This is a genomic window from Streptomyces sp. NBC_00659, assembly GCF_036226925.1.
Lineage (GTDB): Bacteria > Actinomycetota > Actinomycetes > Streptomycetales > Streptomycetaceae > Streptomyces.
Genome location: NZ_CP109031.1, coordinates 6,083,775 through 6,314,460 on the forward strand (window position 1 = coordinate 6,083,775; position 230,686 = coordinate 6,314,460).

The 230,686-nt window shown below is 71.0% G+C and carries 205 protein-coding genes, 2 tRNA genes and 1 riboswitch (2 of these 208 only partly in view); of the genes, 126 read left to right on the forward strand and 81 right to left on the reverse strand.

Features of this window, described 5'->3' with window-relative positions:
- From OG410_RS26660 to OG410_RS26670, 3 genes are all read left to right on the forward strand, one after another.
- A protein-coding gene (locus tag OG410_RS26660; RefSeq protein ID WP_329301457.1) for an OmpA family protein crosses the window boundary here: on the forward strand, positions 1–510 show its 3' portion. The gene continues 138 nt to the left of window position 1, outside the view; only the last 510 of its 648 coding nucleotides appear in the window; the start codon falls outside the window, past its left edge; the stop codon is at positions 508–510.
- A gap of 85 nt (positions 511–595) precedes the next feature.
- Positions 596–1,207 (forward strand): dihydrofolate reductase family protein, encoded by a 612-nt coding sequence (locus OG410_RS26665; protein WP_329301458.1) that lies wholly within the window; start codon positions 596–598, stop codon positions 1,205–1,207.
- Between the two features lie 48 nt (positions 1,208–1,255).
- Positions 1,256–2,131, forward strand: coding sequence for an LLM class flavin-dependent oxidoreductase (locus tag OG410_RS26670; RefSeq protein ID WP_329301459.1), 876 nt, complete (start codon positions 1,256–1,258; stop codon positions 2,129–2,131).
- A 318-nt stretch (positions 2,132–2,449) separates the two neighbouring features.
- Here OG410_RS26670 and OG410_RS26675 read toward each other — a convergent pair whose 3' ends face one another.
- Positions 2,450–2,785, reverse strand: coding sequence for a DUF192 domain-containing protein (locus OG410_RS26675; RefSeq protein WP_329301460.1), 336 nt, complete (start codon positions 2,783–2,785; stop codon positions 2,450–2,452).
- 408 nt (positions 2,786–3,193) lie between these two features.
- Positions 3,194–4,231, reverse strand: coding sequence for an L-glyceraldehyde 3-phosphate reductase (gene mgrA, locus OG410_RS26680; protein ID WP_329301461.1), 1,038 nt, complete (start codon positions 4,229–4,231; stop codon positions 3,194–3,196).
- A gap of 144 nt (positions 4,232–4,375) precedes the next feature.
- Between mgrA and OG410_RS26685 the strand changes: the two genes are divergently transcribed.
- The 4 genes from OG410_RS26685 (at position 4,376) to OG410_RS26700 (ending at position 9,472) form a co-directional block, all read left to right on the forward strand.
- Entirely contained in the window at positions 4,376–5,149 is a 774-nt protein-coding gene (locus OG410_RS26685) for an isoprenyl transferase (RefSeq protein WP_326785763.1), read from the forward strand.
- Between the two features lie 320 nt (positions 5,150–5,469).
- Positions 5,470–6,795, forward strand: a complete 1,326-nt coding sequence (locus OG410_RS26690; RefSeq protein ID WP_328671181.1) for a PhoH family protein — start codon at positions 5,470–5,472, stop codon at positions 6,793–6,795.
- A 427-nt stretch (positions 6,796–7,222) separates the two neighbouring features.
- Entirely contained in the window at positions 7,223–7,921 is a 699-nt protein-coding gene (locus OG410_RS26695) for a lytic transglycosylase domain-containing protein (RefSeq protein WP_329301462.1), read from the forward strand.
- Positions 7,922–8,056: 135 nt separating this feature from the next.
- Positions 8,057–9,472, forward strand: a complete 1,416-nt coding sequence (locus OG410_RS26700) for an AI-2E family transporter (protein ID WP_329301463.1) — start codon at positions 8,057–8,059, stop codon at positions 9,470–9,472.
- Between the two features lie 195 nt (positions 9,473–9,667).
- Here OG410_RS26700 and OG410_RS26705 read toward each other — a convergent pair whose 3' ends face one another.
- Positions 9,668–10,201: an alkyl hydroperoxide reductase gene (locus tag OG410_RS26705; protein WP_326785759.1), complete on the reverse strand. Its 534-nt coding sequence runs from the start codon at positions 10,199–10,201 to the stop codon at positions 9,668–9,670.
- Positions 10,202–10,207: 6 nt separating this feature from the next.
- Entirely contained in the window at positions 10,208–10,762 is a 555-nt protein-coding gene (locus tag OG410_RS26710; protein WP_328448706.1) for a peroxiredoxin, read from the reverse strand.
- 174 nt (positions 10,763–10,936) lie between these two features.
- On the opposite strand from OG410_RS26710, the gene OG410_RS26715 reads away from it, so the two are divergent.
- From OG410_RS26715 to OG410_RS26730, 4 genes are all read left to right on the forward strand, one after another.
- A complete protein-coding gene (locus tag OG410_RS26715; RefSeq protein WP_329301464.1) occupies positions 10,937–11,911 on the forward strand; it encodes a LysR substrate-binding domain-containing protein in 975 nt (324 codons plus the stop codon).
- Positions 11,912–12,188: 277 nt separating this feature from the next.
- Positions 12,189–13,148: a MarR family transcriptional regulator gene (locus tag OG410_RS26720; protein ID WP_329301465.1), complete on the forward strand. Its 960-nt coding sequence runs from the start codon at positions 12,189–12,191 to the stop codon at positions 13,146–13,148.
- A 51-nt stretch (positions 13,149–13,199) separates the two neighbouring features.
- Positions 13,200–13,652 (forward strand): roadblock/LC7 domain-containing protein, encoded by a 453-nt coding sequence (locus tag OG410_RS26725; RefSeq protein ID WP_329301466.1) that lies wholly within the window; start codon positions 13,200–13,202, stop codon positions 13,650–13,652.
- Positions 13,653–13,656: 4 nt separating this feature from the next.
- Positions 13,657–14,085, forward strand: coding sequence for a hypothetical protein (locus tag OG410_RS26730; RefSeq protein WP_328448698.1), 429 nt, complete (start codon positions 13,657–13,659; stop codon positions 14,083–14,085).
- 116 nt (positions 14,086–14,201) lie between these two features.
- On the opposite strand, the gene OG410_RS26735 is transcribed toward OG410_RS26730, so the two are convergent.
- From OG410_RS26735 to OG410_RS26745, 3 genes are read right to left on the reverse strand one after another with little or no spacing between them, the layout of a single operon-like run.
- On the reverse strand, positions 14,202–16,535 hold the full coding sequence (locus OG410_RS26735; RefSeq protein WP_329301467.1) for an ABC transporter permease: 2,334 nt from the start codon (positions 16,533–16,535) through the stop codon (positions 14,202–14,204).
- A complete protein-coding gene (locus OG410_RS26740; RefSeq protein ID WP_328448694.1) occupies positions 16,532–17,230 on the reverse strand; it encodes an ABC transporter ATP-binding protein in 699 nt (232 codons plus the stop codon). Before OG410_RS26740 ends, OG410_RS26735 begins: the two co-directional genes overlap by 4 nt.
- Positions 17,227–17,754 carry a PadR family transcriptional regulator gene (locus OG410_RS26745; protein WP_329301468.1) on the reverse strand — a complete coding sequence of 176 codons (528 nt, stop codon included), beginning with the start codon at positions 17,752–17,754 and terminating at the stop codon, positions 17,227–17,229. The genes OG410_RS26740 and OG410_RS26745 overlap by 4 nt, the downstream gene beginning before the upstream one ends.
- 514 nt (positions 17,755–18,268) lie before the next feature.
- On the opposite strand from OG410_RS26745, the gene OG410_RS26750 reads away from it, so the two are divergent.
- Positions 18,269–20,590 carry a transglycosylase domain-containing protein gene (locus OG410_RS26750; RefSeq protein WP_329301469.1) on the forward strand — a complete coding sequence of 774 codons (2,322 nt, stop codon included), beginning with the start codon at positions 18,269–18,271 and terminating at the stop codon, positions 20,588–20,590.
- 109 nt (positions 20,591–20,699) lie between these two features.
- On the opposite strand, the gene OG410_RS26755 is transcribed toward OG410_RS26750, so the two are convergent.
- The 7 genes from OG410_RS26755 to OG410_RS26785 all read right to left on the reverse strand — a co-directional run bounded on the left by OG410_RS26755 (position 20,700) and on the right by OG410_RS26785 (position 30,545).
- Positions 20,700–22,166, reverse strand: a complete 1,467-nt coding sequence (locus OG410_RS26755; RefSeq protein ID WP_329301470.1) for a catalase — start codon at positions 22,164–22,166, stop codon at positions 20,700–20,702.
- Positions 22,167–22,445: 279 nt separating this feature from the next.
- On the reverse strand, positions 22,446–24,623 hold the full coding sequence (locus tag OG410_RS26760) for a SpoIIE family protein phosphatase (protein ID WP_329301471.1): 2,178 nt from the start codon (positions 24,621–24,623) through the stop codon (positions 22,446–22,448).
- Positions 24,624–25,020: 397 nt separating this feature from the next.
- Positions 25,021–25,713 carry a cytidylyl-2-hydroxypropylphosphonate hydrolase gene (gene fomD / locus OG410_RS26765; protein ID WP_329301472.1) on the reverse strand — a complete coding sequence of 231 codons (693 nt, stop codon included), beginning with the start codon at positions 25,711–25,713 and terminating at the stop codon, positions 25,021–25,023.
- 115 nt (positions 25,714–25,828) lie between these two features.
- The gene (locus OG410_RS26770) at positions 25,829–27,232 is read right to left on the reverse strand and encodes a class II fumarate hydratase (RefSeq protein WP_329301473.1); all 1,404 of its coding nucleotides are present in this window, start codon (positions 27,230–27,232) and stop codon (positions 25,829–25,831) included.
- Positions 27,233–27,365: 133 nt separating this feature from the next.
- A complete protein-coding gene (locus tag OG410_RS26775; RefSeq protein WP_329301474.1) occupies positions 27,366–27,503 on the reverse strand; it encodes a hypothetical protein in 138 nt (45 codons plus the stop codon).
- A gap of 172 nt (positions 27,504–27,675) precedes the next feature.
- Positions 27,676–28,428 carry a hypothetical protein gene (locus OG410_RS26780; RefSeq protein WP_329301475.1) on the reverse strand — a complete coding sequence of 251 codons (753 nt, stop codon included), beginning with the start codon at positions 28,426–28,428 and terminating at the stop codon, positions 27,676–27,678.
- Between the two features lie 455 nt (positions 28,429–28,883).
- A complete protein-coding gene (locus tag OG410_RS26785; protein WP_329301476.1) occupies positions 28,884–30,545 on the reverse strand; it encodes a fumarate hydratase in 1,662 nt (553 codons plus the stop codon).
- Positions 30,546–30,795: 250 nt separating this feature from the next.
- On the opposite strand from OG410_RS26785, the gene OG410_RS26790 reads away from it, so the two are divergent.
- Complete coding sequence (locus tag OG410_RS26790) at positions 30,796–31,524, forward strand: DUF1707 SHOCT-like domain-containing protein (protein ID WP_329301477.1); 729 nt, start codon at positions 30,796–30,798, stop codon at positions 31,522–31,524.
- Between the two features lie 198 nt (positions 31,525–31,722).
- On the forward strand, positions 31,723–32,094 hold the full coding sequence (locus tag OG410_RS26795; protein WP_326785734.1) for a WhiB family transcriptional regulator: 372 nt from the start codon (positions 31,723–31,725) through the stop codon (positions 32,092–32,094).
- A gap of 380 nt (positions 32,095–32,474) precedes the next feature.
- On the opposite strand, the gene glpX is transcribed toward OG410_RS26795, so the two are convergent.
- Positions 32,475–33,506: a class II fructose-bisphosphatase gene (glpX, locus tag OG410_RS26800; RefSeq protein WP_326785733.1), complete on the reverse strand. Its 1,032-nt coding sequence runs from the start codon at positions 33,504–33,506 to the stop codon at positions 32,475–32,477.
- 126 nt (positions 33,507–33,632) lie between these two features.
- On the opposite strand from glpX, the gene OG410_RS26805 reads away from it, so the two are divergent.
- On the forward strand, positions 33,633–34,151 hold the full coding sequence (locus OG410_RS26805; RefSeq protein ID WP_329301478.1) for a DUF4245 domain-containing protein: 519 nt from the start codon (positions 33,633–33,635) through the stop codon (positions 34,149–34,151).
- Between the two features lie 136 nt (positions 34,152–34,287).
- Here OG410_RS26805 and OG410_RS26810 read toward each other — a convergent pair whose 3' ends face one another.
- The 4 genes from OG410_RS26810 to OG410_RS26825 all read right to left on the reverse strand — a co-directional run bounded on the left by OG410_RS26810 (position 34,288) and on the right by OG410_RS26825 (position 38,115).
- Positions 34,288–34,878, reverse strand: a complete 591-nt coding sequence (locus tag OG410_RS26810) for a malonic semialdehyde reductase (protein WP_329301479.1) — start codon at positions 34,876–34,878, stop codon at positions 34,288–34,290.
- A 271-nt stretch (positions 34,879–35,149) separates the two neighbouring features.
- A complete protein-coding gene (locus OG410_RS26815) occupies positions 35,150–35,392 on the reverse strand; it encodes an exodeoxyribonuclease VII small subunit (protein ID WP_329301480.1) in 243 nt (80 codons plus the stop codon).
- 9 nt (positions 35,393–35,401) lie between these two features.
- Positions 35,402–36,610: an exodeoxyribonuclease VII large subunit gene (xseA, locus tag OG410_RS26820; RefSeq protein ID WP_329301481.1), complete on the reverse strand. Its 1,209-nt coding sequence runs from the start codon at positions 36,608–36,610 to the stop codon at positions 35,402–35,404.
- Positions 36,611–36,741: 131 nt separating this feature from the next.
- Positions 36,742–38,115, reverse strand: a complete 1,374-nt coding sequence (locus tag OG410_RS26825; protein ID WP_329301482.1) for an APC family permease — start codon at positions 38,113–38,115, stop codon at positions 36,742–36,744.
- A 100-nt stretch (positions 38,116–38,215) separates the two neighbouring features.
- Here OG410_RS26825 and OG410_RS26830 point away from each other — a divergent pair, with 100 nt between their 5' ends.
- Both OG410_RS26830 and ppgK read left to right on the forward strand, forming a co-directional pair.
- Positions 38,216–39,220 (forward strand): 4-hydroxy-3-methylbut-2-enyl diphosphate reductase, encoded by a 1,005-nt coding sequence (locus OG410_RS26830; protein WP_329301483.1) that lies wholly within the window; start codon positions 38,216–38,218, stop codon positions 39,218–39,220.
- A 29-nt stretch (positions 39,221–39,249) separates the two neighbouring features.
- Positions 39,250–39,999 carry a polyphosphate--glucose phosphotransferase gene (gene ppgK, locus OG410_RS26835; protein ID WP_329301484.1) on the forward strand — a complete coding sequence of 250 codons (750 nt, stop codon included), beginning with the start codon at positions 39,250–39,252 and terminating at the stop codon, positions 39,997–39,999.
- A 136-nt stretch (positions 40,000–40,135) separates the two neighbouring features.
- Here the strand turns inward: ppgK and OG410_RS26840 are convergent, their stop codons facing one another.
- On the reverse strand, positions 40,136–40,510 hold the full coding sequence (locus OG410_RS26840) for a DUF6542 domain-containing protein (RefSeq protein WP_329301485.1): 375 nt from the start codon (positions 40,508–40,510) through the stop codon (positions 40,136–40,138).
- A 404-nt stretch (positions 40,511–40,914) separates the two neighbouring features.
- Between OG410_RS26840 and ychF the strand changes: the two genes are divergently transcribed.
- A complete protein-coding gene (ychF, locus tag OG410_RS26845) occupies positions 40,915–42,003 on the forward strand; it encodes a redox-regulated ATPase YchF (protein ID WP_329301486.1) in 1,089 nt (362 codons plus the stop codon).
- A gap of 88 nt (positions 42,004–42,091) precedes the next feature.
- Here ychF and OG410_RS26850 read toward each other — a convergent pair whose 3' ends face one another.
- On the reverse strand, positions 42,092–43,120 hold the full coding sequence (locus OG410_RS26850; protein WP_329301487.1) for an SMP-30/gluconolactonase/LRE family protein: 1,029 nt from the start codon (positions 43,118–43,120) through the stop codon (positions 42,092–42,094).
- Positions 43,121–43,270: 150 nt separating this feature from the next.
- Here OG410_RS26850 and OG410_RS26855 point away from each other — a divergent pair, with 150 nt between their 5' ends.
- Positions 43,271–43,717: a MarR family winged helix-turn-helix transcriptional regulator gene (locus OG410_RS26855; RefSeq protein ID WP_326785722.1), complete on the forward strand. Its 447-nt coding sequence runs from the start codon at positions 43,271–43,273 to the stop codon at positions 43,715–43,717.
- Positions 43,718–43,761: 44 nt separating this feature from the next.
- Here OG410_RS26855 and OG410_RS26860 read toward each other — a convergent pair whose 3' ends face one another.
- On the reverse strand, positions 43,762–44,868 hold the full coding sequence (locus OG410_RS26860) for a threonine synthase (RefSeq protein ID WP_329301488.1): 1,107 nt from the start codon (positions 44,866–44,868) through the stop codon (positions 43,762–43,764).
- 181 nt (positions 44,869–45,049) lie between these two features.
- Here OG410_RS26860 and OG410_RS26865 point away from each other — a divergent pair, with 181 nt between their 5' ends.
- The 6 genes from OG410_RS26865 (at position 45,050) to OG410_RS26890 (ending at position 51,726) form a co-directional block, all read left to right on the forward strand.
- Entirely contained in the window at positions 45,050–46,312 is a 1,263-nt protein-coding gene (locus OG410_RS26865) for a DUF4190 domain-containing protein (RefSeq protein ID WP_329301489.1), read from the forward strand.
- Between the two features lie 147 nt (positions 46,313–46,459).
- Positions 46,460–47,212 (forward strand): GntR family transcriptional regulator, encoded by a 753-nt coding sequence (locus OG410_RS26870; protein ID WP_328448645.1) that lies wholly within the window; start codon positions 46,460–46,462, stop codon positions 47,210–47,212.
- Between the two features lie 376 nt (positions 47,213–47,588).
- Positions 47,589–47,771 carry an SPOR domain-containing protein gene (locus OG410_RS26875; RefSeq protein WP_329301490.1) on the forward strand — a complete coding sequence of 61 codons (183 nt, stop codon included), beginning with the start codon at positions 47,589–47,591 and terminating at the stop codon, positions 47,769–47,771.
- Between the two features lie 45 nt (positions 47,772–47,816).
- Complete coding sequence (locus tag OG410_RS26880) at positions 47,817–48,224, forward strand: (deoxy)nucleoside triphosphate pyrophosphohydrolase (RefSeq protein ID WP_329301491.1); 408 nt, start codon at positions 47,817–47,819, stop codon at positions 48,222–48,224.
- A 105-nt stretch (positions 48,225–48,329) separates the two neighbouring features.
- The gene (locus tag OG410_RS26885; protein ID WP_326785716.1) at positions 48,330–48,761 is read left to right on the forward strand and encodes an ATP-binding protein; all 432 of its coding nucleotides are present in this window, start codon (positions 48,330–48,332) and stop codon (positions 48,759–48,761) included.
- Positions 48,762–49,008: 247 nt separating this feature from the next.
- Complete coding sequence (locus OG410_RS26890; RefSeq protein ID WP_329301492.1) at positions 49,009–51,726, forward strand: SpoIIE family protein phosphatase; 2,718 nt, start codon at positions 49,009–49,011, stop codon at positions 51,724–51,726.
- Positions 51,727–51,841: 115 nt separating this feature from the next.
- On the opposite strand, the gene OG410_RS26895 is transcribed toward OG410_RS26890, so the two are convergent.
- A complete protein-coding gene (locus tag OG410_RS26895) occupies positions 51,842–53,425 on the reverse strand; it encodes a hypothetical protein (protein ID WP_329301493.1) in 1,584 nt (527 codons plus the stop codon).
- A gap of 250 nt (positions 53,426–53,675) precedes the next feature.
- On the opposite strand from OG410_RS26895, the gene OG410_RS26900 reads away from it, so the two are divergent.
- Positions 53,676–53,999, forward strand: coding sequence for a hypothetical protein (locus OG410_RS26900; protein WP_329301494.1), 324 nt, complete (start codon positions 53,676–53,678; stop codon positions 53,997–53,999).
- A 54-nt stretch (positions 54,000–54,053) separates the two neighbouring features.
- On the opposite strand, the gene OG410_RS26905 is transcribed toward OG410_RS26900, so the two are convergent.
- The 4 genes from OG410_RS26905 to OG410_RS26920 are packed head-to-tail and all read right to left on the reverse strand — an operon-like array spanning position 54,054 to position 58,009.
- Positions 54,054–54,824 carry a succinate dehydrogenase/fumarate reductase iron-sulfur subunit gene (locus tag OG410_RS26905; RefSeq protein WP_329301495.1) on the reverse strand — a complete coding sequence of 257 codons (771 nt, stop codon included), beginning with the start codon at positions 54,822–54,824 and terminating at the stop codon, positions 54,054–54,056.
- Positions 54,821–56,797: a fumarate reductase/succinate dehydrogenase flavoprotein subunit gene (locus OG410_RS26910; protein ID WP_329301496.1), complete on the reverse strand. Its 1,977-nt coding sequence runs from the start codon at positions 56,795–56,797 to the stop codon at positions 54,821–54,823. Before OG410_RS26910 ends, OG410_RS26905 begins: the two co-directional genes overlap by 4 nt.
- 18 nt (positions 56,798–56,815) lie before the next feature.
- Positions 56,816–57,637: a hypothetical protein gene (locus tag OG410_RS26915; protein ID WP_329301497.1), complete on the reverse strand. Its 822-nt coding sequence runs from the start codon at positions 57,635–57,637 to the stop codon at positions 56,816–56,818.
- A gap of 45 nt (positions 57,638–57,682) precedes the next feature.
- Positions 57,683–58,009 (reverse strand): hypothetical protein, encoded by a 327-nt coding sequence (locus tag OG410_RS26920; RefSeq protein WP_329301498.1) that lies wholly within the window; start codon positions 58,007–58,009, stop codon positions 57,683–57,685.
- Positions 58,010–58,481: 472 nt separating this feature from the next.
- Here OG410_RS26920 and OG410_RS26925 point away from each other — a divergent pair, with 472 nt between their 5' ends.
- The 13 genes from OG410_RS26925 (at position 58,482) to OG410_RS26985 (ending at position 76,943) form a co-directional block, all read left to right on the forward strand.
- Entirely contained in the window at positions 58,482–60,986 is a 2,505-nt protein-coding gene (locus OG410_RS26925) for an ABC transporter family substrate-binding protein (RefSeq protein WP_329301499.1), read from the forward strand.
- A 439-nt stretch (positions 60,987–61,425) separates the two neighbouring features.
- On the forward strand, positions 61,426–63,339 hold the full coding sequence (gene typA / locus OG410_RS26930) for a translational GTPase TypA (protein ID WP_329301500.1): 1,914 nt from the start codon (positions 61,426–61,428) through the stop codon (positions 63,337–63,339).
- 485 nt (positions 63,340–63,824) lie between these two features.
- Positions 63,825–64,868: an ABC transporter permease gene (locus tag OG410_RS26935; RefSeq protein WP_329301501.1), complete on the forward strand. Its 1,044-nt coding sequence runs from the start codon at positions 63,825–63,827 to the stop codon at positions 64,866–64,868.
- A 99-nt stretch (positions 64,869–64,967) separates the two neighbouring features.
- On the forward strand, positions 64,968–66,761 hold the full coding sequence (locus tag OG410_RS26940) for an ABC transporter substrate-binding protein (RefSeq protein WP_329301502.1): 1,794 nt from the start codon (positions 64,968–64,970) through the stop codon (positions 66,759–66,761).
- Positions 66,762–66,859: 98 nt separating this feature from the next.
- On the forward strand, positions 66,860–67,837 hold the full coding sequence (locus tag OG410_RS26945) for an ABC transporter permease (RefSeq protein ID WP_329301503.1): 978 nt from the start codon (positions 66,860–66,862) through the stop codon (positions 67,835–67,837).
- Positions 67,838–67,852: 15 nt separating this feature from the next.
- Positions 67,853–68,914 carry an ABC transporter ATP-binding protein gene (locus tag OG410_RS26950; RefSeq protein ID WP_329301504.1) on the forward strand — a complete coding sequence of 354 codons (1,062 nt, stop codon included), beginning with the start codon at positions 67,853–67,855 and terminating at the stop codon, positions 68,912–68,914.
- A 13-nt stretch (positions 68,915–68,927) separates the two neighbouring features.
- Complete coding sequence (locus tag OG410_RS26955; protein ID WP_329301505.1) at positions 68,928–70,064, forward strand: ABC transporter ATP-binding protein; 1,137 nt, start codon at positions 68,928–68,930, stop codon at positions 70,062–70,064.
- A 419-nt stretch (positions 70,065–70,483) separates the two neighbouring features.
- Positions 70,484–70,885, forward strand: a complete 402-nt coding sequence (locus OG410_RS26960) for a VOC family protein (RefSeq protein WP_329304261.1) — start codon at positions 70,484–70,486, stop codon at positions 70,883–70,885.
- A gap of 405 nt (positions 70,886–71,290) precedes the next feature.
- A complete protein-coding gene (locus tag OG410_RS26965; protein WP_329301506.1) occupies positions 71,291–72,916 on the forward strand; it encodes a peptide ABC transporter substrate-binding protein in 1,626 nt (541 codons plus the stop codon).
- Between the two features lie 54 nt (positions 72,917–72,970).
- The gene (locus OG410_RS26970; RefSeq protein ID WP_329301507.1) at positions 72,971–73,894 is read left to right on the forward strand and encodes an ABC transporter permease; all 924 of its coding nucleotides are present in this window, start codon (positions 72,971–72,973) and stop codon (positions 73,892–73,894) included.
- The gene (locus tag OG410_RS26975; protein ID WP_425868454.1) at positions 73,887–74,909 is read left to right on the forward strand and encodes an ABC transporter permease; all 1,023 of its coding nucleotides are present in this window, start codon (positions 73,887–73,889) and stop codon (positions 74,907–74,909) included. Before OG410_RS26970 ends, OG410_RS26975 begins: the two co-directional genes overlap by 8 nt.
- Before the next feature lie 5 nt (positions 74,910–74,914).
- The gene (locus OG410_RS26980; protein WP_328448587.1) at positions 74,915–75,901 is read left to right on the forward strand and encodes an ABC transporter ATP-binding protein; all 987 of its coding nucleotides are present in this window, start codon (positions 74,915–74,917) and stop codon (positions 75,899–75,901) included.
- Positions 75,882–76,943, forward strand: coding sequence for an ABC transporter ATP-binding protein (locus OG410_RS26985; protein WP_326785696.1), 1,062 nt, complete (start codon positions 75,882–75,884; stop codon positions 76,941–76,943). The genes OG410_RS26980 and OG410_RS26985 overlap by 20 nt, the downstream gene beginning before the upstream one ends.
- A 158-nt stretch (positions 76,944–77,101) precedes the next feature.
- Here the strand turns inward: OG410_RS26985 and OG410_RS26990 are convergent, their stop codons facing one another.
- Positions 77,102–79,231 carry a S9 family peptidase gene (locus OG410_RS26990; RefSeq protein ID WP_329301508.1) on the reverse strand — a complete coding sequence of 710 codons (2,130 nt, stop codon included), beginning with the start codon at positions 79,229–79,231 and terminating at the stop codon, positions 77,102–77,104.
- Positions 79,232–79,417: 186 nt separating this feature from the next.
- On the opposite strand from OG410_RS26990, the gene OG410_RS26995 reads away from it, so the two are divergent.
- From OG410_RS26995 to OG410_RS27030, 8 genes are all read left to right on the forward strand, one after another.
- Positions 79,418–79,612 carry a hypothetical protein gene (locus OG410_RS26995; RefSeq protein WP_037620693.1) on the forward strand — a complete coding sequence of 65 codons (195 nt, stop codon included), beginning with the start codon at positions 79,418–79,420 and terminating at the stop codon, positions 79,610–79,612.
- Between the two features lie 267 nt (positions 79,613–79,879).
- Positions 79,880–80,782, forward strand: coding sequence for an N-acetyl-1-D-myo-inositol-2-amino-2-deoxy-alpha-D-glucopyranoside deacetylase (gene mshB / locus OG410_RS27000; protein WP_329301509.1), 903 nt, complete (start codon positions 79,880–79,882; stop codon positions 80,780–80,782).
- A gap of 52 nt (positions 80,783–80,834) precedes the next feature.
- Entirely contained in the window at positions 80,835–81,260 is a 426-nt protein-coding gene (locus tag OG410_RS27005; RefSeq protein WP_329301510.1) for a DUF6113 family protein, read from the forward strand.
- A 160-nt stretch (positions 81,261–81,420) separates the two neighbouring features.
- Positions 81,421–83,610, forward strand: a complete 2,190-nt coding sequence (locus OG410_RS27010) for a hypothetical protein (protein WP_329301511.1) — start codon at positions 81,421–81,423, stop codon at positions 83,608–83,610.
- A gap of 273 nt (positions 83,611–83,883) precedes the next feature.
- A complete protein-coding gene (locus OG410_RS27015) occupies positions 83,884–84,882 on the forward strand; it encodes an ABC transporter ATP-binding protein (protein WP_329301512.1) in 999 nt (332 codons plus the stop codon).
- On the forward strand, positions 84,879–85,619 hold the full coding sequence (locus tag OG410_RS27020) for an ABC transporter permease (protein WP_328448573.1): 741 nt from the start codon (positions 84,879–84,881) through the stop codon (positions 85,617–85,619). Before OG410_RS27015 ends, OG410_RS27020 begins: the two co-directional genes overlap by 4 nt.
- Before the next feature lie 5 nt (positions 85,620–85,624).
- Positions 85,625–86,848: a sensor histidine kinase gene (locus OG410_RS27025; protein ID WP_329304262.1), complete on the forward strand. Its 1,224-nt coding sequence runs from the start codon at positions 85,625–85,627 to the stop codon at positions 86,846–86,848.
- Positions 86,845–87,459 (forward strand): response regulator transcription factor, encoded by a 615-nt coding sequence (locus tag OG410_RS27030; RefSeq protein ID WP_328448571.1) that lies wholly within the window; start codon positions 86,845–86,847, stop codon positions 87,457–87,459. The genes OG410_RS27025 and OG410_RS27030 overlap by 4 nt, the downstream gene beginning before the upstream one ends.
- A gap of 21 nt (positions 87,460–87,480) precedes the next feature.
- Here the strand turns inward: OG410_RS27030 and OG410_RS27035 are convergent, their stop codons facing one another.
- Entirely contained in the window at positions 87,481–88,332 is an 852-nt protein-coding gene (locus OG410_RS27035) for a SirB1 family protein (protein ID WP_329301513.1), read from the reverse strand.
- A 17-nt stretch (positions 88,333–88,349) separates the two neighbouring features.
- Positions 88,350–89,459 carry a GNAT family N-acetyltransferase gene (locus OG410_RS27040; RefSeq protein WP_329301514.1) on the reverse strand — a complete coding sequence of 370 codons (1,110 nt, stop codon included), beginning with the start codon at positions 89,457–89,459 and terminating at the stop codon, positions 88,350–88,352.
- Between the two features lie 141 nt (positions 89,460–89,600).
- On the opposite strand from OG410_RS27040, the gene fdxA reads away from it, so the two are divergent.
- Together fdxA and OG410_RS27050 are read left to right on the forward strand one after the other, a co-directional pair.
- Positions 89,601–89,921 carry a ferredoxin gene (fdxA, locus tag OG410_RS27045; protein ID WP_030573070.1) on the forward strand — a complete coding sequence of 107 codons (321 nt, stop codon included), beginning with the start codon at positions 89,601–89,603 and terminating at the stop codon, positions 89,919–89,921.
- 181 nt (positions 89,922–90,102) lie between these two features.
- On the forward strand, positions 90,103–91,218 hold the full coding sequence (locus OG410_RS27050; RefSeq protein ID WP_329301515.1) for a bifunctional succinyldiaminopimelate transaminase/glutamate-prephenate aminotransferase: 1,116 nt from the start codon (positions 90,103–90,105) through the stop codon (positions 91,216–91,218).
- A gap of 130 nt (positions 91,219–91,348) precedes the next feature.
- Here OG410_RS27050 and OG410_RS27055 read toward each other — a convergent pair whose 3' ends face one another.
- Together OG410_RS27055 and OG410_RS27060 are read right to left on the reverse strand one after the other, a co-directional pair.
- Positions 91,349–91,777, reverse strand: coding sequence for an ATP-binding protein (locus OG410_RS27055; RefSeq protein ID WP_329301516.1), 429 nt, complete (start codon positions 91,775–91,777; stop codon positions 91,349–91,351).
- Between the two features lie 361 nt (positions 91,778–92,138).
- Positions 92,139–93,176 (reverse strand): heavy metal transporter, encoded by a 1,038-nt coding sequence (locus tag OG410_RS27060; RefSeq protein WP_329301517.1) that lies wholly within the window; start codon positions 93,174–93,176, stop codon positions 92,139–92,141.
- Between the two features lie 128 nt (positions 93,177–93,304).
- Here OG410_RS27060 and dapE point away from each other — a divergent pair, with 128 nt between their 5' ends.
- Both dapE and OG410_RS27070 read left to right on the forward strand, forming a co-directional pair.
- Complete coding sequence (gene dapE / locus OG410_RS27065) at positions 93,305–94,384, forward strand: succinyl-diaminopimelate desuccinylase (RefSeq protein ID WP_329301518.1); 1,080 nt, start codon at positions 93,305–93,307, stop codon at positions 94,382–94,384.
- A gap of 148 nt (positions 94,385–94,532) precedes the next feature.
- A complete protein-coding gene (locus tag OG410_RS27070; protein ID WP_329301519.1) occupies positions 94,533–95,291 on the forward strand; it encodes a TIGR00730 family Rossman fold protein in 759 nt (252 codons plus the stop codon).
- Positions 95,292–95,410: 119 nt separating this feature from the next.
- Here OG410_RS27070 and folP read toward each other — a convergent pair whose 3' ends face one another.
- Positions 95,411–96,271, reverse strand: a complete 861-nt coding sequence (folP, locus tag OG410_RS27075; RefSeq protein ID WP_329301520.1) for a dihydropteroate synthase — start codon at positions 96,269–96,271, stop codon at positions 95,411–95,413.
- 173 nt (positions 96,272–96,444) lie between these two features.
- Here folP and OG410_RS27080 point away from each other — a divergent pair, with 173 nt between their 5' ends.
- A complete protein-coding gene (locus tag OG410_RS27080; protein WP_329301521.1) occupies positions 96,445–96,795 on the forward strand; it encodes a DivIVA domain-containing protein in 351 nt (116 codons plus the stop codon).
- On the forward strand, positions 96,792–97,373 hold the full coding sequence (locus tag OG410_RS27085) for a DNA-3-methyladenine glycosylase I (protein WP_329301522.1): 582 nt from the start codon (positions 96,792–96,794) through the stop codon (positions 97,371–97,373). The genes OG410_RS27080 and OG410_RS27085 overlap by 4 nt, the downstream gene beginning before the upstream one ends.
- A 75-nt stretch (positions 97,374–97,448) precedes the next feature.
- Here the strand turns inward: OG410_RS27085 and OG410_RS27090 are convergent, their stop codons facing one another.
- Complete coding sequence (locus tag OG410_RS27090) at positions 97,449–98,252, reverse strand: enoyl-CoA hydratase/isomerase family protein (RefSeq protein ID WP_328448552.1); 804 nt, start codon at positions 98,250–98,252, stop codon at positions 97,449–97,451.
- 363 nt (positions 98,253–98,615) lie between these two features.
- On the opposite strand from OG410_RS27090, the gene OG410_RS27095 reads away from it, so the two are divergent.
- Positions 98,616–98,783 (forward strand): DUF3117 domain-containing protein, encoded by a 168-nt coding sequence (locus OG410_RS27095; protein WP_003966491.1) that lies wholly within the window; start codon positions 98,616–98,618, stop codon positions 98,781–98,783.
- 203 nt (positions 98,784–98,986) lie between these two features.
- On the opposite strand, the gene OG410_RS27100 is transcribed toward OG410_RS27095, so the two are convergent.
- Entirely contained in the window at positions 98,987–99,688 is a 702-nt protein-coding gene (locus OG410_RS27100) for an O-methyltransferase (protein ID WP_328458144.1), read from the reverse strand.
- 227 nt (positions 99,689–99,915) lie between these two features.
- Here OG410_RS27100 and sigE point away from each other — a divergent pair, with 227 nt between their 5' ends.
- From sigE to OG410_RS27125, 5 genes are all read left to right on the forward strand, one after another.
- On the forward strand, positions 99,916–100,614 hold the full coding sequence (gene sigE / locus OG410_RS27105) for an RNA polymerase sigma factor SigE (RefSeq protein ID WP_326790809.1): 699 nt from the start codon (positions 99,916–99,918) through the stop codon (positions 100,612–100,614).
- A complete protein-coding gene (locus OG410_RS27110; RefSeq protein ID WP_329301523.1) occupies positions 100,611–101,552 on the forward strand; it encodes an anti-sigma factor family protein in 942 nt (313 codons plus the stop codon). Before sigE ends, OG410_RS27110 begins: the two co-directional genes overlap by 4 nt.
- 139 nt (positions 101,553–101,691) lie before the next feature.
- The gene (locus OG410_RS27115) at positions 101,692–103,356 is read left to right on the forward strand and encodes a trypsin-like peptidase domain-containing protein (protein WP_329301524.1); all 1,665 of its coding nucleotides are present in this window, start codon (positions 101,692–101,694) and stop codon (positions 103,354–103,356) included.
- A gap of 221 nt (positions 103,357–103,577) precedes the next feature.
- Positions 103,578–104,012, forward strand: coding sequence for a sec-independent translocase (locus tag OG410_RS27120; RefSeq protein ID WP_329301525.1), 435 nt, complete (start codon positions 103,578–103,580; stop codon positions 104,010–104,012).
- A gap of 317 nt (positions 104,013–104,329) precedes the next feature.
- Positions 104,330–104,989: a hypothetical protein gene (locus OG410_RS27125; RefSeq protein ID WP_329301526.1), complete on the forward strand. Its 660-nt coding sequence runs from the start codon at positions 104,330–104,332 to the stop codon at positions 104,987–104,989.
- Between the two features lie 198 nt (positions 104,990–105,187).
- On the opposite strand, the gene OG410_RS27130 is transcribed toward OG410_RS27125, so the two are convergent.
- From OG410_RS27130 to OG410_RS27140, 3 genes are read right to left on the reverse strand one after another with little or no spacing between them, the layout of a single operon-like run.
- A complete protein-coding gene (locus tag OG410_RS27130) occupies positions 105,188–106,321 on the reverse strand; it encodes an Mrp/NBP35 family ATP-binding protein (RefSeq protein ID WP_329301527.1) in 1,134 nt (377 codons plus the stop codon).
- A gap of 44 nt (positions 106,322–106,365) precedes the next feature.
- On the reverse strand, positions 106,366–106,962 hold the full coding sequence (locus tag OG410_RS27135) for a DUF1003 domain-containing protein (protein ID WP_329301528.1): 597 nt from the start codon (positions 106,960–106,962) through the stop codon (positions 106,366–106,368).
- Positions 106,952–108,370: a magnesium transporter MgtE N-terminal domain-containing protein gene (locus OG410_RS27140; RefSeq protein WP_329301529.1), complete on the reverse strand. Its 1,419-nt coding sequence runs from the start codon at positions 108,368–108,370 to the stop codon at positions 106,952–106,954. The genes OG410_RS27135 and OG410_RS27140 overlap by 11 nt, the downstream gene beginning before the upstream one ends.
- A 187-nt stretch (positions 108,371–108,557) precedes the next feature.
- Here OG410_RS27140 and OG410_RS27145 point away from each other — a divergent pair, with 187 nt between their 5' ends.
- Positions 108,558–109,316, forward strand: a complete 759-nt coding sequence (locus OG410_RS27145; RefSeq protein WP_329301530.1) for a hypothetical protein — start codon at positions 108,558–108,560, stop codon at positions 109,314–109,316.
- Positions 109,317–109,498: 182 nt separating this feature from the next.
- On the opposite strand, the gene OG410_RS27150 is transcribed toward OG410_RS27145, so the two are convergent.
- Positions 109,499–110,041, reverse strand: a complete 543-nt coding sequence (locus tag OG410_RS27150; RefSeq protein WP_329301531.1) for a hypothetical protein — start codon at positions 110,039–110,041, stop codon at positions 109,499–109,501.
- A gap of 24 nt (positions 110,042–110,065) precedes the next feature.
- A complete protein-coding gene (locus OG410_RS27155) occupies positions 110,066–111,181 on the reverse strand; it encodes a magnesium and cobalt transport protein CorA (protein ID WP_329301532.1) in 1,116 nt (371 codons plus the stop codon).
- Between the two features lie 616 nt (positions 111,182–111,797).
- Here OG410_RS27155 and OG410_RS27160 point away from each other — a divergent pair.
- Positions 111,798–112,382: a suppressor of fused domain protein gene (locus tag OG410_RS27160; protein WP_329301533.1), complete on the forward strand. Its 585-nt coding sequence runs from the start codon at positions 111,798–111,800 to the stop codon at positions 112,380–112,382.
- Positions 112,383–112,443: 61 nt separating this feature from the next.
- Here the strand turns inward: OG410_RS27160 and OG410_RS27165 are convergent, their stop codons facing one another.
- Entirely contained in the window at positions 112,444–113,697 is a 1,254-nt protein-coding gene (locus tag OG410_RS27165; RefSeq protein WP_329304263.1) for an MFS transporter, read from the reverse strand.
- Between the two features lie 162 nt (positions 113,698–113,859).
- Between OG410_RS27165 and OG410_RS27170 the strand changes: the two genes are divergently transcribed.
- From OG410_RS27170 to OG410_RS27180, 3 genes are all read left to right on the forward strand, one after another.
- Complete coding sequence (locus tag OG410_RS27170) at positions 113,860–114,501, forward strand: DUF6758 family protein (protein ID WP_328671270.1); 642 nt, start codon at positions 113,860–113,862, stop codon at positions 114,499–114,501.
- Positions 114,502–114,788: 287 nt separating this feature from the next.
- Positions 114,789–115,646 carry a PHP domain-containing protein gene (locus OG410_RS27175; protein WP_329301534.1) on the forward strand — a complete coding sequence of 286 codons (858 nt, stop codon included), beginning with the start codon at positions 114,789–114,791 and terminating at the stop codon, positions 115,644–115,646.
- A gap of 424 nt (positions 115,647–116,070) precedes the next feature.
- Positions 116,071–116,676 carry a MarC family protein gene (locus OG410_RS27180; protein WP_329301535.1) on the forward strand — a complete coding sequence of 202 codons (606 nt, stop codon included), beginning with the start codon at positions 116,071–116,073 and terminating at the stop codon, positions 116,674–116,676.
- A gap of 144 nt (positions 116,677–116,820) precedes the next feature.
- On the opposite strand, the gene OG410_RS27185 is transcribed toward OG410_RS27180, so the two are convergent.
- Positions 116,821–116,997 (reverse strand): hypothetical protein, encoded by a 177-nt coding sequence (locus tag OG410_RS27185; RefSeq protein ID WP_329304490.1) that lies wholly within the window; start codon positions 116,995–116,997, stop codon positions 116,821–116,823.
- A 202-nt stretch (positions 116,998–117,199) separates the two neighbouring features.
- Between OG410_RS27185 and OG410_RS27190 the strand changes: the two genes are divergently transcribed.
- Positions 117,200–118,096 carry an NYN domain-containing protein gene (locus OG410_RS27190; protein ID WP_329301536.1) on the forward strand — a complete coding sequence of 299 codons (897 nt, stop codon included), beginning with the start codon at positions 117,200–117,202 and terminating at the stop codon, positions 118,094–118,096.
- Between the two features lie 88 nt (positions 118,097–118,184).
- Here the strand turns inward: OG410_RS27190 and OG410_RS27195 are convergent, their stop codons facing one another.
- Positions 118,185–119,078 carry an alpha/beta fold hydrolase gene (locus tag OG410_RS27195; protein ID WP_329301537.1) on the reverse strand — a complete coding sequence of 298 codons (894 nt, stop codon included), beginning with the start codon at positions 119,076–119,078 and terminating at the stop codon, positions 118,185–118,187.
- A 141-nt stretch (positions 119,079–119,219) separates the two neighbouring features.
- Positions 119,220–121,529: a DEAD/DEAH box helicase gene (locus OG410_RS27200; protein WP_329301538.1), complete on the reverse strand. Its 2,310-nt coding sequence runs from the start codon at positions 121,527–121,529 to the stop codon at positions 119,220–119,222.
- A gap of 471 nt (positions 121,530–122,000) precedes the next feature.
- Between OG410_RS27200 and OG410_RS27205 the strand changes: the two genes are divergently transcribed.
- Entirely contained in the window at positions 122,001–122,762 is a 762-nt protein-coding gene (locus OG410_RS27205) for a ferritin-like fold-containing protein (protein ID WP_329301539.1), read from the forward strand.
- Between the two features lie 82 nt (positions 122,763–122,844).
- Here OG410_RS27205 and OG410_RS27210 read toward each other — a convergent pair whose 3' ends face one another.
- From OG410_RS27210 to OG410_RS27225, 4 genes are all read right to left on the reverse strand, one after another.
- Positions 122,845–123,114: a hypothetical protein gene (locus OG410_RS27210; RefSeq protein ID WP_329301540.1), complete on the reverse strand. Its 270-nt coding sequence runs from the start codon at positions 123,112–123,114 to the stop codon at positions 122,845–122,847.
- A gap of 384 nt (positions 123,115–123,498) precedes the next feature.
- Complete coding sequence (locus OG410_RS27215) at positions 123,499–123,726, reverse strand: DUF3107 domain-containing protein (protein ID WP_028801993.1); 228 nt, start codon at positions 123,724–123,726, stop codon at positions 123,499–123,501.
- Between the two features lie 191 nt (positions 123,727–123,917).
- Positions 123,918–124,559 carry a TetR/AcrR family transcriptional regulator gene (locus OG410_RS27220; RefSeq protein WP_329301541.1) on the reverse strand — a complete coding sequence of 214 codons (642 nt, stop codon included), beginning with the start codon at positions 124,557–124,559 and terminating at the stop codon, positions 123,918–123,920.
- Positions 124,560–124,763: 204 nt separating this feature from the next.
- On the reverse strand, positions 124,764–124,982 hold the full coding sequence (locus OG410_RS27225) for a hypothetical protein (protein WP_329301542.1): 219 nt from the start codon (positions 124,980–124,982) through the stop codon (positions 124,764–124,766).
- A 159-nt stretch (positions 124,983–125,141) separates the two neighbouring features.
- Between OG410_RS27225 and OG410_RS27230 the strand changes: the two genes are divergently transcribed.
- The 12 genes from OG410_RS27230 to moeZ all read left to right on the forward strand — a co-directional run bounded on the left by OG410_RS27230 (position 125,142) and on the right by moeZ (position 140,246).
- On the forward strand, positions 125,142–126,131 hold the full coding sequence (locus tag OG410_RS27230; protein ID WP_329301543.1) for an alpha/beta fold hydrolase: 990 nt from the start codon (positions 125,142–125,144) through the stop codon (positions 126,129–126,131).
- A gap of 8 nt (positions 126,132–126,139) precedes the next feature.
- Positions 126,140–127,696 (forward strand): DUF3152 domain-containing protein, encoded by a 1,557-nt coding sequence (locus OG410_RS27235; protein ID WP_329301544.1) that lies wholly within the window; start codon positions 126,140–126,142, stop codon positions 127,694–127,696.
- 55 nt (positions 127,697–127,751) lie between these two features.
- Positions 127,752–127,844, forward strand: a complete 93-nt coding sequence (locus OG410_RS27240; RefSeq protein WP_318658278.1) for an Ms4533A family Cys-rich leader peptide — start codon at positions 127,752–127,754, stop codon at positions 127,842–127,844.
- Between the two features lie 200 nt (positions 127,845–128,044).
- Positions 128,045–129,763: an ABC transporter substrate-binding protein gene (locus tag OG410_RS27245; RefSeq protein ID WP_329301545.1), complete on the forward strand. Its 1,719-nt coding sequence runs from the start codon at positions 128,045–128,047 to the stop codon at positions 129,761–129,763.
- A gap of 4 nt (positions 129,764–129,767) precedes the next feature.
- Complete coding sequence (locus tag OG410_RS27250) at positions 129,768–130,835, forward strand: ABC transporter permease (RefSeq protein WP_329301546.1); 1,068 nt, start codon at positions 129,768–129,770, stop codon at positions 130,833–130,835.
- Entirely contained in the window at positions 130,832–131,830 is a 999-nt protein-coding gene (locus OG410_RS27255) for an ABC transporter permease (protein WP_329301547.1), read from the forward strand. Before OG410_RS27250 ends, OG410_RS27255 begins: the two co-directional genes overlap by 4 nt.
- Positions 131,827–133,608 carry an ABC transporter ATP-binding protein gene (locus OG410_RS27260; RefSeq protein WP_329301548.1) on the forward strand — a complete coding sequence of 594 codons (1,782 nt, stop codon included), beginning with the start codon at positions 131,827–131,829 and terminating at the stop codon, positions 133,606–133,608. Before OG410_RS27255 ends, OG410_RS27260 begins: the two co-directional genes overlap by 4 nt.
- 210 nt (positions 133,609–133,818) lie before the next feature.
- Complete coding sequence (locus OG410_RS27265; RefSeq protein WP_329301549.1) at positions 133,819–135,603, forward strand: DUF3492 domain-containing protein; 1,785 nt, start codon at positions 133,819–133,821, stop codon at positions 135,601–135,603.
- A gap of 125 nt (positions 135,604–135,728) precedes the next feature.
- Positions 135,729–137,000 (forward strand): hypothetical protein, encoded by a 1,272-nt coding sequence (locus OG410_RS27270; RefSeq protein ID WP_443063910.1) that lies wholly within the window; start codon positions 135,729–135,731, stop codon positions 136,998–137,000.
- A 304-nt stretch (positions 137,001–137,304) separates the two neighbouring features.
- Positions 137,305–138,267: an NAD-dependent epimerase/dehydratase family protein gene (locus OG410_RS27275; protein ID WP_329301550.1), complete on the forward strand. Its 963-nt coding sequence runs from the start codon at positions 137,305–137,307 to the stop codon at positions 138,265–138,267.
- Complete coding sequence (locus OG410_RS27280; RefSeq protein WP_329301551.1) at positions 138,255–139,004, forward strand: spherulation-specific family 4 protein; 750 nt, start codon at positions 138,255–138,257, stop codon at positions 139,002–139,004. Before OG410_RS27275 ends, OG410_RS27280 begins: the two co-directional genes overlap by 13 nt.
- 63 nt (positions 139,005–139,067) lie before the next feature.
- Positions 139,068–140,246, forward strand: coding sequence for an adenylyltransferase/sulfurtransferase MoeZ (gene moeZ, locus OG410_RS27285; RefSeq protein WP_329301552.1), 1,179 nt, complete (start codon positions 139,068–139,070; stop codon positions 140,244–140,246).
- A gap of 71 nt (positions 140,247–140,317) precedes the next feature.
- Here moeZ and OG410_RS27290 read toward each other — a convergent pair whose 3' ends face one another.
- The 3 genes from OG410_RS27290 to OG410_RS27300 all read right to left on the reverse strand — a co-directional run bounded on the left by OG410_RS27290 (position 140,318) and on the right by OG410_RS27300 (position 146,649).
- Positions 140,318–141,871: an alpha/beta hydrolase gene (locus tag OG410_RS27290; RefSeq protein ID WP_329301553.1), complete on the reverse strand. Its 1,554-nt coding sequence runs from the start codon at positions 141,869–141,871 to the stop codon at positions 140,318–140,320.
- 115 nt (positions 141,872–141,986) lie between these two features.
- Positions 141,987–143,525 carry an alpha/beta hydrolase gene (locus tag OG410_RS27295; RefSeq protein WP_329301554.1) on the reverse strand — a complete coding sequence of 513 codons (1,539 nt, stop codon included), beginning with the start codon at positions 143,523–143,525 and terminating at the stop codon, positions 141,987–141,989.
- Positions 143,526–143,769: 244 nt separating this feature from the next.
- Positions 143,770–146,649 (reverse strand): lysylphosphatidylglycerol synthase transmembrane domain-containing protein, encoded by a 2,880-nt coding sequence (locus OG410_RS27300; RefSeq protein ID WP_329301555.1) that lies wholly within the window; start codon positions 146,647–146,649, stop codon positions 143,770–143,772.
- Between the two features lie 185 nt (positions 146,650–146,834).
- Here OG410_RS27300 and OG410_RS27305 point away from each other — a divergent pair, with 185 nt between their 5' ends.
- The 5 genes from OG410_RS27305 (at position 146,835) to nudC (ending at position 157,163) form a co-directional block, all read left to right on the forward strand.
- Entirely contained in the window at positions 146,835–147,200 is a 366-nt protein-coding gene (locus tag OG410_RS27305; RefSeq protein WP_329301556.1) for an MGMT family protein, read from the forward strand.
- A gap of 255 nt (positions 147,201–147,455) precedes the next feature.
- Positions 147,456–150,905 carry an ATP-dependent helicase gene (locus OG410_RS27310; protein WP_329301557.1) on the forward strand — a complete coding sequence of 1,150 codons (3,450 nt, stop codon included), beginning with the start codon at positions 147,456–147,458 and terminating at the stop codon, positions 150,903–150,905.
- Positions 150,906–151,037: 132 nt separating this feature from the next.
- On the forward strand, positions 151,038–154,700 hold the full coding sequence (locus tag OG410_RS27315; RefSeq protein WP_329301558.1) for an ATP-dependent DNA helicase: 3,663 nt from the start codon (positions 151,038–151,040) through the stop codon (positions 154,698–154,700).
- 10 nt (positions 154,701–154,710) lie between these two features.
- Positions 154,711–156,123, forward strand: a complete 1,413-nt coding sequence (locus tag OG410_RS27320) for a dipeptidase (RefSeq protein ID WP_329301559.1) — start codon at positions 154,711–154,713, stop codon at positions 156,121–156,123.
- A 95-nt stretch (positions 156,124–156,218) separates the two neighbouring features.
- Positions 156,219–157,163 (forward strand): NAD(+) diphosphatase, encoded by a 945-nt coding sequence (gene nudC, locus OG410_RS27325; protein WP_329301560.1) that lies wholly within the window; start codon positions 156,219–156,221, stop codon positions 157,161–157,163.
- Positions 157,164–157,232: 69 nt separating this feature from the next.
- Here nudC and OG410_RS27330 read toward each other — a convergent pair whose 3' ends face one another.
- On the reverse strand, positions 157,233–157,487 hold the full coding sequence (locus OG410_RS27330) for a mycoredoxin (RefSeq protein WP_326785638.1): 255 nt from the start codon (positions 157,485–157,487) through the stop codon (positions 157,233–157,235).
- A 299-nt stretch (positions 157,488–157,786) separates the two neighbouring features.
- Here OG410_RS27330 and OG410_RS27335 point away from each other — a divergent pair, with 299 nt between their 5' ends.
- From OG410_RS27335 to OG410_RS27355, 5 genes are all read left to right on the forward strand, one after another.
- Positions 157,787–159,982, forward strand: a complete 2,196-nt coding sequence (locus OG410_RS27335; RefSeq protein WP_329301561.1) for an ATP-dependent DNA helicase UvrD2 — start codon at positions 157,787–157,789, stop codon at positions 159,980–159,982.
- A gap of 164 nt (positions 159,983–160,146) precedes the next feature.
- Complete coding sequence (locus tag OG410_RS27340; RefSeq protein WP_329301562.1) at positions 160,147–160,473, forward strand: hypothetical protein; 327 nt, start codon at positions 160,147–160,149, stop codon at positions 160,471–160,473.
- Positions 160,474–160,649: 176 nt separating this feature from the next.
- Positions 160,650–161,018, forward strand: coding sequence for a WhiB family transcriptional regulator (locus OG410_RS27345; protein WP_328448466.1), 369 nt, complete (start codon positions 160,650–160,652; stop codon positions 161,016–161,018).
- Positions 161,015–161,338, forward strand: a complete 324-nt coding sequence (locus tag OG410_RS27350; RefSeq protein ID WP_329301563.1) for a hypothetical protein — start codon at positions 161,015–161,017, stop codon at positions 161,336–161,338. Before OG410_RS27345 ends, OG410_RS27350 begins: the two co-directional genes overlap by 4 nt.
- Positions 161,339–161,477: 139 nt before the next feature.
- Positions 161,478–161,702 carry a hypothetical protein gene (locus tag OG410_RS27355; protein WP_329301564.1) on the forward strand — a complete coding sequence of 75 codons (225 nt, stop codon included), beginning with the start codon at positions 161,478–161,480 and terminating at the stop codon, positions 161,700–161,702.
- 84 nt (positions 161,703–161,786) lie between these two features.
- Here OG410_RS27355 and OG410_RS27360 read toward each other — a convergent pair whose 3' ends face one another.
- Entirely contained in the window at positions 161,787–163,193 is a 1,407-nt protein-coding gene (locus tag OG410_RS27360; RefSeq protein ID WP_329301565.1) for an ABC1 kinase family protein, read from the reverse strand.
- Positions 163,186–164,376, reverse strand: coding sequence for a TOMM precursor leader peptide-binding protein (locus OG410_RS27365; protein WP_329301566.1), 1,191 nt, complete (start codon positions 164,374–164,376; stop codon positions 163,186–163,188). The genes OG410_RS27360 and OG410_RS27365 overlap by 8 nt, the downstream gene beginning before the upstream one ends.
- 217 nt (positions 164,377–164,593) lie before the next feature.
- Between OG410_RS27365 and OG410_RS27370 the strand changes: the two genes are divergently transcribed.
- The 4 genes from OG410_RS27370 (at position 164,594) to OG410_RS27385 (ending at position 168,486) form a co-directional block, all read left to right on the forward strand.
- Positions 164,594–165,190 (forward strand): M48 metallopeptidase family protein, encoded by a 597-nt coding sequence (locus OG410_RS27370; protein WP_329301567.1) that lies wholly within the window; start codon positions 164,594–164,596, stop codon positions 165,188–165,190.
- Positions 165,191–165,318: 128 nt separating this feature from the next.
- Positions 165,319–167,022 carry a TerD family protein gene (locus OG410_RS27375; RefSeq protein WP_329301568.1) on the forward strand — a complete coding sequence of 568 codons (1,704 nt, stop codon included), beginning with the start codon at positions 165,319–165,321 and terminating at the stop codon, positions 167,020–167,022.
- Positions 167,023–167,033: 11 nt separating this feature from the next.
- Positions 167,034–167,714, forward strand: a complete 681-nt coding sequence (locus OG410_RS27380) for an AIM24 family protein (protein ID WP_326785629.1) — start codon at positions 167,034–167,036, stop codon at positions 167,712–167,714.
- Positions 167,715–167,730: 16 nt separating this feature from the next.
- Entirely contained in the window at positions 167,731–168,486 is a 756-nt protein-coding gene (locus OG410_RS27385; protein WP_329301569.1) for an AIM24 family protein, read from the forward strand.
- Positions 168,487–168,592: 106 nt separating this feature from the next.
- Here OG410_RS27385 and OG410_RS27390 read toward each other — a convergent pair whose 3' ends face one another.
- Together OG410_RS27390 and OG410_RS27395 are read right to left on the reverse strand one after the other, a co-directional pair.
- Positions 168,593–169,114: an NUDIX hydrolase gene (locus tag OG410_RS27390; RefSeq protein ID WP_329301570.1), complete on the reverse strand. Its 522-nt coding sequence runs from the start codon at positions 169,112–169,114 to the stop codon at positions 168,593–168,595.
- Positions 169,111–170,541, reverse strand: a complete 1,431-nt coding sequence (locus tag OG410_RS27395; RefSeq protein ID WP_329301571.1) for a zinc-dependent metalloprotease — start codon at positions 170,539–170,541, stop codon at positions 169,111–169,113. Before OG410_RS27395 ends, OG410_RS27390 begins: the two co-directional genes overlap by 4 nt.
- A gap of 190 nt (positions 170,542–170,731) precedes the next feature.
- Here OG410_RS27395 and OG410_RS27400 point away from each other — a divergent pair, with 190 nt between their 5' ends.
- The 4 genes from OG410_RS27400 to OG410_RS27415 all read left to right on the forward strand — a co-directional run bounded on the left by OG410_RS27400 (position 170,732) and on the right by OG410_RS27415 (position 174,443).
- Positions 170,732–171,847: an SDR family oxidoreductase gene (locus OG410_RS27400; RefSeq protein WP_328448447.1), complete on the forward strand. Its 1,116-nt coding sequence runs from the start codon at positions 170,732–170,734 to the stop codon at positions 171,845–171,847.
- 393 nt (positions 171,848–172,240) lie between these two features.
- Entirely contained in the window at positions 172,241–172,702 is a 462-nt protein-coding gene (locus OG410_RS27405) for a molybdenum cofactor biosynthesis protein MoaE (protein ID WP_328671312.1), read from the forward strand.
- Positions 172,703–172,872: 170 nt separating this feature from the next.
- A complete protein-coding gene (locus tag OG410_RS27410; protein ID WP_326785623.1) occupies positions 172,873–173,058 on the forward strand; it encodes a hypothetical protein in 186 nt (61 codons plus the stop codon).
- Between the two features lie 287 nt (positions 173,059–173,345).
- Complete coding sequence (locus OG410_RS27415) at positions 173,346–174,443, forward strand: YlbL family protein (RefSeq protein WP_329301572.1); 1,098 nt, start codon at positions 173,346–173,348, stop codon at positions 174,441–174,443.
- Positions 174,444–174,515: 72 nt separating this feature from the next.
- Here the strand turns inward: OG410_RS27415 and OG410_RS27420 are convergent, their stop codons facing one another.
- Positions 174,516–175,058, reverse strand: coding sequence for a PPA1309 family protein (locus OG410_RS27420; protein WP_329301573.1), 543 nt, complete (start codon positions 175,056–175,058; stop codon positions 174,516–174,518).
- A gap of 164 nt (positions 175,059–175,222) precedes the next feature.
- Between OG410_RS27420 and OG410_RS27425 the strand changes: the two genes are divergently transcribed.
- The 4 genes from OG410_RS27425 to OG410_RS27440 all read left to right on the forward strand — a co-directional run bounded on the left by OG410_RS27425 (position 175,223) and on the right by OG410_RS27440 (position 180,649).
- The gene (locus tag OG410_RS27425; protein ID WP_329304265.1) at positions 175,223–178,210 is read left to right on the forward strand and encodes a UPF0182 family membrane protein; all 2,988 of its coding nucleotides are present in this window, start codon (positions 175,223–175,225) and stop codon (positions 178,208–178,210) included.
- A gap of 42 nt (positions 178,211–178,252) precedes the next feature.
- Positions 178,253–178,326, forward strand: a tRNA-Met gene (locus OG410_RS27430).
- 229 nt (positions 178,327–178,555) lie between these two features.
- Entirely contained in the window at positions 178,556–180,406 is a 1,851-nt protein-coding gene (locus OG410_RS27435) for a tetratricopeptide repeat protein (RefSeq protein ID WP_329301574.1), read from the forward strand.
- 169 nt (positions 180,407–180,575) lie between these two features.
- Positions 180,576–180,649: transfer RNA gene (locus OG410_RS27440), tRNA-Met, on the forward strand.
- A 176-nt stretch (positions 180,650–180,825) separates the two neighbouring features.
- Here OG410_RS27440 and OG410_RS27445 read toward each other — a convergent pair.
- The 3 genes from OG410_RS27445 to hisN form a co-directional block, all read right to left on the reverse strand.
- On the reverse strand, positions 180,826–181,248 hold the full coding sequence (locus tag OG410_RS27445; RefSeq protein WP_326785619.1) for a Fur family transcriptional regulator: 423 nt from the start codon (positions 181,246–181,248) through the stop codon (positions 180,826–180,828).
- A gap of 229 nt (positions 181,249–181,477) precedes the next feature.
- A complete protein-coding gene (locus tag OG410_RS27450) occupies positions 181,478–181,870 on the reverse strand; it encodes a CBS domain-containing protein (RefSeq protein WP_326785618.1) in 393 nt (130 codons plus the stop codon).
- Between the two features lie 270 nt (positions 181,871–182,140).
- A complete protein-coding gene (gene hisN, locus OG410_RS27455) occupies positions 182,141–182,941 on the reverse strand; it encodes a histidinol-phosphatase (RefSeq protein ID WP_329301575.1) in 801 nt (266 codons plus the stop codon).
- A gap of 225 nt (positions 182,942–183,166) precedes the next feature.
- Between hisN and OG410_RS27460 the strand changes: the two genes are divergently transcribed.
- Positions 183,167–183,775, forward strand: a complete 609-nt coding sequence (locus tag OG410_RS27460) for a TetR/AcrR family transcriptional regulator (RefSeq protein WP_329301576.1) — start codon at positions 183,167–183,169, stop codon at positions 183,773–183,775.
- Between the two features lie 176 nt (positions 183,776–183,951).
- On the opposite strand, the gene OG410_RS27465 is transcribed toward OG410_RS27460, so the two are convergent.
- The 4 genes from OG410_RS27465 to OG410_RS27480 form a co-directional block, all read right to left on the reverse strand.
- Positions 183,952–184,275 carry a DMT family transporter gene (locus OG410_RS27465; protein ID WP_329301577.1) on the reverse strand — a complete coding sequence of 108 codons (324 nt, stop codon included), beginning with the start codon at positions 184,273–184,275 and terminating at the stop codon, positions 183,952–183,954.
- A 116-nt stretch (positions 184,276–184,391) separates the two neighbouring features.
- Entirely contained in the window at positions 184,392–185,405 is a 1,014-nt protein-coding gene (rsgA, locus tag OG410_RS27470; protein ID WP_328448437.1) for a ribosome small subunit-dependent GTPase A, read from the reverse strand.
- Positions 185,406–185,421: 16 nt separating this feature from the next.
- Positions 185,422–186,762: a 3-phosphoshikimate 1-carboxyvinyltransferase gene (gene aroA, locus OG410_RS27475; RefSeq protein ID WP_329301578.1), complete on the reverse strand. Its 1,341-nt coding sequence runs from the start codon at positions 186,760–186,762 to the stop codon at positions 185,422–185,424.
- Positions 186,763–186,909: 147 nt separating this feature from the next.
- The gene (locus tag OG410_RS27480; protein WP_329301579.1) at positions 186,910–187,641 is read right to left on the reverse strand and encodes a M50 family metallopeptidase; all 732 of its coding nucleotides are present in this window, start codon (positions 187,639–187,641) and stop codon (positions 186,910–186,912) included.
- A gap of 50 nt (positions 187,642–187,691) precedes the next feature.
- Here OG410_RS27480 and OG410_RS27485 point away from each other — a divergent pair, with 50 nt between their 5' ends.
- The 10 genes from OG410_RS27485 to OG410_RS27530 all read left to right on the forward strand — a co-directional run bounded on the left by OG410_RS27485 (position 187,692) and on the right by OG410_RS27530 (position 197,910).
- On the forward strand, positions 187,692–188,507 hold the full coding sequence (locus OG410_RS27485) for an SOS response-associated peptidase (protein WP_329301580.1): 816 nt from the start codon (positions 187,692–187,694) through the stop codon (positions 188,505–188,507).
- Between the two features lie 19 nt (positions 188,508–188,526).
- Positions 188,527–189,198 carry an alpha/beta hydrolase family protein gene (locus OG410_RS27490; RefSeq protein ID WP_443063911.1) on the forward strand — a complete coding sequence of 224 codons (672 nt, stop codon included), beginning with the start codon at positions 188,527–188,529 and terminating at the stop codon, positions 189,196–189,198.
- Between the two features lie 255 nt (positions 189,199–189,453).
- On the forward strand, positions 189,454–190,146 hold the full coding sequence (sigR, locus tag OG410_RS27495; protein ID WP_326790805.1) for an RNA polymerase sigma factor SigR: 693 nt from the start codon (positions 189,454–189,456) through the stop codon (positions 190,144–190,146).
- Complete coding sequence (rsrA, locus tag OG410_RS27500) at positions 190,143–190,445, forward strand: mycothiol system anti-sigma-R factor (RefSeq protein ID WP_328448430.1); 303 nt, start codon at positions 190,143–190,145, stop codon at positions 190,443–190,445. The genes sigR and rsrA overlap by 4 nt, the downstream gene beginning before the upstream one ends.
- Before the next feature lie 185 nt (positions 190,446–190,630).
- Complete coding sequence (locus OG410_RS27505; RefSeq protein WP_329301581.1) at positions 190,631–191,986, forward strand: HD-GYP domain-containing protein; 1,356 nt, start codon at positions 190,631–190,633, stop codon at positions 191,984–191,986.
- 80 nt (positions 191,987–192,066) lie between these two features.
- Positions 192,067–193,290: a metal-dependent phosphohydrolase gene (locus OG410_RS27510; RefSeq protein WP_443063912.1), complete on the forward strand. Its 1,224-nt coding sequence runs from the start codon at positions 192,067–192,069 to the stop codon at positions 193,288–193,290.
- 153 nt (positions 193,291–193,443) lie between these two features.
- Positions 193,444–194,424, forward strand: a complete 981-nt coding sequence (locus OG410_RS27515) for a tetratricopeptide repeat protein (protein WP_326785606.1) — start codon at positions 193,444–193,446, stop codon at positions 194,422–194,424.
- Positions 194,425–194,481: 57 nt separating this feature from the next.
- Positions 194,482–195,132 (forward strand): peptide deformylase, encoded by a 651-nt coding sequence (gene def / locus OG410_RS27520; protein ID WP_329301582.1) that lies wholly within the window; start codon positions 194,482–194,484, stop codon positions 195,130–195,132.
- A gap of 340 nt (positions 195,133–195,472) precedes the next feature.
- A complete protein-coding gene (gene cyc1 / locus OG410_RS27525; RefSeq protein ID WP_329304268.1) occupies positions 195,473–196,552 on the forward strand; it encodes an epi-isozizaene synthase in 1,080 nt (359 codons plus the stop codon).
- Positions 196,549–197,910 (forward strand): bifunctional albaflavenone monooxygenase/terpene synthase, encoded by a 1,362-nt coding sequence (locus OG410_RS27530; protein WP_329301583.1) that lies wholly within the window; start codon positions 196,549–196,551, stop codon positions 197,908–197,910. Before cyc1 ends, OG410_RS27530 begins: the two co-directional genes overlap by 4 nt.
- Positions 197,911–197,957: 47 nt before the next feature.
- On the opposite strand, the gene OG410_RS27535 is transcribed toward OG410_RS27530, so the two are convergent.
- Positions 197,958–198,923, reverse strand: coding sequence for a GlxA family transcriptional regulator (locus OG410_RS27535; protein ID WP_329301584.1), 966 nt, complete (start codon positions 198,921–198,923; stop codon positions 197,958–197,960).
- A 92-nt stretch (positions 198,924–199,015) separates the two neighbouring features.
- Between OG410_RS27535 and OG410_RS27540 the strand changes: the two genes are divergently transcribed.
- Entirely contained in the window at positions 199,016–199,219 is a 204-nt protein-coding gene (locus tag OG410_RS27540) for a hypothetical protein (RefSeq protein WP_329301585.1), read from the forward strand.
- On the opposite strand, the gene OG410_RS27545 is transcribed toward OG410_RS27540, so the two are convergent.
- The 7 genes from OG410_RS27545 to OG410_RS27575 form a co-directional block, all read right to left on the reverse strand.
- Positions 199,180–199,650 carry a hypothetical protein gene (locus OG410_RS27545; RefSeq protein WP_329301586.1) on the reverse strand — a complete coding sequence of 157 codons (471 nt, stop codon included), beginning with the start codon at positions 199,648–199,650 and terminating at the stop codon, positions 199,180–199,182. The two genes, OG410_RS27540 and OG410_RS27545, sit on opposite strands and share 40 nt — an antisense overlap.
- A gap of 158 nt (positions 199,651–199,808) precedes the next feature.
- Entirely contained in the window at positions 199,809–200,843 is a 1,035-nt protein-coding gene (locus tag OG410_RS27550; protein WP_328448413.1) for a ribonucleotide-diphosphate reductase subunit beta, read from the reverse strand.
- Positions 200,843–203,224, reverse strand: coding sequence for a ribonucleoside-diphosphate reductase subunit alpha (locus OG410_RS27555; protein WP_329301587.1), 2,382 nt, complete (start codon positions 203,222–203,224; stop codon positions 200,843–200,845). Before OG410_RS27555 ends, OG410_RS27550 begins: the two co-directional genes overlap by 1 nt.
- Positions 203,225–203,360: 136 nt before the next feature.
- Positions 203,361–203,509, reverse strand: a riboswitch (cobalamin riboswitch).
- A gap of 52 nt (positions 203,510–203,561) precedes the next feature.
- Complete coding sequence (locus tag OG410_RS27560) at positions 203,562–204,083, reverse strand: GNAT family N-acetyltransferase (RefSeq protein ID WP_329301588.1); 522 nt, start codon at positions 204,081–204,083, stop codon at positions 203,562–203,564.
- Between the two features lie 130 nt (positions 204,084–204,213).
- Positions 204,214–205,824, reverse strand: a complete 1,611-nt coding sequence (mctP, locus tag OG410_RS27565) for a monocarboxylate uptake permease MctP (RefSeq protein WP_329301589.1) — start codon at positions 205,822–205,824, stop codon at positions 204,214–204,216.
- Positions 205,821–206,084: a DUF3311 domain-containing protein gene (locus OG410_RS27570; protein ID WP_329301590.1), complete on the reverse strand. Its 264-nt coding sequence runs from the start codon at positions 206,082–206,084 to the stop codon at positions 205,821–205,823. The genes mctP and OG410_RS27570 overlap by 4 nt, the downstream gene beginning before the upstream one ends.
- Before the next feature lie 252 nt (positions 206,085–206,336).
- A complete protein-coding gene (locus OG410_RS27575; RefSeq protein ID WP_326785595.1) occupies positions 206,337–207,101 on the reverse strand; it encodes a GntR family transcriptional regulator in 765 nt (254 codons plus the stop codon).
- 437 nt (positions 207,102–207,538) lie between these two features.
- On the opposite strand from OG410_RS27575, the gene OG410_RS27580 reads away from it, so the two are divergent.
- From OG410_RS27580 to OG410_RS27595, 4 genes are all read left to right on the forward strand, one after another.
- Complete coding sequence (locus OG410_RS27580) at positions 207,539–208,822, forward strand: extracellular solute-binding protein (protein WP_329301591.1); 1,284 nt, start codon at positions 207,539–207,541, stop codon at positions 208,820–208,822.
- A 145-nt stretch (positions 208,823–208,967) separates the two neighbouring features.
- On the forward strand, positions 208,968–209,954 hold the full coding sequence (locus tag OG410_RS27585) for a carbohydrate ABC transporter permease (protein ID WP_329301592.1): 987 nt from the start codon (positions 208,968–208,970) through the stop codon (positions 209,952–209,954).
- Positions 209,951–210,826 carry a carbohydrate ABC transporter permease gene (locus OG410_RS27590; protein WP_329301593.1) on the forward strand — a complete coding sequence of 292 codons (876 nt, stop codon included), beginning with the start codon at positions 209,951–209,953 and terminating at the stop codon, positions 210,824–210,826. Before OG410_RS27585 ends, OG410_RS27590 begins: the two co-directional genes overlap by 4 nt.
- 9 nt (positions 210,827–210,835) lie before the next feature.
- Positions 210,836–212,560 (forward strand): glycoside hydrolase family 3 protein, encoded by a 1,725-nt coding sequence (locus tag OG410_RS27595; protein WP_329301594.1) that lies wholly within the window; start codon positions 210,836–210,838, stop codon positions 212,558–212,560.
- 284 nt (positions 212,561–212,844) lie between these two features.
- On the opposite strand, the gene nagB is transcribed toward OG410_RS27595, so the two are convergent.
- Positions 212,845–213,630, reverse strand: a complete 786-nt coding sequence (gene nagB / locus OG410_RS27600; RefSeq protein WP_329301595.1) for a glucosamine-6-phosphate deaminase — start codon at positions 213,628–213,630, stop codon at positions 212,845–212,847.
- Between the two features lie 633 nt (positions 213,631–214,263).
- Here nagB and OG410_RS27605 point away from each other — a divergent pair.
- A complete protein-coding gene (locus OG410_RS27605; protein ID WP_329304269.1) occupies positions 214,264–215,730 on the forward strand; it encodes a PAS domain-containing sensor histidine kinase in 1,467 nt (488 codons plus the stop codon).
- Between the two features lie 278 nt (positions 215,731–216,008).
- Here OG410_RS27605 and OG410_RS27610 read toward each other — a convergent pair whose 3' ends face one another.
- Both OG410_RS27610 and OG410_RS27615 read right to left on the reverse strand, forming a co-directional pair.
- Entirely contained in the window at positions 216,009–216,266 is a 258-nt protein-coding gene (locus OG410_RS27610) for a WhiB family transcriptional regulator (protein ID WP_006380970.1), read from the reverse strand.
- Positions 216,267–216,583: 317 nt separating this feature from the next.
- Positions 216,584–217,549, reverse strand: a complete 966-nt coding sequence (locus OG410_RS27615) for a diacylglycerol/lipid kinase family protein (protein WP_329301596.1) — start codon at positions 217,547–217,549, stop codon at positions 216,584–216,586.
- 170 nt (positions 217,550–217,719) lie between these two features.
- On the opposite strand from OG410_RS27615, the gene OG410_RS27620 reads away from it, so the two are divergent.
- Positions 217,720–218,172: a hypothetical protein gene (locus OG410_RS27620; RefSeq protein ID WP_329301597.1), complete on the forward strand. Its 453-nt coding sequence runs from the start codon at positions 217,720–217,722 to the stop codon at positions 218,170–218,172.
- Positions 218,173–218,178: 6 nt separating this feature from the next.
- Here the strand turns inward: OG410_RS27620 and OG410_RS27625 are convergent, their stop codons facing one another.
- The 3 genes from OG410_RS27625 to OG410_RS27635 all read right to left on the reverse strand — a co-directional run bounded on the left by OG410_RS27625 (position 218,179) and on the right by OG410_RS27635 (position 220,327).
- A complete protein-coding gene (locus OG410_RS27625; protein WP_329301598.1) occupies positions 218,179–219,372 on the reverse strand; it encodes a SigB/SigF/SigG family RNA polymerase sigma factor in 1,194 nt (397 codons plus the stop codon).
- On the reverse strand, positions 219,369–219,782 hold the full coding sequence (locus OG410_RS27630) for an anti-sigma regulatory factor (RefSeq protein ID WP_328448386.1): 414 nt from the start codon (positions 219,780–219,782) through the stop codon (positions 219,369–219,371). The genes OG410_RS27625 and OG410_RS27630 overlap by 4 nt, the downstream gene beginning before the upstream one ends.
- A 284-nt stretch (positions 219,783–220,066) precedes the next feature.
- On the reverse strand, positions 220,067–220,327 hold the full coding sequence (locus tag OG410_RS27635) for a UBP-type zinc finger domain-containing protein (RefSeq protein ID WP_329301599.1): 261 nt from the start codon (positions 220,325–220,327) through the stop codon (positions 220,067–220,069).
- A 62-nt stretch (positions 220,328–220,389) separates the two neighbouring features.
- On the opposite strand from OG410_RS27635, the gene OG410_RS27640 reads away from it, so the two are divergent.
- On the forward strand, positions 220,390–221,985 hold the full coding sequence (locus tag OG410_RS27640) for a Na+/H+ antiporter (protein WP_329301600.1): 1,596 nt from the start codon (positions 220,390–220,392) through the stop codon (positions 221,983–221,985).
- Here the strand turns inward: OG410_RS27640 and OG410_RS27645 are convergent.
- On the reverse strand, positions 221,967–222,857 hold the full coding sequence (locus OG410_RS27645; protein WP_329304270.1) for a 1-aminocyclopropane-1-carboxylate deaminase/D-cysteine desulfhydrase: 891 nt from the start codon (positions 222,855–222,857) through the stop codon (positions 221,967–221,969). The genes OG410_RS27640 and OG410_RS27645 overlap by 19 nt on opposite strands.
- 331 nt (positions 222,858–223,188) lie before the next feature.
- Complete coding sequence (locus OG410_RS27650) at positions 223,189–223,779, reverse strand: N-acetylmuramoyl-L-alanine amidase (RefSeq protein WP_329301601.1); 591 nt, start codon at positions 223,777–223,779, stop codon at positions 223,189–223,191.
- A gap of 259 nt (positions 223,780–224,038) precedes the next feature.
- On the opposite strand from OG410_RS27650, the gene OG410_RS27655 reads away from it, so the two are divergent.
- The 7 genes from OG410_RS27655 (at position 224,039) to OG410_RS27690 (ending at position 230,327) form a co-directional block, all read left to right on the forward strand.
- Positions 224,039–225,445 carry a family 2B encapsulin nanocompartment shell protein gene (locus OG410_RS27655; RefSeq protein ID WP_329301602.1) on the forward strand — a complete coding sequence of 469 codons (1,407 nt, stop codon included), beginning with the start codon at positions 224,039–224,041 and terminating at the stop codon, positions 225,443–225,445.
- 226 nt (positions 225,446–225,671) lie between these two features.
- Positions 225,672–226,736 carry a family 2 encapsulin nanocompartment cargo protein polyprenyl transferase gene (locus OG410_RS27660; protein ID WP_329301603.1) on the forward strand — a complete coding sequence of 355 codons (1,065 nt, stop codon included), beginning with the start codon at positions 225,672–225,674 and terminating at the stop codon, positions 226,734–226,736.
- A 156-nt stretch (positions 226,737–226,892) separates the two neighbouring features.
- Entirely contained in the window at positions 226,893–227,546 is a 654-nt protein-coding gene (locus tag OG410_RS27665; protein ID WP_329301604.1) for a GNAT family N-acetyltransferase, read from the forward strand.
- Between the two features lie 523 nt (positions 227,547–228,069).
- Positions 228,070–228,483: a YciI family protein gene (locus tag OG410_RS27675; protein WP_328448370.1), complete on the forward strand. Its 414-nt coding sequence runs from the start codon at positions 228,070–228,072 to the stop codon at positions 228,481–228,483.
- 5 nt (positions 228,484–228,488) lie between these two features.
- Positions 228,489–229,715, forward strand: coding sequence for an RNA polymerase sigma factor (locus tag OG410_RS27680; protein ID WP_329301606.1), 1,227 nt, complete (start codon positions 228,489–228,491; stop codon positions 229,713–229,715).
- 10 nt (positions 229,716–229,725) lie between these two features.
- Positions 229,726–230,073: a DUF952 domain-containing protein gene (locus tag OG410_RS27685; protein ID WP_329301607.1), complete on the forward strand. Its 348-nt coding sequence runs from the start codon at positions 229,726–229,728 to the stop codon at positions 230,071–230,073.
- On the forward strand, positions 230,070–230,327 hold the full coding sequence (locus OG410_RS27690; RefSeq protein ID WP_326785576.1) for a hypothetical protein: 258 nt from the start codon (positions 230,070–230,072) through the stop codon (positions 230,325–230,327). The genes OG410_RS27685 and OG410_RS27690 overlap by 4 nt, the downstream gene beginning before the upstream one ends.
- Here the strand turns inward: OG410_RS27690 and OG410_RS27695 are convergent.
- On the reverse strand, positions 230,324–230,686 hold the 3' portion of the coding sequence (locus tag OG410_RS27695; RefSeq protein ID WP_329301608.1) for a VOC family protein. The gene runs 429 nt beyond the window's last position; 363 of the gene's 792 nt are visible here — the last part of the coding sequence; its start codon lies off the right edge, out of view; it ends in the stop codon at positions 230,324–230,326. The genes OG410_RS27690 and OG410_RS27695 overlap by 4 nt on opposite strands.

Genomic DNA, 230,686 nt, shown 5'->3' on the forward strand with positions numbered 1-230,686 from the left:
CCCGACGTCGACGCCAACAGCCCGGGGCTCAAACTCGCCGACGGCGCGACCCTGGCGCCCGCCAAGGTGCTCGACATCAAGTCGGTCGTGGAGGACCTGGGCGGCGAGGAGCGCCGGGAGGACACCAACTCGGACGTGACGTTCGCGCTCCAGGCGGAGGTCCTCTTCCCCAAGGACAGCTCCAAGCTCAACCCGGAGTCCCAGTCCCGTATCCAGGCGATCGCCGACGAGATCAAGGCCCAGCACGCGACGACCGTCCGCGTCTTCGGATTCACCGACAACCTCGGCTCGTACGCGCACGGCCTGACCCTCTCCAAGAAGCGCGCGGAAGAGGTGCACGACGGCCTGGCCGCGGTGCTCGGCTCCGTGGAGGCGGACATCACCTTCGAGGTGCGCGGCTACAGCGAGGACTACCCGATCGCCGACAACACCTCGGAGCAGGGCCGCCGCAAGAACCGACGGGTGGAGGTGACCTTCCCGAGGGGCGCCGCGGACGGGAACAGCGCCTGACGCGCGCGTCACCTTCTCCCGCGCCCGGCCTCCTGGCAGCATGCCCCCGACGAACGGGTCGCGCACGAGGTCGATGGAGTCCGCCATGAGGAAGATCGTGTTGATGATGTCGGTGTCCCTCGACGGATACATCGAGGGCCCGAACCGCGAGATCGACTGGCACCGGGTCGACGCCGAACTGCACCAGCACTTCAACGACCTGATCAGAGGCTTCGGCGCCCTGATGTCCGGACGGGTGACCTACGAGCTGATGGCCGCCTACTGGCCGACGGCCGACAAGGACCCGGACATCAGCCCGGAGATGGCCGAGTTCGCCGGGATCTGGCGGAACATTCCCAAGGTGGTGTTCTCGCGGACGCTCGAGCGCGGCACGGGGCACACCACGGTCGTACGGGAGGTCGTGCCCGAGGAGATCCTGGCCCTGAAGGCGCAGGAGGGCGGCGACCTCGCGCTCGGCGGCGCCGATCTCGCCGCGGAGTTCCTGCGCCTGGGCCTCGTGGACGAGATCAGGCTGTACGTGCACCCCGTCCTCATCGGGGCCGGCAAGCCGCTGTTCCCGGAGGCCGAGGCCCCGACCGACCTCCGCCTCATCGAGACGCGGACCTTCGGCAACGGCGTCGCCCTCCTGCGCTACGAGCGGGACACCACGGCCGGTACGGGTGACGCCCCGGGGACGGCCGGCACCGAAGGCGCGTAGGCGGTCGGGTGTGGTGGGTCACCCGGGTCGCCTGGGTAGGAAGCCGGCATGACCTCCCTCGGTGTTGTCTTCCGGCCCCAACTGCCCCCCGAGCGGCTGCGCGCCCTGGCGCGCGAGGCGGAGGAGGCGGGACTAGAGGAACTGTGGCTGTGGGAGGACTGCTTCCTCGAAGGGGGCATCTCCACCGCCGCGGCGGCGCTCGCCTGGACCGAGCGTCTGCGGGTGGGAGTGGGACTGCTGCCCGTCCCGCTGCGGAACGTCGCCGTCACGGCGATGGAGGCCGCCACCCTGCACCGGCTGTTCCCCGGGCGGGCCGCCGTCGCGGTCGGCCACGGCGTCCAGGACTGGATGGGGCAGGTCGGGGCGCGGGCCGAGTCGCCCCTGACGTTGCTGCACGAGCATCTCGACGCGCTGCGCGCCCTGCTGCGCGGCGAGCGCGTGACCACCCAGGGGCGGTACGTACGACTCGACGGAGTCGCCCTCGACTGGCCGCCCGCCGACGCGCCCGACGTCCTCACCGGCGCCACCGGGCCCCGTACGCTCCGCCTCGCCGGTGAGGCCGCCGACGGCACGGTCCTCACCGCCTCCACCACCGCCGACGGGGTACGGCGGGCCCGCCGGCTCATCGACGAGGGGCGGCAGAGGTCCGGCCGGACGGAGGGACACCACCGGGTCGTCGTCTATCTGCGCACCGCCACCGGGGCGGACGCCGGTGCCCGGCTGCGCGCCGAGACCGAGGCCGAGGGCGAGAGCGTCGTCCCGGAACTCGGGGTCGCGGGCGACGCGGACGCCGTCGCCGAGGCCGTCCAGCGTCTCGTGGACGCCGGCGCCGACACGGTGGTCCTCCAGCCCACCGCCGACGAGCCGGACCCCGAGGGCTTCGTCCGCTTCGCGGCCGGACAGGTGCGCCCGCTGGTCCCCTGATCCCCTGATCCCCCGACCCCCTCATCCGCGGGCCCGCAGGGCATGATCCACGGCCGCGCGAGCAGATTGACCGAAAAGCTCCCAATGAGGGTCGCTCGGTGGGAGATGTCCGTCCGGATGACGGGCGGCGGGGCGGGGTGCGGCGCGCCGCGTGCGGGAGATCTGCACGGGGTTTCCACATCGTTATCGATCGGCTGTCGCCAGGAATGTTTGGCTGACGTAAGTTCAGACCAAGGTAATTCGCGTGAGCAAAGCTGCGCGTGTGGCACCGCGCAGCGGAGGGGGCTGCGCGGTGCTGCCTTGCCCGGTGACGTGACGTCAGGTGTGCCGGACCGTGATCCGCACGCCGCGCCGCACGCCCCACCGCTCCATCGACCCGGCCTCCGCCTCCAGGACCTGCCGGGCCCGCGGTCGCGGCAGTCCCAGCCGGCCCGGACGCATCGTACGTACCGCCAGGACCCGCGACGACCGGTCCAGATAGGCGACGTCGATCGCGAACCGCATTCCCAGGGTGTGCACCGAGTTCGCCGGTGTGAGCAGCAGTGCGCCCTCGATCCCCCGGCGTCCGAGGAGCCCCCGCCGCCGGGCGCGCGCCGTGGCGGCGAGTTCCAGGGGTACCGGCTCGGGTGTCCTGTCGGTCGTGAACGTGGCCATGGGCGCGAAGTTAGCGGGTGAGTCAAGCGGAAGGCCGCCAGGTGGATCACCCGCCCGGAGTACGGGCCGACGTGGCGGCGCCACGTCCCGGGAGTGCTCATGAACCCCCTGGATCTCTGTCGATCCTTCACGATTCCCTTTGAATCAGCCATGAATCAGCCATGATCACACCCGGAATCGATGGTTCCATGCTTGTCGTGGCGTTGCCGGGCGACTCCGGAGAGTAGTTGTGGCACGCGGATGCACGCAGCATCACTTACGAAGGGTTATGGTGGAAACCCCCCCTCGGGCCGGTCCGTCTCCCCCCCACGGACCGGCCCGTTTTTTGTGCCCGCGACGGCCCGCCCGGCAGGCGCCCCCGTGCGCCCCCGGGAGGGGTCGCCCGGCTCGGCCCGGGATCGCGGTGACTCAGTGCCGTTGGGCCCAGATGTTGGTGCCCTGTGTCGACACCGCGAACGTGTCGACCTCCTTCAGCTCCTCGTCCGTGAGCTCCGGGGCCGCCAGTGCCGCCAGGTTCTCCTCCAGCTGTCGCACGCTGGACGCGCCGATGAGGGCGGAGGTCATCCGCTGGTCGCGCAGCACCCAGGTGAGCGCGAGCTGGGCGAGCGACTGGCCCCGCCGGGCCGCGATGCCGTTCAGCCCGTTCAGTCGGCGCACGACCTCGTCGCTCAGCAGGCCCGGGTCCAGCGACTTGCCCTGGGTGGCGCGCGAGCCCTCCGGGATACCCTGGAGGTACTTGCCCGTCAGCAGACCCTGCGCGAGCGGTGCGAAGGAGATGCAGCCCATGCCGGCCGCCTCCAGTGTGTCGAGCAGGCCGTCGTCCTCGGTCCAGCGGTTGAGCATCGAGTACGAGGGCTGGTGGATGAGCGGACGGACACCCATGCCGGTCAGGATCCTGGCCGCCTCCGCCGTCTGCTCGCTGCTGTACGAGGAGACGCCGACGTACAGCGCCTTGCCCTGCTGGACGGCGGACGCGAGCGCGCCCATCGTCTCCTCCAGCGGGGTGTCCGGGTCGAAGCGGTGCGAGTAGAAGATGTCGACGTGGTCCACGCCCATCCGTCGCAGCGAGGCGTCCAGGGAGGACAGCAGATACTTGCGGGAGCCCCACTCGCCGTAGGGGCCGGGGTGCATGAGGTAGCCCGCCTTGGTCGAGATGACCAGCTCGTCCCGGTAGGGGGCGAAATCCTCCTTCAGCAGCTTGCCGAAGTTCAGCTCCGCCGAGCCGGGCGGCGGCCCGTAGTTGTTGGCGAGGTCGAAGTGGGTGACGCCGAGGTCGAAGGCACGGCGCAGGATCGCGCGCTGGGAGTCCAGCGCGCGGTCGTCGCCGAAGTTGTGCCACAGGCCGAGCGACACCGCGGGCAGTTTGAGGCCGCTGCGGCCCGTACGCCGGTATTCCATCGAGTCGTACCGCTCCGTTGCGGCCCGGTACAGAAGGGGGTCGTTCATGGGGACGAACCTATGTCAGGGTGCACAGGCCCCTCGGGAGCCCTCGCGTTCCGCGGGGGTAGGCTTCGCCCCGGGGGACCGCCACATGGACAGGGACTGTGCTCGGGCGCGTCTGTCCGATCCGCACAAAGGGGCTGACAACACGTGACCTTGCGCGACAACCTGCGCCGCCTGCTGGTCAGGTTCTATGCACGCAGGGTGGAAGGCCACCTCGATCACGACCAGGTGCCCAAGCACATCGGCGTCATCATGGACGGCAACCGCCGCTGGGCGAAGGCCGCCGGCTCCACCACCGCCCAGGGACACCGGGCCGGAGCGGACAAGATCGAGGAATTCCTCGGCTGGTGCTCCGAGACCGATGTCGAGGTCGTCACCCTGTGGCTGCTGTCCACCGACAACTTCGACCGCCCGCAGGAGGAGCTCGGTCCGCTCCTCGGCATCATCGAGGGCGTCGTCCGCACGCTGGCGGCCGACGGCCGCTGGCGGGTGCACCACGTCGGGACGCGGGACATCCTGCCGTCCCCGATGCAGTCGGCCCTCAAGGAGGCCGAGGAGGCCACCGCCCATGTCGAGGGGATAGTCGTCAACGTCGCCATCGGCTACGGCGGCCGCCAGGAGATCGCCGACGCGGTGCGCTCGATGATCCTCGACGCGGCCGACAAGGGGACCTCGATGGAGGACCTCGCGGACCGCGTCGACGTCGACCTGATCGGCAAGCACCTCTACACCGGTGCCCAGCCCGATCCGGACCTGGTGATCCGCACCAGCGGCGAGCAGCGGCTGTCCGGATTCATGCTCTGGCAGACCGCCCACTCCGAGTACTACTTCTGCGAAGTCTTCTGGCCGGCCTTCCGCAAAGTCGACTTCCTGCGCGCCCTGCGCGACTACGCGGCGCGACACCGTCGTTACGGAGGCTGAATTCCGGGGTGCCCCGTGCTGCGCGGGGCACCCCGTGGGGACGTACGTCATCGGGAGTTAACGAACGCGCCGTCATATGCCGTGGCATGGCTTCGCTGGTTCGAGGGCATAAGCCTTGCAGGTCGATGCCCGAACCACGGGTGTCGTATCTCAGCGGACGGCTCGGGGCCGTCCGCCCGGGAGGCCCTTTGCACCAGCCCGACCGTGCGGTCAGTACGGACGAAGCGGAGGGCCGGTTTTCGGCCCGTGCATCGGTGCCGGCAACCGGTCCAGATCTCCTTCGTCGCTCCCCGACCTCATCCGAGGGGGTACGTCCTTCCGTGGTGACCAGCACAAAGCGCCGCAAGCCAGACCGGCGCACCTATGTTCTCGACACCAGCGTCCTGCTGGCCGACCCGAATGCCCTGAGCCGCTTCGACGAGCACGAAGTCGTGCTTCCGATCGTCGTGGTCACGGAGCTGGAGGCCAAGCGGCACCATCCCGAACTCGGCTACTTCGCCCGGCAGGCCCTGCGCCTGCTCGACGAGTTCCGGGTCCGGCACGGCCGCCTCGACTCCCCGATTCCCGTCGGGGAGCTCGGCGGGACGGTTCGGGTCGAGCTCAACCACTCGGACCCCAGCGTCCTGCCCAGCGGGTACCGCCTGGGGGACAACGACTCCCGCATCCTCGCGGTCGCCCGCAACCTGCAGGCCGAGGGATACGACGTCACCGTCGTCTCGAAGGACCTGCCGCTCAGGATCAAGGCGTCCTCCGTGGGTCTCCTCGCCGAGGAGTACCGCGCGGAGCTCGCCATCACGGGCTCCTCCGGCTGGACCGGAATGTCCGAACTGAGCCTGGCCGGCGAACAGGTGGACATCCTCTTCGAGGAGGGACACGTCCATGTCCCCGAAGCGGCCGGTCTGCCGGTCCACACGGGTCTGACGATCCAGTCGGAGCGCGGCAAGGCCCTAGGCCGTGTCACCGCCGACGGCGACGTCCGGCTCGTACGCGGCGATCGTGAGGCGTTCGGCATCAAGGGCCGCAGTGCCGAGCAGCGCATCGCGCTCGATCTGCTGCTCGACCCGGACATCGGGATCGTGTCGATGGGCGGCCGGGCCGGCACCGGCAAGTCCGCGCTCGCGCTGTGCGCGGGCCTGGAGGCCGTCCTCGAACGCCGCCAGCACCAGAAGGTGATGGTCTTCCGGCCGCTGTACGCGGTGGGCGGGCAGGAGCTCGGCTATCTGCCCGGCTCCGAGTCCGAGAAGATGAGCCCCTGGGCCCAGGCGGTCTTCGACACGCTCTCCGCGGTCACCAGCCGCGAGGTCATCGAGGAGGTCACCGCGCGCGGCATGCTGGAGGTCCTGCCGCTCACGCACATCCGCGGCCGCTCGCTCCACGACGCGTTCGTGATCGTGGACGAGGCCCAGTCCCTGGAACGGAACGTCCTGTTGACCGTTCTGTCCCGGATCGGGGCCAATTCACGGGTCGTTCTGACCCATGACGTGGCACAAAGGGACAATCTGCGCGTCGGGCGCTATGACGGAGTGGTCGCCGTCGTAGAGAAGTTGAAGGGCCATCCGCTCTTCGCGCACGTCACGCTGAATCGTTCCGAGAGGTCCCAGATTGCGGCACTCGTGACCGAAATGCTGGAGGACGGGCAGATCTGATCCCGGCTGTCCCACCTGGTCAAAGGGTGGTGGATACACGCTGGTTGGCGCCGTCCGGCAAAGGCGAAGAGCCTAGCCGGGCGGCGTCTTGCTGCGCTGGCGTTTCCAGGAAACAGCTGAGGCAAACGGGGTGTGAGCTTTCACACGCGACACGGAATTGCCGTGCGGAGCCGGGTTACGGCTAAAGTCTCATTCCTGTCAGGCCCCGCATACGACACAGCCGTACCCCCAGCGGTACGGCAACACCGGAACCTCAGAACTCCATAGAGCCGTCGTATGCCGCCCGCGCACCACGCGGCGCTCCCCCAGCGGGAGTTGCCCACCGGGCCCGTGTCTCCCCGTGACCCCGCAGTTGGGAGGCCAGCGCCGAGGGGCACGATTGCGTCCGCGAGGGTCACCTAAACGGGCGATGCTGGAAGGAAACCGTGTGAGCCGGATTTCGGTCCGGGGATTCGCAGTGGCTTCGGCCACCGCGGTCACCGCCGTCGGAAGCGTGGTCGGAGTTGCCTCGGGCAGCGTCGCCCAGCCCTCGAACGATGCCGAGGCGACGGCGAGCGACTCGACTCTCCTCGCTGACATACCTGCGGGCCAGCAGGCCCAGGTGCAGACCGCGTCCCTGACGCAGCAGGCCGACGCCCAGGCCATCGCGGCCGACGCGAGCGCCAAGAAGGACGCCGAGGCAGCCGCCCGCAAGCAGGCGGCCGACGACGCGGTCGCGAAGCAGAAGGCCGCGGCCAAGGCCGAGCAGGCAGCCAAGGAGCGCGAGGAAGCCGAGAAGGCAGCCAGCCGCTCCGCGACGCGTGACGCCTCCAGCTTCTCGGTCCAGTCCTCGTACAGCGTCGCCCAGATCCAGGCGATGGCGGCCCAGATGGTGCCGAGCGGTCAGTTCCAGTGCTTCAGCAACATCGTGAACCACGAGTCGAGCTGGAACTACCACGCTGTCAACGCCTCTTCGGGTGCCTACGGCCTCTTCCAGGCCCTGCCCGCGGGCAAGTACGCGTCCGCCGGGTCCGACTGGCAGACCAATCCGGCCACCCAGATCAAGTGGGGCCTGAGCTACATGAACGGCCGGTACGGCAGCCCCTGTGAGGCATGGTCGTTCTGGCAGGCCAACCACTGGTACTAGTTCCACGCCGTACGCCGGCGGCTCAACCTTGCGAAGCCCCTCCCCGTCCTAGGGGGAGGGGCTTCGGCCATGTACGGTCGGACCCGACGACTCCAGGGGGGAGTGGTGGGGAGCAGCGGGGGAAGAGGACGCATCATGTCGCGTGTACCAGGATGGCTCGGCCGGATCGGCGCCGGGCTCACCGAGCTCGGCGAGCGGCTGGACGAGCGCCGCGCCGAGGTCGAGTTGGAGACGCAGGGCCCCCTCGACGGCGAGGACGGCCTCGACACGCCCACCCCCCTCGACGCACCCGGCACCCTCCCGCGGGCTCCCGGGACCCCCGACGACCCGACGGTGGACGCCGACGCCTCCGCGCTGCCGGTCCAGCGCCCCTCCGAGGAGACGGCCGCGGCGCCCGTCCACGCGGTACCGCTCCACCACCGCCCCGACCCCGCCCTCGCCGTGCCGTGGGGAGTGCGGGTCGCCGCCGAGGCCGGCTGGCGGCTGCTCATCCTCGCGGGCACCGTCTGGGTGCTGATGCGGGTCATCAGCGCCGTGCAGCTCGTCGTCCTCGCCTTCGTGGCCGCGCTGCTCATCACCGCGCTGCTCCAGCCCACGGTGGGCCGGCTGACACGTCACGGGGTGCCGCGCGGGCTCGCCACGGCGCTCACCGCGATCCTCGGCTTCGTCATCATGGGGCTGGTCGGCTGGTTCGTGGTCTGGCAGGTCCAGGAGAACATCGACAACCTCTCCAACCAGATCCAGGACGGCATCGACGAGCTGCGCAAGTGGCTCCTCAAGGGCCCGTTCCATGTGACGGACAAGCAGATCAACGAGATCGCGAAGAACCTCCGCGAGGCGATCGGCGCGAACACGGACCAGATCACGTCCGCGGGCCTCCAGGGTGTGACGGTGATCGTCGAGGCGCTGACGGGCATCCTGCTCACGATGTTCTCGACCCTCTTCCTGCTCTACGACGGCAAGCGGATCTGGGAGTGGTCGCTCAAGCTCGTCCCGGCCGCCGCCCGGACCGGGGTCGCGGGCGCGGGCCCGCGCGCGTGGCGCACGCTCACCGCCTACGTCCGCGGCACGGTGATCGTCGCCCTGATCGACGCGACCTTCATCGGCCTGGGCATCTATTTCCTCAAGGTCCCGATGGCCGTGCCGCTCGCCGTCTTCATCTTCCTCGGCGCGTTCATCCCGCTGGTGGGCGCGGTGATCTCCGGGGCGCTGGCCGTGGTGGTCGCGCTGGTGACCCAGGGCGTCTTCGCCGCCGTCATGACACTCGTCGTGGTCCTCGCCGTCCAGCAGATCGAGGGCCACATCCTCCAGCCCTTCATCCTGGGCCGCGCGGTCCGCGTCCATCCCCTCGCGGTCGTCCTGTCGGTCGCCGCCGGAGGCATGGTCGCGGGCATCGGCGGAGCGGTCGTCGCCGTCCCGCTGGTCGCGGTGACCAACACGGTGGTCGTCTACCTGCGGTCGTACGCGGCCGAAGCGGATCTGCGCCACGCCCCCGAGCCCCGCGGAGCCACCGCCGTGGACGCGTCCCCGGCCCACCGGCTGACGCCGTAGCGGCCGCACTCGCGCAGCAGAACGCGCAGGACCCCGCCCGGCGTGAACGCGCAGGGCCGGCCCGGCGTGAACGCACCGGGTTCCACTCATCGTGAACGCACAGGGCCCCGCCCACCGTGAAGGTGAGCGGGGCCCTGAGAGTTCGAGCGGGTTGCACGCCGCGCAAGCCGCGCACGCCGCTCGGGCGCGCGAGGACTACTCGGCGAGGACCGCCTCGGCGTCCAGCGTGGCGCCGACAGCCTGGAGCACAGACGCGATCTTGAACGCCTCCTGGATCGTCTCCCGGTCGACGCCCGCCTTGCGGAGCACCTGCTCGTGGGAGTCGAGGCACTGCCCGCAGCCGTTGATCGCGGAGACGGCGAGCGACCACAGCTCGAAGTCGACCTTCTCCACACCCGGGTTGCCGATGACGTTCATCCGCAGACCGGCCCGCATCGTCCCGTACTCCGGGTCGGACAGCAGGTGCCGCGTCCGGTAGAAGACGTTGTTCATCGCCATGATCGCGGCGGCCGACTTGGCGGCCGTGTACGCCTCGGGCGACAGCCGGTCCTTCGCCTCGGGCTCCAGCTCACGCAGCACGCGCGGGGAGCGCGAGGCGATGGCGCAGGCCAGGACGGTGCCCCACAGCTGCTGCTGCGGAAGGTCGCTGTTGCCGATCACCGAACCGAGGTTCAGGCGCAGGTCCTTGGCGTAGTCCGGTATGGCGGACTTCAGTTCGTCGAGAGCCATGGAAGGTCACTCACCGGCCAGGAGGGCGACCGGGTCGAGGGTGGTCTCGCCCTTGGTCCAGTTGCACGGGCAGAGCTCGTCCGTCTGGAGAGCGTCCAGGACCCGCAGCACCTCCTTGGGGTTACGGCCGACGGAGCCGGCGGTCACCATGGAGAACTGGATCTCGTTGTTCTGGTCGACGATGAAGACGGCACGCTTGGCGAAGCCGTCCTCGCCCTCGATGCCGAGGTCGCGCATGAGCTCGTGCTTCGAGTCGGCCATCATCGGGAAGGGCAGGTCACGCAGGTCGTCGTGGTCCTTGCGCCAGGCGTGGTGCACGAACTCGGAGTCGCCGGAGAAGCCCAGCACCTGAGCGTCACGGTCGGCGAACTCGTCGTTCAGCTTGCCGAACGCCGCGATCTCGGTCGGGCACACGAAGGTGAAGTCCTTGGGCCACGCGAAGACGATCTTCCACTTGCCCTCGTAGGTCTTGTGGTCGATCTGCTCGAACTCCTGGCCCTTCTCCAGCGAGACGCAGGCGGTCAGGTCGAACGTGGGGAACTGGTCACCGACAGTGAGCACAAACTCTCCTAGCAGCAAGGGGCAGCCCTTTTTGGGGGCGTTTCCCTAGGGGGTGGACGACCTCGATCGTGGCACAGGCAGTATTGATTCGGGAAATAGCTACACTTGGTCGTGTTGATCGAGTACGGCTATCAGTGACGTCCGGTGAACCCACCCGGAGCGAGAGGCGAGGCCATGGCGAGCCCCACCGGCAGGGCGGGCGGCAAGGGCGGCGGGCGCCGCAGCCCCAGCCTCGCGCAGCTGCGCGCCTTCACCGCCGTCGCCGAGCATCTGCACTTCCGGGACGCGGCCGCCGCGATCGGCATGAGCCAGCCCGCCCTGTCCGGCGCCGTGTCCGCCCTGGAGGAGACCCTCGGGGTGATCCTGCTGGAGCGTACGACCCGCAAAGTGCTGCTGTCGCCCGCCGGTGAGCGTCTGGCCGTACGCGCCAAGGCCGTGCTGGCCGAGGTCGGCGCGCTGATGGAGGAGGCGGAGGCCGTACGCGCGCCGTTCACGGGAGCGCTGCGCCTCGGTGTCATCCCCACCGTCGCCCCCTACCTCCTGCCGACCGTCCTGCGTCTCGTCCACGACCGTTACCCCGACCTCGACCTCCAGGTGCACGAGGAGCAGACGGCCAGCCTGCTGGAGGGCCTGACGGCCGGCCGGCTCGACCTGCTGCTGCTCGCGGTCCCCCTCGGTGTGCCCGGTGTCCTCGAACTCCCCTTGTTCGACGAGGACTTCGTGCTGGTGACCCCGCTCGGCCACGGGCTCGGCGGGCGGGAGGGCATTCCGCGCGAGGCGCTGCGGGAACTGCGTCTGCTGCTGCTCGACGAGGGTCACTGCCTGCGCGACCAGGCGCTCGACATCTGCCGTGAGGCCGGGCGCGCGGACGCCCCCGTGACCACCACCGCCGCGGGCCTGTCGACCCTCGTCCAGCTGGTCGCCGGCGGTCTCGGGGTGACCCTGCTGCCGCGTACCGCGGTCAAGGTGGAGACCACCCGCAGCGATCAGCTCCTCACCGGGTACTTCGCGGACCCGGCGCCCACCCGGCGGATCGCGCTCGCGATGCGGTCGGGCGCCGCGCGGAGCACGGAGTACCAGGAGCTGGCGGAGGCCCTGCGGGGGGCTCTGCGCCCGCTGCCCGTCAGGGTGTTGGACGCCGAGGTCTGAACTGCCGTGCACAGTCGGTCGATTGAGCGACCGATGATGTCCTTCGGGAGCCGGGATATTTCAACTTCCGTCAGGTAGTGCGACTCTCGCTGGGATATCCGCCCCGGCTGATACACATACCTCCTCAGGGTGAATCGTCAGGCGTCTGTGCGAAGTGCCGGAAGTTCCAAGGGGAGTGATGTCGGGCATTCGGGATTCCCTTGGCAGGGTCGGATACGACCTGCTGTCACGCGCGCTGAGCGAATGCCAGAGCACACGGGTGACGGGAAAACTACGGGTGTCCGGAAAGCCCGGAGGAGTCTTCCATCTCCGTGACGGCTGCGTCGTCGCCGTCGAGAGTCCGGGTGCCCCGGGTGCCGAGGCCCGGCTGCTGCGCTCCGGCCGCGTCAGCGGTGAACAGTGGGCCGGACTGCTCCGCGAGGCCGACGGCAGCCGGTGGCCCGAGGCCGGGCTGATCGCGCACGGCTACGCGGGGGCCGCACAGCTCCGGGTCGTCTGCATGATGGCGATGCAGGACGCGGCCTTCGCCGTCGTGGCCGGTGACGTGGAGGCGTGCGACCCGCTCGACGCCGCCTTCGAGCCGTACGCGCCGGTCGCCCTCGGAGAGGCTCCGGGGCGGCTGCTCCAGGACGCGGCGAGGAAGCTCGCGGCGGTCGCCGCCCTGCCGTGGCCCGTACGGCCGGACCGGGAGCGCCCCGTGCCGGCCGCGGTGCCGGACGAGATACGCGAGCAGCTCCCGCCACCGCAGAAGGAGTTGCTGGCCCACGCCGACGGCCGCCGGACCGCCCGTGACATCGCCTTCGCGACCGGCCTCGGCGCCTACACCGTCACGGTGGGGATGGCCCGCATGCTCGGCGAGGGGCTGCTGGAACTGCCGGCGGAGCCCGACTCCGCCACCCGCGTCACCGTGCGGGACCTGCCGACCGGAGCGCTCCGGCAGCGGCCCGCCGGCGCCCCGCCCGCCCTGGACCCCGAGGTGTTCTCCGCCCTGTCCTCCGCGGTGGCCGCCGGAGAGTCCGCGGCACCCGGGCCCCGGCCGGACCCCGGCCCGCCACCGGAGGCGATCGCTCCGTCCCTGCCCCGCAGAGACCCCGGCGCGCATGCCCCGTCGCTGCCCCGCCGTGATCCCGGAGCGAGCGGAATAACCGAAACCCTCGCCCCCGAAAGGGCCGGGGCGAGCTGGAAAGGATTCTTCCGGCTGCGGCACCGGATCTGGACCCCGGACTCCGGAACGTGAAACCGAAATACCTGTCAACGATCACATGCGCATCATCAGGGAGTTCGATAAATGAATCACGAGGCATTGGCCAGGGAAATGAGGGAACTCCGGGAACAGGTTCCCGGAATCACCGATACGGCGGTGGCGGCCGCCGACGGAATGCTCATCGCGGCCGACACCGCCGACACCATCGAACCGGAGAGCCTCGCCGCGATCGCCGCCGCGGGCCTCGGTATCGCGCGCCGCGCGACCGCGGTCACCGGCCGGGGCGCGTTCCGTCAGACCGTGACCTACGGCAGCCAGGGGCTCGCGGCCTTCTACGCGGTCGGCGACACCGCGCTGATGATCGTCCTCGGCGACGAGGGCATCGACCTCGAACGACTCCACGAGCACACCCGGCCGGCTCTCGGCCGCATCGGATCGATCCTCACCGGGGCCGGCCCCGGTCCGCTCCCCGAACCTCCCGCCGTACCCGACGCTGTCGTCGGAGCCGTGACCGAGACCGCAACCGAAGGGGTATGACGACATGGCCAGCAAGCGAATGACGCCGGGGTTCTCCGACCAGATCATGGGCCTGGTCAAATCACTGCGCACCGACGCTCCGGACTGCCTCGCCTCCGGAGCGGTCGACATGTCGACCGGAATGCTGCTGAGTTACGAGACCGTCGACAACCATCCGCCGGAGGTCCTGGACCTGCTCGCGGGCGCGACCCTCGACCTGTTCCAGGGGCGTACGGTCCAGATGATCGAGGACGTCTTCAAGGAACGGCGCGGCATCGAGTCCGACGCGCACTTCTTCCAGGAGATCCTGGTCAACAGCGACAACCTCACCCATCTGTTCGTGCGGATGAACGACAGTCAGGACGTGGTCGCCGTGGTCGTCTGCCGCAAGGCGGTCAACGTGGGCATGCTCTTCGCGCAGGTCCGCCGCGTGGTGAAGGAGTACAGCCTCTGAACGCGGACCGGTGGCCCTCCCGGTCGGGGAGGGCCACCGGCGGCGGCACGGCAGACCGTGTCACCGGCGTGGCACGGCAGGCCGCGGACCGCGCCCCGCCGCGTTCGTCCGGCGCCCTATTCCGTGCGCAGCCCGTCCGGCCGCATCAGCCGGATCAGCGGCGGCAGGCTGAGCAGGGTCACCAGGAGCACGACACCCGCGCCGATGCCGGTCATCGACAGCACGCTCGCCCAGTCCACGCTCACCGCGGTGTCCGTCATCCTGAGCAGGACCGTGCCGAGGGTGAGGCCCACGGCCATCGCGAGGGCGAGCCCCAGGGTGATCGGGATCGCGGTCTGCCACAGCACCGACATGCTCAGCGTGCGGCGCCGGGTGCCGAAGGCGACCAGCGCCGACAGCAGCTTCCTGCGCTCCCGGAGCTGCTCCAGCTGGGAGACCAGCAGGCTCGCGCCGATCAGAACGAGGACGCAGGCCGCCCCGACGGACAGTCCGGTACGGATCGACGTGAACTTCCCGGCCTCGGTCGTCACCGTCCAGGTGTTGGCCTCGGTCCGCGGGTCGATCCGCGCCGCGCTGTTGCGGACGAGTTCACGGACGTCCGGCACCGATTCGTCGAGCTGGAGATAGACCGTCCCGTGCACGGCGGACGCGGCCGGCTCGGGCAGCGCCCCGGGCGTGAACAGGAAGCCGCCGCGTTCGTCGCCCGAAGGGTCCTTGCGCGAGCCCGCCCGCTTGATGTCCTTCGGCACCGTCCAGGGGATCTCCTCGCCCTTGAAGTAGGAGCCGTTGGACGGGTCGAGGTAGAGCTTGGTACCGGCCTTGTCGAGTGCCGCGGTGTTCTCGTCCCACTCCGCGTTCTCGACAGCGAAGATGTCGCCGTCCTCGCAGGAGGGCAGCCTGGCCGTCTCCCGCAGGGCCGCGCAGTCGCCGACCGTCACGCTCGACTCGTGCTCGGGTTCGTCGCGCCGGTCGCCCAGATCGCTCCGTCCGAGGGCCGTCGCCCGCGTGACCCCCCTGGTCCCCGACAGCTCCCGGACCGCCTTGTCCATCGTCACCTTGTCCGGCACGTTGACGGACATCTGGGCCCGGGTGAGATCGGTCTTGTTGACCTTCGTGTAGTCGCTGTCGACCCCGGCGAACAGCATCTGCAGGGCTATCGCGCCGGCCACCGCCACCGCGATGCCGTTGACCAGACGGGCCGCCGAGCCACTGTTCAACTGGAGCCTGCGGACGGCCAGTTGCCAGGCGACGCCACCGGAGTTCAGCCGGGCCACGACCGCCTCGACCACCCAGGGCAGCAGCGCGGTGATGCCGACCAGGATCAGCATGACGCCGCCGACGACGAGGTATTCGTTGAAGTCGCCGCCCGTCCGCCCCTGCCCGATCATCGGGTAGAGCATCGCGAGGCCTGCCAGCGGCAGCAGCAGCCGCCACCACAGCCGGCGCCGCGAGGGCCGTGCCGTACGCACCACGCCGAGCGGTTCGATCACGACGCCGCGCAGCGCGAAGAGCGTGACCGCGACCGCGGCGGCCGGGACCGCGAGGGCCACCAGCGCCACCAGGGCGGGCGCCGGATTGAGGTCGCCCGGGAAGACGCTGATCCTGAAGAGCATGATCAGGCCCGCGAGCTGGCGCCCGATCAGGAAGAACCCGGCGCCGAGGAGCAGTCCGACCAGGGCCCCGGCCAGCGCCTCGCCCGCCGCGATGCGCCGGGTCATCCGCCCGTCCGCGCCGACCAGCCGCAGCGCCGCCAGCCGCCGGTCGCGCCGCTCACCGCCGAACCGTACGGCCGCCGCGATGAAGACGCCGACCGGCATCAGCAGCACCACGAAGACGATCAGCACGAGCAGCAGCAGGACGGGGTCCATCGCCTCGGACCGCTCCTCGGAGCCGAACGAGTCGATGCGCTCGACCCGGCCGGTGCTCAGCGGGCCGGCGGTCAGGCCCTCGGCGCCCGCGTAGTAGGCGAGTTCATGCGGATCGGCGAGCCCGCTGTCGGCGATCGTGCCGCTGACACGGCGGTTGAGCCGCTCACGCAGGAGCTTGCCCCCGGGTGACTTCAGCAGCCGGTCGAGAGCGGGGGAGACGATCATGTCGCCGACCGCCGGGAACGTGGACACGCCCGGCGGCAGCGGTGCGCGGGCCCCCTCGGATTCGAGCAGCCGGCCGCGTACGTCCTCGTCGCGGAAGGTGGTGCCCACGTTGGCGACGAGCAGCGTACGGTCGGACTTCTTCTTGATCGTCGAGCTGTACGTGATGTCGGTGCGGGCGGCCTCCCGGCGGTGCCGTGCGTCCAGCGCGCTCGGGATCGCCGTGGTGAGCAGCAGCAGCGCCACGCCGAGACCGACCCCGACGGCCGTCAGCAGGACCCGTACCCAGGCCTCACGGCCTCCGGTCACCGCGAACCTGGCACCCATGGCGAGGTCGCGGGACCACTGGCGGGCACTCATACGATCCGCTCCATGTCCCTGGACCTGCCGTCGCGTACGACGACCTCGCGGTCCGAGTACGCGGCCACGCGCGCCTCGTGCGTGACGAGCACGACGGCGGCGTTCGTCGAGCGGGCCGCCTCGGTCAGCAGCTCCATCACGCGCTCGCCGTTGAGGGAGTCGAGCGCGCCGGTCGGCTCGTCGGCGAACAGCACCCGAGGGCTGGTGACCAGCGAACGGGCGACGGCCACCCGCTGTCCCTGACCTCCGGAGACCTCACCGGGCCGCTTGCCCCTGAGGTCGTCGACCTCCAGCCGCTCCATCCAGGACAGCGCGGTGCGCTCGGCCTCCCTGCGGCCCGTGCCGTTCAGCCGCAGCGGCAGCGCGACGTTCTCGACACAGCTCAGCTCCGGTACGAGCTGGCCGAACTGGAAGACGAACCCGAACGCGGAGCGGCGCAGCGCACTGCGCTGGGCGTCGTTCATCGTCGCCATCTCGCGGCCGTCGTACGTGATCGAGCCGGAGTCGGGTGTGACGATGCCGGCGAGGCAGTGGAGCAGGGTGGACTTGCCGGAGCCGGAGGGGCCCATCACGGCGACGACCTCGCCGGGGTGGATGGAGAAGTCGGCACCGTCCAGCGCGGTGGTCGGGCCGTACGTCTTGCGCAGCTCCGAGGCGGTGAGCAGGGAGCCCGGGGGAGGAGTGGCCGCCGTCATCGGGCCGTCACCGCCTCGGCGAGCCGGTCGAGGCGCGCGGCCGTCAGTTCCAGCCACCGCAGGTCTGCCTCCAGGTGGAAGAGGGCGTGGTCGCAGATCAGCTGATCGGCCAGATCGCCCTTCCGCTTGCGTTCGGTCAGCATGCGCATCATCCGCAGATGCTCCGAACGCTGGGTGTCGAGGAGCTCGCTCGCGTCCCGGTGGGTCAGCAGGGCGAGGACGACCTTCGTGTACAGGGTCGACTGGAGGTACGGCTCGGGTTTCTCCGGCGTCGCGAGCCAGCGCCGCACGTCGGTGACGCCGGCTTCGGTGATCGCGTACCGCTTGCGCTCGGGCCCGTCGCCCGCCTCGATCCCGTCGAGCTCGACGAGCCCGTTCTTCAGCAGCCGCGACATCGTCGAATAGACCTGGCCGTAGTGCAGTGGCCGGTCGTGACCGAATTTCTCGTCGAAGGCCCGCTTCAGGTCGTAACCGTGGCGCGGCCCGGACTCCAGGAGCCCTAGAAGGGTGTGACCGATGGACATGCCCAGCACTCTACACACGGCGTATACACCGCGTGTATACGCCGTGCGTACAGGTCGCGGGAGAGGTGGCCCTGGCATAGGGAACCGGCTGGTCACGGCCGATTGTCACGGTTCTGGAACCGTCCGGCCGCTCCTCCCGCACGCGGGGCGCCCGCCCTCCCGGACCCGGCCCCCCGCCCTCCCGGACCCGGCCCCCCGCCCTCCCGCACCCGGAGCGGCGCCCTCCCTGGCCAGGGCGCCGCCCGCACGGACCCGGGGAGTGCGCGGCACGGCGGGAACCCGGTCCGCGCTCCCGTCGTGCGCTGTTCGTCGTCTCACTTTGTCCCGTCCCGGCAACCTTCCGGCCTCTCCGCACGTCGGACTCAGTGGGGCGGTGCCAAGGGCGTGCTGATTGTCACGTCCGGAAAAGGCCGGATCGGCGCCCCTTTGTCATAGCGCGCGGTGTTAGCTTTCTGAGCTGACCTGACCGGCGAACTTGTGTGCCACACGAGAATGAAGCGGAGCGGATCGACCCATGGGACGAGCTGAAGAGAGACGAGCGCGGCAGGTGCAGGGCCGCCGCGCGGCGCCCCAGCGTTCGTCCGGGCACGAGTCGCCGGGCTCCGGGCCCGGCACGAAGGCCGACGGCAAGAAGCCCCGCCGCACCGGCATACGCCGGTTCGTGAACTGGAAGACGATCCTCGGGACGTTCTTCGGCTTCTGCCTGCTCGGCATGGGCGCCTTCATCGTGCTCTACATGGTCGTGTCGGTGCCCGAGGGCAACGCCGCCGCCAAGCGCCAGAGCAACATCTACAAGTACAGCGACGGCTCGATGCTCGGGCGCAGCGGCAAGGTCAACCGCGAGATAGTCGACCTGGCCAAGGTGCCCAAGAGCGTCCAGAAGACGTTCGTCGCCGCCGAGAACAAGAGCTTCTACAGCGACTCCGGCATCGACCTCAAGGGCACCGCCCGAGGCCTGATCAACACCCTCTCCGGCAAGGGCAAGCAGGGTGGTTCGACGATCACCCAGCAGTACGTCAAGAACTACTACCTCAGCCAGGACCAGACCGTCACGCGCAAGCTGAAGGAAATGGTCATCTCGCTGAAGGTGGACCGCAAGAAGTCCAAGGACGACATCCTCGCGGGCTACATCAACACCAGCTACTACGGCCGCAACGCGTACGGCATCCAGGCCGCGGCGCAGGCCTACTACCGCGTCGACGCCGAGGACCTCTCGGTCGCGCAGGGCGCCTACCTCGCCTCGCTGCTCCAGGCTCCGAGCCAGTACGACTGGGCGGTCGCCTCGAAGACCGGCAAGAAGCTCGTCGAGGCCCGCTGGAACTACACCCTCGACAACATGGTCGAGCAGCACTGGCTCGACTCGGGCAAGCGCGCGGCCATGAAGTTCCCGGTCCCCAAGGACCCCAAGGGCGCGCCCGGCATGGAGGGCCAGACCGGCTATCTGGTGGAGCAGGCCAACGACGAGCTGGCCAAACAGCTTGTCGCGCAGGGCACCGCCGAGGACCTGGACGACGCCAAGGCCCTGCTCACCGCGGGCGGCTGGACCATCACGCTCAACGTGGACAAGAAGAAGCAGGCCCTGCTGGAGAAGACGGTCAAGGAGCAGCTCACCAGCAAGCTGGACCCGAAGAAGCGCAAGGTCGACGCCGACATCCAGGCCGGCGCCGTGTCGGTCGACCCCAAGACCGGCAAGGTCCTCGCGATGTACGGCGGCAAGGACTACTTCAAGCACTACTTCAACAACGCGACGCGCCGTGACTACCAGGCCGCCTCGACGTTCAAGCCGATGATCCTCGCGGCCGCCCTCGAGGAGAAGGCCAAGACGCACTCCGGGCAGCCGATCACCGCGAACACGATCTACGACGGAACCAACCGCCGTCCCGTGGTGGGCAGCGACATCGGGTTCGCACCGCCGAACGAGGACGAGCACAGCTACGGCCCCGTCACCGTGCAGACCGCGATGAACAAGTCCATCAACTCCGTCTTCGCGCAGATGGGCGTCGACGTCGGCATGGACGAGGTGCTGAAGGTCGCGGGCAAGCTCGGCATGCACACCAAGGGCCTCCAGGCGGTGCCCGCCCAGACCCTCGGCTCCATGGGCGCGAGCCCGCTGGAGATGGCCGGCGCGTACGCCACGCTCGACAACCACGGCAAGAAGGTCACTCCGGCGGTCGTCGCCAAGGCCGAGCACAAGGACACCACGGTCAAGATGCCGGACCCGATCGGCGAGCAGGTCATCAGCGAGGAGGCCGCCGACACGGTCACCTCGGTGCTGACCGGCGTGGTCGACGACGGTACGGCCCGCGTCTCCGTCCGGAACAACCCGTCCCGTGACGGCCAGCAGGTCGCCGGCAAGACCGGTACGTCCGACAACAACAGGTCGGCCTGGTTCACCGGCTACACGCCGAACCTGGTCACCTCGGTCGGCCTGTTCGGCGAGAACCCGAAGACCCAGGACCACGTCTCCATGAAGGGCGCCACGGGCCTCGTCCTGGAGGGCGGCCGTGTCAACGGCGGTGGCTACCCGGCGAAGATCTGGGCGGCCTACACGTTCGCGGCGATGGCGGGGAAGGTCACCGAGTTCGACCTGAACACCACGTCGGGCGCGGCGGTGGCGCCGACCGACCTGCCCACCGCCACCCAGACGCCGTCCAGCACGCCGTCGTCGACCCCGACCACCGAGGAACCGACGACGGAGCCGCCCACCACGAGCGCTCCGCCGACCCCCACGGACGAGCCGACGACGACCGAGCCGACGACGACGAGCCCGTCCACACCGACGAGTTCGCCCACCGACGGCGTCCCGGACAACCCGTTCGACCAGACCAGCCAGTAGCGGACGACAGCGGACGCGTGACAGAGGGGGCACCCGGAACTCCGGGTGCCCCCTCTGCCGAAGAGGCCGGCCGGTCCCCCACCCGGGGACCGGCCGGCCTTTCGGCGCTTCAGCCGTCGTCGACGTTCCGCGCGATCCGGTCGCCGGTCTCCTTGTCCACGTTGCGCCAGTACTGGAAGGCGCGCTCCTGCACCGGGCGGGTGACACCGGCCTTGAGATGCCCGCTGACGTTGCCCACCAGCCGGTCCCGGGCCGCGTCGTCCAGCACCTCGCGGACCATCGTGCCCGCCTGGCCCCAGTCGTCGTCCTCGCGGTGCGGCTTGCAGGCCTCGCGCACCAGCTCACCGGCGGTCTGCCAGCTCGCGGGGTCACCGAAGCGGCCTTCGTAGTCGGCCGCGGGGCCGCCGTAGGAGTTCGGCGCGTACGGGCGGGACGCCGTCGACGGCTCGTAGCGCATCGGGCCGTCCTTGGCGTACGAGTTCACCGGGGAGCGCGGCCGGTTGGGCGGCAGCTGGCTGTAGTTGGGGCCGATCCGGTAGCGGTGGGTGTCGGGGTACGAGAACAGCCGGCCCAGCAGCATCTTGTCCGGCGAGGGCCCGATGCCGGGCACCATGTTCGAGGGCTCGAAGGCGGCCTGCTCGATGTGGACGAAGTAGTCCTCGGGATTGCGGTCCAGGACCATACGGCCCACGTCGATCAGCGGGTAGTCCCCGTGCGGCCAGACCTTGGTCAGGTCGAACGGGTTGAACCGGTAGTCCGCCGCGTCCTCGAACGGCATGATCTGGACCTTCAGCGTCCAGCTCGGCGCGTCGCCGGACTCGATCGACTCGAACAGGTCACGGCGGTGCCTGTCCCCGTCCGTGCCCGCGAGCTCGTCGGCCTCCGCCTGGGTGAGGAAGTCGATGCCCTGGTCGGTCTTGAAGTGGTACTTCACCCAGAACCGTTCACCGCCGCCGTTGATCCACATGTAGGTGTGGGAGCTGTAGCCGTTCATGTGGCGGTACGTCTTCGGGATGCCCCGGTCGCCCATCAGCCAGGTCACCTGATGCGCCGACTCGGGCGAGAGGGTCCAGAAGTCCCACTGCATGTCGTTGTCGCGCAGCCCTGTCACCGGGTGGCGCTTCTGCGAGCGGATGAAGTCCTGGAACTTGATCGTGTCACGGACGAAGAAGACCGGGGTGTTGTTGCCCACCATGTCGTAATTGCCGTGCTCGGTGTAGAACTTCAGCGCGAAGCCGCGGGGGTCGCGCCAGGTGTCGGGCGAGCCCTGCTCACCGGCTACGGTCGAGAACCGCGCCAGCATGTCCGTGCGCCTGCCCGGCTGGAACAGATCCGCCCTGGTGAACTGACTGACGTCGTTGGTCACTTCGAAGAATCCGTACGCGCCACTGCCCTTGGCGTGCACCACCCGCTCGGGCACCCGCTCCCGGTTGAACTGCGCCATCTTCTCGATGAGGTAGTGGTCCTGGAGCAGGATCGGGCCGTCGGGGCCGACGGTGAGCGAGTGTTCGTCGCTCTCCACCGGAATCCCGACGTTGTTCGTGGTGTACGGAGCCTTCCGGGATGCCTGCGTCACGAGCGTCCTCCCGTCGGAGATGAGGTCGTCAGGTCGCTTCGCTCACCCCGGCAGTCAACGCCGCCGACATCATGTCGGCAACAGGGGACGGGTGCCGGCAGCGACCCGCCCGTACAGGCGCCTTCAGGCACCCGCATGAACGCCTCACAGGCACCCGGCACAGGCGGCACGGTCCGGCACCGGCACAGGCCCGTCAGGCACCCGCGCAGCCGCCGTCCGGCACCCGCACCGGCGCAGTTCGGCGCCGGCTCACCGGGGCGAGACCGGACGGGTACCCGGTCAGTTCCGGTTCAACTCGAACCAGACGACCTTTCCCGTACTCAGCCGGGTCGCCCCCCACCGCCGCGCCAGCCGGTTCACCAGGAACAGCCCGCGACCGCCCTCGTCCGTGGCCCGAGCCTGCCGCAGCCGCGGAAGCTGCGGCACGTCGTCGCCGACCTCACAGCGCAGGACATCCGTCCGCAGCAGCCGCAGTGTCACCGGCCGTGACGCGTACCGCACCGCGTTCGTCACGACCTCGCTGACCAGCAGCTCCACGGAGTCGGTCATGTCCTCCATGCCCCAGCGGGCCAGAGCCCGCCGGGCCAGACGCCGGGCCCGGCCGGGCGCCGCGTCCTCCGGCTCCAGGAACCAGTACGCGACATCGCTCGGCGCGATCCCGTCGAACCGCGCGGCGAGCAGCGCGATGTCGTCGTCCCGGTCACCCGGGCCGAGCATGTCGAGCACCTCGTCGCACAGTGCTTCCAGGGGCGGCGGATGATCCGGCCCGGTCAGCGCCGCGACCGCCGCGAGCTTCTCCCGCAGCTGCTCTATCCCGGTCCAGACGTCACGCAGCCGCGACTCGACCAGACCGTCCGTGTACAGCAGCAGCGTCGCCCCGGCCGGCGCGTCCAGCTCCACCGCCTCGAAGTCGACCCCGCCCACACCGATGGGGGCGCCCGGCGGCACCCGCAGCACCTCGGCCCGCCCGCCCAGATGCAGCAGCACCGGCGGCGGATGGCCCGCGTTGGCGATGGTGATCCGGTGCGACACCGGGTCGTAGACGGCGTAGAGACAGGTCGCCATGCGGTCGGTGCCGAGCCGCTGCGCCTGCTCGTCCAGGTGGTGCAGCACCTCCTGCGGCGGCAGATCGAGCCCCGCGAGGGTCTGCGCCGTCGTCCGCAGCTGGCCCATGATCGCCGCCGACGTCATGGAGTGGCCCATCACGTCACCGACGACCAGCGCGACCCGGCTGCCCGGCAGCGGGATCGCGTCGTACCAGTCACCGCCCACCCGGGCCGTCTCCGCGGCCGGCAGATACCGGGACGCCAGCCGGACCCCCGTGGGCCGCGGCAGCGTCTCGGGCAGCATCGTGCGCTGGAGCTCGTCGGCGATGTACGCCTCACGGCCGTACAGCACCGCCTTGTCGATACCGAGCGCGCTGTGCGTGGCGAGCTGCGCCGCCACCAGCAGGTCGTCCGCCTCGAAGGCGAGCCGCTCCGGCCGGCGCAGGAACAGCGCCGCCCCGATCACCCGGCGCCGGCCGCGCAGCGGCGCGAGGATCGCGCGCTGCCCGCTCGGCACCGGCAGATCGTCGCCGAGCAGCTCGGGCAGCGCGGCCCGCGCGGCGGGCGCGTCCGCGAACACCGGCCGCACCCCGCGCAGCACCTCGGCGAGGGCACCACCGGCGCGCACCTCGCACAGCTCGGCCGTCATCGCCGACAGCTCGTTGGGCTCCGGCCGCAGCGCGGGCAGGAAACCGCTCTCGGTGTCCCGCTCCTCGGGAATCCGGTCCGTGCGCCGCAACCGCAGCACCAGAGGACCCGTCGGCCGCTCGTCACCGACCGGCAGCGGGTCACGCAGATAGACGAGGATCGCGTCGGAGAAGGTCGGCACGGTCGCCCGGCACAGCCCCATCACGATCTCGTCGAGGTCGATGCCCCGGGCGATCCGCCGGGTCGCGGCGCCCACGAAGCGCAGCCGGTCCCCGTCCCGCCGCATAGGCATAGGTCCGCCCTGCGGCACACCTTGTCCGGTACGGCGGTCCTTGCCGCCGGATGCCCGCGAGGCCCGTCCCTGCTCGGCGTCCGGCTGGATCGGGATGCCCTCCGGCGCGGGCCGGGGGCGGTGGGTGTCGGGCTCGGTCGCCGAGGGCTGCGAATGCTCGGAGCCGGGCCCGGAGGAGACCGGCGAGGACGACGGCACGTCGGTGCCCGAGGACGCGGACGCGCCGAGGTCGGCGGACACCTGGCCGCCGGCCTTCCCGCGCTTGCCGCGAGGCCTGGGCGCACCCGAACCCCTCGGTGTGTCGCCCGTGCGGGCCTGTACCGGTAACGCGCCGGAACCCGGCAGCGGGGACGGCGGCTCGGAGGTACGTAGGAGCGCCCCGCGAGGGTCCGCGGGGGCGGGCGGCCGGCCGGCGCCGCTCTGCCGGCGCTCGTGCGAGGTGGGATGCTCCGTCACGCGTGTCGAGTCCATCCGTCCGGGGCTGCGCGCCGAGCGCGCAATTCTTCCCGCAGCCCCGATACCCGGAATGTGTGCCCCAGGAACGGATTCTGCGTGTCGTCAGGGCCGGGACCGACGGCGCGAACAGCCGTCGCCCGGCACGGTACGGCTCGCCGACGGCCGGAAACGGTCCGTGCCGACAGCGGGGCGACGGCCGAAGCCCTGGCCCGCACGGCCGTCGTGGCGAGCCCGCGCGGTGCGACCGGTCCCTGGCCGGCCACGCCGCCGTACGCCTCGTACCCCTCGCTCACGTCCTGCCGCCCCTCGGTGACATATGGTCAAGCTCGGCTCATCCTGCGGGAGTTGTCGCTGCCGTTTGCCCTTGCGGAAGACGATCCTACGGTTGTACCACGGGGGCGCATCAAGGGTCTCATGAGGACACGTGCGCGGGCGTACGGTCCCAGTCATCCGGCAGAGCGGGAACCGGCCAGCCCGGATCCGGCCTCCAGTGCTGCCATCCGTCCGAGAACGGCGCGCCCCAGGAACGGATCACCTCCACCGCCGACCACCCCGCTTCCCGTACCTGTGCCGCCAGTTGAGCATCCATCAGACCGGCCCGCTGCGCCATGGCGAATTCGTCCTCGTCGAGCCAGCGCCAACTGCGATCCGGGTGGACCGAGATGTCGAGGAAGTGATCCACCGAGTCCACTCCACCCGCCCAGCGGGTCAGTGGGGCCTCCAGGTTCACGTACCAGTTCTTGAAACGCCAGCCCTGTTCCCAGAACAGCCACACAGACCAGGCCTCGCCCGGCCGCGCCAGCTTCAGCACACCGGTCCCGAACCAGCGGTCGCGCCGCACCGCGCGAGGCTTCGTGTAGCGCGATTCCAGCGGTTCTCCATGCACCGGCGAACCGTCGGCGAGGACCGGCTTCACACATTCGGTACCCGGCGCCATCCACACCGCGAGCAGGTCGGCGTCGTCGCGTGCGACCGTCACGGGGCGGCAGATGTGGACGCTGTCCCCGCCGTTCTCCCGGTACCGCCACAGGATCTGGCTCCCGGGCTCCCAGTGGGCCGCCGGCCCGCCCGCTTCCGCTCGTCTCACCGCTCCACCCTCTGCCATGACCAGATATTAGGTGCCCCAGGCATGCGACGCTGCGGTTCGCGTCACGGTTCCCGCCGACGGCGACCTGCTGTTACGGAGCTGTCATCAGGCGTTTCTCCATGGACACGGGCTGTTACGGGTGTGTCATCCGCAGGACATCCAGGGCCTCGTCCAACTGCTCCTCGGTCAGGTCCCCGCGCTCCACGTACCCCGATTCCAGCACCACCCGGCGAATCGTCTTGCGCTCCGCCAGCGCCTTCTTCGCGACCTTGGCGGCCTCCTCGTACCCGATGTACTTGTTCAGCGGCGTCACCACGGACGGCGAGGACTCCGCGTACTCACGGGCCCGTTCGCGGTGCGCGACGATCCCGTCGACCGTGCGGTCGGCGAGCAGCCGCGAGACGTTCGCGAGCAGCCGGACCGACTCCAGGACGTTCTTGGCGATCACCGGCAGCATCACGTTCAGCTCGAAGTTCCCGGCCGCGCCCGCGACGGCGACGGTCGCGTCGTTCCCCGTCACCTGCGCGGCGACCATCAGCACCGCCTCGGGAATCACCGGGTTCACCTTGCCCGGCATGATCGAGGATCCGGGCTGGAGATCCGGGAGGCTGATCTCGGCCAGTCCGGTGCGCGGCCCGGAGGCCATCCACCGCAGATCGTTCGCGATCTTCGTCAGCCCGACGGCGATGGTCCGCAGCTGACCGCTCGTCTCCACGATCCCGTCGCGCGCCCCCTGCGCCTCGAAGTGGTCGCGGGCCTCCGTGAGCGGCAGCCCGGTCGCCCGTGCCACCTCCGCGATCACCGCGGCGGAGAACCCGGGCGGCGTGTTGATCCCCGTCCCCACGGCCGTGCCGCCGAGCGGCAGTTCGGCCAGCCGCGGCAGCGAGGCCTCCAGCCGCTCGACCCCGTACCGCACCTGGGCCGCGTAGCCCCCGAACTCCTGGCCGAGCGTCACCGGCGTCGCGTCCATGAGATGGGTGCGCCCCGACTTCACCACATCGGCGAACTCCCGCGACTTGCGCTCCAGCGAGGCGGCGAGATGCTCCAGGGCGGGGACGAGATCGCGGGTGACGGCGGCGGTCGCGGCGATGTGGATGGACGACGGGAACACGTCGTTGCTCGACTGCGACGCGTTCACGTGGTCATTGGGGTGGACGTCCCGGCCCAGCCGCTCGCCGGCCAGCGTGGCGATGACCTCGTTGGCGTTCATGTTGGAGGAGGTGCCCGAGCCCGTCTGGAAGACGTCGACCGGGAAGTGCGCGTCCCAGCGCCCCTCGGCGACCTCCGCGGCCGCCTCCTGGACCGCCTCCGCGACATCCTTGGCGATCACGCCCAGCTCGCCGTTCACCTTCGCGGCGGCCCCCTTGATCCGGGCGAGGGCCTCGATGTGCGCGCGCTCGATGCGCTGCCCCGAGACGGGGAAGTTCTCCACGGCGCGCTGCGTCTGCGCCCGCCACTTCGCCTCCGCGGGCACCCGCACCTCGCCCATGGAGTCGTGCTCGATCCTGTACGCGCCTTCGCCCTGGCCATCCGCCATTGGTGACACCTCCATGCGACACAGCATCCCGGAGCCCGCCCGTGTTCCCGCCCGAAGCCGCGCGAGCGCCGCGCCGCACGAACGGCCGCCTTGTCGGCGGCCGTTCCCCGGCTCGTACGGCGTCACACGCGCGTCACCCGCACGGCGTCACCCGGAAGGGTGTACGCCGTACGGGCCCGTACCAGGCCGGTCCCGGGCCCCGCACCGGGATCGTGGTGAAGGTCGGGGCGAGGGCGGGGTTCTGGAAGAAGCCGTTCGATTTATTGGTCAAGCACCCGAGGGTTCTGGGAACCGTCCGTCTCTCCATCCTCAAGGACGACACCACCAGTCCCGAGAAGCAGAAGCACGCGGTCGAGCACTGGGCCTCGGGGCCGACTGCGGACGGCCGCACAGTCGGCTTCGCTGAAGACCTGGACGTGTCCGGCGCCATGCATCTGTGTCGCCTAGCGTGCCTCGGTGAGGGCTCGCTGCCTGAGGTTGCCGCCGGACAACTGAATCGTGGTGGCGGCCAGGATGTCGTCCCTGCCGATGGTCCGCCCGTCCCCCCTGCGGGCGGACAGGGCCTGGAGGGAATCCTTGAGGAACGGAGGTGGGGCCGGTTCGCCCGACATCATTGGGGTGACCGTACCGAAACGTTTGACCCCGCCCTCGCGGACGACCATGGCCGCGTCCCGGGCGAGGTCCGTCAGGAACACGCTCGCGATTCCGTCCAGGTCACGGACCATCGCCGGGACGGCCGTCGCCCCCTGGCTCCGCAGCAGCTTCTTGACCCCGGCCTCGAACCTGTGGGCGCCGACCACAGCACTCGGTTTGCGCGACCTGCTGCGCTTACGAGAAGGCACGATGACACCCTCGGCGTCGTACAGGACACCGGTCAGGCCTTGAAACGTCGGGCTGTGGTCGTACCACTTGTCCCCCACCTCGAGCTCGACGTTCCGGTCGATCGCCCAGAGAAGGTCCCCGGGAATCAGCTTCTTCCGGGCCTCCGTCGCCGCCGCTCTCCTCGCGCCGTCGATGATCTCCGTCAGCACTGTCCGCGTCACCGACGCGGCGGCCCACGCGGCCGACCGAGAGACGTGCATCGGGGTCACGTCCCTGAACACCGCTTTGACGAGAGAAGGCTTGAACGGCGAGACATCCATGACCGAGGCGGTCTCGGGACCGCTGCGCTCAGGGCGTGCGGGCTGTGCGGTCATCGGAAGAAACGCTCCCTGCTGTCGGAGTTATCAGAGGCCCGCACTTCACCACGCAGACCCGCTCTCTTCCCCCATCCTCCGTCGAAGCGGCACCCGGTCAAGGGCCCGACGGGCACATCCCGATTCCCTACCTGGGATGACAGTCCCCGCCCGACGGACAGCGTGTGAATGCTCCATCGAGGGGGCGTGTATTACGGCGTCTTACGGGTGTGACCGGTAGCCCGAACGACCGCCCCGGCCGGAAGCCTGAGCCACACTGCGTACAGCTCTGGCGAGCGGGCGACGATCTCGGTTCAGAGCGCCGCCCGTTGGGGACCAGGGCGGCAACCTTCTCGACGGTGGGGGGCAATGCTGTGAGCACTCGGTGGCCAGGGCGGACCGTTGCCGAGTGACAGCACGACAACGCCCCCGCCGGGCGGACCGGCGGGGGCGTGAGAAGCGCCTATAGGCTCAGGTCACGCCTGACGCACCGGGATGCTTGTGAACGTCGGCTGAGAGAGTTCCTGCGGGCTGAAGAAGTCGTTGCCCTTGTCGTCGACGACGACGAAGGCCGGGAAGTCCTCGACCTCGATCTTCCAGACGGCCTCCATGCCGAGCTCCTCGTACTCGACGACCTCGACCTTCTTGATGCAGTCCTGGGCGAGCCGGGCGGCCGGTCCGCCGATGGAGCCGAGGTAGAAGCCGCCGTGCGCGTCGCAGGCGTCGGTGACCTGCTTGCTGCGGTTGCCCTTGGCGAGCATCACCTTGGAGCCGCCCGCCGCCTGGAACTGCTCGACGTAGGAGTCCATGCGGCCGGCGGTCGTCGGGCCGAAGGAGCCGGACGCGTAGCCCTCGGGGGTCTTGGCCGGGCCCGCGTAGTACACCGGGTGGTCCTTCAGGTACTGCGGCATCTCCTCGCCCGCGTCCAGCCGCTCCTTGATCTTGGCGTGCGCGATGTCGCGGGCCACGACGAGCGGGCCGGAGAGCGAGAGCCGGGTCTTGACCGGGTACTTCGTCAGCTCGGCGAGGATGTCGTCCATCGGCTGGTTGAGGTCGATCTTCACGACGTCGCCGGCCTCGTCGAGATGCTCGTCCGTGGTCTCCGGCAGGAAGTGCGCGGGGTCGGTCTCCAGCTGCTCCAGGAAGACGCCCTCGGCGGTGATCTTCGCGACGGCCTGGCGGTCGGCCGAGCACGAGACCGCGATCGCGACCGGGCAGGACGCGCCGTGGCGGGGCAGGCGCACCACACGTACGTCGTGGCAGAAGTACTTGCCGCCGAACTGCGCGCCGATGCCGATCTTCTGGGTCAGCTCGAAGACCTTCTCCTCCAGCTCCTTGTCCCGGAAGCCGTGCCCGAGCTCGGAGCCCTCCGAGGGGATCTCGTCCAGGTAGTGCGCGGAGGCGTACTTCGCGGTCTTCAGCGCGTACTCGGCGCTCGTGCCGCCGACGACGATCGCCAGGTGGTACGGCGGGCACGCGGCCGTCCCGAGGGAGCGGATCTTCTCCTCCAGGAACTTCATCATGGAGCCCTCGTTGAGGACCGCCTTCGTCTCCTGGTAGAGGAACGACTTGTTGGCGGAGCCGCCGCCCTTGGCCATGAACAGGAACTTGTAGGCGCCGCCGTCGGTGGCGTACAGCTCGATCTGCGCCGGCAGGTTCGAGCCGGTGTTCTTCTCGTCCCACATGGTCAGCGGGGCCATCTGCGAGTAGCGCAGGTTCAGGTTCTTGTACGCGTCGTAGATGCCGTGCGAGAGGGCGGCCTCGTCGCCGCCCTCGGTGAGCACGTTCTGGCCGCGCTTGCCCATGACGATCGCCGTGCCGGTGTCCTGGCACATGGGGAGGACGCCGGCCGCCGCGATGTTCGCGTTCTTCAGCAGGTCCAGGGCGACGAACTTGTCGTTCGCCGAGGCCTCCGGGTCGTCGATGATGCGGCGCAGCTGGGCGAGGTGCGCCGGGCGCAGGTAGTGCTGGATGTCGTGGATGGCCTCCGCGGCGAGCTTGCGCAGCGCCTCCGGCTCCACCTTGAGGAACGTGCGCCCGTCGGCCTCGAAGGTGGAGACACCCTCGGAGGTCACCAGCCGGTACGGCGTGGTGTCCTCTCCCTGGGGGAGCAGATCGGTGTACGCAAACTCAGGCATCTCGCCTATTCCTCACTCGACAGTCAGCTTTTTCGGGGCTCGGTCGCCTCGGGCGCACCCCTTCGGCTCACTCGCCTGAGGCCGGCCGTCATCGGCAGCGTTCACCAGCGTAGAACCTGGCACGGGCGCCGGGGCTGTGAGGTAAGGCTCAGTTCGGACATCGGACCGTCGGTCCCGGGGGAGAGCGGGTTTCCCGCGGGTGGCGCGCCAGGGGTAGTCGCGATCTATCGCGTTTGGGTACGCTGTTGCCGTGGACCTTCAAAAGAGCCCCGACGCGAGTGCCGCCACGGCGGCGAAGCCGGCCGAGCTGCGTGCCTCCGACGCCGATCGCGACCGGATCACCGACATCCTGCGCGAGGCCGTCGCCGAAGGGCGCCTGACCGCGGAGGAGCATGCCGAGCGGGTCGAGGGCGTACTGGCCACCAAGACGGTCGGCGAGCTCGACCAGTTCGTCCGTGACCTGCCCGCCGCCCACACGGGCCGCGCGGCCTCCGCCTACGTCTCCGCGCCCAACCGCCCCACCCAGGGCGCGATCCCGGCGGAGGCCGACGACACCGTGGTGGCGGTCTTCAGTTCCGCCGTCCGCAAGGGCCGCTGGCGGGCGGGCCGGCGCATCCACGCGTACTCGGTCTTCGGAAACGTCGAGATCGACCTGAGCGAGGCGATCTTCGAGTACCAGCAGGTCGTGATCAAGGCGATCTCGGTGTTCGGCAACGTCGAGATCTCCGTGCCGGAGAACGTCTCGCTGCGCGGGAGCGGCGGCGGGGTGCTCGGCAACTTCGAGGTGGACACGCTGGACTCGGGCGACCCCGACGCGCCCGTGGTCTACGTCGACGGCCTCGCCGTCCTGGGGAACGTCGAGGCGAGGCCCAAGCGCGGCAAGCTCATCGCGGACATCCTCGACCGGGTCACGAGCCGGGTGAACGAGCGGGTGGCGGACCGGCTGGACCGGAGTTTGCGCAAGCACCTCGACCGTTGACGCTTGTGAATATGCGCGTGGCCGATGCGGGTCGGTCCGGCGGCGACGATCGATCATGCCCGAGAACGGCCGGGCTTCTCCACGCAGTGCATAGGCGCGCGTACAGCGGGTAGGGCTTGCTGCATCGTCTCTTGGAGGGCGCTGTGGGACTTCCCCGGCGCCCGGCACGCTCGCGAAGCCGTCGTCAGGAGTAGACCCGTGCTGCAACCGCCGCATCAGTCCCTGCAGGTAGCTGCCGTTCCGGCCCAGCGGGCGCCCGTGCGGGACAGGGATCAGGAAGCGCCATGGCACACGGAGGCGGTGTGCAGGCGCGACGAAGCCGGCCTGTTCTTCGCCCCCTCCAAGGAGCCGACCGCTTCACGGCTCTCCCGCGAGGAGGCGGCCAAGCGCGTCTGCGCCCGCTGTCCGGTCATGGTCGAGTGCCGCGAACACGCGCTGCTGCAACCCGAGCCGTACGGCGTCTGGGGCGGCCTGACCGCCGCCGAGCGCCGTGTCGTGCTCGCCCGGCGCCGCCGTCGCGACCTGGAACTCAAGAAGGCCACCCGCGGCACGATAGCCGCGGCCGGCTGACCCACCCCGCACCCGCGGGACCAGTGGGGAGCCGGGGCAGGGCCGTCCCGTACACACGGCAACTGCGTACACACGGCAGCCGTGCCACCCGCCGCCCCGAAGCGGTACCCGCGCGGCTGCCCGGGTGCCGCCCGGTGTCGGTGCCGGAGGCTTCATCCGGTGCCGGCGCGGGAGGGCCGTCGGACGGTGGCCGCACAGGATCGCGTCGGCCGGTGTCGGCACCCGACCCGAAGACGTCATCCGGTGTCGGCGCGGGACTTCGGCCGTGGTCGGCGCAGGTGGATTTCAGCCGTGGTCCGCGCAGGAGAAAGGGGCACCCCTCCGCACAAGGGGCGCCCCTTTTGCGCCGTGTCGGCGCCCGGCCCTCCGGGCCGGTGGTCCTACTTGGCGCGGTCGAAGTCGATCGCGCTGTACGCACGCAGCTTGCTCAGCCGGTGCTCCGACCGGATCTGGCGGACCGTGCCCGACTTGGACCGCATCACGATCGACTCGGTCGTCGCGGTCTCGGAGCGGTAGCGCACCCCGCGCAGGAGCTCGCCGTCGGTGATGCCGGTCGCGACGAAGAAGACGTTCTCGCCGGAGACCAGGTCGTTCGTGGTCAGGACGCGGTCGAGGTCGTGCCCGGCGTCTATGGCCCGCTGCCGCTCCTCGTCGTCCTTCGGCCACAGCTTGCCCTGGATGGTGCCGCCGAGGCACTTGACGGCACAGGCCGAGATGATGCCCTCGGGTGTGCCGCCGATGCCGAGCAGCAGGTCGATGCCGGTGCCCTCGCGCAGCGCGAGGATGGAGCCCGCGACGTCGCCGTCGGAGATCAGTTTGATGCGCGCGCCGGTCTCCCGGATCTCCTTGATGATCCCGTCGTGGCGCGGCCGGTCGAGGATGACGACCGTGACGTCCTCGGGCGTGACCCGCTTGGCCTTGGCGACCCGGCGGATGTTCACCGCCACGGACGCGTTGATGTCGACGAAGTCGGCCGCCTCCGGGCCGGTGACCAGCTTGTCCATGTAGAAGACCGCGGACGGGTCGAACATGGTGCCGCGGTCCGCGGCGGCGAGCACGGCGATCGCGTTCGTCATGCCCTTGGCGGTGAGCGTGGTCCCGTCGATCGGGTCGACGGCGATGTCGCACTCGGGACCGGTCCCGTCGCCCACGCGCTCCCCGTTGAAGAGCATCGGGGCCTCGTCCTTCTCCCCCTCGCCGATGACGACGACGCCGTTCATCGAGACGGTGGAGACGAGGGTGCGCATGGCCCGGACGGCGGCACCGTCGGCACCGTTCTTGTCGCCGCGGCCGACCCAGCGGCCCGCGGCCATGGCGGCGGCCTCGGTGACGCGGACGAGTTCGAGGGCGAGGTTGCGGTCGGGGGCTTCCGACGGGACTTCGAGTTCGGAGGGCAGATGATGCTCGGTCATCGACACGCACCTTTCTGATACGACGACGGCCGGATGAGGGTGATGCCCCGACTCTATCGTCAGGCTTACAAAATGAGCAGGGGGGCCCACGGATGAGCAGGCCAGGGCACCTGCGACGATAGGTGCGTGGCAGGTACGAAAGGCAAGCAGTCGGTCCGGGACATGATTCTTTCCCTGGGCCTCATCGGGCTCATGGCGGGTGTCATCTACATCTTCATTCCGCATGACGACTCCGAGCCGGATCTCAAGCGTGTCGACTACAAGGTCGAGCTGCTGACGGCTCGCCGCGCGGCGAGCTATCCCGTGGCGGCGCCCGAAGGGCTGCCCTCGGCGTGGAAGGCGACCTCGGTGCGCTACGACGGCAGTGAGTTCGACGCCTGGCATCTGGGCTTCCAGGCCCCCGACGGTCAGTACGTGGCGGTCGAGCAGTCCACTCAGCGGCCGGCCGTGTTCATCGACACGGCGAGCCAGGGCGCCCGGCAGACGAAGGGCACCCAGCGCATCGGCGACCGGACCTGGCAGCGCTACGAGGGCGACCACTACGACGCCCTCGTCCTCCAGGACAAGGGCGCCACGACGGTGGTGACCGGCACCGGGTCGTTCGGCACGCTGGTGAAGATGGCGGAGGCCCTGAAGACCTCGTAGCGCCGCCCGTACGGCCTCGTGGAACCCGTAAGGCATGGAGAAGAGCCCCCGGCGGCAGCGCCGGGGGCTCTTCTCGTCTGTCTGGTGCGGGTGAGGGGGCGAACGGCGGTGCCGGCGGCTCCCTCGGTGCCGTCGGTCAGACGGTCGTGATGACCTGGTCCGCGTCCAGGCGCGGGCCGCGCGGGAACCAGGCGTCCTCGCCCGGCTTGCCGATGTTCACGATCATCAGCGGGGTGTGGTCGTCGTCCAGGAACTCCTTCTGGACACCGGCGAGGTCGGCGCCGGTCATCGGGCCCGCGGCGAGGCCGGCGGCACGGACGCCGATGATGAAGTACGCGGCCTGGAGGGCGGCGTTCATCCCCGCGGCGCTCTCACGGACCGGGCGCTCGGAGAAGAAGAGGTCCTTGGCGGCGGGGAAGTGGGGGAGGAGCGCCGGCAGTTCCTCGTGGAACTCGTTGTCCGCGGAGAGGATCGCGACCAGCGGGGCGGCGGCGGTCTTCGCCCGGTTGCCCTCGGCGAGGTGCTGCACCAGGCGCTCACGGGCCTCGGGGGAGCGGACCAGGGTGATGCGCAGCGGCGACTGGTTGAAGGCGGTCGGGCCGTACTTGACCAGGTCGTAGATCGCCTGCACCTGCTCGTCGGTCACCGGCTCGTCGGTGAACGTGTTCGCCGTGCGAGCTTCGCGGAACAGCAGGTCCTGAGCGGTGGGGTCAAGGACGAGAGACATGGAGAACCTTCTCGGTATGTGCGGTGGATCCGGGGGATCTGTTGGCGAGTACGACAGTACGCCGAGGAGGTTTAAAGTTCAACCAAAAGTGGGGCGTGGTGATCCGCTTCACAGGTGCAAGGATCGAAAGAAGGATCGAAAAAGGGGGCCCGCCGTGTCGCGGGCCCCGCTGGAGCTACTCACAGCAAGACGTCACTCGGAGCCGCTCGTCACCCGAGCCGCTCGTCACCCGGTACCCGAGCCGCTCGTCACCCGGTGCCGGCACCGCTCGTCACTCGGATCCGGAGCCGGCGTCCTTCTCCTGTTCCTGGGACTCCTCGGCCAAGGCGGCGTCCAGACGGGCCCGAGCGCCCTCCAGCCAGCGTCGGCACACCTTGGCCAGCTCCTCGCCGCGCTCCCAGAGCGCCAGGGACTCCTCCAGGGTCGTACCGCCCGCCTCCAGGCGGCGTACCACCTCGATCAGCTCGTCCCGTGCCTGCTCGTACCCGAGCGCCTCGTCCACCTTGCTGGTCATGCGTCCACCCTATGCATCGACTCGAACCGTGAATTCACCCTCGGCGACCCGCGCCCGCAGCGTCTCGTCCGCCGCCACCTCGGCCGGGTCCCGGACCACATGACCGTCCGCCCGTTGCAGCACCGCGTACCCGCGCTGGAGGGTCGCCGCGGGGGAGAGGGCCACCACGCGCGCGTGGGTGTGCGTCAGCTCCGAGTCCGCGCGGTCCAGCAGATGCCCGACGGTGCGCCGGCCCCGGTCGAGCAGGGCGGAGACCTGGTCCGCCCGCTCGTCGACCATCCGGTGCGGATCCTCCATCGAGGGCCGGGCCAGCGTGTGCGCGAGGCCGCGCTCCTCGCGGTCGATGAACGACCCCACGCAGCGCCGCGCCCGGTCCCGCAGGAACCGCACCCGCTCGTACTCCTCCCCGACGTCCGGCACGACCTTCTTGGCCGCGTCGGTCGGCGTGGAGGCCCGCAGGTCGGCCACGAGGTCGAGCAGCGGGCTGTCCGGCTCGTGCCCGATCGCCGACACGACCGGGGTGCGGCAGGCCGCGACCGCGCGGACCAGCTGCTCGTCGGAGAACGGCAGCAGGTCCTCCACGCTGCCGCCGCCCCGTGCCACGACGATCACGTCGACCTCGTCGAGCGCGTCCAGCTCCTTCACCGCCTGTACGACCTGCGGTACGGCGTGGACGCCCTGCACGGCGACATTGCGGACCTCGAAGCGGACGGCGGGCCAGCGGCGCCGCGCGTTCTCCAGCACGTCCCGCTCGGCCGCCGACGCGCGCCCGCACACCAGCCCGATGAGCTGCGGCAGGAACGGCAGCGCCTTCTTGCGATCGGCGGCGAAGAGCCCCTCGGCCGCCAGCGACTTCTTCAGCTGTTCGAGGCGGGCGAGGAGTTCCCCCACGCCCACCGGCTTGATCTCGGCGGCCCGCAGGGAGAGCTGCCCGCGCGGCGCGTACCACTCCGGTTTGGCGTGGACGACCACCCGGGCGCCCTCGGTCACGACGTCGGCGACCGCGTCGAAGACCTGGCGGTAGCAGGTCACGCTCACCGAGATGTCGTGCGACGGATCGCGCAGTGTCAGGAAGACGACGCCCGCGCCGGGGCGCCGCGACAACTGGGTGATCTGCCCCTCGACCCACACCGCGCCGAGCCGGTCGATCCATCCCCCGATGAGCCGTGACACCTCTCCGACGGGCAGCGGAGCGTCCGCGGACGTGTTGAGAGCCATGCGCCGAGCCTAGTGGCCGCCACCGACAACGCCCCGCGCCTGGTGCGGGTCGGACACCCGTACTCCGTACCCCGTACCCCGGGCCCGTCCCGACCGGAACGCGGCGGACGGCAGCCGCGCGGTACGGCGCGTCACCCGGCCGCGGACCCGGCTCGCCCCCGTTGGGCGAGCAGCACCACCAGGCCCGCCGCCAGCCACACGAGACCCGCCACCTGAGCCGTTCCCGACGCCTCGATGATCACCGCGACGGTGATCGCGGCCCCCAGTACGGGCAGGAGGACGTGCCGCCACCACACCACCGGCCCGCCCCGGTGCCGTACGGCGAACCAGCCCACCACCGACGCGTGCAGCAGCGTGAACGCTGTCAGGGCGCCGATGTCGACCACCGAGACCAGCTTGTCGAGGCCGTCGTCGCGGCGCGCCGCCCAGACCGCGGCGACCAGAGTGATCACCGCGGCGCACGACAGGGCCGCCCGCGGCACCCCGGAGCCGGTCCGCGCCAGCACCCGCGGCAGCCTCCGGTCCCGGGCCATCGCAAAGACGATCCGCCCGGCCGCGGCCTGCCCGGCCAGCGCCGCGAACGCCGCGCCGATCGCCTTGCTCACGGCGACCAGGTTGTGCAGCCACGAGCCGACGGAAGCGTCCACGGCGTCGTAGAAGGCCGGACCCTGAAGGGCGGGGTCGGCGGCGAGCCGCGCGGACGGCAGCGGCTCCAGCAGGGCCGCCAGATACGTCTGCGCGATGAACAGCACACCCGCCAGCGCCAGACAGAACAGCACCGCCCGGGCCACCTTCTCCGAACCGCCCGTGACCTCCTCGGCGAAGGAGGCGATCGCGTCGAAGCCGAGGAAGGACAGGACGGCGACCGAGACGGCGCCGACGACCGCCGACAGCGCGAACGCGCCCTGGGTGCCGTCACCCGACAGCGGGGACAGCCAGTCGCGCCGCGCGCCGTCGCGCGCGAGGACCACGGCCGCCGCCACGACGAAGACGACGAGGACCACGATCTCCATCGCGAGCACCAGAAAGCCGACGCGCGCCGCCGTGCGGACCCCCCGCAGATTGAGGAACGTCGTGACGACGACGGCGAGCGTGGTCCACACCCACCGGGACACCTCCGGGACCAGCGCGTTCATGGCGATCCCGGAGAACAGATAGGCCACCGCCGGAATGAGCAGATAGTCCAGCATCACCATCCACCCCGCGACGAACCCGGCCTCCGGGCCGAGCCCCGCGCGCGCGTAGGCGAACACCGAACCCGCCTGGGGGACCACCCGGACCATCTGGGCGTAGCTGAAGGCGGTGAACGCCATGGCCGCCGTCGCGACGACGTAGACCAGCGCCACCGCCCCGTGCGACCTCGCGTCCAGCGCTCCGAAGACCCCGACCGGGGCCATCGGGGCGATGAACAGCAGCCCGTAGACGACCAGGTCCCGGAAGCCGAGGCTGCGCCGCAGCCGCTGCTCCGCCGGGTCCGTGCCGGCGGTGGCCCGCGCGTCGGACATCGTGCCTCCCGGGAATCGCCTGGTCCCACCCCAGCGGCTGCCCACAGTCTCTCCGAGGAGGCGATCCCTGACCCGCCGGGCGCGGCCTTACGATGGGGGCATGACCGCTTCGCCTGGCCGCCGTGTCCTGCTCGCCGCCCCCCGTGGCTACTGCGCGGGCGTGGACCGCGCCGTGATCGCCGTGGAGAAGGCCCTCGAGCAGTACGGGGCTCCGATCTACGTCCGTCACGAGATCGTCCACAACAAGTACGTCGTGCAGACCCTGGAGAAGAAGGGCGCGATCTTCGTCGAGCGGACGGCGGAGGTCCCCGAGGGGTCCATCGTCATGTTCTCGGCACACGGCGTCTCCCCCGTCGTCCACGACGAGGCCGCCGCCGGCAAGCTCGCCACCATCGACGCGACGTGCCCGCTGGTCACCAAGGTCCACAAGGAAGCCGTCCGCTTCGCGAACGAGGACTTCGACATCCTCCTCATCGGGCACGAGGGCCACGAAGAGGTCATCGGCACCTCCGGAGAGGCCCCCGACCACATCACCCTGGTCGACGGCCCCGGCGACGTCGCCAAGGTCGAGGTCCGCGACCCCTCCAAGGTCGTCTGGCTCTCCCAGACCACCCTCTCCGTCGACGAGACCATGGAGACGGTCGACGCCCTGAAGGAGAAGTTCCCCCTCCTCATCTCCCCGCCGAGCGACGACATCTGCTACGCCACGCAGAACCGTCAGCTCGCCGTGAAGCAGATGGGCGCGGAGGCCGAGCTGGTCATCGTGGTCGGATCGCGCAACTCCTCCAACTCGGTCCGTCTGGTCGAGGTCGCCAAGCTGGCCGGCGCCCGCGCCGCGTACCTGGTGGACTTCGCCGAGGAGATCGACGAGGCCTGGCTGGAGGGCGTGAACACCGTCGGTGTCACCTCCGGTGCCTCCGTCCCCGAGGTCCTCGTCGAGCAGGTCCTGGAACGGCTGTCGGGGCACGGCTTCGAGGACGTGGAGATCGTCAAGGCCGCCGAGGAGTCCATCACCTTCTCGCTCCCCAAGGAGCTGCGCCGCGACCTGCGCGCCGAGGCGGCCGCGCTGGTGGAGGCGCGTACGGGTGGTCCGTCCGGGAAGTGACGGTCAGCCGTACGTCGTAACGTAGAGCCATGAAGATCTTCGGTGTGGACATTGGCGGATCCGGGATCAAGGGTGCCCCTGTGGACCTTGATCGCGGGGACCTGGCGGAGGAGCGCCACAAGGTGCTCACCCCGCACCCGGCGACGCCCGACGCGGTGGCCGACGGCGTGAAGGACGTCATCGACCACTTCGGCTGGACGGGCCCGGTGGGCATCACGTTCCCCGGTGTGGTGACCGGTGGTTCCACGATCCGTACGGCGGCCAACGTCGACAAGTCCTGGATCGACACCGACGCGGGCGCGTTGCTCGGCGGGCGGCTGGGCGGCCTGCCGGTGACCGTGCTGAACGACGCGGACGCGGCGGGTGTCGCCGAGATGGAGTTCGGCGCGGGGAAGGGCCGCCGGGGCACGGTCATCCTGCTCACTTTCGGCACCGGCATCGGCAGCGCCGTCTTCACCGAAGGCGAGCTGGTCCCGAACACCGAGCTGGGCCACCTCGAGCTGAACGGCCACGACGCCGAGAAGCGGGCCTCCACCAAGGCCAAGGACGACCACGAACTGACCTGGGAACACTGGTCGCGCCGCGTCACCAAGTACCTCGCCCATGTCGAGATGCTCTTCTCCCCGGAACTCTTCATCATCGGCGGAGGTGTCAGCCGCAAGGCCGACAAGTTCCTGCCGCTGATCCAGGACATCAAGGCCGAGATCGTCCCCGCGCAGCTCCAGAACAACGCCGGGATCGTGGGCGCGGCGATGCGGGCGGCGCAGATCGGCCGGTAGCCGCGATGCCGCCGGGCGACGGCGGCATCGGGCGGCGACGGCGACGCGGCCCGCGAGGATACGAGGGCCGCGACGGTACGACGTTCAGCGGGCCGGAACATCGGGCCGGATCAGCGGGCCGGATCGGCGTGCCCGTTCAGCGGGCCTGTCTGCCGGGCGGCACGCCGTGTGTCCGGTCCCGCCGCCGGGCGGCCCGGCGGCGGGACATCAGGCCGACCCGGCGGACGGTCACGACGAGGACCGCGGCCAGCGTTCCCCCGTACAGCCAGCCCGCCTGGAGGGCGAGGGCGGTGACCAGGCCCATGAGGCTGGCGCCGAAGCCGCCTCCTCCGCCGTCGGTGATCGGCGGCAGCCCGAAGGCGAAGGCGATCGGTACGACCACGGGGGCGGTCACCAGGTCGCCGGGCCGCACCCACAGCGCGGTCAGCACGCACACCGGCAGGAACAGCACCCCGTACACGGTCGCCGACCCGTCGAACAGCAGGTGGTCGAGGCAGGCGAGCGCGAACATCGTCGCGCCGCAGAAGAGGCCGCCGCCGAGCCCGGTCAGCCGCGGGCGCGACGTCCGGCGCGGCTGCCGGACACCCGCGGGCGCGGGCCGCCGCGCCGCCGGGCCCTCCCGTCGGACACCGCCGCCCGCGGCCCGCCCGGACTGTGCCGGAACAGGTGCCCCGCGTCGCGGTCTGTACTGAGGGGGACGCGTCCTGTGTTGCTCCACTGGACCAACTTAGGTCGTTTTATGTGTGGAATGGCTCCTCGGACACGCCGGAGACCAGCCGAAGGCGAGGCCGTGGAAAGAGCTTGGCCATGCGTTCGATACCTCGCGGGCGGGAGCCGGGTCACGCCGTAGACTGGTGGATCGGCCCGCTCTTCTGGAGGGCCCTTCGCCCATCCTCTCGTACGGGAAGTCGCAACGTGTCGCTCACGATCGGAATCGTCGGTCTGCCCAATGTCGGCAAGTCGACCATGTTCAACGCCCTGACCAAGAACGACGTGCTCGCGGCCAACTACCCGTTCGCCACGATCGAGCCGAATGTCGGTGTGGTCGGCGTCCCGGACGCCCGTCTCACCAAACTGGCCGAGATCTTCTCCTCGCAGAAGATCCTCCCGGCGACCGTCGACTTCGTCGACATCGCGGGCATCGTGAAGGGCGCGTCCGAGGGTGAGGGCCTGGGCAACAAGTTCCTCGCGAACATCCGTGAGTCCGACGCGATCTGCCAGGTCATCCGCGCCTTCAAGGACGAGAACGTCGTGCACGTCGACGGCAAGGTCTCGCCCAAGGACGACATCGAGACGATCAACACCGAGCTGATCCTCGCGGACCTCCAGACGATCGAGAAGGTCCTGCCGCGCCTCCAGAGGGAGTCGCGCATCAAGAAGGACGTCGGCCCGAAGGTCGCGGCGGTCGAGGCGGCCCAGGCGATCCTGGAGCGGGGCGACACCCTCTTCTCCGCGGGCATCGTCCAGGGCTCCGGCAACGAGGAGCTGCTGCACGACCTGCACCTGCTCACCACCAAGCCGTTCCTCTACGTCTTCAACGTGGACGAGGACGAGCTGGTCGACGACGACTTCAAGGCCGAGCAGAGCGCCCTGGTAGCCCCCGCCGAGGCGATCTTCCTCAACGCCAAGCTGGAGGCGGACCTCGCCGAGCTCGACGAGGAGGACGCGAGGGAGCTCCTGGAGTCGGTCGGCGTCGAGGAGCCGGGCATGGCCACCCTCGCCCGCGTCGGCTTCAACACCCTCGGCCTGCAGACCTACCTGACGGCCGGCCCCAAGGAATCCCGCGCCTGGACCATCAAGAAGGGCGCCACCGCCCCCGAGGCCGCCGGTGTCATCCACACCGACTTCCAGAAGGGCTTCATCAAGGCCGAGGTCATCTCCTTCGCCGACCTGGTCGAGACCGGCTCGGTCGCCGAGGCCCGCGCCAAGGGCAAGGCCCGCATGGAGGGCAAGGAGTACGTCATGCAGGACGGGGACGTGGTGGAGTTCCGCTTCAACGTCTGACCGGACGAGGGGACACCACGCCGCTGACGCGGCAAACATGCAGGTCAAAAGGGGCCGACTCCTCCGGGGTCGGCCCCTTGCTTTGTGTTCAGATGCCCCGTACCCACGCCACGGTGAACGGTGTCTCGGGTGTGCCCGGTCCCATCGGTCCGCCCTTGTCGAACTGGGAGCGGACGACGAGTGTGCGGCCGTCGTGGCGCACCAGCGTGGTCGGGATCTGGAGCGCGGGATCGGTGAGGCTGCGCTCCAGACGGGCCGCGGTGCCGTCCGCCGACAGGCGCCAGCGGGTGATCGTGTCGGTCCTGTTGAGGGCGGCCCACAAGGTGGTGCCGACCAGTTCCAGTCCATCGCCGTTCACCAGGTCACCTCCGTGCAGGGCGACTTGGTGGATCCTGCCGGTGATGAGGTCCACCCGGTAGAGGGCGCCCCCGGTCATGTCGACGGTGAACAAGCAGCGGTCCCCGGCGGCGATGCCGTTCAGGGTGAACGTGCCGGCCGGGTGCGGGGCCAGGATGCCGCCGAAGTCGTAGGCGGGTGTGAGCGTGGCACGACCGCCGTGGGCCGCGGCCCGGGCGAGCTCGGCCGGTGTCACCCGGTAGACGACCTCGCGCACGCTGTCCGTCAGGTAGGCGCTGCCGTCCGCGGCGATCGCCAGGTCGTTGACGAAACGCGGCGCGTCACCGGGGACGTCGAAGCGGGCCAGCAGGGCGCGGGTGCGTACCTCGTAGACGGCGACCCCGGCCGTCGAGTCGGTCACCCAGAGACGGCTGGACCCGTCGACCTTCAGCCCGTTCGCGGTGTTCCGGCCGTCCGCGCCCGGGGGCAGGAAGGTCTCGGCCGCACGGCGTCCGGGCGCCGCGCGGTAGACGGCACCGGTGCTGTACGAGCCCACGTACAGGGCTCCGGTGCGCGGGTCGGCGGCGATGCCTTCCGGGTAGGCGTGGTCGTCGGGAAGTTCGAAGGCGGTGGAGATACGGCGGTTGGAGCTACGGGGGGTGGAGACCGGGGCCGTGGAGAGGCCGGGTGCGGCGCTCGCGGGCGGGGCGCCCGCGGCGGTCGCCGCGATGGCGGAGGCGGTGGCGGTCAGGAAGGTGCGGCGCTGGATCGAACGGGACACGGCGGAACCTCTCGGTCTGCATCTCGGACGTCGACGAGCTGAGCGATGAGTACGAACGTATGTTAGAGCTCTAATGGTCGTCAATGTCTTTACTGATGGGTGGGGGCTCATCGTCGTATCGCCCGTACGATCCGCGGCTACCATGCGGAGATGACGTCCATGCCCGTGTCCGAGCGCCTCGGCTCCCACCTCAAGCGGGCCGAGCAGGCCCTCGGTGCGACCAAGGCCGCGGTGCTCAAACCGGCGGGCGTGACCGTCGCCCAGTACGCGGCGCTGCTCCACCTCAGTGAGAACCCCGGCATCTCGGCCGCCGCGCTGGCCCGCCTCTGCCTGGTCACACCGCCGACCATGAACACGGTCCTGAACAACCTCCAGGACCGCGGCCTCATCGAGCGCACCCCGCACGCCTGGCACAAGAACGTCCTGGAGACCCGGCTCACCGACGAGGGCAGGACGGCGCTCGCCGACGCCGACGCCCGCGCCGTACGGGTCGAGCGCGCCTTGGCCGCCGAGTTCACCGCCGAGGAGCGCGACACCATCGCCGCCCTGCTCGGCCGGTGCGTCGCGGTCCTGGAGAAGGAACGCCCCCGCCCCTGAGGGGCGCTCCCGGCGAAACTCCCTGGTCCGGGCCGACCCCGGGATCAGGCGCGCGCCATGCCTGTCTTCACGCCGGCACCGCACAGCGGCACCACGGCCTCCCGTCGGCCGAGGGCGCCCTCACGGACCGCCGCCCAGCAGGCCACGCCCGTCGACTCCACGTACAGCCCGCGCCCGGCGAGATCCGACTGTGCGTGGCGGATCTGGTCCTCCGTCACGGTCAGGAAGGCGCCCCCGGAGGCGCGTACCGCGCTCAGGATCTGGCGGGCCCTCAGCGGGTGCGGGATCGCGATGCCCTCGGCGAACGTGGGCGCCGGCGGAGTGACACCGACGAGATCGTCGGCCCCCTCGGACCACGCCCGGGCCAGTGGGGCGACCGCGGCGGCCTGGACGGCGTACAGGGCGGGTCTCTTGTCGATCAGCCCCGCCGCGTGCAGTTCGGCCACCGCGAGGGCGGCGCCGAGGAGCAGGGTGCCGTTGCCGACCGGCAGCACGAGGACGTCGGGCAGACGTCCGCCGAGGTCCTCCCAGAGTTCGTGGACGTACGTCTTCGTGCCGTGCAGGAAGTACGGGTTGAAGACGTGCGAGGCATAGAACACGCCGTCCTCGTCGGCCGTCTCGCGCGCCGCGCGTGCCGTCGCCTCGCGGTCGCCCTCGACCACCCGCAGCCGTGCCCCGTGCGCCTCGATCTGCTCCAGCTTCTTGGCGGAGGTGCTCTCGGGGACGTACACGGTGCACGGCAGCCCGGCCCGGGCGCAGTACGCGGCGAGCGCCGTGCCCGCGTTCCCGCTGCTGTCCGCGAGCACCTGGCGGGGCCCGAGCCGCAGCGCCAGTTCGGCCAGCAGTACGGCCCCGCGGTCCTTGAACGACAGTGTCGGCATCAGGAAGTCGAGCTTGGCGAGGACGCGTTCGCCCAGGGGGACCAGGGGAGTGCGGCCCTCGCCGAGGCTGACCGTGGGCGAGGCCAGCGGCAGGCACTCCGCGTACCGCCACATCGAGTTCACCCGGCCGGTGAGGGACGCGAGGGGAGCCGGCGTCGGGGTGAAGTCCAGGTCGAGCGGGCCGCGGCAGACCGGGCAGCACCAGGCGAGCGAGCCGGCGGGTACACGCGTGCCGTCCGTCGGGCAGAAGCAGTCCGGCAGTGCAGTCATGGGTGCAGGTTAGACGCGAGGCCGGGGAAGGGACCGTTCCGCGCGTTCCTGAGCGGCCGCGCCCCGGCGGCAGACCGGGCAGCCCCGTAGGGATCCCGTCCGTGCCGTGCTTACGATGCGCCCAGTCATTCGGCAGTCGTATGCGCGTTCCATAACGGACGGATGAGGAGCAAGGGAAACCGTGGCCATACCCCCGCCGCCCGGCCCGCAGCAGCCCGAGGGGCCGTACCCGCCGCCGGGGACGCCTCCGTACCCGCAGGCTCCGCACCCCCAAGGACCCTTCCCGCAGGGGCCGTACCCGCAGGGGCCGTACCAACAGGGGCCGTACCAGCAGTCCCCGTACGCGGGCCCGTATCAGCCCTGGGGGCAGGGCTACTCCCCGTACAACCGGCCCGTTCCCTTCAACGGGCTCGCGATCGCGGCGCTGGTCCTCGGTGTTCTCTGCTTCCTGCCCGCCGTCGGGCTGGTGCTCGGGATCGCGGCGCTCGTCCAGATCAAGAGGCGCGGTGAGCGCGGCAAGGGCATGGCGGTGGCCGGCATCGTGCTGTCGTCGGTCGGTGTCGTGCTGCTCGCGCTCATGGTCGCGACCGGGGGAGCGCGCGACTTCTGGGAGGGCTTCAAGGACGGGGCGGGCGGCTCGGGGGACTCCGCGTTCTCGCTGGAGGTGGGCGAGTGCTTCGACACGCCGAGCGGCTCGCTGAAGGGTCTGGCGGTCGACGTCGACAAGGTGCCGTGTTCGGGCGGGCACGACGCCGAGGTGTTCGCCGACTTCGAGATGTCCGAAGCCGACTACCCCGGGGACGACGCGCTCGCCGACGAGGCCGACCGGCGGTGCTCCGTGCTCCGGAACACGTACGCGATGGACTCCTGGGCCGTCCCGGAGAACGTCGGCGTGTACTCCTTCACGCCGACGTCGCAGAGCTGGCTCCGCGGCGACCGCGAGGTGAGCTGCCTGTTCGGGGACGCCGACGAGACGGGCGGTCTGACGGGCTCCCTGCGCAAGGACCGGCTCACGCTGGACTCCGACCAGTACTCCTATCTGAGCTCGGCGGCGGCCATCGACAACGCGCTGGCCGCGATGCCCGACGCCGAGTACATCGACGACGACCTGCCCGGCTACAAGGAGTGGGCGGACCAGGTCTCGAAGACGCTCGCGGGGGAGGCGGACGGGCTGCCCGCCCACCGGTTCGCACCGGGCGCGGCCAAGCCGGTCGCCGCCCTGGCCAAGGACCTGGAGCGCTCGGCGAAGGAGTGGGTCAAGGCCGCGGACGCGCAGGACGCGGACACCTTCTCCGCGCACTACGAGAAGGCGCTGAAGCTCATCGACCCGAGGAAGGCGGTCACCACCCGCAAGGCTCTGGGGCTCGCCACCACCCCGCCTGAGGACCACGGCGGCGGGGGCACCGGTAGCGGTGGCGAAGACGGTGCCGGAATCGAGGTGTGACGGCAGCCACAGTGGGGAGAAAGTGCCTGCGTAATGCCCTCAAGGGGCTGCGTCATCACATCGAGTGATTCTCTGGCCTTTGCTTGCATGGCACAACCCACGGTTGCCACGCTGTTGCTGTCTGTACAACCTGATGGGAGCGGCTAAGTGACTTTCGGTGAGCAGCCGGCGTACCTGCGTGTCGCGGGTGATCTCCGCAAGAAGATCGTCGACGGCTCGCTGCCCCCGCACACCCGGCTTCCCTCGCAGGCCAGGATCCGCGAGGAGTACGGAGTCTCGGACACGGTCGCCCTGGAGGCGCGCAAGGTGCTCATGGCCGAGGGGCTGGTCGAGGGCCGCTCCGGTTCGGGCACCTATGTCCGCGAGCGGCCGGTGCCGCGCCGCGTCGCCCGCTCCGGGTACCGGCCGGACAACGGCGCCACCCCCTTCCGCCAGGAGCAGGCGGACTTCGCGGTGCGCGGCACCTGGGAGTCCCACAGCCGGCAGGTCGAGGCGAGCGGCGCGATCGCCGAGCGGCTGGCCATCCAGCCCGGCGACCGCGTGATGTGCACGAACTACGTCTACCGCGACGGCGGTGAGGCGATGATGCTGTCCACCTCCTGGGAGCCGCTCGCCGTGACCGGACGTACGCCGGTGATGCTCCCCGAGGAGGGCCCGCTCGGCGGCATGGGTGTCGTCGAGCGGATGGCGGCCATCGACGTGATCGTGGACAACGTCACCGAGGAGGTGGGCGCGCGCCCCGGCCTCGCCGAGGAACTCCTGGCGCTGGGCGGCGTGCCCGGCCATGTGGTCGTCGTCATCCAGCGCACCTTCTTCGCCTCGGGCCGGCCGGTGGAGACGGCGGACGTGGTGGTCCCGGCGGACCGCTACCGGATCGCCTACCACCTGCCGGTGAAGTGACAGCGCGTCACTTCTGTACGCCACCTCGCCCGGTGTCGCGTACGGCGTTCCGTAGGGCCTGGTGGGCTCGCGTGTCGGCGCGGGTGCCCGCGCCTCAACGGGGCCGCCCGTGGGCCCGGTTGGAATCTGGCCTTTCTCAAGTGACGGACCGGGGAACGACTTCGCCCTGCTCGAGGACCCGCGAGGAGTCGTGAGCGGCGCGTTCGGTGGCGTGCGCCCCCCGGGGCGCCGCTCCTTACTGGCCGGTTGCGTACCTCTTTGTGTAAATCCGTGTTCGCTGCGTGAAGGTAAGGCGTACGCTCGGGCATATGCGTACTGCGGTTTCGATGGAATGCGGGGTTCGACGGGGGCCCGGGGCGGGAAGTGGAGGGGCTCTATGAACGACAGCACGATCACGCTTCCCTGGCTCGTCATACGGCAGGACGACAACGGCAATCGCTATCGCGTGGGCAGGTACGCGACGCGCGCCGAGGCCCAGAAGATCGCGGACAGTCTCGACGACCGCGGGCACAAGCAGCTCTACTGGGTCGAGCGGATCGGGCCGAACGGAACCCCGTGATCCACCGGGAGCCGGGCCCCCTCCCGCTCCCGTAGGCTCCGGCGCATGACGGAACGGATCGTGGTGGTCGCGGGCGCCCTGGTGCGCGGCGGGCGCCTGCTCGCCGCCCGCCGCAGTGCGCCCCCCGACCTCGCCGGGCGCTGGGAGCTGCCCGGCGGCAAGGTCGAGCCGGGCGAGACCTCCGAACGCGCCCTTGTGCGTGAACTGCGCGAGGAGCTCGGCGTCGACATCCTGGCGCTGGAGCGCGTCCCCGGCGAGTGGCCGCTGAAGCCGGGATACGTCCTGGTGGTGTGGGCCGCCCGGCTGCTGCCCGGCTCGGCCGAACCGGAGCCCCTTCAGGACCATGACGAGCTGCGCTGGCTGACCCCCGGGGAGATCTGGGACGTGGACTGGCTGGACCAGGACGTGCCGGCGGTCAAGGGCGCACTGCCGTGGCTCGATCCGGGCGTGTGACGACCCGGGTGCCCGCTTGTGCGCCGTTCGCGCCATAGTGTGCCCCCGGCGCGGTAAAGCTCCACCGATACCGGGTATGTGCCCCTTAACCACCCGAAACCGGGCATGGGTGGGTTTCTGGTCTGGGAAGTGATCGGCTTGATCGACACTGACGGCTACTGCGCCGAGTGGACCTTTCCCGCGGAGCCCGGTGCCGTCCGCACCGCCCGCTCCGTCGTCCGGGGACAACTCCGCGACTGGGATCTCGAATCCCTCGGCGACATCACCGCACTCCTGGTCAGCGAACTGGTGACGAACTCGCTCCGGCACGCCACGGGCCCGATCGGCGTCCGCCTCGTACGCCCCGAGGACGTGCCGGGCGCTCTGCGCGTCGAGGTCTCCGACCCGCTGCCCGACCCGCCCCGCGAACGGGCCGCCGACACCTCCGACGAGAGCGGCCGCGGACTCCAACTCCTGGCCGGCTCCTGCAGACGCTGGGGCACATGGCCCGCGGACACCGGCAAGACGGTCTGGTTCGAGCTGACCGTGCCGGACTGAGACACGGAGGCCGGGACGCCCGCGCGGCGTACGGCCGGATCATGCTCCCGACCGGTGTCGCGTTGTGTGGTTCGACGGGGTGCCACCTGGTTAGAAGACTGGGAGTATGTCGCGGCCGGTCCAAAAACCATCGGGACCGTGCTGTGATCGTGAACACCGTGTCGCGCGGCACCGTAGTGCTGGATACTGCGGGCAGCCGCCCCCGGTGACCGGTGCCGGACGCGGTGAGCTGGAGGGGACGGTTCGCGTGAGCGAGATACCAGCGAAGGCCACGGAGTCCGAGGACCCGTCGGACGGCGCGAGGGCTGATGCGGCGGGAGATTTCGCGCGCGCGGTTCCCGGCGAGGCCGCGGACGGCGTCACGGACCGCACCACGGGCGACGCGTCGGACGACGCGGCGGCCGGTACGTCCGCGGACGAGACCGATGAGACCGGCGAGGTGCCGGGTGACGCGATGTGGCAGAGCAGTCCGCCCGGTTCGATCTACGACTACATCAAGGCCGCCTCCTTCTCCATCGGCGCGGACGGGCTCGTCGACCAGTGGAGTCTGCGGGCCGAGCAGCTCTTCGGCATCCCGGCGGAGCGGGCCGTCGGCCTGGATCCCATCGAGGCGTTCGTCAGCGCGGACCGGCGGGAGTCCGGTCAGCGGAAGATGGCGGAGATCCTGGACGGCCGCGAGTGGACCGGGCTGGTGCCCTTCCGCACACCCCCCTCCGGGGACGCCGGCGACGGCGCCGAGGACTTGGGCGGCAGGGAGGGCCTCGCCGAGGTCTACGTGATGCCGACGACCACCGAACACGGTGAGCGGGCCGCCGTATGCATCGTGGTGGACGTCCGTACCCTGCGGACGATCGAGACGGACCTCGCCGCCTCGCAGGCGATTTTCGGTCAATCTCCCTTCGGGTTCCTGCTGATCGACACGGACCTTCGTGTCCGGCGCGCCAACCAGCGATTCGCCTCGATCTTCGGCGGCAGCGTCGACGACCACCGCGGCAAGGGCGTCCACGACTATCTCCCGCACGCGGAGGCGGAGCGGGTGACGGCGGTGCTGCGCCGGGTGCTGGAGACCGGCGACTCCATCACGGACATGCACGTCACCGGGCAGGTCCCGGGCTCCGACGAGCGCCGCCACTGGTCCATCAACCTCTACCGGGTGCACAGCGGCAGCGGCCGTCCCATCGGCATCGCCTGGCTCGGAACCGACATCACCTCCCGCCGCGCCGCCGCCCGTGAAGCGGCCGCCGCCCGACGCAACCTCGCCCTGCTGAACGAGGCGGGCGCCCGCATAGGCAACTCCCTCGACCTGGAGACCACCGCACGCGAACTCCTCGACGTCGTGGTCCCCGGCTTCTGTGACCTCGCGACGGTCGACCTGTACCAGGGACTGCTGGCCGGCGACGAGGCCCCGCCAGGACTCGTGGACGGCAGCGCCGAACTCCGCCGGGTGGCCTTCGCCAGCGCCGTCTCCGACGCCCCGTTCGTCGGCGGCCCGGCCCCCGTCGCGGTCGGCGCGGTCCACCACTTCCCGTTCAACTCGCCCTGCGCGGACGCCCTGCGCACCGCCCGGCCGCAGCACATCCCCGCCGAAGAGGGCGGCCTCATACAGTCCACGCTCGCGGTCCCGATGGTCGCCCACGACACGGTCGTGGGACTCGCCCAGTTCTCCCGTACGAAGGGCAGCGAGCCGTTCGGGGAACGCGACCGCGCCCTGGCCGTGGAGCTGGCGGCCCGCGCGGCCGTCTGCATCGACAACGCGCGCCTGTACCGCCGCGAGCACGAACGCGCCCTCATCCTGCAGCGGTCCCTGCTGCCCCCGGGTGACCCCGAGGCCTCCGGTCTCGACATCGCGTGCCGCTATCTGCCGGGCAACGCGGCGACGGAGGTCGGCGGCGACTGGTTCGACGTCATCGAACTCCCCGGCCACCGCACTGCCCTCGTGGTGGGCGACGTGATGGGCCGCGGGCTGCGCGCCGCCGTGGCGATGGGTGAACTGCGCACCGCGGTACGCACCTTGGCCCTGCTCGACCTGGAACCCGCCGAGGTCCTCTCGGCGCTGGACGAGATCGCGCGCGGCCTCGGCACCCCCGGCGGGGTCCAGCAGGCCACCCGTACGGCCCGTCAGCCCCGCGACGCCGACCTCTCCGAGGTGTACCTCGCGACCTGCGTGTACGCCGTCTACGACTCCGTGACCCGCCGGTGCACCTTCGCCAACGCGGGCCATCTGCCGCCCGTGCTCGTCGAGCCCGGCGAGACCGCGCTGATGCTCGACGTGCCGCCCGGGATGCCGCTCGGGGTGGGCGGCGAGCCCTTCGAGGAGGTGGAGGTCGAACTGCCCGAAGGCGCACTGTTGGCGCTCTACACGGATGGACTGGTCGAATCGCGCGACCACCCCCTCGACGAGGGCCTCCAGGCGTTCGTCGGCGCCCTCACCGACCCCTCCAGGCCGTTGGAGGACGTCTGCGACCACGTCCTCAACACCCTCGACACCCACCACGGCGAGGACGACATCGCCCTGCTGATGGCACGTGTCCAGGGGCTGCCCGCCGAGTCCGTCGGCGACTGGACCCTGCCGCGCGAGCCGCGCAGCGTGGGGCGGGCCCGTGAGTACACCCGCACCCAGCTCGTCGCCTGGGACCTGGAGCCGCTCGTCGACACGACGGAACTGCTGGTCAGTGAGCTGGTGACGAACGCCCTGCGCTACGGCGAGGGCGAGATCAGGCTGCGGCTGCTCCTCGACCGCACCCTCGTCTGCGAGGTCTGGGACGCCGGACTCGTCCAGCCGCGCCGCCGCCGCGCCCGCGACACCGACGAGGGCGGGCGGGGCCTGCAGCTCGTCGGCCTCCTCTCCGCCGGGTGGGGCTCCCGCCGGACCCCGCGCGGGAAGACCGTGTGGTTCGAACTCCCCCTGCCGGACGGCCAGACGACCCTCACCGACCCGGCGGCAGCGCTCCTGAGCCTGTTCTGAGGGCTGAGGGCTGAGGGTCTGGGGCCCGGGAGCAGGCGGTCGGGAGCCAGGAGCCAGGAGCCGACGGTCGGGAGCCAGGTGCCGGGAGGCTGTACGCGGGGGCGCCGCTCTCGGCTCAGGTGAAGAAGGCCCCCCGGCGGCCCCGTGTGCGCGGGCCGCCGTAGCTCATCGGGCCGCCCTCGCCGTCGCTCAGGAGGATCCCGCCGAGCACCGCGCCGCCCGCTCCGGCACCCCCGCGGCCGCCCGAGGGATTGCCGTACGCCCGTACGTCCCGCTCGGCGAGCCGTCGCGCCTCCCGGGCCAGTTCGTCGGCCCGCAGTACCTCGGAGAGGGGAACGGAGCCCGGACCGAGCAGCCGCCGTGCCTCGGCCAGCCGGGTCCGCGCCTCGCCGCCCACCGCCCCGCGGTGCGTGCCGACGAAGCACGCGGCCCCGGCGAGCGCGCTGCGGGCGGGAACCAGCGCGCGGCCGCTCCCTTCGGGAACCTCACCGCCCACCATCCCGGCCAGGCTCGCGGCCGCCTCCGTCACCCGGCGCAGCGCGTCCAGCGGATCGTGGGGCCCGGCCGCCGTCTCGTGACGCACCGCGGAGAGCAGTGCCTCCGCGTGCCCCAGCCGTCCGACGAGCCCGGCGCGGGCGTCCGGCGGGAGACCCCGGGCGGCGTTCCAGTCGGACTGTGCCGCAGCGATGGCCGCGGGCAACCCGGCCGCGGCCGAGTCCAGTTCCCGGGCCAGCCGGTCCACGCCGTCCGCCAGGTCGAAGGCCTGCGCCAACGCCCCCTCCGCCGCCCGCAGATGGGCCGCCGCCTTAGCGCCGTCGCCCCGGTCCGCGTACTGCCGTGCCTGGTTGAGGTGAGAGGTGGTGAACAGCAGCCGGTCCTTGGCCTGTTCGGCGTCGCCGACGACGGGCAGCGAGGCGGCGGGAGCGTACCGCTCGTGGAGGTCGGCGATCGTCTTCTCGGTGGCACGGATGCGGGCGGCGACGTCCCGGAAGCGGGTCTCCGCGGCCTCCAGGGCGGCCACCGCGTTCCGCTCCAGCGCCCGGATCTGGTCGAACCCCGGCGCCGCCGCGTCCAGTCGCTGCCCGGCGTCCTGACAGCGGGCGACGATCTCCTCCAGGACGTCCCTGCGTTCGTCCTGGCCCTCGGCCGGGTCCGTGCCGGCCGTGTCCGCCTCGTCGAGGCGCTGCCGCAGCCGGAAGGCCGCGGCGAGTGCGGCTTCCGCGTGCCTGAGCTCGTACACGTACGGTTCCACGGCGTCGCCCGCCGCCCGGTCCGTGGCGAGGGCGAGCTCCTCGGCGGAGACGCGTACGCAGTCGTCGGTCTCGACGAGCAACCGCCTTGCCTGCCGGTCGAGTTCGGGCAGGGAGGTGAGCTCGGGGTCGCCGCCGGGTGTCGTGCGGGTCGCCGCCCGCCGTCTGCGGCGCCCGTACGTGTAGGCCGCCAGCGCGCCCGCGGCGCCGACCGCGACCAGGGGCGGCACGAGATCGCCGGTCGTCGTCCCGTCCTGTGCGGTCGCGGCCCGGGGAGCGGTGACACGCGCGTCCCGCGCCGGGGCCGCCGGGGCCTCCGCTCCCGCCCGCGCCAGCGGCAGCACCAGCCAGCCCGTCGCGACCAGCCCCCCGAGCACGGCATGCGCCACCCGCACGGCCATGGGCGACGGGACCCGGCGCGACCGGCTTCGGCTCAGGGGCGACGTCACATTTGGGAGCGTATGGCCGTTCGAGCCCCTCCGCGACCGGTATACGAGGAGTTGGGGGCGGTCGGGGTACGGGAGGTATCAGGATGGACGGGAGGGGCGCGGGGGTCGATCTCGCGGGCGCCCTCGCCGCCGGGGGCCTGCACGCAATCGATTCGCTGAAGGACGCCACACCATGTGATGACGGCCCGGATCCCGCGTGCGATGATCACGCCGCGTGCCCCTGTACGGCACGCGGGGGAGTGGGGGTTCGATGCACTGGTATTTCGTCGGGTTCGCCGCACTGATCGTCATCGCGCAGGCCGGATTCGGGATCGCCGCCATCGCGAGGCACTGGATCCCGCCGTGGGTGCGTCGCAGGGTCGTGCGCCCGGAACTGTGGGGCTGGGGCGCGCTGACGGGGGCCGTGGGATGGTCCCTGTTCATGTTCCTCGGACCGTTCCGCGGACCCGACGCCGAGTTCACGCCGTACGCCCTGGGCGGGATGGGCCTGTTCGTCGCGAGCCAGGTGGTCCAGATGATGGGGCAGCACCCGGGCCGACGCCCCGTGGCTCCGCCGGACACCGAAGGGCGGTGACGGCAGGACGTGAGCGGACCGGGGACGGCGCGCCGCCCCCACCCGGGCCCCCGTCTACGTCCGCCGTCGGCCGATTTTCGATCCCAGCCACACCAGCGGGTCGTACTTGCGGTCGACCGCCCGTTCCTTCAAGGGGATCAGCGCGTTGTCCGTGATCTTGATGCCCTCCGGGCAGACCTCGGTGCAGCACTTGGTGATGTTGCAGTAGCCGAGACCGTGCTCGTCCTGGGCCGTGCGCTTGCGGTCCAGGCCGGAGTCCGCGGCCGCGTCCAGCGGGTGCATGTCCAGCTCCGCCACCCGCATCAGGAAGCGCGGTCCGGCGAACGCGGGCTTGTTCTCCTCGTGGTCACGGACCACGTGGCAGGTGTCCTGGCACAGGAAGCACTCGATGCACTTGCGGAACTCCTGCGACCGGTCGACGTCCTCCTGCATCATCCGGTACTCGCCGGGGCCGACACCGGCGGGCGGAACGAAGGCGGGGACCTCCCGCGCCTTGTCGTAGTTGAAACCGACGTCGGTCACCAGATCCCGTACGACGGGGAAGGCGCGCAGCGGGGTGACGGTGATCGTCTCCTCCTGGGTGAACACCGACATCCGCGTCATGCACATCAGCCGCGGCCGGCCGTTGATCTCCGCCGAGCACGAACCGCACTTGCCCGCCTTGCAGTTCCAGCGCACGGCGAGGTCGGGAGCCTGGGTCGCCTGGAGCCGGTGGATGATGTCCAGCACCACCTCGCCCTCGTTGACCTCGACCCCGAAGTCCTCCAGGCCGCCGCCCTTCACATCTCCGCGCCACACCTTGAAGCGGGCCTTGTAGCTGCTCACTCGTAGAGCTCCTCTTCGGCGAGGTACTTGACCAGCTCCTCCTTCTCGAAGAGGGCGAGCAGGTCGGGGCGGACGGGCTGGGTGGTCTCGTTCACCAGGTCGATCTGTCCGGCCACCGGGTCGGTGGCGGCCAGTCCGCCGGTGGGGTCGGTGAGCCGGCACAGCAGGTTGATCCGGCGCCAGGAACGCTCCATCGCCGGGTGGTCCTCGCGGGTGTGGCCGCCACGCGACTCCGCGCGCTCCAGTGCCGCCCGGGCGACACACTCGCTGACCAGGAGCATGTTCCGCAGGTCCAGGGAGAGATGCCAGCCCGGGTTGAACTGGCGGTGGCCCTCCACCCCGGCCCGGCGCGCCCGTACCCGCAGCTCGCCGAGCTTCTCCAGGGCCTGCTCCATCTCGGCCTCGCGGCGGATGATCCCGACCAGGTCGTTCATGGTCTGCTGGAGCTCCTGGTGCAGGGTGTACGGGTTCTCCGGCGGCTGCGAGGCGACGGCGGGCGCGCCGCCGGCCGGCGCGGCGGGGACGGACTCGGGTCCCTCGGCGGAGAAGGGCCGTAGCGCCTCCGCGGCGGCCTCGTCGATCTGGGTGTCGTCCAGCGGCGGGCGGGCGCCGTCCCCGGTGAGACCGGCCGCGTACTCCGCCGCGTGCCACCCGGCCCGCCGCCCGAACACCAGCAGGTCGGAAAGGGAGTTGCCGCCGAGCCGGTTGGAGCCGTGCATACCGCCCGCGACCTCGCCGGCGGCGAACAGCCCGGGCACCCCGCGCGCCGCCGCCGTGTCCGAGTCGACCGCGATGCCGCCCATGACGTAGTGGCAGGTGGGCCCGACCTCCATCGCCTCGGCGGTGATGTCGACATCGGCCAGCTCCTTGAACTGGTGGTACATCGAGGGCAGCCGGCGTTTGATCACCTCGGCGGGCATCCGGGTCGACACATCGAGGAAGACGCCCCCGTGCGGTGATCCGCGGCCCGCCTTCACCTCGGAGTTGATGGCCCGTGCCACCTCGTCGCGCGGCAGCAGCTCCGGTGGACGCCGGTTGTGGTCCGGGTCCTCGTACCAGCGGTCGCCCTCCTCCTCCGACTGCGCGTACTTCTCCTTGAAGACGTCGGGGATGTAGTCGAACATGAACCGCTTGCCCTCGGAGTTGCGCAGCACCCCGCCGTCACCGCGCACCGACTCGGTGACGAGGATGCCCTTGACCGACGGCGGCCAGACCATGCCGGTCGGATGGAACTGCACGAACTCCATGTTCAGCAGCGGTGCCCCGGCGAGCAGTGCCAGCGCGTGCCCGTCGCCCGTGTACTCCCACGAGTTGGAGGTCACCTTGAAGGACTTGCCGATGCCGCCGGTGGCGATCACCACGGAGGGGGCCTCCAGGACGAAGAAGCGCCCCGACTCCCGTTCGTAGCAGAAGGTTCCGGAGATTCGCTGTCCGTCCTTCAATATCCGTGTGACGGTGCATTCCTGATAGACCTTCAGGCGCGACTCGTAGTCACCGGTCTCCCGCTTGTCCTCCTGCTGGAGGGACACGATCTTCTGCTGGAGCGTGCGGATCAGTTCGAGCCCGGTGCGGTCGCCGACGTGGGCGAGGCGCGGATACTCGTGGCCGCCGAAGTTGCGTTGCGAGATCCGTCCGTCCTTCGTCCGGTCGAACAGGGCGCCCCAGGTCTCCAGTTCCCAGACCCGGTCCGGTGCCTCGCGGGCGTGCAGTTCGGCCATCCGCCACTGGTTGAGGAACTTGCCGCCGCGCATGGTGTCGCGGAAGTGCACCTGCCAGTTGTCGCCGGAGTTCACATTGCCCATGGCGGCCGCGATGCCGCCCTCGGCCATCACCGTGTGGGCCTTGCCGAACAGCGACTTGCAGATCACCGCCGTACGGGCACCGCGCTCGCGCGCCTCGATCGCGGCACGCAGTCCGGCGCCACCGGCACCGACCACGACGACGTCCCACTCCTGTCGGTCGACCACGGACATCAGGGGGCTCCACCCAATCTAGAAGAAGCGCGGATCGTCGAAGGCGCCGGACGCGACCAGGTACACGTAGAAGTCGGCGAGCGCCACGCTCACCAACGACGCCCAGGCGAGCAGCATGTGACGGGCGTTCAGCTTCCCGACCCACTGCCATATCCGGTACCGCACGGGATGCTTGGAGAAGTGCTTGAGCTTCCCGCCGACGATGTGCCGGCAGGAGTGGCAGGAGAGGGTGTACGCCCAGATCAGCGTGATGTTCACCAGGAACACCAGCGTGCCGAGGCCCATGTGGCCCCAGGCGTAGTGCTCGTCGCGGAAGGAGAGCACGGTGTCGTACGTGAGGATGGCGGCGACGACGAGGGCCGCGTAGAAGAAGTACCGGTGGATGTTCTGGAGGATCAGCGGGAAGCGGGTCTCACCGGTGTACTTCTTGTGCGGCTCGGCCACCGCGCAGGCCGGCGGGCTCGCCCAGAAGCCCCGGTAGTAGGCCTTGCGGTAGTAGTAGCAGGTCAGCCGGAAGCCGAGCGGGAAGACCAGGATGATGATCGCGGGGGAGATGGCCCACCAGCTCCCGAACAGGTCCGCGTTCGGCCCGGCGCGCATGGTTCCGCACCGCTCGGCCAGACACGGCGAGTAGAACGGCGAGACGTAGGGCGCCGCGTAGTAGTGCGCGTCCGAGAAGGCCCGCCAGGTCGAGTACACGATGAAGGCCAGCAACCCGGCCGCGGTGGCGGCGGGCGCCAGCCACCAGCGGTCGGTCCGCAGATGCGGGGCGGCGATCGCGGCGCGCGTACCGGTTCGTACTCCGCCGCTGTTCAGATGAGGTTCCGTACCAGTGGCCAACTTCGCACTCCGGTCGGGTTCGGGGGCGCGCCGGTGTCGAGGGCGCTAGTGGGAGGGACCGTGGTGCGCGCCGAGACCCTCGTCGTCGGAATCGGTCCACAAGGAGCTGTCGTACGGGGTGTCGGGGATGGGCACCAGGTCGGGGAGCCGGCCGGACACGGCTCCCGCCGCTCCCGGCACGGCCGGGAGCCCGGGGGCGCGGGCCGCGGTGGACTCGCGCAGCAGCGCGAGACTCTCGCGCAGGTGGTCGGCGTCGGCGCGCACACGGCGCATCTCCAGACCGGTGCCCATCTGCTGTTCCAGGCGCCGCACCGACCGCTGAAGATCGTCGAGGCAGCGCTGGACTGACGTCAGATCGTCGTGCACGGACATGACTTGCCCTCACTTCCGTGGGCCCAGCGGCCTTCAGGCGGCAACGTTCATGCGCCTGCGAGTGTTGCGCGTCACAAGCACCTGTGTGAAGGCGTGTGCACGGATTGAAGGCTCGCGCGCTCCAGAACGAACCCCGTGCGCCGGGTTTTCGACGCGCGCGCCGGTCGAGTTCCCCGTGCGCCCGGGAGCGGGCCGGGGGGCCGCGCGGCAGGCCGGACGGCGCGCGGGAGCGGGCGGCGGGGCCGCGCACCCGTGTGCGCCGTGCCTGGGCGGGCGCCCGTGACGCGGCCTCGGGCTGGTTCCGGATTGGGCCGCACGAGTGGGTTCCGCGCGCCCGTCGCCGTGTCGCCGCCTCCCCTCTACCGGTCTGCTCTTCAGTTGGCCTGTAGATCGGATGAACTCCCTAATACCGCCGAACGGGATCAGAAGCAGACCTGCCCCCGCGGCGGAGCGTCCCCCGGAGGTTGCAGTGATGTCCCACGAAGGCGTCGGACTGCGCGCGGTGATGCGCTCGGCCGCATTCCTCACCGCGGGCGTGCTCGCGGTACCCGCCCTCGCCGCGTGCAGTGCGGACGGCGAGGCGGACAGACCCGTGGCCGTGCAGGACATCGCGCCCGCGTCCCGTGACCTGATCGCCGACGGCGGCACCCTGCGCTGGGCCGTGGACGCCGTACCGGAGACGCTGAACGCGTTCCAGGCGGACGCCGACGCCGCGACCGCCCGTGTCGCCGGCGCCGTCCTGCCGTCCATGTACCGGCTCGACGCGAACGGGCGGCCGCAGATCAACTCCGACTACCTGGAGTCGGCGAAGGTCGTGGGCACGTCGCCCAAGCAGGTCGTGCTGTACAAGCTCAACCAGCAGGCCGTGTGGAGCGACGGACGCGAGATCGGCGCCGCCGACTTCGCCGCCCAGTGGCGCGCCCTGTCCGGCAAGGACTCCGCGTACTGGACGGCACGCAACGCCGGGTACGACCGGATCGAGAAGATCGAGCGCGGCAAGAACAACCTGGAGGTCCGCGTCACCTTCAGCCGGCGCTACGCCGACTGGAGGGCGCTGTTCTCGCCGCTGTACCCGAAGGACGTCATGGGTACCGCGGACTCCTTCAACGACGGCGCGCGGCGCAAGCTCAAGGTCACCGCGGGGCCCTTCGCCCTGAAGACGGTCGACCGCAAGGCCGGGGAGGTGCGCCTCACGCGCAACGCGCGCTGGTGGGGCCGCCCCAGCAAGCTCGACGAGATCGATCTGGTGGCCGTCGCCCGTGACAAGCGGGCCGAGGCGCTCGCCGACGACAGGCTCGACCTGGCCGAGATCGACCCCGCCGAAGCCGAGCGCGTCACGCTCGCGGCCCGGCACAAGGACGGCGCGCCGTTGCAGGGGGCCTCCGCGACGAGCGAGAAGGACCCGTCCGCGGAGAAGAGCGAGAAGAGCGAGAAGAGCGACAAGGACGAGAAGAGCGAGAAGGAAACGTCCAGGAAGAAGGGCGAGAAGAGCGAGTCCGAGTCCGACGAGGAGGACGGCAAGAACGCGGCGGACGAGAAGAGCGACAAGGACGAGACCGCCAAGCACGAGAAGAGCTCGAAGGACGACGAGGAGGCCGACAAGAGCGACAAGAGCGACAAGGACGAGAACGGCGAGAAGAGCGACAAGAGCGACAAGAGCGAGAAGGGCGCCAAGCACGAGAAGTCCGACGGGAGTGAGCGCGACGACGAGAGCGAGAAGGGGGAGCCGGGTACGAAGGGAAGCGGGGCGAAGACGGCCTCGCGGTCGGCGCTGAGCGGCTTCGTGGTCCGCAAGTCTCTCGAACCCGCCTACACGCAGCTCGCCCTCAACGGCTCCGAGGGCCCACTCGCCGACGAGCGCGTCCGCCGCGCCGTGGCCCGTGCCCTGGACCGCAAGGAACTCGCCCGGGTCGTCCTCCAGCCGCTCGGTCTGCCCGCCGAGCCGGTCGGCAGCCATCTCGCCCTCGCCGGACAGGCCGCGTACGCCGACAGCAGCGGCGCCCTCGGCAACCAGGACGCCGCCGAGGCGCGGGCGCTGCTCGCGGACGCCGGGTGGGTGCCGGGCGGGCCGGTCACGGAGCAGAAGAAGACGGAGAAGGCGGCCGGGTCCAAGGGCAAGAAGGGCGACGGCGGCGAGGACGGCAGGCCGGGCAAGGGCGGAACGTACGTCCTCGGTGACGACGACAAGCCCTCGGGAGTGGGCCGGGAGCCGGCCCAGGACCCCAAGGACCACGCGAGGAAGCAGGAGCAGCAGACCGGCGTGCGGCAGGGCGTCCACACGGACGAGCAGGCCGCCCGGCACGTGGACGGCCGGCAGTACGCCGGGCAGGGCGGCCTTCCGGGGGCGTACGCGCCCAAGGGGACGGCCGCTCCGGCGGGCGCCGCGTCCAATGTCCTCGCCAAGGACGGCAAACCGCTCGCGCTGCGCTTCGTCGTTCCCTCCGGCGCGGGCTCGGAGTCCCTGCGCCTCGTGGCCGACCGGATCGCGCGGATGCTCCAGCGGGTCGGTGTCCGTACGGACATCACGAAGGTCTCCGACGACAGCTACTTCAAGGACCACATCGCCTCGGGAGACTACGACCTGGCGCTCTACTCGTGGCCCGCCTCCGCCTTCCCGGCCACCGACGCCCGCCCGATCTACGCCAAGCCCGTTCCGGCGGCGGACGGCTCGCTGAGCGTCGAGCAGAACTACACCCGCGTCGGCACCGACCAGGTCGATCAGCTCTTCGACCAGGCGCTCTCCACCCTGAACGAGGACGAGGAACGCTCCCTCGTCCGCAAGGCGGACGCCCGTATCTGGGCCGCCGCCGGCTCCATCCCCCTCTACCAGCGCCCCCAGCTCGCCGCCGCCCGCGCCGGCCTGGCGAACACCGGAGCCTTCGGCTTCCAGACTCCGGTGTACGAGGACATGGGCTTCCTCAAGAAGGGCGCGAAGGGGTCGCAGCAGACCCCGACAGCGGGCCGTACCGGAAAGTAGGGCGCCCCCCTGTGTCCGGTGACCATCACTGGACACAGGGACACGGGGGACGACCATGAACCGCCGCGCGCTCACGAACCCCTTCATCTACACCTGCCGGGGCGGCGCCGCCGAGCCGGTCAGGGGGCATGTGGTGACCTGAGAGACGGTCGGCGGCGGGTTTCTGTCCTGTACGGAGCGCATGATCGACGAAGGCCCCGCGAAGGCGGGGGCCGCCGAGCGTACGGCCGCCCGCACGCTCTGTCCTGCCGGTTCACCTGCGGCGAAGAGTGCCTGATCACAAGGCCGGGACCCGCCCCGGCGGGGTCGCGCCTCCGGGCCCGCGGAGGCCGTCTCCGTCCGGGCCCCGTACGATGGGGTAAGGCCGTGGCGTGTTCAGCCCGGCAGTGGCCCCGCGGATGCGGAGGCCGTCCACTCACTCCGGGAGAAGCGCCTCACTATGGCCACGCGCCACGACATCCGCAACGTCGCCATCGTCGCCCACGTCGACCACGGCAAGACCACCCTGGTCGACGCCATGCTCAAGCAGGCCGGTGCCTTCGCCGCGCACGCCGCAGAGTCGCTGGACGACCGCATGATGGACTCGAACGACCTGGAACGTGAGAAGGGCATCACGATCCTGGCGAAGAACACGGCGGTCAAGTACCACCCGAAGGATGGCGGCGACGTCATCACGATCAACATCATCGACACCCCCGGCCACGCCGACTTCGGTGGTGAGGTCGAGCGCGGTCTGTCGATGGTGGACGCGGTCGTCCTGCTGGTCGACGCCTCCGAGGGCCCGCTGCCCCAGACCCGCTTCGTGCTGCGCAAGGCGCTGCAGCAGCGTCTGCCGGTCATCCTGTGCATCAACAAGACCGACCGCCCGGACTCCCGGATCGACGAGGTCGTCAACGAGACCTACGACCTCTTCCTGGACCTGGACGCCGACGAGGAGCAGATCGAGTTCCCGATCGTCTACGCGTGTGCGCGTGACGGCGTGGCCTCGCTGACCAAGCCGGAGGACGGCACGGTCCCGGCCGACAGCGACAGCCTGGAGCCGTTCTTCACCACGATCCTGGAGTCCGTCCCGGCCCCGTCCTTCGACGAGGCCGCGCCGCTCCAGGCCCACGTGACCAACCTGGACGCCGACAACTTCCTCGGCCGTATCGCGCTGCTCCGCGTCGAGCAGGGCGAGCTGCGCAAGGGCCAGACCGTCACGTGGATCAAGCGCGACGGCACGATGTCCAACGTGCGCATCACCGAGCTGCTGATGACCGAGGCGCTCACCCGCAAGCCCGCCGAGGTGGCCGGCCCCGGTGACATCTGCGCCGTCGCCGGTATCCCGGACATCATGATCGGCGAGACCCTGGCCGACCCGGAGAACCCGATCGCGCTGCCGCTGATCACGGTCGACGAGCCGGCGATCTCCATGACCATCGGCACGAACACCTCGCCGCTGGTCGGCCGTGGTGGCACGGGCAAGGGCGCGGACGCCAAGGCCGCGGTCAAGGACAAGGACCGCAAGGTCACCGCCCGCCAGGTCAAGGACCGCCTCGACCGCGAGCTGGTCGGTAACGTCTCCCTCCGTGTGCTCGACACCGAGCGCCCGGACGCCTGGGAGGTCCAGGGCCGCGGTGAGCTGGCGCTCGCCATCCTGGTCGAGCAGATGCGCCGCGAGGGCTTCGAGCTGACCATCGGCAAGCCGCAGGTGGTCACCCAGGTGATCGACGGCAAGGTGCACGAGCCGGTCGAGCGTATGACGATCGACGTGCCCGAGGAGCACATGGGCGCGGTCACGCAGCTCATGGGCGTCCGCAAGGGCCGCATGGACAACATGTCGAACCACGGCTCCGGCTGGGTTCGCCTGGAGTTCGTCGTTCCGTCCCGCGGTCTCATCGGCTTCCGGACCGAGTTCCTGACCGGCACGCGCGGTACGGGCATCGCCCACTCCATCCACGAGGGCCACGAGCCGTGGTTCGGCACCCTGACGACCCGTAACAACGGTTCGCTGGTCGCCGACCGCGCCGGCGCCGTCACCGCGTTCGCGATGACGAACCTCCAGGAGCGCGGTGTGCTGTTCACCGACCCCGGCACCGAGGTGTACGAGGGCATGATCGTCGGCGAGAACTCCCGCGCCGACGACATGGACGTGAACATCACCAAGGAGAAGAAGCTCACCAACATGCGGTCGGCCGCCGCCGACTCGTTCGAGGCGATCGTCCCGCCGCGCAAGCTCTCCCTGGAGCAGTCGCTGGAGTTCTGCCGCGACGACGAGTGCGTCGAGGTTACCCCGGAGTCCGTTCGCATCCGCAAGCTCGTTCTCGACCAGAAGGAGCGCGGTCGCACGGCCAGCCGCGCCAAGCACGGCTGACAAGCCGTTTGCCGGACCCGACGGACGCCGCCGCGAGCGGTGTCCGCCGGGTCCGTGACGTGCCGTCCAGGGGCCTCTGAAAGGCCCGGTGACGTGCCGTCCGGGTGGCCTCTGAAAGGCCCGGTTCACCGCGCTGCGGGGAGCCGGGCCTTCTTCGTGTCCGGGGGCGAAACCGTGCCAGTTCGGGCAACAGGGTGTGAACGATACAGAGGCGTTCGCATATCGGGCACCGGACAATCAAGTTTCGGACACGTAAACGAAATTTTCCTCACGGATGACCGTTTCGCCGGATTCCGTTCTCACGTGTCAAGCGCGTGTAGGTGTCGTTCTCTGCAATTTTTGCTCAAAAAATCGACGGTAGGGATTTCCCTATGCCTTCGGCTCTTGACGCGCCTTGACCTACTTGGTGAAAGTTCCCTGAAACCACAGAACCTGCCGGTATCTGTGCTGCGCACGACTCTCAACCCCCCGGGGGAAGAACAAACATGACCAGTCCAGCCAAGGCTGAGGGCGCCGGGCCGTCGATCGCCTTGGTCCCCGAGCTCGAGACGCACGAGCCCGCCAAGGGCGAGAAGAAGCTCGAGGGCCGTTCTCCCGGCCAGTTGATGTGGCAGCGCTTCAAGCGTGACCGTACCGGTGTCATCTGTGCCGTGGTAGTGATTTTGTACTTCGCCGTCTCGCTGCTCGCGCCGCTGCTGGTCAAGTTGAGCGGGACCAACCCGTACACGCTCTACGGGCAGGACCCGACCTTCGCGGACAAGCCCGTCCTCGACCAGTTCGGGCTGCCGCTCGGCTACTTCGGCGGTGTCTCGGGGGACCACTGGTTCGGCGTCGAGCCCCAGTACGGCCGCGACCTGTTCGCCATGCTGGTGTACGGCATGCGGACGTCGCTGTTCATGGCGCTCGGTGTGACGGTCCTGCTGATGGTCACGGGCGTGATCATCGGTCTGATCGGCGGATACTTCGGCGGCCGGACCGACTACTGGATCGGCCGGGTCACCGACTTCTTCCTCTCGTTCCCGCAGCAGCTGTTCTTCATCGCCTTCATGCCCGTGGTCACCGCGTTCTTCGTCGACCCGCGGGAGGAGACCCCCACGTACTTCCGCGCCCTGGCGATGCTGATCGTGCTGTGGGTGCTGGGCTGGATGGGTATGGCCCGACTGGTTCGCTCCACCGTGCTGTCCCTGCGTGAGCGGGAGTTCGTCGAGGCTGCCAAGGTCTCCGGTGCCTCCCCGGCGCGGATCGTCCGCAAGGAGATCCTGCCGAACGTGGTGACGCCGATCCTCGTGCAGTTCACGTACTCGCTGCCCAGCACTATCCTCACCATCGCCTTCCTTTCCTTCGCCGGCGTCGGGTTCGTCGAACCGACCCCGGACTGGGGACGCCTGTTCGCCGCCGCTGCCAACTACACCGAGCAGGATCCGGCGTTCCTCTTCTTCCCCGGACTGGCGCTGGTGATTTTCGTCCTGGCCTTCAACCTCCTCGGAGACTCGGTCCGGGACGCGTTCGACCCCAAGTCCGGGCGCTAAAACGTCCATTGGTGGGGGGTGACTGCCGCCCCCGCGTCGGCCTACCAGCCGCGTCAGGCAGTACTCATGGATAACAACCGACAGGTAGGTATTCGCCACATGAACCCCAGCAGCTCGCGCAGAGCCCGCGCCATAGTCGTCGCTCTTGCAGCCGGTTCCCTCGTACTGACGGCTTGCTCGAAGAACGACGGCGGCAAGTCCGACGCCGACTCGAAGAAGGACCAGAAGCAGGCTTCGGTCCAGTCGAAGTCGGTCACCTACGCCGACGCCGCGGGTTCGACCGGTCCCGCCGAGGAGGTCGCCGGTGCCAAGTCCGGCGGCACCATCGCCGTGTACCAGGAGGCGGGTCTCTCCCACCTGGACCCGGGCCAGATCTACGTCTCCGACGCCGGCCAGGTCGCCAACCTGCTCTTCCGTCGCCTGACCCAGTTCAAGGAGGACGGCAAGGGCGGCGTCTCGGTCGTGGGTGACCTCGCGACCGACGCGGGCAAGTCCTCGGACGGCGGCAAGACCTGGACCTTCACGCTGAAGGACGGCATCAAGGACGAGAAGGGCGCGGCCATCACGTCCGCCGACGTCCGCCACACCGTCGAGCGCCTCTACGCGAAGTTCGTCTTCGACGGCCCGACCTACCTGCAGACCTGGCTGAGCGGCGCCGACTACCGCAAGGCGCTGCCGGACGGCGGCTTCGGCAAGAAGCACCTGCCGGCCTCGGTCCTGGACACCCCGGACGCGAAGACCGTCGTCTTCCACTTCGACACCGCGCGCCCGGACCTGCCGCAGACGCTGGCCATGGCCGGCTACGGCATCGTCCCGGCGAAGACGGACACGAAGGAGAAGTACGACAAGACCCCGGTCGCCACCGGCCCGTACAAGATCGTCTCGAACAAGGTCGGCAAGGAGCTGATCCTCAAGAAGAACACCAACTGGGACCCGAAGACCGACTCCGTGCGCCACCAGTACGCGGACGGCTTCGACTTCCAGTTCGGTGTCACCGAGTCGACCCAGACCAAGCGTCTGATCGCCGACCAGGGCAACGACAAGAACGCCATCCAGCTCACCGCCGGCGTCGAGGCCACCCAGATCCAGGACGTCATCGGCAACCCTGCGGTCAGCAAGCGCACGGTCAAGGGCTACCAGCCCTACGTCATGCAGCTGACGTTCAACCTCGACCGCGTCAAGGACCTGAAGGTCCGTCAGGCGATCACCTACGCGGTGAACTCCAAGTCGCTCATCGCCGGTGAGGGCGGTGTCTACGGCGGCGACGTGGCCCCGAACTACTTCGCCCCGACCCTGCCGGGCTACGAGGCGACGTACGACCCCTACGGCCGTCTGAAGGCGCCGCAGGGCAACATCGCGAAGGCCAAGGAGCTCCTCGCGGGCGTCCCGGCCGCCGAGAAGAAGGTCGTCTTCGCGTACTCCAACAGCGAGCCCGGCCAGAAGCGCAAGGTCGCCATCGAGGACGCCCTCTCCAAGGTCGGCTTCGACGTCGTCTCCAAGGAGGTCGACGCGGCGAGCTACTACGAGCAGATCGGCAAGCTCGACAACCCGTACGACATCTACATCTCGGGCTGGGGCCAGGACTGGCCGTCGCCGTCCACGGTCGTCACGCCCGTCTACGACGGTGACCAGGTCGCCGACGGTGCGCCGAACTACTCGCACGTCAAGGACCCGAAGGTCGACGCCCTCATCAAGAAGGCGCTGAGCCAGGACCCGGTCGAGGCCGCCAAGACGTGGAAGGAAGCCCAGCACTACCTGCTGGAGAAGGTCGTCCCGGCCGCTCCGCTGTGGTACACCAAGCAGTTCCAGCTCTCCGGCTCGAACATCGGCGGCGCTCGCTACGGCTCGGTGTCCAGCCTCATCGACATCACCCGCCTGTACGTGAAGTCGTAACTCTCTACGGCTGATCGCGGGGGTGCGCACCAGGCGGAGCGCACCCCCGCACCTCCGTGAAACCTCCCACCGTCTCCGCAGAGAGCAGCCCTCCCGCCATGCTTCAGTTCATTCTTCGGCGCACGGTCGGTGCCGTCGTCACCCTGTTCCTCATCGGCGCCGCCACGTTCTTCCTGTTCGTCGCAGCGCCCTCCGACTACGCCTCGCTGGCCTGTGGCAAGGACTGCTCGCCCTCGAGACTGGAGGACATCCGTCAGGCCCTGGGCCTGAACCTCCCCATACACCAGCAGTTCTGGGACTTCATGTCCGGCATCTTCATGGGCCGTGACTACCCCACCGGGCACTGCAGCGCGCCCTGCCTCGGCCAGTCGTTCTACTCGGGCGACATGGTCTGGTCGACCATCCTGGACCGCTTCCCGACCACCCTCACGCTCACCGCGGGTGGCGCGATCGTGTTCGTCGTCGTCGGTGTCGGCGCGGGCATGATCGCCGCATACCGGCGCGGGACGATGATCGACAAGATCGCCACCGGCGTGTCCATGGTGCTCAGTTCGTTCCAGATCTACGTGCTCGGTCCGATCGTCCTGCTGATCTTCGTCTACAGCACGGGCTGGATGGATAACCCCGCGTACCACCCGATCACCGAGGACCCCTGGACCTGGTTCACGGGCATGCTGCTGCCCGTGCTGGTGATGGCCACCATCTTCACCGCGCAGTACACGCGTATGGCGCGTTCCTCGATGATCGAGCAGCTCGCCGAGGAGCACGTCCGCACCGCCCGCGCCAAGGGCATGTCACAGAAGTACGTGTTCTTCCGCTACGCCTGGCGCGGCTCGCTGATCCCGATCGTCACCGTCCTGGGCATCGACATCAGCTCCATGCTCGGCGGCGCCGTGGTCACCGAGCTGACCTTCTCGCTCCAGGGAATCGGCCGTCTCGCCGTGGACGGCGCGGTCCACAAGGACCTGCCGCTCACCATGGGTGTCATGCTGTTCGGTGCCTTCTTCATCCTGATCGTCAACATCCTCACCGACATCGCGTACGCCTACATCGACCCGCGCGTCCGGCTCTCCTAGGAAGAACGAACCACCGTGACCACACTGACCAAGACCGAGGACGCGCCGGCCCCGACCGGCCCGGAGAGCTTCCTCTCGGTGCGTGATCTGAAGGTGCAGTTCTCCACAGAGGACGGCATCGTCAAGGCGGTCGACGGCCTCTCCTTCGACGTCGAGCGCGGCAAGACCCTGGGCATCGTCGGCGAGTCGGGGTCCGGCAAGTCGGTCACCAACCTGACCGTCCTCGGCCTGCACAACTCGCGGACGACGACGGTCGACGGAGAGATCGTCCTCGACGGCAAGGAACTCGTCACCGCCAGCGAGCGGGAGCTGGAACAGCTCCGCGGCAACAAGATGGCGATGATCTTCCAGGACCCGCTGACCGCCCTGTCGCCGTTCTACACGGTGGGCCGGCAGCTGTCCGAGCCCTTCATGAAGCACCGCGGCGCCTCCAAGAAGGAGGCGAAGGACCGTGCCGTCCAGATGCTGGAGAAGGTCGGCATCCCGCAGCCCAGGACGCGCTTCGACGACTACCCGCACCAGTTCTCCGGCGGTATGCGCCAGCGCGCGATGATCGCCATGGCGCTGATGTGCGACCCCGACCTGCTGATCGCCGACGAGCCGACCACCGCGCTCGACGTGACCGTGCAGGCGCAGATCCTCGACCTGCTGAAGGACCTCCAGCAGGAGTTCGGCTCCGCGATCGTCTTCATCACCCACGACCTCGGCGTCATCTCCAACATGGCCGACGACCTGCTGGTGATGTACGCGGGCCGGGCCGTGGAGCGCGGTTCCGTGCGGGAGGTCCTGAGCGAGCCCAAGCACCCCTACACCTGGGGTCTGCTGAGCTCGATGCCCCGCCTCGACGGCGACATCAACGAGGCGCTGGAGCCCATCCCCGGCTCCCCGCCCTCGCTGCTCAACCCGCCTTCCGGCTGCCCGTTCCACCCGCGGTGCGTCTACAAGGACCAGGTGGCGGGCACGCTGTGCACCGACGTCCGGCCGCCGCTGGGCGAGGGGCGCGCCGCGGCGTGCCACCTGACGCCCGAGCAGAAGCAGACCATATTCATCGACAAGATCCAGCCCCGGCTGCGCTAGGGAGATCCGAGACATGAGCAACAACCTCACCCTCCCCGCCCAGCAGGGTTCCACCGGTACGTCCGCCGAGGCGCTCCTCAAGGTGGAAGGGCTGACCAAGCACTTCCCGATCTACGGCGGCTTCCCGATCAAACGCAAGGTCGGTGCCGTGCAGGCCGTCGACGGGGTCGACCTGTCGGTCGGCGTCGCCGAGAGCGTCGGCCTGGTCGGCGAGTCCGGCTGCGGCAAGTCGACCACGGGCCGGCTCATCACCCGCCTGCTGGAGCCGACCGGCGGCACCATCACGTACGCGGGCCAGGACATCACCCGCGCCTCGCGACGGCAGCTCGCGCCGGTGCGGTCCGAGATCCAGATGATCTTCCAGGATCCGTACTCCTCGCTGAACCCGCGGCAAACCGTCGGCACGATCATCAAGTCGCCGATGGAGGTCAACGGCATCCAGCCGGCGGGCGGCCGGGAGAACCGGGTCCGGGAGCTGCTGGAGCTCGTCGGCCTGAACCCCGAGCACTACAACCGCTTCCCGCACGAATTCTCCGGCGGTCAGCGCCAGCGCATCGGCGTGGCCCGTGCCCTGGCGCTCCAGCCGAAGCTGATCGTGGCCGACGAGCCGGTCTCCGCCCTGGACGTGTCGATCCAGGCGCAGGTCGTCAACCTGCTGCAGAAGGTGCAGCAGGAACTGGGCATCGCGTTCCTCTTCATCGCCCACGACCTGGCCGTCGTACGGCACTTCTCGCAGCGCGTCGCGGTGATGTACCTCGGCAAGGTGGTGGAGGTCGGCGACCGGGACTCCATCTACAACCGTCCCCGCCACCCGTACACCCACGCCCTGCTCTCGGCGGTTCCCGAGGTCAGCATCGACGGTGACGCCCAGGACCGCGAGCGGATCCGCCTGTCGGGCGACGTCCCGTCGCCGATCTTCCCGCCGTCCGGCTGCCGCTTCCGCACCCGGTGCTGGAAGGCGCAGGACAAGTGCGCGACCGAGGAGCCCCCGCTGATCCAGCTCTCGGGCAACCGTGCGGGCCACCTGTCGGCCTGTCACTTCCCCGAGGACCCCACGACCGAGTCCCGCGGCGAGGACATCGTTCTGGACCCGGCGCTGGCGGCGCTGGAGACCGCGGCCGACGACGCCACGGAGAAGGGCACGGACTAGACGCGGACGCGGCGCCCTCCGCGGGGGAGCGGGGGTCGCGTCGAGGCCGACCGCGGTGCGCGAAGCGCGGCGTCGGCGGCCGGGCCGGGGAGAACTCCGGCGACGGCGGGACCGGGGCGGAAGCACGTTGCTTCCGCCGCGGTCCTTTTGTCGTTCCAGTTCCAGTTCCAGTTCCAGTTCCAGTTCCAGTTCCAGTTCCAGTTCCAGTTCCAGGTGCGGGTGCGGGTGCGTCCGTTCCTGGCTCCGTCCCTCGTCCGTACGAGAGCGCACGCGGCCGGGCCGGTTCGCGTGGCCGGCCGCGCGCGATGCGTGTGGCCGTCCGGTCCGTCCGGTCCGCGTGCACTGCCCGAAGAGCGTCGCCGCACCCGCGGCGGACGTGCGGCGTCCGGCTGTGACGCCGTGCAGATCCCTGGAGGAGCCTGTTGAACCCCACCATCCACAACATCACCGTCGACTGCACCGCGGATCCCTACGACCTGGGGCTGTTCTGGAGCGAGCTGCTCGGGCGGCCCCTGGCCGAGGACGACAAGCCCGGCGACCCGGAGGCCGTGCTGCGCGATCCCGACGGCGGCCCGACCCTGCTCTTCGTCCGCGTCCCCGAGGGCAAGACCGTCAAGAACCGACTCCACCTCGACCTGCGGCCGAGCGGGCGCACCCGTGCGGCGGAGGTCGAGCGGGCGCTCGCCCTCGGAGCCCGGCTCGTCGCGGACCACACCCGTCCCGACGGACGAGGCTGGGTCACCCTGACCGATCCCGAGGGCAACGAGTTCTGTGTGGAGCGCGGTGACGCGGACACCGTGACCGACGCCCCGGCCGAGTAGGGGCCCCGACCCCGTTCGCCCGGAGTCCCTCCACCCGGGATCGCGTGGCCCCGAACCGTTCTGACTCCGCCTCGGATCCCGCCGCACGGGTGAGACGAGCGGCGACCAGGCCGTGGGAGAGCTCGCCCTGGGCCCCTGAGCGGAGCTAGCGCGCCGGGCAGCCCCCTCGTGGCCCCTTCCCGCCCGCACGGACGGGAAGGGGCCACGAGGGGCCGCCTGGAGCCGTGGGGGACACGAGTCCGCGCAGCGGACGCCTGCCTTCGGGTGGCGCGCCACTCGGAAGGGTGGGGTAAATGTGCGATGTGCACCGTATGGGCAGATATTGGGCCCTAAAGCCACACCGCACCGGAGCTGGACGTCCGACCCCGGCGCCGGTGGCACAGCGCACTCTTGAGGAGGCACACCATGCGTGGAGCCACGCACGCCAAATGGGCCGCATGCGCGGTGGCGGTAGTCCTTGCGGCGTCCGCCTGTGGGGGCGGAGGAGACGGAAGCAGCAGCGGCTCCGGCACGGTCAGCGCCTCCTGGGGGGACCCGCAGAACCCGCTGGAACCGGCCAACACCAATGAGGTGCAGGGCGGCAAGGTCCTCGACATGATCTTCCGCGGGCTGAAGCGGTACAACGCCGAGACCGGCGCCGCCGAGGACATGCTCGCCGAGAAGATCGAGACCTCGGATTCACAGAATTTCACGATCACGGTCAAGGATGGCTGGAAGTTCAGCAACGGCGAGGCCGTCACCGCGCAGTCCTTCGTCGACGCCTGGAACTACGGCGCCAGCCTGAAGAACAACCAGAAGAACGCGTACTTCTTCGGGTACATCGAGGGCTACGACAAGACGCACCCCGACACGGGCACCCAGAGCGCCGACACCCTGTCCGGGCTCAAGGTGACCGGCACGAACACGTTCACCGTCAAGCTCACCCAGAAGTTCTCGACGTTCCCGGACACCCTCGGCTACGCGGCCTTCTCACCGCTGCCCAAGTCGTTCTTCAGCGACCACGCCGCCTGGGTCTCGAAGCCCGTCGGCAACGGCCCGTACAGCATCGGCTCCTACACCAAGGGCGCACAGATGTCCCTGGTGAAGTGGGACGACTACCCCGGCGACGACAAGGCGAAGAACGACGGTGTGACCCTCAAGGTCTACACGGACAACAACACCGCCTACAACGATCTCCTGGCCGGAAACCTCGACCTCGTCGACGACGTGCCCGCCGCCCAGCTCAAGAACGCCAAGAGCGACCTGAACGGCCGGTACATCAACACCCCGGCCGGCATCATCCAGACGATCGCCTTCCCGTTCTACGACCCGGAGTGGAACACCAGCGGCGCCACCAAGGTCCGTCAGGGACTGTCCATGGCGATCAACCGCCAGCAGATCACCGACACCATCTTCCAGAAGACGCGGACGCCCGCGAGCGACTGGACCTCACCGGTGCTCGGCGAGAAGGGCGGCTTCCAGGAAGGCCTGTGCGGCAAGTCCTGCGACTACAACCCGTCCGAGGCCAAGAAGCTGGTCCAGGAGGGCGGCGGCCTGCCCGGCGGCCAGGTCAAGATCTCGTACAACGCGGACACCGGCTCCCACAAGGAGTGGGTCGACGCCGTCTGCAACTCGATCAACAACGCCCTCGGCAACGACAAGGCCTGCGTCGGCAACCCGATCGGAACGTTCGCCGACTTCCGCAACCAGATCGGGCAGCACAAGATGCCCGGTCCGTTCCGGGCCGGCTGGCAGATGGACTACCCGCTGATCCAGAACTTCCTCCAGCCGCTGTACTACACCAACGCCTCCTCCAACGACGGCCAGTGGTCCAACAAGCAGTTCGACAGCCTCGTCAACCAGGCGAACGCGGAGACCGACACCACCAAGGCCATCCAGCTCTTCCAGCAGGCCGAAGGGGTCGTGCGGGACAACATGGCCGCCATCCCGCTCTGGTACCAGAACGGCAGCGCCGGCTACTCGGACAAGGTCTCGAACGTGGCGCTGAACCAGTTCAGCGTGCCCGTCTACAACGAGATCACCGTCAACTGAGCCGCCCGGGGCGGGCCGCTCGCACCGGTCCGCCCCTCTATCTCCGGAGCACTCATGGGACGGTACGTCATCCGGCGACTGCTGCAGATGATCCCGGTCTTCATCGGCGCCACCCTGCTCATCTTCGTGATGGTGAACGTGATGGGCGACCCCATCGCGGGCCTGTGCGGCGACCGGCAGTGCGACCCCGCCACGGCCGCCCAGCTGCGCGCGGAGTTCGGCCTCGACAAGCCCCTGTGGCAGCAGTACCTGACCTACCTCGGTCACATCTTCACCGGCGACTTCGGCACCGCGTTCAACGGTCAGCCGGTCACCGAGCTGATGGCGTCCGCGTTCCCGGTCACCATCCGGCTGACGATCGTCGCGATCTTCTTCGAGATCGTCATCGGCATCACGCTCGGCGTCATCACCGGTCTGCGCCGCGGGCGGCCCGTCGACACCGGCGTCCTGCTGCTCACCCTCGTGGTCATCTCCGTGCCGACCTTCGTCACCGGTCTGCTGGCCCAGCTCCTGCTCGGCGTCAAATGGGGCTGGATCAAGCCCTCCGTCTCCGCGGACGCCACCTTCGGCGAGCTGATCGTGCCCGGCCTGGTGCTGGCCTCGGTGTCCCTCGCCTACGTGACCCGGCTGACCCGGACCTCCATCGCGGAGAACAAGCGGTCCGACTACGTCCGCACTGCCGTCGCCAAGGGCCTGCCGCGGCGCCGGGTGACCCTGCGGCACCTGCTGCGCAACTCGCTGATCCCCGTGGTCACCTTCATCGGCACGGACATCGGCGCGCTGATGGGCGGCGCGATCGTCACCGAGCGGATCTTCAACATCCACGGGGTGGGCTACCAGATCTACCAGGGGGTCGTGCGCCAGAACACTCAGACGGTCGTCGGCTTCGTGACCATCCTCGTCCTCATCTTCATGGTCGCCAATCTGCTCGTCGACCTTCTGTACGCCGTACTCGACCCGAGGATCCGCTATGCCTGAGCAGCCGCCGTACGAGGAAGAGGAATTCCACCACGGTCCCGAGGGTCCGCCGCCGGAGGACCTCGCCATCGCCCCTACCGGCTTCGGAGGCACGATGGACCTCGGGACGAGCGAGGCGGAGACCCTGGAGAAGACGCCGGGAGGACCCGAGGGCACGGGACCGAAGGAGAAGCCGCGCTCCCTGTGGTCCGACGCCTGGCGGGACCTGCGCCGCAACCCGGTCTTCATCATCTCCGGACTCGTCATCGTCTTCCTGGTCGTGATCTCGATCTGGCCCTCCCTGATCACCTCCCAGAGTCCGCTCCAGTGCGACCTCTCCAAGGCGCAGCAGGGCTCGCAGTCCGGACACCCCTTCGGCTACGACGGGCAGGGCTGCGACGTCTACACGCGGACCGTGTACGGGACCCGCGTCTCGATCAGCGTCGGTGTGCTCGCCACGGTCGGGGTCGCGCTCCTCGGCTCGTTCCTCGGCGGGCTGGCCGGCTTCTACGGCGGGCTGGGTGACTCGATCCTGTCCCGGATCACCGACATCTTCTTCGCGATCCCCGTCGTGCTCGGCGGTCTGGTCCTGCTCTCCGTGGTGACCAGCAACACGATCTGGCCCGTCGTCGGGTTCATGGTGCTGCTCGGCTGGCCCCAGGTCTCGCGTATCGCGCGCGGCTCGGTGATCACCACCAAGGAGAACGACTACGTCCACGCGGCCCGCGCGCTCGGCGCCTCCAACTCCCGGATGATGCTGCGGCACATCACCCCGAACGCGATCGCGCCGGTCATCGTCGTCGCGACCATCGCGCTCGGCACGTACATCTCGCTGGAGGCGACGCTGTCGTACCTGGGGGTCGGTCTCAAGCCCCCGACGGTCAGCTGGGGCATCGACATCTCCTCGGCCTCCGCGTACATCCGCCAGGCCCCGCACATGCTGCTGTGGCCGGCCGGCGCGCTCGCGATCACCGTGCTCGCGTTCATCATGCTCGGCGACGCGGTGCGCGACGCCCTCGACCCGAAGCTGAGGTGACCGCCGTGCTGCTCGAAGTGCGCGATCTACAGGTGGAGTTCAGGACCCGGGACGGTGTCGCCAAGGCCGTCAACGGGGTCACGTACAGCGTCGACGAGGGCGAGACGCTCGCCGTGCTCGGCGAGTCCGGCTCCGGCAAGTCGGTGACCGCCCAGGCCGTGATGGGCATTCTCGACATGCCGCCCGGGAAGATCACCGGCGGCGAGATCCTCTTCCAGGGCAAGGACCTGCTGAAGTTCAAGGAGGAGGAGCGGCGCAAGGTGCGCGGCGCCGAGATGGCGATGATCTTCCAGGACGCGCTGTCGTCCCTGAACCCCGTGATCAGCGTCGGAGACCAGCTCGGCGAGATGTTCATCGTGCACCGCGGGATGAAGCGGAAGGAAGCCCGCGCCAAGGCGATCGAGCTGATGGAGCACGTGCGCATCCCGGGTGCCGCCGAGCGCGTGCGGGACTATCCGCACCAGTTCTCCGGCGGTATGCGCCAGCGCATCATGATCGCCATGGCGCTGGCCCTGGAGCCCGCCCTGATCATCGCCGACGAACCGACCACCGCGCTGGACGTCACCGTGCAGGCCCAGGTCATGGACCTGCTCGCCGAACTCCAGCGTGAGCTCCACATGGGGCTCATCCTCATCACCCACGACCTCGGCGTGGTCGCGGACGTCGCCGACAAGATCGCGGTGATGTACGCGGGCCGGATCGTCGAGACGGCTCCGGTCCACGACATCTACAAGGCACCCGCCCACCCCTACACGAAGGGGCTGCTGGACTCGATCCCCCGGCTCGACCAGAAGGGCGGGGAGCTGTACGCCATCAAGGGACTGCCGCCCAACCTGATGCACATCCCGCCGGGCTGCGCCTTCAACCCGCGCTGCCCGATGGCCCAGGACATCTGCCGCACCGAGGTGCCGCCGCTCGCGGAGGTCGACGCGGACCGCGGAAGCGCCTGCTTCTTCTGGAGGGAGTGCCTCGATGACTCAAGCCGCGACTGAGCCGCTGCTGGAGGTCAGCGGACTGGTCAAGCACTTTCCGCTCACCCAGGGAATCCTGTTCAAGAAGCAGATCGGGGCGGTCAAGGCCGTCGACGGCGTCGACTTCCACCTCGACCGCGGCGAGACCCTCGGCATCGTCGGCGAGTCCGGCTGCGGCAAGTCGACGGTCGCCAAGATGCTCGTCAACCTGGAGCGGCCCACCGAGGGGGCGATCAAGTACAAGGGCGAGGACATCACCCGGCTGTCCGGCAAGGCGCTGAAGGCCGTGCGCCGCAACATCCAGATGGTGTTCCAGGACCCGTACACCTCGCTCAACCCGCGGATGACCGTCGGCGACATCATCGGGGAGCCGTACGACATCCACCCCGAGGTCGCGCCGAAGGGCGACCGGCGGCGCCGGGTCCAGGACCTGCTGGACGTGGTCGGTCTCAACCCGGAGTACATCAACCGCTATCCGCACCAGTTCTCCGGCGGCCAGCGCCAGCGCATCGGCATCGCGCGGGGCCTCGCGCTGCGGCCCGAGATCATCGTCGCCGACGAGCCGGTCTCCGCGCTCGACGTCTCGGTGCAGGCGCAGGTGATCAACCTGCTGGACCGGCTCCAGGCCGAGTTCGACCTCAGTTACGTCTTCATCGCGCACGACCTGTCGATCGTGCGGCACATCTCCGACCGGGTCGGGGTGATGTATCTCGGGCGGATCGTGGAGACCGGCAAGGACGTCGAGATCTACGACCATCCGACGCACCCCTACACCCAGGCGCTGCTGTCCGCGGTGCCCGTGCCGGACCCGGAGGCCCGGGAGCACCGGGAGCGGATCATCCTGCACGGGGACGTGCCCTCGCCCGCGCACATCCCGTCCGGCTGCCGGTTCCGCACCCGCTGCTGGAAGGCGCAGGAACGCTGCACGCTGGAGGTGCCGCTGCTCGCGGTGCCGGCCGAGTTCCGGCTCATCGCGGGCCCGGCCGCCCACGACTCGGCCTGTCACTTCGCGGAGGAGAAGCGGGTCGTGCCTCCGGAGGGGCCGTCCGACGGACCGACATAGCGCCACAAATGTGAGCGAACGTCGTTAACACGCAGGCAACTTGACGGAAGCGGTACCGATATACGGACGCGGCATGGTGAACACCGTACGGCCGTGCGGGTGCCGTGAACGAGCCGGGGTGTCGCCATGTCACCCCGGCTCGTTGCTTTTCCGGTGGGTCAGTTCATTCCGAGGGAGCGCTTGAGGAAGTCCACCTGGAGGAGCAGCAGGTTCTCGGCGACCTGTTCCTGCGGGGTCATGTGCGTGACCCCCGACAACGGCAGCACCTCGTGCGGGCGGCCGGCGGCCAGCAGCGCCGAGGAGAGCCGCAGCGCGTGCGCCACCACCACGTTGTCGTCCGCGAGGCCGTGCACGATCATCAGCGGCCGGTGCGTCTCGGCGGGTGCGGCGAGCCCCTCGTCGGTGACCAGCGAACTCTTCGCGTACACCGCCGGGTTCGTCGCCGGGTCGCCGAGGTAGCGCTCCGTGTAGTGCGTGTCGTACAGCCGCCAGTCCGTGACCGGGGCGCCCGCGATGCCCGCGTGGAAGACGTCGGGGCGGCGCAGCACGGCGAGTCCCGCGAGCCAGCCGCCGTACGACCAGCCGCGGATCGCCACCCGGGACAGATCGAGCGGGAACCGCTCGGCCAGTCCGTGCAGCGCCTCCACCTGGTCGTCGAGGGACAGCGTCAGGTCGTCGCGGATCGACTTCTCCCAGGCGGGAGAGCGCCCCGGCGTGCCGCGGCCGTCGGCGACGACGACCGCGAAGCCCTGGTCGGCGAACCACTGCGAGGTGAGGTGGGCGTTGTGCGCGGCCAGCACCCGGGGGCCGTGCGGACCGCCGTAGGGGTCCAGCAGGACCGGTAGGGGATTGTCGCCGTCGTAGTCAGTAGGCATAAGCACGGCGCATGGGATTTTCTGTGCGCCCCCCTGTGTGAGTGTCACGCGCGGGGACAAACCGGGATCTTCGGCGTACGAGGAGATGGTCGCGGTCTTCTTCCCCTCGCGCAGCACCTGTACCTGGGCGCCCGGCTGATCGAGCACCGACGACACGAGGACGGTCACGCCCCCGGCGCGCACGGCCGAGTGCACGCCGGGCTCCTGCGAGACGCGCTCCAGGCCGAGTTCGTTCACCCGGTACACATGTACTTCACCCGTTTCGGGCGAGCTCGCGCCCTCGCCCGCCGAGGCCGCGATCAGCACGTCGTCGGCCGAGACGTCGAGCACCGCCCGGACGTGCAACTGGGCTCCGGTCAGGGGGCGTTCGCCGTAGGCCAGGACCCGAGCGCCGCCTTCGTCGGCGATCCGCACGAGCTGTCCGCCGGGGCTCCAGCACGGCACTCCAGGGAAAAGATCAAGCCAAGTTGGATCTTCATCCGCGTGCACCATCCGGGTCGCCCCGGTGTCCGGGTCCACGGCCAGGAAGAGCTGGCTCCGCTGGTCCCTCGCCTGCACCAGAAGCAGCGGCGCACCGGCGGCTGACCAGTGCGCATGTGCCAGATAGGGGTAGCGGGACCGGTCCCAGGAGACCTCGGTGCGTACCCCGTCGAGCCCGAACACGTAGAGCCGCACCTCGGCGTTGGCGCTGCCCGCCACCGGATAGGCGACCCGCTGCGGATCGGTCTCCGGGTGCGCCGGATCGGAGATCCACCAGCGCTGTACGGGCGTGTCGTCGACCCGCGCGACGAGCAGCCGGTCCCCTTCGGGTGACCACCAGAAGCCGCGCGAACGCCCCATCTCCTCGGCCGCGATGAACTCGGCCAGTCCATAGGAAACCGTGCCGGGGCCCGTGGCCGGCTCCGGCTCCGCGAGGGCCCGGTCGCCCTCGCCCTCGGCCCCGACGACCCGTAGCGCGCCCCCGGACACGTACGCCACGAGCGTGCCGTCCGGAGAGGGACGCGGGTCGATCACCGGCCCGGGGACCGGGAGTTCGCGCGTCGTACCGGCCCGCAGCTCGGCCGTGAACAGCCGCCCTGACAAGGTGAAACAGGCCAACTCGGCGGCTGCGTCGGTGGCGTACCCGACGATGCCCGCGCCGCCCTCGCGGCTGCGCTCGCGACGTGCCCGCTCCTCCGGGGAGAGGTGCTCGGTCGCCCCGCCGAGCAGGGCCGCGGGGTCGGCCACCACCCGCTCACCGCCCTCCGGCACATCGAGGACCCACAGTTGGTTCGCCCGCTCCGTGCCGGAGGGGGAGCGCAGGAACACCACGCGGGAACCGTCGGGGGACACGGTGAACGCGCGCGGCGCGCCGGAGGTGAACCGCTGGGTGCGGGCGTACCGGCGCGGGAAGGAGAGAGGCTCGTTCGTCATGCCTCGACCATATTGGCCATGCGCCCCCTTGTGCGGCCGTGCGCCGATCGATGCGCGCGTACGGATAGTTATGATCACTAGCGCTGTGTGGGTAGGAACCTGCTGGCTGTTGTCAGGCTGGACCGACCCTCGTGTCCGAACCCGTACCGGACCCCAAGTCCCTGGGAACTTTGGAGGTGAGCCGCCGTGGCACTCTCGATTTCGGCGGTGGTGCTGCTGGCGATCATCGTCTTTCTTCTGATCAAGAAGTCAGGACTGAAAGGCGGGCACGCGGTCGTCTGCATGCTGCTCGGCTTCTATCTCGCCTCCTCGACCATCGCGCCCACGATCAGCGATCTGACCACCAACATCGCGGGCATGATCGGAAGCATCAAGTTCTGATCCGCGCCGGGACCGTGGGGCGGGGAGAGCGTCCGGCTGCGCTTCCCGCCTGCCCCGTCCGGCCTCCGCGAAACGGGCCGGTCCGTCCGCGCCGCTGAACGCCGGCCCTGCGGCCTCCGAGGCCGCGCGGCGGCCGCCGTCCGGGTCGGCGCGACCAGGCCCGGCAGGCGGCCCGGCAGACGGCCTCCGGGCGGCCCGGCGGGAGCCGAAAGCCGACAGGAGTACGGGGGACACCCGAGCGCGAAGCCGCCTCGTAGGGTGGGTTCCATGACGGAACTGCCCGACCGGCGTCTGCTCCTGGTGCACGCGCATCCGGACGACGAGTCGATCAACAACGGCGCGACCATGGCCCGCTACGCGGCCGAGGGCGCCCAGGTGACGCTGGTGACCTGCACCCTCGGCGAGGAGGGCGAGGTCATCCCGCCCGAACTCGCCCATCTCGCCCCCGACCGCGAGGGCGGACTCGGCCCCTACCGGACCGGTGAGCTGAGCGCCGCCATGAAGGAACTGGGCGTCGCCGACCACCGCTTCCTGGGCGGCGCCGGGCGGTTCCGCGACTCCGGGATGATGGGCGCCGAGCAGAACCACCGCGCCGGCGCCTTCTGGGCCGCGGAGGTCGACGACGCCGCCGACCACCTCGTGGAAGTGATCCGCGAAGTGCGTCCCCAGGTGCTCGTCACCTATGACCCCGACGGGGGCTATGGGCACCCCGACCACATCCAGGCCCATCGCGTGGCCGTGCGCGCCGCCGAACTGGCCGCGGAGCCCGCCCACCGGCCCGACCTCGGCGGCGCGTGGCGGATCGCCAAGACCTACTGGAACCGGGTGCCGCGCCCGGTGGCCGAGGAGGCGTTCGCCCGCCTGCGCGAGGCGCTGCCCGAGCTGCCGTTCGACCGGACGGCGGCCGTCGACGACGTGCCCGGCGTGGTCGACGAGGCGACCGTCACCACCGAGATCGACGGCTCCGCGTACGCCGCCGCCAAGGCCGCCGCGATGCGGGCGCACGCCACCCAGATCACCGTGGACGGGCCCTGGTTCGTCCTCTCGAACGAGCTGGCCCAGCCGCTCTTCACCACCGAGTACTACGAACTGGCCGGCGCCCCGCGGCCCGCGGCGCGCGAGAGGGACCTCTTCGAGGGGACCGGCACCGCCCCGGTGAGCGAGCTGTGACCGGCGCGGGCACGACGAGGACCACGACGACCCGGCGAGGGACGGATCTGCGATGAGCGTGAACGGACAGCGCGGCGGGGCGGGCATGCTCGCCCAGCCGCTGAGGCGCCCCTCGGGCGGGCGGATCGCCGCCTATCTGGGGCTTTTTCTGCTCGGCGCCGTGGTCGGCGTTGCCGGGGCGCTGGTGCAGCCGGGCTGGTTCCCGTTCGGGCTGCTGCTCGCTCTGGCGGGCGCCGCCGGACTCTTCCTGGGCGGCGCGCGCGCGGCGGGCTCCCGGGCCGGAGCCGTCGCCCCCGCGGCGGGCTGGATGGTCGCCGTCGTCCTGCTCACCGCCAGCCGTCCGGAAGGGGACTTCCTCTTCGGCGCGGGAGTCGTCTCGTATCTCTTCCTGCTCGGAGGCATGGCTCTGGCTGTGATGTGTGCCACTCTCGGGCAGGGGCGGCAACCAGGCCTTTCCAGCGCCCGAGTTGGCAAGTGACGTACCAGTTCGCCGTATCGGTCCCGTGCGGGTCCCGTGCGAGATTCCTCACCGGTCGAGGTTTGCGGGCCGGACATGGCCAGTATGGTGGTGCGCGCCGCCGAGCTGCCCGAGATGAGGTCGAGTAAACGGGCGGCGGAGCCAACCGGGAGAACCTGCCTTGAGTCGTGAAACTGACAGTTCGTCCTCCGGGCCCAACGGGCGCGGTGGAGCCGCGTACCCGTCGGGGACGCCGCCGTACGGCACCCCCACGCCTTCCGAGAACGGTGCCGACGCGGGCCGTGCGGCCGCCGGCAAGCCGACGGAGGAGCGCAAGACCGAGACAACCCTGACGACACGGATCCGGATCAACATCCCCGGATCGCGGCCCATCCCGCCCGTGGTCGTGCGTACACCCGTCGCCGACGCCTCGCCCGAGGGCGGCGACGGCGCGGGGACCGGTACGCCGGCGCCGCAGGGCACGAGTGCGCCCGCGGGCGCCCCCGCGACGACGGCCACCACCCCCGCCCCGTCCGCCCCCGCGCCCGTGGACCAGCCCGCGCCGGCCGAGGAGAAGACGAGCGAGTGGTTCGCGCCCCGCAAGCCCGGCACGCCCCCCAAGGGCGCAACGGGCGGCGGCTCGGCCAACGGTGCGGGCCTGCCGGGCGGTCCGGCTCCCGTCGGCACCGCGCCCTCGCCGGGCGCGGGACGTCCGGCGCCGTCCACCGGCGCCGGCCCCCTGGGCATCACCGGTGGCGTCCGGCCCGGCGGTACGAACGGTGCCGGGCTCCCCGGGGCCACCGGCGCCGGACCCGTGGCCCCCGGTCACGGCGGCGGCACGGGCTCCTTCGACGTCTCCGGGGCGCTGCGCGACACCGGCTCCTTCCCGGCCATCGGCTCGCCCGGCGGGTCCGGAACGGCCGGCGCGTCCGCGGGGTCCGGCGAACCGCGCCGCGACGACCTGCCGTACTTCTCCGAGCCCGGCCGCTCGGGCCGTGGCGGCCCGGCCGGTCCGACCGGCGGTCCTGTCACCGGCGACGGCCCGCTGCGGCCCCCGGGCGGTGCGGGCGCGGCCCCCGGCAGCCTGGCCGCACGGTCCGGTCCGGCCCCCGGCAACCGGAACACGGGCACGGGCACGGGATACTCCGGCACTCACGGCGGCCTGAGCGGCGGTCTCAGCGACGACACCGCGATCCTCACCCCGCAGAAGCCGGCACCCGACCCGGGACCCGGTGCCTACGGCGCCCCCGCGGAGAACGTCTCCGGGCACACCCTGACCAGCGGTATGCCCGTCGTGTCGCCCAGCCAGAACTTCGCGTACGACGGGGAGCCCGACAACGGCAACGGTCCCCGCTCGTACACTCCGCCGAAGCTCCCCGAGCCGGTCCGCCAGCCGTCCGCCCCGTCGAAGCCGGCGAAGAAGAAGGGCCGCAACAAGCGGGCGCTCCTCGTGGCCCTCGTCGTGGTCCTCGCCGGCGGCGCCTACGGAGCCGGCCTGCTCATGAACCACTCGGACGTGCCCAAGGGCACCACGGTGCTCGGCGTCGACATCGGCGGCGGCACCCGCGACGACGCCGTCCAGAAGCTCGACGACGCCCTCGGCCCGCGGACGGCCAAGCCGCTCACGCTGTCCGTCGACGGTGACACGGTCCAGCTCAAGCCCGACCAGGCCGGACTCCAGCTGGACAGCCAGGCCACCGTCCGCGCCGCCGCGGGCAGCGACTACAACCCGATCTCGGTGATCGGCTCGCTGTTCGGCCAGGGACGCGTGGTGGAGCCCGTGATGCCCGTCGACAAGGAGAAGCTCCAGGCCGCTCTGGAGCGCGCCGCGAGCGGCTCGGGTTCGGCGAGCGACGGCACGATCAAGTTCCAGGCCGGCAAGGCCGTCCCGGTCTACGGCAAGGCCGGCAAGGGCATCGACGTCGGACCCTCGCTGCAGGCCGTCCAGGACGCGTACCGCGCCCAGGTGGAGAGCAACACGGTCACGCCGGTGAAGGTCGCCACCACGACCCGTCAGCCCACGGTCAGCAAGGCCGAGGTGGACCGGAAGATGTCGACGTTCGCGAACGTCGCCATGTCCGCGAACATCACCGTCCAGACGGACGCGGCCCACAGCGTCTCCTTCAGCCCGCAGAAGTCCATCTGGAAGTTCCTGAGCGTCCAGCCGGTCCAGGGCAAGCTCGTCGAGCACTACGACCTCAAGGCGCTCGAGGAGCTGTACGGTCACGCCTTCGACGGTGTGACGATCACCAGGGGCGACGGCAGCGAGAAGGCCGTGAGCCCGCAGGACGTGGCCTCGGCCGTCGGCAGGGCGCTCGTCGGGAAGTCGGCCGCCGACCGCATCATCACCATCTCCACGAACCCCAGCTGAGGGGCGCAGCTCACGCGTCGAGGGCGCCCGGCCGGAACTCCACCGGCCGGGCGCCCTCGTGCCGTTCGGGGCCGCCGACCCGAGAGCCGTCCGCGGTCGCCGAACACGACAGTCGTCCGGGGCGGCCCGCCCGACCTCGTCCGGGGCACCCCCCGACCCTGTCCGAGGCGGCGGACATGACAGTGGTTCGGGCCGTCGCATGACATCTGTCATCCGCCGCCCAGGACACACCACACTGCCGCGCGCACCCCGCCCTCCACCACGATGGACGGCATGACAACGACTGCGGCGACCACCACCCCGTCGGTGGTCCGGTTCGAATCGGTGACCAAGAGCTACGGGACCGTCCGGGCCGTGGACGGGCTGACACTCGAACTCCACCCGGGCGAAACCGTCGCCCTGCTGGGCCCCAACGGCGCGGGCAAGTCGACCACGCTGGACCTGCTGCTCGGCCTCAAGAACGCCGACAGCGGCACGGTCCGGGTGTTCGGCACCGGCCCGCGCGAGGCGATCGTCGCCGGCCGGGTGGGCGCCATGCTCCAGAGCGGCGGCCTGATGGACGAGGTCACCGTCGGTGAACTGGTCAGGCTCGCCTGCGACCTGCACCCGAGGCCGTACCGCGCGAGCGAGGTCCTCGCCCGGGCGGGCATCACCCAGATCGCCGACCGCAAGGTCGACAAGCTCTCCGGCGGCCAGGCGCAGCGCGTCCGCTTCGCCCTCGCCACGGCCGGCGACAGCGACCTGATCGTCCTCGACGAACCCACCACCGGCATGGACGTCTCCGCCCGGCAGGCCTTCTGGGCCACCATGCGCGAACAGGCCGACCGGGGCCGTACGGTCCTGTTCGCCACGCACTACCTGGAGGAGGCCGACGCCATCGCGGACCGCGTGCTCGTCCTGCACCGGGGGCGGCTGCTGGCCGACGGCACGGCCGCCGAGATCAAGGCCAGGGCCGGAGCCCGCCGCGTCTCCTTCGACCTGGAGGGCACGATCGACGAGGCCCCGCTGCGCGCGCTGCCCTTCCTCACCTCGGTCACGGTGTCCAAAAGCGGCTCCGCCGCGGGGTCCGGACAGACCGTCCGTATCCAGTCCTCCGACGCGGACGCCACCGTCCACGCGCTGTACGGGCTCGGTGTCTACCCCCGCAACCTCGAAGTCGCCGGGCTCGGTCTGGAGCAGGCCTTCGTCGCCATCACCGAGGCCGAAGAGGCCGCTCGCGGAGCGGCCGAGGACGCCACCCGCACCGTCGCCGAGGAGGCCGCGTCCAAGTGAACAGTCTCATCAAGCTGGAGATCACCCGCGCCCTGCGCAACCGCAAGTTCCTGTTCTTCTCGGTCATCTACCCCTCGGCCCTGTTCCTGCTGATCGCGGGCAGCGCCGACAGCACCACGAAGGTGGACGGCACCGGCCTGACCCTGCCGACCTTCTTCATGGTCTCCATGGCCTCCTTCGGCGCCCTGACCGCCGTTCTCATGGGCAACAGCGAGCGCATCGCGAAGGAGCGGGAGAGCGGCTGGGTACGGCAGTTGAGGCTCACTCCGCTGCCGGGCCGCGGCTATGTGTTCGCCAAGACGGCGAGCGCCGCCGTGATCAGCCTGCCGTCGATCGTGATCGTCTTCGTGGTCGCCGCGGCCGTGAAGGACGTACGCCTGGACACCTGGCAGTGGTTCGCCCTCACCGGCGTGATCTGGGCCGGCAGCCTGGTCTTCGCCGCGCTCGGTGTCGCCATCGGCTACCTCGCCAGCGGGGACGCGGTCCGGCCGATCACGATGATCGTCTACTTCGGCCTGTCGATGCTCGGCGGTTTGTGGATGCCGACGACGACCTTCCCCGACTGGCTCCAGAACATCGCGAAATGGCTCCCCACCCACGCGTACGCTGCCCTGGGGCAGGCCATCGAACTGGGGAACGCCCCGCACGCGAAGGACATCGCCATCCTCGCCGTCTCCTTCGCCCTCTTCGCGGGCGGCGCGGCCTGGCTGTACCGGAAGGACACGCTGAAGGCGTGAACGCCATGACGGAAGACCCGCTGCCCGACGGAGCCCGCACGGAGCGGATCGTGAGGATGGGGGAGTCCCCGCGCAATCTCCGCGAAGCCCTGCGCAAGTCGGTGTGGATCGTCATCTGGCTGGTGTTCCTCAGCTCGCCGGTCCACGACCTCGTCTCCGGCCACCACACGCCCGCGGCCACCGCGGCCGGCTGGCTGGGTCTCGCGGCCTTCGTCGCGGTCTATCTGATGCTGGTCTTCCGGCACATGGGCAAGGCGTTCACGGGCTCCCTGGCCGTCACCCTCATGGTGCTCGCCCTCGGCGCGCTGGCCGTCGCCCTGTGCCTGATGCTCGGCGCGCCCTGGCTCGGTCTGTTCGTGTACGTCTCGGTCGCCTGCGGGACGACGCTCCCGGTGCGTGTCTCCTACTGGACGATCCCGCTGACCGCCGTCGTGATGCTCCTGGTCGGCCTGCACGGCGGCGAGGAGGACGCCCGCAACCTGGTCCTGCTCGTCGTGCTGATCGGCTTCGCCATGACGGGTGTGCGCCAGCTCGTACGGACGACGGTGGAGCTGCGCAAGGCACGGGCCACCGTCGCCCAGCTCGCCGCGAACGAGGAGCGGCTGCGGCTCGCCCGGGACCTGCACGACCTGCTCGGCCACTCGCTCTCGCTGATCACGCTGAAGAGCGAACTGGCCGGGCGGATGCTCCCCGGCCACCCCGACAAGGCGGCCCAGCAGGTCGCCGACATCGAACAGGTCAGCCGCCAGGCCCTGGTCGACGTGCGCGAGGCGGTCACCGGCTACCGAAGGCCCCGGCTGGCCGGTGAACTCGCGGGCGCCCAGGTCGCGTTGACCGCGGCCGACGTGATCGCCGACCTGCCTGGCGAACCCGACCTCGACGGCGTTCCCGAGGAGACCGAGTCCGCGCTGGCCTGGGCGCTGCGCGAGGCGGTCACCAACGTCGTACGGCACAGCGGCGCCCGGCGCTGCACCGTGGAACTCGTCCGGCGCCAGACCCTGGACGGTCCCGTGCTCGAGCTCTCGGTGGAGGACGACGGCTCGGCCGGCTCCTCCTCCGCCGCCCCCGGCAACGGTCTGACGGGACTGACCGAACGCCTGGAGAAGGCGGGCGGATCGCTGGAGGCGGGCCGGGTCCGGCACGGATTCCGGCTGGTGGCACGGGCGCCCCTGGAGGGCGGCCGGGCCTCTGTGGGCGCGTCGGAGGACCCCGTAGGATCCGGTGCATGAGCCGCACGATCAAGGTCCTGCTCGCCGAGGACCAGTCGATGGTCCGCGAAGCGCTGGCCGCCCTGCTGGGACTGGAGCCGGACATCGAGGTGGTCGCCCAGGTGGCCCGCGGCGACGAGGTCCTGGCGGCGGCCCGCGCCCACGACGTGGACGTGGCGCTCCTCGACATCGAGATGCCGGGCATGACCGGGATAGAGGCGGCGGCCGAGGTCCACAAGGAGCTCCCGGGCATCAAGCTGATCGTCCTCACCACCTTCGGCCGCCCCGGATACCTGCGCAGTGCCATGGAGTCCGGCGCCGACGCCTTCCTGGTCAAGGACGCCCCGGCCGCCCAACTCGCCGCGGCCGTACGCAAGGTGCTGGCCGGCGAGCGCGTCATCGACCCCACCCTGGCGGCGGCCGCGCTCGCCGAGGGCGCCAACCCCCTGACCGACCGCGAGCGCGAGGTCCTCCGCGCCGCCGCCGACGGCTCCACCAACGCCGAACTGGCCAAGGCCCTCCACCTCTCCCAGGGCACGGTCCGCAACTACCTCTCGACCGCGATCCAGAAACTCGCGGTACGCAACCGGGCGGAGGCGGTACGGATCGCACGGGAGAAGGGCTGGCTGTGAGCTGTACGGCCCGCGGAAGCCTCAGTTGAGCATCGCCCGTGCCGCGTGGGCCTGTTGGCGGACCCGGGACGCGGCCGGTTCGTCGACCGCGGCCACCACGTCCGCGTAGGCGTCGAGTTCGGCGGCCCCGGTCAGGAAGTCTCCCCGCTGGACCAGGAGTTGGGCCCGCTCGTAGCGCAGCCGCGCCGGGTGCGAGGGCAGTAGCAGGGAGAGCTCCACCGACCACAGGGCCACGTCGGAGCGTTCGGGCCGGGCGGCGGACCAGGCCCGGATGTTGTTCAGGACGCGCAGGACGACGTCGAGCGGGTCGGCGGGGGCGAGCATCGACGGGTCGAGCGGGGCGCCGGTCGCGCCCGCGACGAGGAGCTGCGCGTCGGAGCCGGTCAGGACGCGCCCGCCGTCGAAGGGGTCGGCGAGCACCTGCTCCTCGGGCGGTCCGAAGCCCACCACGAAGTGACCGGGCAGCGCGACCCCGTAGACCGGCGCCCCGGCCCGCCGCGCGACCTCCATCCACACCACCGAGAGCAGGATGGGCAGCCCGCGCCGCCGGCGCAGCACCGCGTGCAGCAGGGAGGACTCCAGCCGCTGGTAGTCGCCCGGTGAGCCCCGGTAGCCCAGGCGCCCGCCGAGGAGTTCGGCGAGGGCGGTGGCCCAGGACCGGGGGCTGCCCGGACGGAAGGGCAGCCGGCCCGCCAGCTCGTCCAGCAGGATCTGCGCCGCGTCCATCCCGGCGTCGTCCAGTGTCCCGTCGGCCGCGGCGCCCACCAGCAGACACAGCTCGGCCAGATCGGGCCGCTCGGCCCGCGCCTCGTCGGCGAACCGCCGCCGTACCTCGTCGGCCCGGCCGGGCCCGGGTGGCTGGGGGAAACGCATAGCCCACTCGTGCCCGGTCACGTCGATCGATACGGCTCGGCATCCGGACCGGCGTCGCCGGACACACGGTCAGCCTGGCCGCCCGCCGCCGGGGCGTCCGCCGTGCCCGTGTCCGGCCCGGGGTCCGTGGCGGGGGAGGACGCCCACCGGTAGTGGTGGTACGCGTGATGCGGGCCGAAGCCCATCCGGGCGTACAGCTCCCGCGCCCCGGTGTTGTCCGTCTCCACCTGGAGCCAGGCCGCCGAGGCACCCTCCTCCAGGGCCCGGCCGGCCAGCGCGGCCATGACGGCGGTGGCCAGGCCGCGACGGCGCTGGTCCGGGGCGACCTCCACGGCGGCGAAACCGGCCCAGCGCCCGTCCACCACGCACCGTCCGATCGCCGCCGGAGCCGCGTCCCCGGCGCCGGGCACGGTCGCGAACCACACCGAAGGGCCGCCGCCCAGTACCTTCAGGGCCACGTCGGTGACGCCCTTGCGCTGGTAGCGGCGAAGCCACGCCTCGTCGGCCGTGCGGGAGAGCGTCACCCCGGGTGCCTCCCGGTCCGCGACCGGCGCGAGGGGGCCGGTCCACAGCTCGGCGGTCACCTCACGGGTCCAGCCGCGCCCCTCCAGCTCCGCGCAGAGCAGTTCCTGGGTGCCCTCGGCACCGGTGGCGGTCTGGATGAAGGCGGGCAGGTCACGGGCCGCGTACCAGTCCCGTACGTACGTGAGCGCCCGGTCGAGCGGCACGCCCGGGTCGGCGAGCGGCAGCACGGAGTTGGCGCGCCGGGTGAACCCGCCGGCCGCCCGCAGCTCCCAGCCACCGAGCCGCTCGCTCTCCACCGGCGGCCAGGCCCGCGCGGCGACGCGCGCCAGCTCCTCGTAGGACGCCGCGGGGCCGCGCCGCCGTGCCGGGGCGGACGGCACGACCTTGGCCGCGACCAGGGAGGACTCCGCGATCCGGACACGTTCCCCGGTCCGTCGTGTGATCAGCAGCACACCGTTGTCCCATGATGTGAGAACACCGACCGTATCGGTGAACTTCTCCACCGTGTCTCCATCGTCCGTCAGGCGTCGAATCGAGACACGTTTGCCCACGTCAGCAGCGGTGACGCGGACCTCTAGGCGGCCGGCGGCAGAGAATTCCACAGGTCAGTTCACCCCTCCTGTTCGGATCAGACCCAAGAACGGAGATACTAGGGGCGGGCATCGACTACGCCGCGCTCCCGCGCGCCAGGCGGCGGAGCCTACGACAGGCCCGCCAGCGCCCTATCGAGGAGGAACGACAGCGTGACCTACGTCATCGCGCAGCCTTGTGTCGACGTCAAGGACAAGGCGTGCATCGAGGAGTGCCCGGTCGACTGCATCTACGAGGGCTCGCGGTCCTTGTACATCCACCCGGACGAATGCGTCGACTGCGGAGCCTGTGAGCCGGTGTGCCCGGTCGAGGCGATCTTCTACGAGGACGACACTCCGGAGGAGTGGAAGGACTACTACAAGGCGAACGTCGAGTTCTTCGACGAGCTCGGCTCGCCCGGCGGCGCCAGCAAGCTCGGTCTGATCGAACGCGACCACGCCTTCATCGCAGCGCTTCCGCCGCAGAACCAGTAAGCGGTCCGCCGGGTGCTCTCCCGGCGGCAGCTGGACGAGCGCCGCCTCGGTCCCGTACGGCCTGATCGTTCCGGTCGCCGTACGGGGCCGAGGCGTTTGCGCCGCCGGCCCGCGCGGTGTCCGCGCGGCAGCCCGTACCCGCGTGTACCGGCCGTACGTACGAGAAAGTGAGCCTGATCCCGTGTCCGCAGTCTCCGACCGGCTTCCCACCTTCCCCTGGGACAAGCTGGAGCCCTACAAGGCGACCGCCGCCGCTCACCCGGGCGGCATCGTCGACCTGTCCGTCGGCACCCCGGTCGACCCGGTGCCCGAGCTGATCCAGAAAGCTCTGGTCGCGGCCGCGGACTCGCCCGGCTATCCGACGGTGTGGGGCACGCCCGAGCTGCGGGACGCGCTCACGGGCTGGGTGGAACGACGGCTCGGCGCGCGGGACGTCACCCACCGGCACGTCCTGCCGATCGTCGGCTCCAAGGAACTGGTCGCCTGGCTGCCGACCCAGCTCGGTCTCGGCCCCGGCGACAAGGTCGCGTACCCCCGCCTCGCCTACCCGACGTACGAGGTCGGCGCGCGGCTCGCGCGGGCGGAACACGTGGTCTACGACGACCCGACGGAGCTGGACCCGGCGGGCCTGAAGCTGCTGTGGCTGAACTCCCCGTCGAACCCGACCGGCAAGGTCCTGTCCGCCGGTGAGCTCACCCGGATCGTCGCCTGGGCCCGCGAGCACGGCATCCTCGTCTTCTCCGACGAGTGCTACATCGAGCTGGGCTGGGAGGCCGACCCGGTCTCGGTCCTGCACCCCGACGTGTGCGGCGGCTCCTACGAGGGGATCGTCTCGGTCCACTCGCTGTCCAAGCGCTCGAACCTGGCCGGTTACCGCGCCGCGTTCCTCGCGGGCGACCCCGCCGTGCTCGGCGAACTCCTCGCGATCCGCAAGCACGGCGGCATGATGACCTCCGCGCCGACCCAGGCCGCCGTGGTCGCCGCGCTCGCGGACGACACACACGTCCACGAGCAGCGCGAGCGCTACGCGGCCCGCCGCACCGCCCTGCGCGAAGCCCTCCTGGGCCACGGATTCCGCATCGAGCACAGCGAGGCGAGCCTCTACCTCTGGGCCACCCGGGACGAGTCCTGCTGGTCCACCGTGGCGCACCTGGCCGACCTGGGCATCCTGGTGGCCCCCGGCGACTTCTACGGCGACGCGGGCGAGAAGTTCGTCCGCGTGGCCCTCACCGCCTCGGACGAGCGTGTGGCGGCCGCGGTGGAACGCCTGCGCCAGGGCCTGTCCGACAGGCCCTAGTCCGGCCGTCCGGCTACGACGACGGGGGTCCGGGGAACTCGCTTCCCCGGACCCCCGTCGCCGTACGGCACGATCCCGATCCCGAGGCCAGGCCGTGGCCCGACGGCAGGACCGGACCCAGCGGGGGGCCCTAGCCCAGCGGAAGCTGTCCGGTCGGCACGCCGCCCTTGGTCACGGCGTCCGTCGGCAGGCTGCCGGACGCCGTCTTCGCGGTGTCACCGACGAGGCCTCCGGCCTGGCCGGCCGCGGTCCCGGCCACCTTCTGCACGGCGGGCGCGGCCTTTTGGGCGGCCTTGGCGCCGGCCTTGCCCGCGGACGGCAGGGCCTTCGTGACCGTGGCGCCGCCGGACGTGCCGGCGATCGCGGGGACGTTCTGCGTCGCTCCGTCGAGCGTGGGGCCGACGTTCGCGCCGTCCAGGGCGGTCAGCCCGCCGAGGCCGGGTGCGGCCGGCAGGCCGGGCGCCGCGCAGGCGGAGCCGGCCGCGCCGACCACGGGCGCCGCTCCGGCCGCGACGAGCAGCACGACACGGGCGATCCGGCGGGTCAGGGGGAGGGACATGGTGCTCCTTAGACGGAAGAGAACGGGGAAGCGTCCTGCTCTGCCCGGCGGTCGGCCGGCCGGCTGCCGGCGGACCGCGTTCCCGGACGGCGATCGGCTGAGGTGATCGTTCCGGGCTCGGACGCAGTGACTACCGCTCGAAGTCCGCGAAGGTTGCGGTGGCCCGACGCAAAGAGTTGGCAATGCGTCGCATTATCGGTTGTGGATAAAAACGGGCAAACAATGCCCGGCCGCAGCACCGCTGGAACCCTCAGGGCCCCTTGTTCCCAAGGGATTTCACCGACGGGGAGTGAGCGTCCGAAAGCGCGCGCACATCACCGGCCCGCCGGGACAGGGTCCTCCCCAGGGGTGAGGTCCCGTACTACTGCCCGGTGACGATCCGGACCTCCTCCGAGGCCTCCCCCGGCCCCGGACCGCTCTTGTCGTCGGCCGTGCGCCACGTTCCCTCCGAGGTGCCCGCGGTCCATTCGCGTCCCGCGTACGACACCCGGTCGATGTGCAGGGCCGAGGAGTTCGCCACGGCCCAGTGCGCCAGCTCCCAGCCGCGGCGGAGCGTCCCCGACCCGGCGTCGGACCCCTCGCGCACGGGGACGGTCACGGTCCGGCCGGTGCCCCCCGTGGCGGCGGGGGAGGCCGTGGAGCCCGTAGCGCCCGAGGAAGCCGGGGAGGTCGGTGAAGCCGAGGAGGCCGGCGCCGACGACGCGGAGGAACTCTCGGCGTCCACGGTGGCGCCCGCCTCCTGGAGCACATCGCGCCCGAAGTCCCGGGCGAGCGCGGCACGCACCGGCGCCGGGCCGCCCGCCAGGGTCGCGGCCGGGCGCCCCTGGCAGGTCAGCGTGGCCGCCGCGCGGCCGGTCAGGGCGGCGGCGAGCAGCGTGGCGTCCGGCTCGTGCTTCGCGTACGCCTGCGGAAAGCCGCTGTGCTGCACCCGCTGCGCGGCGACGGTGAGCGGCAGCCGCGAGTAGCCGGGCACCTTGGCCAGGTGCTCGTAGAAGATGCCTGCCGAATACGTCGGGTCCATGATCTGTTTCCTCGTGCCCCAGCCCTGCGACGGGCGCTGCTGGAACAGACCGAGGGAGTCCCGGTCGCCGTGCCGGATGTTGCGCAGCCCCGATTCCTGGAGCGCCGTCGCGAGAGCGATGGCCACCGCCCGCTCGGGCATGCCGCGCGAGGTGCCGATCGCCGAGATCGTCGCCGCGTTCACCGCCTGTTCGGGGGTGAACTCGTACGACGCGCCGTCGCCGTTGCCGGAGACGACCTTGCACCGGGGCGCGCCCACGCCGCCCGTGAGGTACTGCACGCCGAGGTAACCCGCGACCGCGAGCAGGACCACGAGGGCCCCTCCGAAACGCAGGAGGCGACCACGGCGCCGGACAGGAGTGGGGGACGGCTCAGACACGCGTACAAGGTACTGGAGAGCGCCGCGGGCGGACCGTGGGGCTGTGGACAACGGGAGCGCGGCCGGGGGATACGACCGCATCCGGCTGCTTTCGGGGCCTTCCGGAGGGGCGCGCTAGGGTCGAGGCCATGGCCGACACCCCGCTTGACCTCACCCTCGACGCAGCCGAGCTCACCGCGGCGCTCGTCGACTTCCGCTCGGAGAGCGGCACCGAGAAGCCGCTCGCGGACGCCGTGGAGACGGCCCTGCGCGCCCTTCCGCATCTGACGGTCGACCGGTACGGCAACAACGTCGTGGCCCGCACCGAGCTGGGCCGGGCGGAGCGGGTGATCCTCGCCGGGCACATCGACACCGTGCCGATCGCGGACAACGTGCCCTCCCGCCTCGACGAGAACGGCGTGCTGTGGGGCTGCGGCACCTGCGACATGAAGTCGGGCGTCGCCGTCCAGCTCCGTATCGCGGCCACCGTCCCCGAGCCCAACCGTGACCTCACCTTCGTCTTCTACGACAACGAAGAGGTCGCCGCCCATCTGAACGGCCTGAAGCATGTGGCCGAGGCCCACCCCGAGTGGCTGCGGGGCGACTTCGCGGTCCTCCTGGAGCCCTCCGACGGACAGGTCGAGGGCGGCTGCCAGGGCACGCTGCGGGTGCTGCTGAAGACCAAGGGCGAGCGGGCCCACTCCGCCCGCAGCTGGATGGGCTCGAACGCGATCCACGCGGCCGCCCCGATCCTGGCCGTCCTGGCCGCGTACGAGCCGCGCTACCCGGTGATCGACGGCCTGGAGTACCGCGAGGGCCTGAACGCGGTGAACATCTCCGGCGGGGTCGCCGGCAACGTCATCCCCGACGAGTGCGTCGTCACCGTCAACTTCCGCTACGCGCCCGACCGCACCGAGGAGGAGGCGATCGAGCACGTCCGCGAGGTCTTCGCCGACTGCGGTGTGGCGGAGTTCGTCGTCGACGACCACAGCGGTGCCGCCCTTCCCGGTCTGTCCCACCCGGCCGCCGCCGCGTTCATCGAGGCGGTGGGGGGCACCCCGCAGCCCAAGTACGGCTGGACGGACGTCTCCCGTTTCAGCGCGCTCGGCATCCCCGCGGTCAACTACGGCCCCGGCAATCCGCACCTGGCGCACAAGCGGGACGAGCGGGTGGAAACGGCCAAGATCCTCGCGGGTGAGGAGCGGCTGCGCGACTGGCTGACCGCCTGAAGCGCGGCCCGTACCCGCCGGCTGTTCACGGCGGACATGCCCACGTCCCCCCGCCGTAACCAGCGGAGATCTACGCTGGGGCGGAACGACCTTCCCCCGCACCGGTTTCGGCCGGGGCGGGGGAGATCCGTACGCGGAGGGAGTGGACATGGCTACTGGCGACCCGAGGGGAAAGAAGCGGCCACCTGAGGAGCAGCGGCTGGGCCCGGTGCTGCGCAGGCGGAACCAGGTTCAGGCGAGCACCACGGACCAGCGGCTGCTGGACGCGGGCGGCCCCTCGGACTGGGTGCACACCGACCCCTGGCGCGTTCTGCGCATCCAGTCGGAGTTCATCGAAGGCTTCGGCACGCTGGCCGAACTCCCGGCCGCGATCAGTGTGTTCGGTTCGGCGCGGACCTCGGTCGGCTCGCCCGAGTACGACGCGGGCGTCGCCCTCGGCCGCGGCCTGGTCGACGCCGGGTTCGCGGTGATCACCGGTGGTGGACCGGGTGCCATGGAGGCGGCCAACAAGGGAGCCCTGGAGGCGAAGGGCATCTCCGTCGGTCTCGGCATCGAGCTTCCCTTCGAGCAGGGGCTGAACCAGTACGTCGACATCGGCCTGAACTTTCGGTACTTTTTTGTCCGAAAGATGATGTTTGTTAAGTATGCCCAAGGGTTTGTCGTATTGCCGGGTGGCCTCGGCACCCTCGACGAACTCTTCGAGGCGCTCACGCTGGTCCAGACCCAGAAGGTCACCCGCTTCCCCATCGTGCTGTTCGGCACGGAGTACTGGGGCGGTCTCGTGGACTGGCTCAGGAACACCCTCGTCGCCCAGGGCAAGGCGGCCGAGAAGGACTTGATGCTGTTCCACGTGACCGACGACGTGGACGAAGCGGTGGCCCTGGTGTCGAAGGAGGCCGGCCGCTAGCAGACGCCGTACGGCATACGGCGTACGGCATACGGGGCACGAGACACGGGGTGTGCGGGGCACGGGAGGGACCGGTTTCACGGCCCTCCCGTGCCCCGTACGCGCTCTGTCCGCTGTCGCTACGCCAGGCCGCGCCGGGCCACCGCCGGCGGCCGGTGCCCGGCGATCGACGCGACCATGTCCAGGACCTGACGGGTCTCCGCGACCTCGTGGACGCGGTACACCTGCGCCCCCAGCCACGCCGAGACCGCGGTCGTCGCCAGCGTCCCGACGACCCGCTCCTTGACCGGCTTGTCGAGCGTCTCGCCCACGAAGTCCTTGTTGGAGAGGGAGACGAGAACCGGCCACCCGGTGGAGACCATCTCCCCGAGCCGCCGTGTCGCCTCCAGGCTGTGCCGGGTGTTCTTCCCGAAGTCGTGTCCCGGATCGATGAGCACCGACTCGCGGGGCACCCCGAGAGCCACGGCACGCTCCGCGAGCCCCAGCGTGACCCGCAGGATGTCGGCCATCACGTCGTCGTAGGCGATCCGGTGCGGGCGCGTGCGCGGCTCCGACTCCCCGGCGTGCGTGCATACGAGCCCCACCCCGTACCGGGCGGCCACCTCGGCCAGGCGCGGGTCGACCCCGCCCCAGGCGTCGTTGAGCAGGTCGGCGCCGGCCTCGCAGACCGCCTCGCCGACCTCGTGCCGCCAGGTGTCGACGCTGATGACCACGTCGGGGAAGCGGCGGCGCACCTCGGCGACGAAGCCGACCGTCCGGCGCGCCTCCTCCTCGGCGGTGACCTCCTCACCCGGTCCCGCCTTGACCCCGCCGATGTCGATGATGGCGGCGCCCTCGGACACCGCCTGCTCCACGCGCGCGAGCGCGGGCTCGTCGCGGAAGGTGGCCCCCTGATCGTAGAAGGAGTCCGGGGTCCGGTTCACGATCGCCATGATCACCGGCTCGTGCGCGTCGAATTCGCGCCTGCCCAGCCTGAGCATCCCCTGTGACCTCTCCCAGTAAGTCGCACCGATAAGCCGCCTGCGACCTTAGCTGTCACACTCGCATGGCACGATCGGAGCCTGACACTTCTGGTGTCGGGCTGCCTTCGTCAGCACCAGTACTTTCGCGCCGACGCGACCCGCGCCGGCCCCGGAGCGTGGGGACCTCAGCGATGTTCATGTTCTTGTTCCTGGTCGTCGCCCTCGCCGTCGTGGTCGCCGCGGTGACCCTGTCCGTGGTGGGCGGCGGCGAGAGCGTGCCCCTTGCCGACGCCGAGCCCGAGCGGCTGCGCGATCCGCTGCCGTACGACCGTCCGGTGCACAAGGGTGACGTGGACGCCCTGCGTTTCGCCGTCACCGTGCGCGGCTACCGCATGGCGGACGTCGACGACGCGCTGGGCCGTCTCGGCGCCGAGATCGGCGAGCGGGACGCCCGGATCGCCGACCTGGAGGCCGCGCTCGCCGGCGCCCGCGCGGCGAGCGGCACCACCTCGCTGCGCAAGCACCCCGAGGACGAGCGGTGAGCGGGGCGCTGGCCGGACCCGACGGCGCGCTGCGCTGCCCCTGGGCGCTGTCCACCGAGGACTACGTGGCCTATCACGACGAGGAGTGGGGCCGGCCCGTCCACGGCGACGACGCCCTCTACGAGCGGCTGTGCCTGGAGGCGTTCCAATCGGGGCTGTCCTGGATCACGATCCTGCGCCGCCGCTCCGGCTTCCGCGCGGCCTTCGCGGACTTCGAGATCGCCAAGGTCGCCCTGTTCACGGAGGCCGACGAGGAGCGCCTGCTCGCCGACCCGGGGATCATCCGCAACGGCGCCAAGATCCGGGCGACCGTCGCCAACGCGCGCGTGCTGGCCGAATGGGCCCCGGGCGAGCTGGACGAGCTCATCTGGTCCTTCGCCCCCGACCACGCCTCGCGGCCGGCCCCCGAGAAGCTCTCCGACGTACCGGCCGTCACCGACGAGTCGACGGCTCTGTCCAAGGCGCTCAAGAAGCGCGGCATCCGCTTCGTGGGCCCGACGACGGCGTACGCCCTGATGCAGGCGTGCGGCCTGGTGAACGACCACCTGGCGGACTGCGTGGTGCGCGACGCCGGCTGACCGGGCCGCTCTTCCCGGGGTGCGCAGGTGTCCGCCGCGGACCACGCGAGGCCCGCGGCGAACGCCTTTCGACGGTCAGCGCCCCAGGTACTTGGGCTTCTCCTTGTTCACGAACGCCTGGACCGCGATGGCGTGGTCCTCGGAGGCACCGGCGCGGCCCTGGAGCTCGTCCTCCTTCTCCAGGGTCTCCTCCAGCGAGTGGGTGAGCCCGAAGGCGACGGACTCCTTCAGGGCGGCGTACGCCAGCGTCGGCCCGGCGGCCAGCGCCCGCGCCACCTTCTCCGCCTCGGCGCGCACCTCGCCGGCCGGAACCAGGCGGTTCGCGATGCCCAGCTCGTACGCCTCCTGGGCGCTGATGCTGCGCGGGAAGAGCAGCAGGTCGGCGGCACGGCTCGGGCCGATCACCCGGGGCAGCGTCCAGGAGATCCCCGAGTCGGCGGTCAGCGCGACTCCGGCGAAGGACGTGTTGAAGGCGGCCGTGTCGGCGACGACGCGGTAGTCGGCGGCGAGCGCGAAACCGAACCCGGCCCCGGCCGCGACACCGTTGACCCCGGCCACCACGGGCTTCGCGGCGCCGGTCAGCGCCCGCACGATGGGGTTGTAGTGCTCGCGCACGGTGCTCATCGTCCCGCCCGACCCCGACTCCCTGTCGGCGGCCAGCAGCCCGATGTGCTCCTTGAGGTCCTGGCCGACGCAGAACGCCCGGTCACCGGCCGCGGTCAGCAGGATGGCCCGTACGGCGTCGTCCGCGGCGGCGGCCTGGGCCGCGTCCCGGAAGGCGACCTTGGTCTCGACGTTCATCGCGTTCATCGCCTCGGGGCGGTTCAGCGTGATGGTCGCGAGTCCGTCGCTCACCTCGTAGAGCACGGTGTCGGCCATGGTGGGTCCCTTCCGGGGTCGCGGCTCGTCGTACCGGCCGGTACGACCTGTGTCCGATGACAGCATGGCGGAGATCACCGACGGTGGCGCGGGGCCCACATGTGACCTGCGTCAAAGATTTCCGTGCTGCTGACGTCGTTGCGGCGGCGCAGTATCGCAGCCACATCGCCGAATTGGGTGGTTTTGCTCAAGCGCGTTGCGCAAGCGATGCCGACTGATGTTGGTCATCGGGTCCTGAGATGCGGGATAATGGCCTGGAAGCAATGTGTTCGATGCCGGTGACGTGTGTCCTATGAGGGGACGTGCGTGCCCTCCGAGGGGGCCGTCGGCGACGATGAGCTGGTTTCAGGAAGGGGAACGAGCATGGCGGCCATGAAGCCGCGGACGGGCGATGGCCCGCTCGAGGTGACCAAGGAGGGGCGGGGCATCGTCATGCGCGTTCCGCTCGAAGGCGGCGGTCGGCTTGTCGTCGAGCTGACCCCTGACGAGGCTGACGCGCTCGGCGACGCCCTCAAGAAGGTCGTCGGCTGACGCGGAACGCGACCCATACCCCTTTCGGCTTCCCCGGCACCGCACATGGTGCCGGGGACGCTGTTTTTCCAGGCGTTTTCCGGGCGTACGGGACCGCCGCGCGGCTCGGCCGGCAAGGGTCGGGCACGGTGGAAGGCCAGGTCGGAGGCACCCTGCGGGCAGCGGAACGGGCAGCGGACCTGCCGACGGACCGGGCGGCGGAATCAGCGCTTGACCGCGCACAGCAGGCCGTCGCCCACCGGCAGCAGCGACGGCACCAGCTCCTGGCTCTCGCGCACCGCGCGCAGCAGCTCGCGCAGCCGGCTCACCTCGACCGGCTGCGGTCCCGAGTCCACGGTGCGGCCGTCCGCGAAGACGCCCTCGAAGGCGACGAGCCCGCCCGGACGCAGCAGGCGCAACGATTCGGCGAGGTAATCGAGGCTCTCCAGCCGGTCACCGTCGCAGAAAACGAGGTCGTATCCGGCGTCCGCGAGACGGGGCAGGACATCCAGCGCCCGGCCCGGGATGAAGCGCGCCCGGTTGCTGGCGAACCCGGCGGCACGGAAGGCCTGGCGGGCGAACTGCTGGCGCTCCGGCTCCGGATCGACGGTGGTCAGTACCCCGTCCGGCCGCATGCCGTGCAGAAGATGAATTCCGGAGACGCCGGTCCCGGTACCTATCTCGGCGACCGCCTTCGCGTCCACGGTGGCGGCGAGCAGGCGCAGCGCGGCGCCCGTGCCGGGCGTCACCGAGCGCAGGCCCGCCTCGTGGGCCCGGTCCCGCGCCCATCGCAGCGCCTCGTCCTCGGCGACAAAGGCGTCGGCGAACGCCGCCCAGCTCGTCTGCCGGTTGCCGGTAATGACCCTCTCCTGTCCCCGTGGTTGCCTGGGCGTGACTGTATCCGTTGGTGCCGGGAACCTGCGGATGGGACCGGGCGTTTAGAAGGGTGGGAGAACCGAGCGGGGGGAAGTCGATGGGTCGGTACACGGAGCGGGGCCGCGGGCGGACGCCGGCGAGCCCATATGAGCCCGTATCAAATTCCCGTAAAACCGCTTATCCGGAGCTAACGGGCGAGGTGGCTATGGTAGGGGCTCCACTGGACACCACCAGAGCCGACAGGGGAGGTGCGGCTGCGCCTGTGGATCGGGGAGGAGTGCTGCGGCGCCTGCTCAGATCGACGGGTGAGCCGAAATCCGTGACCGACAACGCTGACCAGCTCCCCGTTGCTGCCCCGGCGCAGACCGCGACGTTCACCACCGACGCGGAGCCGCAGGCATGGACTCCGCCCACCTGGGAGGAGATCGTCAGCACGCACAGCGGTCGCGTCTACCGTCTCGCCTATCGCCTCACGGGCAACCAGCACGACGCCGAGGACCTCACCCAGGAAGTCTTCGTCCGCGTCTTCCGCTCGCTGTCGACCTACACGCCCGGCACCTTCGAGGGCTGGCTCCACCGCATCACCACGAACCTCTTCCTCGACATGGTGCGGCGCAAGCAGCGCATCCGCTTCGACGCCCTCGGCGACGACGCGGCCGAGCGGCTGCCCAGCCGCGAGCCCTCCCCGCAGCAGGTCTTCAACGACGCGCACTTCGACGCCGACGTCCAGCAGGCGCTGGACACCCTCGCGCCCGAGTTCCGCGCCGCCGTCGTCCTCTGCGACATCGAGGGACTGTCCTACGAGGAGATCGCCGCGACCCTGGGCGTCAAGCTCGGCACCGTCCGCTCCCGGATCCACCGCGGCCGTTCCCAGCTGCGCAAGGCCCTGGCACACCGGTCTCCCGAGGCCCGCGCCGAGCGTCGCTCGTTCGCGGCCCGTGTGCCCGTGCTGGGGGGAGGAGGCGCGACCGCGTGAGTGGAACCCGTCCCACCCCTGCAGAGCAGCACCTCGGGGACCGACTTTCCGCCCTGGTGGACGGAGAGCTCGGTCATGAGTCGCGCGACCGCGTCCTGGCCCACCTCGCCACCTGTGCGAAGTGCAAGGCCGAGGCCGACGCCCAGCGCCGACTGAAGAACGTCTTCGCGGAGATGGCCCCGCCGCCGCCCTCCGAAAGCTTCCTCGCCCGCCTCCAGGGACTCCCCGGGGGAGGCGACTCCGACAGCCCGCGGCTGAACGGAGGCGGCTTCGGAGGCGGACTGCCCGGCGGCTCCACGGGTCACGGACTGCCCGGCGTCTTCGGCATGCGGGGCGAACCCTTCGGGTACGTCCCGGCCGGACCGCACGCCGATGTGCTGCCCCCCGCTCCGGGGCGCGGCTTCCGTATCCATGACGTCAGCCGCCACGAGGCCGAGCGGTCCGCCTCGCGCGGGCTGCGGTTCGCCTTCGTCGCCGCGGGCGCGGTGTCGCTCGCGGCCGTCGCGCTCGGCGGGGTGACCACCGGTTTGCCCGGGGACACGGACGCGCGCGGAGGAGCCGGCGCCGGGAGCAATGTGACGCCGTCCCGGTCCCAGGGCACGGGAGCGACCTCGACTCCCGAGTCGCAGCGCCGCCGGTCCGCCGCTCCGCTGCTCACCCAGGGCGAGCGGTCGCTCGGCAACGGTCCGGTGGCACCGACCGGGGTGTCCGCCCCGCTGCTGCCCGGAGTTCCCGCCCCGGCCGGCCGCGGCCAGGACGCCGTGCACACGCTGACGACACCGGTGGTCGCCGGTGCCGCCGCGATGTCCCCGCTCATACGTCCGCTCACCGAGGTCCAGCCGCCCGCGGCGACCCCGGCTCCGGGCCTGCTCGCCGCCCCCGCCGTGACACCGTCCCCCACCTCGTCCCCGTCCCCCACCCCTCATCAGGCTCACTGACACCGCACTCTGCGCGTCGGCCCGGGAACCTGGTTGAATCCGGGGAGGGCCGCGTCCGCGGGAGGGATCACGGACGCGGAGTCGACCAGTCTGTGGTGGCCGTCGGCGCGCTGTGCCGCGGGCCAGGTGTGGGGAGAGCATGAACGAGGGCAGGCCCACGAAGGCGAACCGGTGGAGTCGACCCCGGCCCGAGGACGCGGGCGCGGACACCGCGCCGCCCGGCCTCACGGAACCGGATTCCCCCCACCCCGCCGTCTCCCGGAACGCCCCGAGCGGTGTCGGGCCGAGCGCGCCCGAGGAGCGGACACAGGCCACCCCGGCCGTCACCCCGGCCGTCACCCGGGCCGAGGCGGCCGCCCCGGCCCACGGGACGGCCCCCGCGGACGCCGTCCCGGCCCAGGGCGGCGCACCCGACGACGCCCTGCCCCTGCCCCTCGTACCGGAACCGGAAGCCACAGGGTCTCCGAATCCGATGTCCCCCGTGCCCCCGCCTCCCGACGGCCCCGCCGCTGTTTTTCCCGCCCCGGCCGGGTCCGACGGTCCCGTCGAGTCCGACACGCCCGATCCCTGGCGGAACTACGACCCCTGGGCTACGCCCGGATCCCCGCGGCACCCCGGCCACCTCGCCCGGAGCGGCCCCGGCGGACCCTTCCAGCAGAACGGCGTCGCCGTGCCCACCGTGGCGGAGCGGCGCCGAAGGGCGAGGAAGATCCTGGTGCTCGCCGCCGTCGCGCTCGCGCTGGCGTCCGGGGGCGTGGGCGGCTTCGTGGGGGCCTATCTGGAGCGGAACGGGGGACTGACGGACATCGAGCTGCCGCAGGCCGCCAAGGAGGCCCCGGGGCGCGCCCCGGACAGCGTCGCCGGGATCGCGGCGCACGCGCTGCCCAGCGTCGTCACCCTGCATGTGCACGGGAGCGAGGAGGACGGCACCGGCACCGGCTTCGTGCTCGACGGCGAGGGACACATCCTCACCAACAACCACGTGATCGAACCCGCCGGCGGCAGCGGCACGATAACCGTGACGTTCAGCGGCGGTCAGACCGCGAAGGCCCGGGTCGTCGGACACGACAGCGGCTACGACCTCGCCGTGGTCAAGGTCTCCGGGGTCCGCGGGCTCGCGCCCATGCCGCTGGGCAACTCGGACAGCGTCCAGGTCGGCGACCCCGTCGTCGCCATCGGCGCGCCCTTCGACCTCGCCAACACGGTCACCTCCGGGATCATCAGCGCCAAGGACCGGCCCATCACGGCGGGCGGCGAGAAGGGCGACGGCACCGACGTCTCGTACGTGGACGCCCTCCAGACCGACGCGCCGATCAACCCCGGCAACTCGGGCGGGCCGCTGCTCGACTCCCGGGCCCGTGTCATCGGCATCAACAGCGCCATCCGTTCCGCCGACAGCGGCTCCGACCTGGGGACCGGTCAGGCCGGATCCATCGGGCTGGGCTTCGCGATCCCCGTCAACCAGGCCAAGCGCGTCGCCGAAGAGCTGATCAACACCGGCAGGGCCACCCACCCCGTGATCGGTGTCACGCTCGACATGAACTACTCGGGTGACGGAGCGCGGGTGGGCATGAAGGCCGCCGGGGGCGGTGCGCCCGTCACACCCGGCGGTCCCGGAGCCGAGGCGGGCATCAGGGCCGGCGACGTCATCACCGAGGTCGACGGCACGCGTGTCCACTCCGGTGAGGAACTCATCGTGAAGACCCGCGCCCACCGGCCCGGCGACCGCCTCCGGCTGACCGTCAGGCGGGGCGGCGCGAACCGGACGATCACCCTGGTCCTCGGTTCGGCGAACGGCGGGTGAGGGCCGCGGGCTTCAGGGTCCGCGAGTGACATGAACCTCACAGTCGAGAACGACGGCGCAGTTCGGGACGGCAAACATCGTGGAAAACCCGCGCCGTACCCGAAGCCGGGAGCCCCGGGACAGTTCCGGACGGACGGTGGCGCCGGGTACCGTGGGACGCGGCCCGGACCGCGGAAGACCCCCGAGGGCCGTGGACCGAGGGCATCGCGAGGAGCTATCAGGTGTTCAACGACGTAGGACCGCTTGAGCTGGTGACGCTGATCGTCCTGGCCGTGCTCGTCTTCGGTCCCGAAAAGCTCCCGAAGATGATTCAGGACGTCACGCGCACGATCCGCAAGATCCGTGAGTTCTCGGAGAGCGCCAAGGCGGACATCCGCGACGAACTCGGCCCGGAATTCAAGGACTTCGAGTTCGAGGACCTCAACCCCAAGACGTTCATACGCAAGCAGCTGGACAATGACGAGCTGGGGCTCAAGGAGATCCGTAACGGCTTCGACCTGAAGAAGGAGATGGCCGAGGTCACGGACTCGGTGCACAGCCGTGAGTCCGACTCCTCCGCGGCCGGCGGCGCGGCCGGCGGCTCCGTCGACATGACGAAGAAGCGCGAGAAGCTCGACGCCGACGAGCACCCGCCCTACGACGCCGACGCCACCTGATCCGTACCACGTCACCTGATCCGTACGGCGCCGTCCGATCCCTGGGGCGCCGTCCGATCCGGGTACGGCGGTCATGACCCTCACGCGTCGGTGAGCCCTGGCCTCGGCGGGTGGATCCGGCGCGGGAACGGGTGCCTCCGCGGGCTCGGACGGGCCCCGCGCGGTCCGAATACGCCCTTCGTACGTCTTACGCGCCGGGCGGTTTCGCCTCTGCTCGGAGCGGGGTGGCTATGCTGCCCAGTTGTTGTGCGGACCGACAAGGTCGCCCGAGGGGGGTGGGCCGCCCGGTCCGACGAGAGCGAGGAGGCGTCCGGCAGATGGAGACGACAAGTCGGGTAGGCGCGCAGGCGCCGGCCGCGGAGGGCGGACAACAGGTCCCCTCCGCCCGGCGTACGGTCGACGGCTACCTGCTGGCGCCCTTTCCCTGGTACGGCCTCGACGAGGCCTTCACGGGGCAGCGCTGGCTGATGCAGGTGGGCACCTCCGCGGACGGCGCGGTCGAGCACGGTTCGGTCGGGCACGGGGACGAACCCTCGGTGCGCCCCGAGCCGGGCGAGGACAAGGAGCGGTTCGCGGTGGTGGTCACCGTCGCCGCGAGCCCCGTACGGCGCAGCGCGGACGGCACGGGACTGCTGGAGGCCACCTCGGTGTCCTCGGCGGCGTGGCTGGCCGGTGTGGGGCTGCTGTCCTTCACCTGGCCCGGCCAGATGGACCACACCCTGCGCGACGACTGGCTGGACCAGCAGACCGAGACCGCGTGGGTGCTGGCCGACGACCTGGACGGTGCGGACTGGTCCACCCTGTCCCTGCCCGTGGACGGCGTTCCCACGGTCTTCCACTACCGCGAGTCCGAGTTCGGCTGGGTCCTCGCGGGTTCCACCCAGGAAGGCGTCCACGTGGGCGCGTACGGCCGGGGGATGAGCGCGTACGGGCTCGGCTTCGCGATGATCAAGGACATCGCCGCATACGACCGCTAAGGCGCCGGCAGCGGCCACGAGCCCCCCGGGGCCACGACAGGCACCCGCAAGCGCCACAGGGGCCCCTGGCGGCCGCTACGAGGAAGGGGGCGCCGTCCGCACGGACGGCGCCCCCTCCTTCGTACGAACGGCTTCTTCGTACGAACGGCGCCGGGGTCTCCCGCGGGAGACCCCGGAGTCCCGGAACGCGTCCGGGTTCTAGAACTTGTTGCGCGGGGTGATGCCCAGCGACATGCCCGACAGGCCGCGCTGACGGCCGCCCAGCTTGCCGGCGATGGCGCGCAGGGCCGCGCCGGCGGGGGAGTCGGGGTCGGTCAGGACGACCGGCTTGCCCTCGTCGCCGCCCTCGCGCAGGCGGACGTCGATCGGGATGGAGCCGAGGACCGGGACGGTCGCTCCGGTGGTGCGGGTCAGACCGTCGGCGACCGACTGGCCGCCGCCGGTGCCGAACACGTCGACCATCTCGTCGCAGTGCGGGCAGGGCAGTCCCGACATGTTCTCGACGACGCCCACGATCTTCTGGTGGGTCTGCACCGCGATGGAGCCGGCCCGCTCGGCGACCTCGGCCGCGGCCTGCTGCGGGGTCGTGACGACCAGGATCTCGGCGTTCGGGACGAGCTGGGCGACGGAGATCGCGATGTCGCCGGTGCCCGGCGGGAGGTCCAGGAGCAGGACGTCCAGGTCGCCCCAGTACACGTCCGCCAGGAACTGCTGGAGGGCGCGGTGGAGCATCGGGCCACGCCAGACCACCGGCGCGTTGCCCGGGGTGAACATGCCGATGGAGATGACCTTCACGCCGTGCGCGGACGGCGGCATGATCATGTTCTCGACCTGGGTCGGCTTGCCGTCCGCGCCGAGCATGCGCGGAACCGAGTGGCCGTAGATGTCGGCGTCCACGACACCGACCTTGAGACCGTCGGCGGCCATCGCGGCCGCCAGGTTCACGGTGACCGAGGACTTGCCGACGCCGCCCTTGCCGGAGGCCACCGCGTACACGCGGGTGAGCGAGCCGGGCTTGGCGAAGGGCACCTCGCGCTCGGCCGCGCCACCCTTCAGCGCGGTCGCCAGTTCGCGGCGCTGTTCGTCGCTCATCACGTCGAGCTCGACGTCGACAGCGGTAACGCCCTCGACCCGCGAGACCGCCTCCGTCACCCGCTGGGTGATCGTGTCGCGCATCGGGCAGCCGGAGACCGTCAGATACACGGCGACCGCGACCGCACCATTCGCACCGATCTCCACCGATTTGACCATCCCCAGTTCGGTGATGGGTCGGTTGATCTCGGGGTCGTTCACCGTCGCCAGTGCTTCACGCACCGCGTCTTCCGTAGCCATAGGGACGATGGTACGGCGCGACCCATGTGCCCCGGAAAGCCCTGTCACCGGTCGTCTACGTCACGTCCCTGCGACCGTTCCGCCGGGAATACGACCCGTCCGTTCCCGTGACCGTCGGGATAGCGGTCCTCCAGCTCCTTGACCAGGTCCTGGAGTTCGTTGCGGATCCAGTCGCGGGTGGCGACCTCGCCGAGGCCCATCCGCAGCGCGGCGATCTCGCGGGTGAGGTATTCGGTGTCGGCGATGGAGCGTTCGTTCTGCTTGCGGTCCTGTTCGAGGTTGACCCGGTCGCGGTCGTCCTGTCGGTTCTGCGCGAGCAGGATCAGCGGGGCGGCGTAGGAGGCCTGGAGCGACAGCATCAGGGTCAGGAAGATGAACGGGTAGTTGTCGAAACGCAGGCCGTGCGGCGCGAAGGCGTTCCAGACCACCCACATGATGATGACGATCGTCATCCAGACGAGGAACCGCCCGGTGCCGAGGAAGCGGGCGATGCGCTCCGAGAACCGTCCAAAGGCCTCCGGGTCCCACTCGGGCAGCAGTCTGCGCCGCGGTGGCTTCGGCTGGTCCAGCCGGGTGCGCGGGCGAGGGGCCGCCGTCGCCCCGCTGGCGACCCGCTCACGGGCCTCACGGTCAGGCGCCATGGCGTCCCTCTCCGCCTCGCGGGCCGTCCGGCTCCCCGGGGGCGTCCTCGGGGCCGCGGCCGTCCTCGGGGCCGTCCTCCGGGCCGGTCCCGTCCTCGTCGCGGGGCTCGTCGAGCTCGTCGCGCTCCGCGTGCATGCTGTCGTGCACCCCCTCGTCGAGGTGGAACTCCGTCTCCCGCCAGTCCTCGGGCAGCATGTGGTCCAGTACGTCGTCCACGGTCACCGCCCCGAGCAGCGACCCGCTCTCGTCGACGACGGGGGCCGCGACCATGTCGTACGTCGCGAAGAACCCGGCGACCACCGGCAGCTCGTCCTCCGGGGCCAGCGGATGGAGGTCGTCGTCGACGAGCGAGCCGACCAGGGTGGGCGGCGGATCGCGCAGCAGCCGCTGGAAGTGCACCGCGCCCAGGTACTTGCCCGTCGGCGTCTCGTCCGGCGGGCGGCACACGTACACCTGGGCGGCGAGCGCGGGGGAGAGGTCGGGGTTGCGGACCCGGGCGAGCGCGTCGGCGACGGTCGCGTCGGGCCGCAGCACGATGGGCTCGGTGGTCATGAGCCCACCCGCCGTCCGTTCCGCGTACGCCATCAGCCGCCGGACGTCCGCCGCCTCGCCGGGCCGCATCAGCCTGAGCAGCCGCTCCACGTCCTCGGTGGGCAGTTCGGCGAGCAGGTCGGCCGCGTCGTCGGGGTCCATCGCCTCCAGGACGTCCGCCGCGCGCTCCTCCTTGAGCTTGCCGAGGATCTCGATCTGGTCGTCCTCGGGCAGCTCCTCCAGGACGTCGGCCAGACGGTTGTCGTCGAGCGCGGCGGCCACCTCGCCGCGCCGCTTCGGCGACAGGTGGTGCAGCACGTTCGCGAGGTCGGCGGGCCGCAGCTGCTCGAAGGTGGCGAGCAGGCTCTCCGCGCCCTGTCCGTGCTCCTCCAGCGAGAATCCGGTGACGGAGGACCAGTCGACCGTCATCGTCTCGCCCTTGGAGCGCCGGAAGGCGCCGCCGCGGCCCTTGCGGACGAAGACCCGGCCGATCTCCCACTCCCTGCGGGCCGGGAGCTGCTGGATCGACACGTCGAGGACCGTCACCTCCTCGCCCGTCTCGACGAGGGTCACGAGCCGGTCCAGCAGTTCGCCGAAGACGAGCCGTTCGGTGGGCCGCTGCTCGAAGCGGCGCACGTTCAGGACGCCGGTCGTGATGACCTGGCCGGATTCGATGCCGGTCACCCGGGTCATGGGCAGGAAGATCCGGCGGCGCGTGGACAGTTCGACGACGAGGCCGAGCATGCGCGGCGGCCGTCGTCCGACGCGCAGCATGGCGACGAGGTCCCGCACACGGCCCACCTGGTCGCCGTTGGGGTCGAAGACGGCGACGCCGGACAGGTGCGAGACGAAGATCCGGGGGGCGGCCGCTGCCATGCGCGCGCCTCCTTCGCTTCGATGCGTTCTGTGCCGGTCTGTCCGCTCGGGTGGGCTTCAGGCTAGCCCGTCCCGGTCGGGTACGCCCTGGTGGGCGGTCCGGACGGACTGCCTCCGCCGGGCGGCCGGCGCACCGGTACGCTGCCGTACGCCGTTGGAGGACCGTGCACGAGAGGCAGCCCCACCTGTGACCGCAATTCCCCAGGGCCGTACCCGCAGAGCCGTGACGGCGGCCGCGATCTGCGCACTGGCCGTGACAGCGACGGGGCTGACGGGGTGCGGCAGCGAGGACCCGGACGCGGGCACGAACGGGGTCGGCAAGCTGTCCGCGACCGCCATCCAGGCGAAGGCGAAGAAGGCGGCCGACAAGGCGCCGGCCGTGCGGCTCTCCGGGACCGTCGTCTCGGGCGGCACCACCTACACCCTCGACATGCGCCTCAAGTCCGACGGCGGCAGCGGTTCGGTCACCTCCAAGGGGGGCGGTTTCCGGCTGCTGCGGGTCGGCGAGCACCTCTTCCTCAAGGCGGACGCCGCGTTCTGGGCGCACGAGGACGGCGAGAGCGACGGCAAGCCGACGGACACGGCGGCGGCCGACAAGCTGGAGGGCATGTACGTGAAGGTGCCGACCGGCGACCCCGCGTACAAGCGCTTCAGCGGCTTCACCGACAAGGACGTCCTGCTCGACGGGCTGCTCAGTCTGCACGGCGCCCTCGCCAAGGACGGCCATCACGAACAGTCCGGTGTCCGCACGATCCGCATCACCGGCGGCAAGGGCTCGGGCGGCACCCTGGACGTCTCGCTCCAGGGCACCCCGTACCCGGTCCTGCTCGGACGCGCGGGCAACGCCGGCACCCTCCGTCTGACCGACTGGGGCAAGGACTTCCCGCTCGCGGAACCGTCGAAGAAGGACACGGTCGACTACGGGCAGCAGCTGCCCTCGTCGTGACCCGCTCATGACCCGCTCGGTCCACGACCGCGGGCGGCGACGGCCCTCGTCGTGAACCCGCACGGTCCGCGGCACGGGCCGCGCGGCCCTGGTGGCAGACAGCCGCCCGTCGCCCGTAGTACAGCAGACAGCAGACAGCAGACGGGAAAGGCCGGACAGGTCTCAGTCGCGCCGGACAGGCCTCAGCCGCGCTTGCGCCGCTTCAGCAGGAGACGGGGCAGCGCCGCCGGAGCCGGCCGGCGGGTCGTCGCCGGGCTCGGCAGCGGACGCGCGGCGAGCGAGCCCTCGGGCGGCTCGGCGATCGCGCCCGTCGGTTCCAGGCGCACCACCCGGCATTCGCGCGCCCAGCGCTCCGGCATGGCCTCGCCGTCCGGGGCGTTCAGCCGCTTGCCCTTGAGTTCTCCGACGGCCGCGTCCCACTCCGGGGTGTTCGCGGCGAGCTCCACGACCGTGGCGGACCAGGTGACGAGCCGTCCGCCCTTGTCCTTGCTGCGGACGGTGACGACGGCGTGCCCTCCGTCGGTCAGCCCCGGCAGCGGCTGCTCGCCCGGCCCGTCGCCGACCAGGCAGGCCGCGCCCTCGTGCCACACGTGCCACAGCGCGCGGGTGGGCACCTCCTCGCCCGGACCGGCCGGCGAGGGCGCCGCGGTGCCCCGTACCCAGATCAGCCCGGACTTCTTGGTGGCCTCCTCGACGAGGGCCTGGTCGAGCAGCTCTTGCGTCATGGGGCCCAGACTATCCAGCCCGTCCTACAGCCAGCCGTTGCGCTTCAGGATCCGGTGGATCGTGAGACAGAGCCCGACCGTGATCCCCATGACCACGGGGTACCCGTAGCGGGCGTGCAGCTCGGGCATGTGCTCGAAGTTCATGCCGTACACGCCACAGACCATCGTCGGTACGGCGACGATCGCGGCCCACGAGGTGATCTTGCGCATGTCCTCGTTCTGCGCCACGGAGGCCTGCGCGAGGTTGGCCTGGAGGATCGAGTTGAGCAGTTCGTCGAAGCCGAGGACCTGCTCCTGCACGCGCGCGAGGTGGTCGGCGACATCACGGAAGTACTTCTGGATGTCGGGGTCGATCAGCCGCATCGGGCGCTCGCTCAGCAGCTGCATGGGGCGCAGCAGCGGCGACACCGCCCGCTTGAACTCCAGTACCTCGCGCTTGAGCTGGTAGATCTGCCCGGCGTCCGTGCCGCGCGGCGTGCCCTTGCGGCCCGGCGAGAACACCTCGGTCTCGACCTCGTCGATGTCGTCCTGCACGGCGTCCGCGACCGCGATGTAGCCGTCGACGACATGGTCGGCGATCGCGTGCAGCACCGCCGAGGGGCCCTTGGCGAGCAGCTCGGGGTCGTCCTGGAGGCGGTGCCGCAGCGCGCGCAGCGACCCCTGTCCGCCGTGCCGGACGGTGATGAAGAAGTCCCCTCCGGTGAAGCACATGACCTCGCCGGTCTCGACGATCTCGCTGGTCGCCGTCAGCCGGTCGTGCTCGACGTAGTGGATGGTCTTGAAGACGGTGAACAGGGAGTCGTCGTAGCGCTCCAGCTTGGGCCGCTGGTGGGCCTGGACGGCGTCCTCCACGGCCAGCGGGTGCAGTCCGAACTCCCGGGCGATACCGGCGAATTCGTCCTCGGTGGGCTCGTGCAGACCGATCCACACGAACCCGCCGTCGCGCCGCACCTGGCGCATGGCCTCCTGCGGTGTGAGCGAGGTGCGGGTCTCGACGCGGGCGCCGTCACGGTAGACGGCGCAGTCGACCACGGCCGAGGGGGTGGCCGGGTCGCGGGTGGTGTCGTACGAGCCACTGTCCTTGATGCGCAGGGAGGGGCGGGGGCGGACCGCGGCGCGCAGGTCACGGATCATCGACATGGCAGGCTCCTTCTCGCGGGCGGAGGCAGCCGGCGACGGTTGGAACTACCCGGAATGGGGACGTCCTGACTGCGGATGTTTGGCACGTCCACAAAGCGGGGAGCACCGCACCGTCGCGGTGGCAGCTTCGCTGTTGATTCAGATCGGACAGATCAGGGGTTCAGATCGGACAGATCAGGCGGAAACGAAGCGCTCTTCCGTGGTGCACCGGGCGGCATTGACACGTATGCACACGATTGCGGGAGGCGGCAGCCGGCAGGGCTGAAAAACCCAGCGGAACCAGCTACGGACTCAGCGACCGGAAGAGCGGGTGGTACTGCACGATCGACTTCGATCCATTGCAGCCCCACCTCCTCCGGTCGGTCCCCCGTGAGGGACGATCCATCCCCCGAAGGGGAGTCTGTCTCCCTCCGAAGGGGAGTCAGATCAGTCTCAGTGCGTCGGAGTCCGGGAGCAACTCCCGCAGCGCCATGAGGGCCTGGGGGCCCTCAGTCATGCACTGCTCCGACCAGCGGCCAAGAGTATCAGCGCACCGATACGTCAAGACCCCGCTTTGCGCGTTGTTGACCGGGGTCCGATGCGCACAGGCTGAATTGACGCGGCCTATGCTCGGTTCATGGCTGATGTTCTTCCTCTGGTCGAGGCCCGTTTGCGCTCCGCGCTGGGCGAACCCGACGCGCGGGCCGCGGTCACCTTTCTGGGCACCGACCGTATCGAGGTGCTGCGCTTCACGGAGGGAGAGGTCGTCCGCTACGCCACGCTCGGCATGTCCGTCCAGCCGATGGCGGATCCCACCGCCGTGCTCGCCGATCCGGTGAAAGGCCCGCGCGCCGAACTGGTCCTCTCGGTCCGTCCGGCCGGGGCCGACACCGACAAGGTGCTCCGCCCGCTGGCCGTGCTCGCCGCCTCTCCCCAGGTCGAGGGTCTGGTCGTGGCCCCCGGCGCCTCGCTCGACGTGGGCGAACCCCTGTGGCCCGGCGCGCCGTTCACCTCCGTCCTGGTCGCCGAGTCCGGGGGCCTGGTGGAGGACCTGGAGCTCGACGCTCCCGCCGATCCCGTACGTTTCCTGCCGCTGCTCCCCATGACGCCCAACGAGGCCGCCTGGAAGCGCGTCCACGGCGCCGGCGCTCTCCAGGAACGCTGGCTGAACGGCGGAACGGACCTGCGCGATCCGCTGCGCAAGTCCGTTCCCCTGGACTGACTGGACTGACCGATACCGGGGCACCGTGTGTGACGGAGCGTCAATCTCCGTTCTCGGACAATCAGTTGGCGAAAGCGGCGACGCCGTCCTCGGTGGCGTGCACCGGCTCCAGCTCCTCCGCCTTCTCGGTGAGCGCCCCGCGCCGTACGTAGACCACCGCCGCGCCCAGCAGCGCGGTGACCGCGGCGACCACGAACGGGACGCGGATGTTGCTCCACTCCTCGATCTTCGGGGCGAAGTACGGCGCCGCCGCGGCCGCGAACCAGCGCACGAAGTTGTAGCCGGCGCTCGCCACGGGGCGCGGGGCGTCGGAGACCCCGAGGGCCAGCTCCGTGTAGACGGTGTTGTTCACGCCGATGAACGCGCCGGACAGGATCGTGCAGACGACGGCGGTGGTGTGGTCGCCGTACCCGAGGACGAACACGTCGGCGGCGAGCAGCACCAGGGAGCCGCCCAGCACCTTCAGCGAGCCGAACCACGCCTGCATGCGCGGGGCCACGATCACCGAGAAGACCGCGAGCAGCAGACCCCAGCAGAAGAACACCGCGCCGGACTTGTACGGCGTCATGTTCAGCACGAACGGGGTGAAGGCCAGCACGGTGAAGAACGTGTAGTTGTAGAAGAACGCGGAGGCTGCCGCGGAGGCGAGGCCCTTGTGGCCGAGGGCGCGCAGCGGGTCGAGCAGTGAGGTCGTCCGCGCGGGCTTCGGCTGCTCCTTCAGGAACGCCGTGATGCACAGGAAGCCGATCGCCATCAGGAACGCGGTGCCGAAGAACGGGTAGCGCCAGCTCGCGTTGCCGAGCACGGCTCCCAGCAGAGGCCCGCAGGCCATGCCGAGGCCCAGCGCGGACTCGTACAGCAGGATCGCGGCCGCGCTGCCGCCCGCCGCCGCGCCGACGATGACGGCGAGGGCGGTGGAGACGAACAGCGCGTTGCCGAGTCCCCAGCCGGCCCGGAAGCCGACGAGCTCGCCGACCGATCCCGAGGTGCCGGCCAGTCCGGCGAAGACCACGACGAGCGCCAGGCCGAGCAGCAGGGTCCTGCGGCCGCCGATCCGGCTGGAGACGAAGCCGGTCAGCAGCATCGCGAACGCGGTGATCAGGAAGTACGAGGTGAAGAGCAGGGACACCTGGCCCGCCGTGGCGTCGAGTCCCCGGGCGATGGACGGCAGGATCGGGTCGACGAGTCCGATGCCCATGAAGGCGACGACGGACGCCCCGGCGGTCGCCCAGACGGCCCTCGGCTGACGCAGGACGCCACCCGCGCCGGCGTCGAACGTGTCGCCCTCCGCGGGGCCTTCCGTGCTGTTGACCATGCCCGCTCCCTCGCTGCGCACCGACCGGATCGTTGCCTTGTACACACAATAGGTTAGCCGGACTAATAAATGCAAGATGCACGTAGTTTTTGGCGTGGCCGGCCGCGCCGGACGGGTGATCGTCCTTGACGCGGGCAAAGACGGGGAGGACCGTTGGGCCCTATGAGGGGCGAACCCAGTTGCCCGAAGTGTGGTGGCCGGGTCAGGGCTCCCGGCCTTTTTGCCGATTCCTGGCAGTGCGATGTGCACGGCACGGTGCATCCGCTGCAGCCCGTGATCCCGCCCAGCGTCGAGGCCCTCGGTGTGGTCGTGCACCGCGCCCGGGTGCCGGTGTGGATGCCGTGGCCGCTGCCGGTCGGCTGGCTGTTCACCGGGGCGGCGTTCGCGGGGGACGACCGCAGCGGCGGCAGGGCCACCGTCATCGCCTGCTCCGGGCCCGGACCGCTGGGCGGGATGGGTGAGCTGATCCTCGTCGCCGAGGAACTGGGCGTCGGCCTCGGCGCGCGGTACGCGGGCATGGACGGACCCGACCCCGGCCCGTACATGAGCGTGGAGAAACCGCCGCAGGCGAAGGTCCTCGCGGCGGGCCGGCCCACCCCGCTCTGGCATGTCTCCGGCTCGCCCGACGACCGCGCCGTCTTCGCGGGCGAGGCGCTGGGGCTGTGGCTGTGGGCCGTCGTCTGGCCCGAGCAGACCGGACTGCTGATGTACGACGAACTGGTCCTGACCGATCTGCGCGACGCGGGCGCCGAGGTCGACCTGCTGCCGTGCGGCGCGCTGTCGCCGCGCATCCTGGAGCCGTAGGGCGGCGTGGGGCGGTGCCGGGGTGCGGTGTGTCCGGATGTCGGAGTGGGCGCACCTTGGGCGCCGGCCTGGGGCATGGCTCGGACGCCGGCCTCGGGCGTGCCCGGACGCCGGAGTGGGTGTGCCTGGACGCACGAGTGGGGTGTGCCCGGACGTCGGCGTGGGGCCCGCTCGGGCGCCGGGGGGATGTAGGGGGTGCTCCCCGGGTGCGGGTGTGACAGTGGGGGGCGGATTCCCGCTATCCTTGAGCGTCCCGCCCGTTCCGTCACCGCCTGGAGTCACGCGTAGTGCGCATCGATCTGCACGCCCACTCCACCGCCTCCGACGGTACGGACACCCCGGCGGAGCTGGTGCGCAACGCGGCCGCCGCCGGTCTGGACGTCGTGGCGCTGACCGACCACGACACCACGCGCGGATACGCCGAGGCGCTCGCCGCGCTCCCCGAGGGACTCACCCTCGTCACGGGCGCCGAGCTCTCCTGCCGGATCGACGGCATCAGCATGCACATGCTGGCCTACCTGTTCGACCCCGAGGACCCCGCACTGCTCGCCGAGCGCGAACTGGTCCGGGACGACCGGGTGCCGCGCGCCCAGGGCATGATCGACAGGCTCCGGGAAATCGGTGTGCCGATCACCTGGGAGCAGGTGGCGCGCATCGCGGGCGACGGATCGGTCGGCCGCCCGCACGTCGCCTCCGCGCTGGTCGAGCTGGGCGTCGTCGACAGCGTCTCCGACGCCTTCACCGAGCAGTGGCTGGCCGACGGTGGGCGCGCCTACGTCCCCAAGCACGAGACCGACCCCTTCGAGGCGATCCGGCTGGTCAAGGGCGCCGGAGGCGTCACCGTCTTCGCTCACCCCGCCGCCGCCAAGCGGGGCCGGACCGTGCCGGAGTCGGTGATCGCCGAGCTGGCCGGAGCGGGCCTCGACGGCATCGAGGTCGATCACATGGACCACGAACCGGCCACCCGGGCACGGCTGCGCGGTCTGGCCTCCGAACTGGGGCTGCTGACCACGGGCTCGTCCGACTACCACGGCAGCCGCAAGACCTGTGTGCTCGGGGAGTTCACGACCGACCCCGAGGTCTACGGGGAGATCACCCGCCGCGCCACCGGGGCGTTCCCGGTACCGGGCGCGGGCGGATCCTGAACCCCGGACGTTTCCACCGGGCTTGACCGCGCCGGGCCCTGCCGGCTCGGTCGGGGCGGTGCCTGGGTCGTTGTCTGGGTCTGGGCCCTGTGCCCGTGACTTCGGCTGTGACCGTGTCTGTGGCTGTGCCGGAGGCTCCGGCTACGACCGTGGCTGTGTTCCGGCTGCGACCCTGCCTGTGCCTGTGGCTGCGACCGCGGCTGTCCTGATGCCGGTTCCGGCGGGCACGTGAGGTCCGTACGCACCAGGCCCGTCCCGTAAGGCCCCTGCCGGGCGGCGCGGGCACCGACGCTCCCGCACGCTCCCGCACCGCCGGTCGTGCCGACGCGCCCCGCCCCGTGGAACGACCGCCCGAAGCGGTGGCCGGAAAGCCCCGCTCCCATTCCCTGCTCTCACTCACCCTCTCGCAAGGCTTCTCCTCACCATGTTCGACGTCGCCGTCTTCGGCTCCCTCTTCCTCACGCTCTTCGTCATCATGGATCCCCCCGGGATCACCCCGATCTTCCTGGCGCTCACCGCGGGCCGTCCCGCCCGGGTGCAGCGGCGGATGGCCGTCCAGGCGGTCTGCGTCGCCGGCGGTGTCATCACCGTCTTCGGGCTCCTCGGGCACCAGATCCTGGACTACCTGCACGTCTCCGTGCCCGCGCTGATGATCGCGGGCGGACTGCTGCTCCTGCTCATCGCCCTCGACCTGCTCACCGGCAAGACGGACGAGCCGAAGCAGACCAAGGACGTCAACGTCGCCCTCGTACCCCTCGGGATGCCGCTGCTCGCCGGGCCCGGAGCGATCGTGTCCGTGATCCTCGCGGTGCAGAAGGCCGACTCGGTCGCCGGCCAGGTCTCCGTGTGGACCGCGATCCTCGCGATCCACGTCGTGCTGTGGGTCGTGATGCGCTACTCGCTGCTGATCATCCGCGTCATCAAGGACGGCGGAGTGGTCCTGGTGACCCGGCTCGCGGGCATGATGCTCTCCGCCATCGCGGTGCAGCAGATCATCAACGGTGTCACGCAGGTGATCCGGGGGGGCTGACGCCCTGCCGACACACAGAGCCCCGCACGGCTTTCTCGCCGTGCGGGGCTCTGAAGTCTTTGCAGCGTCTGCTGTCCGCGACGCGGTTCGTCCTGCGAGGCGCCTTCGGTGCGCCCCTGTACCGCGAAGCGGACGGTCGTCGTGTTACGAAACGGTTGTGTCGGCCGGGCGGATCCACAGACGCTGCCCGATGGCGGCGGCCTGCTGAACGATCCGGTTGACGGAGGCGGCGTCTACGACAGTGCTGTCCACGGGCGTGCCGTCGACATCGTCGAGTCGCATGATTTCGAAGCGCAAGGGCTTCTCCCTTCGTCTGGTCATCCTCCTGAGGAGAACTACTTGGGTCTGACGAGCGAGGCATCACTGTCCTCGCTCACGTAGGGAGTCAACGGGATGCGTGTTACAAACATTCCCTACGCTAAGGAAATTTTTCGAGAACCTAATTACCGGCGGGTAGCCCGGGTGGCGGAGACTGAACGGCGCCAGTTGTGTTCGCAGCGTGACCGCCGGGACAATGGCATCGATGAACGACGACCACGCGGCTCTGGCCGCCCGCATAGACCGTACGAACGAGTTGCTCCAGCGCATGCTCGCCGAGGTCGCGAAGACCCCCTCCACCCACGCGATCTTCGTCGACGCCGGATATCTGTACGCGGCCGCGGGGCGCCTCGTCGCCGGCACGGAGGACCGCCGTTCGTTCGACCTGGACACCGAGGGCCTCATCGAGGCACTCATCGACCGGGCCCGCACGATCTTCGCCGACAGCAGGCTGCTGCGCGTCTACTGGTACGACGGCGCGCGGCGGCGCATCCACACCGCGGAGCAGCAGTCCATCGCCGAACTCCCGGACGTGAAGGTCCGGTTGGGCAACCTGAACGCCAACAACCAGCAAAAGGGCGTCGATTCACTCATCCGCTCGGACCTGGAGTCCCTCGCCCGGCACCGCGCCATCAGCGACGCGGCCCTGCTCGGCGGCGACGAGGACCTCGTCTCCGCGGTCGAGGCGGCCCAGGGCTACGGCGCCCGGGTCCACCTCTGGGGCATCGAGGCACCCGAGGGCGGCAACCAGGCCGAGCCGCTTCTCTGGGAGGTCGACAGCCAGCGCACGCTCGACCTCGACTTCTTCAAGCCGTACGTGGCCAGGCGGACCGCCCAGTCGTACGACCCGACGGCGACGGTCCGGCCCACTCGGGAGGACGTGCGCTTCGTGGGCGCCCAGGTGGCCGCGAAGTGGCTGGCCGCACGCGGCCGTGAATCCCTGGCCGAGCTGCTTCCCGGCCACCCGTATCTCCCCGGCTCGGTCGACCAGGATCTGCTGGTCGAGGCCGAGGGGCTGCTCCAGTACTCCCTGCGCGGCCAGGCGGACCTGCGCCGCGCACTGCGGGACGGCTTCTGGGAGCACCTTCAGGCGCAGTACTAGGCCCCGGCGGACAACGTCTGCGCGTCCAGGGCGTCCAGGGCGTCGAGCGCCGGGCGCCGCGACGGCGCGAAGGTTGCCCGCCCGGGCACTAGCCGAGGTTGCCGGGAGTGCTCGCGGGCAGCGTGCCGTCCCAGAACGCGGCCAGGGCGCGGGCGGTCTCCAGGGGCTGGTCGGCGTTCGGTGAGTGCTCCGCATCCTCGACGACCGTGCGGTGCGCGTCCAGCCGTACGGCCATCGTGTCCAGCAGGGTGACCGGCCAGGTGTCGTCACGTTCGCCGGACAGCACGTGCTTCGGGAGCGGGACGGCGGCCAGTTCGGCGACACGGTCGGGCTCTTCGCAGAGCTGGCGGCCCGTGGCGACGAGCTGGGCGGGACTGTTGCCGAGCCAGCGGCGGCGCAGGTCGGAGAGGTCGTCGAGCCCCGCGTCCAGCCCGCCGGTGTCGGTCTCCTCGGGCGGCTCCATCGCCTGGATCGCCTCCCACACCTCGGCCATGCTCATCACGGCCAGCGCGTCCCGCAGCAGCTTGACGCGCTGCTGCTGAGCCGTGGAGATCTGCGCGGGGCCGGAGGCCATGAGGGTCAGGGACAGGAACGGCGACGGGTCGGCCAGCACCGCGGCCCGCGCGATCTGGCCGCCGAGCGAGTGCCCCACGAGGTGCACCGGAACGCCGACGGCGGCGGCCTGCGCGAGCACGTCCTGCACCAACTCCCTCTGCGCGTAAGCCGTTTCGTCGTCGCGTGGTCCCTCGGTCTCGAACTGTCCGCGCCCGTCCACGGCCACCGTCCGGTAGCCCGCGGCGGCCAGCGGCGCGTGCAGCGCGATGAAGTCCTCCTTGCTCCCGGTGAACCCCGGCAGCAGCAGGACGGCTCCCTTGGACTGTCCCTCCGGCGCGGCGTCGAGCACGGCGAACTCGCCGCGCGCGGTCGACAACCGGTACGCGCGGACACCGGCGGGCGGAACGAACGTGTAGGGCCTGCTCATGCGGAGGAGGCTATCGGGCGTCGGCGAGGGCCGCTCGACGGGTGGGGTGGTCGGGGGCCGTCACGGTGGCCGTGTGCTGATGCGCGGGTACGCCGATGGCCCGGCCCCACCGGAAGGGGGACCGGGCCATCGGACGGGGGATCAGCTCTCCGTGGGCTCCGCGGCGACGACCTTGCGGGTGCGTCGGCGGGTGGCGGGCTTGGTCTCCGTGGCCTCGGCGGCCTGGGCCGGGATCTCGGCGGCGGGAGCCGTCTCGACGGCCTTGCGGGTCCGGCGGCGTACGGGCTTGGCTTCGGTCGCCTCGGCGGCCTCGGCGGTGTCCGTGGCGGTGCTCGCTGCCTTGCGGGTGCGTCGGGGCTTGGCCTCGGCGACCGTCTCGGTGACCTCGGTCGCGGGGGCCTCGACGGTGTCCACGACCGCTTCCGCTGCCTTGCGGGTGCGTCGGCGGGTGGCGGGCTTGGTCTCCGTGGCCTCGGCGGCCTGGGCCGGGATCTCGGCGGCGGGAGCCGTCTCGACGGCCTTGCGGGTCCGGCGGCGTACGGGCTTGGCTTCGGTCGCCTCGGCGGCCTCGGCGGTGTCCGTGGCGGTGCTCGCTGCCTTGCGGGTGCGTCGGGGCTTGGCCTCGGCGACCGTCTCGGTGACCTCGGTCGCGGGGGCCTCGACGGTGTCCACGACCGCTTCCGCCGCCTTGCGGGTGCGTCGGCGGACGGGCTTGGCCGGAGCCTCGGTGACCTCGGCGGCCTCGGTGACCGTCTCGTCGGCGGGAGCCGTCTCGACGGCCTTGCGGGTCCGGCGGCGGGCCGGCGCGGCCTGAGCCTCGGCGACGACCTCGGCGGCGGCGCTCTCGACCACGGCCTCGGCGGCGGTCACCACCGCCTCCGCCGTCTCCACGACCGTCGAAGCGGGCTTGCGGGTCCGGCGACGGCGCGGCGCGGCCGGCTCGTCGACGACGCCCTCAGCCGTCGCCACGGCGGCTTCCGCCGCCTCGGTCACGGGGGCGGCGACGGCTGCCGCGGCCTCGCCCGTTCCACCACGCGTCCGCCGACGGCGGCGCGGCGTGCGGGGCTCGGCGGTCTCGACGGACGCGGGCGACTCCGTGGTCGCCGGAGCGGCCGTGGACGCGGACGTCTCGTCCGCGGGAGCACCGTTGCGCGTACGACGGCGCTGGCGGGGAGTGCGCGGCCCGCGCTCACGCTCGGTGGGCGCGGGGGCGGGCGCGGCCGTACGGCCACCGCGGCCACGCGGACCGCCACGGCCACCGGTCTCGCCCAGGTCCTCGACGGCCTCGGCCGAGAGCCCGGCGCGGGTGCGCTCGGAACGCGGCAGGACACCCTTGGTGCCGGCCGGGATGCTGAGCTCCTCGTAGAAGTGAGGAGAGGTCGAGTACGTCTCCGGCGGGTCCGGGAAACCGAGGTCCAGCGCCTTGTTGATGAGCTGCCAGCGCGGGATGTCGTCCCAGTCGACGAGGGTGATCGCGATGCCCTTGGCACCCGCGCGGCCGGTGCGGCCGATGCGGTGCAGGTACGTCTTCTCGTCCTCGGGGGACTGGTAGTTGACGACGTGGGTGACACCCTCGACGTCGATACCGCGGGCGGCGACGTCGGTGCAGACCAGCACGTCGACCTTGCCGTTGCGGAACGCGCGCAGCGCCTGCTCGCGGGCGCCCTGGCCGAGGTCGCCGTGGACCGCGCCGGAGGCGAAGCCGCGCTGCTGGAGCTGGTCGGCGAGGTCCGCCGCCGTCCGCTTGGTGCGGCAGAAGACCATCGCGAGACCGCGGCCGTCGGCCTGCAGTATGCGCGAGACCATCTCCGGCTTGTCCATGTTGTGCGCGCGGTACACGAACTGCTTCGTGTTCGCGACCGTCGCGCCCGAGTCGTCCGGCTCCGAGGCGCGGATGTGCGTGGGCTGCGACATGTAGCGGCGCGCGAGACCGATGACCGCGCCCGGCATGGTCGCCGAGAACAGCATCGTCTGACGGCGGGCCGGCAGCATGTTCATGATCTTCTCGACATCGGGCAGGAAGCCCAGGTCGAGCATCTCGTCGGCCTCGTCGAGGACGAGCGCCTTGATGTGCTTGAGGTTGAGCTTCTTCTGGCCCGCGAGGTCCAGCAGCCGTCCCGGGGTGCCGACGATGACGTCGACGCCCTTCTTCAGGGCCTCCACCTGGGGCTCGTACGCGCGGCCGCCGTAGATGGCGAGAACGCGTACGTTGCGGACCTTGCCCGCGGTCAGCAGGTCGTTGGTCACCTGCGTGCACAGTTCGCGCGTCGGGACGACGACGAGCGCCTGCGGGGCGTCGGTGAGCTGCTCGGGCTTGGCCCGGCCCGCCTCGACGTCCGCGGGGACGGTGACGCGCTCGAGGAGCGGAAGGCCGAAGCCCAGCGTCTTGCCGGTGCCGGTCTTGGCCTGGCCGATGACGTCGCTGCCGGAGAGGGCAACGGGGAGCGTCATCTCCTGGATGGGGAAGGGGTTGATGATGCCGACGGCCTCAAGGGCTTCGGCGGTCTCAGCAAGGATTCCGAGGTCTCGGAAAGTCGTAGTCAGGGTGCTGCCTCTTCTGTGTGCGCGGTACGAGGCGAGCGCGGGGGTCGTGTCGGGACCGTGCCGGGGACGTCGGCCGCTCTTGACGGGCGGGCCGAGTGGCATGGGACCACTGCCGACGCTCGAGCTCTCGTGCCGCTGAGGGTTCCCTCCGGATGCCGTACGCAATGTGCCGTACCGACGAGGAGGGCTGTCGGGTCGGAGCCGATCGGGCCACCGACCGGGCATCCTCATTCGTGCGGCCCGTCGAATACTCGCCGGGCGCATTACCACCATACCCCGGAATCGCGCACATGCGATGGCCGATTTGGTCACGTAGTCGTCGTCACACAGGTTGAGCAGGGACTTCCCTCGTACGGTGGGCGGGCTATTGTGCGCTTCATGACGACGCCTGACAACGCCGCTGAGAAGCCCGCCGAGGCCACCGCCGACACCGCCCCCGCGGCCACCGGGGTCGCCGCGCAGAACTGGGAGACGGCCTCGGCCGAGCCCCAGTACCGCGCCGCGGTCGTGGACCTGCTCGGAGCGCTCGCGTACGGCGAGCTCGCGGCGTTCGAGCGGCTCGCGGAGGACGCCAAGCTGGCGCCCACGCTGAGCGACAAGGCGGAACTGGCGAAGATGGCGTCCGCCGAGTTCCACCACTTCGAGCAGCTGCGGGACAGGCTCTCCGCGGTCGGTGCGGAGCCGACGCAGGCGATGGAGCCCTTCGTCGCCGCGCTCGACGGTTTCCACCGGCAGACGGCTCCCTCGGACTGGCTGGAGGGGCTCGTCAAGGCGTACGTCGGCGACTCGATCGCCAGTGACTTCTACCGCGAGGTCGCGGCCCGGCTCGACTCGGACACCCGCGGGCTCGTCCTCGGCGTCCTCGACGACACCGGTCACGCCGGTTTCGCGATCGAGAAGGTGCGCGCCGCGATCGACGCCGACCCGCGGGTCGGGGGCCGGCTCGCGCTGTGGGCGCGGCGGCTGATGGGCGAGGCGCTGTCCCAGTCGCAGCGCGTGGTCGCCGACCGTGACGCCCTGTCGACGATGCTCGTGGGCGGCGTGGCGGACGGATTCGATCTCGCGGAGGTCGGCCGGATGTTCTCCAGGATCACCGAGGCGCACACCAAGCGGATGGCCGCGCTGGGCCTGGCGGCCTAGGCACGGACACGCCCGGGACGGACACGCCCCTAAGGACTACCGGCGCGGTTCACGGTCGCGGAAGCGGGGCCTGCGCAGCGGCTTACGCCGTCGCCGAGCTGCGTCGAAAACGCTCCTCGGGGCGCAGCAGCAACGACAGCAGCGCCGCGGACACGGCCACCGCGCCGAGAAGGATGGCCAGGAAGTGGCCGGAGCCCAGGGCCGTGTGCGTCAGGAAGGCGCCGAACAGGGCTCCCGCCACGCCCGTCGACAGGACCAGGCTGCGTGCGGGCAACCGGTGGGGCAGGCGGTACGAGGCCGCCCACGCCAGCGCGAGACCGAGCAGCGCGGAGCCGAACGCTTCCAAGAACATGGGTGGGGTCCCTCCCGCACGGCCGGTGCAAATCGGTCGTAGCCGGTCCTACCCCTGAGGTTCGGAACGCAACCCTCCTCCGCGCCCGGCATGTGCTCCATCTGCCGAGGTGCCCGGCGCACGGGAGTGGCGGTGGTACGGATCGGGGTGCGCGCCGGAGCGGAAGCGGGCGTACACCGGTCGGAAGCGCCGGCGCGAACCGGCGGCCCCGGCGAACCGGCGGCCCCGGCGGGCCGGGCAGTAGGACGCAGTACGGGCCGCACGAAACAGAGCAGTACGGTCCGCGCGAAGCAGAGCAGTACGGTCCGCGCGAAGCAGATACGGGAAGGGCCCGGTGACGATGTCACCGGGCCCTTCCCGTATCTGCTTCGTCGCTCAGTCGCCCTACAGGGCGCTGAATCCGACCTTGCGCTGCGTGGGCTCGCCGAGCTCCACGTACGCCAGCCGGTCGGCCGGAACCAGGACCTTGCGGCCGTGGTCGTCCACGAGGCTCAGCAGCTGCGACTTGCCGGCCAGCGCCTCGGACACCGCGCGCTCGACCTCTTCCGGGGTCTGACCGCTCTCCAGAACGATCTCGCGGGGCGCGTGCTGCACGCCGATCTTGACCTCCACGGCTTTGTCCCTCCGACGGTCAGTCATGTGCGCGTTCGTACGCGCCGTACGCAGCACACATTAGCCCGGCGAGGGGACGCGCACGCTCCGCCCGGGAACGCCAGGAGCGAACAGCCGACGGGAACAAAGAAGCGGCCGAGGGGCATGCCCCGGCCGCTTCCTTCGCGTCGGTGATCCGGTGATCCGGCGGATCAGTGGTTGTCGGTGCCGTGCAGCGGGAAACCCGCGATGCCCCGCCAGGCGAGCGAGGTCAGCAGCTGGACCGCCTGGTCGCGCGGGACACTGCGGTCGCTGTGCAGCCAGGAACGGGCCACCACCTGGGCCAGACCGCCGAGGCCCGAGGCGAGGAGCATCGACTCCTCGCGGGAGAGACCGGTGTCCTCGGCGATGACGTCGCAGATCGCCTCGGCGCATTGGTGCGTCACCTTGTCGACGCGTTCGCGCACCGCCGGCTCATTGGTCAGGTCGGACTCGAAGACCAGCCGGAACGCGCCGCCGTCGTCCTCCACGTACGCGAAGTAGGCGTCCATCGTCGCGCGGACGCGCAGCTTGTTGTCCGAGGTCGACGCGAGAGCGGCCCGTACCGCCAGGAGCAGCGACTCGCAGTGCTGGTCCAGCAGGGCGAGATACAGATCGAGCTTGCCCGGGAAGTGCTGGTAGAGAACCGGCTTGCTGACGCCCGCGCGCTCGGCGATGTCGTCCATGGCGGCCGAGTGATATCCCTGCGCAACGAAAACTTCCTGGGCGGCGCCGAGGAGCTGGTTGCGTCGGGCACGGCGCGGCAGGCGAGTGCCCCGCGGGCGTGCTGCCTCTGTCTGCTCGATGGCTGTCACGCCGCCTCCCAAAGTTGTCCACGTGCGGTGTGCGCCGCGCCGCCATCGTACTTTTCGGTAACCCTGCTGTGTGCGGTGCGAGCGGAGAATTTCACGGACCGGCCCCCTGCCCGGACGGCGCACAGTGTGCCGAAGGGGACGAGCTGGGCACCCGGCCGCCGTGACGGCCTGATCTGCGACGCCGGATCACCTGTGGATGTCAGGTCACCTGTAGTCGTCCTCGTTCAGCCGGACGACCCGGGCCTGCTCGGCCAGATCGCCGTCGTCGGCGTTGAGGCGGTCGCCCGGGGGTTCCGGGTCGACGTCGTCCGCGGGGTCCAGCTCGGCGGACTGCTCGGCGGCGTCGGCCTCGGGGGCCTCGATGTCGGGGATCTCCCGGAACTGGTCGTCGAACGTTCCGGGGTCTGTCGGGTCGACTGTCATGGTTCCTCTTCCCGAACGGTACGAGTGCGCTCCTGATGTGCGGACGAGTGCCCTCGTTCGAAGCCTAGGAGACACGCGATCCGGACGCTATGCGATCGGCCCGCGATCTGTGACCGCGAACACATGAGCCACCGCGTGATCGTCTCGTAACATTGCGGCATGTCTTCGACCGAACTCCCTACCGCGCCGGCCGCCAGTGTCACGCCGCGGGTCGGCGCCGTCAGGGTCGCGGAGGGAGAGCGACTGCGATCGGTCGGGCTGCCCGGCATCACGTTGACGATCCGGTCGAGACCCCCGGTCAGGGAGGACCTCCCGCCCGCCCTGTACGTGCACGGTCTGGGCGGTTCCTCGCAGAACTGGTCGGCGCTGATGTCCCGGCTCGACGGGCTCGTGGAGAGCGAGGCCCTCGACCTGCCGGGCTTCGGCGACTCGCCGCCGCCGGACGACGGCGACTACTCGGTCACCGGACACGCGCGGGCGGTCATCCGCCATCTCGACGCGTCCGGACGCGGTCCCGTACATCTTTTCGGCAATTCCCTCGGCGGGGCCGTCACGACACGCGTCGCTGCCGTGAGGCCGGATCTCGTCCGGACGCTCACGCTGGTGTCCCCCGCGCTGCCCGAGATCCGCGCGCAGCGCACGGCCTGGCCGACCGCGCTGCTCGCTCTGCCCGGGGTGGCGGGACTGTTCACGAAACTCACCAGGGACTGGAGCGCTGAGCAGCGCGTACGTGGGGTTCTGGCCCTCTGTTACGGCGATCCCGGCATCGTGACGCCCGAGGGGTTCCGTGACGCGGTCGAGGAGATGGAGCGACGGCTCGCCCTGCCCTACTTCTGGGACGCCATGGCGCGCTCCGCGCGCGGGGTCGTGAACGCCTACACGCTGGGCGGCCAGCACGGACTGTGGCGTCAGGCCGAACGGGTGCTCGCCCCCACGCTCCTGGTCTACGGCGGCCGCGACCAACTTGTCGGCTACCGTATGGCGCAGCGCGCGGCCCGTGCGTTCCGCGACTCCCGGCTGCTGTCCCTGCCGGACGCGGGGCACGTCGCCATGATGGAGTATCCGGAGACGGTCGCCACCGCCTTCCGTGAATTCCTGGCGGATCTGGGAGAGTTGACCTCTTCGGTGGCAGTCGGCGCGGAGAGCTGAGGCGGGAAGTGGGACGACACAGTCGTCGGGGGCGGGCCGGCAAGACGGACGCCGCGCAGACGCGAGCGGACGAGGCGGCACCGGCTCCTGCGCCGGGCCTGGACGGCGTCCGCCGCACGGCGACACGCCCGCCCGGCTCCCTGGGTCCCTACCCGCCCTCGGGCGGCAGTCCGCAGCAGGGCGCACCACGATTCTCCGACGGCACTCCGGCGCACGGTTTTTCGCAGGTCGCGGACGGCACTCCCGCGCGAGGGGTGCCGCGCTACGCGGACGGGACCCCGGCCCACGGAGTTCCGCGCTTCCAGGACGGCACTCCGGCCCATGGAGTCCCGCGCTTCCAGGACGGCGCCCCTGTACGCGGGGTGCCGCGTTCCTTCGAGGGGACCCCGGCGCACGGAACGCCGCGTCTCCCCGACGGGACCCCCGCCCACGGAATGCCGCAGGTACGGGGCGGGCATCCCGAGCAGCGTGAACAGGGCGGCGGCTGGGGCGAGTCGAGGGCCGGCGGGGCTCCTCAGGGCGCGTCCGCCGGACCGCGGGTGCCCCAGCAGCGCCAGCAGGCCGTGGCAGGACCCCGGCAGGCGTACGTCGACGCGTTCGACCTCGGCGAGCGGCAGAGCGGCGGCGCGGCGGGCCGGACGGCCGGCCCCCGTACGGGGTTCGACGACCCCGCCGACTGGAACGCCCAGCCCATCGGCACCGGAGACCGGCCGCTGCCGGAGGCCGGCGAGCAGGACGAGGGCAAGGCCCGCAAGGGGTGGGCGTTCACCGGGATCGCGGCGGCCGCCGTCACCACCGTGCTGGCCGTCGTCGTGGCCGGGCAGATGGCCACGGGAGGGCACGACGCCGACGCGCGGGCGCAGTCCGCCGACGCGGGCGGCCGGGCGACCCAGGACTCCGCCTCGCGCGGCGACGACCGGCCCACCCAGTCGGGACAGCCGCAGGTGGCCGCAGTGCCCCTGACGTACGCCCAGCAGATGGCCAGGACCTACCCGCTGGGGGCGAAGCTCAAGGCGTCGGGGAAGTTCGCCGCGGTGCCCGGAGTCGCCGAGGCGCCCGGCAAGGGCCGCAAGTACACCTACCGCGTCGACATCGAGCAGGGCCTCGATCTCGACGGCGCGCTCTTCGCCGACGCCGTGCAGAAGACCCTGAACGACAAACGGAGCTGGGCGCACGGCGGCGCCCGGACCTTCGAGCGGATCGATTCCGGCAAACCGGACTTCGTCATCACGCTGGCGAGTCCCGGCACCACCGCCGAGTGGTGCGCCAAGTCGGGGCTCGACACCACGGAGGACAACGTGTCGTGCGACTCGGCGTCCACCGAGCGCGTCATGATCAACGCATACCGCTGGGCCCAGGGCTCCAAGACCTACGGCTTCGGTGACGAGATTCACGCCTACCGGCAGATGCTGATCAACCACGAGGTCGGCCACAGGCTCGGATACGGGCACGTCACCTGCGAGAAGGACGGCGACCTCGCCCCGGTCATGCAGCAGCAGACCAAGTTCCTCGACCACGACGGAATCCACTGTCTGCCCAACGCCTGGCCCTATCCCAAGAGTTGACGGAAAGTGCCCGTATCGCTTTGACATGCGGAAAAAGATCGTTCATATTTTCCGCATGTCCTCCCGTCACGCCTCCGTTCGCGCCGCCATCGAGCTGGCGCTCATCGGCGTGACCGCGCTCTGCGTGGCCGACATTCACTGTTGCTGACGCCCGCCCCCGGCGAGTGCGTCGCTCTCCTTCCCGTCTTGTTCCCGTGCGCTTCCGAACCTCCGCGGTTCGGCGCGCCCGTGCCCCTTTCGGTCCGGTCTGATTCCGACGCCTGACGCCCTGGGCGAGCTCTGCGCTCCGCTGTCTCACTCCGTGTCATTCCGTCTCAGTATTCGAGTCATCCGAGAGGTCGTCTTCCGATGCGTCAATCGTCCGTCATAGCGCGCCGCGTGGCCGCGGCATCCGTCAGCCTGGTCGTGGCAGCGGGCGCCGCCGCCTGCGGGCCGAAGGACAACGATGCCAAGAGCTCCGGTGGCGACTCCCAGCCTCACAAGGGCGGCACGCTCACCGTCCTGAACTCCAATCCGCAGTCGGACTTCGACCCCGCGAGGCTCTACACCTCCGGCGGCGGCAACGTGCCCTCGCTCGTCTTCCGTACGCTCACCACCCGCAACCGCGAGGACGGGGCCGCCGGTGCCGAGGTCGTCCCCGACCTCGCCACGGACACCGGCCGCCCGAGCGAGAACGCGACCGTGTGGACGTACACCCTGAAGAAGGGCCTCAAGTTCGAGGACGGCACGCCGATCACCTCCGCCGACGTCAAGTACGGCATCGAGCGCTCCTTCGCCGCCGAACTCTCCGGCGGCGCGCCCTACCTGAGGGACTGGCTCATCGGCGGCGCCGACTACCAGGGTCCCTACAAGGACAAGAAGGGCCTCGACTCGATCGAGACGCCGGACGCGCTGACCATCGTGTTCCACCTGAACAAGCCCGAGGGCGAGTTCCCCTACCTGGCCACGCAGACGCAGTTCACGCCCGTCCCGAAGGCCAAGGACACCGGCACGAAGTACGAGGAGCACCCGGTCTCCTCGGGCCCGTACAAGGTCGTCAAGAACGAGAACGACGGCGAGCGTCTCACCCTGGAGCGCAACACCCACTGGTCCGCGTCGACCGACGCCGAGCGCAAGGCCTACCCGGACACGATCGACGTACGGTCGGGGCTGGACTCCTCCGTGATCAACCAGCGGCTCTCCTCCTCCCAGGGCGCCGACGCCGCCGCCGTCACCACGGACACCAACCTCGGCCCGGCCGAGCTCGCCAAGGTGACCGGGGACAAGGCGCTGGCCTCGCGCGTCGGAACCGGCCACTTCGGCTACACGAACTACCTCGCCTTCAACCCGAAGGTGAAGCCGTTCGACGACCCGAAGGTGCGCCAGGCGATCTCGTACGCCGTCGACCGCAGCTCGGTGATCAACGCCGCGGGCGGCTCGTCCCTCGCCGAGCCGGCGACGACGTACCTGCCGAACCAGAAGTCCTTCGGCTACACGCCGTACGACCTCTTCCCGGCGGGCGCCTCCGGCAACGCGGCCAAGGCCAGGGAACTGCTGGCGCAGGCGGGCCACAAGAACGGCCTGACCATCACGCTCACGCATTCCAACAGCAAGGACTTCGAGACCAGCCCGGAGATCGCGACCGCCGTCCAGGACGCGCTCAAGAAGGCCGGCATCACCGTCAAGCTCCAGGGTCTCGAGGAGAACGACTACAGCGACAAGATCCACAGCGCGAAGAACGAGCCCGGCTTCTTCCTCGCCCACTGGGGTGCCGACTGGCCCTCCGGCGGTCCCTTCCTGGCCCCGATCTTCGACGGCCGGCAGATCGTCAAGGACGGCGCCAACTTCAACTCCGGCTTCCTCGACGACAAGTCGGTCAATGGCGAGATCGACGCGATCAACAAGCTGACCGATCTCGACGAGGCCGCCAAGCGCTGGGGCGCGCTGGACAAGAAGATCGGTGAGCAGGCGCTGACCGTGCCGCTGTTCCACCCCGTCTACAAGCGCCTGTACGGCGAGGGCGTCAAGAACATCGTGATCAGCGACTGGACCGGCGTTCTGGACATCTCCCAGGTCGCGGTGAAGTAGCACCGTGAGCGAGGCACTTGTCGCCTCCCCGGCCCCCGCGGCGGACTCGTCCGCCGCGGGGGCCTCGGGGGCCCGTCAGTTCTGGCGGCGGCTGCGTGCGCAGCGCGCCGCCCTCGTCGCGGCGGCCCTCGTCGCGCTGCTCGTCCTGATCGCGCTCGCCGCACCGCTGCTCACGGCGATCGAGGGCCAGGACCCCACCACCTACCACCCCTCGCTGGTGGACTCCGCGCGCGGCGGCGTCCCCGTCGGCCCGCTCGGCGGCATCGGCGCCGACCACTGGCTCGGCGTCGAACCCCAGACCGGCCGCGACCTGTTCGCACGCCTCGTCTACGGTGCCCGGGTCTCCCTGGGCGTCGCCCTGGGGGCGACGGTCGTGCAGGTCCTCATCGGGGTCGTGGTCGGTGTCGCCGCCGCCCTCGGCGCGCGCTGGGTCGATCAGCTGCTGAGCCGGTTCACCGAGATCATCATCGCGATGCCGCTCATGATCATGTCGCTGGCCCTGCTGGCGATCGTGCCCAGCGGCTTCCCCCGGCCCCTGCTGGTCGCACTCGTCATCGGCCTGATCGCCTGGGGCAACGTCGCGAAGATCACGCGAGCCCAGACGCTCGCCCTCAAGGGACTCGACTACGTCTCCGCCGCCCGGCTCAGCGGCTGGGGCACCTGGCGGATCGCCCGCCGCGAACTGCTGCCGGGACTCGCCGCGCCGGTCATCACGTACGCCGCGCTCCTCGTCCCGATGAACATCACGGTGGAAGCCGCGCTCTCCTTCCTGGGGGTCGGAGTCAAGCCCCCGACTCCCTCATGGGGACAGATGCTCACCGCCGCCGACGTCTGGTACCAGGCCGCCCCGCAGTACCTGCTGCTGCCCGCCGGCGCGCTCTTCGTCACCGTCCTGACGCTGACCGTCCTGGGCGACGGCATCCGCACGGCCCTCGACCCGCGCGCGGCCTCCCGCCTGCGCGTCGGCACCGGCCGCAAGCAGGAGGCCAAGGCGGACGCGGACACCAGGAAGTCCCCGGCGGACACGAGCGCCGAGGCGGAAGCCGCCGGCGGGAAGGGGGCCGGGGCATGAACGGCTTCGGAGGATTCGTCCTGCGCCGCTCCGCCGGCACCGTGATCACCCTGCTCGCCATCTCGGTGATCGTCTACGTCGTCTTCTTCGTCACCCCCGGCAACGTCGCCCAGATCACCTGCGGCCCCCGCTGCTCCCCGGAGCAGGTGCACCAGGTGGCGCAGCAGTTGAGGCTCGACGACCCCCTCTACGTGCGCTACTGGCACTTCCTCCAGGGCATCCTCGTCGGCCAGGACTACTCCACGGGCACGTCCGTGGAGCACTGCTCGGCGCCCTGCCTCGGCCAGTCGTACCAGAGCGGCCGGCAGGTGACCCAGCTGATCGTCACGAAGCTGCCGGTCAGCCTGTCGCTCGTGTTCGGCGCGATGATCCTCTGGCTGATCCTCGGCGTCGGCACCGGAGTCCTGTCCGCATGGCGGCGCGGCCGTCTCACCGAGCGCGTGCTGACCGGCGTCACGCTCGCGGGCGTGGCCACCCCCGTCTTCGTGATCGGCCTCGTGCTGATGATCGTCGTCTGCGGGCAACTGAGGCTGCTGCCCTTCCCGCAGTACGTCAGCCTCACCGAGGATCCCGAACAGTGGGGCTGGAACCTGCTGTTGCCATGGCTCTCCCTGGCCCTCATCGAGGCCGCCACGTTCGCCCGGCTCACCCGGGCGTCGATGCTGGAGACGCTCGCCGAGGACCACATCCGGACCTTTCGCGCGTACGGCGTCGGCGAGCGGTCGATCATCGGCCGGCACGCGCTGCGCGGGGCGTTCGCGCCGATCATCGCGCTCAACGCCAACAACGTCGGCGGTGCCATCGGCGGAGCGGTGCTCACCGAAACCCTCTTCGGGCTGCCCGGCATCGGCCAGGAACTGGTGCACGCGGTGAACGTCGTCGACCTTCCCGTGGTCGTCGGCATGGTCCTGGTCATCGGCTTCTTCGTGGTCATCGCCAACGCCGTCGCGGACGTGCTCTACGCGGTGGCCGACCGACGGGTGGTGCTGGCATGAGCGACTCTTCCCCGACCCTCTCCACGCTTCGGCAGGCGGTTCCGGGCGCTTCACCCGGTACCTCCGCGGACTCCTCCACGGCCGGTTCCGCCGCCCCGCTGGTCGAAGTGAACGACCTCGTCGTCGACTTCGGAGGCCTGCGTGCCGTCGACGGGCTCTCCTTCCGGCTGGAGAAGGGCGCCGCACTGGGTCTGGTCGGCGAGTCCGGCTCGGGCAAGTCCACCGTGGCGTCGGCCCTGCTGGCGCTCCACCGGGGCACCGGAGCACACGTCGACGGCACGGTCCGCGTGGCCGGCGTCGACGTGCAGCGGGCGTCCGACGACGAACTGCGGCGGCTGCGCGGCGGAAAGGCCGCCATGGTCTTCCAGGACCCGCTGTCCTCCCTCGACCCGTACTACGCGGTGGGCGACCAGATCGCCGAGGTGTACCGGGTGCACACCAAGGCGTCCCGGCGAGCGGCACGCGCGCGTGCGGTGCGGACGCTGGACCGTGTCGGCATCCCCGACGCCGCCCGCCGGTCCCGCTCGCGCCCGCACGAGTTCAGCGGCGGCATGCGCCAGCGCGCCCTCATCGCCATGGCGCTGGCCTGCGAACCCGAGCTCCTGATCGCCGACGAGCCCACCACGGCCCTGGACGTGACCGTCCAGGCGCAGATCCTCGACCTCCTGCACACCCTGCGGCAGGAGACCGGCACAGGGCTGCTGCTGGTCACCCACGACGTCGGGGTCGCGGCCGAGAGCGTCGACGAGATCCTGGTCATGCGGCACGGACGCGCGGTCGAGCACGGGCCCGTGGGCGCTGTCCTCGGCGCGCCCCGGGAGCCGTACACCCGCGAACTCCTCGGCGCCGTCCCACGGGTGGACACACCTCGGGCGCCCCGGCCGGCCCGGCTCGAAGACGGTGCCGCTCCGGCCGGGGGAGCCGGGCCGGACGACGTCCTCCGGCCCGATGACGTCGTCCTCGAGGCGGCCGGGCTCCGGCGGGAGTTCGGGCGCGGGAAGCGGCGGTTCGCCGCCGTCGACGACGTGTCGCTGAGCGTCCGCCGGGGCGAGACCCTCGGCATCGTCGGCGAGAGCGGCAGCGGGAAGACGACCCTGGGAAGGATGCTGGTCGGACTCCTGGAACCCACTGCCGGCGTGGTCCGTCACGAGGGGCGCGTACAGTCCGGCGTCCGCCCCTCGGTGCAGATGGTCTTCCAGGACCCGGTGTCGTCCCTCAACCCGCGGCGCAGTGTGGGCGAGTCCATCGCCGACCCGCTGCGGGCGCGAGGGATGAGGGTCCCCCCGCTCGGGCGAAGCCGAGAGTGGGGGAGGGACGAGGGGCGCATCCGGGGGCGCGTACAAGAACTGCTGGAGCGCGTGGGGCTCGAAGGGGCGCACTACGACCGCTATCCCCACGAGTTCAGCGGCGGACAGCGCCAGCGCGTCGGCATCGCGCGGGCCCTGGCCGCCGAACCGCACGCCATCGTGTGCGACGAGCCGGTCTCCGCGCTCGACGTCACCACGCAGGCCCAGGTGGTCGCCCTGCTCGGCGAGCTGCAACGGGAACTCGGGCTCGCGCTGGTGTTCGTGGCGCACGATCTCGCGGTCGTGCGCCAGGTCAGCGACCATGTGGCCGTGATGCGGCGCGGCCGGATCGTCGAGTACGGTCCCGCCGACGAGGTCTACGAGAGCCCCCGCGACCCGTACACCCGGCAGCTGCTGGCCGCCGTACCGGCGCTCGACCCGGAGATCGCGGCACGGCGCCGCGCGCGGCGCGAGGAGGCGTCCCCGGCGTGATCCGGGGGCCGGTGGCCCGCGGATACGTGCCCGCGTGATCTCGTAGCGCGACGAAACGCGACCTGCGCGGGAAAGTTACGACCGTTCACCCCTTTTGGTGGTGCGATGGACAACCGTCCGTCGTACCACCTCCTTGTCCGCATACCTTCGTCCCGCTGTGAGCCGCCGGGTCAACGGCGGCTCCCCATACGGGAGATCGGGGGTGTGCTCGTGCGCATCGGACTGCTTACGGAGGGTGGCTATCCGTATGTGAGCGGTGACGCCGGACTCTGGTGCGACCGGCTCGTGCGCGGGCTCGGGCAGCACACGTTCGACATCTACGCGCTCAGCCGCACCGAGCGCCAGGAGGACCGGGGCTGGATCCAGCTGCCGCCCCAGGTCGGCCGCGTCCGCACGGCACCGCTGTGGACGGCGCACGACGACGGCGTGGTGCACGGGCGCCGGGCCCGGCGCCGGTTCTCCGAGGCGTACGGAGAGCTGCTCGCGGCGGTGTGCGGCGGACCGCGGGCCGCGAGCCCCGGAGGCCCCGAAGCTCACAGAGTCCCCGAAGTTCACGGAGTCCCCGGAATCCCGGCGGATGCCGTCGGCGCCGAGGCGGACCGTTTCGCCAGCGCCCTGTACGGACTGGCCGAACTCGCCCGGGACGAGGGCGGACTGGCGGGCGCCCTGCGCTCCGAGAACGCGGTGCGTGTCCTCGAACGCGCCTGTCGCGCACCGGGCGCACTCCGTACGGCCCGCACCGCGCGTGTTCCCGACCTGCTCACCGTCGCCGCGCACATCGAGCGCGCCCTGCGCCCCCTCTCGCTGGACTGGTACGAGGACGACACGCTCGGCTCGGCGGACCTCTGCCACGCCGCGGCCGGCGGGGCGGCGGCGTTGCCCGGCCTCCTCGCCCGGCACTTCCTCGGCGTCCCGCTGCTGGTCACCGAGTACGGCGTGCACCTGCGGGCGCACTACCTGGCCGCCGCGACCCTCGAAGAGGCCCCCGCCGTCCGGGCGCTGCTCGCCGCGTTCCACGGCCGGCTCGCCACCGAGGTCTACCGCGCGGCCGTGATCGTCACGCCCGGCAACACACACGCCCGCCGCTGGCAGGAGCGCTGCGGCGCCGACCGCGCCAAGCTGCGCACCGTCCACCCCGGCATGGAGGCCGCCCGCTTCGCGGACGTCGGGGAGGGAGCGCCCGGCAGCCGGTGTGCCGACCCCGACACGCTGGTGTGGGTCGGCCGCGTCGAGCCGGCCAAGGACCTGATGTCCCTGCTGCACTCCTTCGCCGAGATCCGCAGGGCCGAGCCGCGGACCCGGCTGCGGATCGTCGGCGCCCCCGCCGAGGATCCGGACTCCGCCGCCTATCTGGCCCACTGCAAGGCGCTGGCCGCGCAACTCTTCCCCGACGAGGCGGAGGGGGTGCACGCCGTCGGCGACAACCCGGTCTCCTTCGAGGAGATCGGCGGCCCCGAGATCCCGAGCCTCGCGGAGGCCTACGCCTGCGGAGCCCTGGTCGTCCTGTCCAGCGTCGTCGAGGGCTTCCCGGTCAGCCTCGTCGAAGCCATGCTCTGCGGCCGGGCGACCGTCTCCACGGACGTGGGCGCGGTCGTCGAGGTCATCGGCGGTACGGGTCTTGTGGTCCCGCCGCGCAATCCGCGGGCACTGGCGGAGGCGTGCGTGGCACTGCTGCGCGACCCCGAGCGCCGTGAGCGGCTCGGCGCGGCCGCCCGTGCCCGCGCCCTCGAACTCTTCACCGTCGAGCAGAACATCACGGCATTTCACGGCATTTACCTGGAGATCGTCTCGCACTCCCCGGTGCGTCGCCTCGTCGTGGACGACGAGGGGGAGCCGCTGCCCTTCGGCGTTCCCGCAGAGGCCCATGTGCCGGGGCGCTGGACCGAGACCCGCTTCATGACCGCGTGCCGGCCGCGCTGGGCGGAAGGGGCACCGGTACGGGCCACTGTGCCCCCGTCCACGCCGCTACCTGTTTCCGTGGGGGAGGGCACGTGACGATCGACAGCGCGGGACACAGTGCGGGACCGGGTGCCCCGCACGAATGCGACGACCCGAGCGAACAGGCCCGGCCCGCCCCGACGACCCCCGCCCCGACGACCCCCGCGACGCCGATCACCGCCCTGGCCGGGCTGACGACGCGTCCTGGCACGACGACCGGCCCCGGCACGGGGGACGAGCTGTCGCCACACGACGCCGGTCCCTTGCGCGATACGGACAGCGGCGGGGGCAGGGGCGGAGCCGGGGCCGGCGCCTCGGCGCGCGGTATCGCTCCCCTGCGCGAGGGCGACTCCGCACGTGAGGGTTTCCAGGGCACGCGAGGGTCCGCCGGGCGCCGTGGCGCGGTGGACCCCGTGAAGGCACTCATGCACCGTCACCGCGAGCTCTGCGAACGGGCCGTGGACCCCCTGGAGATCGCGGCGGGTCTGGAGGCGCACGGGGTCACCGACCGGACCGCCGCCCGCCTGCGCCACCGGGACGTCTTCTCGCTCGCCGAGGAGATGTACGCCCGCGCGGCCCGCGACGGGGAGGCGGCCCCCCGCACCGAGCCCCCCGGACGCCCGGGACCGCGCGCCTACTGGGCGGCGCTCGCCCTGGTGCCGGGCGTCCTCGGCGCGGCCGTCGTCGCCGGGCTGCGGCTCACCGGCGGGCAAGCTCGTCCGGCCGCCGCCGCGTTCGGCGCCCTGGCCGTCGCGTCGGGCCTGTACCTCGCCTTCCGGCGCGGCCCCTTGAGCACCTCGCACCGCACGACGGGCGCCGCACGCGTGGGGATCTGCTGGCTCATCGCGTACGCCCTCGCCGGAGACGGACTGCTGAGCGCCGCCCGGGACGGCGGCCCGCACGGCCCCTGGCCCCTGGCAGCCGCACCCGTGCTGGCTCTCCTGCTGGCCTGCGCCCCGGCGGCCTGGTGCGCCCACCTCTTCGCCGCCCGCGCCCGCCGCCGACTGAGCGCGAGCCGCGGCCTGGAGGAGTTCGCCACCTCCGTACGTCCCCTGCTCCTCGGGGCGTTCGGCCTGTTCACAGTCGGGCTGTACGGGCTTCTCGCGCTGTGCGGGACGGTACTGGACGAGCCGCCCGCCTACGCCGGAGCCGGTGCCCTCGGCGCACTGGTCCTCCTGGCGCGGCTGCTCACGGCACGCGGCTTCACCCGCGTCCCGGGCCGCGCGCTGGCCGGCGCGGGTGCGGTGGAGGCCACGGCCCTCGCCATGGTCTTCGCCGCGCGACTGCCCGGCTGCTCGTTCCTGGCCGCCCCCGTCGACAGCCTGGTCGAAGCGGCGGGCGCCGGGGCCGTGCCGGCCCTGGCCTGCGGGGCGGGCGCCCTCGTCCTCCTCGTCCAGGCGACCCGCACGCTCACCCGCGCCTCGGCCCACGCCCCGCTCCGCGAGGGCCCATGAGCCGCGATCGATCCGAGCCCCCCGGCGCACCGAGCCCCCGGCGCACCGAGCACGCCGGCGAACCGAGCCCCCTGCCCGGCGGTCCGTTTCCGCCGGGCGGCCGGGCGGCCGAGGCCACCCGGAACCGGCCCACGACGGCCCCACCGCCGTGAGCCCTCCCCGGATCCGGGCAGTTTCCCGGATCCGGACCCCCTTCTCCCGCGGGGCCGACACCGCGGGCCCTCCCCGACCTACGGCATCACCTTGAAGGAGACAGTCAGATGATCACCTCCCGAACCGGAGAATCCGCCCCGGGAGCCGCCCGATGAGGGTCCTGCTGATCGGAGCCAACGGCTACCTCGGCCGCTTCGTCGCCGACAGACTGCTCGCCGACCCGGCCGTGCAGCTCACCGCCCTCGGCCGGGGTGACGACGCCGACGTACGGTTCGACCTCGCCTCGGGCAGCCCCGGCGCGCTCACCCGCTTCCTGGACGCGGTGCACCCCGGAGTCGTCATCAACTGCGCGGGCGCCACCCGCGGCGGTGCCCGCGAACTGACCCGGCACAACACCGTCGCCGTCGCCACCGTCTGCGAGGCCCTGCGCCGCAGCGGCTGCGGGGCCCGGCTCGTCCAGCTCGGCTGCGGCGCCGAGTACGGGCCCAGCCAGCCCGGTTCCTCCACCGCGGAGGACGCCGTGCCGCGCCCGGGCGGCCCGTACGGAGTGAGCAAGCTCGCCGCGACGGAACTCGTCCTCGGCTCCGGCCTGGACGCCGTCGTCCTGCGTGTCTTCTCACCCGCGGGACCCGGCACGCCCGCCGGATCCCCGCTCGGACGGCTCGCCGAAGCCCTGCGCCGCGCCATGCAGGCCAGCGACGGCGAACTCAAGCTCGGCGGCCTCGGCGTCCAGCGCGACTTCATCGACGTCCGTGATGTCGCCCGCGCCGTCCACGCCGCCTCCCTGTCCGCCGCACAGGGGGTGATCAACATCGGCTCGGGCCGCGCCGTACGCCTCCGCGACGCCGCCGCCGTCCTCGCGCGCGTGGCCGGCTACAGCGGCAGCCTGCACGAACTCGACGGCCCGCCCGGCCCGTCCATGAGGCCGTCCATCGGCCACCCCCGTCCCGAACCCGACCACGTGGCCCCGGTGTCGTATCCCTACCCGGACGGCTGCGGCAGCTGGCAGCAGGCCGACGTGCGCACCGCGCGCGACCGGCTCGGCTGGCGGCCCCGGATCAACCTCGAGGAATCCCTGGCCGACATCTGGATGGAGGCGGCATGTCGTATCTGACCAGGACCGCGACCGGCAGCGCGAGCACCGACCTGGGACTCGGCTTCGGTGTCCCCGGCTATGCGCATCCCCTCGTCGCTCCGCTGGAATGGGACGAACTCACCCGCCCCGGCACCCCCTTGCGCTGGGTCGTGCTGAACGTGGACAACGGCCCCGGCGAGCGGCCCGACCCGCGCTGTCTGGAGGCCACCGGACGGCTGCGCAACGCGGGCGTCCGGGTGCTGGGACTTCTCGACGCCGCCCATGGCGTACGCCCCTTCGGCGAGACGATCGCCGACGCGCGCCGTCATCTCGACTGGTACAAGGCCGACGGATTCCTCCTCGACCGCTGCCCCACCGAACGCGCCGCGCTGCCCGACGTCCGCCGGACGGCCGGCGCGCTGCGCGCGCTGCGGGACGGCGCCCACATCGTGTTCGGCCACGGCACCCACCCGCATCCGGGATATGCCGAGAGCGCCGACCAACTGGTGACCTTCTCGGGCCCCTGGAGCGAATACCGCTGGTCGCAGGTTGCCGAGTGGACCGCCGACTATCCCCCCGAGCGCTTCTGCCATTTCGTGCACGGCGTGCCGCGCGGTCACCTGGACGAGGCACTGCGCATCGCGCGCTGGCAGGGCGCCTCGACGATCTACTTCACCGACCGCACCGATCACGGTGGGACGGCCGACCCCTGGGAGACGATGCCCGGCTACTGGGACGAGATCGTCTCGCGGATCGGAACGGGTGTCTCGGAATGAAGAAGGGCGTGGCAGTGTTACGGGGAGAACAACTGTAGTGATAGACCGACCAACGGAGTCCCCGTGTCGCTGCCACCCCTGGTCGAGCCAGCCTCTGAGCTCACCGTAGACGAGGTCCGCAGGTACTCCCGCCACCTGATCATCCCCGATGTGGGCATGGACGGGCAGAAGCGGCTGAAGAACGCCAAGGTGCTCTGTGTGGGCGCCGGCGGCCTCGGATCGCCGGCGCTGATGTACCTGGCCGCGGCGGGCGTCGGCACGCTCGGCATCGTGGAGTTCGACGAAGTCGACGAGTCGAACCTGCAGCGCCAGATCATCCACAGCCAGGCGGACATCGGCCGTTCCAAGGCCGTGTCCGCGCGCGATTCCGTACTGGGTATCAACCCGTACGTGAACGTGGTCCTTCACGAAGAGCGGCTCGAGGCCGAGAACGTGATGGACATCTTCAGCCAGTACGACCTGATCGTCGACGGCACCGACAACTTCGCGACCCGCTACCTGGTCAACGACGCGTGCGTGCTCCTCGACAAGCCGTACGTCTGGGGCTCGATCTACCGCTTCGACGGCCAGGCCTCCGTCTTCTGGTCCGCGCACGGTCCCTGCTACCGCTGCCTCTACCCGGAGCCCCCGCCGCCGGGCATGGTCCCCTCCTGCGCCGAGGGCGGCGTCCTCGGCGTGCTGTGCGCGTCCATCGGGTCCATCCAGGTCAACGAAGCGATCAAGCTCCTCGCGGGCATCGGTGAGCCGCTCGTCGGCCGCCTGATGATCTACGACGCCCTGGAGATGCAGTACCGCCAGGTCAAGGTCCGCAAGGACCCGAACTGCGCGGTCTGCGGCGAGAACCCCACCGTCACCGAGCTCATCGACTACGAGGCCTTCTGCGGCGTCGTGTCCGAGGAGGCCCAGGAGGCCGCCGCCGGCTCGACGATCACTCCCAAGCAGCTCAAGGAGTGGATCGACGACGGCGAGAACATCGAGATCATCGACGTCCGCGAGGTCAACGAGTACGAGATCGTCTCGATCCCCGGCGCCAAGCTGATCCCGAAGAACGAGTTCCTCATGGGCACCGCCCTGGAGAGCCTGCCGCAGGACAAGAAGATCGTCCTGCACTGCAAGACGGGTGTCCGCAGCGCGGAGGTCCTCGCCGTCCTGAAGTCCGCCGGTTTCTCCGACGCGGTGCACGTCGGCGGCGGTGTGATCGGCTGGGTCCACCAGATCGAGCCCGAGAAGCCGGTGTACTGACCGGCGGACCGGACCGCACTTTCGGTGGCGGGGGTTTCGTGGACCTGGTGTCCGTGGAACCCCCGCCGTCGTCATGAACAGACCTTGCCGTCCTTCGGCACCGTTCCGTCCAGCAGATAGCTGTTCACGGTCGAGTCGACACAGTCGCTCCCGCTCCCGTAGGCGCCATGGCCCTCGCCCTTCCAGGTGAGCTCCACTCCCACGCCCTTGCCGAGCTCGTCCGCCATCCTGCGCGCGCCCTCGTAGGGTGTCGCCGGGTCCCCGGTGTTGCCGACGACCAGGACGGGTCCGGCTCCCGGAGCACTGACCTCGGGAGTGTCGTACTGGCCGGCCACCGGCCAGTCGTGACACCAGCCCGCCGTGTCCCAGCCCATGAAGTCCCCGAAGACGGGCGAGATCTTCTCGAACTCGGGCAGCCGCTTCCTGGTCTCCTCGGGAGTCGGCCGCTCCTTGTCGTCCAAGCACGATATGACCCGCTGGGACTGGGTCGTCGTGCCGTAGTGCCCCGAGGCGTCACGGTCGTTGTAGTTGTCGGCGAGCGTCAGCAGGGCCGAACCGTCCCCGCCCTCGGCGTTCTTCAGAGCTTCGGTGAGGCTCGGCCAGCGCTCCTGGCTGTAGAGCGGCAGCACGATGCCGGTGAGGGCCAGTGTCTGGCTCAGCTTGCGCCCGCCGGAAGCGGGCAGCGGGTTCGCGTCGATCCGCTTCAGCAGGTCCGCGATCTTCCGGGAGCCCTGCTTCGGGTCCTGCCCGGTGGACTTGAGGTAGTCGTCCAGGGCGCGCTGGAAGCCCAGCGTCTGGTTCTTGGCATGGCCCACGGTGTCGGCGCTCGGGTCGACGACCGCGTCCAGCGCCAGGCGTCCCACGTTCTTCGGGAACAAGTGGGCGTACACACCGCCCAGTTCGGTGCCGTACGAGATGCCGAAGTAATGCATCCGGCGGTCGCCGAGGACCTGGCGCATCAGGTCCATGTCGCGGGCCGTGTCCGTCGTCGAGACGTGGGACAGCAGCTTCCCGGCGGCCTTCGCGCAGGCCTTCCCGAAGTCCGTGGCGTCCTGCAAGTACGCAGCCTCCTCGGCCGCGTCGTCCGGTGTCGCGTCCACCGACTCGGAAGCCTGGACCGCCTTGTCCCCGCGGCACCGCACCCCTTCGCTGGCAGCCACCCCGCGCGGGTCCCAGCTCACCAGGTCGTAGCGCCGGTGGAGCGGGTCGACGATGCTCTCGTACCACGGCATCGTGGAGACGCCCGAGCCGCCGGGACCGCCGAAGTTGAAGAGGAGCGAGCCGATGCGCTTGCTCTGGCCGCCGGTCGCCTTGGAGCGGATGAGGGCCAGGCCGATCGTCGCACCGCCCGGCTTCGCGTAGTCCAGCGGTGCCTTGAGCGTGGCGCACTGCCAGCCGTTCCCGGGCGCGGGGGAGTCCGAAGTGCCTTTGCATCGGCCCCAGTCGAGCCTCTGCGAGGTGAGCGAGGCGGGCAGCCCCGGCGACCCGCCGGAGGGCGGCGCGCTGGACGGCGCCTTGTCGCCGTTCTTCTCCTCGTTCTTGCCGCCGTCCGGCGAGCCCCCGCCGCAGCCGACCAGCAGCAACGCGGCGGCGGCCGCGGCCGTCCACCGTGCGAAACGTGTCATGAGTGCCCCCCTCGCCAGTGGTCCGCACGAGTTCGCGGATCACATGCAGGCCATAGTAGGCGCCGGCCGCCGACCACCGTCGAGGCCTGTGGATAACGCTCTGACCTGCTGCTTTCTAGGAACAGACGGTGCCGGTCGACGGCACGGTTCCCTCCAGCAGGTAGCCGTTCACCGCACCCTGCACGCACTTGTTCCTGCTGTCGTACGCCCCGTGCCCCTGGCCTTTGTACGTCAGCTCGACTCCGACGCCCTTGCCGAGCGCGTTCACCATCGCCCGGGCTCCCTCGTACGGCGTCGCGGGGTCGCCGGTGTTGCCGACCACGAGGATCGGCGCCGAGCCGGGGGCGCTGACATCCGGGTGCTCGGCGGCTCCCGGCACCGCCCAGTCGGTGCAACTGACCATGCCCCAGGCCAGATAGTCGCCGAACAGCGGTGAGGCGGCCCGGAAGCCGGGAACCTTCGACTTCACATAGTCCGCGGTGTAACGCGGCTTGTCGTCGGCGCAGTTGATGGAGATGTTCGCGGGGGTGATGTTGCTGTACTGGCCGTTCTCGCTGCGCCCGTTCATCGAGTCCGACAGCAGCATCAGCACCTTGCCGTCGCCGTCGTAGGCCTGTTGGAGTCCCTCCGTCAGGTACTCCCAGAAGTCCTTGGAGTACAGCGACTGCGCGATGCCGCTCGTCGCGGCGGTCTGGGTGAGCCGGCGGGGGAAGACACCGGGGATCGGGTTGCTGTCGAGGTCCTTCAGCAGTCGGGCGATGCGGTCCTTGACGTCCTGCGGGCTGTCGCCGATGGGACAGTCCTCGACCTTCGAGGTGCAGTCCTCGGCGAAGTTGTCCAGCGCGAGCTGGAAGCCCTTGGCCTGGCCGAGGGAGCTCTGTTCCGCGTTCTGGGTCGGGTCGACGACCCCGTCGAACACGGCTCGGCCCACGTTCTTGGGGAACAGATGGGCGTAGACGCCGCCCAGTTCGGTGCCGTACGAGATGCCGAAGTAGTGCAGCTTGTCGTCGCCGAGCACCTGCCGCATCAGATCCATGTCGCGAGCGGCGTCCGTCGTGCGCACATGGGGGAGGACCTTGCCGGAGTTGTTCTCGCAGGCCGCGTTGAACGTCCTGGTGTTCCGCAGGAGCGCCTGCTGCTCGGCGGCGTCGTCCGGCGTGGCGTCCTGCTGGAAGAACCTGTCGAGCTGCTGGTCGTTCTCGCACTTCACCCCCGCGCTGCGGCCGACTCCGCGCGGGTCGAAGCTCACCAGGTCGTACCGGGTGCGCAGGGCGTCGTAGTCCTGGCCGAAGGCGGGCAGCGTGGCGACGCCCGAGCCGCCGGGTCCGCCGAAGTTGAAGATGAGCGAGCCGATGCGCCTGCCGGGATCGCCGCTCGCCTTCGCCCGGATCAGCGCGATCCCGATCGTGTCGCCCTTGGGGTCGGACCAGTCGAGGGGCACCTTCAAGGTGGCGCACTGCCATTCCGCCCCACCCGGCAGAGGCGAGGGGGCGCTGCCGCCGCCCTGGGCCTCGGACGGCGCCGGGCACGCCTTCCAGTCCAGCTTCTGCGCCGTCAGATCCTTCTCCTTGGAGTCACCGCTGCAACCGGACACCCACGAGGCCAGCAGGACGGCGGTGACGAACACGGCGGCGCGCGGGGACGGGTTCGGCATGTTCCCCATCCTGCGGGCGGGCGGGGTGGGGCGCTCGGGGCGCGAGCCGTGTGGGTGAGGGCGCGACCGAGGGCCCGCGCCCATGGGCGCGGGCTGGGACGGGGCCGTCCGCCCGCCGCCGGTACGGACGGGGAGGGGCTGGCCGTCAACCCCTGTCACGGACAGGGCCGGGGGCCCGGTCCGCCGCTGGTACGGGCCGGTGCGGGCGCGTAGGGGCGGTCCTCGCGCGGGGTCTCGCGGGTCCCTAGAGCGCGCCCTTGCGTGTCAGGTGGTTGAAGAACAGCCATCCGGGCAGCACCGGGAGCCACAGTGTCAGCAGCCGGTACAGCAGCACCGCCGGCGCCGCGACCTCCTTGGGCAGGCCGACGGCGATCAGGCCGACGGTGAGGGTCGCCTCGACCGCGCCCACACCGCCCGGGGTCGGGGCTGCCGAGCCGAGTGCGTTGCCGGCGAGGAAGACGACGGCGACGCTGGCGAGGCTGAGCGAGGTCGTCTCCTCGTTGCCGAACGCCCGGATCGACGCGTCCAGGCACATCACGAAGCAGGCCGTCAGCAGCAGCATGCCGCCGATGCCGGTGACGAGCTTCTGCGGCCGCTGCAGCACGTCCAGCATGCGCGGCACGACGCCCGCGAACAGCGACCTCACGCGCGTGGAGACGAACTTGCGCAGCAGCGGCACCGACGTCACCACGAGGATGAACACCGCGACCGTCAGCAGGCCCGCGATGACCGTGCGGGACGGCGACAGGGACGGCGTCTTCTCCGTACCGGTCAGATAGCCGAAGGACAGCAACATCAGGATGTGGCAGCCGAGCCCGAACAGCTGCGACGCGCCGACACTGGCCACCGCGAGCCCCGGCCGTACCCCGGCACGCTGGAGGAAGCGCGTGTTGAGGGCGACGCCGCCGACCGCGGCGGGTGCCACGATCTTCACGAACGAGCCGGCGACCTGGGCCGCCGCCGTCCGCAGGAAGGGCACCCGCTCGGGTACGAAGCCGAGGAGGCTCATCGCCGCCGCGAAGTAGCTCAGGGCGGAGAACAGCGCGGCCGCCGCGACCCAGCCCCATTCGGCGTTGTCGAAGAGGGTCCCGAACTCGATGTGGGTGAGCTGGGTGAGCAGGAAGTACGCGCCGATCGCCCCGGCGATGAGACTGATCAGCGTGCGGGGCTTGACCCGTTCCAGCCGGGCCGGCTCCACGGGTGCCTGGGGTCTGATCAGCAGGACCTGGTGGCGGATCTGGGTGAGCAGATCCTCTTCGCGTGCCTCGTCCAGGGCCTCGTCGATGGCTCGCTTCTCGGCGCGCTGCTCCGCGCGTACGGCCTTCTTCCCGGCCTTCTCCGGCAGGGGCGGGGCCGCTTCCCCGCCTTCCTCGGCCGCTTCCGCGGCGCGGGCGAGTTTGGCCTGACGCGAGGCCTCCAGCACCGCCTCGCGTTCGCGCTGCGCGCGCTCCCGGGCGAGTCTGCGCAGCGTCGCGCGCGTGGAGCGCGTCAACGCGATCGGCTGGAGCATGGGCAGGCAGTTCGCGACGGCGTCAGGGCCGAGTACGCCCACCGCGGACGCCACCGCGCGCTCGGCGCCCACGCGCAGCCCGAGGGTGGTCACGAGCTGGGCGATGTCCATGCGCAGCACCAGATCGCCCGCCGCGATCTCGCCGCCGCGCAGATCCGTGAGGATCACCGTGCCGGAACGATCCACCAGAATCGCGTCGCCTGCGAGCCGGCGGTGCGCGATGCGCCGGGACTGGAGCGCCTGCACCTGGTGCCAGGTGTCGCGCAGCAGTTCGTCGGTGATCAGCTCGTCGGGCAGGGAGTCCAGGGTGTGCGCGCCGGTGTGCTCGTAGACGAGCATCACGGCGTCCGGGCCCAGCTCGGAGGTCGCGATCAGCTTGGGCGCGTTGGCGCCGGCCGCGATGGCCGCGTAGGCGAGGAGGGCTTCCTGCTCCAGGGCCTGGCGCAGTGACTGGAGGCTGCGGCGCGTGGTGATGCCGCGCAGCGTCAGCCGGCGCCAGACGCGGTAGAAGAAGCCCTGTGCCTGCTGCTCGCGGTCGACGACCGTGACGTCGAGCGGCGGGCCGTCCTCCAGGGTGACGAAGTAGCGCCGGCCGCGGTCTCCGCTCTCCGTGCTCTCCGGCATCTCCTCGCGGGCCGCGCTGACCGGGTGGAAGCCGACGTGCCGAAGGCCCGCCATCAGCGTCCGTCCGGTCGGACGCACGTTCGGCGAACCGACCGCGTACAGCGTCCCGTAGGCGACGGTCCAGCCGATCAGCACCGTCAGAATGATCGAGAACGGGGTCGTGTAGCCGGTGACCAGCATGGAGAAGGCGTCGAGGAGCAGCACGACCCACAGGACCCCGCGCCAGCGCGGTCTGCGGGACATGCCGACCGCCGTCATGTAGGCGATGACCGGTGCGAGATAGCCGTGCACCGGGTCGGTGAGGGCGTGGACGTCACCGGGCGAGGGCTGGGTGAGCGCCTCCTGGATGGAGCCGGGGGCGCCCTTGGCGACCCACAGGTCCGTGGCGAGTGTCACTCCGTGCGCGAGGACCGCGGCGAGGACGCCGTCGGCGATGCGCAGTCCGTCCCGTTTGATCAGCCGCTCGATGGCGAAGGCGACCGGTACCAGCAGGATCGCGATGCTGGACGCCAGTCCGGCGATCTTGATCAGCAGATCGGGTGCCTGCCCGGTGCCCTTGTTGATGTCCTGTTCGAGGCCCGAGGTGGTGCCGTGCGCGAACGCGGCGATGGCCAGCAGCACCACGATCGCGAGAACGCCGACCAGGAGCCGCATCAGGTCGGAGGGGCGGTGCACGCGCGCGGGAAGCAGCGGTTCGTCGCCCTCGACCTCGTCCGTGTGGACCTCGTCCGCGCAGAGGGTGCCGCGCTCGGCCTGCCGCTTCTCGTCCCCGGGGGTCAGGGACGGGTTCGCCCGGGTCTCAGGAGACGGGGTCTCCCGGGCCTCGGGAGAGGATTCCGCGGCCTCGCCGGAGTCCGTCCCGCCCGTCACGGAGGCGGACTCGTTCGTCTTGTCGTCCGAGTCCTTCTCGTCGACGCCGTCGGTGTCCGGGCGTGACGAGGCAGCGGAGGTGCCCTCCGCGTCTTCGGGGTGCACGCCCTGCTGCCTCATGGTCTCTTCTTGATCTCGTATCACCAGTCACCGCCCGCACGATGGTGGCATGCCCGACCGACACACGGGGGCATCAGGGTGCAAATGCGGGGCGCGCAATCTGCTACAAGCGTCACCCGGCGGGAAGGAATATGCACAGTCGCCGCGGGGTCGCGTTGTCGGTGGGGTGGGGCAGGATGGGGCGGATGAGCGAGGAGAGCCTTCCGGCGGACGCGCTGCCGGAGTACGCGGAGCGGGTCCTCGACGTCGCCGAGCAGATCCCGCCCGGCCGCGTCATGACGTACGGCGACATCGCCGAATGGCTGGAAGAGGGCGGGCCGCGCCAGGTGGGCCGGGTGCTGGCCCTGTACGGCGGAGCGGTTCCGTGGTGGCGCGTCATGCGTGCCGACGGTGTGCTGCTGCCCGGCCACGAACTGGACGCGCTGGCCCGCTACCGCGCCGAGGGGACGCCTCTGAAGGAGGCGAGCCGGGCCGCCGCGGGTCATCTGCCACGCGTCGACATGAGACGGGCCCGATGGGACGGCGGCGAACGCGCGGAAGGTCACACCTGACAGCTTCCGGCATTCACGGGGCCGAAGGGGACACTGAGGCCCGTACGAGGGAAACGAGGCACATCCGTGACATGCCGTACGTTCGTGCCCCATGGGACGCACGGGACGTGCGAGGCATGAGGGAAGAATCGGAAGCCCTCCTTCCGTGAACCGGACCGGCGTAGCGTCGTCGGCACGCGTCCCCCTCACCCCGCGGTCACCGCCCTGCACGCGGCCGTCCGCCCACCCGTACGACCACCAGGACCGGCGAACCACGTGAGCTCCACTTCCTCCACCAGGCGCCTGACGCACCCCTTCGTGCGCCAGGGGGCCCGCGGTGCGTACCGGCTGGTGCGTACCGCCCCGGCCCGGGTGGATCCCCCTCGTCTTGACGCAGGACAGCGCGCGGTGGTTGACCACGGGAGCGGGCCGCTGCTCGTCCTCGCGGGTCCCGGTACGGGCAAGACGACCACGCTCGTCGAATCCGTGGCCGCCCGGATCGAACGCGGCGGCGACCCGGAACGGATCCTGGTGCTCACGTTCAGCCGCAAGGCGGCCGTCGAGCTCCGCGACCGCATGGCGCTGCGCATAGGGGCCGCCCGTGCGCCCCGGGCCACCACGTTCCACTCCTTCTGCTACGCCCTGATCCGGGCCCACCAGGACAGCGACCTGTTCGTGGAGCCCCTGCGGCTGCTGTCCGGCCCCGAGCAGGACGTGGCCGTGCGTGAGCTGCTCGCGGGCCAGCCCGATCTGGAGCGGCTGGGTCTCGCCCATGTGCGCTGGCCGGACGAACTGCGCGCCTGCCTGACCACGCGCGGCTTCGCGGACGAGGTCCGCGCGGTTCTCGCCCGCAGCCGGGAGCTCGGGCTCGGCCCCGACGCCCTGGAGGCCTTCGCGCGGCGCATCGGCCGCCCGGACTGGGGCGCGGCGGCCGCCTTCCTCGCCGAGTACCTCGACGTCCTCGACATGCAAGGAGTCCTCGACTACGCGGAACTGGTCCACCGCGCGGTGCTCCTCGTCCGCCGCCCCGAGGTCGCCGAGCGGCTCGCGGCGCAGTACGACGCCGTCTACGTGGACGAGTACCAGGACACCGACCCCGCGCAGGTGCGGCTGCTGCGCGGCCTCGCCGGCGGCGGGCGCACCCTCGTCGCCTTCGGCGACCCCGACCAGTCGATCTACGCCTTCCGCGGTGCCGACGTGAACGGCATCCTGGAGTTCCCCGACGCCTTCCCGCGCGTGGACGGCCGCCCGGCCCCGGTCGAGGTTCTCGGCACGTCCCGCCGCTCGGGCGCCGATCTGCTGGAGGCCACCCGCCGGCTCACCCTGCGCATGCCGCTGACCCGGCTGCCGGCGCAGAAGGTGCGCGCCCACCGCGAGCTGTCCCCGGTACGGGACGGGGGGCACGTCGAGGTCTACACGTACCCGACGTCCGGGACGGAGCTCGACAACATCGCGGACATCCTGCGACGCGCCCACCTGGAGGACGGTGTTCCCTGGGGAGAGATGGCCGTCCTCGTGCGCGCCGGTTCCCGCACGATCCCCACGATCCGGCGGGCGCTCACCTCGGCCGGCGTGCCCCTCGACATCGACGGCGACGATCTGCCCCTGCGGCACGAACCCGCGATCGCGCCGCTGCTGACGGCCCTGCGGGCGGTGGCCCGTGCGGAGTCGGAGACCGGTACGGAAGGGCCGTCCGATGCGGAAGGGCCGTCCGATGCGGAAGGGCCGTCCGATACGGAAGAGTCGTCCGATGCGGTTGGGATGTCCGGCGCCGATGGGGTGTCCGATCCGGGCGGGATGTCCGGTGCCGCCGAAGATCCACGGGAGGGGACGGCCGGCGTCCGCGCCGCGTCCTGGCTCGACACCGAGACCGCGCTCACCCTCCTGGCCTCGCCTCTCGCGAGCATGGACGCCGCCGACCTGCGGCGCCTGGGGCGTGCCCTGCGGGAGGAGGAGCGGGCCGGCGGAAACCTCGTACCGCCGCCGTCCGACGTCCTGCTAGCCCGCGCGCTGGCCGAGCCGGAGCGGCTCGTCGCGCACGATCCCGCGTACGCCCGGGGTGCCCAGCGCCTCGGCGCGCTGCTGCGCAAGGCGCGTGAGCGTCTCGCGGGCGGCGGCACGGCCGAGGAGGCCCTGTGGGACCTGTGGGACGGCACACCCTGGCCGCAGCGCCTGGAGCGGGCCGCCCGGCGCGGCGGCGCGGCCGGCCGCAACGCCGACCGGGACCTCGACGCCGTGTGCGCGCTGTTCGCGACCGCCGGACGCGCGGAGGAGCGCACCGGAGGCCGTGGCGCCCTGAACTTCCTGGAGGAGATCGACGCCGAGGACATCGCGGCCGACACGCTCACCCGCAGGGCTTTCCGCCCCGAAGCCGTACGCCTGATGACCGCCCACCGCTCCAAGGGGCTGGAGTGGCGCCTCGTCGTCGTCGCGGGCGTCCAGGAGGGTCTGTGGCCGGATCTGCGCCGCCGCGGCTCCCTGCTGGAGGCCGACCGCATCGGGCGGGACGGACTCGCCGAACCCCTCACCCCCGGGGCACTCCTGTCCGAAGAGCGCCGGCTCTTCTACGTCGCCGCCACCCGCGCGCGTGAACGGCTCGTCGTGACGGCGGTGAAGGCACCGGCCGACGACGGCGACCAGCCCTCCCGTTTCCTCACCGAGCTCGGCGTCGAACCCAAGGACGTGACCGGCCGCCCGCGCCGCCCGCTGGCCGTCGCCCCGCTGGTCGCCGAGCTGCGCGCCACCACGGTCGACCCGCGTGTCTCGGAGAGCCTCAGGCAGGCCGCCGCCCGCCGCCTCGCGCGGCTCGCCGCGCTCGCCGACGAGGACGGCCGCCCGCTGGTCCCCTCCGCGCACCCCTACCGCTGGTGGGGCATGTACGAGCCGACGGAGAGCAAGATCCCGCTGCGCGACCGCGACCAGCCCGTCGTGCTCTCCGGCAGCGCCCTCGACCAGCTCGCCAACACCTGCGCCCTGCAGTGGTTCCTCGGGCGGGAGGTGAAGGCCGACGCGCCCGCGACAGCCGCCCAGGGCTTCGGCAACGTGGTGCACGTCCTCGCCGACGAGGTCGCGTCCGGGCGTACCCCCGCGGACCTCGACGTCCTTATGGAGCGCCTCGACTCCGTGTGGAACGCGCTCGCCTTCGACGCGCCCTGGAAGTCCGCGCAGGAGAAGGAGCACGCGCGCGTGGCGCTCGAACGCTTCCTGAAGTGGCACGTCATGGACCGCACCGGCCGTACGCCGGTGGCCAGTGAGCACGACTTCGACGTGACGCTCGAAGCGGGCTCCTACGAAGTGCGCATCCGCGGCTCCATGGACCGTGTCGAGGCCGACACCGAGGGCCGCGCCTACGTGGTCGACTTCAAGACCGGCAAGCAGGCGCCGAGCGCCGCCGAGGTGACCCACCACCCGCAGCTCGCCGTCTACCAGCTCGCCGTCGGTGAAGGCGCGGTCGACGACGTCTTCGACGGCGTACGTCCCGAAGCGGGCGGCGCCGAACTCGTCCAGCTCCGCCAGGGCGCTGCCAAGAAGAACGGCGGCGAGACCCTTCCCAAGGTGCAGGCGCAGGAGCCGCTGGAGGGCGAGTGGGTCGGCGACCTGCTGGCGAACGCCGCCGGCAAGGTCCTCGACGAGCGGTTCTCACCGACGACGGGTCAGCACTGTACGCACTGCTCCTTCCGGGCGTCCTGCAGTGCCCGGCCGGAGGGCCGCCAGGTGGTCGACTGAGCTGCTCCGGGGACATGACGTCAGCGAGTGACGCATAGCACCACATGTGCTGACCTGCTGTTCTTTCACCCCGGGCGCCGATCTGCGCCGATCTGGCCACCGCTGTCAGCGGACGCCGCTAGCCTCTGCGACATGCCCGCCCGTATCACCGACCCCGAACAGCTCAAAGAGCTCCTCGGCATCCCGTTCACCCCGGAACAGACGGAGTGCATCACAGCGGAGCCCGCCCCGCAGGTGATCGTGGCCGGAGCGGGTTCGGGCAAGACCACGGTGATGGCGGCCCGCGTGGTGTGGCTGGTCGGCACCGGGCAGGTGGCCCCCGAGCAGGTCCTCGGTCTGACGTTCACCAACAAGGCGGCGGGCGAACTCGCCGAACGGGTCCGCAAGGCGCTCGTCAAGGCGGGAGTCACCGACCCGGACGTCATCGACCCGGACAACCCGCCGGGCGAGCCGGTCATCTCCACGTACCACGCCTTCGCGGGCCGGCTGCTGACCGACCACGGCCTGCGCATCGGTCTCGAACCGACGTCCCGGCTCCTCGCCGACGCCACCCGCTACCAGCTCGCCGCGCGCGTGCTGCGCGAGGCACCGGGCCCGTACCCGGCACTGACCCGCTCCTTCCCCGACCTGGTCGGGGACCTCCTGACCCTCGACTCCGAGCTCTCCGAACACCTCGTGACGGCCGGGGACCTGCGTGCCCACGACGCCGAGCTGCTGCGCACCCTGGAGAGCGCGCGACTCACCAACGCGGATCTGCGCAAGGTCCCCGAGGCCGCCGCGGCCCGGCGCGAACTCGCCGAGCTGGTGGGCCGCTACCGCGCGGCGAAACGCGAGCGCGACCTCCTCGACTTCGGCGACCAGATCGCCCTCTCGGCCACCCTCGCCAGTACCCGTCCCGAGGTCGGGGAGATCCTGCGCGACGAGTTCCGGGTGGTCCTGCTGGACGAGTACCAGGACACGTCGGTGGCCCAGCGCATCCTGCTCGCCGGGCTGTTCGGTGGCGGCACAGGGCACCCCGTCACGGCGGTCGGTGACCCCTGCCAGGCGATCTACGGCTGGCGCGGCGCCTCCGTCGCCAACCTCGACGACTTCCCCGAGCACTTCGCGCGCCCCGACGGCCGCCCCGCCACCCGCCAGTCGCTCAGCGAGAACCGCCGCAGCGGCGGCCGCCTGCTCGACCTCGCCAACGGCCTCGCGGAGCCGCTGCGCGCCATGCACGCGGGCGTGGAGGCCCTGCGGCCCGCCCCCGGGGCCGAGCGGGACGGCCTGGTGCGCTGCGCGCTGCTGCGCACCCACGCCGAGGAGATCGGCTGGCTCGCCGACTCGATCGCCCATCTCGTCCGCACCGGAAAGGCACCCGCCGAGATCGCCGTCCTGTGCCGCACCGCCACCGACTTCGCCGAGATCCAGGGCGCGCTCGTCGCCCGTGACATCCCCGTCGAGGTGGTGGGCCTCTCCGGCCTGTTGCACCTGCCCGAGGTGGCCGACCTGGTGGCCGTCTGCGAAGTCCTCCAGGACCCGGGGGCGAACGCCTCCCTCGTCCGGCTGCTCACCGGTCCGCGCTGGCGGATCGGCCCGCGCGACCTCGCCCTCCTCGGGCGCCGCGCCCGGCTGCTCGTGTCCCACGCGCGCGGGGGGGCCGACGACGACGATCCGGACCGCAGGCTCGCAGCGGCCGTCGAGGGGGTCGACCCGGCCGAGGTGATATCGCTCGCCGACGCCCTCGACACGTTCCTGGAGACGCCCTTCGAGGCCGCGGGGGACGACGACGGGCTGCCCTTCTCGCCGGACGCGCGCGTGCGCTTCGCGCGGCTCGCCGCCGAACTGCGCGACCTGCGCCGCTCGCTGGCCGACCCGCTCATGGACGTCCTGCACCGGGTCCTCGCCGTCACCGGCCTCGAGGTCGAGCTCTCCGCGTCCCCGCACGCCCTGGCCGCCCGCCGCCGCGAGACCCTGTCCAACTTCCTGGACGTCGCCGCGTCCTTCGCCTCCGGCGACGGCGAGGCGAGCCTGCTGGCCTTCCTCGGGTTCCTGCGCACCGCCGCGCAGTACGAGAAGGGGCTGGACAACGCCCTGCCCGGCGGCGAGAACACGGTCAAGGTGCTCACCGCGCACAAGTCCAAGGGCCTGGAATGGGACGTGGTGGCCGTCCCCGGCCTCGTCGACGGCACCTTCCCCAGCGGCCAGGGCCGCGAGAAATGGACCGCCCAGGGCAAGGTCCTGCCGCACCGGCTGCGCGGTGACGCCGACACCCTGCCCGACGTCGACACCTGGGACGCCAAAAGCATCAAGGCCTTCCACGAGGCCATGAAGGCGCACCAGCACACCGAGGAACTGCGCCTCGGCTACGTGACGTTCACCCGCCCCCGTTCGCTCCTGCTCGGCTCCGGCCACTGGTGGGGGCCCTCCCAGAAGCGGACGCGCGGCCCCTCGGACTTCCTGCACGCCCTCCACGACCACTGCGTGGCCGGACACGGCGAGATCGAGGTCTGGGCGGACGAACCGGCCGAGGACGAGGAGAACCCGGCCCTGCGCGCGGCGGCCGCCGACCACGCCTGGCCGCTCCCGCTCGACGACGAGGCCCTCGCCCGCCGCCGCGCGGCGGCGGAGACCGTACTCGCCCACCTGGAGCGGGTCGCCTCCCACGACGAGGCCCACCCGGGCGCCGACGCGGGCAGGGGCAAGCGGCACCCGTACCCGGCCGCCCACGACCCCGGCTCGCACGACGATCCGGAATGGCCGCCCCCGCCCGAGGACGACACCCCGCCCTACGACGAGTACGACGACTACGAAGAGGACGGCCTCCCCGAGGACGAGTTCCCCGGAGGGAGCCTTCCCGGAGAGCACTCCCCGCGGGGCGGCGTCCCGGATAGCGCCCTTCCCGAAGGCACCCTTCCCGAAGACGACGACTCGGACTGGGACTCCTGGGCGACGGAGCGGCCGGGAGAGCGCCCGGCCGGCCGCGGGAGCGAACGTCCCACGGTGCCGCACCAGGCCCAGGGCCCCGCCACCCGCCGGCACCCCCGGGAGACCGGGAGTGAGCGCTTCACGCCCGAGGAGGCGCGCACCCTCGCGTCCTGGGACCGCGACCTGGACGCGCTCACCGGAGAGCTCATGCGCGCCCGCGCGAGCGTCACCCACGTCCCCCTGCCCGCCTCGCTCACCGCCTCCCAGCTGGTGCGTCTGGCCGCCGACCCGGACGGCTTCGCGCAGGAACTAGCCCGCCCCATGCCGCGCCCCCCGCAGCGCGCCGCACGCCGGGGCACGCGCTTCCACGCCTGGGTGGAGTCCCGCTTCGAAGAACTGCGGCTGCCGATGCTGGACCCCGAGGACCTGCCCGGCGGCGAGGCGGAGATCGCCGACGAGCACGACCTGGAGACCCTGAAGGACGCCTTCGAACGCAGTCCCTACGCGCACCGCACCCCGTACCGCGTCGAGGCGCCCTTCCAGCTCGCGATCGCCGGCCGGGTCGTCCGCGGCCGGATCGACGCCGTCTACAGGAACGGCGAAGGCGAGGAGACGACGTACGAGATCGTCGACTGGAAGACCGGCCACGGCCGCACGGCCGACCCGCTCCAGCTCGCGCTGTACCGCCTGGGCTGGGCCGAGCGGCAGGGAGTGCCCCTGGAATCCGTCACGGCCGCGTTCCTGTACGTCCGCGACGGCGAGGTCGTACGACCGGACGGCCTCCCGGACCGCGCGGCGCTGGAACGGCTGCTCACCGAGGACCCGACGGGTGTCCAGGACGAGGTTCCGGCAGAACCGCCGGACGAACACGCCTCCGTGGGCGGATAGGCTCAGGAACATGAGCAAGCCCGTTGACAACGCCGTCAGCACCGTCCGTACGTACATCGAGACCCACCGCGCCGCCTTCCTCGACGACCTCGGTCGGTGGCTGCGCATCCCCTCGGTCTCGGCTCAGCCCGAGCACGCCGCGGACGTGGCACGCAGCGCCGACTGGCTCGCCGCCAAACTCCGGGAGACCGGCTTCCCGACCTGTGAGGTCTGGCCGACGGCGGGCGCGCCCGCCGTCTTCGCCGAGTGGCCCTCCGCGGACCCCGACGCACCCACGGTCCTCGTCTACGGACACCACGACGTTCAGCCCGCCGCCCGCGAGGACGGCTGGGACACCGACCCCTTCGAGCCGGTGATCCGGGGCAACCGCCTCCACGCGCGCGGGGCCGCGGACGACAAGGGCCAGGTGTTCTTCCACACACTCGGCGTCCGGGCCCACCTCGCCGCCACGGGGCGCACCACCCCGGCCGTGCACCTCAAGCTGCTGATCGAGGGCGAGGAGGAGTCCGGCTCCCCGCACTTCCGCGAGCTCGTCGAGAAGCACGCGCGGCGGCTCGCCGCCGACGCCGTGATCGTCTCCGACACCGGCATGTGGTCCGAGGACACCCCCACCGTCTGTACGGGCATGCGGGGCCTCGCCGAGTGCGAGATCGTCCTGCACGGACCCGAGCAGGACATCCACTCCGGATCCTTCGGCGGCGCCGTGCCCAACCCCGCCACCGCGGTCGCCCGCCTGGTCGCGGCCCTGCACGACGAGCACGCGCGCGTGGCCGTACCCGGCTTCTACGACGGGCTCACCGAACTCACCGACCGCGAGCGCGAACTCTTCGCCGAACTGCCCTTCGACGAGGAGCGATGGCTGCGCACGGCCAGGTCGACGGCCACCCACGGAGAGGCCGGTCACACCACCCTGGAGCGCGTCTGGGCCCGCCCGACCGCCGAGGTCAACGGCATCGGCGGCGGCTACCAGGGCGCGGGCAGCAAGACGATCATCCCGTCCTCGGCCCTGGTCAAGCTCTCCTTCCGGCTCGTCGCCGGGCAGGACCCGGACCACATCGAGAAGGCCGTACGCGCCTGGGCGGCCGAGCAGGTGCCCGACGGCATCCGGCACGAGATCACCTTCAGCCCGTCCACCCGCCCGTGCCTGACCCCGCTCGACCACCCCGCCCTGCAGTCCGTCGTACGCGCCATGGGCCGGGCCTTCGAGCAGCCGGTCCGCTACACCCGCGAGGGCGGATCGGGACCGGCGGCCGACCTCCAGGAAGTTTTCGGCGCCCCGGTGCTCTTCCTGGGCATCTCCGTTCCCTCCGACGGCTGGCACGCCCCCAACGAGAAGGTCGAACTCGACCTCCTCATGAAGGGCGTGGAGACGGCCGCCTACCTGTGGGGCGACCTCGCCGAGAACTGGCGCGAGACACACTGAACAAGCCGAACCGCAGCCCCAAGAGCGCACCGCACGCGCGTCCTGCTGAACCGCCCGCCGAAACAACCGTTCCACCGGGGGAGTTGGAAGCATCCGTGACCACCTGGACCGACCACAGTGCCGACCGTCCCATCTCGCTCACCGCTCCGAGCGGCATTGACCGGGCCGCCCACCACCGGCTCGACGAGGCCTGGCTCGCGGCGGCCTGGAGCCACCCCACGACCCGCGCCTTCGTGGTCTCCGGCGGTCAGGTGCTCATCGACGAGATGGCCGACGGCACCACCGAACTGCTGATGACGCCCTCCTTCGAGGCCCCGCTCACCGAGGCCCACCGCTATTTCCTGGGCACGGACGACGACGGGGTGAGCTACTTCGCGCTCCAGAAGGACGCGCTTCCCGGCCGTATCGACCAGTCCGCCCGCCCGGCGGGCCTGCGCGAGGCCGGTCTCCTGCTGTCCCCGCGCGACGCAGGTCTGATGGCCCACGCGGTCGCGCTGGAGAACTGGCAGCGACTGCACCGCTTCTGCTCCCGCTGCGGCGAGCGCACCGTCATCGCGGCCGCCGGTCACATCCGCCGCTGCCCGGCGTGCGGCGCCGAGCACTACCCGCGCACCGACCCGGCCGTGATCATGGCCGTCACGGACGACGAGGACCGCATCCTGCTGGGCCGGCAGGTGCACTGGCCCGAAGGCCGCTTCTCCACCCTCGCGGGCTTCGTCGAGCCCGGAGAGTCGATCGAGCAGTCGGTGCGCCGTGAGGTCTTCGAGGAGGTCGGGGTCACGGTCGGCGAGGTCGACTATGTCGCCAGCCAGCCCTGGCCGTTCCCCTCCAGCCTCATGCTGGGCTTCCGGGCCCGCGCCACCTCGTCGGAGATCGACGTCGACGGCGAGGAGATCGAGGAAGCCCGCTGGTTCTCCCGGGACGACCTGCGGTCCGCCTTCGAGTCCGGGGAGGTGCTGCCTCCCTACGGAATCTCGATCGCGGCCCGCCTGATCGAGCTCTGGTACGGCAAGCCCCTGCCGACCCGCAACGCCCCCTGAGCGGGCCCCGGACATGACGCTGCCCCTCCGGCGAGCTCGCCGGAGGGGCATTGCCGTGCGCGCGTGAGCTCAGGCGGTGAGGGCCTGCTTCACCTGGGCGAGACTCGGGTTCGTCATGACGACCTCGGCGCCGCCGGCGGCGACCACCAGGACCGTCGGAACGGTCTGGTTGCCGCCGTTCGCCTTCTCGACGAACGCCGCGGACTGCGGGTCCTGCTCGATGTTGATCTCGTTGTACGCGATGCCCTCACGGTCCATCTGGCTCTTGAGCCGACGGCAGTAGCCGCACCACGTGGTGCTGTACATCGTCACAGTGCCCTGCATGTCTCATGCGCTCCTTCACGGCTTGGGGTGCGTGGTCGCTGCAAGTGGAACGCAGGTCATCCTGTCACCATTCCCGTGGGGGGTATCGGGGACGTCCGCCGGGACGTGACGCTCGCCGCACCCGTGTCCCACCGCAGGCGAGACGGCCGCGGCGAAGCAGGAGCATGGCACCGGGGCATGGCCGAAAGGCGACTCCGGCACACGCGGCGCACGTGACGCTCGCCGCATTCGTACGACCGCAGCCGTCTCCCTGTGGACAACCGGCTCACCCGCCTCCGCCGACCTGGCAGCATGGCTGTGTGACAGCAGCAACGCACTCCACCCTCTTCCCGCAGGTTCCGGACACGGCCGACGCGGTGCTCGACGGGCTCGACCCCGAGCAGCGCGCGGTCGCGACCGCCCTGCACGGTCCGGTGTGCGTGCTGGCGGGAGCCGGCACGGGCAAGACGCGGGCGATCACCCACCGCATCGCCTACGGGGTGCGCGCAGGGATCCTCCAGCCCTCCAGCGTGCTCGCGGTCACCTTCACCAACCGGGCCGCGGGAGAGATGCGCGGACGGCTGCGCCAGCTCGGCGCCGGAGGAGTCCAGGCCCGCACCTTCCACTCGGCCGCGCTGCGCCAGCTCCAGTACTTCTGGCCGAAAGCCGTCGGTGGCGGACTGCCCCGGCTCGTGGACCGCAAGATCCAGCTCGTCGCGGACGCGGCGGCCGCCTGCCGCATCCGCCTCGACCGGGGAGAGCTGCGGGACGTCACGGGCGAGATCGAGTGGTGCAAGGTCACCCAGACCATCCCCGCCGACTACGCCGCGGCCGCTGCCCGCGCCGGACGCGAAGCCCCCCGGGACCCGGCCGAGACCGCCAAGATCTACTCGGCGTACGAGGACCTCAAGCGTGACCGCGCGGTCATCGACTTCGAGGACGTCCTGCTGCTCACGGTCGCCATCCTCCAGGACCGGCACGACATCGCCGAGCAGGTCCGCTCCCAGTACCAGCACTTCGTGGTCGACGAGTACCAGGACGTCAGCCCGCTCCAACAGCGCCTCCTGGAGCTGTGGCTCGGCGAGCGGGACAGCCTCTGCGTGGTGGGCGACGCCAGCCAGACGATCTACTCGTTCACCGGTGCAACCCCCGACCACCTTCTCGACTTCCGTACCCGCCATCCCGGAGCCACCGTCGTCAAGCTCGTCCGCGACTACCGCTCCTCGCCCCAGGTCGTCCACCTGGCCAACGGACTGCTGTCCCAGGCCCGCGGCCGGGCCGCCGAGCACCGTCTCGAACTGATCTCCCAGCGGCCCCCGGGCGCCGAGCCCGTCTACGCCGAGTACACGGACGAGCCCACCGAGGCCGAGGGCGCCGCACGCCGCATCCGCGATCTCATCGCCTCGGGCGTCCCCGTCGGCGAGATCGCGATCCTGTTCCGCACGAACTCCCAGTCCGAGACCTACGAACAGGCGCTCGCCGACGCGGGTGTGTCCTACCAGTTGCGCGGCGCCGAGCGGTTCTTCGACCGCCCCGAGGTGCGCAAGGCGGGTGCGGCCCTGCGCGCCGCGGCCCGTTTCGGCGGCAACGACTCGCTCCTCGACGACGCCGTCGACCTGCCGTCGCAGGTCCGTGCCGTGCTCTCGGGAGAGGGCTGGACCGGTAAGCCCCCGGCGGGCTCCGGCGCGGTCAGAGAGCGCTGGGAGTCGCTGGCCGCCCTGGTGAACCTCGCGCAGGACTTCGCGATCGCCAAGCCCGGCGCGACGCTCGGCGACCTGGTGGCCGAACTCGACGAACGCGCGAGTGCCCAGCACGCCCCGACCGTGCAGGGTGTCACCCTCGCCTCCCTGCACTCCTCCAAGGGACTGGAGTGGGACGTCGTCTTCCTGGTGGGGGTCGCCGAGGGCATGATGCCGATCACCTACGCAAAGACCGAAGAACAGATCGAGGAGGAGCGCCGCCTGCTCTACGTCGGTGTCACCCGCGCCAGAGAGCACCTCTTCGTCTCCTGGGCGCTCGCCCGCTCGCCCGGAGGCCGCGCGGGCCGGCGCCCCAGCCGGTTCCTCGACGGTCTGCGTCCCGGCTCCGTCGCCATGGCGGGCGGTCGCGCCGGCGCCGTCGGCGGCGGTATCGAGCGCGGCGCCGCGAGAACAGGCCTCGTCGCAGAACGGCGTACGAGCCGCAGCCCCGCGCGCTGCCGGGTGTGCGGCCGCACGCTCACCGACGCAGGCGAGATGAAGCTGATGCGCTGCGACGGCTGCCCCTCCGACATGGACGAGGGTCTCTACGAGCGGCTGCGCGAGTGGCGCGCGGTGCAGGCGGAGCGCAGCGGGCAGCCCGCGTTCTGCGTCTTCACCGACAGGACACTGATGGCGATCGCGGAGACCGCGCCGGACGACGAGGGCGAGCTCGCTCGCATCCCCGGCGTCGGTGTCCGCAAACTGAACCGTTTTGGAGCCGACGTTCTGGCCATCTGTGCAGGTCGGGAGGTCGCGGAACACGGTGAGGGCAACTGATTCAAACTCGTCGGGAAAATAGTTTGCGCATGCCCCGGCAATCCCCATAGGTTCTTAACCACGGCAGCAGCGGCCTTCTCGAAGGCCCTGGTTCCGTGCTGTACTTAATATCCGTCGGATCGGTTCGCCCCGGTCCCCCAAGACGCCGAGAGGAGGCGATTCCAGTGATCAGCATCGACACCAGCTTCATCAACACCGTGAAAATGACCGATCCCTCGGTCGTCGTCTCCATGTGCCCGCTCGGCGTCTCGAACCTGGGTACCGGTCTGTCCGGCATTCCTGCCGTCCGGCCGGCGTCCTCCCTGTCTCTCACGGGTCTTCCCGTCCGTGAGCGCAATGAGCGACCGATTCAGGCACTGGAAGCGGCAGTAGTGGCAGAAGCACATGCCTATGCCTTTGCGGCAGCCGGTGCCGGATCCCTGAAGCAGACGCAGCAGCACCACACGATGTGGGCCTTCCGTGGGCCTGAACCCTGGAGTGATCCAGCCTGATCCACCATCAGGCCGGCGCCTTCAGGGCCGCGGAACCCCACCCGGGATCCGCGGCCCTTCTGTTTGTCCCCGACCGGGGACGGCAGAGCGAAGGGGCCTCGGGACAAGAAAAGAACCCGGTACCAGCCGCCAACCGGCCGACCCCGGCCGGCACGACCAGACGAGGAAGACGAACCGTGCAACTCGAAGCGCACGCCCCGTCCGTACCGCCTTCCGAAACGATCCCCCCGCCCGGCCTCACGGAGGACTCCACCTTGATCCCCCTCACCGCGCTCACCGCGCTCGACGACGCCATCGAGAACCTCGGCGTGCCCGTCCCCTGCCGTTCCTACGACCCGGAGGTCTTCTTCGCCGAGTCGCCGGCCGATGTCGAGTACGCCAAGTCCCTCTGCCGCACCTGCCCGCTGATGGAGGCCTGCCTCGCCGGCGCCAAGGAGCGGCGTGAGCCCTGGGGCGTCTGGGGTGGCGAGCTCTTCGTCCAGGGTGTTGTCGTGGCCCGCAAGCGGCCGCGTGGCCGCCCGCGCAAGAACCCGGTCGCGGTATGAACATCCGAGGAACGATCGACCGCCCCCTGACGCACGACCCCAAGAAGCAGGCCCCGATGAAGCCGTTCACGAGCGAGCCCGCAGGCTCCGCGACCCCAGACTTCGCCAGCACCGGCGCGAACGACTCGCGCCAGAACAGGACCCGAGAGATGCAACTCATCCCAGAAGCCTTGGCTCGTGCGCATATGCACGAGCGACTGCACCAGGCCGAGCAGGAACGCCGGGCCATGCGCCTCGTGACCGCTCGCCGCATGCAGCGCAGGGCCGAGCGCGCTTCGATGCGAGCCCGGCGCGCGCTGGCCATGGCGGTCATGCAGTAATCGACGCACGCCGTCGTAGCAGCCGTTGCAGTCGCAGCACACACAGGCAGGAAAGCCCGCGGGGGCCGGTCCGAACGGACCGGCCCCCGCGGTGCGTTGCACCGCGCGAACCGCCCGCCGCGGCGATATCGTCGCCCGAGTGACGAGTCTTCCCGAAGACAGTGACAGCACCGGCCCCGCATCGAAGCCCGACGCCGACGAAGCCGAGAAGATCGTGTGCGCCCACTGCGGCACCACGGCCACCGGCCCCCGGCCGACGTGGACCTGTTCCGTCGAGAACGGCACCCGCCACTACTTCTGCGACGACTGCGCCCGCAGCAACCTCAGAGCGATCGAGGGCCGTCTCGACTCGGCCTGGTGGTAGCCGGACCCGACGACCCTCCCACCCCGCCGGCCGGGCCCGACGGCCGCTCCTTCCGCCCCGGCCGGTCCGCGGCGGGACGCGGACTCACGCCTCGGCGGCCGCCACTTCCTCGCCCAGCACCTCGACCTCCAGCACCTCGGCTCCCAGGTCCTGGGCCTCCAGGTCCTCCTCCGGCACGAACCCCGGCAGCCACTCCTCCAGTTCGTCGCGCAGCCTGACCGTCGCGCCGAGCTGGCACAGGACACCTATGGTGCTGAGGGTCACCCGGTGTATGAGGAGATACGCGGGCGGCAGGTTCAACTGCCTGCCCAACTGATGGGCGGGGGAGCGCGGGTCGGCGATGCGGGCGGCCTGGTTGCGCATCCAGCCTCGGGTGAAGGTGAACTCCTCCACCTCGGCCGGTTCGATGATCGGCAGCAGATAGTCCAGGACCGCGTCGGGTGCGAGGTCTATCGACTCCTTGACGAAGCCTTCCTCACAGAGCAGTTCGTAGACCGACTCGGCGTCGCCGTCCAAGGTCATCCGGAGGGAATCGCCGATCGGCTGGGGCAGGCCGCCGGGAAGCCGGTCCACCGTGCCGAAGTCCAGGACACCCAGTCGCCAGCCGCCCTCCCCGTCCGGCAGGAGACGGAAGTTGCCCGGGTGCGGATCGGCGTGCAGCAGGCCGGTGCGCGCCGGGCCCGAGAAGAGGAACCGGGCCAGCAACTGGCCGGCGCGGTCCCGCTGTTCCGGCGTGCCGTCGGTGATCACCTCCGACAGCGGCACACCGTCGATCCACTCCGTCACCAGGACCTGCTCGCACTGGTGGACCACCGCGGGCACCAGCACGTCCGGGTCGTCCGCGAACTCCTCGGCGTGCGCTGCCTGGGCCTGCGCCTCCAGGCCGTAGTCGAGTTCCTCGGAGACCCGGTCGCGCAGCTCCGTGATGAGCGGCTTGATGTCCATTCCGGGGATCAGGGGCCCCAGGAGCCGGGCGAATCGGCTGAGTTGGGTCAGGTCGGACAGAAGGGCCTCGCCCGCCCCCGGATACTGCACCTTGACGGCGACCTCACGTCCGTCGTGCCACACCGCCCGGTGCACCTGGCCGATCGAGGCGGCCGCCGACGGCTTGTCCTCGAACTCCACGAACAGCTCGGCCCAGTCCGCGCCGAGCCGCTCCTCCAGAACGGAGTGGACCGTGCGCGTCGGCATGGGAGGTGCCGCGTCCTGGAGTTTCGTCAGCGCCGCACGGTAAGGGCCCGCGATCTCCTCCGGCAGCGCCGACTCGAACACGGACATTGCCTGCCCGAACTTCATCGCACCGCCCTTCAGCTCTCCGAGGACCTTGAAGAGCTGTTCGGCCGTGCGCTGCTGGAGTTCGCGGCCCACGATCTCCGCCGACTTCCCGCCGATCCGCTTCCCGAGTCCCCAGGTCGCCCGCCCGGCGAAGCCGAGTGGCAGCGCGGCCAGTTTGGCAGTCCGGGTGACTGCCTTCCGGGGAAGATCAGACATGCGCCCTCCAGGTCCCAGCAAGCTGTGCCGCGTGCGGCTGTCGCCCTGACATTGTTGCGTGTGCTTCGCCGTCCTCGGGGGTTCGCTCACCATTTGTTTTCGCAGCGGTGCCGCAGGAGCAGGCGGGGTGCGCCCGGACCTGTGTCGACCGCCACTCGCATCCGGGCAGTGACGCCTCCCAGCGGGCCCCCGTGCAGGCGGGCGGATCCCCGTCCAGGAAGGTGAGCGCGTGGCTCGCGGAGAGTCCGGCGACCACCGCGGACAGGGCGAGATCGCACGCCGCCACCCGGCGCTGCCGCCCGGAGCGCCACTGCGCGACCAGCCGCGGCCAGGTCGGATCCATGTCGGCGCGCCGCTGGTCCAGGCAGCCCGCGCAGCCCGTGTCGCCCGGCAGGACCAGGGGACCCACGACTCCGGTCGCTTCGGCGACCCCCGCGTAGAGGTGGGGCGTTCCCGAGGCGATCAGGCCCTCGGCCGCGGCGGGGTCCGGCGCGTGGACGGCGAGGCCGTCCCGGGGAGCGAGGATCACGAGGGACAGTCCGCGCGTCTCCTCCCCCTTGTCGTCCCTGGCGGACGCGCGGGGAGGACGGTCAGGGGCGGCGCGGCGCACCGCCCGCCGGGCGGCTTCCTCCCGGCGTTCGCCGATGGACTCGACAGGAAGGCCGCCGGGCGCCACGTCCCACGGTTCGACACGGCCGAGGTCACGCACCTCGACCTCGCCCACACCGGCACCCGCGAGCAGCGCGGCCAGCAGGACCCCCACCCGGCCGGCGCCCCGCACCCGTACGCGCAGGTGGCGGCGGGCGGCCAGGCGCTCGACGGCCCCGCCCGGCTCGCGAGAGAGAAGGGAGAGGGAGGCGAGGTCCGGCCGCAGCCGGTCCATGACCTCCTTCCTCTCGCGCAGAGCGTCCGCGTTCGGGCCGCCCCCGGTCGTGTCGTCCAGGAGGCCGGACCCGGCCAGCCGGTCGACCAGCCCGTCCACATGGCCGTCGGGCAGTCCCATCTCGCGTCCCTGCTCGCGCAGCAGCGGCATTCCGCGTGTCCCGTCGAGCAGTTCGAGGAAGCTGCCTGTCGCCGTGTCCATCGGGCCCAGCACCATCGCGTGCGCCGGTGTCATCCCGAACTGCACGGTGTTGAGATCCCGCCAGCCGCGCCGCAGAGCGGGCTTCACGATCGGATGCATGACCTACCCCCGTAGACCCGTAGTACGTCCCCGTATGTCCGCGACGCACTCCCGCAGCGCGGACCGAGTGCCAGCATGCCCGTGCCCGCCGGAACCCGCCGAAAGTTGTCCACAGACGGCACCGTTCGTCGTACGAATCAGACGGGCAGAGCGCGGATCGGCACCGAACCGTCCCGGGGGCGGGACTTCAGCCATGTGCAGCAGGTAACGTCGGGGCGTGCCCGCCGACCCACCGCACAGCGCCGCGACATCACAGCGCAGCACGACGAGCCCGCCGCCGAGCGGTTCGGGGGCGAGCGCGATCGAGGTCCGCAGGAGCGCCCGACGGCGCAGAACGGTCTCCGCGTACCGAGAGGGCGACCGCACCGTCGTCCTCATCCCCGCCCGGATGTCCGAGGCGGAGGAGAAGCGCTGGGTGACCGTCATGCTCGACAAACTGGCCGCCCAGGAAAACCGACGGGTGCTCGGCGACACCGAGCTGGCCGAACGCGCCGAGCGGCTGTCGGCCCATTACTTCGACGGTCGCGCGCGGCCCAAGTCGGTGCGCTGGGTCACCAACCAGAACACCCGCTGGGGCTCCTGCACCCCCGCAGAGGGCAGCATCCGTCTGTCGCACCGGTTGCAGGGCATGCCCGAGTACGTCGTCGACTACGTCCTCCTCCACGAGCTCGCCCATCTGCTCGTACCCGGTCACGGGCCCCGATTCTGGCGGCTCCTGGAGGCCTATCCGCGCACCGAGCGCGCCCGCGGCTATCTCGAGGGCGTCGTCGCCGCGGAGCGGCTGCCCCACCTCCCGGCGGGACGCGACGAGTAGGGGCGCGCGGACCGTCCCGTCCGGAGTGCGATTGTGTACCGGGTCTGTACCGGCTTCGTCCACTTCCGGACTTTGCCGTTAGCCTGGCGCGACGCACTCGCATTCGGGATGGGGGACGGTCGTTACGCATGGCCAGGGAATTCCAACGCGGCCACAAGGCCAAGATCAGTGACCTCACCGCGGGCACGGACCTGTACGTAGGCGTACAGATCACCGGCCCCGGACTCACCTTCGACATCAGCTGCTTCGGTCTGGACGCCGACGAACGGCTGACGGACGACCGGTACTTCGTCTTCTTCAACCAGCCGAAGTCCCCCGAGGAGTCCATTCAGCTGCTCGGCGCGCAGTCAGGCGACACGGAGTCCTTCCGGGTCACCCTCGACCGGATTCCGGCGCAGATCCAGAAGCTGTCCTTCACGGCTACGCTCGACGGTGCCGGACAGATGTCGCAGATCGCTCCCGGATACCTCCGTGTCGTCGCGGGCGGCGAGGAGGTGGCCCGGTACGCGTTCAGCGGTGCCGAGTTCTCCACCGAGCGCGCCGTGATGCTGGGCGACTTCTACCTCAAGGACGTCTGGCGCTTCGCCGCGGTGGGACAGGGCTTCGACGGCGGTCTCGACGCGCTGCTGAAGAACTTCGGCGGCGAGGTCGCCGAGGAGGAGCCCGCCGCCGCCCCTCAGCAGCAGCCAGGCGCCGCGCCGTCCTTCGCCCCGCCCGCCCAGAGCGCCCCCGCGCCCACGTTCGGCGCGCCTCCGGCGCCCGCTCCGGCGCCCGCGCAGGGCTTCGCGCCGCCCCCCGGGGCCGCGCCGCACGCCCCTGCGCCCGCACCCGCGCCCTCGATGCACGGCGCGCCGACGATCGTGGCGCCGCTGCACACCCCGCCGGGCGGCACCGTCCCGCCACCGGGCCCCGCGCCCTACGGGCAGCCGCCCGGTCCCCCGCCCGGCTACGGCCAGCAGCCGCCCGGCCAGACGGCTCACATGCCGCCCGGCTACGGCCAGCAGGCACCGACCGCTCCTCCCGGATACGGTCAGCAGCCCCCGACGGCGCCCCCCGGCTACGGCCAGCAGCCGCCGTACGGCCAGATCCCCGGCCAGGCACCCGGGCAGTACCCGGGTCAGCCCGGAGCCCCGTCCCCCTACGGCGCACCCCAGGGCGCTCCGCAGGGCGGGGCCGGCGTGGCCGCGGCGCTGGGAGCCTTCAAGGAGACGCCCACCGGTCAGCGGTGGACTCCGCAGAACAAGAAGCTCATCCGTGTCGACCTCGGCATCGGAGGCCAGCCCGTACTCGCCCGCCAGGGCAGCATGGTGCTGTACCAGGGCAAGGTCGACTTCAGCTACAAGGGCGCCGGGTTCGCCGGCCGGCTCGTGGGCAACGCCACCGGCCAGGAGATGCAGCTGATGCGCTGCACCGGCCAGGGCCAGGTGTTCTTCGCCGACAACGCCACCCATGTGCACCCCATCGAGCTCCAGGGGGACGCGATCTGCGTCTCCGCGGAGAACGTCCTCGCCTTCGACGAGTCCCTCCAGTACGAGGTCCGTCGCATCGAGGGGCACGGCATCCCCGGGGGCGCGCTGTTCACGATGCAGTTCCAGGGGACGGGCACCATCGTCGTCAAGACGCACGGCGCGCCCGTCGTCCTGCCGGTGACCCCCACGACGTTCGCCGACTGCAACGCCGTCGTCGCCTGGTCCGCCGCAGCGCAGGTGATCGTCTCCAGCCAGGTGAGGATGCGCCGGAACGCCTACCCCGGTGACACCGGCGAGAGCGTGAACCTCCAGTTCCGTGCCGCGCCAGGCAATTTCGTCGTCGTCCAGCCGTACGAGGTCTGAGGGAGCCCGTCATGAACCAGCCACTCGCGGGCTTTGCCCCTGCGCCCGTCACCGCGCGCATGGAGAACCACGGCAATCACATGCTGAAGGTCGCCATGCAGACCGGAAACGACCTCCTCGCGCGCGTGGGGTCGATGGTCGCCTACGAAGGGTTCGTCCAGTACGAGCCCAACCCGCCCGCCGTACGCCAGATCGCCCGTGACTGGATGACCGGCGAGGGCGCGCCCCTCATGAAGTGCTCCGGCGACGGCCTGCTCTACCTCGCCGACTACGGGGCGAACGTCGTCGTGATCAACCTCAACGGGGACGCGATCTCCGTCAACGCGACGAATCTGCTCGCCTTCGACGCTCACCTCACGTGGGGCGTCGAGCGCGTGAAGGGACTCGCCAAGTTCGCCGGACAGGGTCTGTGGAACACCAAGATCTCCGGTCAGGGGTGGGTCGCGCTGACCTCCCGCGGCAAGCCGATCGTCGTCGACTGCGGCGGCGGTGAGGACGAGACGTACGTCGACCCGGACGCGCTCGTCGCCTGGTCCCCGAACCTCAAGGTGAAGGGCAAGCGCAGCTTCAAGGCGCAGTCGCTGATCGGACGCGGCAGCGGAGAGGCGTACCAGATGGCGTTCTCCGGGCAGGGCATCGTCGTCGTCCAGCCCAGCGAGGACAGCACCGACCGCCTCCGAGTCCGGGGCTGAGGGGGAGCAGGACATCATGCAGAGCCCGCTTTTCGGCTACAACGAGCAGCAGACCCAGGACCGCTACAGCCTGCAGAACTCGCAGATGCTGCGCGTCGTCCTGGAGGGTCACGACGACATCCTCGCCCGCAAGGGCACCATGGTCGCGTACCAGGGTCTCGTCGAGTTCGACGCCGAGTACCAGAACAACGGCCAGCGCCGGGGGCGTGCGCACACCGGCGAGGGCCTCGACCTGATGCGCTGTCACGGCCAGGGCACGGTCTACCTCGCCAACCTCGGCCAGCACGTGCACGTGGTCGACATCGAGCAGGACGGCCTCACCGTCGACAGCAGCTATGTGCTGGCGATGGACTCCGGTCTGCACCACGAGGTCATCGCCGTGGACAGCCAGTACGGCATCTCCGGCTCCGGCAAGTACCAGCTCAACATCACGGGACGCGGCAAGGTCGCGCTGATGACCTCCGGGATGCCGCTGATGATGCAGGTCACCCCGGACAAGTACGTCAACTGCGACGCCGACGCGATCGTCGCGTGGTCCACCGGTCTGCGCGTGCAGATGCAGGCCCAGACCCACTCCTCCGGAGTGTGGCGGCGCCGGGGCAACACCGGTGAGGGCTGGGAGCTCAGCTTCATGGGCACCGGTTACGCGCTCATCCAGCCCAGCGAACTGCTGCCGCCGCAGAACGCGGCGATCGGCCAGGGGCTGCGTGCCCAGTACGGCATGGGGCAGCAGGGCGTGCACGCGCAGAACCAGGGCAACGCCTGGAGCTGACGTCCGCCCGTCCCGGAAGCGACGGGCCGGGCGAGCGGAGGTCGGGCAGGGGTAAGGGGCGACCGCTCTTGCGGTCGCCCCTTACCCCTGCCCGACCGCGTGCCGGTCACAGCCGGGCGCGGGCCGCCTCCAGGAGCCGTACGACAGAATCGTCGGCCGCCTCGGCGACCTCGTCGTAGGCGAACCAGCGCAGGTCGAGTGACTCGTCGCTGATGGCCTCGACGGCGTCGGCCGGGGCGAGGACGGCGTACTGGACGTCCAGGTGCCAGTGGCACGGCGCCGGGATGGCGTGCCGGTCCAGCGTCACGGGGCCGCCCGGCAGCAGGGTCAGACCCTCGATGCCCGACTCCTCCGCCGCCTCGCGCAGGGCGGCCTCGGCCAGGGTCGGGTCGCCCGGCTCGCAGTGCCCGCCCGTCTGGAGCCACATCCGGAGCTTGCGGTGCAGCGTCAGCAGGACGCGGCCGCGTGACGGGTCGATCACCAGGGCGCTCGCCGTGAGGTGCCCGGCCCGGCAGGACTTCCACATCCCGTCCGGGTGCGCGGACAGGTGGTCCAGATAGACCTGGCGCAGCTCTTCCTGGCCCTCGTGGCTCTTCAGCACGAGGGCCGCGTCGTCGTGCAGGCTCACTCGGCGCCGTCGCCCTTGCCGGAGTCCTCCGAGTCGTCGTGCTTCTTCAGGTCCGGCTTCTCGGCGGTGCCGCTCGCGGCCTCGCCGAGCATCTTGTCGATCTCCGAGAAGTCCATGTGCTCGCGGTGCACGAAGCCGTCCGGGTCGTCCAGGTCGGACGCCGTCGGCAGCATGTCCGGGTGGGCCCACAGGCCGTCCCGGCCGTCCACACCGCGCGCGTCCGTGAGCGAGGCCCACAGGCGCGAGGCGTCGCGGAGCCGGCGCGGGCGCAGCTCCAGACCGATCAGGGTGGCGAACGTCTGCTCGGCGGGACCGCCCGTGGCGCGGCGGCGGCGCAGCGTCTCGCGCAGCGCGTCGGCCGACGAGAGCCGGGGCTTGGCCGCCGAGTGGACCACCGCGTCGACCCAGCCCTCGACCAGCGCGAGCGCCGTCTCCAGGCGGGCCAAAGCCGCCTTCTGCTCCGGCGTGTCCTCGGGCTGGAACATGCCCTGCTGGAGTGCCTGCTGGAGCTCCTCGGGGTTCTGCGGGTCGAACTGGCCGACCACGTCCTCCAGCTTCGCGGTGTCGACCTTGATCCCGCGCGCGTAGCCCTCGACAGCGCCGAACAGGTGCGAGCGCAGCCACGGCACGTGTGCGAAGAGGCGCTGGTGGGCGGCCTCGCGCAGGGCGAGGTAGAGCCGTACCTCTTCCTGGGGGACGCTCAGGTCCTTGCCGAACGACTCGATGTTCAGCGGCAGCAGCGCGGCCTTGCCGACCGGGCCGAGCGGCAGACCGATGTCGGTCGAGCCGACGACCTCTCCGGCGAGCACGCCGACGGCCTGGCCGATCTGCGTACCGAACATGGCGCCGCCCATGGAGCGCATCATGCCGATCAGCGGGCCCGCCATGGCCTGCATCTCCTCGGGCAGCACATCGCCCATGGCCGCGCCGACCCGCTCGGCGACCGGGTCGACGAGCTCCTTCCACACCGGCAGGGTCGCCTCGACCCACTCCGCCCGGCTCCAGGCCAGCGCGGAGGCCGCGCCGGACGGCAGGGACGTCGCGTCGTCCAGCCAGTGATCGGCCAGACGGACGGCCTCCTCGACCGCGAGTCGCTCGGCGGGGCCGACGCTCGCGTCCTTGGTGCCGTCGGAGGTGCCCTGGGCGACCGTCTGCCGGGCGATCTGCTTGGCCATGTCCCAGTTCACCGGGCCGCCCTCGTACGAGAGCATCTGTCCCAGTTGCTGGAACGCGGCGCCCAGGTCGTTCGGGTTCATCGAGCCGAACATGGCTGCGAGCGGATTGTCGGCTCCGGGACCACCGGCTCCGGGCGGCCCGAAACCGAACGGTCCCTGACCACCACCGCTCTGCTGGTCCTTCTTCTTGCCCTCGTCGCCGTTGTCCGGCTCCTCCGGCGGAAGGCCGAATCCGAATGGGGTGTCACTCACGGGATTCCTCGGCTGGTAAGGCCGCCGGTTCGTTCCGACGGCGGCTGCCCACAACACCACCCAGCGTAGACACCTGAACCCGATCGGGCCTCGGTGCTTCGCCGACTCGTCGCCTGCGGCAGGATGGATGCCAACTGGTAGGGACGCGTCAGACGCGTCCATTACTGAAGACAACCGCTGGAGACGCCCGGTGAGTTCCCCAGATCCGCAGGTTCGCGCAGCGCGAAACCACTCAACCAGCCCAGCCTCGCGCGGCCCCGTCGTCGCGGTCACCGGCGCGGCGGCCGGTGTGGGCGCGCTGCTCACCGAGCGGCTGGCCGCCAGCGAGGAGATCAAGCGGGTCGTCGCCATCGACGAGCGGCGCGGCGAGTGCGCCGACGCCGAGTGGCACATCCTGGACGTCCGGGACCCGGCGATCGCCGAGAAACTGCGCGGGGCGGACGTCGTGGTCCATCTGGCGCTCGACCTCGATCTGGAGACGGACGCGGCGGCCCGGACCGCCTACAACGTCCGGGGGACGCAGACCGTGCTCACCGCCGCCGCGGCGGCCGGGGTCCACCGGGTCGTGCTGTGCACGTCGGCGATGGTCTACGGGGCGCTGCCCGACAACGAACTGCCCCTGTCCGAGGACGCCGAACTGCGGGCGACGGCGGAGGCGACGGGCGTCGGCGACCTGCTGGAGATCGAGCGGCTCGCGCGCCGTGCGCCGCGTGCGCACCCTGGGCTGAACGTGACCGTCGTACGGCCCGCGGTACTCGTCGGAGGGGGTACGGACACTGCGCTGACCAGGTATTTCGAGTCTCCTCGGCTGCTGGTCGTGGCGGGGTCGAGGCCCGCGTGGCAGTTCTGTCACGTCGAGGACCTGTGCGCCGCGCTGGAGTACGCGGTCGTCGAGAAGGTCGAGGGCGAGCTGGCCGTCGGGTGCGACGGCTGGCTGGAGCAGGAGGAGGTGGAGGAGCTGAGCGGGATCCGGCGGATGGAGCTTCCCTCCGCGGTCGCGCTGGGCGCCGCCGCCCGGCTTCACCGGATCGGGCTCACTCCCTCGCCCGCCGGGGACCTCGCCTACACGATGTACCCCTGGGTGGTGAGCGGGAGCCGCCTGCACGACGCCGGGTGGCGGCCGCGCTGGACCAACGAGGAGGTCCTGGCGGAGCTGCTGGAGGAGGTCGCGGGGCGCCACACGGTGGCCGGCCGGCGGCTGGGCCGCAAGGACGCGACCGCGGCGGGCGCTGCGGGCGCGACGGTGGCCCTGCTGGGCGCGGCGGCGGTGGTCCGCCGGGCCCGGAAGGCCCGGCGCAGGTTCTGACAATGGGTCCGCGCCGCTACGCCACCGGGGTGACCGCCGACAAGCCACGCCGGTTCTCGACGCGCGGCGCCGGTTCTCGACGGGCGGCGCGGGACCCCGCCGGGCACCGGTCCCCGGCGGGCCGCGTCGCGCTGGGCCGCTGGCCCACGCAGAGCAGAGCCAGCCGCCGTGCCGCGCTGAGCTGCGCCGTGCCGGGCTGCGCCCGTGCGTGCAGTGCCGGGCTGCGCCGCGTCGGCCCCGACCGACCCCGCCGTGCAGGGCCGCGCAGGGTCGCGCCCGGCTGAGCTGAGCCGTGTCGTGCCGGCGCGTCCGGAGGAGGCTCCAAGCGGTACGCGTGCGTGCCGGGTGAAAGCCGTATTCCACCGGGTCGGCGGGGTGCGGCACGATGGGGGCATGGCATCTACCTACGACCACCCCGGTGAGCGGGCCGCGCAGGACCCGATCAGGCTGCTCGCGATCCGCGACGAACCGCTCTCCCTGGACGAGGTCTTCAAGGCGGTGGGGGACGATGCCGCCGGGGGGACCGCGTTGTTCGTGGGGACCGTGCGGAATCACGACGGCGGCGCCGACGTCGACGAGCTCGGGTACTCGTCCCACCCCACCGCAGAGGCGGAGATGCGCCGCGTCGCGGAGAAGGTGGCGGCCGCCTATCCGGTGCGGGCGCTGGCAGCCGTTCACCGGGTGGGCGACCTGCGGGTCGGGGACCTGGCCGTGATCGTCGCCGTGTCCTGCCCGCACCGTGGCGAGGCCTTCGAGGCCTGCCGCAAGCTCATCGACGACCTCAAGCACGAGGTGCCGATCTGGAAGCACCAGAGGTTCTCCGACGGCTCGCAGGAATGGGTGGGCGCCTGCTGAGAGCGGCCGGATCCTCCGGTGACCGGCACCCATCCGGCACCCATCCTGGTCCGATCGACTGATAACCGCCGTCCGGTTGCGTAACCGGGGCCCTGCCGCGAGCGTTGACACTGCGGATGGTTAATCTGCTGATCATCAGTAGCGGTCGCTCTTGGGGTTGGGAGGTCGACATGGCGGCGCTTGCCTGGTTGCTGATTCCGCTGATGGCCGCGATCGGTGCCGGTCTGTGGGGCAGTTGGGCCGGTCGGAATCGCAAGGCCGCGGGAGACGGTGTCGAGCTCGCCGGATACACGCGCTTCCGTGAGGCCATGGAGCGGACCGACGCCCGGGAGAAGTCACACTCCGACGCGCTCTGAGGTCCACCGGTCGGTCCCCGAGCTTGCGCGACGCGTCCGTGCGTTCGAGGGGCCGTGTCCGCTGTCACGGCCGGTTCTGAACCGTCCCGGGCCCGCCGGGAAGGTTCCGGGCGGCTCCGAACCGTCCCGAGCCGACTCGGAGTGGCCCCGGGCGGCCCGGACCCTACGGAGCGCCTCGGGGTGCCGCCCGGAACACGCGTTTCCTTGCCTTTCGGGCGTATTCTGGGCCCACCACGTACGGACGGCCCCGACGGTGCGCTTACACCACCGTCCCGTACTGTCGTTCCATGCCACGCCGCACCGCGACGATGCTCGCCTCCACCCTGATCCTGATCGCGCTCCTGTGCGCGGGAGTGTTCATCAAAGTGCCGTACTCGGAGATGTCGCCGGGCCCCACGGTGAACACGCTGGGTGACCACGAGGGTGAGCCGGTGCTGCAGATCTCGGGCCGCAAGACGTATCCGACGACCGGACACCTGAACATGACCACGGTCCGGGTCACGAGCGCCGACTACAACATGAACCTCGTCGAGGCCGTGTACGGCTGGCTGGCGCACGACAGCAAGATCGTGCCGCACGACACGCTCTACCCGAACGGCAAGACCGAGCAGGAGTCGACGCAGGAGAACGCCGAGGAGTTCAGCCAGTCGCAGGAGAGCGCCAAGGTGTCCGCCCTGAAGGAACTGGGCATTCCCGTGAAGTCCTGGGTGATCGTCTCCACCGTCGTCAAGGACTCTCCGGCCGAGGGACGGCTGCACGCGGGTGACGTGATCAAGGCCGTCGACGGTACGGCCGTGAAGGAGCCCGAGGACGTCGGGAAACTCGTCACCAAGCACAAGCCCGGTGACAAGGTCGTGTTCAGGATCGTGCCCGCCAAGGAGCAGGCCGCCGCCACGAAGGAACACACGACGGCGACCGCGACCAAGGATGTGACGATCACCACGGTCAAGTCCGACGACGACAGCGCCGACCGCGCGGTCGTCGGGATCTCGGCCGGGATCGACCACACGTTCCCGTTCACCATCGACATCAAGCTCGCCGACGTCGGCGGCCCGAGCGCGGGTCTGATGTTCTCGCTCGGCATCGTGGACAAGCTCACCCCGGGGAACCTCACCGGAGGCAAGTTCGTGGCCGGCACCGGCACGATCGACGACGACGGCAAGGTCGGCCCGATCGGCGGCATCGACATGAAGACGGTCGGCGCGCGCAACAAGGGTGCCCAGTACTTCCTGACGCCCAAGGACAACTGCGCCGAGGCCGCCGAGGACACCCCCGACGGACTCAGGCTCGTCAAGGTCGACACCCTCGACGACGCGATGAAGGCCCTCAAGGACATCAACGCGGGCCGGACGTCCGACCTGCCCAAGTGCGGTACCAAGGGCTGACGGACACCGCCCGCCCGCGGCAGGGGGCGCCTCGCGAGTCGCGGGGCGCCCCCTGCCGCGTGTGTGCGCGGATCAGTCCGCGAATGTCGCCGACAGCGCCTCCGCCAGGCCCGGCACGAGGCCCGCGCCGGTGAGCACCTCCGTCGCCGCGTCCTTCTCGCGCAGCCGCAGCGCCGAGTCGCGGGTGCCGTCGCGCAGGACACCGACCGTCATGCGCACCTCCTGGCGGTCCGGGTGTGCCGCGACCCACTGGGTGAGCTTCTTGCCGCTCAGCCCCTCCGGGACCGCGTTCTCCGCGGACGGCGGCAGCATCAGCCGCTCCACGGTGAGCGCGCAGCCGACGACGGCGTCGGGCCAGGCGATGGTGCCGAGGAACTCGTCCAGCGGCTTGCCGGCAGGGATCTCCTCCTGCTCGACGGGGGTGAGACCGGTGGTCTTCTGCTCGTGCTCCAGGCCGAGCTGAGCGGCGAGGCCGGGTTCCTGGGCCCGCAGCCGTGCGGTGTCTACGAGGGCGAAAAGGCGGGCGGGCTGGTCCCAGCCGAGGCCGGATGCGTACTCGTCGATCTCGAGTACGGCCCGGGTCAGGGGGCTCGCTGCCATGGGAGTGTTGGACATGGTCACAATCCTGCCTCGTTCGTAACCTGAATCGGGAACCGAGTAAAGCGTGAGTAAGTTGCATAGATGAGGCTCCTCGATCACGGAGCCTTGCTGACGGTCCTCCGACATGGAGGCCTGAAGGATTCGACAGCGACTTCGAGGTGCGCACCTTGGCTTTCCAGATGCCGGACCGCGGCGGAGGCCCGACGGGGCCGCGGATCAGAGTGGGCCGGCCGTCCCGGCGTGTCCGGACCCTGCTCATGACACTGGGCGTGCTGGCCGTACTGGCCATGGCCTTCGTCATGTTCGCGGGGTTCTGGACGGACTGGCTCTGGTACCGCTCGGTTCATTACTCGTCGGTCTTCACCACCACACTGTGGACCAAGATCGGGCTCTTCTTCGTCTTCGGTCTGCTGATGGCGGCCGCGGTGGGCTTCAACATCTGGCTGGCGCACCGGCTGCGCCCGCCGCTGAGCGCCATGTCGATGGAGCAGCAGAGCCTCGACCGCTACCGCATGGGCATCGCGCCCTACAAGCGCTGGCTGCTGCTCGCGATCACCTCCCTGGTGGGGCTGATCGCCGGCGCGTCCGCCTCGGGCCAGTGGCGCACGTGGCTGATGTGGGTGAACGGGGTTCCCTTCCACCAGAAGGACCCCCAGTTCCACCTCGACGTCTCGTTCTACGCCTTCGACCTGCCCTGGTACCGCTTCCTGCTCGGCTTCGGCTTCGCCGCCGCCGTGCTCTCCCTGGTCGCCGCCGCGCTCACGCACTACCTGTACGGCGGTCTGCGGATCACGAGCCCCGGAGCGCGTGCCACGGCCGCGGCCACCGGACACCTCTCGGTGCTCCTGGGCGTCTTCGTCGCACTGAAGGCGGTCGCCTACTGGCTCGACCGGTACGGGCTCGCGGTGAAGTCCAGTGACTTCAAGGCGACCGGCAACTGGACGGGTCTGCGGTACGTCGACGCGAACGCGTACCTGCCGGCCAAGACGATCCTGTTCTGCATCGCCGTCATCTGCGCGCTGCTCTTCTTCGCGACGCTGTGGCGGCGCACCTGGCAGCTGCCGGTGATCGGCTTCGGCCTCATGGTGCTCTCGGCCGTCCTCATCGGCGGCCTGTACCCCGCGATAGTCCAGAAGTTCCAGGTCGAGCCGAACGAGCAGGCCAAGGAAGCGCCGTACGTCGAGAAGAACCTCAAGGCGACCCGCGACGCGTACGGGATCGCCGGCACCGACGTGCAGGACTACGCGGGGGCGAGCGACACCAAGGACAAGGCCGAGCTCCGTGACGACGCCGACACCGTCGCCAGCATCCGGCTGATGGACCCGAACATCGTGTCGCCGACCTTCCAGCAGCTCCAGCAGGTGCGGAACTACTACGGCTTCCCGTCGAACCTGGACGTCGACCGGTACACCAAGGACGGCAAGGACCAGGACACGGTCATCGGTCTGCGCGAGCTGAACCTCGCGGGCATCCCGAAGAGCAACTGGATCAACGACCACTTCCGGTACACGCACGGATACGGCGTCGTCGCGTCCAAGGGCACCACGGCCGACAGCGAGGGCCGCCCGGTCTTCACCGAGTACGACCTGCCGTCCAAGGGCGACCTGGGCGCGTACCAGCAGCAGATCTACTACGGGGAGAAGACCACCCAGTACTCGATCGTCGGCGGTCCCCAGAAGGAGATCGACTACTCCGACGACAGCGGTGAGAAGACCACCAGCTACAAGGGCAAGAGCGGCATCAGCCTCTCCAGCCCGGTCAACCGCGCCGCGTACGCGGTGGCGTTCGGTGAGCCGCAGATCATGTACTCGGGCGCGATCGGCGAGGGTTCGCGGATTCTCTACAACCGCACGCCCAAGGAGCGGGTCGAGGCGGTGGCCCCCTGGCTGACCATCGACGGCGACGCCTACCCGGCGGTCGTCGACGGGAAGATCCAGTGGATCGTCGACGCGTACACCACCACCAACGGCTATCCGTACGCCTCACGCACCACGCTCGGCGACACCACGGCGGACTCGCTGACGGCGGCCAACAACCAGCGCGCGGTGGTGGCCCAGCAGAACCAGGTCAACTACATCCGCAACTCGGTGAAGGCGACCGTCGACGCGTACACCGGCGACGTCAAGCTCTACCAGTGGGACACCAAGGACCCGGTCCTGAAGACCTGGATGAAGGCGTTCCCGAACACGGTGAAGTCGAAGGACTCGATCTCGCCGGCGCTGATGGCTCATCTGCGGTATCCGCAGGACCTGTTCAAGGTCCAGCGCGAACTGCTCACCCGCTACCACGTCAAGGACGCCCAGACGTTCCTGAGCGGCAGCGAGGTGTGGCAGGTCCCGGACGACCCGACCAACAAGTCGGGCAGCGCGGTGCCGCCGTACTACCTGAGCATGAAGCTGCCGGGGAAGTCGTCGCAGGCGTTCTCGCTGACGACGACGATGACACCGAACGGCCGTGACAACCTGAGCGCGTTCGTGTCGGTCAACGCCGAGGCGGGGACACCCGGTTACGGCAAGATCAGCATTCTGAAACTGCCGACCGGCAGAACGGTCGACGGACCCAAGCGGGTGCAGAGCCAGTTCAACTCCGAGCCGTCCATCGCCGAGTCGATCAGGCTCCTCAGAGGCGGCGACTCGGAGGTCGAGTACGGCAACCTGCTGACCGTTCCGCTGGACGGCGGACTGCTCTACGTGGAACCGGTCTACGTCCGCGGCGGCGACCTCAAGTACCCGCTGCTGCGCAAGGTGTTGGTGACCTACGGAGGCAACACCGCCTTCGAGGACACGCTGGGCCAGGCGCTCAACAAGGTCTTCGAAGCGGAGAGTTCGACCGAGCCGCCGGACGAGGGCACCACGAAACCGCCCACGTCGAGCAACCCGACGGTCCAGGCCGCGCTCGCCGACGCGCAGAAGGCCTTCGACCAGGGGCAGGAAGCCCTCAAGAAGGGTGACTGGAAGGCGTACGGCGAGGCCCAGAAGGACCTTGAGGACGCGTTGAAGCGGGCCGAGGACGCGCAGGCCAAGGCGGACAAGGCCGCCGGCGGTTCCGGCGCGGACAAGACGGACGGCAAGGGCACCGACAAGAGCGGCGGTACCGGCGGCGGCCCCAGTCCGAGCAGCAGCCCCAGCAGCAGCCCGAGCAGCGAAAAGAGCTCCGGAACCAGCTGATCAGGACCCACCCCGCGCCGTGGTACGGTTGAGGAACAACAGCGCGGGGTGGAGCAGCTCGGTAGCTCGCTGGGCTCATAACCCAGAGGTCGCAGGTTCAAATCCTGTCCCCGCTACTGAAGTCGAAGGCCCGGATCCAGTTCATGGATCCGGGCCTTCGGCGTGTGTGACGCCACGCCGGGGCGTACCCGGTGACCTGGCGACTCGTGTGAAGTGCCGCGACATGCGAGGGCAGTTGGGCGATCTGTGTTTGACTTGTCTCTCTGTGGGCATGTCGACAAAACGCTGAAGTGACCTAACTGGCTGCGGTATACCAGGTGTACCCAGTTTGCAGGTGGTGCGACGATGGACGTTATGGGGGACAAGGCAACTCTGTTGGATACAGGGCGGTTTGCGGAGTCTGCCGACTTTGAGCGGCCTGTGGATCTCACGCAGCCTTCCGACCGGGACGAGACCGGCGAGGCCGCCGAGGAAGCGCGCCGCTGGTCGGCCGCGGAAGCCGGCGACGTCGAGGCGATGAGCGTCCTCGGGGCCATGCTGCTGCGCCGCGGCGATCTCGACGCGGCCGAACCGCAGTTGCGCGCGGCCACCGCCGCGGGCGACCGTGCCGCCGCCAACAATCTGGGCGTCCTCCTCTACCAGCGTGGATATGCCGACGAGGCCGCCGGATGGTGGCGGATCGCCGCCGTGGCCGGCAGCGCCGCCGCCGCGCACGCGCTCGGCCGGCACCACCGCGAGCGCGGTGACGAGCCCGCCGCCGAGTACTGGCTGCGCCAGTCCGCCGAACAGGGTCACGCCCTGGGCGCGTACGCCCTCGCCGATCTGCTGGAGCATCGTAGTGACGTGGGTGCCGAGCAGTGGATGCGGGCCGCCGCGGAGCGCGGGCACCGCGAGGCCGCGTACCGGCTGGCGCGCGCGCTCGACCGCAAAGCCCTGGACTCAGGCGAGGCCGTGGGTGACAACGGTGTCATCGGGGCCGCGGGACAGGCCGCCGAGCAGTGGTACCGGCAGGCCGCCGCGCGCGGGCACCGCAGGGCCGCGCTGCATCTCGGGGCGATCCTGGAGAAGCGCGGCGACCTCAAGGAGGCGGGGCGCTGGTATCTGACGTCCGCCAAGGACGGGGAGGCGCGCGCCGCGTGCGCCCTCGGGTTCCTGCTGCGCGACGCCGGGGACCCCGACAGTGCCGCCGTCTGGTGGCTGCGGGCCGCGCAGGACGGGGACGGGAACGCCGCCAACGCGCTGGGCGCCCTGCACGCAGAGCGGGGTGAGACCCAGACCGCCGAGCGGTGGTACCGGGCCGCGATGGACGCGGGTGACGTGAACGGCGCCTACAACCTCGGGCTGCTCTGCGCCGAGCAGGGGCGGACCGCGCAGGCCGAGCAGTGGTACCGCAGGGCCGCGTACGCCGGTCACCGCGAGGCCGCCAACGCCCTGGCGATCCTGCTGCTCCAGGGCGGCGACGCGGCCGGGGCCGAGCCGTGGTTCTCCAAGGCCGCGGAGGCCGGGAGCGTGGACGCCGCGTTCAACCTCGGCATCCTGCACGCGGGACGCGCCACGGAGGGCGACGACGCCGCGGCGCTGCGGTGGTACGAGCGTGCCGCCGCCGCCGGACACACGGAGGCGGCGCTCCAGGTGGGCATCGCGCGGCTGAGAGAGGGCGACGAGCCGGCTGCCGAGCGGCATCTGCGGTGCGCCGCGGGAGGGGGCAGCGCGGAGGCCGCCTACCGGCTCGCCGCCGTGCTCGACGCCCGGCGGCCCCCGGCGCCCGCGCACGAACTCGGGGAGCCCGCGCAGGAGAAGAGCGAATGCGAGGAGTGGTACGAGCGGGCCGCGTCCCAGGGGCACCGGCGCGCGCAGGTGCGGGTCGGGATGCTGGCCGCCGCGCGGGGCGATGTGGTGGAGGCGGCGCGCTGGTACCGCGAGGCCGCAGAGGCCGGGTCGCGCAACGGCGCCTTCAACCTCGGGCTGCTGCTCGCCCGCGAGGGGAGCGAGCCGGAAGCGGCGCTGTGGTGGACTCGCGCGGCCGACGCGGGCCACGGGCGGGCGGCGCTCCGGCTGGCGCTCGTGTACGCGCGGCGCGGGGAGCTCGCCGAGGGGCAGCGCTGGGCAGACCGGGCCGTGTCACTGGGGCCGGCGGAGGTCTCCGAGCGGGCGGCGCGGCTGCGGGACGCCTTGCGGGAGGAACTGTCCGCGTGAGGGCGGCAGGGTGTCCGGGCCGGCCGGGCACCCGGCCGGGCCCCGGCGCCCGGGCAACCGCCCCGGGCGCGAGGGCGCGGGGGCGCTGGGGGACGGAGGACGACCGTCGGACCCCCTGTTCAATGGATTTGCGCGGGCCACGCTCTTGACGTACTGTTCAGTTCATCGACGCGGGGTGGAGCAGCTCGGTAGCTCGCTGGGCTCATAACCCAGAGGTCGCAGGTTCAAATCCTGTCCCCGCTACTGAAGGCCGAGGGCCGGAATCCGAAAGGGTTCCGGCCCTCGGTGCGTTTGCGGTCCCTGCGCGAAAACGCGTCAGCGAACAGTGAACAGCGAACAATGTGCGGGGCAGGGAACGGAAAGCCCCGGCGCGCGTGGCGTGCCGGGGTTCGTGTGCGTGTGTGGGCGTTCGCGTGCCTCTACGCCGCCATGGCCGCGCAGTCGGGGCAGACGCCGCGATAGGTCACCTCGACGTTCGAGACGGTGAAGCCGAAGCGCTCCGAGTCGGGGAGATCGCCGAGCGGGTTGCCGATCGGATGGACGTCGCGGATCGCCCCGCACCGGGCGCACACCAGGTGGTGGTGCGGACGGTGCGCGTTCGGGTCGTAGCGCTTGGCGCGCTTGTCCGTGGCGACTTCCAGCACCTCGCCGAGCGAGACCAGTTCGCCCAGCGTGTTGTAGACGGTCGCCCGGGAGATCTCGGGCAGCTTGGCCACGGCGCGGGCGTGCACCTCGTCGGCCGTCAGGTGGACGTGGTCGCCGTCGAGGACCTCGGCCACGACACGTCGCTGCGCGGTCATACGCCATCCACGTCCGCGCAGGCGTTCCAGCAGGTCACTCATACCGGTCAGCCTAACAGCAGGTGAACCAGATCCCGAATGAGTGTGATTTTAGATCTTGACCTGACTTGGACAGTATCCATCTCTGGGGTGAGTCCGGCGTGCCGGGTGCGGACGGCGGGCCTGAACCTCCGGGATCCGCCCGGGAGTTCAGGCCCGCCTGGGTGTTCGGACGGGATCCGCCGGTCCGTTCAGGTCCGTCGGCGTGCTCGCGCCGGACCCGGCGGTCCGCTCAGGCCGGTACCTGCTGCCGGGCGGGTGCCCAGCAGCGGATGATGTCGCGGACCGAGACGATGCCCACCGGGCCGCTGCCGTCGAGCACGATCAGATGCCGGAAGCCGCCGTGCGACATCGCGGCCGCGGCCTCCTCCAGGGTCCAGGTGGGCGCCGCGAAGACGACGTCGGTGGTGGTGTGGCTGCCGGCTGTCTCCGAGTCCGGGTTCTGGCCGTGGGCGAGGGAGTTGAGGATGTCGCGCTCGGTGAGGATGCCGAGGCCGGACGAGTCCTCGTCGAGGACCACGGCCGCGCCGACGCGGCGCGCGGACATCAGACGGGCCGACTGGCGGAGGGTGTGTGCCGGGCCGATGGTCAGGACCACCGTGCTCATGGCGTCGCGGACGAGCATGGGCTGGAGCCACCTCCTCGGTGAGCCGCGGGCTCCCCGGCTCCTCGACGGAGCGCAAAGAGAAGCGGTTCACAAGTTCACAAGTGGGGGAGCTCTCAGAGTCGCAGTTAAAGAGAGGGTCAACAAGGGGGCGCGTGCCGCGAGTTCGGGGGCGCCCGGGGTTGCTCGGCAGCCCCGGGGTCCGGCAGGAGAGATCCTCGCGACGGCGCCCCACGACGGCGCAGGGAGAGTGAAGTCAGGGGAAACGCACTGGTCAGGCCGCTGGTTGCCTCAGTAGCGCTGGTTCAAATACCCCAGCATCTCGTCGTGGAGGAGGCCGTTCGACGCGGACGCGTTGCCGCTGTGCGGGCCGGGGCGTCCGTCGAGGCCGGTGAACGCGCCGCCGGCCTCGGTCACGATGATCGCGTTCGCCGCCATGTCCCAGAGCGACAGCTCGGGTTCGGCGCAGATGTCGATCGAGCCCTCGGCGACCATCATGTACGGCCAGAAGTCGCCGTAACCGCGGGTGCGCCAGACCGCCTTCGTGAGATCGAGGAAACCGTCCAGACGGCCCTGGTCCTCCCAGCCGGACAGCGAGGAGTACGCGAAGGACGCGTCGGCCATCCGCGAGACCTCGGACACCCGCAGACGGGACGCGGAGGACAGGCTGCGGCCGGTGAACGCGCCGTGCCCCTTCGCCGCCCACCAGCGACGGCCGAGCGCGGGGGCGGAGACGACGCCGACGACTGGCTGGTAGCCGCCCTCGCCCGCCTCCATCAGGGAGATCAGCGTGGCCCACACGGGCACACCGCGGACGTAGTTCTTGGTGCCGTCGATCGGGTCGATGACCCAGCGGCGGGGGCCCGTGCCCTCGATGCCGTACTCCTCGCCGAGGACCGCGTCGCGCGGCCTGGCCCGCTGGAGATGGCCGCGGATGAGTTCCTCGGCGGCCTTGTCCGCCTCGCTCACCGGTGTCATGTCCGGCTTGGTCTCGACCTTCAGGTCGAGCGCCTTGAAGCGGTCCATCGTCGCGGCGTCGGCGGCGTCCGCCAGGACATGGGCGAGGCGCAGGTCATCGCGGTAGTCGGGCATGGGTGAACCGTATCTGCCCGCGTCGTGACGGGGCTACACAGGACCGGCAGGTGATCCGCGGGCCCGACCGCGCCGGCGCCCCGGCAGGAGAGAGGCCCCGGGGGCTCGTGCCGGGTCCGGGCGCGCACGGCTTCGGGTGCGCGCCCCACAGGGCCGCCGCGACCCCTTGACAGTGCTCCCGCACGCGTCAAACCTGGCTCCAGAGCCGCTCGCCCCAAGGAGGCGATGATGCCCGCAGCGCGCGAATCGCTCTTGGACGCCGCCTATACGGCACTCGCGCGCCGGCCGTGGTCCGCGGTGCGGATGGTCGATGTGGCCGCGGTGGCCGGAGTGTCACGCCAGACGCTCTACAACGAGTTCGGGAGCAAGGAAGGCCTGGCGCGCGCCCTGGTACGGCGGGAGGCCGACGCCTATCTCGCGGGTGTCGACCGGGCCCTGGCCGCTCACACGGACGCGCGGGACCGGCTGGCCGCGACCGCCGAGTGGACCACCTCGACGGCCCGCAGCAACGCGCTGGTGCGGGCGATGCTGACCGGAAGCTGGAGCGAGCGGCTGCCCTCGCCCGCGCTGTCCGCCGTGCCCTCGTCGTCTCCGGTGCCCGCGCAGCGGCGGGCCGACGGACCGCTGCCCTCGCCCGCCGACTTCGTGTTACTCGTCCGCGACCGCGTGGTCGCCGCGCTCGCCCTGTCCCGGGCGGACACCCCCGAGGTCACCCGGACCTGCGAACTGGTCACCCGGCTCGCGCTGTCGTGCGTCGTCGCGCCGCCCGCCCGGGGCGGTGCCGCGGAACTGGTCAGGACCGCGCTGGCGTCGTCCCACCGGCTCGGAGTCTGAGGGCGGGCACCTCGGGCCCAACTGCCGCCAAGGGGTGCGAACTGACGCCATGCGAACTGACGCCGTGCGAACTCACGCCATGCGAACTCAAGGCATGTGCGCTCAGGGGGCGCGCACTCAAGACGAACGTGCACTCAAGGCGAGCGTGCTCAGGGCGCGCACTCAAGGGTGCGTGCTCAGTGCGCCGACCCCGAGAGCTGGAGCCCGATGACACCGGCGATGACCAGGCTGATCGAGACGATCTTGAGGACCGAGACCAGGTCGTCGAGGAAGATCATGCCGTAGATGGCGGTGCCCGCCGCGCCGATGCCGGTCCACACCGCGTAGGCCGGACCGACGTCGAGCTTCTTCAGGGAAAGGGTCAGCAGCCCGAAGCTGCCGAGGGCGAAGACGCAGAAGGCCACGGTGGGCCAGAGTCTGGTGAAACCGTGGGAAAGCTTCAGGCAGACGGCGAAGCCGGTTTCGAGCAGTCCCGCCACAACGACCAGCAGCCACGCCATGTCTTGTCCTCCCGCATCGCACGTCGACTGCCGGCCCGGCCCGGGTCGGTGCGATTATGCATTCACCGACCCGGAGAAGCCCTTACCGACCACGGGCACGCGCAAACACGGGGACGTCAGTCGCCCTCGCGGCGCTCGCGTGTGGACAGCAGCCGGCGCAGCGAGTACAGCCGCTGCGGGTCGGCGTGGCCGTCGGCCACCCACTGGTCGAGCGCGCAGTCCGGTTCGTCGTGGCTGCACGCGCGGGGGCAGCCCTCTGTGCCGGGTTGGAGATCGGGGAAGGCGTTGATGACCCGGGACGGATCGACGTGGTTCAGGCCGAAGGAACGGACACCGGGGGTGTCGACGAGCCAGCCTCCGGCGCTGCCCGCCAGGGGCAGGGCCAGTGCCGAGGTGGTCGTGTGCCGGCCGCGGCCCGTGACCGCGTTGACGTGACCGGTCGTGCGGCGCTGCTCGGGCGGCACCAGCGCGTTCACCAAGGTCGTCTTGCCGACACCCGAGTGACCGACGAACGCCGTGATTTTGCCGTTCAGCTGCTCGCGCACGCGGTCGGCGGCGGCCTCGCTGCGCAGTTCCTCGCGGCTGGTCACCACGTACGGGATGTCCAGCGCTCCGTACAGCTCCAGGAACTTGTCCGGCGGGGCCAGGTCCGACTTCGTGAGCACGAGGAGCGGGGTCAGGCCGCCGTCGAAGGCCGCCACCAGACAGCGGTCGATCAGCCGGGGGCGCGGCTCGGGGTCCGCGAGGGCGGTGACGATGGCGAGCTGGTCGGCGTTGGCGACGACCACGCGCTCGTACGGATCGTCGTCGTCGGCCGTGCGGCGCAGCACCGAGCCGCGCGGCGCGATGCGGACGATGCGGGCGAGGGTGTCCTTCTCGCCGGACAGGTCGCCGACGATGGCCACCCGGTCGCCGACGACGGCGGCCTTGCGGCCCAGTTCGCGTGCCTTCATCGCCACCACGGCGCGGCCCTCGACCAGACAGGTCAGCCGGCCGCGGTCGACCGTGAGGACCATGCCCTCGACGGCTTCCTCGTGCTTGGGGCGGATGTTCGTACGCGGACGGTTGCCCTTGCGGTTCGGCCGCTGGCGGATGTCGTCCTCGTCGGTGTTCTTGCCGTATCGGCGCATGATCCAGGTCCGCCCGTCAGTTCCCGAGCATCCCGGTCCACAGGTCGGGGAAGTCGGGCAGGGTCTTCGCCGTCGTCGCCACGTTCTCGATCTGGACGCCCTTCACCGCCAGCCCGATGATCGCGCCGGCCGTCGCCATGCGGTGGTCGTCGTACGTGTGGAAGATGCCGCCGTGCAGTCGGCGCGGCCGGATGTGCAGGCCGTCCGCGGTCTCGGTGACGTCGCCGCCGAGTTCGTTGATCTCCTTGGTGAGCGCGGCCAGCCGGTCCGTCTCGTGCAGGCGCAGATGGGCCACGCCCCGCAGCGTGGAGGGGGAGTCGGCGAGCGCGGCGACCGCGGCGATGCCCGGGGTGAGCTCACCGACCTCGCCCAGGTCCACGTCGATGCCGTGGATGGCACCCGAACCGGTGAACCGGAGCCCCGTCTCGGTCAGTTCGCAGGAACCACCCATCTCGGTGAAGATCTCCCGCAGCCGGTCACCGGGCTGGGTGGTGTGGGCCGGCCAGTCGGGGACGACGACCGTGCCGCCGGTCACCAGCGCCGCCGCCAGGAACGGCTGGGCGTTCGACAGGTCCGGCTCGATGATCAGGTCGCGGCCGAGCAGCGCGCCCGACGTCACCCGCCATACGTTCGGCTCGCCGCCCGACTCCGGGGTGTCCACCTGGGCGCCGACCGCGCGCAGCATGTCGACGGTCATCCGGATGTGCGGCATGGACGGGAGGGTCGAGCCGGTGTGCCGGACCTCGACGCCCTGGTTGAAGCGCGGGGCGGAGAGCAGCAGGGCGGACACGAACTGGGAGGACGACGACGCGTCGATCTCCACCGGGCCGCCGTCCAGGGCGCCGCCGCCGTGCACCGTCAGGGGAAGAGCGCCGCGGCTGTCGTCGTCGATCCGGGCGCCGAGCAGGCGCAGCGCGTCGATCACGCCGTGCAGCGGACGCTCGTACGACCTCGGGTCGCCGTCGAAGCGGATGGGGCCGTCCGCGAGCGCGGCGACGGGGGGAAGGAAGCGCATGACGGTGCCGGCGTTGCCGACGTCGACCGTGGCCGGACCGCGCAGGCCCGAGGGGATGACCCGCCAGGCCTCGCCGGAGGCGTCCGGGCCCGCCGCGACCGTCGAGCTGGAGGCGACCGTCTCCTCGATGCCCACGCCCATCGCGCGCAGCGCGCCGGCCATCAGCAGGGTGTCGCGGGAACGCAGCGGGCGGCGCAGCCAGCCCGGCTCGGAGGCCAGCGCGGCCAGGACGAGAGCGCGGTTGGTGACCGACTTGGACCCCGGCACGTGAACCGTCGCGTCGACGGCTCCGCTTGCGTGCGGGGCTGGCCAGAGGGCGGTGTGGGCGGGGTTCACGGTCATGCGCCCCACTTTAGTGGCAGGGCGCTGGGCAGCCGCCGGTCCGTCACCGCCGGTGACGCCCGCCCGGGGAGCCGGACAGGGGGTGTCCCGGGAGCGCGGCGGACGGCCGCGGCGCGGCTCGGCGCCCTGTGAGCGGCGGCCCGCTGCTCACAGCCCCAGCAGCCAGCGCCCGCCGCCCATCAGGGAGCACAGCGACACGGCATGGAAGAGGAACAGCCACAGCCCGGCCGGTACGTGCGTCAGCCGTGACAGCTGGTCCGCGTCGGAGTCGCCCGCGCCGCCCCGGCTCCGCTTCGCCTGGAGTTCGAAGGCCGGACGGACGCCGCCGAGGAGCAGGAACCACACCACGGCGTACGCGAACGCGGCCTGCACCTGGGGTCCGGCGAGCCAGGACACCAGCAGGAAGGTGCCGCCGGTGAGGATCACGGTGAGCGCGCCGTACGCGTTGCGGATCATCACCAGCATGGCTATGAGCAGGGCCGTGGCCACCCACAGCAGCAGGGTGATGTGGCCCGCGCCGAGCAGCGCGGCGCCGCCGAGGCCGAGCAGCGGGGGAGCGGTGTAGCCGGCCGCCGCCGTGAGGATCATGCCGAGGCCGGTCGGCTTGCCGCGGCTGACGGTCAGGCCGCTGGTGTCGGAGTGCAGCCGGATGCCGCTGAGGCTGCGCCCGGTGAGCAGGGCGACCAGACCGTGGCCGCCCTCGTGCGCGATGGTGATGGCGTTGCGGGAGACACGCCAGACGCCGTGCGGGACGATCGCCGCGAGGGCCGCGACCATGGTGGCGATCACCACCCACAGGTCGGGGTCCGGCTGGGTGCCGAAAACCTCGTCCCACAGGGAGCTCAGCGAGGCCAGCGAGGTGGATGCGGTGCTGTCCATTGTCGGCGGTGGCTCCCTTTCGTGGCGCGGAATCTGGCAGTGTTGCACGTATGTGCGGACGGTATGCAGCCAGTCGTGGACCCGAGGATCTCGCAGCAACCTTTGAGGTCGAGAAATGGGACGCGGAGGAGACTCTGGCGCCCGACTACAACGTGGCTCCGACGAAGGAGGTCTACGTCGTCCTCGACCGCCCTGTGAAGGACGCGGACAGCCCGGACCCGGTTCGCCAGCTGCGCAAGCTCAAGTGGGGACTCGTCCCGTCCTGGGCCAAGACGCCCGAGGGCGCCGCCCGGATGATCAACGCGCGCGCGGAGACGGTGCACGAGAAGCCCTCGTACCGCCGTGCCTTCGCCACCCGGCGCTGCATCGTCCCCGCCGACGGCTACTACGAGTGGGTCACCGGCACCGCCGAGCGCGATCTGGAGGTCGAGGGCAGGAAGAAGCGGCCGCGCAAGCAGCCGTACTTCGTGACGCCGGCGGACGGCTCGGTCTTCGCGATGGCGGGACTGTACGAGTTCTGGCGCGACCGGACGCTGCCGGACGAGCATCCGCTGGCCTGGTGGACGACCTGCTCGGTCATCACGACCGAGGCGGAGACGGCACCGCTCGCGGTGGCCCCCGCCGAGGGACCGCGGGCGCTGGCCGACATCCACCCGCGGATGCCCCTGATGCTCACCCCCGACCGCTGGGACAGCTGGCTCGACCCGTCCCGCACGGACCCGGACGAACTGCGTGACCTGCTCGCGCCGCCGCCCACCGGGCTGATGCGCGCGTACCCCGTCTCCACCGCGGTCAGCAATGTCCGCAACAACGGGGCGGAGCTGCTGACGGAGCTGGAAGGGCCCGAGGAGGGCACACTCTTCTGACGTGGCGAGGATCAGCGACGTGAGCGAGACCGGCGAGACCGGCGAGACCGGCGAGACCGGCGAGACCGGCGAGACCATCGAGACCGGCGCCGGTACGGCCCGGATCACCTGGCACCGGGCGGTGAAGGCGCGCCTCGTCCTCGCCGTGAGCCACGGCGCGGGCGGCGGCATCGAGGCCCGGGACCTGCGGGCGCTCGCCGAGGTGCTGCCCGCCCACGGGGTGAGCGTGGCACTCGTCGAGCAGCCCTGGCGGGTGGCCGGGAAGAAGGTGGCCCCCGCGCCGAAGACGCTGGACGTGGGATGGCGGGGCGTGTGGCCGGCGCTGGCCGAGCAGGGGTTGCCCGTGGTCTCCGGAGGCCGCAGCGCGGGCGCCCGGGTCGCGTGCAGGACCGCGGTGGAGCTGGGCGCTGCCGCGGTGCTCGCCCTGAGCTTTCCCCTGCACCCGCCGGGCAAGCCGGAGAAGTCCCGCGCCGCCGAGCTGCTCGGCGCCGGGGTGCCCGCACTCGTCGTCCAGGGCGGCAACGATCCGTTCGGCCGGCCGGAGGAGTTCCCGCCGGGCTCGTACGAGCTGACCGAAGTGCCCTACGGCGATCACGGCTTCGCCGTCCCGAAGAGGGCCCCGCTCACCCAGGAGGAGGCGCTGAAGATCATCACGGACGGTGTCGTCGGGTGGGCCGCGTCACTCGAGTGACGGCCGGGAATGCAGAGTGACGGACTTCTGTTGTGCCGATCAGACAGCACGCAGTGTGCTGCACCGTTCGTACGAGAGGAAGTCCGCCGCATGGGTTCGACCTTCTGCCCGAGCCGCAGCAGCCGCGCTGACCTGGACTGGACGGTGCTGCACGCGGGCAAGAACGCCCCGATTCGGGCGGCGGGCGGGCATGATGTTCGTCTATCCTCCGATTCCAGTGGGACCGGTCTCGGTCTCGCTACGTCGCTGGAGGAGGTGGGTCCGGTCACTGGGACCGACGCAGGGACCGAAAACGGCCAGGCGGAGCAGCCCGAGGGCCAGGGCACGAGCGACGCGACGGCGGAGACCTCCGCCGAGCGCACCGCGCGCTTCGAGCGGGACGCGCTCGAATTCCTCGACCAGATGTACTCGGCCGCCCTGCGCATGACGCGCAATCCGGCCGATGCCGAGGACCTGGTGCAGGAGACGTACGCCAAGGCGTACGCGTCCTTCCACCAGTTCCGTGAGGGCACGAACCTCAAGGCGTGGCTGTACCGCATTCTCACCAACACCTTCATCAACTCGTACCGCAAGAAGCAGCGCGAACCCCAGCGCAGCGCGGCCGAGGAGATCGAGGACTGGCAGCTGGCGCGCGCCGAGTCGCACATGTCGACCGGCCTTCGTTCCGCCGAGTCGCAGGCGCTGGACCACCTGCCCGACTCCGACGTCAAGGAAGCGCTGCAGGCGATCCCCGAGGAATTCCGCATCGCCGTCTATCTCGCGGATGTAGAGGGCTTTGCGTACAAGGAGATCGCGGACATCATGGGGACACCCATCGGTACGGTGATGTCCCGGCTGCACCGGGGCCGTCGCCAACTGCGCGGCATGCTGGAGGACTACGCCCGTGACCGCGGACTGGTCCCCGCCGGCGCCGGAGAGTCGAACGAAGCGAAAGGCTCGGGCTCATGAGCTGCGGAGAGCCGCACGAGACGGATTGCAGTGAGGTACTCGATCATCTGTACGAGTTCCTCGATCATGAGATGCCGGACGCGGACTGCACCAAGTTCGAGGTCCACTTCGAAGAGTGCTCCCCGTGCCTGGAGAAGTACGGCCTCGAGCAGGCCGTCAAGAAGCTGGTCAAGCGGTGCTGCGGCCATGACGACGTGCCGACCGATCTGCGGGCCAAGGTCATGGGCCGCATCGATCTGATCCGCTCAGGACAGGCCGTGCCCGAGCATGACGTGACCGCGACGGCCCAGGAGTCCTGACCCCGGGCGACCCTCCACCGCGAGGGGCACGCCCCGGCGACGGCCTCCCGGCCCTCCTTTTATCACCCGAACGTGCGAATCCGCGGGCCTGGAGCCCGCGGATTCGCACATACCCGTCCCCACTCCCTTTCTCCCGCCCTAGGCTCCGAGCCTGAGGCCGGGGGAGGTACGGGGGAGGTTCGGGGATGGGTTCGGTTCCGGCGTGGGCCCGTGTGTACGTGGCCGGTGTCGTTCTCCTGGCTCTCGCCTGCCTGGCTCCCTTGCCGCATCTGCGCGTCCCCTGGGAGATCGTCGCGCTGCTCGCCGTGCTGTACGCGGGCTGCGAGCGCGTCACACTGCCGCTCCGGCCGCACGGAGCCGGCGCACCCGGCGGCGACACCACGCAGGGGATGGGCGCCTTCCTCCCCGTCCTGCTGGCCGGCGCCTTCCTGCTGCCCGCGCCGGCCGCCGCCCTCGTCGCACTGCCCGGGGCGCTGCTCGCCCGGGTCGAACAGCGCCCGCGCGGCCCGCGCCGGATCTGGCGCGCGGCCCAGCTCGCCGTCGCCGTCTGGGCGGCCTCCCGGGTGTACGGGGCGCTCGGCGGCCGGGACACGCTCGTCGCGCCCGATTTCCCCTACGCGCTCGTGCCCGCCGGAGCCGCGGTGCTCACCTTCAGCGCCGCGCTCACCGTCCTCGACGGCGGGATCCTCGCCCTGGCCGAGCGCGCTCCGGTGCGCGGTGCCTGGCACGGGCTCTTCGCGCGCTCACTGGCACCGGTCGCCGTGCACGGCCTCGCCGGGCTGATGATGGCGGTGCTCTGGCGCAGCCCGTACGGCCCCGTCGCCGCGCTCCTCGTCCTGCTGCCGATGTACGTCTCCTGCTGGGTCTTCGCCCAATACCACCGCGAACGGGCCGCCCACCAGGCCACCATCCGCGCCCTCGTCCAGGCCGTCGACATCAAGGACGGCTACACCCGCGGACACAGCGAGCGGGTCGGGCGGGCATCCGTGCTGATCGCCCGTGAGCTGGGCATGCACGACGAGCGCGTCGAGGTGCTCCGGTTCGCCGGCATCCTGCACGACGTCGGCAAACTCGGTGTCCCCACACGGCTGTTGCGCAAGGACGGACCGCTGACCCCCGAGGAACGGCGGGTCATCGAACTGCATCCCGAGTACGGGCACGAGATGGTCCGCGGGATCGGGTTTCTCGGCGAGGCCCGCTCGGCGATCCTGCACCACCACGAGCGGCTGGACGGAAGCGGATATCCGTACGGACTGGCGGGGCCGCAGATCCCCGAGTTCGCCCGGGTGGTGGCCGTCGCCGACGCGTTCGACGCCATGACGTCGACCCGGTCCTACCGCAGGGCCCGCCCGGTACGGGCGGCCCTGGAGGAACTGGGGCGCTGCGCGGGGACACAGTTCGACCCCCGGATGGTGGCGGCGCTGGTGCGGGCGCTCGACCGGCACGGCTGGCATCCCGCGGTGACCGCGGACACCGCCCCGGCCGTCGCACCCGGCATGCCGGCGTATCCGTCCGACACCCTCGGGCGGAGCGCACCGTGAGCACGACCGCCCCGCGGCGCGAGGCCCCCGCCCGCTCCCCCCGGCCGGCCCGTCCCGCGCCGGCCGGGAGGACCCCCGCCCTGCTCGCGGCGGTGCGCGCCCTCGCCCTTCTCCTCGCGCTCCTCGCCCTCGGCGTCACCCTCTGGGAAGGGCTCGACCAACGCGGCACGGCGCTGGCCTTCGGCCTGCTCATAGCCGTCGGCGAGCTCGCCCGGTGGAGCGGGGCCGAGGAACGGGAGTCCGCACCCCTCGGGGCCGCCGGAGCCCTCGCGTACGCGCTGCTCGGCGAGAACGCCGGGCACCGCACCGACCACGGTGTCCTCCAGGTCGTCGCCGTGGTCGTGGCGGCGGCACTGATCGGCTGCGTTCCGCACGTGGCACGGGGACAGGCGCCGACGCTCGACCATCTCTCCCGCCGCGTCCTGACCGTCACCTTCGCCGCCGTCTGCTTCCAACCCCTCTACGACCGGGGCAGGTTGCTGGAATGGGGCGGCTCGGCGCAGGCACTGTTGCTGGTCGCGCTGCTGGTCCTCACCACACTGTGGGACGCCGTGCTCGCGGCGGTGACGGCCCACGCGCGGACCCGGTGGCCGTTCGGGCCGCTGCTGCGCGACGAACTGCGGGCCACCCTCGGGATCGGTTCGGCGGTGTGCGCGACCGGGGCCGTGATGGCGCTCGCGGTCGCGGTGGTCGGACTGTGGGCCCTGCCCGTCTTCTCGCTGCCGCTGCTGCTCACCCAGCTCTCCTTCCGGCGCTACGCGGCCGTGCGGGTCACCTACCGGCAGACGATCGCGTCCCTCGCGCGCGCGACCGAGATCGCCGGGTACACACCGGCCGGTCACGCCCGGCGGGTGGCCGCCCTCAGCCGGGCCGTGGGCCGCGAGCTGGGCCTGTCCGAGCCCGGCCTCACCGTCCTGGAATACGCGGCGCTGATGCACGACATCGGGCAGCTCAGCCTGGTCGACCCGGTGCCGGCCGGCGCCACCGCCGCGCTTCCGGCGGCCGAGCAGCGGCGGATCGCGCTGCTCGGCGGCGCCGTCGTACGGCAGACCGGGGTGGAGGCCGAGGTCGCCGTCGTGGTGGAGCGGCAGGCGGACCCGTACCGGGAGCAGCCGGTCACCGCGCGCATCGTGCGGACCGTGAACGCATACGAGGAGATGGCCTGGGCAGCAGGGCCCACAGGGCCGCTGACAGCGCTGGAGAAGCTGCGGCTGGCCACCGCCCGCGACTACCAGCCGGAGGTCGTGGAGGCGCTGGCCCGGGTCGTGTCCCGAGCCGGTCTGACCTTGCCCCGGGCTGGGTAACCCATGGGTAATGAGCGGCCGTCCGAAGGTACGTGGTTGGATGCGAGGGAGAGGGTGTCAGGGGGCGTGGGCCGGCCCGGGGCTGCACTGCCTCCCAGGGACTCTTCGAAGGACCGGCAGGCGGGTAACACCAGGAACTGGCAGGCGGGAATCGTGAGGATCTTCGGCAAGGGACGACACCGGCCCTCCGCCTCATGGCGGCAGGCCACCGACCGTGCGTTCACGCTGATCGGCGACGGCCGGTACGAGGACGCGGGAGCGCTGCTGACGCGTGCCGCGGACCTGGAGCCCTGGCTGTCCGAGTCCTGGTTCAACCTGGCTCTGCTGCACAAGTTCCGGCACGACTGGGAGCAGGCGCGGGCAGCGGGCCTGCGGGCCGTCGCCCTGCTCGACCGCGAGACCGGCGCACCCGACTGGTGGAACGTGGGGATCGCGGCCACCGCGCTGCAGGACTGGCCGCTGGCGCGGCGTTCCTGGCAGGCGTACGGGCTGCGGGTGCCCGGCGGTGCCGCCGTCTCGGGCGAGCCCGTGGGCATGGACCTCGGCAGCGCGGCCGTGAGGCTGTCGCCGGAGGGCGAGGCCGAGGTGGTGTGGGGGCGTCGGCTGGACCCCGCCCGCGTCGAGGTGCTGTCGATCCCGCTGCCGTCCTCCGGGCGCCGCTGGGGCGAGGTCGTTCTGCACGACGGCGTTCCGCACGGCGAGCGGACCACGGCCGCCGGGCACGCCTACCCGGTCTTCGACGAGATCGAGCTGTGGGCGCCCTCGCCGGTGCCCACCTGGGTCGTCCTGCTGGAGGCGGCCACCGAGGACGACCGGGACGCGCTGGAGCGGCTCGCCGCCGACGCCGGCTTCGCCGCGGAGGACTGGTCCTCGTCCGTACGGCTGCTGTGCCGGATGTGCTCCGAGTCCCGGATGCCGTCCGACGAGGGCGACGAGGAACACCTCGACCCGCACGACCACAGCGAGCCCGGGCACCCGGGTCCGCTCGGCCACCGCACCGACGGGCAGCTGTGGGTGCCCGAGCGGGAGTGCGGGCTCGCGGCGCCGGCCTCGCTGGTGCGCGGCCTGCTCGACGGCTGGGTCGCCGACAGTCCGGACTCCCGTGACTGGCGGGATCTGGAAGAGGTCTGCTGAGCGCACCTTTAGGCTGTAGTCGCAGAAATCAAAGGTCTGAGGAAGGCGTACGTCGTCATGGCGCAGCAGGAAACCGATCAGCAGCACGTGGGTGTGCTCCCCGTGGACGACGACGGCTTCGTCATCGACACCGAGGACGCCGAGGAGCGCGAGACGGGCTACCGCGAGCGTGGCACCTCTCGCCCGATCACGGTGGTCGGGAACCCGGTGCTGCACAAGGAGTGCAAGGACGTCACCGAGTTCGGCGACGAGCTCGGCCGGCTGGTCGCCGACATGTTCGCTAGCCAGCGCACCGCCGAGGGCGTGGGCCTGGCCGCCAACCAGATCGGTGTCGACCTGAAGGTCTTCGTCTACGACTGCCAGGACGACCAGGGCACCCGGCACGTCGGTGTGGTCTGCAACCCGAAGCTGGTCGACCTGCCCGCCGACCAACGTCAGTTGGACGAGAGCAACGAGGGCTGCCTGTCGGTGCCGACCGCCTACGCGCCGCTCGCCCGCCCCGACTACGCCGAGGTCACCGGGCAGGACGAGAAGGGCAACCCGGTCCGGGTGCGCGGTACGGGATACTTCGCGCGCTGCCTCCAGCACGAGACGGACCACCTGTACGGGTACCTGTACATCGACCGGCTCTCCAAGCGCGACCGCAAGGACGCACTGCGGCAGATGGCCGAGAACGAGCCTCGCTACGCGACCGTGGCGAACGGCTGAGCCTCGCTTCGCAGGGCGCCCCGCGCCGCTGGGACATAAATTGACCGGCGTGACGCACGGCCTCTTGTGGGTCTACTCGAACGGTGCTTGGACAGGCGATCCGCCTGACCAGGCACCGTTCGCATGTACGTCATATGTTCGATCCCTTGTGCTCCTTCAGTGATCCGGATTCAGTCACACAAGGGGATATTCTCGGCATGGTCACGTAGTCAGTGGGCCAAATCCGTTCCCAGAACGGTCAGTTGTGGTGCTGAATGGGAAGTGCGGGGATACGCAACGGCGCACGCCCGGTACAGCCGGAGGGGTGTGACGTCAACAGGCGGCTGAGAGGGGTTTGTTCGTGCGTGCTTTCTCATACGGCTCTTCATCGACACTGCTTGCGGTACCACCGGCGCTCTCTCTCCCGGTGATCGAGTCCGAGTTTCCCCGTCGACTGCACCCGTATTGGCCGAGGCTTCAGGAGAACACCAGGACCTGGCTCCTCGAAAAGCGTCTGATGCCCGCGGACAAGGTCGAGGAGTATGCGGACGGCTTGTGCTACACGGACCTCATGGCGGGCTACTACATAGGCGCCCCCGACGACGTCCTCCAGGCGATTGCGGACTACAGCGCGTGGTTCTTCGTCTGGGACGACCGGCACGACCGCGATGTCGTCCACGGCCGGGCAGGCGCCTGGCGGAAGCTCAGGTTCCGGCTCCATGCGGCCCTCGACGCCCCCAGGGACCATCTGCACCACCAGGACCCACTGGTCGCGGGGTTCGCGGACAGCATGGTGCGGTTGTACTCGTTCCTCGGCGAGGACTGGAACAAACGGTTCGCACTCCACTTCCACGCGGTGATCGACGCGTACGACAGGGAATTCCGGAACCGGGCCTCCGGCACCATTCCCACGGTCGCGGAATACCTGGAACTCCGTCGGCTCACTTTCGCGCACCAGATCTGGACCGACCTTCTGGAACCGAGCGCCGGCCGTGAACTCCCCGCCGGGGTGCGGCTGCATCCGGCATTCCAGCGGGCGGCATTACTCAGTCAGGAATTCGCCGCCTGGTACAACGACCTCTGTTCGCTCCCCAAAGAAATAGCGGGCGACGAGGTCCACAATCTCGGAATCAGTCTCATTCATCATCAGGGGCTGACACTCGAAGAAGCCGTCACCGAAGTGAGGCGGCGGGTCGAGGAATGCGTGGAACAATTCCTCGTCGCCGAGAAGGACGTTTCACGGCTCGCCGGATCACTCGCGGACGGTACGGCCCGGGGAAAAGAGACGAGCATCGCCGTCAGGGCGTGCCTCGGAAACATGCGGAACTGGTTCAGCTCCGTGTACTGGTTCCACCACGAGTCGGGCCGGTACATGGTCGACAGCTGGGACGACCGCTCCACACCCCCGTACGTCAACAATGAAGCGGCAGGTGAGAAATGACCGTCGATGCGGTACGACCCGAGGTGCGGGAGTTGTCCGTCCCGCCCCTTGCCGGAGGCGGGCTGCCCGTCCTCGGACACGGCTGGAAACTGGTCCGCGACCCACTGGGCTTCCTCGCCCGGCTGCGCGACCACGGCGATGTCGTCCGGCTCAGGATGGGACCCAAGACGGTGTACGCCGTCACCACCCCCGCGCTCACCGGCGCGCTGGCGCTCAGTCCCGACTACGAGATCGGCGGCCCCCTGTGGGAGTCGCTCGAAGGCCTGCTGGGCAAGCAGGGTGTCGCCACGGCCAACGGAGCGCTGCACCGGCGCCAGCGCCGGACCATCCAGCCCGCGTTCCGGGCCGACATCATCCCCGAGTACGGCCCGATCATGGAGGAGGAGTCGAAGGCGTTCGCGGAGCGCTGGGAGAGCGGCACGGCGGTCGACTGCACCTCCGAGTCGTTCCGTGTCGCGGTCCGTGTCGCCGCCCGCTGTCTGCTGCGCGGCCGGTTCATGGACGAGCGCGCCGAGCGGCTGAGCCTCGCGCTCGCCACGGTGTTCCGGGGCATGTACCGCCGTATGGTCATCCCCGCGGGACCGCTCTACCGGCTCCCGCTTCCCTCGATACGCGCATTCGACCGCGCATTGGCCGATTTGCACGCGCTCGTCGACGAGATCATCGACGAGCGGCGGGCATCTGGTCAAAAGCCGAACGATTTGCTGACGGCATTGCTGGAGGCGAAGAACGATGACGGCGACCCGATAGACGAGCAGGAGATCCACGACCAAGTCGTCGCGATCCTCACCCCCGGCAGTGAAACCATCGCCTCCACGATCATGTGGTTGCTTCAAGTCTTGACGGAACATCCGGAACAGGCGGACAAAGTGGCCGCAGAGGTCCGTTCCGTCGCGGGAGACCGGCCCGTCGGATTCGGTGACGTCCGGAAGCTGTCGCACACGAACAATGTCGTCGTCGAGGCGATGCGTTTACGCCCGGCCGTATGGATATTGACGCGGCGCGCGGTGGCCGAAACCGAGCTGGGCGGCTATCGCATTCCGGCCGGTGCCGACATCGTCTACAGCCCGTACGCGATCCAGCGCGACCCCCGTTCGTACCAGGAGCATCTGGATTTCGATCCCGACCGCTGGCTTCCGGAACGCTCCAAGGACATCCCGAAGTATGCAATGCGCCCCTTCAGTGTGGGCAACCGCAAGTGCCCGAGCGACCACTTCTCGATGGCACTGCTCTCCCTGATCACCGCCACCGTGGCGTCCCGGTGGCGCTTCGAGCCGGTGTCCGGGTCCAGCGACGCGACCCGCGTCGGCATCACCCTGCGGCCCCACGGCCTGCGGCTGAAGGCCCGGTCGCGCTAGGGCCTCGGCCCGGCCGGTGTCCGGTCCGCACGTCCACCGGCGCATGTTCAGGCCGCCCTCGGGCCCCTGAACGTGCGCCGGTAAGCCTGCGGGGTCGTCCCCAGGCTCCGTACGAACTGATGGCGCAGCGCCGCCGCGTTGCCGAAGCCTGCGCGGCCCGCGATCGCGTCCATCGTCTCGTCCGTGGCTTCCAGCAGCTCCTGTGCCAACAGCACCCGTTGACGCAGGATCCAGCGGTAGGGCGTGGTCCCGGTCTCCTGCTGGAAGCGGCGCGCGAAGGTGCGCGGCGCCATATGGGCGCGGGCTGCGAGCTGTTCGACGGTCGTCTCCTCGTCGAGGTGCCGCTGCATCCACACCAGCACCTCGCCGACCGTGTCGTACTGCGAACGGGGCAGGGGCCGCTCGATGTACTGGGCCTGCCCGCCGTCGCGGTGCGGAGGCACCACCATCCGGCGGGCGATGGTGTTGGCCACCTCGGGGCCCTGCTCCTTGCGGACGATGTGCAGACAGGCATCGATGCCGGCCGCGGTGCCGGCCGAGGTGATCACCGGGTCCTCGTCCACGTACAGGACGTCGGGTTCGACGATCGCCCGCGGGTACTGCCGGGCCAGCTCGTCGACGTGCTGCCAGTGCACGGCGCAGCGCCTGCCGTCCAGGAGCCCGGCCGCGCCGAGCGCGAAGACCCCGGAGCAGACGCTGAGCACCCGGGCCCCGCGGTCCACCACACGGCGCAGCGCCGCGAGCAGTTCGGGCGGATAGCCGCGTACGGCGTAGGTGTCCCCGGCGGGCACGACCACCAGGTCGGCCTCTTCGAGCCGGTCGAGACCGTACGGAGTGGAGACCGTGAACCCGGGGACGTGGGTGCCGAGTGTCGGCCCTTCGGCGGACACGACCGCGAACTCGTAGACGGGCAAGCCCTCGTCGCTGCGGTCGAGGCCGAACACCTCGCAGACGACGCCGAGTTCGAAGGGATGCACGCCGTCGAGCAGGACGGCCGCCACGTTGTTCAGCATGCTGCCAGTGTGCCGTGGAAGTGGCAGTAATTCGAGGGTCTGCGGCAGCTCTGCCACTGACGGTAAGGAGTCATCGACGCGACACTAGTGTCATGAACTCAGCGATGGACAACCTCGTCGGAATCCTGGCCGTTCTCGCGATCTTCACGGCCGTGGCGCTCCCCTCCCTGATCGGGCTCGCCCGCGAGCGGCGCGTGGACCGTCAGCTCAGGGCGGCCGCCCGCCCCCGCCAGGACGCCGGGCGGCCGCCGCGCCCTCACTCCTTCGTCACCACCACCGTGACCGCCCACTCCTGAAGCCCGTCGCAGGAGACCCGGGCCGGATCACTCGGACACATCGGCCGGGACGACGTCAGCCGGACCGTTCCCGGCGAGACCGCCTTGTAGGCGGCGGACGCGTCGCCCGGCTGGAGGACGATGCCGCTGTTGGTGGCCTCCAGACCGCTGCCGTCGGCCTTCACGGGTGCCCAGGGCCTGCGCGTGGTGCCGTCCAGGGAGACGCGGACGGTCTCGCCGGGCGCCAGACAGTACGTGTCGCCGGTGTCGGCGGCGCCGAGCTCCGCCTTCGCCGTGGCGCAGCCCCCGGGCGACCGGGAGGGTGACGTGGTGGGCGACGGCGACACGGTGCCGCTGCCGCCCGCGTCGCCTCCACTCTGTGTGCCGCAGCCCGCGAGAAGCAGGGTCAGAGCGGTGAGGGCGATGATCCGGGTGTGGGTCGATCGACGCATGGGGTGGCCTCCTTGCGGGTTGGACGTGCCACCGGGGGATCAGGATCCATCCCGGCGTGCGACAGGGCCCCGGCCGCCATCGCGGCCGGGGCCCTGTCAGCTGTCACCCGGCCGCTGCGGCGGCGCCGGCCACGACCGGGCCGGCGGAGGGCGGACGGTCAGAAGTCCTCGTCGAAGTCGACGGTGCCCTCCACCGCGACCTGGTACGCGGACGGCCGGCGCTCGAAGAAGTTCGTCAGCTCCTGGACACCCTGGAGCTCCATGAAGGAGAACGGGTTCTCCGAGCCGTACACCGGCGCGAAGCCCAGCCGCTGAAGGCGCTGGTCCGCCACGCACTCCAGGTACTGCCGCATCGAGTCGGTGTTCATGCCCGGCAGACCCTCGCCGCACAGGTCGCGGCCGAACTGCAGCTCCGCCTCGACGGCCTCGCGCAGCATGTCGGTCACCTGCTCCTGGAGCCGGTCGTCGAAGAGCTCCGGCTCCTCCTTGCGGACGGTGTCGACGACCTCGAAGGCGAAGCTCATGTGCATCGTCTCGTCACGGAACACCCAGTTGGTGCCCGTCGCCAGACCGTGCAGCAGACCCCGGCTGCGGAACCAGTAGACGTACGCGAAGGCCCCGTAGAAGAAGAGTCCCTCGATGCACGCGGCGAAGCAGATCAGGTTCAGCAGGAAGCGGCGGCGGTCGGCCTTGCTCTCCAGCCGGTCCAGCTTCTCCACCGAGTCCATCCACTTGAAGCAGAACTGCGCCTTCTCGCGGATGGAGGGGATGCTCTCGACGGCCGCGAAGGCCGCGGTGCGGTCCTCGGGGTCGGGCAGGTAGGTGTCGAGCAGCGTCAGATAGAACTGGACGTGCACGGCCTCCTCGAAGAGCTGCCGGCTCAGGTAGAGCCGCGCCTCGGGGGAGTTGATGTGCTTGTACAGCGTCAGCACGAGGTTGTTCGACACGATCGAGTCGCCCGTCGCGAAGAACGCGACCAGCCGGCCGATCATGTGCTGCTCACCCGGCGTCAGCTTCGCGAGGTCGGCGACGTCCGAGTGGAGGTCGACCTCCTCGACGGTCCAGGTGTTCTTGATCGCGTCCCGGTAGCGCTCGTAGAAGTCCGGGTAGCGCATGGGACGCAGGGTCAGTTCGAAGCCCGGGTCGAGCAGGTTTTTCTCGGACGCGGCCTTCTCGGTGGTGGTGTCGCTCATTACTGGCAGGCCTCGCAGGACTCGGGGTTTTCCAGAGAGCAGGCGACGGCGTCGGGGTCGGCGACCTGCTGGACGGGGATGGTCTTCTCGGGCTGCGCCTGTGCCTGGGCCGCGCGGGCGATGCGCGTCGCCGGGCGGGACCGCAGGTAGTACGTCGTCTTCAGTCCCGACTTCCAGGCGTAGGAGTACATCGAGGAGAGCTTGCCGATGGTCGGCGTCTCCAGGAACAGGTTCAGCGACTGGGCCTGGTCCAGGAACGGGGTCCGGGCGGCGGCCATGTCGATCAGGCCGCGCTGCGGGATCTCCCACGCCGTGCGGTACAGGTCGCGGACGTCCTGCGGGACCCAGGTGAAGCCCTGCACCGAGCCGCTGGACTCGCGCAGCGCCTCACGGGTCTGCGCGTCCCACACGCCGAGCTTCTTCAGCTCGGCCACCAGGTAGGAGTTGACCTGGAGGAACTCGCCGGAGAGCGTCTCGCGCTTGAACAGGTTCGACACCTGCGGCTCGATGCACTCGTACACGCCCGCGATGGACGCGATGGTCGCGGTCGGCGCGATGGCCAGGAGCAGCGAGTTGCGCATGCCGACCTCGGCGATCCGCTGCCGCAGGGCCGCCCAGCGCTCCGGCCAGTTCAGCTCGACGTCGAAGTGGTCCGGGTGCAGGACGCCACGGGCGGTACGGGTCTTCTCCCAGGCGGGGAGCGGGCCGTTGCGCTCGGCGAGGTCGGCGGACGCCTCGTAGGAGGCGAGCATGATGCGCTCGGCGATCCGGGTGGACAGCGCGCGGGCCTCGGGCGAGTCGAAGGGCAGCCGCAGCTTGAAGAAGACGTCCTGGAGACCCATCGCGCCGAGGCCGACCGGACGCCACTTGGCGTTGGAGCGGCCCGCCTGCTCGGTCGGGTAGAAGTTGATGTCCACGACACGGTCGAGGAAGGTGACCGCGGTGCGCACGGTCTCGTCGAGGCGCTCCCAGTCGATGTCGTCACCGACGACGAACGCGCCCAGGTTGACCGAGCCCAGGTTGCAGACCGCCGTCTCCCCGTCGTCCGTGACCTCCAGGATCTCGGTGCACAGGTTCGAGGAGTGGACGGTGTGGCCCGGCTCCGCCGTCTGGTTGGCGGTGCGGTTGGCGGCGTCCTTGAAGGTCATCCAGCCGTTGCCGGTCTGCGCGAGGGTGCGCATCATGCGGCCGTACAGGTCGCGGGCCGGGATGGTCTTCCTGGCGAGGCCCGCCTCCTCGGCCTTGCGGTACGCGGCGTCGAACTCGTCGCCCCACAGGTCGACCAGCTCCGGCACGTCGGCGGGGGAGAACAGCGACCAGACGCCGTCCTCGTTCACCCGGCGCATGAACTCGTCCGGGATCCAGTGCGCGAGGTTCAGGTTGTGCGTACGCCGGGCGTCCTCACCGGTGTTGTCGCGCAGCTCCAGGAACTCCTCGATGTCGGAGTGCCAGGTCTCCAGGTACACCGCGGCCGCGCCCTTGCGCCGGCCGCCCTGGTTCACCGCGGCGACCGAGGCGTCGAGCGTCTTGAGGAACGGCACGATGCCGTTGGAGTGCCCGTTGGTGCCGCGGATCAGCGAACCGCGCGACCGGATACGGGAGTAGGACAGTCCGATGCCGCCCGCGTGCTTCGACAGGCGTGCCACCTGGTGGTACCGGTCGTAGATGGAGTCCAGCTCGTCCAGCGGGGAGTCCAGGAGGTAGCAGGACGACATCTGCGGGTGCCGCGTACCGGAGTTGAAGAGCGTGGGGGAGGAGGGGAGGTAGTCCAGGCGGCTCATGAGCCGGTAGAGCGCGGCGACTTCGTCCACGGAACGGGCCGTGTCGTCCTCGGCGAGGCCGGAGGCCACCCGGAGCATGAAGTGCTGGGGCGTCTCGACGACCTTGCGGGTGATGGGGTGCCGGAGCAGATAGCGGCTGTGCAGCGTGCGCAGCCCGAAGTAGCCGAAACGGTCGTCGCCCTCGGAGTCGGTCAGCGCGTCGAGACGGGCCGTGTGCAGCCGGACGAACTCGGCGGTGCGGTCGGCGATCAGGCCCTCGCGGTGGCCGACGGCGACCGACTCGCAGAAGGTCGTGACGCCCTGGGAGGCGGCCTCCTCGGTGATGGTGATCGCCAGCAGACGGGCGGCCAGCCGGGAGTAGACGGGATCCTCGGAGATGAGACCCGCGGCCGCCTCGGTGGCCAGTTCGCGCAGCTCGGCCTCGTCGGCGCGGGCGGACCGGCCGCGCAGCGCCGCGGCGGCGACCCGGCCGGGGTCGGCGTCGGGGAGGTCGGCGGTGAGATCGGTCAGGGTCCGCAGCAGCGCGGTTCCGGGACCGTCGGTCTCCACCCGGGCCTGCTGCGCGGTCACTGAAGCCGGATCGGCTGGCGCGATGGTCACGTGGGGATCTCCCTCGCTCGGCACGGGGCCTTGCGGGCAGGAGCGGGGCACACGGGAGCGCTTCAGGGCAGCAGCGCACCACGCGTCCACCAGCCCATTCCGCGAGGCCCGGACGTCGTCGGCACCCGGGCCGGACGGCCGGGGCGCGCTGTCGGCAGGTCCTCGGACTGACACGAGAGCGGGCCCGCACACACGCGAACACGCACAAGTACACCGTTGCGGGACAGTTCCGGATTCGCACCGAATTCCCCTGCGGCGACAGCGACCATGAGCATACATCTTGTGCCGGGCTTCGGGACTGCCCCCACATCTTGTGTCCGCTTGGTGCCGAAGAGCGCTACGGAGTGTGTCGGAGCGTCAACTCGTAAGTGAGCAGCCGGATGTCGTCGAGCTCCGGAAGCGGGTTCCAGTCGCGGTCGGGCGTGCGGGTGAAGCCCACGCGCTCGTAGACGCGGTGGGCGCTGTGCATGCTGCCCTGGGTGGACAGCACCACGCGCGTACAGCCGCCCTCCAGAGCCCGTGCCCGTCCGACGCAGGCGCGCACGAGGGCCTCACCGGCACCCCGGCCGCGCGCCTCCCGGGTGACCGCGAGCATCCGGATCTCGGCCTCCCCGGCGCGCGCGAAGTCGGCCATGGGGCTGCCGTCCGTCACGAAGGTCACACTGCCGAGCACCCGCTCCCCTTCCACGGCGACCAGCACTTCGGAGACGGCCGCGCGCCCCGCGACGTCCCGCAGCTTTCCGAGGTACGGGTCGCTCCCCCCGAAGTCGAGCAGTCCGTCGCCGAGATAGGCATCGGCCGTGATCTCGGCCACCGTGGGGTACTCCTCGGGCCGCGCGGGCCGGATGACGATGTCCATGCGGGTGAGTGTGCCCGACCGGCACGGCGACGGGCCGCCGGTTTTTCACCGGCGGCCCGTCTTCCCGGCTGTCGCCGGGACCTGCCCCGTGACCCCGCGCGGCCGCGGCCAGGACAGTCCTCCGGATCTCCTAGTGGCTCGCGTCCGCCGTGGCCGGCGGGAGCTCCGTCTCGACGCCCGCGTCGCCCGCGTCGGCCGTGTAGTCGCCGGGCGAGGTCTCGTCCACGCCCTCCGGGGCCTTGAGCGCCCTGAGGGCGAAGGTCAGGACGACGGCCACGGCCACGTTCAGGACGAACGCCGTCAGGCCGATGTAGCCGATCTCCCCGATCCCGGGGATCTCCTTCGAGCTGCCGCCGAAGTGCTTCTGGGTCGGGGAGGCCACTCCGTAGGCGGCGATCGTGCCGTAGAGCATGCCGACCGCCCAGCCGCCCAGCAGCGCCCAGCGGTGGAACCAGCGGGTGAACAGCCCGCCGACCAGGGAGGGGAAGGTCTGCAGGATCCAGATGCCGCCCAGCAGCTGGAAGTTGATCGCGACGGTCTTGTCCATGGTCAGGACGAAGACCAGCGCGCCGACCTTCACCAGGAGCGAGACCAGCTTGGAGACCCGGGTCTCCTGCCGCGGGGTCGCGGCCGGGTTGATGAAGTCCCTGTAGATGTTGCGGGTGAAGAGATTCGCGGCCGCGATCGACATGATGGCCGCCGGGACGAGCGCGCCGATCCCGATGGCGGCGAAGGCGACGCCCGCGAACCAGTCGGGGAACATGTTCTCGAAGAGCTGGGGGATGGCGAGCTGGCCGTTGGTGACCTTGACGCCGGCCGCGATCGCCATGAACCCGAGCAGGGCGAGCAGGCCCAGCATCAGCGAGTACAGCGGCAGGATCGTCGTGTTGCGGCGGATCACCTCCCGGCTGCGGCCGGACAGGGTCGCCGTGACCGAGTGCGGATACATGAACAGCGCGAGGGCCGAGCCGAGCGCGAGGGTGGCGTACGTCCACTGGCCCGCCTCGGCGGGGACGAGCCCCCCGGCGCCCGCGGCCGTGTACTTGTCGCTCGCCGCCTTGAAGATCTCGTCGAAGCCGCCCAGCTTGATCGGGATGTAGATGACGGCCACCGCGATCACGATGTAGATCAGGGCGTCCTTCACGAACGCGATCAGAGCGGGGGCCCGCAGACCCGAGGAGTAGGTGTACGCGGCCAGCACGCCGAAGGCGATGAGGAGCGGCAGGTCCTTGACGAACCAGTTGGTGCTGTCGCCGCCGCCCACGCCCATCACGTCCAGGACGGCCTGGATGCCGACGAGCTGGAGCGCGATGTACGGCATGGTGGCCAGGATGCCGGTGACGGCCACGGCGAGGGACAGGCCCTTGGAGCCGAAGCGGCCGCGCACGAAGTCCGAGGTCGTCACATAGCCGTGCCGGTGGGAGACCGACCACAGGCGGGGCAGGAAGGTGAAGATCAGCGGATAGACCAGGATCGTGTACGGCACGGCGAAGAAGCCGGCCGCGCCCGCCGCGTAGATCGCCGCGGGCACCGCGACGAAGGTGTACGCCGTGTAGAGGTCGCCGCCGAGCAGGAACCAGGTCACCCAGGTGCCGAAGGACCGTCCGCCCAGGCCCCACTCGTCGAGGGTGTGCTCGTCGGCGGCTCTGCGCCAGCGCGCGGCCAGGAAGCCCAGGACCGTGACGGCCAGGAAGAAGAAGAGGAAGACGCCGAGGGCGACGCCGTTCACACCGTCCTTCATGCCTCCGCACCTCCCTTCGCCGAGGTACGGGCCCGCTGGTCACGTCGCCAGAGCTGGTACGCGACCACCGTCAGCAGCGTGGAAAGGGGTACCCACAGCAGCTGGTACCAGTAGAAGAACGGGATGCCGATGAACGCCGGGTCGGTCTTCGTGTAGGAGCCGACCCACAGCATCGCCCCGAAGGGCGCGAGCAGACAGAGGGCGATCACCACACGTACCGGTGTCACCACTGGTGGTTTCACTTCGGGCAGGTCTGACATAGGGCGGCTCCGTCCCCTCATCGATCACCTGAGCAACGCGCAGGCAATCTAGGGGATGGTTCCGCTCTAGGGAACCCCTGCTCGGACGGCGGGTGCGGAGGGTTCGTGTCGGAGCGCACGGCGCCTTCGGCGGGCGCGGAACCCCTGGGGCCGGTACGGCGCCTGACGGTCCGTCCGGGCCCGCCGGGCCGGGCGGCGCAACGCGCGGGTACGGGAGCGTGCGCCCCGTACCCGCGGGTTACGCCATATGGCTCAGTCCTGCGGGCGCTTGAGGCGGGCGACGAACTTGTACCGGTCGCCCCGGTACACCGACCGCACCCATTCCACCGGCTCGCCCTGCCGGTCGATCGAGTGGCGGGAGAGCATCAGCATGGGCAGGCCCACATCGGTGCCCAGCAGCCCGGCCTCGCGCGGGGTCGCCAGCGAGGTCTCGATGGTCTCCTCGGCCTCGGCGAGATGGACGTCGTACACCTCGGCCAGCGCGGTGTAGAGAGAGGTGTACTTGACCAGCGACCTGCGCAGGGCGGGGAAACGCTTGGCGGAGAGATGGGTGGTCTCGATGGCCATGGGTTCGCCGCTCGCGAGGCGCAGCCGCTCGATGCGCAGCACCCGGCCCCCGGCGGTGATGTCGAGCAGGCCGGCGAGGGCGTCGTCCGCGGTGATGTAGCCGATGTCCAGCAGCTGCGAGGTCGGTTCGAGACCCTGGGCCCGCATGTCCTCGGTGTACGAGGTCAGTTGGAGCGCCTGGGAGACCTTCGGCTTGGCGACGAAGGTGCCCTTGCCCTGGATGCGTTCGAGACGCCCCTCGACGACCAGCTCCTGAAGGGCCTGCCGCACCGTGGTGCGCGAGGTGTCGAACTCGGCGGCGAGGGTCCGCTCCGGCGGTACCGGCGTACCGGGCGGCAGCGTCTCCGTCATGTCGAGGAGGTGCTTCTTGAGACGGTAGTACTTGGGCACACGCGCGGTACGGATGGGCGCCCCACCCTCGTTCTCCGCACTGCTGACGTCGGTGCTCATGCTCTGCCTTCCCGGCTCCGGATGCCGAAGCGGCCGCCATGTCGTCGGCCACGCCTCACATCGTGGCACGGCTTGTTGCGCGCGTGTTCCCCGCACGCTCCGTGATCCCCTCTATATACCGTCGGCGTACCTGTTGGTCTAGTCCATCGCGCGCAGGCGGTGTCGTCGAACTCGGCGCGGGCTGACCGGGGATGGTTCCTTCGCAGGCCGCGAACGGGTCCGTAATTTGTGCCGCTTGGCTACTTAAAGGTTCTTGCATATGTAGGTCCCATAACGGCCGACTGGACGGGCTTACACACCCTTGACACCCCCCTAGGTCTAGGCCAAGCTCCCGGTACTGGTCTACACCATTGGTCCAGTCCCGGCCCCACGGGCGGTACACGGCGTATGTCACCGCGGGGAGCAGGGGGGTTTGTGGCATCCCTGAGGAGGGTGGCGTGAAGCGCAAGCTGATAGCCGCGATCGGTATCGCGGGCATGATGTTCTCCGTCGCGGCGTGCGGCAACGACGACAAGTCCGGGGGGTCGGACAAGGGTGCGGACGCCAAGGAGCTGACGGTCTGGCTCACGGTCGACGCGCAGAACAACTGGCCCGACCTGGTCAAGCAGGCCGACACGGCGATCGAGGCGAAGCACCCCGGCATCAAGATCAAGCACGAGTACTACGGCTGGCCGGACAAGAACACCAAGCTCGACGCGGTCCTCGCCACCGACAAGGCGCCGGACGTGGTCGAGATGGGCAACACCGAGATGCTCGGCTACATGGTCAAGGGCGCCTTCGCTCCCCTCGACGCCTCGAAGTTCGAGAACTCGGACGCCTGGCTGGACGGCCTCAAGGAGTCCGTGACCTACGACGGCAAGACCTATGGCGTGCCGTACTACGCCGGTGGCCGCGTCGGCAACTGGCGCAAGGACGTCGCCGCCTCGGCCGGAGTGAAGTCCACGCCGAAGACGTACGCGGAGCTCACCTCCGACCTGGACAAGATCCAGAAGAAGCAGGGCGCCAAGTTCAGCGCCTGGTACCAGCCCACCCGCGACTGGTACGCGGCCATGTCCTTCGTCTACGACGCCGGCGGCTCCATCGCGAAGGAGGAGGGCGGCACGTGGAAGGCCAACCTCTCCTCGCCCGAGTCGGTCAAGGGCCTCAACGAGTTCAAGACCATCGTCGACAAGTACATGCACGGCGACAAGACCAAGGACGAGTCCGACCGTTACATCGTCTACGGCCAGGGCAAGTCCGGCATGATCTTCGGTGCCGCCTGGGAGGGCGCGACCGCCGAGGACCCGAAGAGCGACAAGACCGGCAAGCTCAAGGGCAACCTCGAGAACTTCGTGATGCCCGGCCCGTCCGGCAAGAACCTCCCGGTCTTCCTGGGCGGCTCCGACCTTGCCGTCCCGGTGAAGTCGAAGGCGCAGGCCGTCGCCGCCGAGTGGATCAACGCGTTCACCGGCGCCAAGGGCCAGAAGTACCTGATGGGCAAGGGCAACCTGCCCAACAACAAGACCGACCTGGTCAGCCTGCAGAGCGACCCGGCGACGGCCGTTCCGGCCACCGCGGCCGAGTCCAGCTGGTTCGTCCCGATGGCACCGGGCTGGGGCCAGGTCGAGAAGGCCCAGGTCCTGCAGACCATGCTGCAGAACATCGGCACCGGCAAGAAGTCGGTCGCGGACGCCGCGAAGGAAGCGGACACCGCGATCGACAAGGTCATCAACACCAAGTGACCTGAGAGCAGGGCCCCGTCGGTCCTCCGTCACGGAGGGGCGGGGCCCTGCCTCCCGTACGGCCCGGCCGGGGTCTCACCCCCTGACGCCCGGCCGTGCGGGCCTTCGCTTTCGTACGACCTGAGGGACCGCTGAGGAGCGCGCGATGAGTGCCGCAGACACGACCACCCCTGCCAAGGTGCCGCCGCCGCGGCAGGCACCACCACCGGCCGTCGCGAAGGCGCCACGCGCCAGGCGGACCTCGGGTGCGGCGGCGGCCCCCTGGGCCCTGCTCGCCCCGTGCCTGCTGATCCTCGCGCTCGTCCTCGGCTATCCGCTGGTGCGCCTGGTCACGCTCTCCTTCCAGAAGTTCGGCCAGTCCCAGCTCTGGGGCTTCCAGCCGGCCGAGTCGGTCGGCTTCGACAACTTCGAGGGCGTGCTCTCGGACAGCGAGTTCTGGGCGGTGGTCGTCCGGACCGTCCTGTTCGCCGGCGGGGCCGTCGTCTTCACCATGGTCATCGGCATGCTGATCGCGCTGCTCCTCCAGCGGGTGTCCGGCTGGGTGAAGACGCTGATCAACATCGTGCTGGTGGCGAGCTGGGGCATGCCCATCATCGTGGCCACCACCGTCTTCAAGTGGCTCTTCGACTCCGACTACGGCGTCTTCAACGCGCTGCTCAGCAGGCTGCCCGGCGTCGACATGGTCGGCCACAACTGGTTCGCCAGCGGGACGCAGGGCCTGAGCGTGATCATGCTCCTGGTCGTCTGGGGCGCGGTGCCCTTCGTGGTCATCACGCTCAGCGCCGGACTCACCCAGGTCCCCGCCGAGCTGGAGGAGGCCGCACGGCTCGACGGCGCGGGTGCCTGGGGCGTCTTCCGCCATGTCACGCTGCCGATCCTCAAGCCGATCATCGTCATGCTGACGACCCTCTCCGTCATCTGGGACATGGGCGTCTTCCCGCAGGTCTTCGTCATGCGGGGCGGCCACCCGGAGGCGGAGTTCCAGTTGCTCACCACGTACTCGTACGACCGCGCCTTCGTCGTCAACGACTACGCGCAGGGATCGGCGATCGCGGTGCTGACCGTGCTGCTGCTCCTGGGCGTGGTCGCCGTGTACATGCGTCAGATGCTGCAGATCGGAGAGGTCGAATGAGTGCCGTCGCCACGTCCGGGCGTACGTCCGCCACGGGGCGGAAGTCCTCCCGGCCCCGCAAGTCCAAGCTCGGCTGGAACCTGCTCGGCCTGGTCGTCTTCCTCACCGCGGGCTTCCCCGTCTACTGGATGCTCAACACGGCGATCAAGCCGGCCAAGGACGCCATCGACCCCGATCCGAGCCTGCTCCCCACCGGGTTCACGCTCGACAACTTCCGCCGAGCGCTGGACATCGCCGACTTCTGGGGCCCGGTGGGCCGCAGCCTGATCGTCTCCGTCTCGGTGGTCGTGGTCGGCATCGTGGTCGGGATGCTGGCCGCTCTGGCCATCTCCCGCTTCGCCTTCCGCGGCCGCAAGATCGTGATCGTCGGCATCCTCGCGGTCCAGATGGTTCCGCTCGTCGCCATGATCATCCCGGTCTTCCTGCTGCTGAACGACCTGCACCAGTACGACAAGCTCTCCGGTCTGATCCTCACGTACCTGACCTTCATCCTCCCCTTCACGGTGTGGACGCTGCGCGGCTTCATCGTCAACATCCCGAAGGAGCTGGAGGAGGCGGCGATGGTCGACGGATGCAGCCGCACGAGCGCCTTCATCCGCGTGGTCTTCCCGCTGCTGGCCCCCGGCATGGTCGCGACGTCCGTCTACGCCTTCATCCAGGCCTGGAACGAATACCTCTACGCCCTCATGCTGCTGAGCCAGCAGAACCAGACCGCCACGGTCTGGCTCGGCAACTTCACCACCAAGCACGGCACCGAGTACGCCCCGATGATGGCCGGATCCACCATGATGGCCGTGCCGATCGTCGTCCTGTTCCTCCTTGTCCAGCGCAAGATGGCCGCGGGTCTGACCGCGGGCGCCGTGAAGGGATAACGCCTCCCGATGACGACATTCGCCAGTGGTACAGACACCCTGACGCGCGACGCCCTCACCGTGCTCCAGCCCGGTTTCACCGGGACCACGGCCCCGGACTGGCTGCTGCGCCGTCTCGGTGAAGGCCTCGCCTCCGTCGGCCTGTTCGGCCGCAACATCGCCTCGCCCGATCAACTGGCGGCACTGACCGCCCAGTTGCGCGTCGAACGGGACGACGTCCTCGTCGCCATCGACGAGGAGGGCGGTGACGTCACCCGTCTGGAGGTGCGCACCGGCTCGTCCTTCCCGGGCAACCACGCGCTGGGCGCCGTCGACGACGTGGCGCTCACCGAGGCGGTCGCCCTCGAACTCGGCCGCAGACTGGCCGCGTGCGGGGTGAACCTCAACTGGGCCCCGTCCGCCGACGTGAACTCCAACCCGGCCAACCCGGTCATCGGCGTACGGTCCTTCGGGGCCGACACCGGCCTGGTGGCCCGGCACACGGCCGCCTACGTCAGGGGCCTCCAGGCCGCGGGCGTGGCCGCCTGCACCAAGCACTTCCCGGGCCACGGGGACACCGCGGTGGACTCCCACCACGCCCTGCCGCGCATCGACGTGGACCTGTCGGTCCTCCAGTCCCGCGAACTCGTCCCCTTCCGGGCCGCCATCGCCGCGGGCAGCCGTGCCGTGATGAGCGCGCACATCCTCGTCCCGGCGCTGGACCCGGACCGCCCGGCCACCCTCTCCCGCCGCATCCTCACGGGCCTGCTGCGCGAGGAGCTCGGCTACGAGGGCCTCATCGTCACCGACGGCATGGAGATGCAGGCCATCGCGGCGACGTACGGCATCGAGCGGGGCAGTGTGCTGGCCATCGCGGCCGGTGCGGACGCCATCTGCGTCGGCGGCGGGCTGGCGGACGACGACACCGTGCGCCGGCTGCGCGACGCCCTGGTCTCCGCCGTCCGGTCCGGCGAGCTCCCCGAGGAACGCCTCGCGGACGCGGCGAACCGGGTGCGGGCGCTGGCCGAGTGGACGGCCGTGACCGCCGCCGCCCGGAAGGCCTCCCCGGCCGCCTCCGGCCCGGCGGCCGGCTCTCCCACGAATGGCTTGAACAGCTCGAACGGATCGAACAGCTCGGGCGGTACGGGTGGTGCGAGCGGTACGGGTGGCGTGAACGGTACCGGTGGTACGGATGTCACCGGTCGTGCGAACGGTACAGCGGGTACAGGCGGTACGGGCAGTCCCGACGGAACCGGCGGGTCGCACGGAGCGGGCAGGCCGGACGGAGCCGGCGGCGGTACGGCCCGGACCGCCGATGTGGGCCTGGTCGCCGCCCGGCGCGCGCTGACCGTGACCCGCTCCGCGTCGTACACCCCGCTCACCGAGGCTCCCTACGTCGCAGCGCTCACCCCGGTCGCGAACATCGCCGTCGGCGACGAGACCCCCTGGGGCGTGGCGGCGGAACTGGCCCGGCTGCTTCCCGGCACCGAGACCGGCAGCTTCACCGGTGAGGACGCGGGCTCCTCGGCGCTCGCGGCCGCCGCCGGGCGGCCCCTCGTCGCGGTGGTCCGCGACGAGCACCGTCACCCCTGGATGACGGCGGCCCTCGACACCCTGCTCGCCTCCCGCCCCGACACCGTCGTGGTCGAGATGGGCGTCCCCCAGTCGGCTCCCCGGGGAGCCCTGCACATCGCCACCCACGGCGCGGCACGGGTGTGCGGCCGCGCGGCGGCGGAGGTCATCGCGGGCGCGTAGCGCCCCGGGCCCCGGGCCTGTCTTCCGGGCCCCGGGCCTGTCTTCCGGGCCCCGGGCCTGTCTTCCGGGCCCCGGGCCTGTCTTCCGGGCCCCGGGCCTGGCCTCCGGGCCCCGGCCTCGGGACTCAGCCCTGGCCCTGGGCCTGGCCCCGGTGTCGGCCCCCGGGCTTCCGGGCCCTGGCCCCGGGGCGCACCGGGCCACCACGCACAACGTGCCGGGCACTCCCTCGGGAGTGCCCGGCACCGTTCTGTCTCCGCGGCGGGGCGCGGCGCGCCGGCCCGCCTCTAGATGCCCTGCCAGTCCGGCTTGGCGGCGAACGTCTGGCGGAAGTAGTCCCCGAGCTTCAGCTTGGACGCGGCGGCGTCGTCGACGACCACCGTCGCGTGCGGGTGCAGCTGAAGCGCCGACGCGGGGCAGACCGCCGCGACCGGCCCCTCGACCGTCGCCGCCACGGCGTCCGCCTTGCCCTCGCCGGTCGCGAGCAGCACCAGGTGCCGTGCCTCCAGGATCGTGCCGATGCCCTGGGTGATGACGTGGTGCGGCACCTGCTCGATGTCGCCGTCGAAGAAGCGGGCGTTGTCCACCCGGGTCTGCTCGGTCAGCGTCTTGATGCGGGTCCGGGAGGCGAGCGAGGAGCACGGTTCGTTGAACCCGATGTGCCCGTCCGTCCCGATCCCCAGCAGCTGGAGGTCGACCCCGCCGGCCGCCGCCAGCGCCCTGTCGTACGCCTCGCACGCGGCCTGGACGTCCGCCGCCGTGCCGTCGGGCCCCATGAACGCGTCCATGCCGATGCCCAGCGGCTCCAGCACCTCGCGCCGCAGCACGGAGCGGTAGGACTCGGGGTGCTCGGCCGGCAGCCCCACGTACTCGTCGAGCTGGGCGATGCGCGCACCCGAGGTGTCCACGGCACCGGAACCCACTCGGGCCGCCAGCGCCGCGTAGATGGGCAGCGGCGTCGAGCCGGTGGCCACGCCGAGGAGCGCGTCGGGCTTGCGCCTGAGCAGTTCCGCCATGGCCTCGGCGATCAGCTCGCCGCCCGCCTTGGCGTCCGGGACGATGACAACTTCCACGCTGGGCCTGCCGATCTGGAGAGGGGACTCAGGAACGCATCCGAATCCGAAGGGGGACACATGTGGTATAGACCAATCTAGCAGAGCGTCACCCTTTCGTCGCCCCGTCGCGGGGCGCGTCGCGGGGTGAACCGCCGTCCCCGCGGGGATCCGCCCCGGCCCGTTCCGCCCGTCCGGCGACTCCGGCTGCGGCGACGCCTCCCGTTCGTGAACCGAAGCGGGATAGTCTGACGGGCGCTCCTGGTGTTGGATGAGCGGACGACGGCGAACACGACCGGAGCGCAAGGGCCGTGGACGCGCCCGCGGGTGCGGACGCATGGACGCGGAACCATGGTCTAGTCCACAATGCTTTGAGAAACTGAACAAGCCTCCGTCTTCCCCGCACAGGAAGACGGACCGAGGAACCGGCGCTCTCTGCCCTGACTGCACCGGCTCCTCTCTTCGGCCGACCGGGACCGCACACCCCACGGCCGTTGTTGCTCCGGGCTGCGGTGCCGGGAGGGTTGAGGGTCCCTCCCAGGCGCCGCGGCCCGCGGGTGTTTCCGGGGCCGCACGGCGCTTCCGGGGCGCCGGGAGCGCGGCCGATTTCGGGACCTGTCGGATCCTCCGGGTACGCTCGCACTCGTGCCCTCCATGAACGACCTCGTACGCCAGCACACAGCCCTCGACGACTCCGATCTCGAGTGGCTTCATCTGCTGGTCTCGGAGTGGCAGCTGCTCTCCGACCTCTCCTTCGCCGACCTCGTCCTGTGGGTCCCCACGCGCGACGGCACCCGCTACGTCTCGGTCGCCCAGATGCGCCCCAACACCGGGCCCACCTCGTACCAGGACGACATGGTCGGCCATCTGGTCCCGCGCGGCCGCCGCCCCCTGCTGGACGCCGCGCTCGACGAGGGCCGGATCGTGCGCGAGGGTGATCCCGAGTGGCGCGAGGAGGTTCCGGTCCGGGTCGAGTCCATTCCCGTACGGCGTGAGGGCCGGGTCCTCGGAGTCATCGCGCGCAACACCAACCTGCTCACCGTGCGCACCCCGAGCCGCCTCGAACTGACGTATCTCCAGAGCGCCTCCGACCTCGCGCAGATGATCGCGGCGGGCACCTTCCCGTTCCCCGACCAGCAGGTCGACATGGACGCCTCGCCCAGGGTCGGCGACGGGCTGATCCGCCTCGACGCGGACGGCATCGTCCAGTACGCCTCGCCGAACGCGCTCTCGGCGTACCACCGCATCGGCCTGGCCTCCGACCTGGTGGGTCACAACCTCGGCTCCACGACCGCCGAACTCGCCCCGTCCCGGGGTCCGGTGGACGAGGCGCTGTCGAAGGTGGCCAGCGGCTGGGCGCCCCGTGAGTTCGAGATCGAGAGCGCAGACGGGGTGATCCAGCTCCGGGCGATCCCGCTGAAGCCCAAGGGCACCCGCGTCGGTTCCCTGGTCCTGCTCCGCGATGTCACCGAACTGCGCCGCCGCGAGCGCGAATTGATCACCAAGGACGCCACCATCCGGGAGATCCACCACCGGGTGAAGAACAACCTCCAGACGGTCGCCGCCCTGCTGCGGCTCCAGGCCCGCCGCATCGAGTCGGACCGGGGCCGGGAAGCCCTGGAGGAGGCCGTGCGCCGGGTCGGCTCGATCGCGATCGTCCACGAGACGCTCTCCCAGAACCTGGACGAGCGCGTGGAGTTCGACGAGATCGCCGACCGGGTGCTCGCCATGGTCGCCGAGATCTCGCCGGGCAAGGTCACCGGCCGGCGCACCGGACGCTTCGGCATCCTGGACGCCGAGGTCGCGACCCCGCTCTCGATGGTCCTCACCGAGGTCCTCCAGAACGCGCTGGAGCACGGCTTCCGCGAGGGCGACCGGGGCACCGTCGAGGTCTCCGCGGTGCGCGGCGGCACCTCCAAGGACGCCCGGCTGCTGGTCACCGTCCAGGACGACGGGGTCGGACTCCCCGAGGGCTTCGACCCGCACCGGTCGGGCAACCTCGGCCTGCAGATCGTACGGACGCTGGTGGAGGGCGAGTTGGGCGGCACCTTCGACATGGTGGCCGCTCCGGAGCGCGGCACCCAGGTGCTCCTGGACATCCCGGTGGTCGTGCCGAAGTAGCGGGCCCGGACGAACAGCAGGACAAATACCCGCACAAGTGGCCGATGGGCAGGGGCATTCGATGCCCATGGATGCCCGTCACTCACTGTGACCGGTGCTGGACGCCGGGAGCGCCGGGTACCGGACGCGAACAGCAATGAGCCCCGGACCACCAGGTGGTCCGGGGCTGAAAGCTCGTTGCATCAAGCGCATCGGGGTACTGCGCGCTGCGGCTCGGGGGCGGGAGTTGCGTACTCGTTGTACGCGCCGCCAAGCTCAGGCTCGTGCGGGGTGGAACGTCAGGCGGTGGCCTGACGAGCTCGGTTGCGGGCGGCACGGCGCTTCATTGCGCGGCGCTCGTCCTCGCTGAGGCCACCCCAGACGCCGGAGTCCTGGCCGGACTCGAGCGCCCACTGCAGACACTGCTCCATGACGGGGCAGCGGCGACAGACGGCCTTGGCTTCCTCGATCTGCAGCAGCGCAGGACCGGTGTTGCCGATGGGGAAGAAGAGCTCGGGGTCTTCCTCGCGGCAAACGGCGTTGTGACGCCAGTCCATGGCTGCTACCTCTCCTTGGTATTACATGCACGTTGCTTGTGAATGTGAACGCTTTCACGAATCCCTCAACAAGTGAAGGGCCGACAGCCAGACGGACTGGTGTGGTCCTGTGATTTGAGGAGGGGTTCCGGTGCTCTGGGGGCCGGTGTTGCGGGCCGTCCCGAGCGCCACGTAGAGACTCGCAAACCTCAGCGGCGGATACAACCCCTTCCGGAAAGTTTTTTTTGATTCCTCGGTGTCGGCTGAGTCACAGCCGTACTTCCATGGGGTGGACCGTGGTCTAAACGTTCGAGTGAAAGGAGTTTGGCCCCTTCCGCTCACACAATCACACGCAGTGCACGGCGTACGCCTGTGAACGTCACGCTCGTACGCAGTCCCAGGTGGTCGCCGTCCATCTGGAGGGGGAGTGGAGCCTTCGAATGCAAGGTGAAGTCCGCCAGGTCATGCAGAGTGACGGCGTGCTTGCCGTGGGGTCCACGCTCGGGGGACGAAGTGAGCAACTGGGTGGCATACCGGGCGACCGAGGGCGTCGACATGCGGCTGAGTGCCAGTACGTCGAGTCCGGTATCGAACGAGGCCTTAGGTGCCGCGTACACCGGACGATTGCCGAGAAACGTCCACGGCGAGGTGTTGCAGATGATGGACAGGACCAGATCGGTGACCGGGTCGGCGCCGGGGCGCTCCAGGGTGATCGTTCCGTGCCGGCGGTGAGGATCGTCCAGAAACTGACGCAGCACTTGGCGGAGATACAGCGCGTGCGTGGAGCGCCGGCCGAGCTCGCGCTGCTGTTCGACCCGGCCCACCACCCCGGCGTCGAAGCCGAGGCCGGCGCAGAAGGTGAACCAGCGGGAGGGGACGGACTCGTCCTCGGTGCCGGGCGTGCCCGCGGCCAGACCGAGGCCGACCGTGCGCTCGCGCTCCTCGCGCAGCGCGTCCAGCAGGGCGCCCGTCGCCTCCACGGCGTCGTTCGGCAGGCCCAGGGCGCGGGCGAAGACGTTGGTGGAGCCGCCGGGGACCACGGCGAGGCCGGGAAGGCGGGAGTCGGGGCCCCGGTGCAGCAGACCGTTCACGACCTCGTTGACCGTGCCGTCCCCGCCGAGGGCCACGACCATGTCTATGTCGTCGCTGTCCGCGGCCTGCCTGCCGAGGTCCCGGGCGTGCCCGCGGTACTCGGTCGTGACCACTTCCAGTTTCATCTCACTGGCCAACGCGTGGATCAAGACGTCACGCGTACGCGCACTGGTGGTGGTTGCCGCCGGATTGACCACAAGAAGTGCACGCATGCGATGCAGCGTACCTACTGGGTGGTACTCGTCCCAGACCGAGGTAGGGATCCAGTAAGAGTCCGCAGGTGCGGCAGGGGTGCGAAACCGGATCGCCGCGCCGCCCGTGACGGTGCGGTTCCCGGCCCCGGGGCATTCGGGCGCCCGGGGCCGACGGCTACTCTTCGGGGGTGAGCCGTGAGCAGAATCCCACCCCCGACGCCCCCCGGTCCGACCCCCGCCCCGGACGGCTGACCGCTGCCGCGGCGCTGGCCGCGCTGGAGGGGACCGCCCTCGTGGCGGGCGGCGTCTGTGTCCTCGTCCTCGGACTCACAGGCGATCCCGACAACCGGCAGCAGGCCGTCACCGGCGGCGTCACGCTGATCGCGCTCGCGCTGCTGCCGCTGCTCGCCGCGCGCGGACTGCTGCTGCGCCGTGCCTGGAGCCGGGGCCCGGCCCTCGTCACCCAGATCCTGGCACTGCCGGTCGCCTACACCCTGCTCCAGGCCGACAGCGTCGCGATCCCCGCCGGTATCGCCCTCGCCGTCGTCGCCGTGGTGGCCCTGGTGCTGCTGGCGAACCCGGCGACGACACGGGCCCTCGGCATCCGAGGGCCCGGCGGCGACGCACACGACGAGACGTAGCGGGGCTCACTCCTCGACGAGGAGCTTCTCCCGAAGCTGGGCCAGCGTGCGGGCCAGCAGCCGCGAGACGTGCATCTGCGAGATGCCGACCTCCTGCGCGATCTGCGACTGCGTCATGTTGCCGAAGAAGCGAAGGAGCAGGATCCGCTTCTCCCGCGGGGGCAGGTCCTCCAGTAGCGGCTTCAGCGACTCGCGGTACTCGACGCCCTCCAGCGCCTCGTCCTCGGCGCCCAGGGTGTCCGCGACCGCCGGGGACTCGTCGTCCGTGTCGGGGACGTCCAGGGACAGCGTGGAGTACGCGTTGGCGGACTCCAGGCCCTCCAGGACCTCCTCCTCCGAGATGGCGAGCTTCTCGGCCAGCTCGTGCACCGTCGGGGAGCGCCCGTGCAGCTGGGAGAGCTCCGCGGTCGCTGTGGTCAGCGCGAGGCGCAGCTCCTGAAGACGGCGCGGGACGCGCACCGCCCAGCCCTTGTCGCGGAAGTGCCGCTTGATCTCGCCGACCACCGTCGGGGTCGCGTACGTCGAGAACTCGACACCGCGCTCCGGGTCGAACCGGTCGACCGACTTGATCAGCCCGATCGTCGCGACCTGGGTCAGGTCGTCCAGTGGCTCACCGCGGTTGCGGAAGCGGCGGGCCAGGTGCTCGACGAGCGGCAGATGCATGCGGACGAGCTGGTTGCGCAGCTCCGCGTACTCGGCGCTGCCGTCCTGGAGTTTGCGCAGCTCGATGAACATCGCCCGCGCCCCGCTGCGGTCGCGGGGGTCGTGCTGGATGTGCTGGGCGCTCGGCCCGTGCTGGATCTGCCGGGCTTCGGTCTCGTGCTGGGCGTCCTGCACACCCTGCACACCCTGCGCGCCCTGCTCAGGCTCTCGCTCGTGCTGCGCGCCCTGCACGTTCTGCTCCGCGTTTCGCTCGTGCTCGCTCATAGTCCCGCCCGTCACCATTTCCCGAGCTCGAGGCTCTTCCCCCGTGTCCTCGGCCGCGCTCGAACCGGGGGGACCTCCCCGGCCGGGGAAGGCTCCCGGCTGCGCCGCTGCCGCCGAGGAGACGCCGATCTCCGGATGCGGCCGGGCCTGCTCGGGGATGCCGTCGACGTCGTCCGCCGTGTGCCGCGGCCCGTCCGGACCGCCGGCGCGCCCCGCGGGAGGCTCCCGTGTGCCGCGCTCTTCGTCCCGCACCGGCCCGTCCCCGTTCCTCACGCCGGCCCGGGTCCCGCGCCGCGTTGTTTGTAGAGGCTGATCGAAACGGTCTTGTCCTCGGAGACGGTGGAGTCGACCTTGCCCGCGAGAGCCGACAGAACGGTCCACGCGAAAGTGTCACGTGACGGAGCGTGACCGTCCGTGGTCGGCGCCGAGACCGTGACCTCGAGTGAGTCGTCGATCAGCCGGAAGACACAACTGAGCACCGAGCCGGGGACGGCCTGCTGCAGCAGGATCGCGCAGGCCTCGTCCACGGCGATGCGCAGATCCTCGATCTCGTCGAGGGTGAAGTCCAAACGGGCCGCCAGCCCGGCCGTGGCCGTGCGCAGTACCGACAGGTAGGCACCCGCGGCCGGCAGCCGGACTTCCACGAAGTCCTTCGTCGCGGGCTCGCCTGCGATCTGGGACACCCTCACCTCCATGGTGGTACAAGCTCATTCGAGCTCTTTCGGGGGCCGAGGGTCGCCCCCCGGGGTAACGCGCTACGTCGTTCAGCGGTGACGCTACCGCGCTCCCGACTTTCCTGTCCTGGGGACCCCGCCCCTTGCTGTCACTCATAGTAAGCCTATGAGTACGGACAGTGGCTAGAGGTCTGCGGCCCCAAATAGGAAGAGCGCGCGCCGGGTTGACGTACCCAGACGTCAGACGGTCGAACCGTCCGGATCGGGAGTCACGCGCGTACGTGATCCACGGCTCAGACGAGGACGTGGTCCACGAAACACCAACGCCAGTTCTCCCCCTGCTCGAACGTGCGCATGATCGGGTGCCCGGTGGTGTTGTGATGCTCCGAGGCGTGCCGCAGCGGTGAGGAGTCGCAACAGGCGAGATGCCCGCACTCCAGACACAGCCGAAGCTGCACCGGATGGGTACCGGCGGCCGCGCACTCCATGCAGGTCTCGCTCCCGGGGTCGGGTTCGGGCTGCGGCAGCGCGTCGGCGTGCGTGCACTGTTTCATGATGGCCAGGTTACGTCGGGCGTGCGGGACACCGCGCGGAAAAAGAGGGCGGGCGGAAGACGATGGACGTGTTGCCACTGCTGTTGCTGGTCGCGGGGAGCGCGGCGGTCGCCGGGGCCGCCCGCCGCACCCCGGTCCCGGCACCCCTGCTGATCGTCGCCGTGGCCCTGCTGGTCTCGTACATCCCCGGAGTGCCGACGTACGAACTCGACCCCGACGTCGTGCTCCCGCTGGTGCTGCCCCCGCTGCTGTACACGGCGGCCACCGACAGCTCCTACCTCGACCTGAGGGCCCAGTTGAGGCCCGTCGCGCTGTTGTCGGTCGGGTACGTCCTCTTCGCCACCCTCGTGGTCGGCTGGGCCGCCTACCTGCTCGTACCGGGCCTGCCGCTGCCCGCGGCGCTCGTCCTCGGCGCCGTGGTCGCGCCGCCGGACGCGGTGGCCGCGACGGCCGTGGCCCGCCGCGTGGGACTGCCCTCACGGATCACCACGATCCTCCAGGGCGAGTCCCTGGTGAACGACGCGACCGCGATCACCGCCTACAAGGTGGCGCTCGCGGCGGCGGTCGGCGAGGGCGCGACCTGGGCGGGCGGAATCGGCGAGTTCCTGCTCGCGGCGGTCGGCGGGGTCGTCGTCGGGCTCGTGCTGATGATCCCCATCCACTGGCTGCGCACCCACATGAACGAGGCGCTCCTCCAGAACACCCTCTCCCTGCTGATCCCCTTCGTCGCCTACGGCATCGCCGAGCAGTTCCACGCCTCCGGTGTGCTCGCGGTGGTCGTCGTCGCGCTCTACCTCGGACACCGCTCCTGGGAGGTGGACTTCGCGACCCGGCTCCAGGAGGAGGCGGTGTGGAAGATGGTCGCCTTCGTCCTGGAGTCCGCGGTGTTCGCGCTGATCGGACTCCAGCTCCCGGTCGTCCTCAAGGGCCTCGGCGCCTACGAGGGGACGACCGCCGCCTGGTACGCCCTCGCCCTCTTCCTCGTCGTCGTCGTGACCCGCTTCGTGTGGGTGTACCCCGCCACCTTCCTGCCCCGCCTCCTGTCGGCGCGCATCCGCGAGCGCGAGGCCAACCCCACCTGGAAGGGGCCGTTCGTCATCGGCTGGGCCGGCATGCGCGGCGTCGTCTCGCTCGCCATCGCCTTCTCCGTCCCCCTCACCGTGGACGGCGGTGACGCCTTCCCCGAACGCAACCTGATCCTCTTCCTGACCTTCACCACCGTCATCGGCACCCTGGTCGTGCAGGGCCTGACCCTGCCCCCGCTCATCCGGCTGCTGAAACTGCCGGGACGCGACACGCAGGCCGAGACCCTCGCCGAGGCCAACGCCCAGGCACAGGCCTCCCGCGCCGCCGAGGAGCGCCTCGACGAACTCCTCGCCGACGAGCGCAACGCCCTGCCGCCCCCGCTCGCCGAACGCCTGCGCACGGTCATGGAGCGGCGCCGCAACGCCGTCTGGGAGCGGCTCGGCGCGGTCAACCCGGTCACCGGCGAGACCACGGACGACACCTACCGCCGGCTCTCCCGCGAGATGATCGGCACCGAGCGCGACGTCTTCGTCAAGCTGCGCGACCACCGCTACATCGACGACGAGATGCTGCGCACGCTGCTGCGCCGGCTGGACCTGGAGGAGGCTGCGGCCTACCGGGAGGCGGCCTGAGGTCCGGTCCCCGGGACGGGGAACGGCGCTCCGGTGATCACCGCCGCCACCGTCGTGCCGCGCGGGAACGCCCCTTCCCCGGCGAGGGCGACAAGTCCGTAGAGCATCTTGGCGACATAGAGACGTTCGACGGGCAGCCCGTGCCGCTGCTCGAAGTCCTCCGTGAAGGCGTCGAGTTCAGCGGTGGTGCGGGCGTAGCCGCCGAAGTGGAAGCGGTCGTCGAGGGACCAGTTCCCGCGCCGGGCGCCGAACGCGGCCGTCTGGAGGGCCGTCGTGCCGGCGTCGAGGAAGCCGCCGCGCAGGACCGGGACGCCCAGCGCCCGCTGGCCGGGGGCGAGGCCCGCGGCCAGCCCGGCGAGGGTGCCGCCGGTGCCGCAGGCGAGGGCGGCCACGTCGATGTCGTCCTCGTCCCGCAGTTCCTCGCCAAGGGCCCGGCAGCCGCGTACGGCGAGGGCGTTGCTGCCGCCCTCGGGCACGACGTACGCGTCCTCGGTGCCTGTCGCCCGCAGGATCCCGGCCAGCGTCCGAGGTTCCGTCTTGTGCCGGTACGTCGATCTGTCGACGAAGTGGAGACGCATGCCGTCGGCGGCGCAGCGGGCCAGTGAGGGGTTCAGGGGGCGGTCGGCCAGCTCCTGGCCGCGGACCACGCCCACGGTGGGCTGCCCGAGGAGACGGCCCGCGGCGGCGGTGGCGCGCAGATGGTTCGAGTAGGCCCCGCCGAAGGTGACCAGGGTGCGGCCCGCCGCCGCTTCGAGGTTCGGCGTCAGCTTGCGCCACTTGTTGCCGATCAGCTCCGGGTGGATCAGGTCGTCCCGCTTCAGCACCAGCCGCACGCCGTGCCGCGCGAACCGCGCGTCCCCGGCCTCCACCAACGGTGACGGGAGCCGTGGCGGGGGACCGACGGGAGCCGGAGTCCCGCACGGGGTGCGCGGGCCCGTGGGAGGGGCCGCGACGGCCGGGTGCGGCACGACACGCGCGGTGCGGGAGTCCTGGGGGCCGGCCGGGTCCGCCGGGCGGGCGGCGGGGCGCGGGGCGGCCGGGTCGGGGGCTTCCGGGTCGCCGGAGGCGGGCCCGGTGCGGCCCGGGCCGTCGTCCGGGGTGTCGGGGCTGGTCACGGGTCCATTGTCGGACACCTGTCCGGGGGCGGCCGGAGGCGGGCGGCCGAGGCACCGGCCGTCCGCCTCCGGCCCTCGGCGCCTCAGCTCACTTCAGCAGCTCGCGGACGCGTCCCCGCAGCGAGTTCATCGTGAAGCCCCGCGGGTCCACCTTCCCCGGCTGCCACTCCAGGTGGCCGATGACCGAGCGCTCCGTCCAGCCGTGGAACCGGCAGATCGCGGCGGAGACCTTGGCGATGGCGTCGAGCTGCGCCTCGGGCCACGGGTCCTTGCCGTCGCCGAGGTTCTCGCACTCGAAGCCGTAGAAGTGGCGGTTGCCGTCGGTGTTCGCCTCGTTGTCGTGCGGCAGCGCCTTCTCGGCGATCACCGCACGCAGCACCTCGTCGTCGCCGAGGCCCGCGTGGTTGGCGCGGCCGTAGCCGACCAGGTGCAGGACGCCGTCCTTGGTGATGACCCCGTGGCACAGCGGTCCGGGCAGGTCCTCGCGGCCCTCGCGGCACAGCCCGACCGTGAGCGCGCCGCCCGAGGTCACCGTGTGGTGGATCATCACCCCGTGCACCGGCCCCCACGGGCCCTTGTGATTGCGGTTGTGATGCTTCCAGTCGCCGACCTCGACGACATGGACTCCTTCGTCCCTGATCCGGTCGAGGAACCTGCCCGCGGACATGGGCGATGCCATGGCCGACTCCTTCGCGCTGTTCGTCGGCCGCCCTGCCGCGGCCGTCTGGTACCGCAGCTTCTATATCCGGCCGGGTGGCCGGAACCAGCTGTTCGCACAGCGTGCGAGCCGATCCGGTCAGCCCGGGAGAAGCGGAATCGGCCCTCCCTGCCCACGTCCGGAGTGATCCATTCCCCCTCATTCGTGTAATGGCATCAGCACACACAGTGATGAAAGGCTTGGCCGCGAAGATCAGTGCACGACCGGGAGGGCAATTTTCATGTCGGTAGGCGAAGAGGTCCGCGCGGAGCAGAACCGTCCGCAGCAGAGTCTCGGCACATCAGCCGCGCGGAACCTGGCCACCACCACCAAGTCCGCGCCACAGATGCAGGAGATCAGCTCACGGTGGCTGCTGCGCATGCTTCCGTGGGTGAACGTGCAAGGTGGCACGTACCGCGTGAACCGGCGGCTCAGCTACTCCGTGGGCGACGGACGCGTGACGTTCGTCAAGACGGGCGACCGCGTCCAGGTCATCCCCGCGGAGCTCGGAGAACTGTCCGTGCTGCGGTCGTACGAGGACCACGAGGTGCTGGGCGAGCTCGCCCAGCGGTGCCAGCAGCGGGAGTTCGCACCGGGGGACGTGCTGACCTCGTTCGGCAGCCGGGCCGAGGAGGTGTTCCTCCTGGCGCACGGCAAGGTCGAGAAGATCGGCACCGGCCCCTACGGGGGCGACACGGTGCTCGGTGTCCTCGCCGACGGCGCGTACTTCGGCGAACAGGCACTCATCGACCCGGAGGCCATCTGGGAGTACACGGCCCGGGCGGTGACGGCGGTGACCGTGCTCGTACTGCCCCGCCAGGACCTCGAACAGGTGGCGGAGCGTTCCGAGTCCCTGAACGAACACCTTCAAGAACTGCGCGCGATTCCGTCGCAGCGCACCAACAAGTACGGCGAGAAGGAGATCGACCTCGCGGCCGGCCACACCGGTGAGCAGGACATCCCGGGCACCTTCGTGGACTACGAGGCGTCCCCGCGCGAGTACGAACTGAGCATCGCCCAGACCGTCCTGCGCCTGCACACACGCGTGGCGGATCTCTACAACCAGCCGATGAACCAGACCGAGCAGCAGTTGCGGCTCACCGTGGAGGCGTTGAAGGAGCGCCAGGAGCACGAGCTCATCAACAACCGCGAGTTCGGCATGCTCAACAACTGCGAGTACGACCAGCGGCTCCAGCCGCACGACGGCGTACCGGGCCCGGACGACATGGACGAGCTGCTCAGCCGCCGCCGCGGCACCAAGCTGTTCCTCGCCCACCCGCGCGCGATCTCCGCGTTCGGCCGCGAACTGAACAAGCGCGGGCTCGTCCCCGAGAGCATCGAGATCGCCGGCAACCGCATCCCGACCTGGCGCGGGGTGCCGATCTTCCCGTGCAACAAGATCCCCGTCAGCGACGCCCGTACGACCTCGATCATCGCCATGCGTACCGGCGAGGCCGAACAGGGAGTGGTCGGACTCCAGCAGGCGGGCATCCCGGACGAGATCGAGCCGAGCCTGTCGGTGCGCTTCATGGGCATCAACGAACAGGCGATCATCTCCTACCTGGTGACGGCGTACTACTCGGCCGCGGTGCTCGTGCCGGACGCGCTCGGCATCCTGGAGAACGTCGAGATCGGGCGCTGGCGGTGACGTTCCGCCGAGCGGAGCCCGGTGTGGTCCCGCCCCCCGGGGCAGGACCACACCGGGGACACGCGCCCGCGCACGGCGGCCTCCTCGGCGCCACCGTCAGCAGGTGTTCCGGAGCGATCGAGCGGGTGAGGACATGACGACCCGGACACGGCAGGGACCGGCCGGAATCCCCGGCGGACGGCGCCCGACGAGGCCTTCGGACCGAAGGGGTCCCGGCGGAAGCCCCATGGAGAGACCGGAGAGGCCGGAGAGACCGGGCTCGCCGGGCCCGCCCGACGCGCAGGAGGCCGCGGTCGTCCTGGAGCGGGCGCGGGCGTGCGTCGACCCCGAGCTGCGCCGGGCCGTCGACTCGCTGCCGGGCTCCATGCGCCGGATCGCGCTGTACCACTTCGGCTGGGAGCAGGCGGACGGCACCCCGGCGGCGGGGAACGCCGGCAAGGCCATCCGGCCGGCGCTGGTACTGACCGCGGTCCAGGCGCTCGGCGGACAGCGCGAGGCGGCCGTACGGGCGGCCGCCGCGGTGGAGCTGATCCACAACTTCACCCTGCTGCACGACGACGTGATGGACCGGGACACCACCCGCAGACACCGTCCCACCGCGTGGACCGTGTTCGGCGACGCCGACGCGATCCTCGCCGGGGACGCCCTCCAGGCCCTGGCCCTGGGGATGCTCGCCGAGGACCCGCACCCCGCGTCCTCGGCCGCCGCCGCGCGGCTCGCGGGCTGCGTCGTAGAACTGTGCGCGGGACAGCACACGGACACGGCCATGGAGAAGCTCGGCCCGCACGAGGTCACCCTCGACGAGTGCCTCGCCATGGCCGAGGCGAAGACCGGCGCCCTGCTCGGCAGCGCCTGCGCCATCGGCGGGCTGTACGCCGGGGCGGGTACCGAGGACGTCGAGGCTCTCGACGCGTTCGGCCGGGAGGCGGGACTCGCGTTCCAGCTCATCGACGACGTGATCGGGATCTGGGGAGACCCGAGCCGCACCGGCAAACCGGCCGGGGCGGACCTCACCGCCCGCAAGAAGTCGCTGCCCGTGGTCGCCGCGCTCACCTCGGGCACCCCGGCGGCCGCCGAACTCGCCGAGCTGTACGCGGCGCCGTACCGGGAAGGGGAACTGGAGCGCACGGTGCTGGCGGTCGAGCGGGCGGGCGGGCGTGACTGGGCGCAGGTCCAGGCGGCCGACCGAATGTCCCGGGCGATGCACGAACTGTCCCGCGCGGTGCCGGACCCCGAGGCGGCGGGCGGCCTTCTCGCACTCGCCGAGTTCGTCACGCGGCGCAGCACCTGACCGGTTCCGGTGCCGCTGGTCGACGGCCCCGGAACCCCGGGCACCGTACGGAACCTGACATCCGTGCGGTGCCCGGCTCCGTGTGCCGGCGCGAGGGCGTAATAGGCTCAACCGCCGTACGGTCGAGGCTGGTTGGGGCGAAGGGTGGGGCTGGTCATGGGTGTGGCGATCCGAGTGGCGGACGAGACGGACCGGGAGCTGGTCGTCCGGCTGCTGGACGAGGCCTTCCAGGACGATCCGGTGAGCGGCTGGGTCTTCCCCGACCCCGCGCAGCGCCGGGCGAAGCACCCCGGGCTGATGGCGGCCTTCACCGATGTGGTGCTCGCCGAGGGGCGCGTCGATCTGGCCGAGGACGGTTCGGCGTGCGCCCTGTGGCTGTCCGTCCCCGCCGCCGGGAACCACGACGGCGCGGACGGGAACCAGGGGGACGGCGAAGGCGACGGGGCGGACGAGGACGGTCCCGCGCAGCTCCGCGAGGCCGTCGACCCGGACAACGAACGCATCGAGCTGATCGGCCGGCTGACGGCCGGCATCCACCCCGAGGGGCGGGCCCACGCCTACCTGTGGATGATCGGGGTGACGCCGGAGCGCCAGGGCGAGGGCCTCGGCCGGGCGCTGATCGAGTCGGTCCTCGACCGCTGCGACCGCGAGGGACTGGCCGCCTACCTGGAGGCGAGCAACGCCCGCAGCCGCGCCCTGTACGAACGGCTCGGCTTCGCGCTCTCTGGCCGCCCCCTCGACCTGCCGGACGGCCCACGGATGTGGCCGATGTGGCGTGAGCCGCGTCCCGGGGGACCGGCGCGGGCCTAGGCCGGAGCCGGAGCCGGAGCCGGAGCCGGAGCCGGCCTTGTTCTGGACGTACGACAGGAAGCGGTGGGTCCGCCGTCCTACCCTGAAGGCATGGGCACGGATGAGCATGTATGTCCAGAATGCGAGCAGTCGGTCGCCACAGTCGTGCACCGGTACAAGACTCTGGGCGCCTGGGTGCCCAGATGGGGTCCCGGACCCTGCCGCAACCCGGACTGCGCGGCCTACGCGTACGAGCCAGGACACGGCCACGTCCAGCGCGAGGGCGAGGGGCAAGGCGGGGGCGGGGGCCAAGGCGAGGGCCAAGGGCAAGGCGGGAGCGGGGGAGAGGGGCGGGATCTGCCGGAGGAGGCCGCGGCGGAGCCGTCCTGACGCACGCCGGACACCGCCGCACGAGGTCGTGAAAATCGTCGTCGTGAAAAGTCGTGCGGGGAACGTGTAGAGAAACGCGGGCCGGCTCCGACGTCCCCTGTGAGAGCCGCCCACGACGGGCGGTCCGAGCCGAGGAAGCCGAAGGAGCGGACTCATGAAGTACCTGGTGATGGTGCAGGGCACCCAGGCCGACTACGAGGGCATGCGGGGCAACGCCTCCGAGCAGGCGCCGGCCTGGAGCGAGCAGGAACTGCAGGCCATGTACGCCTACATGGGCGCGATCGGCGACGACCTCTCCGAGTCCGGCGAGCTCGTCGACGCCCAGGGACTGACCGACCCCGCGCGGGCGCGCCAGGTGTCCCTGGACGCGGACGGCAAGGCCGTGATCACCGACGGCCCGTACAGCGAGACCAAGGAGCTGATGGCCGGCTACTGGGTGGTCGACTGCGCGAGCCTGGAGCGGGTCACCGAGATCGCCGAGCGGGTCACCCGTTGCCCCGGCCCCGAGGGCCAGACCGGCCACCCGGTGGTCATCCGGCCCGTCCAGGAGGGGGCCGGGGACATCTGAGCGGGATGAGGGATACGACCGGGGTCGAGGACCTGCTGCGCCGCCACGCGCCGCAGGTCCTCGGCGCGCTCGTCCGCCGCTACGGGCATTTCGACTCGGCCGAGGACGCGGTACAGGAGGCGCTGCTCGCGGCCGCCGGGCAATGGCCGGAGAAAGGTGTGCCGGACAACCCGCGCGGATGGCTGATCAAGGTCGCCTCGCGCCGGCTCGTCGACGCCCTGCGCGCGGAGGAGGCACGGCGGCTGCGGGAGGAGAAGGCCGCGGCGCTGACGCCGCGGGACGCCTTCACGGCGCCGCCGCCGGGCGCGGACCGCGCCCCGTCGCTGGACGACACCCTCTCCCTGCTCTTCCTGTGCTGCCATCCCGCGCTGTCCCCGGCCGCGCAGATCGCGCTCACGCTGCGCGCGGTCGGCGGCCTGACCACGGCGGAGATCGCGCGGGCGTACCTGGTGCCCGAGGCGACCATGGCGCAGCGGATCAGCCGGGCCAAGCAGCGGATCCGGGGGGTCGGTCTCGGCCGTCCCGACCACTGGGAGGAACGGCTTCCCGCAGTCCTGCACACGCTGTACCTGATCTTCAACGAGGGCTACACGGCGACCTCCGGCTCGGCCCTCCAGCGTGCCGAACTCGCCCATGAGGCGATCCGGTTGACCCGCACGGTCCGGCAACTGCTGCCGGAGGACGGCGAGGTGACCGGACTGCTCGCGCTGATGCTGCTCACCGACGCCCGGCGCGCGGCGCGGACCGGGCCGCAGGGAGAACTCGTCCCCCTCGACGAACAGGACCGCACCCGCTGGGACAGGACGGCGATCGAGGAGGGGGTGACCCTGGTGACCGAGGCGCTGGCGCTGGGACCGGCGGGTCCGTACGCGCTCCGCGCCGCGATCGCCGCGGTCCACGACGAGGCGCCGTCGGCGGAGGCGACGGACTGGACCGAGATCCTCGGCCTGTACGACCTCCTCGTCCGCCGGGTCCCGGGTCCCGTCGAACACCTCAACCGCGCGGTCGCCGTGGCCATGGTGCACGGGCCGCGTGTCGCTCTCGCCGAACTCGACCGGCTGGAGGGGGAGTCGGCCGCCGGACACCGGCTGGACGCGGTCCGGGCCCACCTGCTGGAGCGCGCGGGCGACCCGGACGCGGCGCGGGAGGCCTACGCGTCGGCGGCGGCCAAGACCCTCAGCCTGCCCGAGCGCCGCTATTTGGAGGTGCGGGCGGCCCGGCTGCGTGCGTAGCGTTGTCCGCATGTCCGAACCTCTGCTGCATCTGACCGAGCGTTCCCTGTGGGACGTGGCCCGAGCGTCGGGCACCTACGAGAGATCCACCCGCGGCCGGACCCTCCAGGAAGAGGGCTTCATCCACTGCTCGCTGCGCCGCCAACTCCCCGCCGTGGCCGCCATGGTGTACGGCTCCTACACCGGACCCGACGAGCTCGTGGTCCTCGTGGTCGACGCCGAACGGCTCACGGCGCCGGTCCGCTTCGAGGCGATGGACCCCGGCGGGGAGGAATTCCCGCACGTCTACGGGCCGATCGCGGTGGAGGCGGTCGTGGACGTCGAGGTCTGGGACCGGGGCGGGGCGGCTTCGGCGTGAGCGCGGACGGGGAGCGACGCCGGGTGTGGCGCTGGGGCCTGGTGGTGTGGGCGGTCACCGTGGCCGGCGCCGGCGCCCTCACGCTCTGGCTCCAGGCCTCGGCGGAGCCGGCACCGCCGACCGGCTGGTACACCTCCGAGCAGAACGGCCGCGACGCCCCGGCCCCGCTGATCTCCGCCCAGGTCTCGGACCCGCCCTGCCCCGAGGCGGAGCGCGGGGGGCCCGTCCTCTGCGTGGTCGCGACCCGCCCCTAGGGCAGGCTGCCCGTCACCGGATCGCGGCCGGTCAGGCAGTAGGTGCCGCCCGCGGGGTCCCGCATGACCGTCCAGCGCGCGCCCCGGCCGACCGCCGTCGCGCCCAGGGCTTCGTGGTGGGCCCGGACCGTGTCGACGTCCGAGCAGGCGAGGTCCAGGTGGGCCGAGGTGGGACGTTCGGCGCCCAGGCGTTGCAGCAGGATGCGCAGCGGCAGCCCGGCCGGCGGCCTGATCAGATGGAACTCGGGGAGCGCTCCGGGGACGGACTCCCACCCCGTGAGCTCGCTCCAGAAGACGGTCTCGGCGTCGTACACGCCCGGCGCCAGGTCGATGCTCACCTGGTCCAGCCGGCTCGTCGC

Coding starts and splice junctions, on each gene's coding strand:
- OG410_RS26945 (WP_329301503.1), top strand. CDS start 66,860: ATGCTTCAGTTCATTCTTCGGCGCACGGTCGGTGCCGTCGTCACCCTG.
- OG410_RS27635 (WP_329301599.1), bottom strand. CDS start 220,327: ATGAAACAGTGCACGCACGCCGACGCGCTGCCGCAGCCCGAACCCGAC.
- OG410_RS27485 (WP_329301580.1), top strand. CDS start 187,692: ATGTGCGGACGGTATGCAGCCAGTCGTGGACCCGAGGATCTCGCAGCA.
- OG410_RS26770 (WP_329301473.1), bottom strand. CDS start 27,232: ATGGCGGATGGCCAGGGCGAAGGCGCGTACAGGATCGAGCACGACTCC.
- mgrA (WP_329301461.1), bottom strand. CDS start 4,231: ATGAACGACCCCCTTCTGTACCGGGCCGCAACGGAGCGGTACGACTCG.
- OG410_RS26860 (WP_329301488.1), bottom strand. CDS start 44,868: ATGACTGCACTGCCGGACTGCTTCTGCCCGACGGACGGCACGCGTGTA.
- OG410_RS27315 (WP_329301558.1), top strand. CDS start 151,038: ATGCCCGCCCGTATCACCGACCCCGAACAGCTCAAAGAGCTCCTCGGC.
- OG410_RS27225 (WP_329301542.1), bottom strand. CDS start 124,982: ATGACAGTCGACCCGACAGACCCCGGAACGTTCGACGACCAGTTCCGG.
- OG410_RS27570 (WP_329301590.1), bottom strand. CDS start 206,084: ATGTCAGACCTGCCCGAAGTGAAACCACCAGTGGTGACACCGGTACGT.
- OG410_RS26715 (WP_329301464.1), top strand. CDS start 10,937: ATGGCGAGCCCCACCGGCAGGGCGGGCGGCAAGGGCGGCGGGCGCCGC.
- OG410_RS27675 (WP_328448370.1), top strand. CDS start 228,070: ATGAAGTACCTGGTGATGGTGCAGGGCACCCAGGCCGACTACGAGGGC.
- OG410_RS27055 (WP_329301516.1), bottom strand. CDS start 91,777: ATGTCCCTCCCCCTGACCCGCCGGATCGCCCGTGTCGTGCTGCTCGTC.
- aroA (WP_329301578.1), bottom strand. CDS start 186,762: ATGACCGTGAACCCCGCCCACACCGCCCTCTGGCCAGCCCCGCACGCA.
- OG410_RS27505 (WP_329301581.1), top strand. CDS start 190,631: ATGGGTTCGGTTCCGGCGTGGGCCCGTGTGTACGTGGCCGGTGTCGTT.
- OG410_RS27255 (WP_329301547.1), top strand. CDS start 130,832: ATGAACGGCTTCGGAGGATTCGTCCTGCGCCGCTCCGCCGGCACCGTG.
- OG410_RS27330 (WP_326785638.1), bottom strand. CDS start 157,487: ATGCAGGGCACTGTGACGATGTACAGCACCACGTGGTGCGGCTACTGC.
- rsrA (WP_328448430.1), top strand. CDS start 190,143: ATGAGCTGCGGAGAGCCGCACGAGACGGATTGCAGTGAGGTACTCGAT.
- OG410_RS27545 (WP_329301586.1), bottom strand. CDS start 199,650: ATGCGTCGATCGACCCACACCCGGATCATCGCCCTCACCGCTCTGACC.
- OG410_RS27540 (WP_329301585.1), top strand. CDS start 199,016: ATGAACTCAGCGATGGACAACCTCGTCGGAATCCTGGCCGTTCTCGCG.
- OG410_RS26670 (WP_329301459.1), top strand. CDS start 1,256: ATGACCTCCCTCGGTGTTGTCTTCCGGCCCCAACTGCCCCCCGAGCGG.
- OG410_RS27535 (WP_329301584.1), bottom strand. CDS start 198,923: ATGCTGAACAACGTGGCGGCCGTCCTGCTCGACGGCGTGCATCCCTTC.
- OG410_RS26825 (WP_329301482.1), bottom strand. CDS start 38,115: ATGTCCGACGCGCGGGCCACCGCCGGCACGGACCCGGCGGAGCAGCGG.
- OG410_RS27360 (WP_329301565.1), bottom strand. CDS start 163,193: ATGTCTGATCTTCCCCGGAAGGCAGTCACCCGGACTGCCAAACTGGCC.
- OG410_RS26810 (WP_329301479.1), bottom strand. CDS start 34,878: ATGTCTCTCGTCCTTGACCCCACCGCTCAGGACCTGCTGTTCCGCGAA.
- OG410_RS27070 (WP_329301519.1), top strand. CDS start 94,533: ATGGCTACTGGCGACCCGAGGGGAAAGAAGCGGCCACCTGAGGAGCAG.
- OG410_RS26940 (WP_329301502.1), top strand. CDS start 64,968: ATGAACCCCAGCAGCTCGCGCAGAGCCCGCGCCATAGTCGTCGCTCTT.
- OG410_RS26955 (WP_329301505.1), top strand. CDS start 68,928: ATGAGCAACAACCTCACCCTCCCCGCCCAGCAGGGTTCCACCGGTACG.
- OG410_RS26970 (WP_329301507.1), top strand. CDS start 72,971: ATGGGACGGTACGTCATCCGGCGACTGCTGCAGATGATCCCGGTCTTC.
- OG410_RS26785 (WP_329301476.1), bottom strand. CDS start 30,545: ATGCCTGAGTTTGCGTACACCGATCTGCTCCCCCAGGGAGAGGACACC.
- OG410_RS27290 (WP_329301553.1), bottom strand. CDS start 141,871: ATGACACGTTTCGCACGGTGGACGGCCGCGGCCGCCGCCGCGTTGCTG.
- OG410_RS27200 (WP_329301538.1), bottom strand. CDS start 121,529: ATGACGCTCCCCGTTGCCCTCTCCGGCAGCGACGTCATCGGCCAGGCC.
- OG410_RS27295 (WP_329301554.1), bottom strand. CDS start 143,525: ATGCCGAACCCGTCCCCGCGCGCCGCCGTGTTCGTCACCGCCGTCCTG.
- OG410_RS27245 (WP_329301545.1), top strand. CDS start 128,045: ATGCGTCAATCGTCCGTCATAGCGCGCCGCGTGGCCGCGGCATCCGTC.
- OG410_RS27680 (WP_329301606.1), top strand. CDS start 228,489: ATGAGGGATACGACCGGGGTCGAGGACCTGCTGCGCCGCCACGCGCCG.
- OG410_RS27595 (WP_329301594.1), top strand. CDS start 210,836: ATGACGACATTCGCCAGTGGTACAGACACCCTGACGCGCGACGCCCTC.
- OG410_RS27190 (WP_329301536.1), top strand. CDS start 117,200: ATGAACGACGACCACGCGGCTCTGGCCGCCCGCATAGACCGTACGAAC.
- OG410_RS27425 (WP_329304265.1), top strand. CDS start 175,223: ATGCCGGACCGCGGCGGAGGCCCGACGGGGCCGCGGATCAGAGTGGGC.
- OG410_RS27320 (WP_329301559.1), top strand. CDS start 154,711: ATGAGCAAGCCCGTTGACAACGCCGTCAGCACCGTCCGTACGTACATC.
- OG410_RS27420 (WP_329301573.1), bottom strand. CDS start 175,058: ATGTCCAACACTCCCATGGCAGCGAGCCCCCTGACCCGGGCCGTACTC.
- OG410_RS27305 (WP_329301556.1), top strand. CDS start 146,835: ATGAGCGAGGAGAGCCTTCCGGCGGACGCGCTGCCGGAGTACGCGGAG.
- mctP (WP_329301589.1), bottom strand. CDS start 205,824: ATGAAGGACGGTGTGAACGGCGTCGCCCTCGGCGTCTTCCTCTTCTTC.
- def (WP_329301582.1), top strand. CDS start 194,482: ATGGCGCAGCAGGAAACCGATCAGCAGCACGTGGGTGTGCTCCCCGTG.
- OG410_RS26985 (WP_326785696.1), top strand. CDS start 75,882: ATGACTCAAGCCGCGACTGAGCCGCTGCTGGAGGTCAGCGGACTGGTC.
- OG410_RS27125 (WP_329301526.1), top strand. CDS start 104,330: ATGGAGACGACAAGTCGGGTAGGCGCGCAGGCGCCGGCCGCGGAGGGC.
- OG410_RS27005 (WP_329301510.1), top strand. CDS start 80,835: ATGAGCGTGAACGGACAGCGCGGCGGGGCGGGCATGCTCGCCCAGCCG.
- OG410_RS27615 (WP_329301596.1), bottom strand. CDS start 217,549: ATGCGTGCACTTCTTGTGGTCAATCCGGCGGCAACCACCACCAGTGCG.
- OG410_RS26840 (WP_329301485.1), bottom strand. CDS start 40,510: ATGTTCGCGCTCGCCTGCCTCGACCACCTGCTGTTCGACGGGTCGGCG.
- typA (WP_329301500.1), top strand. CDS start 61,426: ATGGCCACGCGCCACGACATCCGCAACGTCGCCATCGTCGCCCACGTC.
- OG410_RS26910 (WP_329301496.1), bottom strand. CDS start 56,797: ATGTCCGTGGTCGACCGACAGGAGTGGGACGTCGTCGTGGTCGGTGCC.
- OG410_RS26780 (WP_329301475.1), bottom strand. CDS start 28,428: ATGACCGCACAGCCCGCACGCCCTGAGCGCAGCGGTCCCGAGACCGCC.
- OG410_RS27170 (WP_328671270.1), top strand. CDS start 113,860: ATGAGGGGCGAACCCAGTTGCCCGAAGTGTGGTGGCCGGGTCAGGGCT.
- OG410_RS27025 (WP_329304262.1), top strand. CDS start 85,625: ATGACGGAAGACCCGCTGCCCGACGGAGCCCGCACGGAGCGGATCGTG.
- OG410_RS27150 (WP_329301531.1), bottom strand. CDS start 110,041: ATGACGCAAGAGCTGCTCGACCAGGCCCTCGTCGAGGAGGCCACCAAG.
- OG410_RS26760 (WP_329301471.1), bottom strand. CDS start 24,623: ATGGACTCGACACGCGTGACGGAGCATCCCACCTCGCACGAGCGCCGG.
- OG410_RS27365 (WP_329301566.1), bottom strand. CDS start 164,376: ATGCATCCGATCGTGAAGCCCGCTCTGCGGCGCGGCTGGCGGGATCTC.
- OG410_RS27530 (WP_329301583.1), top strand. CDS start 196,549: ATGACCGTCGATGCGGTACGACCCGAGGTGCGGGAGTTGTCCGTCCCG.
- OG410_RS27155 (WP_329301532.1), bottom strand. CDS start 111,181: ATGTCGATGATCCGTGACCTGCGCGCCGCGGTCCGCCCCCGCCCCTCC.
- OG410_RS27205 (WP_329301539.1), top strand. CDS start 122,001: ATGACGACGCCTGACAACGCCGCTGAGAAGCCCGCCGAGGCCACCGCC.
- mshB (WP_329301509.1), top strand. CDS start 79,880: ATGACGGAACTGCCCGACCGGCGTCTGCTCCTGGTGCACGCGCATCCG.
- OG410_RS26935 (WP_329301501.1), top strand. CDS start 63,825: ATGACCAGTCCAGCCAAGGCTGAGGGCGCCGGGCCGTCGATCGCCTTG.
- OG410_RS26665 (WP_329301458.1), top strand. CDS start 596: ATGAGGAAGATCGTGTTGATGATGTCGGTGTCCCTCGACGGATACATC.
- OG410_RS26920 (WP_329301498.1), bottom strand. CDS start 58,009: ATGTCCGTGCACGACGATCTGACGTCAGTCCAGCGCTGCCTCGACGAT.
- OG410_RS27035 (WP_329301513.1), bottom strand. CDS start 88,332: ATGCGTTTCCCCCAGCCACCCGGGCCCGGCCGGGCCGACGAGGTACGG.
- OG410_RS26675 (WP_329301460.1), bottom strand. CDS start 2,785: ATGGCCACGTTCACGACCGACAGGACACCCGAGCCGGTACCCCTGGAA.
- OG410_RS26830 (WP_329301483.1), top strand. CDS start 38,216: ATGACCGCTTCGCCTGGCCGCCGTGTCCTGCTCGCCGCCCCCCGTGGC.
- OG410_RS27410 (WP_326785623.1), top strand. CDS start 172,873: ATGGCGGCGCTTGCCTGGTTGCTGATTCCGCTGATGGCCGCGATCGGT.
- OG410_RS27080 (WP_329301521.1), top strand. CDS start 96,445: ATGTTCATGTTCTTGTTCCTGGTCGTCGCCCTCGCCGTCGTGGTCGCC.
- OG410_RS27380 (WP_326785629.1), top strand. CDS start 167,034: ATGAACCAGCCACTCGCGGGCTTTGCCCCTGCGCCCGTCACCGCGCGC.
- OG410_RS26900 (WP_329301494.1), top strand. CDS start 53,676: ATGCACTGGTATTTCGTCGGGTTCGCCGCACTGATCGTCATCGCGCAG.
- OG410_RS27660 (WP_329301603.1), top strand. CDS start 225,672: ATGGAGAGACCGGAGAGGCCGGAGAGACCGGGCTCGCCGGGCCCGCCC.
- OG410_RS27610 (WP_006380970.1), bottom strand. CDS start 216,266: ATGGACTGGCGTCACAACGCCGTTTGCCGCGAGGAAGACCCCGAGCTC.
- OG410_RS27590 (WP_329301593.1), top strand. CDS start 209,951: ATGAGTGCCGTCGCCACGTCCGGGCGTACGTCCGCCACGGGGCGGAAG.
- OG410_RS27180 (WP_329301535.1), top strand. CDS start 116,071: ATGTTCGACGTCGCCGTCTTCGGCTCCCTCTTCCTCACGCTCTTCGTC.
- OG410_RS27260 (WP_329301548.1), top strand. CDS start 131,827: ATGAGCGACTCTTCCCCGACCCTCTCCACGCTTCGGCAGGCGGTTCCG.
- OG410_RS27685 (WP_329301607.1), top strand. CDS start 229,726: ATGTCCGAACCTCTGCTGCATCTGACCGAGCGTTCCCTGTGGGACGTG.
- OG410_RS27450 (WP_326785618.1), bottom strand. CDS start 181,870: ATGCTCGTCCGCGACGCCATGAGCACGGTGGTCCTGACCATCGGCCCG.
- OG410_RS27375 (WP_329301568.1), top strand. CDS start 165,319: ATGGCCAGGGAATTCCAACGCGGCCACAAGGCCAAGATCAGTGACCTC.
- OG410_RS27550 (WP_328448413.1), bottom strand. CDS start 200,843: ATGAGCGACACCACCACCGAGAAGGCCGCGTCCGAGAAAAACCTGCTC.
- OG410_RS27560 (WP_329301588.1), bottom strand. CDS start 204,083: ATGGACATCGTCATCCGGCCCGCGCGGCCCGAGGAGTACCCCACGGTG.
- OG410_RS26975 (WP_425868454.1), top strand. CDS start 73,887: ATGCCTGAGCAGCCGCCGTACGAGGAAGAGGAATTCCACCACGGTCCC.
- OG410_RS27480 (WP_329301579.1), bottom strand. CDS start 187,641: ATGGACAGCACCGCATCCACCTCGCTGGCCTCGCTGAGCTCCCTGTGG.
- OG410_RS26740 (WP_328448694.1), bottom strand. CDS start 17,230: ATGACGGCGGCCACTCCTCCCCCGGGCTCCCTGCTCACCGCCTCGGAG.
- OG410_RS27280 (WP_329301551.1), top strand. CDS start 138,255: ATGTCGTATCTGACCAGGACCGCGACCGGCAGCGCGAGCACCGACCTG.
- OG410_RS26875 (WP_329301490.1), top strand. CDS start 47,589: ATGAACGACAGCACGATCACGCTTCCCTGGCTCGTCATACGGCAGGAC.
- OG410_RS27385 (WP_329301569.1), top strand. CDS start 167,731: ATGCAGAGCCCGCTTTTCGGCTACAACGAGCAGCAGACCCAGGACCGC.
- OG410_RS27350 (WP_329301563.1), top strand. CDS start 161,015: ATGAACATCCGAGGAACGATCGACCGCCCCCTGACGCACGACCCCAAG.
- OG410_RS27240 (WP_318658278.1), top strand. CDS start 127,752: ATGTCCTCCCGTCACGCCTCCGTTCGCGCCGCCATCGAGCTGGCGCTC.
- OG410_RS26730 (WP_328448698.1), top strand. CDS start 13,657: ATGGCCAGCAAGCGAATGACGCCGGGGTTCTCCGACCAGATCATGGGC.
- OG410_RS27115 (WP_329301524.1), top strand. CDS start 101,692: ATGAACGAGGGCAGGCCCACGAAGGCGAACCGGTGGAGTCGACCCCGG.
- OG410_RS27230 (WP_329301543.1), top strand. CDS start 125,142: ATGTCTTCGACCGAACTCCCTACCGCGCCGGCCGCCAGTGTCACGCCG.
- OG410_RS26705 (WP_326785759.1), bottom strand. CDS start 10,201: ATGGCTCTCGACGAACTGAAGTCCGCCATACCGGACTACGCCAAGGAC.
- fomD (WP_329301472.1), bottom strand. CDS start 25,713: ATGGCAGAGGGTGGAGCGGTGAGACGAGCGGAAGCGGGCGGGCCGGCG.
- OG410_RS27665 (WP_329301604.1), top strand. CDS start 226,893: ATGGGTGTGGCGATCCGAGTGGCGGACGAGACGGACCGGGAGCTGGTC.
- OG410_RS27445 (WP_326785619.1), bottom strand. CDS start 181,248: ATGAGTGACCTGCTGGAACGCCTGCGCGGACGTGGATGGCGTATGACC.
- OG410_RS27640 (WP_329301600.1), top strand. CDS start 220,390: ATGGACGTGTTGCCACTGCTGTTGCTGGTCGCGGGGAGCGCGGCGGTC.
- glpX (WP_326785733.1), bottom strand. CDS start 33,506: ATGACCGAGCATCATCTGCCCTCCGAACTCGAAGTCCCGTCGGAAGCC.
- OG410_RS26700 (WP_329301463.1), top strand. CDS start 8,057: ATGTCGCGTGTACCAGGATGGCTCGGCCGGATCGGCGCCGGGCTCACC.
- OG410_RS27460 (WP_329301576.1), top strand. CDS start 183,167: ATGATGCCCGCAGCGCGCGAATCGCTCTTGGACGCCGCCTATACGGCA.
- OG410_RS27275 (WP_329301550.1), top strand. CDS start 137,305: ATGAGGGTCCTGCTGATCGGAGCCAACGGCTACCTCGGCCGCTTCGTC.
- OG410_RS27415 (WP_329301572.1), top strand. CDS start 173,346: ATGCCACGCCGCACCGCGACGATGCTCGCCTCCACCCTGATCCTGATC.
- hisN (WP_329301575.1), bottom strand. CDS start 182,941: ATGCCCGACTACCGCGATGACCTGCGCCTCGCCCATGTCCTGGCGGAC.
- OG410_RS27160 (WP_329301533.1), top strand. CDS start 111,798: ATGGCTGATGTTCTTCCTCTGGTCGAGGCCCGTTTGCGCTCCGCGCTG.
- OG410_RS27605 (WP_329304269.1), top strand. CDS start 214,264: ATGAACGACCTCGTACGCCAGCACACAGCCCTCGACGACTCCGATCTC.
- OG410_RS27095 (WP_003966491.1), top strand. CDS start 98,616: ATGGCGGCCATGAAGCCGCGGACGGGCGATGGCCCGCTCGAGGTGACC.
- rsgA (WP_328448437.1), bottom strand. CDS start 185,405: ATGCGCCGATACGGCAAGAACACCGACGAGGACGACATCCGCCAGCGG.
- OG410_RS26990 (WP_329301508.1), bottom strand. CDS start 79,231: ATGACGAACGAGCCTCTCTCCTTCCCGCGCCGGTACGCCCGCACCCAG.
- OG410_RS27195 (WP_329301537.1), bottom strand. CDS start 119,078: ATGAGCAGGCCCTACACGTTCGTTCCGCCCGCCGGTGTCCGCGCGTAC.
- OG410_RS27465 (WP_329301577.1), bottom strand. CDS start 184,275: ATGGCGTGGCTGCTGGTCGTTGTGGCGGGACTGCTCGAAACCGGCTTC.
- OG410_RS27015 (WP_329301512.1), top strand. CDS start 83,884: ATGACAACGACTGCGGCGACCACCACCCCGTCGGTGGTCCGGTTCGAA.
- OG410_RS27405 (WP_328671312.1), top strand. CDS start 172,241: ATGGCATCTACCTACGACCACCCCGGTGAGCGGGCCGCGCAGGACCCG.
- folP (WP_329301520.1), bottom strand. CDS start 96,271: ATGCTCAGGCTGGGCAGGCGCGAATTCGACGCGCACGAGCCGGTGATC.
- OG410_RS27090 (WP_328448552.1), bottom strand. CDS start 98,252: ATGGCCGACACCGTGCTCTACGAGGTGAGCGACGGACTCGCGACCATC.
- OG410_RS26925 (WP_329301499.1), top strand. CDS start 58,482: ATGTCCCACGAAGGCGTCGGACTGCGCGCGGTGATGCGCTCGGCCGCA.
- xseA (WP_329301481.1), bottom strand. CDS start 36,610: ATGGCTCTCAACACGTCCGCGGACGCTCCGCTGCCCGTCGGAGAGGTG.
- OG410_RS26855 (WP_326785722.1), top strand. CDS start 43,271: ATGACGTCCATGCCCGTGTCCGAGCGCCTCGGCTCCCACCTCAAGCGG.
- OG410_RS27165 (WP_329304263.1), bottom strand. CDS start 113,697: ATGGTCAACAGCACGGAAGGCCCCGCGGAGGGCGACACGTTCGACGCC.
- OG410_RS27650 (WP_329301601.1), bottom strand. CDS start 223,779: ATGGCATCGCCCATGTCCGCGGGCAGGTTCCTCGACCGGATCAGGGAC.
- ppgK (WP_329301484.1), top strand. CDS start 39,250: ATGAAGATCTTCGGTGTGGACATTGGCGGATCCGGGATCAAGGGTGCC.
- OG410_RS26750 (WP_329301469.1), top strand. CDS start 18,269: ATGGGACGAGCTGAAGAGAGACGAGCGCGGCAGGTGCAGGGCCGCCGC.
- OG410_RS27030 (WP_328448571.1), top strand. CDS start 86,845: ATGAGCCGCACGATCAAGGTCCTGCTCGCCGAGGACCAGTCGATGGTC.
- OG410_RS27585 (WP_329301592.1), top strand. CDS start 208,968: ATGAGTGCCGCAGACACGACCACCCCTGCCAAGGTGCCGCCGCCGCGG.
- OG410_RS26745 (WP_329301468.1), bottom strand. CDS start 17,754: ATGTCCATCGGTCACACCCTTCTAGGGCTCCTGGAGTCCGGGCCGCGC.
- OG410_RS27140 (WP_329301529.1), bottom strand. CDS start 108,370: ATGGCAGCGGCCGCCCCCCGGATCTTCGTCTCGCACCTGTCCGGCGTC.
- OG410_RS26880 (WP_329301491.1), top strand. CDS start 47,817: ATGACGGAACGGATCGTGGTGGTCGCGGGCGCCCTGGTGCGCGGCGGG.
- OG410_RS26725 (WP_329301466.1), top strand. CDS start 13,200: ATGAATCACGAGGCATTGGCCAGGGAAATGAGGGAACTCCGGGAACAG.
- OG410_RS27575 (WP_326785595.1), bottom strand. CDS start 207,101: ATGAGCACCGACGTCAGCAGTGCGGAGAACGAGGGTGGGGCGCCCATC.
- OG410_RS27655 (WP_329301602.1), top strand. CDS start 224,039: ATGTCGGTAGGCGAAGAGGTCCGCGCGGAGCAGAACCGTCCGCAGCAG.
- OG410_RS26965 (WP_329301506.1), top strand. CDS start 71,291: ATGCGTGGAGCCACGCACGCCAAATGGGCCGCATGCGCGGTGGCGGTA.
- OG410_RS27135 (WP_329301528.1), bottom strand. CDS start 106,962: ATGGCGCCTGACCGTGAGGCCCGTGAGCGGGTCGCCAGCGGGGCGACG.
- OG410_RS26885 (WP_326785716.1), top strand. CDS start 48,330: ATGGGTGGGTTTCTGGTCTGGGAAGTGATCGGCTTGATCGACACTGAC.
- dapE (WP_329301518.1), top strand. CDS start 93,305: ATGGCCGACACCCCGCTTGACCTCACCCTCGACGCAGCCGAGCTCACC.
- OG410_RS26815 (WP_329301480.1), bottom strand. CDS start 35,392: ATGACCAGCAAGGTGGACGAGGCGCTCGGGTACGAGCAGGCACGGGAC.
- OG410_RS26735 (WP_329301467.1), bottom strand. CDS start 16,535: ATGAGTGCCCGCCAGTGGTCCCGCGACCTCGCCATGGGTGCCAGGTTC.
- OG410_RS27300 (WP_329301555.1), bottom strand. CDS start 146,649: ATGAGGCAGCAGGGCGTGCACCCCGAAGACGCGGAGGGCACCTCCGCT.
- OG410_RS27130 (WP_329301527.1), bottom strand. CDS start 106,321: ATGGCTACGGAAGACGCGGTGCGTGAAGCACTGGCGACGGTGAACGAC.
- OG410_RS27185 (WP_329304490.1), bottom strand. CDS start 116,997: ATGACCAGACGAAGGGAGAAGCCCTTGCGCTTCGAAATCATGCGACTC.
- OG410_RS27435 (WP_329301574.1), top strand. CDS start 178,556: ATGGACGTTATGGGGGACAAGGCAACTCTGTTGGATACAGGGCGGTTT.
- OG410_RS27210 (WP_329301540.1), bottom strand. CDS start 123,114: ATGTTCTTGGAAGCGTTCGGCTCCGCGCTGCTCGGTCTCGCGCTGGCG.